Below are 222,813 nucleotides of genomic sequence, written 5' to 3' on the forward strand. Positions count from 1 at the left end.
TCGTGGGCTGTGTACATAGAGACGCAGTTGCGGGTCCCGGGCTACTCTCCGGGGCCCGCACTGCTGCTTTGGGGGCGATCCCGGATTGGTTTCGACCCAGTGGGGTGCTGGACTGGGGGCATGAGCAACCAGAGCTACGACCAGCGGGTCAAGGACATCCTCGACCGGGTCGCGAAGGGCCACCTCTCCACCGAGGAGGCCACCACCTTGATCGCCGCCATCACGACCCCGGGCACGGCCCAGGCTGACGAGCCGGCGGCACAGCCTCCGGTTGCCGAAGACGTCGTACCTGACGAGACTCCCTCCGCCTCGGTCTGGGCGGACGTGGTCGACTCACCGGATGCGGTGGACTCACCGGAGCCGGTGGCCGGAACCGTCGTCACTGGCGTCCAGGACAGTGTTGTGGACGAGGCGCCGGCCGCTTCCGACGAAGTTGTCGAAGAAGAAGAGGTCGAGGAACAGCACAGCAATGTGCCGATGCCGGCCGGCGTGCAGCGGGTGACCGTGCGCGCCATCGGGCGGCGGGTGCGGTTGATCGGGGAGCCCGCGATCAACGGCGTCGCCGTGGATGGGCCGCACGTGATCAAGCGTGACGGCGACACCCTTGCGATCAGCAGCGAAGGCGACATGGGTGTCTCGATCGACGGGTTCAGCATGCTGCGCAACCCGACCGATCTGAAGTCACACGTGAACGGCCTGGCCAGGGAGCTGTCCATCCGGGTCAATCCGAGCCTCCAGGTCGAGGTCGAGGTGACCGGCGGCAGTGTCAACGCCGAGCGCCTGCCGGGGCTGTCCCGGGTCCGCGTCACCGCCGGTACGGCGAAGGTCGCGGATGTGGACGGCCCGATCGACCTGCTCGTCCAGGCCGGTTCGGCCACCCTGGACGCGCAGATCACCAAGGGTCGCTCCCGGGTCCGGGTCGAGTCCGGCACGGCCAACGTGTCTCTGCGTCGCGGCTCCGACGTCCGCGTCCACACCGAGGCACAGCTCGGCCGCGTCACCTGGACCGGTGCGGTCTCCGGCCAGTCCAAGGATGTGGAGATCGGCCGCGGCCGCGCCGCGCTCGATGTCGAGGTGCTGGTCGGCACCGCTCAGATCGTCTCCGACTGATCTGCCTGCTGGGTCGCCGGGACCGTGCGCAACGTCCGGAACGGTGAGAGGTAGAGGAACACCGTGCCGGCCAGTGCGGCCAGGCCGGCGACCCAGAGTGTGGCGTGCAGTCCGAAGACAGTGCCGAGCGCTCCGCCCAGCAGACTTCCGAGCGGAGCGGTGCCCCAGCTGACGAAGCTCATGGTGGCGGTCACCCGGCCCTGCAGCTCCGGCGGGCATACGCGCTGCCGGATGCTCACCTCCAGGATGTAACTGACGATGATGCAGAACCCGGCGAGCAGCATCGAGACGACGTACCAGGTCACCTGCCAGCCCGGTGCGGTCAGCGCCTGCAGTGTGAATGCGACGCCGATGCCCGTCGACGAGAGCAGGAGCGTGCGGGCATCGCCGTACCGGTCGCTGATCCTCTCTGTGACCGCTGACGCGACGATGGCTCCGAGCAGACCGATCATGCTGAGTACGCCGATGGTCCCCGGCTGCAGGTGAACCTCGCGGACCAGGTAGACGATCATGATCGCGCCGGCGGCTGCCTGGAACAGCATGGTCGTTGCCGTGTTCAGTGCGATCGGCCGCAGCAGTGGGTGGGTGAAGACGTAGCGCATGCCGTCCGCGATCTCCCGGCGCAGGTCGGGACGGTCCGCCTTCACCGGCTGGGCTTCCGGCGTACGGATCGAGCGAAGCCATAGTGCTGACCACAGGAAGCTCAGGGCGTCCAGTCCGATCGTCACGGCCGCACCGAGCCACTGCACGAGTACGCCGCCCGCACCAGCGCCGATCACCGCGCCTATGGAGTGGTTGGCGGCCAGCTTGGCGTTGCCCGGCAACAGCTGGTCCGGCTCGAGCAGCCGGGGTGGATAAGAGCTGTGCGCCACGTCGAACAGCACCGTGAGGATCCCGGTCAGCGCCAGTACGACGTACAGCTGCGTGAGACTCAGTACGCCGAACCACGCGGCGACCGGGATCGACGCGAAGAGCAGTGTGCGGCCCAGATCGGCGTACACGAGCACCGGGAGACATCTGACCCGGTCGACCCACGCACCGGCGAACAGGCCGAGCAATAGCCACGCGGCGGTCTCGCACGTCCGCAGGAGCGAGACCTGGAGGGTGGACGCGTCCAGGGTGAGTACGGCGAGCAGCGGGATCGCGATCATGCTCAGGCGCGAGCCGAGCTGGCTGAGCAGGTCTGCGATCCACAGACGGCGGAAATCGGGGTGGCGGAGGATGCTCATGCGGCGACCGTAAGTGCTGAGTTGAGTCCTGTCGACTCAACTACCAACAAAGTTGAGTCCCTCCGACTCAAGGTGGAACTCATTCGAAAGTGTCGGCCTCGCCGGGCAGGATGGTGGCCTGCGTCACATCCAGAAGGGGGACGTGCGGAATGGCTGCTGTCGAGGCGACTGGCCTCGTGAAGACGTTCAAGACCAGGAAGAACGCGGTGAAGGCGCTCGACGGGATCGATCTGGAGATCCCGGAGGGGACTGTGCTCGGCCTGCTCGGGCCGAACGGCGCCGGCAAGACCACGGCGGTCCGGGTGCTGACCACTCTGATGAAGCCGGACGCGGGGTCGGCCCGGGTGCTCGGCCACGACGTGGTGAGGGACGCCGACACGGTCCGCTCGCTGGTCGGCCTGTCCGGTCAGTACGCCGCGGTCGACGAACTGCTCACCGGCAGGGAGAACCTGTGGATGTTCGGCCGGCTGTACCGGCTGAGCAGTCAGCAGGCCAGGCAACGGGCGGAGGAACTGCTCGCCACCTTCGACCTGACGGAGGCGGCGGACCGGATCCTGAAGACCTACTCCGGCGGGATGCGCCGCCGGCTCGACCTGGCCGGCTCGCTGATCGCCCACCCGAAGGTGCTGTTCCTGGACGAGCCGACGACGGGTCTGGATCCGCGCTCGCGGCTCGACCTGTGGAAGATCATCCGCGACCGGGTCAGCGACGGCGTGACCATCCTGCTGACGACGCAGTACCTGGAGGAGGCGGATGAGCTCGCCGACAGCATCGTGGTGGTCGATCACGGCTCGGTGATCGCCCGCGGTACGGCGGACGAGCTCAAGGCGAAGGTCGGTGGGGAGCGGATCGAGGTCGTCGTCCACGACCCGGACGAGGTATCCCGCGCGCTGGAGTTGCTGACCGCGGCTCTCGGTATCGCCGATCCGGACTCGACCACGCTCGACCAGCACAGCCGGCGGATCACCGTGCCCGCGCCGGGTGGCTCGAGCACGCTGGTCGAGGTGATCCGCACGCGGGACGCCGGCGGGATCCGGATCGCCGACATCGGGCTGCGGCGGCCGACGCTGGACGACGTGTTCCTCACCCTGACCGGGCACGAGGCTGAGCAGAAGGAGGCAGTGTGAGTACTGATCTGCCGGCTCGGGTGAATCCGATCGGCCGGGCGCTGACCGATGCCGGAGTGCTGGCATGGCGGAGCCTGAAGCGGATTCCGCGGACACCGGACATGGTGATCTACGCGACCATCCAGCCGATCATGTTCGTGCTGCTGTTCGCCTACGTCTTCGGCAACGCGATCCCGATCCCGGGCTTCCCCGGCCCTAAGGCGTACCGCGAGTTCCTGATGGCCGGGATCTTCGCCCAGACGATGGCGTTCGCGGTCGCGTCGTCGAGCGTCGGGCTCGCCGACGACATCTCGAAGGGCCTCATCGACCGGTTCCGGTCGTTGCCGATGGCAAGGTCCGGGGTGATCGCCGGCCGGGTTGTCGGTGACCTGGTGTTCAACGCATTCGTGATGGTAATCATGGTGCTCTGCGGGTTCATCGTCGGGTGGCGCTGGCACCACGGCTTCGGCCAGGCGCTGGCGGCGTTCGGGATCCTGCTGCTGTTCGCCTTCGCGATGCTGTGGGTCGGGGCGCTGATCGGTCTCTCGGTCGGTGCTCCTGAGGTGGCGGCATCGGCCGGGTTGATCTGGCTGTTCCCGCTGACCTTCCTCTCGAACGCTTTCGTTCCGACGCCGCAGTTGCCCAGCGGCCTGCAACCGATCGCCGAGTGGAACCCGATCTCCTCCATCGTCGCCGCCAGCCGCCACCTCTTCGGCAACCCGTCCCCGTTTGCCAGCCCTGACGGCTTCCCCGCCCGGCACCCGGTCTGGCTCTCCCTCATCTGGTGTTTCGCGATCATCGCCGTCTTCGCGCCGCTCGCCGTCCGGAAGTACCGGAGCGCCACCAGCCATTGACAAGATTTATACGGCGTGCAAATAATCCGAACTGTGTTAAAGAAACCGGGGGTGAACTGGCGGGAGGCGCGGCGGGAGAATGCCCGGGCCGCCGTGCTGGAGGCTGCCTGGGAGCTGGTGCGGGAGGACGGCCTGGCCGCGCTGTCCTTGCGTGAGCTGGCTCGCCGGGCGGGCGTCACCACGCCGACTCTGTACGCGTACTTCGAGTCCAAGAACGCGATCCTGGACGCGATGTTCGCCCAGGCCGCGCAGGCGTTCGTCGAGCTGAAGGCCTCGTTGCCGGTTACGGACGATCCCCGGCACGATCTGCTCGTCGACGCGCGGGAGTTCGTCACCTTCTGCGTCACCGACGTACCTCGGTATCAGTTGCTGTTCCAGCACTCGGTGCCCGGCTTCACGCCGTCCGCCGAGTCGTACGAGCTCGCGGTCGGTGCCCTCGAGCGGACCCAGGAGCTCCTCGCACGCAACGGCGTGCACGATCCGCGGCACCTCGACATCTGGACCGCCGTCACCGTCGGTCTGGTCGGCCAGCAGGTCTCCAACGACCCTGGCGGCGACCGGTGGAGCCGGCTCGTCGAGGACGTCACCCGGATGTTCCTCGCTCAGTTCGGGAGCGCGGACACCACCGCACCAAGGGGGAAATCATGACCAGCGTCACCCAGCCCACGCTCCACCACCTCGCCCTGACCGTGACCGACCTGGACTCCAGCGTCCAGTGGTACGGCGAAGTGTTCGGCGTCCGGCCCGTGCTCGACGTACCGCATGAAGGCGGCGTCGGTCGCATCCTGGCCGACGAGGACCGCCAGCTGATGATCGCGCTGCACCGCCATGACGCCAACGACGGCGCACTGGCCAAGGAGACCGTCACCGGCCTCGACCACGCCGGCTTCGCGGTCGCCGCACGCGCCGATCTCGAACAGTGGCAGGACCACCTGGAAGCCCATGGCGTGGTCCGCGCGGACACCGCCGACAAGCCCCTCACCCAGTCCCCGATCGTCGACGAGCCCTACGCATCGGTCCTCGTCTTCCGCGACCAGGACAACATCCAGCTGGAACTCTTCGCGCCGGCCACTCACTAGGCAGAAAGCAAGCGCCCCGGTGGTTGTCCACCGGGGCGCTCGGAGCTGGGTGGGTCAGCCTGTGAAGGGTACGGCGGCGACGATCTCGACGGTGACGTCCTTGCCGTTCGGGGCCTCGTAGGTGGCCTTCTCGCCCTTCTTCTTACCCAGGATCGCCGAACCGAGCGGGGACTGCGGCGAGTACACGTCGATGTCTACCGACGCGTCGAGGGCGAGCAGTTCGCGGGAGCCGAGCAGGAACGTCTCGACCTCGTCGTCACCGGCGAACTTGATCGAGACCTTCATCCCGGGCTCGACCTTGCCGCCCTTCTTCGGGGTCTCGCCGACCCGGGCGCGGCGGAGCATGTCCTCCAGTTGCCGGATCCGCAACTCGATCTTGCCCTGCTCGTCCTTGGCGGCGTGATAGCCGCCGTTCTCCTTCAGGTCGCCCTCGTCCCTGGCCTCGCTGATGCGCTGGGTGATCTCGGCACGGGCGGGGCCCTTGAGGTGCTCGAGTTCAGCCTTCAGCTGGTCGTAACCGTCCTGCGTCAGCCAGACAACGCTGTCCTCTTCGATCCTTTGCGTCACGGGCTGCTCCTTGTGTCGGTGGGATGGGCAGAGAAATGCTTCTGGCCGCCGTCGTCGACGGCGACCAATCCACTCAGCGTAGCAAGATCCGGCGGAGAACCCCACAGTTCTTTGATCTCTCAAACGCTGGGAAACCGCTTGCCTGGAGGTTTTTCCCGCGCCCTGACCGGGTAGAGGGCAATCGGTTCCCGAGGGCTCAGTGGGGATGGTGGGAGTCGGCCGTCGTACAGCCGATCAAGACGACCGACGTGGCCGAACGCTGCGTTGTCAGGGTCGCCGGGAGGGTCTGGTGGCGGGGGGAATCGGCCGGAATCGTGAGGGTGAGTTCGCCGACGATCGAGAAGTCGGCGGCCTTCGCCTGCAGGCGGCAACTCGCCTCGACGGACTTGGTCCGGTCCACCTGGATCGTCGCCTTCGCGCTGGTGGCCGACATCACCTCGAAACCGAGCAGCCGCGACGTCACCGGCGGATTCGATCCGATCACCGCCGCCCACGTCAGCCAGCCCAGACCGGCCAGCACGACGACAGCCAGCACGCCGATCAGCAGCGGCCGGCGCGACCTCCGGTCCCGTCCGTACCGGGCGTCGAGGTCGGTGGTCGGGATGCTGGCAGATGACTCGGTCAACGGGGGTCCAGGGGGTCGGTCGTGAGTTTGAGCGGGGCTTGGAGGACCATTGTGTCTTGTGAGTGGAGATCTTCGGTTGTTGCACGTGCACGCCCACCCGGATGACGAGTCGAGTAAGGGAGCCGCTTCGACGGCCCGCTACGTGGCCGAAGGTGTCGAGGTCATGGTGGCCACGTGTACCGGTGGCGAGCGCGGGTCGATCCTGAACCCGAAGATGGACCGCCCGGAGGTGCTGGCGAACATCACCGAGATCCGCCGCAAGGAGATGGACGCGGCCCGGGAGATCCTCGGCATCCGGCAGGAGTGGCTCGGCTGGGTGGACTCGGGATTCCCCGAGGGTGACCCGCTGCCGCCGCTGCCGGAGGGCTGCTTCGCCGCGCTCAAGGTCGAGGACGCCGCCGCCCCACTGGTGAAGCTGATCCGCGAGTTCCGCCCGCAGGTCGTCACGACGTACGACGAGAACGGCGGCTACCCGCATCCGGATCACGTGATGTGCCACACGATCACCGTGGCCGCGTTCGAGGCGGCCGGCGACAAGGACGCCTACCCGGAGCTCGGTGAGCCGTGGCAGCCGCTCAAGCTGTACTACCACCACACCTTCCACTACGAGCGGATGAAGGCGCTGCACGACGCGATGATCGCGCGCGGCCTGGAGTCGCCGTACGCCGAACGCATCAAGGACTGGAAGCCCGACCCGGAGAACGAGCGCCGGATCACCACCCGGGTCGAGTGTGCGGAGTACTTCGCCACCCGGGACAAGGCCCTGCTCGCGCACGCCACCCAGATCGACCCCGACGGCGCGTGGTTCGCCGTACCGCTGGAAGTGCATCAGGCGGCCTGGCCGACCGAGGACTACGAGCTGGCCCGGAGTCTGGTCGAGCCGGAGCTACCTGAGGACGACCTGTTCGCGGGGCTGCGCTGACGGCGGGCGTAGACAGTGAGAGACTGGTGGCGTGCTAGCGACGACCTCCCTTCTGACGGCCGAGATCGATCCGAACTCGGTGCGCCCCGGATGGGTCGCGCTCCTGATCGTCCTCGCACTCGGTGCCGCCACGGCGCTGCTGGTGCGCAGCATGGGCAAGCAGTTGAAGAAGATCGACTTCGACGGCGATGGTGCGGACGCCCCAGCACCGTCCGACGGCCCAGCGACCACGGACAGCTCTCCGTCCCCGGCTGGCGATGCCGAGCCGACGGATCCGGCGGCAACGACGGAGAAGCCGACGCAGAGTGATTCGAAGGAACACTCTCAGCACTGATTTCCGTCAGCTTCGCGACACGGTGATCACGAGATGGTGTCGAGCTGGGCGGCCCTCCTCCGGCTGACCCTATAGTGAGCCGGGTGTCGAATGGTGCCGTAGCCGGGTCCGCTCTGTGACCGCGACCCGCGCCGCCCGGCATCGCATGCCCGGACGTCTGGTCGCGGGTGGTGTGGGTGCGATCGTCATCGCCACGGTGGCGCTGGTGGTGGGCCTGTACGCAGCCGACAGTGAGCCGCGCGAGCTCGGGGGCATCGGCGGCCCCAGCGTGTTCGTCTCGTGGCTGCTGCCGTTCTTCCGGCTGATCGCCACGCTCGCGACCGTCGGCTGCGCCGGCGCTCTGCTCTCCGCGGTCGTCCTGCTCCGGGTCGAAGGCGGCCCGCTCGGCGTCCAGGGGCGCCGGGCCGTCCGGGATGCCAGCAACTCGGCCGTCATCTGGGCGGTCTGCGCCTTCGCCGGCGCGATCGTCACCGCGGCGATCCTGCTCGACACCCCGGTGAACCTGCTCCGCTTCCGCCTCGACGACGCCCTCGGTGTCCCGGAGGTCAAGTCCCTGCTGATCACCGGCATCCTGGTCCTCGCCCTGGCCGTCGGCATCCGCCGGGTGCAGACCTCGTCGGCCGCGGGTCTCGGCGTCCTGGTCGCGATCGCGGCCCTCGTCCCGACCGCGGTCACGGCGTACCCGCGCAACGAGTCGTACGTCGTCCTCGCCGGGGCGGCCCTGGTCGTGCACGTCATCGCCGCGACCACGTGGATCGGCGGCCTGGCGGGTCTCGTCCGCTACGGACGGGCCAGCCGGACCGGACTCCCGATCGTGCTCGAGCGGTTCAACCAGGTCGCGTTGATCTCGTCGATCGCAGTCCTCCTCAGCGGGCTGATCAGCGCCGCCGGCCGCCTGGCCGCGATGGGCGGTGGCTGGGGCTCGGTCCTGGACGCCCTCACCTCGGACGCTTACGGCGCGCTCCTGATCGCGAAGATCGGGGCCTTCCTGCTCCTGATCATCCTCGCCTGGCTTCAGCGCCGCCGAGCCGTCGGCGACCTCCTCGACGGCGGCACGCCGTTCTGGCAGGTCGTCGGCACCGAACTCTTCGTCATGGCCCTGACCCTGGGCCTGTCCGTCGCCCTGTCCCAGACCGCCTGACGATCCGCGATCACGTCCTGGCGGTCAGCCCGGCTTCGTGCTGCCCATGGTCGCGTAGTGCTGAAGGAAGCGGGCTTCGGTCAACGCCATGTTCGCGATCTCGCTCGGGTCGACGCTCTCGTTCGGCGCGTGGATGAGTGCCAGGGGCTCTTCCACGCCGATCAGGATGAGTTCGACTCCGGGGTAGGTGTCCGCGAACACGTTGCAGAGCGGGATGGACCCGCCCTGTCCCAACGTCGCCATCGGCAGTCCGTACGCCTCTTGCATCGCGGCTGCCATGGCCGTGTAGGCAGGCCCGTCGATCTCGGCCTTGAACGGCGCGCCGGCCGCTTCGATGTCCGCGGTGACCTGGACGCCCCAGGGAGCAGTGGCCCGGAGTTGGTCGATCAGGCTGGTCCCGGCCTGATCCGGGTCCGTCCCCGGCGGGATACGGAGGTTGAGCCGTGCCGCCGCCTTCGGCACGATGGCCGACGCCGACCCGACCACCGGCGGGCAGTCGATGCCCAGGATGGTCACCGCCGGACGCGCCCACAGCATGTCCGAGACGGTGCCGTCGCCCAGCAGCGAGACACCGTCGAGCACCGTCGCATCGCTATGGAACTGCTCGGGCGGATAGGGCTCACCCGACCAGGTCCCGGTATTGTCCAGTCCCTTGATCGTGGTGTTGCCCTGCTCGTCGCGCAGGCTGCCGAGCATCGCGACGAGCGCCGCGAGCGCATCCGGCGCGGCGCCGCCGAACATGCCGGAATGGAGTTCGGTCCCGAGCGCCTCCACGGTCACCACCACGTTGACCATGCCACGCAGGCTCACGGTGGCCGCCGGGTGCCCGACGGCCGCGTTGCCGGTGTCGCAGACCAGGATCGCATCGGCCCGGAGCAGCTCGGCATGGTCGGGCACGAACGCCTCGAGGCCACCGGTTCCCTGCTCCTCGGATCCCTCGACCACGAGCTTCAGGTTCACCGGTACGTTCTCACCGAGCGCCCGGAGCGCGGTCAGGTGCGCGACGATGTTGCCTTTGCAGTCGGCCGTCCCGCGGCCGAACCAGCGGCCGTCCTTCTCGGTGAGCTCGAACGGCGGCGTGCGCCAGGCGTCGTCGTCGAGTGGTGGCTGGACGTCGTAGTGGGCGTACAGCAGCACCGTGGGAACGTCCGGCGTCGAGCACGGCCGCGATCCGACGACAGCGCGGCTGCCGTCGGCCGTCTCCTCCAGATGGGCGTCGGCGAAGCCCAGCTCGGCGAACCTGTCGAGCACCCACGTCGCCGCCCGCTCGCATTCCTCGACGGGGAACTGGCGGGCGTCCGCCACGGATTTGATCGCGACGAGGTCGGCGAGTTCCGACCGCGCCGGCGACATCAGCTCGGCGATCCTGGCTCGCAGTTCCATGGTTCAGTCACCCCGCGACGTTCCTGGTCTTGAGCTTGTCGACGAAGTTCTGGAAGTTCTCCAGCTCGTCCGGGCAGTAGATCTTGATGATCAGCAGCTGGCCGCGAACGACCTTGGTGTCCGCGATCACCGGCCGGATCCCCGGCCCCGCGGCTCCGTTCACCAGCAGTGAGAGGAAGGTTCCGCGGGCTAGGGCCTCGTTCGGATCGGTGCAGGTGGCGCCGCCGTCGTCACCGAGAACCCGGACGATCTGTTCCTGCGAGGGTGCCCGTGCCCCCTCGGCCTTCAGGGCCGCGATGAGCTGATCGGCCTTCTGCTGGGCCTGCTGGGTGGATCTCGCCGAGCTGAAGGTGATGAGACCGATGATCATCAGGATCACGATCACCACCGCGGCGCCGATGTAGAGCATCGAACGGTGGCGGCGGTCCGAAGTCTCCGTCGTGGTGCTCATGACGGAGTCACCGCCTCGGGCTCAGGCTGCTTCCAGGACGGCTTGCGCAGCCGGTAGAACAGGAACGGCACGAGCAGGCCGAGACCCAGCGCCCCGCCGCCGACGATCAGGAGGTACACCCAGGGGTTACCGGACTCGAACTGCGACGGAGGGATGAATCCGACCAGCAGCGCGGCCAGCGACGCCGCGAACCCGACGCCGCACAGGCCGACCAGCATCGGTGCCCGGTAGCCACGGGCGTGGTCCGGGTCCTTGCGGCGCAGCTGGACCGCGGCGACGAACATCAGCAGGTACATGATCAGGTAGACCTGGGTGGTGATCACCGAGAAGATCCAGTACGCGCTCGACACGTCCGGGATGAACGCGTACGCGAGGCCGATCAGGGTGGTGAGGAGGCCCTGGACGACCAGGATGTTCTGCTGGACGCCGTTCTTGTTCAGGCGCTGGAGGTACGGCGGGAGGTAGCCCTCCTGGCGGGAGATCAGCAGCAGGCCCTTGGAGGGTCCGGCCAGCCAGGTCAGCATTCCGGCCACGGATGCGGTGACCAGCATGATCCCGACGATCGGCGTCAGCCATTGCCAGCCGAAGTTCGCGAAGACCGCGTCGAAGGCCTGCATGACACCGGCGGTGAGCGAGAGTTCCTTCGCGGGGACGATCCAGCTGATCGCCAGCGCGGGCAGGATGAAGATCGCCAGCACCAGACCCATCGCCAGGAAGATCGCCTTCGGGAACTCCTTGGCCGGCTTCTTCAGCGACGACACGTGGACCGCGTTCATCTCCATGCCGGAGTAGGACAGGAAGTTGTTGACGATGAGCACGAGGCTCGACAGGCCGGCCCAGGCCGGGAAGATGTTGTCGGTGGTCATCGGTGCGGCCGAGGGGTTGCCCTGGCCGAGGAAGACGATGCCGAGGGTGACCAGGACGACGCCCGGGATCAACGTCCCGATGATCAGGCCGCCGCTGGCCAGGCCGGCCACGCCCTTCGTGCCGCGCGAGGAGACCCAGACACCGGACCAGTAGACGACGATGATGACCGCCGCGGTCCACACACCACTTGTGGCCAGCTCGGGATTGAACACGTACGCGAGGGTGCTCGCCACGAACCCCAGCAGGCTCGGATAGTAGAAGATCGTCATCGCGAACTGGCACCACACGGCCAGGAAGCCCATCGGCTTCGAGATGCCTTCGGACACCCAGTGGTAGACGCCGCCGTTCCAGCCGGACGCCAGTTCCGCGGACACCAGTGACGTGGGCAGCAGGAACACGACGGCGGGTAGCAGGTAGAGGAAGACGCACGCCAGGCCGTAGACGGCCATGGTCGGGGCGGCTCGGAGGCTTGCGACGGAGCTCGTGGTCATCATCGCCAGGGCGACCCACGAGATCCATGCGGTTGCGGGCGCTTTGGCCCGGACGGCCGGTGCCACCACGGGCGAGGGCTCGACCGGAACGTCGGCCGAGCTCATGGCAACCACACCCCGCGGGACCGACGCGCGGCCGTGACTCCTCGAGCGACAGGCCATCCCTGAGACCTGCGCATCCTGCTGGGTGCCGACACTCTCATCGCCTCCAAGGCCATGACATGACGAACTATCGAATTCAGGCTACGAAGCCGCTCGCGCCGTCGATTCATCCGCGGTGGATGAATGGCAGCGACGGAAATCCTCATCCGCGCACCGGCGACGCTGTCTGTCGTCGGTGGATAGGTCGACGAGGCAAGCAGTTCGGGCTCGAGCTGCGCCAGGGTCACCACGACGAAGACCGCGAGCCTTTGGACGGTCCTGCGACGACGCGGCCACGGTGGCCTCCTACTCGACGACGCGGATGCGATGGTCGGTGTTGTTGAGCCGTCGTCCCGCGTCCTCGGTGACGGTGACGATGTCCTCGATCCGGACCCCGAAGCGCCCGGCCAGATAGATGCCGGGCTCGATCGAGAAGCACATGCCGGGCTCGAGCAACTGCTCCTCGCCCTCCACCATGTACGGCGGCTCGTGGGTGGTCACGCCGATCCCGTGACCGGTCCGGTGGATGAACTGCTCGCCGTAGCCGGCCTCGGTGATGACGGCGCGGGCGACGCGGTCGATCTCCTGGCAAGGCACGCCCGGCCGGACCGCCTCGAAGCCGGCTTGTTGTGCCGCCCTGACGATGTCGTGCACCTCCTGCACCTCGGCGCTCGGCTCGCCGACGACGACTGTGCGGGTCGTATCGGACCCATAGCCGTACCGCAGGCCGCCGAAATCGAGAACGACCGTGTCGCCGGACTGGATGACCCGATCCCCGGCCTCATGGTGCGGGTTGGCGCCGTTGGGGCCGGACCCGACCACGGTGAAGTCGACCTGCTCGTGGCCGAACTGGCGCAGCAGCCGGGACAGGTCGGCCGCGACCTCGGTCTCGCGCCGGCCGGCGAATCGCACCTGAACGATCTCTTCGTACGTAGCGTCGGCGGCCGCACCGGCCAGGGCCAGCCGCGCCAATTCGTTGGCATCCTTGATCGCGCGCATCATCGGCATGCACTCGGTCAATGCCTGGTAGCTCGTGGCCGGTCGCGTCCGCTGCAGCCCGAGCAGGTGCATGGCCCAGGCCGAGTCCGAGATCCCGAACCGGCCGTCGGAGCTCAACAGCTCGCCGGCCAAGGGGTATGGATCGGATCCGTCGGTCCAGTCGATCATGGTGAGAGCGCTGGCACCTTCCGCCGACTCCGCGTCGGGCCGCTCGAGCGCCGGTACCACCAGGGTGGGATCCCGGTCGATGCCGAGGGCAAGCATCGTCAACCGCTCGGTGATCGCGGTGGGCTGATAACCGGTCAGCCACACCAGGTCCGGTCCTGGTGTGATGATGACGCCGGAGAGTCCAGCCTCCAGCGCGTCCGCGACAACGCGGCGCATGCGGGCGACGTAATCGTCGCGGGTGAACGGGGTGGGCGCGGGCAGGGTTTCAGTGGTCATGTTCCCCTCCGAGCAGCCACGGTAGAACCGTCGGGGGTGGCCGGACTCATCCCGGCCGGATGATATGCGCGCGCGTACTCATCCGCCTGACCACGGTGCGGTGCGCAGGTCGGCCGTCGTACGACGCGCTCGGTCGGCTGGGCGTTCTTCGGCGGCCCGGCCGACGGCGATCATCGAGACGATGTGCCAGCCCGCGCCGGGCGCCAGGTCCGCGGTCAGCCCGTCGAGGTCGAAGGCCCGGAACTGCCTGCAGGCAAGGCCCATCGCCTGGGCCTGCAGCGTCAGATGGGCCACCGACTGGCCGAGGTCGTAGTCCGCGAAGTCCGAGTAAGCCCAGTCGGTGTCCTCTATGAAGCGGTGCGCCATCGTCACGACGAGCAGACCGGCGCTCGGCGCCCACCGGCCTGAGCTGGCCGCGAGGTGACGCACGATTCGCTTGTGGTCCGGCTCGTCCCGGCGCGCGGTGAAGTAGGCCCACGGCTGCGAGTTGCCGGCCGAGGGTGCCCAACGAGCGGCCTCCAGCAACAACTCCACGTCATCGTCGGAAATCGTCCACTCAGGATCGTACCGAAGCGGACTGAACCGCGACGTGAACAACGGATGAACGCCCATGCCAGAGGCAACTCCGATCCGGCCCGGTCCATTCCACCCGATCGGAGCGCCTACCGTGGGGGCATGGTCAACGAGCTCGGGCGGAGTACCAGTCCGTATCTGCGGCAGCATGCGGAGAATCCGGTGGCGTGGCGGGAGTGGTCGGACAAGGCGTTCCAGGAGGCTCGGGAGCGGGACGTGCCGGTGTTCCTGTCGGTCGGGTACTCCGCTTGTCACTGGTGTCACGTGATGGCGCATGAGTCGTTCGAGGACGAGGCGACGGCGGCGTACCTGAATGAGCACTTTGTCAGCATCAAGGTGGATCGGGAGGAGCGGCCGGACGTCGACGCGATCTACATGGCGGCGACGGTCGCGATGATCGGGCAGGGCGGCTGGCCGATGTCGGTGTTCCTGACGCCGGACGCGGAGCCGTTCTTCTGCGGCACGTACTTTCCCAAGGATCCGCGCGGCGGGATGGCGTCGTTCCGGCAGGTGCTGGAGTCGCTGGCGGACGCGTGGCAGACCAAGCGGGACCAGATCGACGGGATCGGCCGGCGGGTGGTCGAGCAGCTCGGAGCCCAGCAGCGACCGGTCCCGGGGGAGTTCGACACCGCGAAGGCCGCTCAGCTCCTGAGGGCCGACTTCGATCCGGTGGACGCCGGCTTCGGGCGGGCGCCGAAGTTCCCGCCGTCGATGGTGCTCGACTTCCTGCTCCGCCACCACCGCCGGACCGGTTCGGCCGACGCGCTCGCGATGGTCGCGCAGACCTGCGACCGGATGGCGCGGGGTGGGATGTACGACCAGCTCGCCGGCGGGTTCGCGCGGTACTCGGTCGACGGTCAGTGGGTCGTCCCGCACTTCGAGAAGATGCTCTACGACAACGCCCTGCTGCTCGACGTCTACACGCAGTGGTGGACGGTCGGCGGCGACCCGCTGGCCCGGCGCGTCGCCGAGGAGACCGCCGAGTTCCTCCTGACGGAACTGCGCACGCCGGAAGGTGGTTTCGCCTCCGCCCTCGACGCCGACACGGAAGGGGAGGAGGGCAAGTACTACGTCTGGACCCCCGAGCAACTGCGGGACGAGCTGGGTGACGACGCCGACTGGGTGATCGACCTCTGCGACGTCACCGGGACTTTCGAGCACGGCTCCTCGGTCCTCCAGCTTCGCGTGGACCCCGACGACCCCGAGCGCTGGCAGCGCATCCGGGCCACCCTGCGGCAGGCCCGCAGCCACCGCCCCTACCCCGGCCGCGACGACAAGGTGGTCGCCGCCTGGAACGGCCTGGCCATCACCGCCCTCACCCGCGCCGGCATCGTCCTCGACAAGCCCGAGTACGTCGAAGCCGCCGAGCACGCGGCCAGATTGGTCCGGGACGTGCACCTCGACCACGACACCGGCCGGCTCCATCGCACCTCCCGCGACGGGATACGCGGCACGGCTCACGGTGTTCTCGAGGACTACACGGCGTACGCGCAAGGTTGTCTGACCCTGTTGGGTGCCACCGGCAACATCGAGTGGTTCGAGACGGCCGAGCGGCTGCTGGACCGGACCCTGGAGCAGTTCGTTGCCGATGGCTCCTACTTCGACACGGCTGCCGACGCCGAGGAGCTGGTCTGGCGTCCGCAGGACCCGACCGACAACGCCAGCCCGTCCGGCGTCAGCCTGGCCGCCGAGGCGTTCACGACGCTGGCGAGCCTGACCGGATCGGTCCGCTACGAAACCGCCGCACAGCAGGCGCTGCAGGCCTCGGCCACCATCGCGGACCGCGCGCCGAGGTTCGCCGGCCGCGCCCTCGCGGTCGCCGAGACGATCGCCGCCGGTCCGCTGGAGATCGCGATCGCGGGGGATTCACCCGAGCTGCGCCGGACCGCGCTGACCGAGGCGCCGTGGGGTACGGCGATCGTTGCCGGTGGCCCCGGTCTCGCCGTACCGCTGATGGCGGGCCGGGATCTCGTCGACGGCAGGGCGGCGGCGTACGTCTGTCAGAAATTCACCTGCCGGCTTCCGATCGTGTTGCCGGAAGACCTTCGCCGGGAACTGAAACCCCAGGCCTGACATCGGCGCGGGTGCGGGTTTTCCCTGTCGTTTCGCCCAAATCTCTTGACTCCCGCGCCGCCGGCGACCAGAGTCCTCCCTCAGTCGGATGTAACAGAACTCGCATGCCCCGACACACAGTGTCACAAATGAGGCAGTGGCACTGCTGAGTCAGCATCCGGCGTCCCCAACTGAATTCGGTCGCTGCGCCCAAACAGCGACCACACCGTGAGGAGATGTTGTCTTGAGACGACTGACATCAGCAGGGGCGGTGGCCATCGTCGCGGCAGCGGGTCTTGCCGGGGCGTTCACCGGCTCACCCGCGGGTGCCGTGCAACGTACGGCTCCGCTCCCGGCGTCCGGCTTCAACCAGCCCGCCGCCGTCCAGGCCGAACAGGCGCTGACCGCGCAGACGGCCGCAGCCCTCGGACTCGCCAGTGGTGAACAACTCGTGGTCCGCGACGTGGTCAAGGACCCGGACGGCACCGAGTACGTCCGCTACGACCGCACCTACAACGGCCTGAAGGTCGTCGGCGGCGATCTGATCGTCAAGCGCAAGGGCGCGACGGTCGGTCAGGTCACCTACAACCGCGGCGCCAAGGCCGTCGGAGTCGCGACCAAGCCGACGTTGTCCCAGTCGGCCGCACTCTCCAAGGCCGCGCAGTCCGCCAAGTTCAAGGCCACCGCGAACAAGGGATCGCTGGTCGTCTTCGTGACGCCGAGCAAGCCCGTGCTCGCCTACGAGGTCGTCACCACCGGCGTGAAGCCGGACCAGACCCCGTCGGTGCTGCACTCGTTCATCGACGCCAAGACCGGCGCCCTGCTGGACCAGGACGACGAGATCAAGACCGGCACCGGAAACTCGATGTACTCCGGCACCGTCAGCATCGGTACGTCGGGCAGCTTCTCCATGACCGACCCGACCCGCGGTGGCAACTTCACCACCGACCTCAACGGTGCGACCTCCGGCAACGGCACCACCTTCACCGACGCCGACGACACCTGGGGCACCGGCGCCGCGTCGAACCGCCAGACCGCCGGTGTGGACGCGCACTACGGCGCCCAGCTGACCTGGGACTACTACAAGAACGTCCACGGCCGGAACGGCATCTTCAACAACGGTCAGGGCGCCCGGTCCCGGACGCACTACGGCAACGCGTACGTGAACGCGTTCTGGGACGGCACCCAGATGACGTACGGCGACGGCCAGGGCAACACCCATCCGCTGACCGCGATCGACGTCGCCGGCCACGAGATGAGCCACGGTGTCACCGAGGCGACCGCCAACCTGAACTACTCCGGCGACGCCGGCGGCCTGAACGAGGCCACCTCCGACATCTTCGGCACGATGGTCGAGTTCTCCGCCAACAACTCGTCCGACCCGGGTGACTACCTGATCGGCGAGAAGATCAACATCAACGGCAACGGCACCCCGCTGCGCTACATGGACAAGCCGTCGAAGGACGGAGCCAGCGTGGACTGCTGGTCGACCAGCACCGGCGGACTCGACCCGCACTACTCCTCCGGCCCGCTGAACCACTGGTTCTACCTGGCCTCCGAGGGCACCGGCAGCAAGGTCATCGGCGGTGTGACGCACAGCAGCACCGCCTGCAACGGCGCCACCATCACCGGTGTCGGCCACGACGTCGCCGCCAAGGTCTGGTACCGCACGCTGAGCACCAAGCTGAGCTCGGGCAGCACCTACAAGGACGCCCGCGAGGGTGCCATCACCTCCGCGGTCGAGCTGTACGGCGCCGACTCGGCCCAGTGCAAGGGCATCGAGGCTGCCTTCAGCGGCATCTCGGTCCCGGCCGGCGCGGCCAAGTGCAGCGGTGGCACCGAGCCGCCGCCCAGCGGCGACAACCTGCTGCAGAACCCGGGCTTCGAGTCCGGCGCGGTGAACTGGACCGGCACCGCCGGCCCGATCAACAACGACACCGGCCGTCCGGCGCGCACGGGTAGCTGGAAGCTGTGGCTGCAGGGCAACGGTCGCGCCACCACCGAGAACGTCGGCCAGTCGGTCGCGATCCCGGCCTCGGCGACCACGGCCACGCTGTCGTTCTGGATCCGGATCGACTCCGCCGAGACCACCACCTCGACGGCGTACGACACGGCGAAGGTGCAGGTGGTCGACGGTTCGGCCACCACGACGCTGGCGACGTACTCGAACCTGAACAAGAACACGTCGTACGTCCAGAAGACGCTCAATGTGTCGCAGTACAAGGGCAAGACCGTCACGGTGAAGTTCGTCGGCCAGGAGGACTCCTCCCTGCAGACCAGCTTCGTCATCGACGACACCTCGCTCACCGCGAGCTGACGCGGTAACCCGTCCGGGGCGCGCGGCCCACCGCCCGCTGGCCCGCGCGCCCCGGATTCTTCTTCTTTCTCCGTCACCAACACCAAGGCCCATCTCGACCAGCTGCAGTCGATTGCCACCAGCAACGGTGGCAACCGCTACACCGGCCGGGCGGGTACAAGGCTTCGGCCGACTACGTGAAGGCCAAGCTCGACGCGGCCGGCTACACCACCACTCTGCAGTCCTTCTCCACCTCGGCCGGTACGTCGTACAACGTGATCGCGGAGTGGCCGCACGGCGACGCGAACCACGTGGTGATGGCCGGCTCGCACCTGGACAGCGTCAGCGCCGGTCCGGGGATCAACGACAACGGTTCTGGCAGCGCCGGCGTACTCGAAACCGCCCTCGCCTACGCCGCCAGTGCGCAGACCCCCAGGAACCGATTGAGGTTCGGTTTCTGGGGTGCCGAGGAGCTCGGCCTGCTCGGTTCGAAGTACTACGTCAACAACCTGCCCGCGGCCGAGCGCGACAAGATCGAGCTGTACCTGAACTTCGACATGATCGCGTCGCCGAACCCGGGCTACTTCGTGTACGACGACAACCCGGCCGGCAACGGTGCTCGCGACGACCTGGTCTCGTACTTCACCACCACGACGCTGGCGACGTACTCGAACGTCGACCGCACCACGTCGTACGTGCAGAAGACGCTGAACGTCCTTGCCTACAAGGGGAAAACCGTCACCGTGCGGTTCCTCGGGCAGGAGGACTCGTCACTGCAGACCAGCTTCGTCATCGATGACGTGGCACTGACGACCAGTTAGACCGGCTTGCACAGCTTGCCCGGTGGGATGGCGGCTTCGGTGAGCAGTTTGCCCACCGGGGCCGCCAGCGGCTTCACCTTGGGGTCCTCGAGCCGGGCGGTCTTCCCGTTCGCGGAGACCGCCAGGATCATGTCGTCGGGGTGCTTGACCGTCGGCTTGGTGGCGACCAGGCTCGCCCAGTCGACCTGCTGAGCGGCCGCGGTGATGGTCGCCAGCAGAGTGGGGTCGAGCTTGCAGCGGATCGTGTCCTTGCCGCGCGAGCTCACCGTGGCGACACCGTCGGTGCCGATCAGCACCTGATCGTCGAAGCCGGCGAACCCACCCTTCCTCGACACCGTCAGCGGCAGCCCTGCCCCGACCGGCGTCGACTGCGTCACAGTCGGTGCGCTACTCGGCGCAGGGGAGGGCGGAGGGTTGCCCACGCCGCCGTCGGACTCGTTGCCGCACCCGCTCAGGACGAGACCGGCGACCGCGGCGACCACTGCGTACCTGCTGAAGTTCCTCACGCACCATGGATACCCGTAGACGTGCCATTCGTTGCAGCTGTGACACGACTGAGATGTGATCGTCAGACGACCGGTGACACGAGGTCGACCAGCGCACGGGTGAGCTGGACACGCTCCTCGAACAGCGCGAGCGAGGCCCCGTCGCTCATCCTGGTGATCTCTTCCAACGGCAGCGCGGTGAAGGTCGCGCGGGCGCACAGCGAGCCGAGGTAGCCGTACAGCACCTGCTCTTCGGTCACCTGCATCCCCTCCTCGGCCAGGCCCTTGATGAACGCCTTCAGGATGACCTTGTGCACGGCCGGCAGCGCCTCGGACGCCAGCTCGCCGGCGTGCGCCAGCCCGACGAGGAGCTGCCCCAGGTCGAACCCGACCGCCTGCGGGCAGTCGAACCCCCAGTCGATCACCACGAACTCGTCCGTCCCCTCCGGCACCAGGAGATTCTGCGGACTCGCATCCCCGTGCTGGTAGCACTGTGGCAGCGCGTCGAGAGCGTCCAGTACGGCGGGCAACCGTTCGCCCAGCTCGAGCAGATCGTCACGCAACCGGTGGTCGCCGACGTTGCAGACCGCCGCGGCGAGCAGCGGGTGCCGCCACGTCTCGGGGTCGGCGATCGCCGGCAGTGCGGACGTCTGCACGCGCCCGCCGGTGTAGTACCGCAGTCCGACGCCCGGGGTGGTGACGTCGCCGCGGGGGAGCAGTGGCTCGACCAGATGTGGCTGACGCCGAGCGGAGAGCAGACCGAGCAGGTACGCCGCTCGCTCGAACCGCTCCATCGGCCACGGACCGGGCTCCTGGACGATGTTCTCCATCCACAGGGTGCCGCGGTCGTCGTCGTACACGTCGATCCGGTAGGCCTGGGGCAGGCGCATGCTGTCCGGGAGGACGTCGGCGATGCCGCTGCGGTGTACGGCGATCTCGAGCTGCCACGGGAGGTTCTGGATGAACGCCGCCCGGAACTGCTCGGGCACCATGTCGATGTACGCCCAGTGTCGCGGCGACTGGAACTTCTTCACGAAACACGACCAGCCGACCGTGTCGCCGGCCGTGGTGGTCGCCGTACCGAAAAGCCGGAGCAGCGCCGCGGTGCTCGGTGTGCCGATCGGGTAGTCGACCGGTTCGACCCGGACGTCGCCAGGCGTGGCGGCCGGATCGCCGGTGATCGTCCGGACCAGCGCGGTGAAGTCGTCGCCGGCCAGGGCGTCGCGGCCAAGTGGCTCGAGTGCGGTGATCATGTCGTTCCCCCCATGCGGTCTGGCTGCCCAGCATCCGCCCCGACCTTCTGCCAATCTTCAGAAGGAAGTAAAGCAGCCTTACTATCGAGATAGTAAAGTGGCCTTATGACTTCCGTCAATGACCTGTCGGGTCGGCCGCCGGGCCCCTGGCCGGAGCACATCGCTGCATTGCTCGGAGGAGCACTGCGGCGGCTCCGGGAGGAGATCCTGGCGGTGTCGGACGACTTCCCGGGCCTGCGGGTCTCGCACTACCGGCTGCTCGAGCTGATTCCGCCGGACGGGGCGCGGATCACCGATCTGGCGGAGGTCGCGTTGATGACGAAGCAGGCGCTCGGGCAGCACGTGGACTACCTGCAGGGGCTCGGCTACACGGAGTCCGACCGGCTCCGTGCCGACCGCCGGGTCCGGCTGGTACGGCGTACCGCCCGCGGGGAGGAGGCGGTCGCGTTCAGCCGGGCCGCGATCGAGCGCGTCGAAGCGCTCTGGGCGGACCAACTGGGCCTGGAGCGCTACGAGGAGTTCCGGGAGATCCTGCGGGTGATCGGGGCCTGAGGCCGGATCACCACACCCGGCCTAGCCGACCCGGTACGTCGCGATGCTGACGGCGATGTAGTGGCAGACGAACGCGGCCACGGTGAACGCGTGGAAGATCTCGTGGAAGCCGAACCAGCGCGGTGACGGGTTCGGCCGCTTGGTGCCGTAGACGACCGCGCCGATCGAGTAGAGGCCGCCGCCGATCGCGATCAGCGTGACCACCGCGGCGCCGCCCTGGTGGTAGATGTCACCCATCCAGAAGATCGCGACCCAGCCGAGCGCCAGGTAGATCGGCGTGTAGAGCCAGCGCGGAGCGTGCACCCAGAAGATCCGGAACAGGATGCCGAGCAGGGCGCCGCTCCAGACCAGGCCGAGCATCAGCGCGCGATCCTCGCCGTGCAGCAGCACCATTCCGAGCGGGGTGTAGGTGCCGGCGATCAGCAGGAAGATGTTGCTGTGGTCGAGCCGGCGCAGGATCGCCTCACCGGTCGGGCCCCAGTAGAACCGGTGGTACAGCGCGGAGATGCCGAACAACAGCATCGCACCCATCGTGTAGACGGCCGCGGCCCAGCGGGCGTTGGGATGCGGAGCGAGGCAGATCAGCACGATGCCGGCGGCGGTGGCGAACGGGAAGGTGCCCGCATGCAGCCAGCCCCGGAGCTTCGGCTTGATCCGGCCGGGGAGCCGGTGGCCCAGTTCCTGGGGCTGTGCGCTGGTAGCGGTCATCGCCGTCCTTTCGAGGGGTGCCGGGCGGTTCAGTACCTACGCAACCGTAACCTACGCAACCGTAGGTTCAATGGTCCATAAGAAGGAAATGTAGGCGAGATCACCGATCGGCACACCGCCGCCCGCGTGTCCGACGCACGAACTTCGGCGAAAGTTCGATCTGCCTGACACCTTCCTCGAAGCTGTTCTGTGCCCTCTCGTTCCGGGGTGAAACTGGGCTAGCCTCGTGACTGAGAGCACTGGAGGAGCACCCTGCCCATGCGGACACCTGGCAAGCAGAAACTGCGCGATGCGGTGTACGGCCTGTACGAGCGCCGGCTGCGGCGATCCTTGTCGCCGGACCGGATCCCGCGGCACATCGGCGTCATCATCGACGGCAACCGGCGCTGGGCCCGGGCGGTCGGCGACCCGGTGTCGCGCGGCCACGAGGCCGGGGCGAACAAGATCGTCGAGTTCCTCGACTGGTGCGACGACGTCGGCGTCAAGGTCGTCACGGTCTGGATGCTGTCCACTGACAACCTGAGCCGTCCGGCCGACGAACTGGAGCCGCTGCTGCGGATCATCGAGCAGACGGTCGAGGAGCTGACCGCGATCGGCCGCTGGCGGATCCACCCGGTCGGCGCGCTCGACCTGTTGCCCGGAGCCACCGCCGAGGCGCTGAAGACGGCCGAGGCGGACACGCACGGTATCGAAGGGATGCTGGTCAACGTCGCGGTCGGGTACGGCGGCCGCCGCGAGCTGGCCGACGCAGTCCGCTCGCTGCTGCTCGAGGAGGCCGCGCAGGGCATCTCGATCGAGGAGCTGGCCGAGCGGGTCGATGTCGAGCACATCGCCCGGCACCTGTACACGAAGGGCCAGCCGGACCCGGATCTCGTCATCCGGACGTCGGGTGAGCAGCGCCTCGGCGGGTTCTTGCTGTGGCAGAGCGCACTGAGCGAGTTCTACTTCTGTGAAGCGCTGTGGCCGGACTTCCGGCACGTCGACTTTCTGCGAGCGGTCCGCAGCTATGCGCAGCGAGAGCGCCGGTTCGGGACCTGACCCCGCGTCCACAGCTCGCGGGGACGGAAGGTGTAACACACCGTTAACCCCGTGGCCGGGCGTGTCGGGCTGCGGCGTTTGCTGGACCCTCCTACCCTGACTATGACGGTCGGAGGGGAAGCCGGCTGTCGCGGGAGGCCCGATCAGCTTGAGAATCGTTCGCCAGCCGGTTGCCCCATGAGGGGCAGAACGGAGTACCCGAGACCCCAGGTCTCGATCTCACTGGTTCCCGGATCCGCTCGTGCGGCGGTCCGAAGGGGATCTGCACCAGATCCGCGGGCCAGCTCCCGGTCCAACACCTAACCACTGGTGGGCCGGGCGTGGTGCACGTCGCGGCCCGAGAGGACGTGCGACATGGCTGCCACCCACGCCAAGGCGTCAAGTACCTCATCCACACCGGCCCAGCGCACTTTTGTGCTGGACACCTCCGTACTCCTGTCCGACCCGCACGCGATGGTGCGGTTCGACGAGCACGAGGTGGTCGTCCCGGTGGTCGTCGTCACCGAATTGGAGGGCAAACGGCATCACCCGGAACTCGGTTACTTCGCTCGCACCGCACTGCGGCTGCTCGACGAGCTCCGGATCCTTCATGGACGTCTGGACGCGCCCCTGCCAGTGGGAGAGAAGGGTGGAACCCTCCGGGTCGAACTGAACCACACCGATCCGGAGACCTTGCCGGCCGGCTTCCGGCTCGGCGACAACGACAGCCGCATCCTGGCCGTGGCCTGCAACTTCAAGGCCGAGGGCAAGGACGTCACGCTGGTCTCGAAGGACCTGCCGATGCGGGTCAAGGCGTCGGCCTGCGGCCTGATGGCCGAGGAGTACCGGGCCGAGCTGACGCTGGAGTCCGGCTGGACCGGGATGAGCGAGCTCGAGGTCGAGACACACGACGTGGACGACCTGTACGAGAACGGCGTACTGGAGCTGCCGCAGGCCGGTGAGTTCCCGACCCACACCGGGCTGGTGCTGCTGTCCGACCGGGGCAGTGCGCTCGGCCGGGTGATGCCGGACAAGCGGATCCGGCTGGTCCGCGGCGACCGGGAGGCGTTCGGTATCCGTGGCCGGTCGGCCGAACAGCGGGTCGCGCTCGACCTGCTGCTGGACCCGGACGTGGGGATCATCTCGCTCGGTGGCCGGGCGGGTACCGGTAAGTCGGCGCTCGCGCTCTGCGCCGGGCTGGAAGCGGTGATGGAGCGGCGGCAGCACAAGAAGGTCGTGGTGTTCCGGCCGTTGTTCGCGGTCGGCGGCCAGGAGCTCGGGTACCTGCCCGGCTCGGAGTCGGAGAAGATGCAGCCGTGGGCACAGGCCGTGTACGACACGCTCGCCGCGCTCACCAGCGGTGACGTGATCGACGAGGTGATGGACCGCGGCATGCTCGAGGTGCTGCCGCTGACCCACATCCGTGGCCGGTCGCTGCACGACGCGTTCGTGATCGTGGACGAGGCGCAGTCGCTCGAGCGCAACGTCCTGCTCACGGTGCTGTCCCGCGTCGGCGCGAACTCACGGGTCGTGCTCACCCACGATGTCGCCCAGCGCGACAACCTGCGGGTCGGCCGGCACGACGGTGTGGTCGCCGTGGTCGAGCAGCTGAAGGGGCACCCGCTGTTCGCGCATGTGACGCTGACACGGTCCGAGCGCTCGCCGATCGCGGCGCTGGTCACCGAGATGCTGGATGACCTGCAGTTGTAAGGAGTGTGTAGGGTTTTAGGTAATTTGATTTTGTAAGGCACGCGTAAGACTTCGGGCCGACGGTGCGGCCGCCACACAGGCGGCCGCACCGTTCGTTCGTGACCTGCTTGTGATCACGCTCGGTTTACGCCAGAGTATGTTCTCGTTGCAGCCGACGGGGGTCGGGTTTTCTCGGAAGGACAGATGAAAGCGAAGCGCTCCGTCGCGGCTCTCTCAGTGACTGGGATCGTCGTCGTCTCTGTTGTCGCCGGTATCGACCTCTTCAGCTCCCCCGGGAGCAGCAGCGCCTCGGAGCAGGTCTCAGGGCGGGCCGAGATGGCCGTGCTGAACAGCGAGAAGGCCCGTGCCGCCACCACGCCGTCGATCCAGCCGAAGACCGCCAAGGAGCAGGCCCAGGAGGTCGTCCGGATGCGGATCCAGGTCGAGGCTGTCGCGGCCGCGCAGCGGGCCGCGCGGAAGGCCGCGCAGGACCAGTCCGACCTGAAGCAGGCAGCCAAGAACGCCGCACTCAAGCGCTACCAGGCGCTGCAGAAGACCGACGCGAACTCGCGGGAGGAGCGGGCCAGCCGCGACGCCGAGCGGAAGAAGCTCGAGGGCACGCCCAAGGAGGTCGCGATGAACCTCCTGCCCGACCACGGCTGGGGTGAGAGCCAGTTCAGCTGTCTCGAGAAGCTGTGGAACAAGGAGTCCCGCTGGCGGGTCAACGCCGACAACCCGTCCTCCTCGGCGTACGGCATCCCGCAGGCCCTCCCCGGCAACCGGATGGCGGCCTACGGGTCCGACTGGCGCACCAACCCGGTCACCCAGATCAAGTGGGGTCTCGACTACATCGAGAACACCTACGGCTCCCCCTGCTCCGCCTGGGGCCACTCCCAGGCCAAGGGTTGGTACTGACGCTGACCGAGCTGGCGCGGGCTGTCAGTGAACGCGGCGAACTGGTTCTGCGCCGGCGCGACGACGGGGCCCTCGAACTGCGGGTGAACGGCGTCTTCGTGATGGACGACCGCGAGACCTCGAGTGAGGAGCTGCTGGCGTCGGCCGCGCTGACCTCGGTACGGCGGCCCGACCGGGTGCTCGTGGGTGGTCTGGGCCTCGGGTACACCGTCCGTGCGCTGCTCGCCGACGCCCGCTTGGGCTCGGTGGTCGTCGCCGAGATCGAGCCCGACCTGGTGGCGTGGATGCGGTCCGGCCTGGTGCCGTCGGTCCTCGACGATCCCCGCGTGTCTGTCTCGCTCGGTGACGTCCGAGATGTGGTCACCGCGACACCGGATGCGTCCCTGGACGCGATTCTCCTGGATGTCGACAACGGCCCGGACTTCCTTGTCTACAACGAGAACTCGGCGATCTACTCGTCGTCGTTCCTGAACGTGTGCCGGTCCAAGTTGCGGACCGGCGGCGTACTCACGGTCTGGTCGTCGTCGGCGTCGGACGCGCTGGCGTCGGCCGTCTCGTCGGTCTTCGGCGCCTGCCAGGTGACGCCGGTTCCGGTGACGCTGCAGGGACGCGACGAGACCTACTACGTGTACCAGGGTTCGTTTTCCACAGGCTGACGATCGGTCGCCGGGGACGACGCGGAGCGACGTACTCTGCAGGTATGGGTGACAACGTGGAATTCAGGATCGAGCACGACACGATGGGCGAGGTCAAGGTGCCTCGGGACGCGTTGTGGCGGGCGCAGACCCAGCGCGCGGTGGAGAACTTCCCGATCTCCGGGCGGCCGCTGGCGCCGGCGCTCGTGCACGCGCTCGCGCAGATCAAGGCGTCGGCGGCCGTGGTGAACGCCGAGCTCGGTGTGCTGGACGGGGAGCGGGCTGCCGCGATCGTGGCCGCCGCGGACCAGGTGGCCGCGGGGGAGTACGACGCGGAGTTCCCCATCGACGTGTTCCAGACCGGCTCGGGCACGTCGACGAACATGAATGCGAACGAGGTGCTCGCGACACTCGCAACCCGGTCGCACGGCGTCTACGTTCATCCGAACGACCACGTGAACGCGTCCCAGTCCAGCAACGACACCTTCCCGTCGGCGATCCACGTCGCGGCGACGGCCGGCGTCGTCCACGAGTTGCTGCCGGCGCTGGAGCACCTGGCGGATTCCCTGTCTCGTAAGGGATCCGAGTTCGCCGAGGTGGTGAAGTCGGGGCGGACGCACCTGATGGACGCGACGCCGGTGACGCTCGGGCAGGAGTTCAACGGGTACGCGCAGCAGGTGGGTCGCGGGGCGGATCGGGTCCGGGGGACGTTGTCGCGGGTGGCTGAGCTCCCGCTCGGCGGGACGGCGGTCGGGACGGGCATCAACACGCCGCCCGGGTTCGCCGCGGCCGTGATCGCCGAGCTGAACCGGCGGACCGGGCTCCGGTTCAGCGAGGCCGAGGACCACTTCGAGGCCCAGGGTGCGCAGGACGGCCTGGTCGAGCTGTCCGGGCAACTGAAGACGGTCGCGGTCAGCCTGACGAAGATCTGCAACGACCTGCGCTGGATGGGGTCCGGACCACGCGCCGGGCTGGGGGAGATCGCGCTGCCGGACCTGCAGCCGGGGTCGAGCATCATGCCCGGCAAGGTGAATCCGGTGATCTGCGAGGCGACACTGATGGTCGCCGCCCAGGTGATCGGCAACGACACGGCGATCACCGTGGCCGGTGCCGGAGGCAACTTCGAGCTCAACGTGATGCTGCCGGTGATCGCGCGCAACCTGCTCGAGTCGATCACCCTGCTCGCCAACACGTCCCGCCTGCTGGCCGATCGCTGCGTCGACGGCATCAGCGCGAACGTCGAGCACGCCCGCGCGCTGGCCGAGTCGTCGCCGTCGATCGTCACCCCGCTCAATCGCTACATCGGGTACGAGAACGCCGCCGCGGTGGCCAAGAGCGCTGTGAAACAAGGCAAAACCATCCGCGAGGTCGTGATCGAGAACGGGCACGTCGAGAAGGGCGACCTGACCGAAGCGCAGTTGGATGCCGCCCTCGACGTCCTCTCGATGACCCGGCCGGCCGACTCGTGACGGCCTCCTGGGAGCCGGGGACGACGATCGAGTGGGTGTATCAGGGGACCGGGCGGCACGCGGACAAACCGAACGTCCGGCCGATGACGGTGGTGCGTGACGACGCGGACGGGCTGGTCGCCTGGCTCGCGCCGGGGACGCCGCTGATCAAGCCGGTGCTGGTGGACGGGCGGGAGACCCGGTACGCCGGTCCGGTCGGGATGTTCACCGCGGACCGGGTGCTGAAGCTGGACGTCTGGCGCGGCACCGGGATCCTCAAGGTGCTGCCACCGGGCAAGCCGTGGTCGGTCTGGCACTTCTGGGACGACGACGGCACGTTCCGCGGCTGGTACGTGAACCTCGAGGCACCGCACGTCCGGGAGGGTCTTCGGACCAGCACGGTCGACCACGTCCTCGATCTGTGGATCCATCCGGACCGGACGATCGAGTGGAAGGACGAGGACGAACTGGAAGGCGCGGTGACCGCCGGGCGCTACACCGCCGCCGAGGCCGACCGCATCATCGCCGACGCCCACGCCGCCGTCCGCGAGATCGAGGCGTGGGCCTCGCCGTTCTCCGACGGCTGGCAATCCTGGACCCCGCCGGCCCACTGGCGCCTCCCCGCGGCGCCCACCACCCACCAACCCGACCTGATCGCCGAGGAGCTGCACAGTTGACCCGACAAGTCCTCCTCCGCACGGGCTGAAAAACCCCGCACAACGGGTGGGTCACGAGCACTTCCATCCAGCGGGTTCGGACTTACCTTGGAAACATGTACACCATCGAGTTGCAGGACGAGGAGCTCCAGCTGCTGCGATCCGCGCTGCGAAGCTACCTCCAGGCCTTCGGGCACAACGAAGCCGACCTGGTTCAGGCTGCGAAGACGCTCATGCTCAAGTTGCCCGAGCCCGTCGATATCAAGGCCGGCTGAGCATCACTTCCCGACCGGCTCCAGGAGGGCCACCGGGATCGTGCGCTTGGCCTTCGTCGCGTAGCGGCCGATGCCGGGATCCTCGCGCAGGATGACGTTCGTCCACACGGTGTGCCGCTCCGGACCGGTCAGCTCGCGGGCGTGCATGAGGCTGTGCTTCGCGCCGATCTGCACGTCGGTCGTCCCGGCGGCGCGCAGGTTGCGGAACCAGTCCGGATCCTGGCGCGATCCCGACCCGGTGCCCCAGACGATCAGGCCGTCGGGCGTTTCCAGGTAGCGCACGCACGTCGAGCGCGGTACGCCGGTCCGACGGCCGGGCGTGGTCAGCATCAGCACGTGGACGTCCTTGCTGCCGCTGGCCATCCGCCCGTCGAGGGTGCGGTACATCCACACGCCGATCCGGTTCCCGAACTTCAGCATCCGCCGCCCCATCACACCACCCCCGATTCCGAGGGTCCTGCGAACGACCGGAGCCGTCAAGAAGTCAGCTGCGCGGGCGGACTGTGAGTGGGACCGGCTTGGCGGTGTCGGTGAAGAAGTCGTTGCCCTTGTCATCTACGACAATGAAAGCGGGGAAGTCCTCGACCTGGATCTTCCAGACAGCTTCCATACCGAGCTCCGCGTACTCGATCACGTCGACGGACTTGATGCAGTCCTGCGCCAGCCGCGCCGCCGGTCCACCGATCGAGCCCAGGTAGAACCCACCGTGCTCCTTGCACGCGGCCGTTACCTTCGCCGACCGGTTGCCCTTGGCAAGCATCACGAACGATCCACCGGCCGCCTGGAACTGATCGACGTACGCGTCCATCCGCCCCGCCGTCGTCGGCCCGAACGACCCCGATGCGTACCCCTCGGGCGTCTTGGCCGGACCGGCGTAGTACACGGCGTGATCGCGCAGGTAGTCAGGCATCTGCTCGCCCGCGTCCAGCCGCTCCTTGATCTTGGCGTGCGCGATGTCGCGCGCCACCACCAGCGGCCCGCTCAGCGACAGCCGCGTCTTCACCGGCAGCTTGGACAGCTCCGCCCGGATCTCGCTCATCGGCCGGTTCAGATCAACATGGACGACGTTGGCGTCGTCGGCGAGGTGCTCGTCGGTCGTGTCCGGCAGGAAGCGGGCCGGGTCGCGCTCGAGCTGCTCCAGGAACACACCCTCCGGCGCGATCTTCGCCAGCGCCTGCCGGTCCGCGGAGCACGACACCGCGATCGCGACCGGGCAGGACGCGCCGTGCCGCGGCAGCCGGATCACCCGGACGTCGTGGCAGAAGTACTTCCCGCCGAACTGCGCGCCGATCCCGAACTGCTGCGTGAGCTTGAAGACTTCCTCCTCCAGCTCCACGTCCCGGAACCCGTGCCCCACCGGCGATCCCGCCGTCGGCAGCGAGTCGAGGTAGTGCGCGGAGGCGTACTTCGCGGTCTTCAGCGCGAACTCCGCCGACGTGCCGCCGACCACGACCGCGAGGTGGTACGGCGGGCAGGCCGCCGTACCCAGGGAGCGGATCTTCTCGTCCAGGAACTTCATCATCCCGGCCGGGTTGAGCACCGCCTTGGTCTCCTGGAACAGGAACGACTTGTTCGCCGAGCCGCCGCCCTTGGCCATGAACAGGAACTTGTACGCCGGGTCGTCCTTGGCCGGGGTCGAGTACAGCTCGATCTGGGCCGGCAGGTTGGAGCCGGTGTTCTTCTCGTCCCACATGTTCAGCGGGGCCATTTGCGAGTAGCGCAGGTTCAGCTTGGTGTAGGCGTCGTACACGCCGCGGCTGATCCACTCCTCGTCGACCGCGCCGGTGAGCACGCCCTCGGACTTCTTGCCCATCACGATCGCGGTGCCGGTGTCCTGGCACATCGGCAGGACGCCGCCGGCTGAGATGTTCGCGTTCTTCAGCAGGTCGAGCGCGACGAACCGGTCGTTCCCGGACGCCTCCGGGTCGTCGATGATCCGCCGCAACTGCGCGAGGTGCGCGGTCCGCAGGTAGTGCGAGATGTCGTGCATCGCCTCCGCGGTCAGCGCCTGCAGCACCTGCGGCTCGACCTGCAGGAACGTCCGGCCGCCGGCGGTGAACGTGCTGACACCCTCGGTCGTCAGCAACCGGTACTCCGTCTCGTCCGCCCCGAGCGGCAACAGATCCGAGTAATCGAAGTCAGCGGACACCGACATACCTCCAAAACAAGTGGCCTGAGCCCTCCCAGCCTAGTTCGAGCCCCGGCTGCTCGTGCTCGCACCCCGGCCTGTCAGCGTCCGCCACGCCCCTCGCAGTTCGAGTCCGAGCGCGAGCCGGTGGTAGGCGCGCGCGTCCCCGGTCATGTTCTTCGTCAGCCTGTTCGCCCGCTCGGGCACCCGGCGTCGGAGAACGATGGACAGCGCGACGATCGTGAGCCCACCGGCGACGAACAGGATCGGCGCGACGCCGCCCATCGGCTCGTCCGCGGTCCGCTGCCGGATCAGGATCCACACGACACCGGCGTACGTCACCGGGAACGCGATCAGATACACCGCGGCCAGCGCCCGCCCCAGCACTCCATCAGGCCAAGTCATGGCGGACAGTATGGACCCCCGGATCAGGGGTGTGCTCAGGGGTGAATCGGGGAAGAAACTGGCGGCGGTGGGGCTGGGGCGCGCGTATGGTTTTGGCGTGGCCCAGGATGACGTTCCCCAGGAGAATCGACCGCAGGACGCCGTGCCCGCGCAGGCGCCGACCGGTGACGAGCTGGCGTTGCGCCGGCGGGTGTCGGATCACGAGCGGGAGGAGGTCGCCGACGTACTGCGCGATGCCGCGGGCGAAGGGCGGTTGTCGTACGCCGAGCTCGAGGAGCGCCTGGAGACTCTGTACGCCTCCAAGACGTACGGCGAACTCGTCGAGCTCACCGCCGACCTGCCGAACGGCCCGCGCGCACCGGGAGTCCCGGCCGTCAGCCCGCAGTACAGCGGAGCGATGGTCGAGTCGGGCCCGGTGATCAACGCGTTCATGTCGGAGACCAAGCGCCTCGGCGGCTGGCTCGTGCCGCAGCGTCAGGAGGTGAACGCGGTCCTCGGCGATGTCACGCTGGACTACACCGAGGCCCAGATCCCGTTCGACGAGGTCCACGTCGACGTGAAGTCGATCCTGGCCGACGTGAAGATCCGCGTCCCCCAGAACGCGATCGTGATGCTCGACAGCAACCCGATCCTCGGCTCCGTCTCCGAACAGGAAGCCGGCCTCGGCGCCGTCCCCGACCCCAACACCCCCGCCGCTCACCCCAAGACCTTCCACATCCGCGGCACCGCCATCCTCGGCGAAATCAAAATCAAACGAGGCCCCCGCCTCTCCAAACGCCTCGGCCTCACCTGACCTCCCGGCTGCTGGAGGCGCGTTCTGGCTTGATCGGGATGCGACCCTCGCGCTGCTGGAACGGATCGCCCAGGCTTTCCACGCCCGACTCGTGGTCCGCTTCAACGAGAGCACTCCGGTTGCTTAATCCGCTGCGGTGCGCCGTGCGGCGAGTTGCTGGGCGAGCCAGGTGGCGAAGGTGGGAAGGTCTCGTACGTTGTCCTGGGTCAGGACGACTTGGCGGGACCAGCGGTTCGCGGGGGTGATGGGGAGGATGCGGAAGATGCCCGGGCCGTGGGCTGGGCCGATGGTGCCGATCTCGCCCCACGGCAGGAGCGTCTTCAGGTAGCGGATGCCTTCGTGGTCGACCGTCAGGGTGGGGCGCCGAGTGATCAACTGCCAGACGCTGACGCCGACGAAGGTGAGAACGAGTACGACGGATAGCAGGCCGGACCCGAGTCGTACGCCGCCAGTGTCGAGCCAGTCGTCGAAGGACAGCGCGGGGTCCAGGGCGAACACCGCGGCGAAGCAACCACGCTGGATCAGCAGCCGCTTCCGCCGTACCGGAAAGACCACCCGCCCCGCCCGCCGGAGCTCGTCCGACCAGGTCTCGGGCGGGGCTTCTCCCATCGCCATCAGGCGTTCCCCGTGACCGCGGACCGGCGGTGCTCCTCGAGCAGGACTTCGAGCCACCGACGGAAGGCCGGGAGGTCCCGGACGTTCGCCTGGCCGAGGAAGAGGTCCTTCGCCCACACGTCCTTCGGGATGATCGGCAACTTCCTGGCCCAGACCGGCCCGGTCGCGATCCCGATGGCACCCACCTCCGTCCACGGCCTGAACTTCCTTCGGAAGCGGATGCCGTCGTGGTCGACCGTCAGCATCGGGCGCTGGGTGACCACCTGCCAGACACCGAGAGCCATGGCGAAGACGAACAGCCCTACGGCGGCAAAGGCGCTGATGCGCTCCGCTTGGGACGCCTCCAGCGCGTCCGGCAACCAAAGTGCCAGCACGACCGTGGAGACCACCAATGGGTACGCGCATGTCCAGATCACGGGCCGCCGCCGAAGCGGGAACACTACGCGCCCCGTCCGCCGCAGCTCCTCCGCCCACACCTCAGGCGGCGCTTCGCCCATCACCGTCATGTGTCCCCCAGCCTTCAGGTCCCCGCCCCCGGAGCAGGGTCACTGTAATGCACGGAAAGCCCGGTAGGACGTCGTCGGAGCGCTGGTCGGTGCCCTGAGCTCGGCTGTCGAGTCGGCGCGGTCAGATGGTGTGTTCGGGTTCACCGTCGCAGGGGCGTTCGGCGTGGTCAGCGCGGTCGGCCAGCTCGTCGGGCGGTGGCGGTCCAGCGGCCGGCGGCTTGCCGGATCTGGATCGGATGGTTGAAGGTGTCGGACACCAGCCCTGTGGTGAGGACGTCGTACGCCGGGCCGGCGGTGAGGACTCGGCCGTTGCGGAGGAGGGCGGCGTGAGTGGTGCTGGTGGGGAGGTCCTCGAGGTGGTGGGTGACCAGGACCCAGGCCAGGTGGGGATGCGACGCCTGGATCTGGTCGAGGGTTTCGAGGAGCTGCTCGCGGGCCGCGACGTCGAGGCCGGTCGACGGCTCGTCGAGGAGCAGGAGACGAGGGTCGGAGATCAGCGCGCGGGCGATCAACGCCCGGCCGCGTTCGCCCTGGGACAGCGTGGTCCAGGGCGCGGCGGACAGGGCGCTGATGCCCAGCAGTTCGATCAGCTCCAGAGCCCGCGCTCGCTGAGCCGTCGTCGGCTGCCAGCGAGGCATGAGTTCGATCGTCCCCGTCAGCCCGGTGAGCACGATGTCCACGATGCCGAGCGGCGACCGCAGCGGGTGCCGTGGATTGACGTGACCGATCGACTCGCGGAGCTCCCGGATGTCGACGGTGCCGAGGCGGCGGCCGAGGATCTCGACCGTGCCGCGGGTCGGGTGGGTGATCGCGCCGCACAGGTTGAGCAGCGTGCTCTTCCCCGCGCCGTTCGGCCCGAGCAGCGCCCATCGCTCACCCTCGCCGACGGTCAGCGACACCCCGCCGAGCAGCAGCTTGCCGTCCCGGACGAAGTCGACGTCCTTCAGTTCGAGCACCCGAAAACCTCCTCGTGCAACGCCTTCAACTCCTCCGCACTCGCTTCCCGCCCGGTCCGGTCCGTATGCCGCTGCACGTGCTGCGCGAAGGCCCTTTCCTGCGACGCCGACAGCCGAACGCCGTACGCAGTCTCCAGCACGTGCGCGATCCCGCCCTTCCCCGACTGGCTGTTCACGCGTACGACGGCCTCGTACCCCCGACCCACGTCCATCGGATCGATTGGGAGGTACGGCACCTCCCAAGGCCCCGGCCCCTGGACGGCGAACCCCTTCCGGATCGCGTCCTGATGCGTCCCCGAGAACGCCGTGTACACGAGCTCCCCGACGTACGGATGCCGTGGATGGATCGGCATCCGCGTGCAGTACTCGACCACCTCCCGGATCCCGTCGATGTCGGACAAGTCGATCATCGGGTCGACACCCTGCGCGTGCAGGTTCAGCGCGAGCGTCGCGATGTCGACGTTCCCGGTCCGCTCGCCGTTGCCGAAGATGCACCCCTCGACCCGCTGAGCACCGGCGAGTACGGCGAGCTCCGCGCAGGCGATGCCCGTGCCGCGATCGTTGTGCGGGTGCACCGACAGGATCACGCCGTCCCGCCGCGGCAGGTTCTTGTGCATGTACTCGATCTGGTCGGCGTACACGTTCGGCGTCGCGGCCTCGATCGTGGCCGGCAGGTTGAGGATCACCGGCCGCTCCGGCGTCGCATCCCACTGCTTGGTCAGCTGATCGCTCAACTCCAGCACGTAGTCCGGCTCGGTCAGGTTGAACACCTCGGGCGAGAACTGGAACCTGATATTCGGCTGCCCGTCGGTGCGTCGCAGGATCTCCTCGGACCCCGCGTAGATCATCGACGCCAGTTCGTCGCGGGTACGACGCAGTACGACGTCCCGCCACACCGGCGCGGTGGCGGCGTACATGTGGATCACCACCTGACCGCGCATCCCGGCCACGGACTCGACGGTCCGCGCGATCAGGTCGGGCCGGGCCGGTGTGAACACGACGGTCGTGACGTCGTCCGGTACCAGGTCCGACGTCGCCAGCATCCGGACGAAGTCGAAGTCCGTCTGCGAGGCGGACGGGTAGCCGACCTCGATCTCTTTGTAGCCGATGGCAACCATCAGCTCGAAGAAGCGGCGCTTGCGCTCGGGATCCATCGGGTCGGCGAGAGCCTGGTTGCCGTCGCGGAGGTCGACCGGCACCCAGAGCGGTGCGGTGCTGATCCGGCGGTCCGGCCACTCGCGGTCGACCGGGGCGACCGGTACCTTGCGGAAGATGTCGCGGTAGCGGTGGCTGGGCATGGGGGAGTGCTGCTGGCGGTTCCAGTCCATGAGCTGTCCTTCGGTTTGCTGGCGTGAGACCGGCGGACGACGGCACTCCACGGAGGGAGCGCCGATCGAATCAGCTCCCGCCGTGGCGGCCGAGGAGGAGAAGGCCGAGCAAGAGGTTCGAGGACATGCCGACCACGCTAACCCGAAACCAACTCCTCAGACAAGCTGAGAACTCCGGGCGACTAGACTGACCGCCATGATTCGCCGTCACCCACTCGCCGAGCAGGCCGCCGAGGAGCTGCTCCGCCGCATTGGCAGTGGCGAGTGGGCGCTCGGCCAGAAGCTCCCTGGCGAGACGACGCTGGCCGCGCAGCTGGGCGTGGGCCGGTCCACGATCCGCGAGGCGGTCAGGGAGCTGGCCGGTCGCCGTGTGCTCGAGAGCCGTCAGGGCGCCGGTGTGTTCGTGATCGCGCACCAGGCCGCGGAGGACTGGGACAAAGTCCTCCGCCGCGCCGACATCACCGATGTCCTGGAAGGCCGGCTTGCGATCGAGACCGAGGCGGCCCGGCTCGCCGCTGCCCGCCGTACGCCGGCCGACCTGAAGAACTTCCGCTACACGCTGGCGGACCGGAAACGCGCATCCGAGAAGTCACCGGACGACTGGTACGTCGAGGCCGACCTGGCCTTCCATCGTGCGGTCGTCACGGCCGCGCACAACGCCGTACTGACGGAACTGTTCGACACGTTCGTGCCACGGATCCGGCGGGCGATGCTCGACATGCTGAAGCTCGACGACCAGCACCGGCATCGCCACGATCAGGCGGCTCACGAGGCGATCGCCGACGCGATCCGCGCCCGCGATACCGACCTCGCCGCGGCCTGCGCCCGCGAACACCTGAGCGCGGTCCGGAGCAGCGTGTCCTAAGGCTGGTGCTGATCGAGCAGCGAGCGCAGCCAGGGCGTCAGCGTGTCCAGATCCTCGACGTTGTCCTGCGGAATGCTGATCGGCCGCGTCCGCCGATCGACCGGCCGGATCAGCACGCTCCGGAACCCAGGCAGTCCGGCCGGGTCGTCGATGCTGGTGATCCCGGACCACCGCAGGCTCCGCCCGCGAGTGATGCCGTCGGCATCGACCCGGACGACCGGACGGTTGGTGATCAGCTGCCACAGCGTCAGCCCGGTGCCGTAGACGAACGCGGCCAGCGCCGTGATCCGCAGTACGCCGAGCATCCCCGACACGTCATCCGCGCGGAGATGGTCGAGGTTCGACCACGCGGACAGCGCCATCAGCAGAGCGAACCCGGCCAGCCGGATCGCTAGTCGCACCCGGCGCGGCCGGAACACCACGCTGCCTTTGGACTCCAGTTCCGACGTCCAAGTCTCGGCGGACACTTTCAGGAACCCCACTTCGCCTTGTGCTCGGCGGCGGTCGGCGGGTCGGCGCCGGGCCGGGTGCAGGTGATCGCGGCCGCCTTCACCGCGTAGTCCACGACATCCTGCAGGTCTTCAGGGGTCAGCCCGGTCAGCCGGGTCGCACCGAGTAGGCCGCGCGCGTTCAGCCCGGCCAGCAGCGCAGCCATGAACGAGTCGCCCGCGCCCACCGTGTCGACGACCTCGATCGCCGGCGCCGGCACCTCCACCCGTACGTCGCGGCTGATCCCGAGCGCACCGTCCCCACCGCGCGTGATCACCACACACTGGGTCCGCTCGACCGCCAGAAGCTCGGCCGCGATCTCGTCCGGCGCAACGCCGGGACGCAGGAACTCGCAGTCCTCATCACTCAGCTTGACCAGATCGGCCAGTCCGGCCAGCTGCTGTACGGCGGCCCACGTCGCGACTGGGTCGGGGGTGATCGACGGCCGGGCGTTCGGGTCGAGCGTCACCGTGACCGGTTGCGGCGCGACCGACTGCAGGAAGCTTCGGATCGCCGTCGCCCCCGGCTCGAGCATGGTTGCGATCGAACCGGTGTGGATCGCCGGGCACCCGCGCGTCAACGACAACGCCGGCGGATCCCAGGTGATGTCGAACTGGTACGACGCGACCCCGGCCGCATCCAGCGTCGCCGTCGCGGTGCTGGTCCGGAACCCGGGGTCCACCGCCCCAGGGGCGAGCTGGACGCCGTTCCCGAACAGGTGTGCTCCGAGCTGGTCGCCGTACGCGTCGGTCCCGAAGCGCGCCACCAGTTCGGTCGGTACGCCGAGCCGCGCGAGACCGACCGCGACATTCGCAGCGAACCCACCGGGGGTCGCCTTGCTCTTCCCGTTGCCGTTGCGGGTGGTACGCGGCGCGGGCGCAATGATGTCCACGAGAGCCTCGCCAATCACCAGAAGGGGCGCGGTCATGGGGCCTCCCGGCCTGGACTGAGGAGTGGAGGGAGCGCGGCGACTGGAGCGACGAGGGAAGGCCGGGAGCCAAGGCCCCATGACCACGCCGCGCCGGAGGCGCGGCAATTCAACACCGTCATCTGGCGTGCTCGAAGTCGATGGCGGAGTAGGCGCGCAGCTTCTCGAGCTGGTGCACGCTCTCGATGCTGCGGATCGTGCCACTGCGCGAGCGCATCACGAGCGAGTGGGTCCGTGCGGTGGAGCGCCCATAGCGGACACCGCGCAGCAGTTCGCCGTCGGTGATCCCGGTCGCGACGAAGAAGCAGTCGTCACCGCTGACCAGGTCGTCGGTGCTGAGCACCCGGTCGAGGTCGTGGCCGGCATCGACCGCCTTCTGCCGTTCCTCGTCGTCGCGCGGCCAGAGCCGGCCCTGGATCAGTCCACCCACGCACTTCATCGCGCAGGCGGCGATGATGCCCTCCGGCGTACCGCCGATGCCGAGCAGCATGTCCAGCCCGGTATCCGGCCGAGCCGCCTCGACGGCGCCGGCAACGTCGCCGTCACTGATGAACTTGATCCGCGCGCCGGTGGCCCGGATCTGCTGGGCCAGTTCCTCGTGCCGCGGCCGGTCCAGTACGACGACTGTGACGTCGTCGACGGACGAGCCTTTCGCCTTCGCGACCCGACGGATGTTCTCGGCGACCGGGAGCCGGATGTCGACCACATCCGCCGCCTCCGGGCCGACCACGAGCTTCTCCATGTAGAACACCGCGGAGGGGTCGTACATCGAGTTCCGCGCGGAGACCGCCATCACGGCGATGCCGTTGTTCATGCCCTTGGCGACCAGCGTCGTACCGTCGACCGGATCGACCGCGACATCGCACTCCGGGCCGTCGCCGGCGCCGACCTGCTCGCCGTTGTAGAGCATCGGGGCGTTGTCCTTCTCACCCTCGCCGATCACCACCACGCCGTTCATCCCGACCGTGCCGATCAGCGTGCGCATCGCGTTCACCGCCGCGCCGTCGGCGCCGTTCTTGTCGCCGCGACCGGCCCAGCGGCCCGCTGCCATCGCCGCGGCCTCGGTGACCCGGACCAGCTCGAGGGCCAGGTTGCGGTCAGGCGCATGCGCGTCGACCTCCAGATGGGCAGGTGGCGTGGTCGGGTCGCTCATGTCAACGGATCGTAGCCAACCGGTGTGGGCGCTGTTCGGGCGCATTGGGCGTCGCGAGACACTGGTGCCATGAGTACGACAGGTCAGGGCCCATCCGGCGACAGCGCACCCGCGCAAACCGACGACCCGCGGGCGGCGACGGATGCGCCGCGGGCCGTGGCGGAGGACCCGCGGGCCGGGACCCAGGACCCAACGGCCGCGGCGGAGGACCCGCGGGTCGCGGCGGAGGACCCGCGGGTCGCGGCGGAGGCGCGGGAGAAGGCGCGCGCCCGGGCCGAGGCGATCACTTACCGCGAGCAGAACCGGAAGGACCGGGCCAAGGCGCGCACCTTGACCAACATGGTCTGGGCGCTGCTGGCCTGTTTCGTCGTGGTCGCGTTCCTGATGATCGTCACCTGGCGGCCGAAAGAGGAGAAGGTCCGCGCGGTCGAGTACACCGCCCAGCTGCAGGACGCCCGGAAGGTCGCCCCCTGGGTCCGTGGCCCGGAGCCGATGCCGGCCGGCTGGGCGGCGACCAGCGTCGAATTCCGCGCCCCGGAGCGGCAGCCGATCACCTGGCACCTCGGCGTCGTCACCGACGCGAAGAAATACGTCGGCCTCGAGCAGTCCAATGTCACCGGCGGGGAATTCCCGGCCGACAAGCTCGGCCGCACCACCGACGACGGCACGTCGACGGTCGGCGGCGTGACCTGGCAGCGCAAGGTCCTGCTCGACCGCACGGAGGAGAACGCCTTGGTGCTGGTCGGTTCCGGCGTCACGACGATCGTGACCGGGAATGCGGGATATCCCGCGCTCGAAGCGTTTGCTTCGACGTTGCGCTGACATTCAACTGCGTACTGTCACCGCCGGAACGACCATATTTCCGGGCATTCTTGACCACTTACCGGACGCACGTTGACACAACTGTCTGCCGCGGGTTTCCATCAATGCTCGGCTTGTCCACGCTCGGGGAAACAGCGCGAAGGAGCCCTACGTGAGTGCGCCATCCCGGGCGGGGGGTTGATGCGGCCATGTTCGTCACGGGGTTGCTACTCGCCGCGGAGAGTTCACCGCACCTCGGCGTACCGCGGCAATTGCTTGCCTATCAGGGCGAAACCCTGCTCGGCGCGACTCTCGAGACGGCCCTGGAGTGCGGGTTCGACCAGTTGGTCGTGACGCTGGGTAGCGCGTCGGAGCAGATCCATGAGCGGGTCAACCTCGACGGCGTTCGCGTGGTCGAGTCACCGCATGCGGACACCGGCAGCTCGTCGATCGTGCCGGCGCTGGACGCGGTCGACCGCCGCACCGACGGCATCGTCGTACTGCTCGGCGACCAGCCTGGCGTGACGCCGGCCGCCGTGTGGTCGCTCGTCGCCGAGGTCGCCGGTCCCGCGACGCCGATCGGAGTCATCCGGTACGCCGACGGCCACGGGTATCCGTGCTGGTTCGGCCGGGAGCTGTTCGGCGAACTGCGGCAGCTGCGCCACGACGGCGACCTCTGGGCCCTGATCGAGGACGGCCACTACCCGATCACCCAGGTAGATGCCATCGGCAACGTTCCGCTGCGCGCCAGCACCTGGGACTCCTACCGCCGCCTGGTCTCCGGCTACAGCCCCGCGCCCGGCACCGTCACCCCCGGCGCCTTCGACGACACCCACCCCGTCCCCCTCCCCACCCGCTCCCGCCCCCGCCGCCGCACCCCCCACTAGCGCCCAGCCCCCAACCGCCCTCCCGGGAGCACCGCCGTCGCCCCACCTCCCGGCGGCATCGCCCTCCCGCACCATCACCCGGCAGTACCGCCCTCCCGCACCACCACCCGGCGGCGGACGCCGGCCCCTCACCAATCCGTCTACTCGGCTCCCACTAACCGCAGGCCGACGACGCCGCTGACGATCAGGGCGATACAGGCGAGGCGGGCAGGCGTCAGGGGTTCGTCGAAGAGGACGATGCCGAGGGTGACCACCCCGACCGAGCCGAGGCCGGTCCACACCGCGTACGCCGTGCCGACCGGGAGGCGGTCCAGGGTCCTGGCCAGCAGGACGACGGAGATGACACCGAACACGAGCACGCCGAGGGTCGGCCAGAGGCGGCTGAAACCCTCGCTCGGTTTCAGACTGAGTGCGAACGCGATCTCGAACGCCGCAGCAGCGAGAAGTACGAGCCACGCCATCAGGCCGCCAGCGCTCCCCGCAGATGCCGCTGCGTCACGACCGCGACCCGAGCGCCGAGCGCCGCCGCGGTCCGCAGGTCCGTCGCCGGCGGCGCCTTCTCGGCCGACAGATCGGCGTCGGACTGCGCCATCGCACCCAGCCAACTGCCGAGCCGGTTGAGGTCCTCGATGCTCGCGGTGCTCTCCGCCCAGCCGGGGTAGATGTCCAGCCCGACCCAGATCATCCCGTGCTGGGCGGCGAACACGGCGAGGTCGACCAGGCTGTTCAGTTTGTCACCGGACATCGCCTTCGAGTTGGTGAATCCGGCGGCGATCTTGTCCCGCCAGGCCAGGTCGGCGGCCCAGATCCGCACACTCTCCTCGGCGAACTTCTTGAACACCCAACTCGGGCTGCCCATGTACGTCGGTGTTCCGAAGATGATCGCGTCCGCGGCGGTCAGCCGCGCCCACACGTCGTCGGTCAGCGGCTCGTCGAGCGGGACGAGGTCGGTCACCGTGCCCGGCACTGACTCGGCACCGGCGGCGACCGCCTCGGCCTGCTTAGCGGTGTGGCCATACCCGGAGTGAAAAGCGATCGCGATCCGGGCGGGGGTGTTGCTCATGTGCTTCCTCCCACGTCGTTAGCGGACTACAGTCCGTCTTATGAACGACAGTACCGGACCGCAGTCCGCTTCACAACGGGGTCTGCCGCTCGTCGGCGAACCACGCCCGGAACGCGCGGATGCTCGGCGCAATCGGCTCCGGGTGCTGGAGGCGGCCGACCGCCTGTTCACCGAGCAGGGCGTGAAGAACGTGTCGCTCGATGCGATCGCCGCCGCGGCGGGCGTCGGCAAAGGCACGGTCTTCCGCCGCTTCGGCGACCGCGCCGGTCTCGCGGTCGCGCTGCTCGACGAGCGCGAGCAGGAACTGCAGGCCAGAATCCTGACCGGCCCACCGCCGCTGGGCCCGGGTGCGCCGCCGGTCGTCCGGGTGATGGCCTTCCTCGACGCCTACCTGGACCTACTCGATCGTCATGTCGAGCTGTTCATGGACAGCGAGAACGCATCGGACGGCGCCCGCTACCGCATCGGCTCGTACCACCTCTGGCACCGCCACCTGTCCCACCTGATCGAGGCCGCGCGCCCGGACCTGGACGCCGACTACACGGCCCATGTCTTCCTGGCGCCGCTGGCGGCGGACCTCCACAGTGCGCTCCGCACGCAGGGCTTCGACCTCGAGCGCACGAAGGCAGGTCTTCAGGCCATCGCCACGAACCTGCTGGGTCCTTAGCTGGGCTTCTCCTCGTGGGCGGCCTGGGCCTTGGCGAGCCGTTCGCGCGCGCCGTCGAGCCAGCGCTGGCAGGTGGACGCCAGCTCCTCGCCGCGCTCCCACAGTGCGAGGGATTCCTCGAGGGACGTGCCACCGGCCTCGAGTTTGCGGACCACCTCGACGAGCTCCTCGCGGGCCTGCTCGTACGAAATCTCCGGTCGGTCGCCGCTCACGTGTCCTCCTCGGACTTGACTTCGACCGCGAACCGGCCGTCACTGACCCGCGCCTGCAGCAGGTCGCCGGGCGCCACCTGCGCCACTTCCCGTACGGCGCTCCCGTCGGCCAACTGCAGCACGGAGTACCCGCGCTCCAGCGTCGCCTTCGGGGACAGCGCCCGTACGCTCGCCAACCGGTGGGTGATGTCGTCACTCGCGCGATCCAGGCGGTGCGTCAGCGTCCGCCGGCTCCGCTCGACCAGCGCCGCGATCTCATCGGACCGCCGTTGCAGATCCGTCACCGGCGCCGCCAGAGCGGGCCGGCTCCGGATAGCCGCCAGCGCATGGGTCTCACGCTCCAGCCATGAAGTGATCGCCCGCAGCCCGCGCTCCCGCAGCAGCCGTACGCCGTCCAGCTCCTCGCGCACATCCGGCACGATCCGCTTCGCCGCGTCCGTCGGCGTGGACGCCCGCAGGTCCGCGACCAGGTCGAGCAGCGGCGAGTCCGGCTCGTGCCCGATCGCGCTCACCACCGGGGTCTTCGTCTGCGACACGGCCCGGATCAGCCCCTCGTCGGAAAACGGCAGCAGATCCTCCAGCGACCCGCCGCCGCGCGCGATCACGATCACCTCGACGGTGTCGTCCGCGTCCAGCTTCCGTAGCGCTGTCATCACCTCGCCGGCCGCCGCCGGTCCTTGCACCGACGCGTACTCGATCCGGAACGCGACCGCCGGCCACCGCCGCTTCGCGTTCTCCAGGACGTCACGCTCCGCCGCCGAGTCACGCCCACAGATCAGCCCGATCGTGTGCGGCAGGAACGGCAGCTTCTGCTTCCGGTACGACGCGAACAGCCCTTCGGCCGCGAGAAGTTGCTTCAACCGCTCGATCCGGGCCAGCAGTTCACCGATGCCGACATGCCGGATCTCGCTGACCGCGAGCGCGAGCGTGCCGCGCCGGGCGAAGAAGTTCGGCTTCGCGTTCACGACCACGCGCGATCCGTCGGTCACCGGCGGATCGACCGCCTCGAAAACCCTCCGATTGCAGGTGAACCGCAACGAGATGTCCGCGTCCGTGTCGCGCAGGGTCCCGAACACCGTCGTCGTACCGCGCCCGATCGAGACGTCCGTCAGCTGCCCCTCGACCCACACGGCGCCGAGCTGGTTGATCCAGCTGGCGATCCCGTTCGCAATCGTGCGAACGGCCGCGGGTGCATCCGGCGACGTCTCCAAAGCCACCCCCAGACCCTACGACCCCGCACCGACAAACCCCGCGCGGCGCACCTAACGTTGAGTGATGCGCCCACTCCTCCTCCTCGACTTCGACGGCCCGCTGAACCCCCACCAGGCCAAGACCGTCCCGCCCGGCTAACAAGGCGCCAACCGCCTACTCTCACGCGAGTACCGGACTCACACCTGACGACTTCGCCGTGATCCGCGCCTGGGCGCGCGGAAAATCCTTTGCCGGCAAGGCGTTCGGGCCGCATCCTTGAACACAGGTAACACCTCCCACGGGGGAGCCGTCCGGACAGGGCGGACGGCTCCTCGACGCACCGTCCGTCGTGACGCTGCTCACAAAGGTGGGGATCGGGGCGGCACACGCGGCCCGTACCATGGGGAGCGTGACTGCCCAGCCTGACGACCCTGGTACGACGACCGCGGTGCGGACCAAGCGGGTGCTGCTCGCTGCGCCACGCGGGTACTGCGCCGGCGTGGACCGGGCGGTCGTGGCGGTGGAGAAGGCGCTCGATCTGTACGGGCCGCCGGTCTACGTGCGCAAGGAGATCGTGCACAACAAGCACGTCGTGCAGACCCTGCAGGCGCGCGGCGCGATCTTCGTCGACGAGACCGACGAGGTGCCCGAGGGCCAGACGGTGATCTTCTCCGCGCACGGCGTCGCCCCGGTGGTGCACCAGGAGGCGGCCGCGCGGCAGCTGAAGACGATCGACGCGACCTGCCCGCTGGTGACGAAGGTGCACCACGAGGCCAAGCGGTTCGCGGCCACCGACTACGACATCCTGCTGATCGGCCACGAGGGTCACGAAGAGGTCATCGGGACCAGCGGCGAGGCGCCGGAGCACATCCACCTCGTCGACGGGCCGCGCGACGTACCGAACGTGACCGTCCGCGACCCCGAGAAGGTGGTCTGGCTGTCCCAGACCACGTTGTCGGTCGACGAGACGATGGAGACCGTACGGCGGTTGCGCGAGCGGTTCCCGAAGTTGCAGGACCCGCCGAGTGACGACATCTGCTACGCGACGCAGAATCGCCAGGCCGCGGTCAAGAAGCTGGCCGCCGACGCCGACCTGATGATCGTCGTCGGCTCCCGCAACTCGTCGAACTCGGTGCGCCTGGTCGAGGTCGCCGTCGAGCACGGCGCCAAGGCCGGGTACCTGGTCGACTACGCCGACGAGATCGACGAGTCCTGGCTGACAGGCGTCAACTCCGTCGGCGTCACCAGCGGCGCGAGCGTGCCGGAGATCCTGGTCCGCGACGTGCTGCGCTGGCTGGCCGAGCGCGGGTACGCCGACGTCCAAGAGGTCACCACGGCCGAGGAGAGCTTGACGTTCGCCCTGCCTCGTGAGCTCCGCAGTGACCTCAAGTCCGCCGGCCTCCCCACGACCGGCACCTCCGACCACGCCTGGACTATTTGACCGTCACCTTGGTGGTCTTGGTCACCGGCACCCATCCCTTGGCGCCGCAGTACCGGATCGTGTACTTGAAGGTGTAGGTGCCGGCCTTCGCGTACGTGTAAGTGCCGGGGGCGTTGGGCACCGCGGAAGCGTTGAGCAGGCTGTACGTCTGCTGCCGGGTGATTCGATCCGTGCCGCTCAGGCAATCCACCGCCCCCGAGTCGGAGCCGCTCTGCTGGCCGTCGCCGAAGAAGTACTGCGTCCCACCCAACAGGTTGACGAAGTCGGAGTCCGACGTCGACAGCTGACGATGGCCGATGAGATCCGTCGGCACCAGCACGGTCCCGGACAGCGTCACCTTCATGGACACGTTGAGGCCCTGGACCGTCGGCTTGAGGCTGACATGCAGGCCGAGCGGCGGCGCGGCCGGTGTGTTCGTCGTCCTCGTCGACGTCGACGACGGCGGTGGGGTGTTGTTCTTCGGCGTGTGCACCGCACCGGTCGCACCTGAGGTCCCCGTGGTCTTCGCCGGCGTCGGGGTCGTGGTCGGGGTGGTCGTCGGCGGGCCGGTCACGATGGTGGTCGGTGCGCTGGGCGTGTGGCTCACCGGTGGGCTGCTGTCGATGTCGGTCATGTTGCCTGCGGCAACGGCGACGGCGACCACCGCGGCCGCGGCCAGCGTGAGCGCGCCGGCGGTCCGGCGACGCCGTACCGTCCGGACCTTCGCGAACACGGCCTCGCTCGGCACCGCGCTCGGCGGCGGCGGATCGGCGACGAGCCGCTCGAACTTGTCCTTGAGATCGTCGGTCATAGGTCAGCCCTCCTTCTGGGCCGGAGCGGAAACGGCATCGAGCAGGTGGTGTTCGCGGAGCTTGGCCAGGCCGCGGGAGACGGTGGACTTCACGGTGCCGACCGAGCAGCTCATGATCTGGGCGATCTCGGCTTCCGGCAGGTCCTCGAAGTACCGCAGCACCAGCGCCGCGCGGGTGCGGCGGGGGAGTTCGGCGAGTGCCCGTAGCAACAGGTCGCGGTCGTCGACGGCGCCGTACTGCTCCCGGGCGTGCGGCTCGGGCAGTTGTTCGGTCGGCGTCTCACCCCGCCACTTGCGCCGCCACCACTGGGTGCTGGTGTTCACCATCACCGTCCGGGTGTAGCTCTCCAGCGCGTTGCTGCTGCGCAGCGAGTTGCGGTGGAACCACACCTTGGTGAGCGAGGTCTGCACCAGATCCTCGGCCAGATGCCATTCCCCGGTCAGCAGATACCCGAACCGTTGCAGTGCGGTGAACCGCCCGTCCACGAACTCGGCGAACTCGTGGTCGCGTCCTGGATCCATCCCAACCCCCATCTCGTCCATCTCGGTCAGAAGTGTGATGACCGGGTGGGGACAAAAGGTTGAGTCGCAACCGGCCGCTGCGGAGGTTGTGACCTTTCCGACTCAGCTGAGTGGCTTGCCCAGGTATCCGCGGGCGATCATTGTCACCCACTGGTAGACGGCGTCCTCCGCGGGAACCAGCGGGCCCGGGCGGAAGTGCGGCGACTCCGCGCCGCGCTGGACCGACTCGCAGGCGGCCCAGTCCTCGCGATTCGTGACGTCCCAGAAGTCGACGGCGTACGACGGATCCGTCACCTCGGCGGGGAAGTACCACGAGCACTCGATCGCGGTCAGTCCCGGCGCGCGCGGCTCGAGGCGGTGCGTCATCACGTAGTCCGGGTGCAGCGAGATCAGCAGGTTGGGGAACAGCCCGAGGTAGTTCACCCGCCGCGGGTCCACGCCCGGCAACGGGATCCCGTGCGACCGCCCGTCGAGCGACATCGTCTCGGCATCCGGGCGGAGGTCCATCAGCCCACCGATCCACGCGCCGGGGAGGTTCCAGTTGTCGCCGGAGGTCGGCGGCGAGACCTTGCACAGCTCCGGGTGAATCAGCGGGCAGTGGTAGCACTCGTGGTAGTTCTCGGCGATCGTCTTCCAGTTCGACGCCACGTCGTACTCGTGCCGCGCCTTGAGGACGAGACTCTCCGGCGCGTACGGCGCAACCAGGTCCGTGATCCCACCGAGGTGCTCGGCGAACGACGCCGCCGTACCGGTCGCATTCACGAACAGCCAGCCGTGCCACGCCTCGGCGGGCAACTCGACCAAGTTGTACGGCGAGGGGTCGAAGTCCTCGCCCATCCGGGGTGCCGCCTTCACGGCGCCGTCGAGCTCGTACGACCAGCCGTGATACGGGCAGACCACGGCGCGCCGGTCGCTGGACTCGTCTCGCTGGAGCAGTTCGTGCCCGCGATGCCTGCAGGTGTTGGCGAACGCGCGCGGCCGATCCCCGAACGTCACCACCACCGCGATGTCGCCAACGGTCACCTGGCGATGCGTCGTACCGGCTGACAACTCGTCGACTCGGCCGACACACGTCCAGCTTCCGGCGAAGAAGTGCCGGCGCTCCCACGCGAGTACGGCGGGATCGGTGTACGCCTCGCGCGGCAGCATGACCGACTCGCCATGCGGCCGCAGCGAGGCCTCCAGGGCGCGAGCATCAACGGGAGCGTTCGCCATCTGCCAACTATCAGGCGTGTACGGCGACCAAGTCGAGGCCTACTGCCAGGAGGTCACGTACTGACCCAGGACGTAGTCCCAGCCGGTGTCGTAGCCAGTGCGAGCGCGGACGCCGTCGGGACGCCGCTCCCAGCCGCTGTGCACCAGTTCGACCTCGGTGTCGTCGCCGACCGGCGTGAACGTGACGGTCACCTGCCCCGCCTGCTGCGGATCGCTGCCCGGGTGCCAGGTGAAACTGACCGACTTCGGCGGATCCCAGTCCGACACCGTCCCCCAGGTTGCGGTCTCGCCGTCGCCGCCGTACTCGATGATCCGCCCACCCACGGCTCCCTCGAGCCGCACCTCACGCGCCTGGTCCTCCCCGACCGAGTGCGACGGCAACGGCCACCACGCGGACATCTCCGCCGTGAACACCTCGAACGCCCGCTCCGCACCCACTGGCACAACAACCTTCTTCACCAGCGGCGCAAGCCCCTGCTCCACAGTCATCCCCGCTCCTCCTTGGTACGGCGCCCAGCCGTGGGCGGTTCGTCCGCACGGATCTCGGTCCGCCGGATGTGGTCGGCGTACGCGTCCAGCGCGTCACCCCAGAACTGGTCGAGCCACTCGCGCAGCTCGTCGAGCCCGGCCCGGTCGACGCGGTAGATGTTCCGCGTCCCGCGCGACTCGTGGTCGACCAGCCCGGCGGCTCCCAGCACCTTCAGATGCTGGGAGATCGCCGGCCTGCTGACGGGCACCCGCTCGGCCAACGCAGTGACCGAACTGGGCCCGCCCCGCCGCAAAGTCTCCAGAATCACCCGCCGCGTCGGATCTCCCAGCGCGTCCAGCACCGGGCCCGCCGCCTCCAGCAATCCGTAAGTCCCCACGAACGGTAAGCTGCCACTAACCAAGTCCGGAGTCAAGCCCTCAGTCGAACGGGTCGAGGGTCAGGTTGGCCTGCTGGGGGTCGCCGTCGTGGACGAGGGACTCGTGGTTGCCGACGTCGTCGAAGGCGAACGCGTACGCGTTGCCGTCGGCCATCTGGGCGTGGATCTTGCGCGCGTAGTGGTTGGTGACCGTGTCCTGGTAGAAGTTGCTGCTGTTCGGGTCGGGCTGGTTCGGGTTCACGAGCAGGGTGGAGCGGTTGTAGCCGGCGCACAGGGTCCGCGAGATCGGCCCGCGGACCTGGTCGTTGGGTGCGTCGAGCAACTTGAAGCAGCCGAAGATGCTGGCCGCGTCCGGCTTCTGGAACGAGGTGACGACGGCGCCCGAGCTGTTGGTGAAGTTCAGGACGTTGCCGGAGACGCGGCCGAAGTACTTGGTGTTCGGCTGGTCGCCGAACGGCGTGACCGTGAGGGTCTCGTTGCTGTACTTCGTCCACACCCGGTTCACGTAGTCGTCCATCACGTTCGCCGGGAGCGCGCCCGTCTCCACGCCGTACGTCGGCGAGAGCGCCCGCAGTACCGAACCATCCGGTGCCGTCTGGATCAGGTTGGCCCAGCCGCCCGGCTGACCGCGCAGCGCGTTGTAGAAGTTGTTGTAGCCACCGGCGACGAGGTGACCGGTGGTCTTGGTGCTCCCGTCCGCGAGCCGCACTCCGACGGCGTACGGCGCGGAGAACATGTCGACCTGAGTGCTGTTGATCCACAGCCCCGAGTCGTTGAGCGTGTACTCCGACCAGTTGAACAGGATGTTGCGGTTCGGATCGCTCGGATTCTGTACGGCGGGTTGGACCAAGCCGCCTGTGGTCAGCTTGAAGACCAGCTTCTGTCCGTACGAGAAGTACACGCGGCCGGAGAACTTCGGCATCCGGATCGTGACCGACTGTCCGTTGCCAGGCCCGGCGATGGACGCATCCGGGGCGGGAGTCGGCGGGTTGCCGCCGGCCGGCCAGGCGTGAAAGTTGCCTGCGGCATCGGCCCACCCTTGCTGTCCGGTGGCCAGGTTGGTGCCCAGGTTGTAGATGTAGACCGCGTCTCCACGGCCGGAGTTGTTGGTGATCTGCAAGGGAATGGTTGCCGGCACAGCCGCCTCTGCCGACCGGTCGACGCTTGCGGTGATGACGCCGGCGACACTCGCCGCAGCCGCGACGATCGCCAGGATGCGAATTCTGGTCCGCACAGTTCCTCCTCAGGTCAGTCCCGTACGAGAAGGCGACGCGCCGGCCTACCTGCCACACCACCAGGCGGCAGCAGGATCCGAACCGGCGCTCAGGTCCGAACGGCGAGGGACGGTAGACCGCCGAACGACCGAGAGAGCGCTCTCATCGTTCCGCAACCCGACCCCCCACTGTCAACACCCCACCCCTGTCGGCTTTCCGACAGGGGTGGGGTGCGTGCAGCGCTGGTCAGGCCGGCGCGTCTCCGCGTGGAGCGCCCTCGCCGACGAGGCCGTCGATCGACTCGCGGATGAGGTCGGCGTGGCCGGTATGCCGCGCGTACTCCTCGATCATGTCGACCAGGATGAAGCGCAGGCTCGGTGCCCGCCCGTCCCGCGAGACGCGCTTGGCGAGCTGATCCACGCCGCGGGTGGTCAGCGCTTCGGCGACTGCATGACGCGAGCGCTCGACGGACGCTTGCCAGAGCGCCATGAGCTGGTCGGGGGAGTCGTCCGCTGCGCTTTCCCAGTCCCAGTCGGGGTTCGCGTCCCAGTCGACGGCGTCCCACGGCGCACCGAGCTCACGGTCGTGCAGTCGCCCGGTGAAGTAGTCGTCCTCCACGAGCGCCAGGTGCTTGAGCAGGCCGCCCAGTGTCACGGTCGACGGCGGGTGCTGCCTGGTGAGACCGGCCGCGTCGAGACCACCACACTTCCAGGCGAACGTACGGCGGTTGCGCTCGAGCGCACCGAGCAGAGTGTCGACTTCGGTGCCGGCGATTGGTGGTTCCTCGAGAGGCTTGGTGTCCATGCGGAGCACGCTATCGCCGGTTCCGGACAGTCGACTCCCGGAATGCCGAGCCCTGCCTTTTCTGTCTCAGCCCGCGCTCCCTCAACCGCCCGCGCTCCCTCAACCGCCCGCGCTGCCTCAACCGCCCGCGCTGCCTCAACCGCCCGCGCTGCCTCAACCGCCCGCGCTGCCTCAACCGCCCGCGCTGCCTCAACCGCCCGCGCTGCCTCAACCGCCCGTGCTCCCTCAACCGTCGCCCGCTCTCTCAGCCGGCTGCTCGCCGTCGGTCAGCCGGTCTGGGTCGGGGGCCAGCGTCTGGTGGAGTGAGGGTCGTCCACGGCGACGAACTCGGGCGCGGTGAGTGGGCGGACGGAGGCTTCGATGGATTCCATCGCGGTGAGTTCGGCTTCGGTCACGTGGAGGTCGCGGAGTTTGCGGGCGGTGATGAAGACCCGTCGCTCGAACGAGCCGACGGTGCCGTTGTACGCCTCGACAGCGGCGGTCAGCGAGCGACCGACCCGGCCGAGGTGATCGCCCATGGTGCCGAGACGTTCGTACAGCTCGCGGCCGAGCTCGAAGACCTGCTGGGCGGACTCGGTCAGCGCCGACTGGTTCCACGCGTACGCCGCCGCCCGCAGGGTAGCGATGAGCGTCGTCGGCGTCGCCAGGATCACCCGGCGCTCAGCGGCGTACTCGAGCAAGGACGGCTCGACGTCGAGCGCGGCGGACAGGAACGACTCGCCCGGCACGAACAGGATGACGAACTCCGGTGACGGCGACAGTCTCGTCCAGTACGCCTTCGCCGACAGTTGATCGACGTGGATCCGCAGATGCCGGGCGTGGGCCCGCAATCGGTCCTCGCGGAAGTCGGCGTCGTCCGACTCGGTCGCCTCCAGGAATGCTGCCAGCGGCACCTTCGAGTCGACGACGAGATTCTTGCCCTCGGCAAGTCTCACGACGAGGTCCGGCCGCAGCAGCCCGTCCTCGCCGACCGTCGTCGTCTGCTCGGTGAAGTCGCAGTGCGCCACCATCCCGGCCAGCTCGACAGTCCGGCGCAGATGCAGCTCACCCCAACGCCCGCGCACCTGAGGCTTGCGCAGCGCGGTCGACAACGACGCCGTCTCGCGCCGCAGCGCCTCGCCGCTGATCCGCACTTCGTTGACCTGTTGATGGAGTTGGCTCTGCCAGGCCGCTCGACCTTGCTCGAGCTGATTCAGCTGTGCGTGCAGACGATCCAGCGCGTCCTTCACCACCGCCTGCCCGGACATCTGCTGTCCGACCGCGGTCCGCTCGCCGGTCAACTCCACCACCCGATCCTCGGCCGCATCCCGCTCAGCCGTCACGCGAGCCAGCTGAGCCCCGTCACGCCCCCGCGCCCAGAGCACCCCGAACACCGCCCCAAGCAGCAACCCCACCACAAGAAACAGCAGCACCAACAACACCGTCGTACCTTGCAAGGGGTGCCACCTTTCATCAGCACTAACCAGTGCCTACTGACGCTACAGAGCGCCACCGACAGTTCTGGCGATTTCCCGTAGATACACACCGCATCCCGAGAATGGTTGAGCCGGACCCGGATTCGACGCCACGCGAGTCGCGCTCGAGTGCCTCACAGCCTGGATCGAACTAGGACCGCAGGCGGGAGCCAGCACCGGTTCCACAAGGGAAACGGACGGCTTCACAGCGGGGCCGTCGCCGTTCCCAGCGGCTGCGCGGCGGGCGTAGCTTGCGGAATGCAAGCGTCCTCCGGCCGAGCGGCCAACTCGGCACCGAGGGCTGGCAACCACCTAACTGGAAGGGGTCACCGCGTGCCCCGATCATCGCACCACCCAACGACAGCAAGGCCGGTCTGGCTGGTCGTGGAGCGCCACCACCTGTCCAGGCGGCTGCATCTGCGCCACTGCGAGCACTCGGCGGGCGGGCCGGATTACCCGCAGGGCTGGCGGGAGGCGACGGCCGAGGAACAGGCGACCATATGGACGTGCAAGCACTGCGGCAGGCGGCTCCGGCATGTCTGAGTTTGTCGGCTTCAGCCCGCCGTCCAGCCGACGGCGACCCGGCACGACTGGCAGCTATGAACGGCGCACGGGTTGGCTTCTGGACTGCGCGGCCGTTGCCTTTCTGGCCGTGTACGCCGTGCCGATCCTCCACCCCGACCTGTCGCCCGTCTGGTTGCGGGCCTGCGAGGTCGCGAGCTGGGCCGTGTGGGCGTTGTTCGGCGCCGACTACTTCATCCGGCTGAGTCTGGCGGAGGATCGGCGGCGATTCGTCCGGGGCAACCTGGTCGACGTGGCGGTGATCGTGCTGCCGTTGCTGCGACCGATGCGTCTTGTCCGGCTGCTTCCGGTGCTGGCGAGGATGCAGCATGCCGGGATGTCGCTGCGCGGTCGGGCGACGACGTACGTGGTCGCCGGCGCGGTCCTGCTCGGGTTCGTGGCCTCGTTGGCCGTGCTCGATGCGGAGCGGGGTAGCCCCGAAGCCAACATCACCTCGTTTGGTGATGCGCTCTGGTGGGCTGCCGCCACGGTGACGACAGTCGGCTACGGCGACCGCTTCCCCACCACCGGCGAGGGCCGGATCGTGGGCGTAGCTCTGATGCTCGGCGGCATCGCTCTAGTTGGCACGGTGACAGCCGCACTGGCGAGTTGGTTCGTCGAACAGCAGAGAAAGGAAGCCTCGAAGTAGATGGAGCCGACGGCAACCGCCGCGACAGGTTCACCTGGATCCGTCCAGGCCGCCTCGGTGCCGGGTGTGGACCGGGTTTGGTCGGCAGGCTGAAGGTCAGCAGTCCATGGCTGGGAACGAGTAGCCCTGGGCTTTGAGGAGGGGCAGGACCCTGTCCAGGGCGGCGACCGTTTCCGAGCGGTCCCCGCCGCCGTCGTGAAGGAGGATGATGTTGTGGTTGTGCACGTGAGTCAGGATGTTGTGCACGATCGCCTGGGTGCCGGGGCGGGCCCAGTCGCGGGGATCGACGTCCCAGAGGACCTGGACCATGCCGGCGGCCTTGATGTCGGCGCGGACCTTCGGGTTCGAGGCGCCATACGGCGGGCGGAAGCAGGTCGACCGCGGTCCGTCGAAGATCTCGTGGTGCCGCCTGGCCGGCGAGATCGCGGTCAGCTGCGGGTGCGTGATCGAGTGGCTGCCGATCGTGTTGCCGGCGGCAAGCACCCGCTCGCGCAGACCCGGGTGCGCGGCCTGCATACCGCCGAGCTCGAAGAAGGTCGCGTGGGCGCCGTGCTTCGCCAGCGTCTGGAGGACCTTCGGTGTCCACAGTGGGTCCGGACCGTCGTCGAAGCTCAGGAACAGGACCTTTTTATTGCCTGTGGCAAGCGCTGCGGTCGGGTTCGGGGCGGGCCGGTGCGGCGTCGACGGTGGAGCGTTGACGCTGGGGGTCTCGGTCGGTGTCGCGGACGGGGTGGTGGGCGACGTCTGCGTGGTCGCGGCGGCCGGCTTCGGCGGCCGCGAATGGCCGAGTGCCAGGACCAGCAACGATCCGACGACGACGGCCAGCGCCACCCCGGTCGCGACGAACGCGGCGAACTTTCGGGACATGATGCTCCCTTGCAGATCGGGCGGATGTTCCCCAGTCGCTCCCGCTCAGGAGCCTCACATGGAAGGAGACGCCCTACTGTCCGCTCCGGTTGGCGCCGTCATGTTGCGGTGAGGTCTCAGCGACCGCGGCAGTCTCCGCCGGGCTCACCTCCACGCGCCCTGCCCTGGCCTCTGCAGTGCTCTCCGCCGCCCGCCCTGCCGTTGTATTTGCAGCGCTCTCCGCTCGGCTCCCTGTCGCACTTCCTGCCGCGCTCTCCGCCGGGCTTCCCGTCGGGCTTTCCGCCGCGCCGAGGTCGGCGGGTGTGATGGTGGTGGCCTGCGGGGTCGCGACAGTTGCGGGGGTGCCGCGGTGGTAGAGGCGGCCTTCGAGGGACTTGATGCTGGCGACCAGGACGAAGCTCATGCTGACCAGCAACGCCCACGCACCGAACTTGGCCGGGTGGACGAGGTGCCAGACGTTGATCTGGTCGGGGTAGTTCCACGCGTCCAGGAAGGTGCCGAAGTTCTCCGCGATCCACAGGAAGAACCCGATCAGTCCGAACGCCACCGCGAGCGGCATGCGATGACGCCGTACGCCGACCGTGTAGAAGACCCAGGTACGGCGGAGTGCGATCAGCAGGCCGAGTGCGATCGGGATGCGCAGGTCGGGCAGCCAGTGGTGGGTGAAGAAGTTCGTGTAGATCAGCACGGCGAGGATCGTGGTCAGCACCGGGCGGTAGCCACTCACCCGCAGGTCGAACCGTCGCCAGGCCTGACAGAGGTAGCTGCCGACCGCGGCGTACATGAAGCCGGCGAACAGCGGCACCCCGGCGATCTTGGTGACCGCGTCGCCCGGGTACTGCCATGACCCGATCTGCACCTTGAACAGTTCCAACCCGAGCCCGATCAGGTGGAACGCGAAGATCACCGCGACCTCCCGCCATGTCTCCAGCCCGACCAACCAGAAGAGGAGTGTCAGACCAAGGCAGTAGACCAGCAGAGCGTCGTACCTGGCGATCGGCAGATCGACGTACTTCGAGATCGCGAGGCCGGCGAACAGGCACGCCGGGAACAGGCACGACACCAGTTCGAGCCACCCGAACCGCAGGAATTGGAGGCAACCGAACACGAAGCGTGAGCGGACTCGGCCGGTGATCTTCCAACTGGTCACAGAGTGGAGACGTCGCTTGCCCTCGACTGGTTGGGACGGATAGATGATTCGGCAAGCGATGGGGAGGTGCCGCGATGGATCCCAAGGTGGTTTACGAGACAGACCGGCTCGTCGTGCGCGACTGGGTGGACACCGACGAGGACCGGGTGTTCGACATCTACCGCCGCTGGGAGGTGTCGCGCTGGCTCGGCGCCGAGCCGCGGGTGATGGCCGACCGCGGCGCCGCAGCCAAGGTGATCGAACGCTGGAACGCGCGCAACCAGGACCCGACGTACGGCGTCTGGGCCGTCGAGGAACGGTCGACGGGCACGGTCGCGGGGACTGTCCTCCTCGTGCCACTGCCCCAGCCGTCCGACGGGACCGCGAGCAAGGGCGAGATCGAAGTCGGCTGGCACTTCCACCCGGACGCGTGGGGCCGGGGCTTGGCGACGGAGGCGGCGCGCGGCGCGATCGCGCACGGCTTCAAGGCCGGGCTCGGCGAGATCTACGCGGTGGTCCGCCCGGACAACGCCGCCTCGCTCGCCGTCTGCCGCCGCCTCGGCATGCGCTCGATCGGCCGCACCAACCGCTGGTACGGCGCCGAGCTGGAGGCCTTCCTGCTCTGAAAGCGCCTGAATTGGGGTGCGAGGGCCCCGGCCGCGTAACCTTGACGCCCGTGGCACTCACCATTGGAATCGTCGGGCTCCCCAACGCGGGCAAGTCCACCCTGTTCAACGCGCTGACCAAGAACAATGTGCTCGCCGCGAACTACCCGTTCGCGACCATCGAGCCGAATGTCGGTGTGGTCGGCGTACCGGACGCACGGCTGGGCAAGCTGGCCGAGCTCTACAACTCCGCGAAGGTGATCCCTGCCACCGTGCAGTTCGTCGACATCGCCGGGATCGTCCGCGGCGCGTCCGAGGGGGAGGGGCTGGGCAACAAGTTCCTCAGCCACATCCGCGAGTCGGACGCGATCTGCCAGGTCACCCGGGTGTTCCGCGACGACGACGTGACCCACGTCGACGGCAAGGTCTCGCCGGCCGACGACATCTCCACGATCCAGACCGAGCTGATCCTGGCCGACCTGCAGACCGTCGAGAAGGCGGTCCCGCGGCTGGAGAAGGAAGCCCGGCTGAAGAAGGAGAGCGCCGTCGTCCTCGAGGCGGTCCGGGCCGCGCAGAAGCACCTCGAGGCCGGTACGCCGATCATCGCGACCGACGTGGACCGCGACGCGATCCGCGAACTCATGCTGATGACGGCCAAGCCGTACCTGTTCGTCTTCAACTGCGACGCCGACGAGCTCACCGACGAGCCGCTCAAGCAGCAGATGCGGGATCTGGTCGCGCCGGCCGAGGCGATCTTCCTGGACGCGAAGTTCGAGGCGGAGCTGGTCGAGCTCGGCGACGAGGACGAGGCGCGCGAGATGCTCGCCGAGATGGGCATCGACGAGCCCGGCCTCGACGTACTGGCCCGGGTCGGCTTCGACACCCTCGGCCTGCAGACCTACCTCACCGCCGGTCCGAAGGAATCCCGCGCCTGGACGATCAAGCGCGGCGCCACCGCCCCCGAAGCCGCCGGCGTCATCCACACCGACTTCCAGCGCGGCTTCATCAAGGCCGAGATCGTCTCGTACACCGACCTGATGGACGCCGGCTCCATGACCGCCGCCCGCTCCGCCGGCAAAGTCCGCATGGAAGGCAAGGACTACATCATGCAAGACGGCGACGTGGTGGAGTTCCGCTTCAACGTCTAACCCCATCGGGGGAAGCGTTGGGGACGGCGACGTCTGACCCGTCAAGCGGACCATTCGGTGCGGAAGGTGCCGGGGGAGCAGCCGTAGATCCGCTTGAAGGCCTTTGAGAACGACGACTCGTTGTCGTAGCCGACGTCCCTCGCGATGGCGTCGATGGTGCGCGAGGTCGTCGCCAGGTAGCCGGCGCCCTGACTGAGCCGGACGCGCGTCAGATGGCTGAGAGGCGGCTCACCGACGGAGTCGCGGAACTGTACGGCGAACGCCGTACGGGACATGCCGACCTGTCGCGCGAGGCCCTCGACCGTCCATCGCGCCCGAGGATCGCGTCGCATAAGTCGCAGAGCGGCAGCGATCGGTGCGCCCCCGCCCTCCTGGGTCGGCAGCTGCACCAGAGCGGCCTCCTGCTGCGCCAGGTACTGGCGGAGGAACTCGGTGAGGAACACGTCGGCAACCTTCGCCAGAACCGCGGCGTCGCCCGGGGCGGTGCTGTCCGAGGCCAAGAGGTCGGCGATCGGCTGCAGCCAGCGGGTCACCCGGCTGTTTCCGTCCTGGTCGAGCACGAGAACCCGCGGCAGGAGGTCGGTCATGTCGTCCGGCAGGAGGGCACCCTCGAACGCACCGCACAGCACGGTCGTGGTCGCGCCGTCGCCGCCGTACGTCAGGCGTCCCGCAGAGTCGGGTGGGTGATCCGTGAGGATCGCTTCGAGGAGGCGCACCGGAGTGCGCGGGCCATCGCGTACGACGTGACTGGTGCCGCGCGGAAGTACGACGATGGCGCCTGCCTCGAGTCGATGAGACTCGGCCGGACTGTCCAGGTCCAGCCACGCGGCGCCGTCGAGCACGATGTGGAATTTGGCGAGATCCGAGCCGTCGACGCGGAATCCCCACGGCGCGGTGAAGTGCGAGCGACACAGGATCGTGCTGCGGACGTTGATGGCCTTGAGTACCTCGGCAAGGTCGTCCGACAGAGGGCTGATACGGCTCACAGCGCAAGCGTAGGACAAGGCATGGACGATCGGACATGTTGCTTGTCCTACAGGACATTCAGATCACCTGTGCACGCCCGTAGCGTCGTTGTCATGACGAGATTCCTTGTGACCTACCACGGTGCCGGTGCCCCTCCTAACGCGGAGGAGCAGCAGCAGGCGATGGCCGCGTTCATGACGTGGGTCAACCAGGTCGGTTCCGCCCTTGTCGATCCCGGTGCGCCGCTCGGCAGTTCTGCTGTGGTGACGAGCGAGGGCGTCGCAAAGGACGGTGTCGCCGAGGGCCCGGCCGCGGGCTACTCGATCCTCGAGGCGGACGACCTGGCTGCCGCGGCCGAGTTACTGCGCGAGCATCCCTTCGTCGGCCGGGGCGGGGCACTTCAGGTGAGCCAGGCCATCTCGCCTACTTGAGCCGGGGTGACCCTGTCCGCCGAGGGTGACCGACCGACGCGACGTAGTGAGGTTCCCCTTCGACGTCGGACAAACCGCTGGGGATGCCGGCGTTGCGCTTCAGCGTGGGCGCGGCGTCGGGTTTCGCTCAGTCGGTGGCGGGTTGGTCCTGGGCGAGAAGATGCTGGAGCGATTCGGGGACTGTCAGGTCGGGGGCTTCTGATCGCTTGTCTGAGATTGCTCGGCGTAGGAGCGGCAGGTTGAGCGGAGTCCCGTCGAGGGCGGCGAGGGTTGCAGCGATTCGGGCGTCCTGGTGCCGGGCGATCATCGTGGCGAGTTGCACCTCGATGGGAACGGTCGGGACGGGGTGTCCGTGGCAGTTCAGAGTTTCGCGCACTCGCCACACCATCGGTGCGCGGGTCTCGATCATCAACTCGGCGGCGGAGGGCGCGTCGATGTGTGCCAATTCGACTTTGACGCCGTCGACGATCCAGCGCCCGAAGGTCCACCGTTCGCCGGCGTCACCGAAGTGGAGCGTGGGCTCTGCTGCTGTGCTGATCCAGTCAGGCGGTTCATCAAGCTGCGGCGCGGCGGGTGTCAGTAGCAGGGCTGCCGCCCGGGTGACGTCCCCGGCTGTGCGGATGGCGATGTCGATGTCACCCGCAATGATCGCAGCACCGCGGAGGGCGGTGGCTGCGCTGCCGACGAGCATCCACTCGATGCGGCCACCGTTCAGCTGTTGGGCGACGGTGGCCAAGGCCGTGGTCCATGGGGCGCTCATGTTTGTTGAAGCTAGTTGTCGCCATGGACAGTTGGGCGAGTACGTCTCGCGGTAGCTGGAGTGTGCAAGACGGAGATGGCGTGCGAGGCGTCGCGGACCTGGTCGGCGAGTTCTGGTGGGGCTAGGACTTGGGCGTCGCCGGCTTGGGCGAGGACTGCTGCGCAGGCTTCGTGGGGGTTTTCGAGGTCTGCGTGGACGATCCACCAACCGGTCTCGGCGGTCGGGAGCATGGGGGCCGTCGGGCGGAAGCGGCGGATGGCGTGGTCGCGGACGCGGAGGACGATCGGGTACGACGGACGGGTGGCGCGGAACTCGCGTTGGGAGTCGGCCCAGTAGTGGGCGAGGTCGAAGTCGGGTGGTCGCGTGAAGGTGCTGTCGGTGAGGGTTGCCGAGGTGAGCCGGCCGAGGCGGTAGGTGCGGAGGCGGCCGTCGGAGCGGGCCGCGACGAGGTACCAGGTGCGGGCCTTGGCGACGAGGCCGAGCGGCGCAACGGTGAAGGGGTCGGTCCGGTCGGCGTACGTGATCGTGATCCGGCGTTCCTCCCAGACCGCCTCGCGGCACAGGTCGAGCCAGCGCGGCACCTCGCGCCGGTCGTCCCAGCCGGCGTGATCGATCAGCAGCCGCTGGCGGGCGAACTCGGCCTCCCGTCGCGTCGCCTCGGGCAACGAGGCGATCAGCTTCGACACGGCCTGATCGCTCGACGCGTCGAGACCCAGATCGGCCAGCACATGGGCCGTCGCACCGACGAAGACCGACATCACCTCGGACGGCGTGAGCCCGGTGAGCCGGCTCCGGTAGTCGGGGAGCAGCGCCCACCCACCACCGCGGCCGCGGATCGAGTAGACGGGAACGCCGGCCAGGCTGAGTGCGTCGAGGTCGCGCTGCACGGTCCGTGGCGAGACTTCCAAAGAATGCGCGAGCTGGTCCACGGTCGACTGACCGCGGGTCTGCAGGTGCAGCAGCAGTCGGAGGAGCCGTTCGGCGCGCATGGTTCGACTATGTCAGGAAAACAAGCCATCAGCTGGCGTGTTTTCTCTCTACGGTCGGCGCATGACTGTTGTCGAGGTCGACCAACTGTCCATGTCCTACAAAGCCCCGGTCCGCAAAGGCGGCCTCCGCGCCGCGCTGGGTTCCCTCGTACGGCGTGAGTATCGCGAAGTCCAGGCACTCGACCAGCTGTCGTTCACGATCGAGCCGGGTGAGGTCGTCGGGTTCATCGGTCCGAACGGAGCCGGCAAGACCACCACGATGAAGATCCTGTCGGGCATCCTGCACCCGACCGGCGGCCAGGTTCGCGTCCTCGAGTCCGTCCCGTGGCAGCGCCGTTCGACCTTCCTGAAGCGGATCGCCTTCGTCCGCGGCAGCCAGCCGGTCGGCGGTTCCCAGGAACTGACCGCGATGGACTCGCTCGAGTACCAGCGCCTCCTCTACGACATCCCGCACCCGGACTTCCGCCGTACGCTCGGCGACCTGGAAGAACTCCTTAAACTCGGGCCCCTGCTCGAGCGGCAGTTGCGCGCGCTGAGCCTTGGTGAGCGGATGCGGATCGGGCTCGCGATGGCGCTCATCTACCGGCCCGAGGTGCTGTTCCTCGACGAACCGACCATCGGGCTCGACGTCACCGCGGCGGGTCAGATCCGCGAGTTCGTCGCCGACTACGTGCGGCAGACGCGCGCCACGGTATTGCTGACCAGCCACTACATGGCCGATGTCGCGTCGTTGTGCCCGCGGCTGATCCTGATCGACCAAGGCCGGGTCGAGTACGACGGTCCACTCGGGGAACTGTCCGCACGACTGTCGCCGTACAAGCTGATCCGGATCGCGGCTCGCGGCGACGGCGACCTGGAGGACTTCGGCGAGGTCGTGGAGTCCTCGGAGGGTCAGTGGGTGCTCCGGGTCCCGCGGGATGAGGTCGCGCAGACGACGTCTCGACTGCTCCAAGCTCTCGACGTCGTGGATCTGTCGATCGAGGAACCACCGCTGGAGAAGGTCATCGACCGAGCCTATCGGGAAGGCCTGCGATGAGAACCGCGCACCTGCTCGGGTTCCGCATCCGTCAACAAGTGCTGGATTGGTCCGGCGCCTGGTGTTTCCTGCTGACTCTCGTCGTCCAAGCGGTCGTCGCGCCGTTGATCGGGCTGTTCGTCTGGTCGGCGGTGTACCCGGACGATCCGGCGATCGCGCGGTACTACGTCGCCATCATCCTCGTGACTCTGATGACCGAGTCGTTCGAGCAGCACACCTTCTCCGAACGGATCTACGACGGGACACTCAGCCACGAACTCCTCCGCCCGCAGCCGGTGGTGATCGGCGTACTCGGCGAGAATCTCGCCATCCGTGCCTGGCTCACCCTGCTCGGTGCGCCCATCGTGCTGTTGACCGGGATCTCGCTCCAGGCCGGCTTCGACTGGTGGTCGGTGCTGCTGAGCGTCCCGTGCGTGGTACTCGCCTCGGTGCTTGTCTTCTTGTGGACATTCCTCTTGTCGACAACCGCGTTCTGGACCGATCGCGTCCATGCGGTCGTGGGCTTCGGCAGTCAGTTGATCTTCCTGTTCGGTGGTACTGCGGCGCCGATCGACTTCCTGCCGGACCTCTGGCGCCGGATCGCCGAGGCGTCGCCGTTCTACGGCATGAACGGTCTCCCGGCCGAGATCGCGGCTGGTACGCCGTACGACGGATCGCTGGCGGCCGCGCTCGGATATCAGCTCTTCTGGGTGGTGGTGTTGATCGTCGTTGTCTCGGCGGTCTGGCGAGCCGGCGTACGGCGCTACACGGCGGTGGGATCGTGAAGCTGCTTCGCCTGCTGGGTGCGGGCTTCTCGATGTCGTTGCGCCGCAGCGTCGCGTTCCGGATCAACCTGGTCTTCGATGTGCTGCTGGCGTTCACCGGACTCGGTACGGCGATCGCCGCCGTACTGATCGTGTTCACTCGGGCCGACAGCCTGGCGGGCTGGTCGAAGGCGGAGTTCCTGGTGCTGATCGGCACATATCAGTTGATCACCGGGTTGCGGGGGACGTTCATCGATCCGAATCTGTCGTGGTTCCCGGAGACCGGGATCCGCAACGGCAGGCTCGACGGGTATTTGTTGCAGCCGGCATCGAGTTTGTTCCTGGCGAGTCTGTCGCTGTCGTCGCCGTTGGCGTTGATCCAGTTCGTGCTGGGGCTCGGGGTGCTCGGGTGGGGGATCGGCGCGGCCGACGCGTCGCCGAGTCCGGGCGGTGTGGTGAGCTGGGTGGTGCTGGTCGTGGCGGCGCTGGTGGTGACGTGGGCGCTCGGCGTGTTGCTGGCTTGCCTGGCGTTCTGGGCGCCGAAGTTGCAGCTCGACGTGTTCTACCACTCCGCTTGGCAGTTCGGGCGGTATCCGACGGATGTGTTCGCCCGACCGATCCAAGTCCTGCTGACCTATGTGTTCCCGATGGCGCTGATCGCGTCGGTTCCCACCGCCGCCTTGCTGGGCGGTCCTCAACTCGGTGTGCTGATCGGCGGGGTAGCCGCAGCCGCGGGTGCTGCCGCACTGGCCGCGCTGGCCTGGCGCGCCGGCCTCCGCCGCTACACCGGTGCCACCTCATAGACGTGCAGATCGACAGGAGGTAGGGCCTCGCAGCCCGATCCCAGGCCACTCGGCAGGCGGGGTGGGGCATATGCGTAGACCTCTACGTCCTGTCGAACGGCACAACCTGTCGACCTGGTGCTTCGGAATGCGGTCGCCGGGAAGTGGGTGTTGGGGTTAGCGTCGCGGGATGGTTGATGCGTTGTTCGGGGTGCCTCGGTTGGTGGCGGTGTATGACGCGCTGGATCCGGATCGCGGCGATCTGGAGCATTACGCCGCGATGGTGACGGAGTTCGGCGCGCGGCAGGTGCTGGATGTCGGCTGCGGGACGGGTGAGCTGGCATGTCTCCTCGCCAAGGACGGGATCGAGGTCGTCGGGGTCGATCCCGCGGAGGCGTCGCTGGAGGTTGCTCGGGGCAAGGAGTTCGCCGATCGGGTGCGCTGGATTCACGGTGACGCGACGACCTTGCCGCCGTTGCAGGTCGATCTCACGGTGATGACGGGGAACGTGGCGCAGGTGTTCCTGACCGATGAGGAGTGGGCGGCGACGGTGCGCGGCGTACGGGACGCACTTCGGCCCGGCGGGCGGTTCGTGTTCGAGACCCGCGATCCGGCGCAGCGGGCGTGGGAGGAGTGGACGCGCGAGAACACCTACCAGCAGAAGTTGGTCGCTGGCGGCGAGACGGTGGAGAGTTGGTCCGACCTGATCGGCGTGGAGTTGCCGTTCGTGTCCTTCCGGGGCACCTACGTCTTCGGGTCGGATGGCGCCGTACTCACGTCGGACTCGACGCTGCGATTCCGCGAACGGGGTGAGGTGGAAGCGTCGTTGGCCGGGTTCAGCATCGACGAGGTGCGGGATGCTCCGGATCGGCCGGGCAAGGAGTTCGTGTTCGTGGCTACGCGGCAGTGAGGAGCGCGGTCAACGTGTGGTGGGCGGTCCGGGACATGACCGGGTTGGTCTCGACGTAGTACCAGAGGCAGTTGACGGCCTGGGCGAAGGCCCAGCCCATGCCGCGACGCCACTCGTCGTCGTCACTGCCGAGCGCGGCACGGAAGGTCGAGCGGGCCCGAGCGTCCAGAAGGTTCCAGGCGGCCTGGAGATCGATGGCCGGGTCCGCGACGGTGAGCGTGCCCACGTCGATGACGCCGGCCAGGCGGCCCTCCGCAACCAGGAGGTTGCCCGGCATCAGGTCGCGATGCGCCCAGACGTCCGGCTCGGTGCGCGGGGTCGTGCGCAGCTCGGCCCACAGGCGGGCGAGCGCGTCGACGTCGATTATTCCGCGATTGCGCTCCAGTCCGTCGGCGACGGACTCGTCCTGCGACGTCAGCAAGCCTCCCCGCCACGGGCCGGTGAACACCCGGCCCTCGGTCGGCGCCGCTCGCAGTGCCAGCACGAACCGCGCCAGATCCTCGGCGAACGCGGTCGATCCGGCGACATCCGCGTCGTACGCGATGGTCCCGTCCAGCCAGCTGTAGACGGCCCAGGGCAGCTGGTACCCCTCGCCGGGCTCGCCGATCGCGATCGGTTCCGGCGTGGGGTACGGCGACATGGCGCGGAGCCGGCGTGCCGCGTCGGCCTCGTCCTCGAGCTCCTTGCGCGTCGCAGCCTGGTCGCCGGGCATGATCGGCAGCCGCGCGACCAGTTCGTCGCCGATCCGGAACAACGCGTTGACGGTGCCGTGCGAAGGAACGGCGCGGACCGCGAGAGCGCTCCACTCCGGGAACTGCTCCCGGATCAGCCCTTCCACCAGCTCGATCGTCACGTCCAACTGCCCAGCATGCATCGCCACGCCCTGCAGTATCCGCGAGCCCTCAACCTGCCGCACGTCAATTAGCGTGCGGTCAGACTAGAAGGAAGGCGTTCATCCGGCGCCGCCGACAATCCTCAGTGGGTGGCGAGTGGGCGGGCTCGGTCGGTGGCCAGGCGGACGGCGAAGACGGCGAGGGCGGTGCCGGTGACGTACCGATGGATGCGCATCCAGGTCGGGCGGCGGGCGAGGAAGACGGCGATCGAGCCGGCGGTGATGACGAAGACGGCGTTCATCACGACACCGACCGCGAGCTGGGTCAGGCCGAGCACCAGGCTCTGCGCGCCGAGGTGACCGCGACCCGGGTCGAGGAACTGGGGGAGCAGCGAGATGTAGAGGATCGCGATCTTGGGGTTCAGCAGGCAGGTGAGCAGGCCCATGCCGAACAGCTTCCGCGGGCGGTCCGGCTCGAGCTCCTGGGTCGCGAAGACGGAGCTCCCGCCGGGGCGCAGCGCGTTCCAGGCGAGCCAGAGCAGGTAGGCGGCGCCGGCGAGCTTCAGAGTCAGGTAGATCTCCGGGACCAGCGCGAAGAGCGTCGCCAGACCGGCACTTGCCGCCAGGAGGTACACCAGGAAGCCGATCCCTACGCCCGCGAGCGAGATCAGCCCGGCCCGGCGACCCTGTGCGATCGAGCGCGACACCAGGTAGATCATGTTCGGCCCCGGGACGATCACCAGACCCAGCTCGACCAGCGCGATCCCGAGCATCGCCTCACCACCGACCAGCATCCTCGTCCCCTTTCCTCGCTTCCGTCACGAACCTAACAGCGGGCGGCGACGGTCCACGGGGGTTTTCCTCCCGCTGAGATACCTTGCCCGCATGAGCGACCAGACGTGCATGCGTTGCGGCGAGCAGGTGGAGTCCGGCCGCGAGGACTACGAGGTGTTCGAGCGCATGCACTGGGACTGCTTCCACTACGCGTACGAGCACGATCTCAACGGCGAGGTGGCCGAATCCGAGGACTGTGGTCAGCCCGGCTGCCCGTCCGGTGAGCCTGGGTGACGGTATTCCGGTCGCGGTCTGTCCTTACACTCACTAGCGTGGTGTCCGTACGCCTGACGGTTTGTGAAGGAGACGGTATGAGCGACAAGTCCAGCGAGCCGGCGGACGATCTGCAGAAGAAGTTCCGTGAAGCACTCGAGAAGAAGAACGCCCACCACAACGCGCACCCGGGATCGGGGACGCGGCGTGAGGGCGTCGGCGAGGCGCACAACGACAAGCAGAAGCGCCAGTTCCGGCGCAAGTCCGGCAGCTGATCCGCCAACTGTCCATCCATCCGCCTGAGCCCTGGGTTACCGCCCAGGGCTCGACCTTTTCCAGCCGCAGAGTCAGCCGCGGTCGGGTGTGGGGTCGGGGTGCGGAGCGGTGAGCAGGCCGGCCAGCCGGCCCATCTCCGGCTCCCAGCCCATCAGGTGGTTCGCGGCGTCCTCGGCGGTGGCGAAGCCGGTGTGGGTGAGCAGCATCCGGGTGCCGCCCTCGGCCTCGGACAGTTCGACGTCGACCCGGGTCGGCTCGTCGTCGGTGCCGTCCCACTTCCAGCTGAACGCGAGCCGGTACGGCGGCTCGACCTCGAGATACGTGCCGCGGACGACATGCGGCCCCATCTCGACCACGTAGTCCCCGCCGACCCGGACGTCGGCGCTGACCTTCAGCTCCCAGGCCGGGTTCGGGCAGTACCACCGGGTGAGCAGGTCGGCCCGCGTCCAGGCGTCGTACACCTGCCCGATGGTTGCCGGTAGCACCCTGTCGATCCGCACCTCAGTGTCCATGCCCGTCCCCTCGCAACAGTTTTTCCAACCGGTCCACGGTGTTGTTCCAGTACCCCGACATGTCCCCGAGCCACTGCTCGACCTCCGCGAAGGCCTCCGGGCGGATCGTGCACACCACGGTCCGGCCGACCTTCCGCCGGGTCACCAGCCCGGCGTCGACCAGCACTCCCACGTGCTTGGTCATCGCCGGCAGCGTGATCCGGTGCGGCCCGGCCAGCTCGCCCATGGTCGCGTCGCCCCGGCTCAGCCGGCTCACGATCGCCAGCCGGGTCGGGTCCGCGAGCGCACCGAAGGTCGTCGTCAGCACTCGCAACACTTCACCAAATGGTGAAGTGTCTGTCAAGACCGCTGCCGAACGTAGGCTGGCCGGTATGAGGCAGCCGTTCACCGAAACGAGTGGGATCGCCCGGCACTGGGGCTTCGAGGACCTCGCGGAGAATGGACCGCTGCAGTACCTCACGCTGTTCACCGGTGTCCCGGTCTGGCTGGTCACCGGGTACGCCGAGACCCGCGAGCTGCTCGCCCACCCGGACGTGGTCAGGTCACCGATGGACGGCCCGCACCGCGACACGATCGAGGACGAGCTGATCAACCGCACCGAGCGGCACATGCTCGGCGCCAACCCGCCCGACCACACCCGCCTGCGCAAGCTGGTCACGGCTGCCTTCACCCGGCGCCGGATCGAGGCGCTCGAGCCGCGGATCCGCGAGATCGCCGCCGGACTGCTGGACGAGATGGCCGCCACGGGCAGCCCGGTCGACCTGGTGAACGCGTACAGCTACCCGCTGCCGATCACCGTCATCTGCGAGCTGATCGGCATCCCGCCGGTCCGCCGGGAGGACTTCCGCCGCTGGTCGTCGGTGTTCGTGAACGCGACCATGCACACCGCCGAGGAGTACGTCGAGGCGACCACGCTGATGCTCGGCTTCGTCCACGAGCTGATCGAGCAGAAGCGCACCGCGCCGGCCGACGACCTGCTGTCCGGCCTGATCGCGGCCCGCGACGGCGGCGACCGGCTCAGCGAGGACGAGCTGACCTCGATGATCTTCCTGCTGCTGGCCGCCGGCCACGAGACCACCGTCAGCCTGATCACGAACGGCGTCCACGCGCTCCTCCGGCATCCGGACCAGCTCGCCCTGCTGCGAGCCGAGCCGGATCGCCTCCCGGCCGCCGTCGAGGAACTGCTGCGGTACGACGGCCCACTCCAGGCAGCGATCCCGTACATCGCCCAGGCGCCGATCGACATCGCCGGCTCCCGGATCGGGGCCGGTGAGGTGATCGTCTTCGCCTTGCTGCCGGCCAACCGGGACGCGCGCAAGATCGACCGGCCGAACGAGCTGGACATCACCCGCACGGAGAACGCGCACCTCGCGTTCGGGCACGGGATCCACCACTGCCTCGGTGCGCCGCTGGCCCGGCTGGAAGGCCGGATCGCGCTCGGCATGCTGTTCGAGCGGTTCCCCGAGCTGCGGCTGGCCGAACCCGACCGCGATCCGGACCGCACCCCGGGACTGCTGATGAACGCGATCCGGGAACTGCCCGTACTGCTCTGACCACAGCCCGGCGTACGCGCTGAACGTCTGATGAACCCCGGCTGAATCACAACGGTGGGATTGCGGCCTTGTTGGCGCGGGATGGCATCCTTGGCCGGGTGACAGACCTGATGGAGATCGCGCGACACCTGCTAGGCGTTGCGATGGCCTCGCACTGGTTGCTGCTCATCCTGTTCGCGGCCGCCGCGATCGACGCCGTCTTCCCGGTGGTGCCGAGTGAGGGCATGGTCGTCACCGCGGGCATGGCCGCGGCCGCCGGCCACCAGAACCTGCTGCTCGTGATCACGGTCGCGATGGTCGGCTCCGTCATCGGCGAGTCCACCTGCTACTTCATGGGCCGCGGCTCCGGCCCGGCGCTGCACCGCTGGATGAAGCGGCAGGAGCGCCGGCAACAGATGTACGACAAGGTGTCGGGCGCGCTGCACTCCCGCGGCGGGCTGATCCTGATGACCGTGCGCTACATCCCCGGCGCGCGGATGGTCGCGACGCTGACCGCGGGCGCTACCCGGTACTCGTTCAAGAAGTTCATCGTCTTCACGTTCTTCGGTGTCACGGTCGCCTACACGTACGTCGCCCTGCTCGGCTACCTGGGTGGCGACGCGTTCGCGCACGACTCTCTGAAGGCGCTGGCGTTCAGCCTGAGCCTGGCGGCGGTGATCGGCCTGCTGGTTGAGACATCCCGCCGGATCGCGGTGAAGCGCCGCGCGGCCAAGGTCACGAGCGCCTAACGATCGACCCCCGGGTTTCCACCCGGCTGCGTGTCCCGGACCGGCCTGAGCCGGTCCGCATGCGTCAGTAGTCACGTGGTGAGGCCTGGGGCGAACCTCTTGGGCGCCGCGCTCGTACTGGCGGCGCTGCTGGCCGGATGCGCCGATGTGCCTCTGGAAGGCGCCCCAAGCCCGAGCAGTACGCCGACCAAGCCGACTCCGACCCGCACTCCGACTCACGGGCCGAGTCCGAAGCACAGTCCGAGCACACCGCCGCCGGTCACGCCGACACCACCGCCTGGACCGCACCTGCCGGCCGCGGCCCCGGTCACCCGCGCGCTTCCTGGCCGGCTGCCGAGTGGCAAGCCACCCCTCTTCGTCGTCGTCTCGTTCGACGGCGCGGGTGATCTCGCGCTCTGGGCGCGCTGGCGGGCCGTGGCCAAGCGGGTCAACGCCCGGATGACCTTCTTCCTCTCGGGCCCGTACCTGTACCCCGGAGACCATCGCGCTGACTACAAACCGCCGTACCACCGGCCCGGAGCCTCCGACATCGGCTGGGGCGACGCGAGCGACGTGCTGGCGCGGACGACGGTGCTGCGGCAGGCGATCGCCGAGGGCCACGAGATCGGCACGCACGCGAACGGCCACTTCTGCGGCACGACCGGTATCGGCCGCTGGACGACGGCGCAGTGGACCGCGGAGCTGAGCGCGTTCGACCAGATGGTGCGGACCGGTCCGACCCTGGCCGCCGGCAAGACAGTCGCACCGCCGTTCGACCCGGCCACGGTGAAGGGGATGCGGACACCGTGCCTCGAAGGCAATCGACCGGCGTACCGGCAGGCGATGGTCCAGCGGGGCATGCTGTACGACGCCTCCGCGCCCGGGTACATCGCCTGGCCGAAGAAGGCCAACGGCCTGTGGAACTTCCCGCTGCAGTCGGTCACCCTGGCCGGCACCGCCAAGCCCACGCTGACGATGGACTACAACCTGTGGTTCAGCCAGACCGGTGCGCGGGTGGCGCCGGTCGCACAGGCGCCCGCACTGAAGTCGCAGGTACTCGCGACCTACCGCCAGGCGCTCGCGAAGTCCCGCGCCAGTGGCAACCCGCCGCTGTTCCTCGGCAACCACTTCAACCGCTGGAACAACAGCGTCTACTCAGACGCGCTGACCACCTTCGTCGAGGAGACCTGCACCCAGCCCGACGTCCGCTGCGTCAGCAACATGGAGCTCGTCAGCTGGCTCGCCAAGTACGGCGTACCGTCCGGGCAGAACCGCCCGACCTAGAGCCGTAGGTACCCGTACGCGCTCTGCCAGGTGCCGCCGTCCTTGATCCGGCCGACCACCAGACGTTGCAGCGTGGTGTCCTGCGGGAGCTCGTCCAGGTGGTCGGTGCCGTGGGTGCGGAAGGTGAAGAAGATCGCGCCGTCCTGGCTGTCGGTCGGTTCGCCGTACGGCGTGAAGCGGCGACCGAACCGGACCATGTTCGAGTCCTGCGGAAGGTTGTCGAGCAGGTACGGATCGATCAGCCAGGACCACAGGTTCGCGGTCTTCACCGGGTACTCGGGGAAGTACCGCGGGAAGAACTCGCGGGCCTGCGCGAAGCTGTCGTCGACCGCCTCGGGGGTCAGTGGACCGGTCTCCGGGATGTGGACACCGATGATCCATTCACCCGGCTCGGTCCCCGGCACCGGCTTGTCCGCCGGGACCTGGTGCAGCAGGAACTGCAGCCGGCCGAGCGCGTAGATCTGGCCGGTCCAGGCGATCGTCAGCCACCAGTGCGTCTCCAGGCTGTACTCGCCGTGCGTCCGGCGACTCACCTTCAGCTGCTGGCCGAGGTCCGCGAGCGAGGCCCAGCTGATCTCGTCCGGGATCCCGCGCTCGGAGTGGAACCGGCGGATGTCGGGCACGGTGTCCAGGAACGCCTGCACCGAGTTGCGCGGATCCTCGGGCATCCGCAGCTCTGGCTCACTGCCGAACTTCCCGATCTCGGCCCGGATCTGCTCGGCCAGGTCGTCGACGATCTTCGGATCCGCGGTGAACGCCTCGGCCGCCTCCCGGTCGGCATCGTCGAAACCCAGCAGGCGGTATTCATCGGCAGTTGTCACTCGTCAACCGTAGCTGATCCGGACGCGCCAGAGACTTACGATCTACCCCGTGAGCTACCAGCGCTTTCCACCGCCGGAGCAGCTGCGCGACCTGGTCGAGCACGTCTGGCTCGTGGAGTCTCCGACGCTGCCGTCACTGCGGCAGGAAATCCTGATCCCGAACGGGCGGCCCGGTCTCGCCGTCGCACTCGCCGACCCGGGTACGCGGCACGATCCGGTGACGGGGACCGAGTGGCCGAACGCGGCGTCGGTGTTCGGGATCATGACCCGGCCGCAGGTGATCGGCCAGACCGGTGCGTCCAGCTACGCAGGCGTGGAGTTCAAGCCGTGGGGGATCGCTGCGCTCGGTCTCTCCACCCTGCTCGTCGACGAAGTGCTGCAGTTCTCCGACTGGATCGGCGCGGGTACGACGGCCACACTCGTCGACGAGTTGCGCGCGGAACCGTTCGGCCGATCCCGGGCCGACCGGCTGGCCGCTTTCCTGTCGCCGCGCCTGAATGCGGCCCGTGCCCAGCCGGTCGTCGCAGCCGCTGTGCGCGTGATCGACGAGGCCTTCGGCGGTACGACGGTTGCCGAGGTGGCCGAGCAGGGCGGGACGTCGTACAGCACGCTCTATCGGCTGTTCCGGCTGAGCCTCGGGATCGGTCCGAAGCAGTACGCCGAGATCATCCGCTACTACCACTTCGTCGGCGGGCTGCTCGGTGGTCCCGCGGATGCTCAGGCGACGTTGTCCGCGTTGCACGGGTACTACGACCAGGCGCATGCGGCCCGGGATTTCAAGCGGTACACCGGTGTCAGCGCGACGTCGTTCCTCGCTGTACAGAACGGGATCGCGGCGTTGATGCATGGAAGATCCGTCCAAGACAGCACGCCGGCTAACAGGTGAGGATCGGTCGCATGGGACGAATCATCCACGTCGAAATCGTTGCCGCGGACCACGACCGGGCGGCGGAGTTCTACAGCAAGGTCTTCGGCTGGCAGGTCACACCGGCGCCGGTTCCGGAGGGGTATCTGCTCGCCGACACCGGTGAAGGTGAAGGCATCGACGGCGCGATCATGAGCAGCCGGTATCAGACGCAGCCGACGATCGCCTGGATCGACGTCGACGACCTCGAGACGACGCTGGACACGGCGCGGGGTGCCGGTGGCGAGCCGGTCGGCGAAGTGCAGGAGCTGCCAGGTGTCGGACGGCTCTGCTATCTGCGCGACACCGAGGGCGTGCTGATCGGCCTGCGTCAGCGCTCCTCGTAGAAGACCTTGGGTCAGCCGGCCGCGGTGTCGATGTGGCGGGCCAGGACCAGGTCGTCGTCGGTGATGCCGCCGGCGTCGTGGCTGCTGATCCGGAACGTGATGGTCGTGTAGCGGATGTCCATGTCCGGGTGGTGGTTCATCGACTCGGCCAACTGGGCGACCGTGGCGACCAGGCGGATGCCGTCCAGGAACGTGTCCTTCTTGACGCTGCGGACCAGTTCCTTGTCCACGACCTTCCACTCGGGCAGGTGGTCACGGATCGCGAGATCGATCTGGTCGTCGGTCAGCAGCTCAGCCATGAGCTCACTCTAGACCCCAATCTGTGTGCAGAAAGCCAGCCGGTGCTCCTGTGCGTAGTCGACCGGGCGGATCGCGTCCGGCGCCAGTGACAAGACGGTGTCGGGGGTGGTGAACCTCGGCCATTCCGGCAGTCCGGCGCCATTGGGATCACCGTGACGGGCGAACGTGGCCCAGTAGCGGATCATCGTGTCGGACAGGGCGACCTGCTGTGCTGTCATCGCGTTCTCGTCCGTGCGGAACACGTACTGCACATCGCCGGCGTGCCAGGCGCCGGGCCGGAATCCCGGCGAGAACGGGATGTCCAACGGTGCGTCGCGATCCGCGAACTCGTAGAACCAGAGCGGGTTCTTTGCCGAGAGCAACTGATTCTGCCGCAGTTGCGCGCGCGCCCACATCCGGTCGGTGACCACGGACGCCCAGGCCAGCGCCGGTGTCGGGTAGTCCTGCAACGGGTACTCCGCGCCGATCCGTGCGGCCTCGTCACCGAAGGCGGTCCGTAGCAGCTCGGGGTAGTCCGTGGCGGTCACCGGACTGCCGGCCAGTTCCCGGAAGAAGGCGACGAACGTGGTGTGCTCGTCCCGCGTCGTACCGGAGAGCACCGGGACGTCGGCGAACTCGCCGGCCTCGAGGGCCTCCGCCGGATCCGCGGGGAGCTGGTCGTTGCCGAGGGCGTACGGCTGGAAGATGTTCATCACCTGCGGTACGGCGAGGATCTCGTCGACCGGGATCGCGCGCAGGCTCGCGAGATCCTTGCAGCCGAGTTGCTCCGCGAGCGCGGCGCCTTGGGCCTCGGCGGCCGAGGTGGTGGTCCAGCCGTACCAGGGGAGGGCGGGAATGCCTGGGTAGACGACACCGGCCGGCATGTCCATCAGGGTGAAGCCGCTCTGCATGATCACCTTGTGGAACAGGCCACGCGACTCCTTGGACATCAGGTGTGCGCTGGTCGCGGTGGCGCCGTACGAGACGCCGAAGAGCGTGACGTTGCCGGGGTCGCCGCCGAACGCGGCCGCGTTGCGCTGGACCCACCGCAGGACAGCCCGCTGGTCCTGCAGGCCGATCGTGCCGGAGTCCTGCAGACCGGGGTAGCCGAAGGCGCCGAAGACTCCCAGGCGGAAGTTGAAGGTGATGACCACGACGTCGCCGTCGACCGCGAGCCGAGTCGGGTCGAACTGGTCGCCGGAACCGATCGCGCCGTCGCCGTGGATCCACACCATCACGGGCTTGCGATGCTCGGGTGACGCGGTGGCCGGGGTGGTCACGTTGAGGAACAGGCAGTCCTCGTTTGTGCCGGCGAGATCGGCGATGGCGTTCTTGAGCTGTGGGGCCGGGCTGCCGGGTCTGGTCGCGTCGCGTTCGCCGGCCCACGGCCGGGCGGGTTGTGGGGGCGCCCAACGGAGATCGCCGACCGGCGGAGCGGCGTACGGGATGCCCTGGAAGACGCGGCGATCGGGGTGGACGATGCCGCGGACTGTGCCGGTGTCGGTCTGGACTGTCGCGTTCACGTCATGCCTTCCTGGTGGCTTGCTCGACGAGCGCAGCGAACTCACGGGCGGCTGCGTCGAGGTCGAGCTCGGGGTCGAGTTCCAGCTGGCGGATGATGCCGTCGCGGATGGACAGGACGAACACGGCCATCAGCTGCGGGTCGAACGTCCGCAGTACGCCGCTCGCCTGACCGCGCCGGAGTACGTCGGCGAGCTGAGCCTGGTCGGATCGCGCGAGCTCGGCGGTGTCCTGCTGGATCCGCACCAGGGCCGCCGCGTGGGCGCGATGGGTCTGCAGGAACGCAATGTTGGCTGTGACGAAGGCCTGCAGGACCTCGGCCGGCTCCGCGATGCCGGCGGTCCGCTCACGCACGAACGCGCTGAACGCCTCGAGGATCTGCCGTCCGACCTCGTCGATCAGCTCCTGCCGGTTCGCGAAGTGGTACGAGATCAGACCGGTGCTGCTGAGCGCGGCCCGCTCCGCAATCACCTTGAAGCTGGCTTGCGCCCCGCTCTCGGCGATCACCTCGATCGCCGCGGCCACGATCTGACCCCTGCGCGCCTGTTCGGTAAGCGTTCGTTTTGCTCGCACAAGCAAACTCTAGCTCATCTAAGCAAATCAGCTGGCTTCCGCACCCGGCCGGCGGTCAGCAGGCCCAGGAGAGCGACGAACGCGCCGGTGGTGATGATGACGCCGAAGACCCACGGCCGCGGATCGTCGGAGTTGAAGGCGAGCAGCGTGCCGCTGATCGCCAGGGCGGTCGAGATGCTCATGGTCCCGGCCATCTGCGCCGCGCTGCTGTTCCGCCCGGAGTTGTTGTGGTCGGACAGATCCAGCGTCAGCACGGACAGGCTCGACGAACTCAAGCCCATCCCGATCCCGGCGAAGGCCCAGCCGATCAGCCCGAACCAGGTGGTCGCACCCGTCCACGCCAGCAGGGACGTGACCAGCAGCCCACCCGTCATGAACGCGAGCCCGGTCCGCAGGACGTTGACCCGCTGGATCCCGTGTTCCCGCCCCTGCAGCCAGGACCCGAAGGCCCAGCACACGCCCGTGATCGACAGCGTCACGCCGGCCCGCGACGGGCTGAAGTCGTGTTGCAATGTCAGCAGCAGCGGCAGATACGCCCCCACCCCGGCGAACGCGGCGCCACCAAGCCCGCGTACGGCGACCACGGCCGGGAAGCCGCGTCGGGCCACGAACGTCCCCTTCGGCATCACCCGTACGGCGGCCAGCCCGAGCGTCACCAACGCCACCGGAATCGCGATCCCGCCGATCACCGGGTGTGCCTCGAGCTGACCACCGGCCAGCGTCATCGAGAACAGTGCGACCGATGCGGCGAACGCCCACGGAAGCGCGGCTCGCCAGGCCGCCAACTCGGCCGCATCCTCGGCGCTGCGCTCAGGCGCCGGGGTGTTCAGCGACTGGCGCATTGCGGGCCCGAGCAGCATCCAGCTCGGCACCAGCAGGATGACCGCACCGAGGAACACCCATCGCCACCCGAACTGCTCGGTCACCAGACCGGTCAGCAGCGGGCCGATCACCGACGGCAGGATCCACATCGCCGCGAACAACGAGAACATCCGCGGCCGCAGGACGGCGGGCAGCGCTCGGGCGACCAGCACCATCAGAGACACGTCGAGCAGCCCTTCGGCCAAGCCGCTCAGCAACCGCCCGGCCACGACCATGGGCATCCCCGTGGCGGTCCCGACCAGCAACTGCGCGAGGGTGAACGCGATCGCACCGACCCGCAGCGTCGGGATCGGGCCGCGCCGGTCGGACCACAGTCCGGCAATCGCGAGCGAGATGAGATAGCTCGCGTTCGGGGCCGCGCTCGCCAGGCCGAAGCTGCCCACCGCGTCGAACTCGCGCACCATCGTCGGCAACGCCGTACCCACGGCCCGATTCTCGAACGCGCTGAGCGTGACGAGACCGATCACACCCAGCACGAGCGGCAGATGCGGACCACTGAACAGCCGTTGGCGAGGGGCGTCGACCGACGCGGTGGAAGTCATGCTGGTTATGGTCGAAGTTCAAGTTGGGTTGAAGTCAAGACGATCTGTGGTCCGGTAGCCGGAAGACGAGGACGAGGACGCGGAGCACGAGGACCGCGGAGATCACCAGCAGGTTGTAGCCGAACAACTGGAACAGGCTCATCGATTCGGTGACCTTCGGGCCGCCCGGCGTACCGAGCAGCAGGACGGCCATAATGCCGGCCGTCGCGCCGAGGACGGCCAGCAACGCCTGGTGGAGCAGGCCGGTGAAGTGCCGGCGATCGCGTTCGTCGGCGAACAACCGTACGTTCAGGCCGAGCCGGCCGCTCTCCGCGGCGGCCGCGATCCGGTCGATCCGCCGCGGCAGCCGGCGCAACATCGGCAACAACGTCGCCAACTCCTCAGTCGCCGTACGGCGTAACGCGTCGGGAGCGAGCCGGTCGGTGACATGCGCCGCGGCGAACTGGCGTGACGCGGCGACCAGGTCGAACCCAGGCGAGATCCGCGTGATCGTGCCCTCGATCGTCGCCAGTGCACGGAAGACCGCGGCCACCTCCGGAGGTACGCCGAGGTCGTGCGACGTGATGATCCTGAACAGGTCGTTGAACATCGCCGGTCCCAGCGTCACGCCGGCGGCCAGATGGCGGGTCATGAACTGACCGACGGCCCGCTCCAGGGCGCGTTCGTCGATCACGTCGGGTCGGTAGACGATCTCCAGCAGGGCGTCGGTCGCCGCGACCGGGTCGCCGTGGTCGATCGCGAGCAGGAAGCGCTGCAACGCCTCCCGGGTGGCCGGGTCGAGCCGGCCGACCGAGCCGAGGTCGAGCATGCCGATCCGGCCGTCGGCCAGCAGCAGGAAGTTGCCGGGGTGCGGGTCGGCGTGGAAGACGCCGTCGATCGCGACCTGGCCGAGCAGGCAGTCGAACAGCGCCCGGCCGAGGCGGACCGCGTCCAGGCCGCGGTCGGCGATCGCCTGTGCGGCGCCACCGAGGCCGATGCCGTCCAGTCGCTGCATGGTCAGCACCCGGCGGGTCGACTGGCCCGGGTACAGCTCGGGCACCACCAGGTCATTGCTGGCGGCAACGGAACGGCCGGCCGCGACGGTGGTCATGTTGCCGGCCTCGACGGTGAAGTCGAGCTCTTCGCGCATCGCGTCCGCGAATCCGTCGGCAAGGGCGCGGACGCCCATCGAGCGGCCCCAGTCGGTGTTGCGCTCGAGCAGCCGGGCGAGCCGGCTGACGATGTCGAGATCCCGGTCGACCACGCCGGCGATGCCGGGCCGCTGGACCTTGACCACGACTCTCGGACCATCAGGCAGGCGGGCGGCATAGACCTGCGCGACCGAAGCGGCTGCGAGCGGTTCGGTGTCGAAGTCGGCGTACAGGTGGTGTGGTGACGCGCCGAGCTCCTCGGTGAGGACGAACTCGATCTCGGGCCAGGGCGCGGGGGAGACCTGGTCCTGCAGGCGACTCAGCTCCTCGGCGACGGACGCCGGGATGATGTCGCTGCGGGTGGACAGCACCTGACCGAGCTTCACGAACGTGACGCCGGCCTCGTCGAGCGCGAGGCGCAGCGACCGGGCCAGTTCGGCCTGGCCGGCGGCGTTCTCGCGGCTGGGCCGGCGGCGGCCGCGCAGGTAGGGGCCGAGGCCGTGCTTGATCGCGATCCGGAGGATCTGCAGATAGCGCCGGGTGCGCGCGATCCGGCCGCTCAGGTCGCGGCGGAGATCGCGGGCCCGGGGCAACGATCCGGTCGGCACCAGGGCTTCGGACAGCACCAGGAAGACCAGGCCGGCCAGCATCGAGCAGACCGCGGTCAACGCCAGGAAGGCGACCGCGGCGGCGTTGGACCCCTCGAACGGCAGCTTGCCGACCAGCGCGTTGGCGATCGGACTGAACACCGTGAGGGTGAGCGCGGCGCCCAGGGCCAGCCGGATCAGGCCGAACCGCACGCCCAGCAGGCGCTGCGAGAAGGGGACGAAGATCGCCATGAAGACGGCGATACTGAACAGCCCGGCGACGAAGATGGCCATGACCGGAACAGTAGGTGCTGACAGGTCTGTACCGGCTCACCCGTGCGATGGACGTGCCCCTGAGCCGGACAGCAGAAAGCCCCTGACACAGTGTCAGGGGCTCTCCGGGAGACGATCAGGCCGGGCGGCGGCGGATCTTGTTGCCGAGCCAGACGATCGGGTCGTACTTGCGGTCCGCGACGCGCTCCTTCATCGGGATCAGCGCGTTGTCGGTGATCTTGATGTGCTCGGGGCACACCTCCGTGCAGCACTTGGTGATGTTGCAGAAGCCCAGGCCGTGCTGCTCCTGGGCCGCGTGCTGACGGTCGGCGGCGTCGAGCGGGTGCATGTCCAGCTCGGCGATCCGCATCAGGAAGCGCGGGCCCGAGAAGGACTCCTTGTTCTCCTCGTGATCGCGGATCACGTGGCAGGTGTCCTGGCACAGGAAGCACTCGATGCACTTGCGGAACTCCTGCGAGCGCTCCACGTCGACCTGCTGCATCCGGTACTCGCCCGGCTTCAGGTCGGCCGGCGGCGTGAACGCGGGGATCTCGCGGGCCTTCTGGTAGTTGAACGACACGTCGGTGACAAGGTCGCGGATCACCGGGAAGGTGCGCATCGGCGTGACCGTGACGACCTCGTCCTCGGCGAACGTGTTCATCCGGCACATGCACATCAGCTTCGGCATGCCGTTGATCTCGGCGCTGCAGGAGCCGCACTTGCCGGCCTTGCAGTTCCACCGGACCGCCATGTCCGGCGTCTGCGTCGCCTGCAACCGGTGGATGACGTCGAGGACGACCTCGCCCTCGTTCACCTCGACCTCGTAGTCCTTGAGCTCACCGCCCTCGGAGTCACCCCGCCACACCCGGAACTTGCCCTTGTAGCTCATGTGGCCGGCAACTCCTCTTCGGTCAGGTACTTCTTCAGCTCGTCGAGTTCGAACAGTTCCAGCAGGTCCTCGCGCATCGGGATCTGGTCCTTCTGGACCACGCTCACCCCGCCGTCGGCGTCGAGCGAGCAGACCAGGAGCAGCTTGCGCCACTCGGCATTCATGCCGGGGAAGTCGTCGCGGGTGTGGCCGCCGCGGGACTCCTGCCGCTGCAGGGCCGCCTTCGCCACGCACTCCGACACGGTCAGCATGTTGCGCAGGTCGAGCGCCAGGTGCCAGCCCGGGTTGAACTGCCGGTGACCCTCCACCGTCATCTTCGCGATCCGGCCGCGGTAGTCGGCCAGCCGGCCGAGCGCCTGCTCCATCTCGTCCGCCTTGCGGATGATGCCGACCAGGTCGTTCATCGACTGCTGCAGTTCCTGGTGGATCGAGTACGGGTTCTCGCCGCCCTCGAGCTCGAACGGTGCCAGCGCCTCCGCGGCCGCCGCGTCGACGTCGTCCTCGGAGATCTTCGGCCGGCTGCCACCGAGCTGGTCGATGTACGTCGCCGCGCCCATGCCGGCCCGCCGCCCGAAGACGAGCAGGTCGGACAGCGAGTTGCCGCCCAGCCGGTTCGAACCGTGCATGCCACCGGCGACCTCACCGGCCGCGAACAGACCGGGTACGACGGACTGCGCGGTGTCCGGGTCGACCTCGACGCCACCCATCACGTAGTGGCAGGTCGGACCGACCTCCATCGGCTCGGCCGTGATGTCGACGTCGGCCAGCTCCTTGAATTGGTGGTGCATCGACGGCAGCCGGCGCTTGATCTCCTCGGCCGGGAGCCGTGACGACACGTCCAGGAACACACCGCCGTGCGGCGTACCGCGGCCGGCCTTCACCTCGGAGTTGATCGCCCGGGCGACCTCGTCCCGCGGCAGCAGCTCCGGTGGGCGCCGGTTGTTGTCGGCGTCCTTGTACCAGCGGTCGGCCTCTTCCTCGGTCTCCGCGTACTGCGCCCGGAACACATCGGGCACGTACTCGAACATGAACCGCTTGCCCTCGGAGTTCTTCAGGACGCCGCCGTCACCGCGGACCGACTCGGTGACCAGGATGCCCTTCACCGACGGCGGCCAGACCATGCCGGTCGGGTGGAACTGGATGAACTCCATGTTGATCAGCGTCGCGCCGGCCCGCATCGCGAGGGCGTGACCGTCACCGGTGTACTCCCACGAGTTCGAGGTGACCTTGAACGACTTGCCGACGCCGCCGGTGGCCAGGATGACCGCGGGCGCGTCGAACAGGATGAACCGGCCGGACTCGCGCCAGTACCCGAAGGCGCCGGAGATCGCCTCGCTGTCCTTCAGGAGCTCGGTGACCGTGCACTCGGCGTACACCTTGAGGTTGGCCTCGTAGTCGCCGGTCGCCTGGAAGTCCTCCTGCTGCAGCGAGACGATCTTCTGCTGCAGGGTGCGGATCAGTTCCAGACCCGTCCGGTCGCCGACGTGCGCGAGCCGCGGGTAGGTGTGGCCGCCGAAGTTGCGCTGGCTGATCCGGCCGTCGGGCGTCCGGTCGAACAGCGCGCCGTACGTCTCCAGCTCCCAGACCCGGTCGGGGGCTTCCTGCGCGTGCAGTTCGGCCATCCGCCAGTTGTTCAGGAACTTGCCGCCGCGCATGGTGTCGCGGTAGTGGACCTGCCAGCTGTCGTTGGAGTTCGCGTTGCCCATCGCGGCCGCGCAGCCACCCTCGGCCATCACGGTGTGCGCCTTGCCGAACAGGGACTTGCAGATGATCGCGGTGCGCTTGCCCTGCTCGCGAGCCTCGATCGCCGCGCGCAGGCCGGCGCCGCCGGCCCCGATCACGACGACGTCGTAGGAGTGTCGTTCCAGCTCAGTCATGTGAGAAGAGATCCTGTATCAGTTGAAGAAGCGCAGATCGGAGAACCAGTCGGCCGACAGTCCCATGATGTAGGCATCGGTGAGGATCACGGTGAACAGCGACGTCATCGCGAACGTGCCGTGCTTGGGGTTCAGCTTGGACACGAAGGTCCAGTACCGGTAGCGCAGCGGGTGCTTGGAGAAGTTCTTCAGCCGGCCGCCGACGATGTGCCGGCAGGCGTGGCAGGACAGCGTGTAGAGCCAGAGCATCACCAGGTTGACCCAGATGATCAGCGTGCCCAGGCCGATGCCGAAGCCACCGTCCTTGCCGTGGAAGGCCTGGATGCCGTCGTACACGTTGAGCAGGCCGAAGACCAGCGCGCCGTAGAAGAAGTAGCGGTGCAGGTTCAGCGCGACCAGCGGGAACTTGCTCTCACCGGTGTACTTCTTGTGCGGCTCCGGGACCGCGCACGCGGCCGGCGCGAAGAACAGCGACCGGTAGCCCGCCTTGCGGTAGTAGTAGCAGGTGCCGCGGAAGCCGGCCAGCACCACGAAGGTGATGAGGCTCAACGGCAGCCAGCGCGGGAATCCGCCGAACCAGGTGCCGAGGTGGCTGGAGCCTTCGACGCACGAGCTGCTCAGACAGGGCGAGTACAGCGGGGTGAGGTAGTGGAAGTCGTCGACCCAGTACCACTTGCCCATGAAGATCCGGATCGTCGCGTAGACGATGAAGAAGAGCAGGATCACCCCGATCCGCAGCGGCGCCAGCCACCAGCGGTCGGTTCGTAATGTCTTCTGCCCGATCTGTGCGCGACCGGGAGCGCTTACACCCGTGGCCATCAGGGGGCGTGCCTGTCAGGCGCGCCGAAGCCTTCATGCTCCGCGTCGGTCCACATGGACGCGTCATACTCCACGTCGGGAATCTCCTCGAGTTCCTCCGGAACGGGTCCGGGTCTGTGCCGGGGGTCGGGCGGGCCGAGCTCAGCCAGATCGTCGTTCAGCCGAGCCACATCGGACACCAGGCGGCGGATGCCGAGGGTGTCACCGTACTCCTGGCTGAGTTTGCCCACGGCATCATGTAGGCCCTCGAGCGCGCGGACGACTGCGGCAACGCCGCTGTTGCCTTCACCCATGCCGACTCCAGTGATGGTCATGTAGCTGTCAGTATGGGCACACTTTGCCTCTGCCAGGCGTCCAACGGAAGACCCCTCGGTACGGCGTGTTTCCAGTTAGGGTCACCTCAGTTGCGACCGTGCAGACGGGTGGAGTAATGGATCGAATCCTGCCTGCAGCACAACGAGATTGGCCGGCGGTGTGAGCACCTCGACCTCGCGCAGCCCGGCCGGCCGGCCGGGTTCGCCGTACCCGTCCCAGGACCAGGGCAGGACGTGGTGGTCGAGGACGAGGGCCGGGCGGCCGTCGAGCCGGATCATCGCTCCGTCCGGGAGGCCGGCGAGGTCCTGGACGGTGGTGCGTTGCTGCCGGGTGCGTGGGACGACACGCTCGCTGTGGAGCTGCGCATCCATCGCGGCGGCGCGGGGCCGTTCGTCGAGACCGCGGCCCTTGGCCCAGGCGCCGGCGTACAGCAGGAAATCCCTGCGGCGGCAGTAATGACAGGGCCGATGACCGGCGGCGAGGGCAACGGCCTCGTCGAAGAAGAACAGCGCGGTCCAGCGCCCGGGCGGCATCGGATCGCGCTGAACGCCCTTCCAGTCAAGGACGCAGCAGATCCACGCCTTCGAGCGCCAGCGGGTGGTGCCCAGGCGGCGGTCCGCGCCGTGCAGGCTGCCGCGGTTGCCCATCAGCAGGCCGCGGCCGGGGTCGGCCACGATCTCCTGCGTGGGGAGAACCCTGTTCTGCAACGGCATGCGGCTCATCCTGCCAACGGTGACCGACATTCTCTGGCAGAGTCGCCCTGACTCCGGCGGTGGAGTTGGGGAAGGAATTGGCACAGTGCAGATGGTGGTGGGAGTGGCCGTCGTACGCGATGGGCTCGTGCTGGCGGCGTACCGGCCCGGGCCTGACGGGGGCTGGGAGTTCCCGGGCGGGAAGGTCGAGCCGGGGGAGACCGAGGAGCAGGCGGCGGTGCGGGAGATCCGCGAGGAACTCGACCTGGAGATCAAGGTCGGAGCGTCGCTCGGGCCGGCCGTGGACATCTCCGCGGCCTACCGGCTGCACGTCCACCTGGCGTCGATCGTCGACGGCGAACCGGTACTGCGGGAGCACGCCGAGCTCCGGTGGTTCGGCGCGGCGGAGCTCGACGAAATGGACTGGCTGGTGCCGGATCGGCCGTTCGTCCGGGAACTCCGGACCCGGCTCTGAGTGGCGGAAGTCACAGGGAGGGGAGCGGACGGATCGCCATCGGAAGCTCACCCTGCGGAACTGTATGGGTGGTTTGTATGGGTTGTACCTGGTAAGTGGATTAGACCACCCGAGAGAATCCTTCCCTGAAGCTCTTGGGGAGGAGTGCAGTATGTCGGTGTTTCCGGCCGTTACCGCGGTGCGACGAGAAGACTTCGCACCGGAGGTGGTGTGCGAGGTCTACGAACTGGGGTCGCGGCGCCGGACCCCGGTCGCGGTCAGCGAGCTGACCAGCCGTCAGGTGGCGATCGGCCGGATGATGTCGACGGGGGCCAAGGACGCCGCGATCGCGCGCGACCTCGGGTTGTCGCTGCGCACCGTGCGCTCGGAGATCAGCGCCCTGATCGCAGGCCTCGGCGCCAAGTCCCGCTTCCAGGCCGGCTGCCTCCTGGTCCGCCGCTTCGGCTGATCAGGAGTCCCTGTCGTCGCAGGCCTTCGCGGGTGAGGCCGGAGAACTGTCCGCGGCTCGACGTAGGCTTTCGCCATGGTTGAGCTTGCTGAGCGCCGGCTGCTGCTGGTGCACGCCCACCCGGACGACGAGACGATCAACAACGGCGTGACGATGGCGCGCTATGTGGCCGAGGGAGCGCACGTCACGCTGATCACCTGCACGCTCGGTGAGGAAGGTGAGGTGCTCGTTCCGGAGCTCACCCACCTGGCCGCCGACCAGACCGACCAGCTCGGTGCGCACCGGATCGGCGAGCTCGCCGCCGCGATGGCCGAGCTTGGGGTCACCGACCACCGCTTCCTCGGCGGTGCCGGCAAGTACCGCGACACCGGGATGATCTACAACGACGAGGGCAACGCGGACGTCCCACCGGAGACCCGGAAGGACAGCTTCTGGCAGGCCGACCTGCTCACCGCGGCCGACGACCTGATCCCGGTCATCCGCGAGGTCCGGCCGCAGGTGCTGGTGACCTACGACCAGTACGGCAACTACGGCCATCCCGACCACATCAAGGCTCACCGCGTCGCGACGTACGCCGCTGCCCTGGCCGGTGCCAGGTCGTATCGCGAAGACCTCGGCGAGGCGTGGCACATCCCGAAGATCTATTGGACGGCGATGGCGGAGTCCCGGATGCGGTCGCAGCTGCGCGAGTTGCGCGACGCCGGTGACATGACGACGTTCGAGGGGCTGGACCCGGACGGCCCGCTCGGTCCGTTCGTCACACCGGACCGGTTCATCGACTGCGTGATCGAGGGTGACGACTACCTGGATCGCAAGATGAACGCGATGAAGGCGCACGCCACCCAGATCACCGTCGACGGACCGTTCTTCGCCCTGTCCAACAACAACGGGAACCAGATCTGGGGCTCGGAGCCGTATCGCCTGGTCAAGGGCACGGCTGCCCCCGGCCCGGACGGCGTGGAGCACGATCTGTTCGCCGGTCTGTAGACCGAGGTGACGGTTCCCACACGCTCGGTTGAGGCATCAACCTTCCAGCGGGCATAACCTGCTGGGGTGTCCTCAACCGAGCCGAGCGGGAGTGTGGCGCCCGCGGAGTTCCGTGCGGCGCTCGGACGGTTCGCGTCCGGAATCACGATCATGAGCACGCTGCAGGACGGTGTGGCGCACGCGATGACTGCGAGCGCGTTCACCTCGGTGTCCCTGGATCCGCCGCTGGTGCTCGTCTGCGTCGACAAGGGTGTCCGGATGCACGCCGCCGTACAGGACTGTGGCTATTGGGCGATGTCGGTCCTGGCCGGGGACCAGCGGTCGATCGCGGACCGCTTCGCCCGGTCGGGGCGCGACCTCTACAGCCAGTTCGACGGCATCGGTACGGCGGCCGGCCCGAAGACCGGGTGTTCGCTGATCGCCGGCGCGCTGTCCTGGCTCGAGTGCCGCACCTGGGCGACGTACGACGGGGGCGACCACACGATCGTGGTCGGCGAGGTGCTCAGCCTGGGGCTGGGCGAGCCGGCCGATCCCAGCGCGCTGATCTACTACTCCAGTCACTACCGGGATTTGCCCGACGCCTGAGCGTGATCGCCGGGCCAGGTCGGGCAACCCGGGGCTGCCCCATCGGCCGGTGGGGCCTGCCCCGTCCCGTAGGATGTGCCCTTGTGCCCCGGGCCATGCCCGGCTGGTGCAGCCTGTCCATGGCTTCGAGCAGGAGGACTCTTTCCGGTGGGGAGAAGGCAGCTCGCGGGGATCATTGCCGCCGCGGCGCTCGGTGTGCTCGTGGTGGGGTACGGCGCGGCGTTCGCGTTCGCCGGCGACAAGATCCCCGGTGACACCACCGTTCTCGGCATCCCGGTCGGTGGTCTGTCCCAGAAGGACGCCAAGGCGAAGCTCGAGGCCGGCCTGAAGGACCAGATCGCCCAGCCGATCGCGCTGAAGGCGGGCGAGTCCAAGTTCGAGGTCAACCCGGCCGACGCCGGCCTGTCCGTGGACCTGGACGCGACCGTGGCCGCCGCGGGCGCGGGCCGCAGCCTGGCCCCGGGCCGGATCTGGCACGGCCTGACCGGCGGCGACGCGATCAAGCCCGTCGTCACCAGGGACGACGTGAAGCTGAAGACGGCCGTCGAGAAGCTCGCCACCCAGGTGAACCGGTCGGCGACCGAAGGCACCATCACGTTCGACGGCACGAAGCCGGTCACCCACGCGCCGGCCGACGGTCTGCAGCTGGACAACGCCAAGGCCGAGGACGCGGTGGCCGAGGCCTACCCGGCCGACGGCGAACCCAACGACCTCCCGGTCGGCGTGACCAAGCCGAAGGCCGGTTCCGACGCCATCGACAAGGCGTTGAAGGACTACGCCGAGCCCGCGATGTCCGGTCCGGTCCGGCTCACCGTCGGATCCAAGGCGGTCGAGCTGCTTCCGGCCGAGATCGCGCCGGCGCTGACGCTGACCGCGAAGGACGGCGACGTCACCCCGACGCTGAACGCGAAGAAGCTGGAGCCGTTGTTCCAGAAGCGGTTCAAGGCCCTGGAGACGTTGCCGAAGGACGCGACCGTGCAGATCGTCGGCCCCGGGCCGAAGGTCGTCCCGGCCGTCGACGGCATGGTGGTCGACCGCACCAAGGTGGTGCCGGCGATCCTGGCGATCCTGCCCAAGCCGACCGGCGAGCGCCGGGCCGCGGTGGGTCTCACGCGCACCCCGGCGAAGGTGACCACCGAGCAGGCGGCCGCGCTGGGGATCACGGAGAAGATGGGCGATTTCACCACCCAGTTCCCGCACGCGCCGTACCGCAACACCAACATCGGCACCGCGGCGGCCAAGATCAACGGCACGCTGCTGAAGCCGGGCGAGACGTTCAGCCTGAACAAGATCGTCGGCGAGCGGACCAAGGAGAACGGCTTCACCGAGGGCAACATCATCAGCGGCGGGAAGTTCGTGCTGGACCTCGGCGGCGGAGTCTCGCAGTCGGCGACGACGACGTTCAACGCGGCTTTCTTCGCCGGGCTGAAGATCCTCGAGCACAAGGCGCACAGCGTCTACATCAGCCGCTACCCGGTCGGCCGCGAGGCGACCGTGGCGTGGCCGTCGGTGGACCTGAAGTTCCTCAACGACTCGGGCAAGGGCGTCCTGGTCCAGACGATCTTCAAGCCGTCGACGCCGGGCAACCAGGGCAGTATCCGGGTGGTCATCTGGGGCACCAAGACCTGGGACATCACCGCGGGGCAGTCGGCGAAGAGCAATCCCCGGCAGCCGGCGGTCGTCTACAACACCGCGGCGGACTGCCGGGCCCAGGCGCCGACCCCTGGCTTCGACATCACCGTCTACCGCTACTTCGCGAAGAACGGCGCCCGGGTGAAGACCGAGTCCTTCACCACGAAGTACAACGCCGCCGACGACATCCGCTGCGGCCCCAAGCCCGGCACCACCCCGCCCCCGCCGCCCGGCAACATGCCACCCGGCCTCGGCAAACCCAGCACCAGCACCACGACCCGCCCACCTGGCTGAGCCCTGGGTGCCGCGGGTCAGCTGCGGTGGATCTTGTGGAGCTCGGCAGCTACCTGGTTGAAGAGGTCTTCGCCGATGACGGCGCCCTCGCGACGCACATGACGTGGATCGATCTTGAGGACCCGGTCGAGCCGGACCTCGCTGCGGCGGCCTTCCTTGTCCCAGGCGCCGCTGCCGATGTCCATCCAGATCCGCCCCCAGCGTGCCTCGTCGGCGGCGTCGCGGTCGTGGTCCTTGCTGGTCAGGATCAGTGCCAGCAACCACGGTCCGTCCGATCCGACCACCAGCACGGGGCGGTCCTTCCCGCGGGTGAAGTCCTCCTCGAACGGCACCCACGTCCAGACGACCTCGCCCGGATCCGCCACCCCGTCATCCGGGTGCGGCGTGTACTCGACGTGCACCGTCCCCTCGAAGTCCCCGGCGTACTCCGGCCGCTCCACCACGTGATCCGCCATGCCACCCGAGGTTAGCGCCCTCACATCTCAGCGCCCTCACACCGTTACAACTCCGTGGAAAACACCGTGCACGTGGAAACCCGGCCGGCCAACCGGGCCGCGATCCTGACCGTCCTGCTCACCGGGCAGTTCATGGCGAACATCGACACCGCGGTCGCAAACATCGCCGGCCCATCGATCGGCGCCGATCTGCACGCCTCCGCGGGCGCGGTGGGTCTGGTCGTCTCCGGGTACGTCGTCGCCTTCGCCGTACTGCTGATCACCGGCGCCCGCCTCGGCTCGTCGCTCGGCTACCGGACGACGTTCCTGCTCGGCCTGACCGTGTTCACCGCAGCCTCGCTGGCGTGCGGCCTCGCTCCGAACATCGTCACCCTCGTCGTCGCCCGCTTCGTGCAGGGCGCCGGGGCCGCGCTGATGGTCCCGCAGGTGCTCAGCGGCATCCAGTTGCACTTCCAAGGCCGGGACCGGCTGAAGGCTCTCGGCTATTTCTCGATCGCCCTCTCCGGCGGCGCGGTCGCCGGGCAGGTGCTCGGCGGCGTCCTGATCGCGGCCGACCTCTTCGGCACCGGCTGGCGCCCGATCTTCCTGGTCAACGTCCCGATCGGCATCGCACTCGCCGTCGCCGCCCGCCGGGTGCTTCCCGCCGACCCCGACGGCCATCGCGATCGCCTCGACCTGCTCGGCGTACTCACCTTGTCCGCAACTGTTCTGCTCGTGATCGTCCCGCTCCTGCTGGGCTCCGAGCGCGGTTGGCCGACCTGGTCCTGGCTCTGCCTTGTCCTGAGCCTCCCGGCCCTGGCGCTCTTCGAGTACGGCGAACGCCGCACAGCGGCACGTGGTGGTCGCCCACTGATCGCGCGCCAGGTCCTCCGCAACCCGTCCGTCCGGTCCGGCCTGCTCGCTCACGGCTGCACTTCGGGCACGTACTTCGCTCTGCTCTTCGTGCTCGCCCTCTACCTGCAGGACGGCCTTCACAAGGGCCCTGCGTACTCAGGCTTCGCCATGGTCGTCTGGGTGGCCGCCTTCGGTCTGGCCGGGCCTATCCTCCCCAGACTGCCCAGGGGAGTGCGGTGGATGCCGGTCATCGGCTGCCTGGTCCTGGCGGTCGGCTATCTGTCCGTGCTGGCCTATCTGTTGCTGGGCGGCCGTAGTGGGCCACTCCTCTTCGCACTGCTCGGCGTCGGCGGCCTGGGCCTGGGGATCAGCGCCAACACCCTCATCGGTGCAATCACCTCGAGCACGACCCCGCAGTACGCCGCTGACCTGTCCGGGGTGGTCGCCACCAACGCACAGCTCGGCGGCGCGCTGGGCGTCGCTCTCGCCGGCTCCACATACGCCGCGTTGGCTACTGACCCCGGTCGCGCGCTGAGCGTCGTACTGGCTGGGTTGATCGTGCTGGCGCTTGTTGGGGCCGGTGCGGCTCAGCGGCTCGTCAGATAGCGGTAGCGATACGCCTCGCGGTAGCCCAGGCGGGTGTAGGTGGCCAGGGCGGGTGCGTTCTCCTCCAGCACCTCAAGATAGGTACGGCGACCGCCCAGCGGGCCGGACCAGCGGGCCAGGGCCTGCAGGATCGCGGTGCCCAGGCCTCGGCGGCGGTACGCCGCGGCGACGCGGATCGCGTCGGCACCCAGCCAGTGGCCAGTCATCGATCCACGTCCCACCGCGACCGTCGTGCCGTCCAGCGTGATGGAGGCGAACACGGCCTTCGGGGCGCCCTCCAACACGGCCGGTGCCGACTCGGGCACCGGCCCGTTGAACGCGGCCGCGTACCACGCGTGACCCGGGTGCTCCGCGACCAGTACGTCGTACGGCGGCGCAGCGTTCACGTGGTCGAGCGTGGTGTGCATGACGAGTACGTCGGACTGCTCCGGGCGGGCGTCGACCCACCCGCACGCACGGAGCTCCTCCGCCTCGGGGCTACCGAGCCGGACCAGGACCTGCGGGGGCAGGCCCCGCTCGTCGTAGAAGGCCTCAGCGTGCTTGAGGGCCTCGGTCACGGGCATCCCGGGGCTCCCCGCCGGCAGGAGCGAGTTGCCCCGGCCGGTCCAGCCTGAGGATGCCCGGAGCAACCAGTGGCCGACGTACGACGTCTCGACCGCGGGGCGACCGAGTGCGGTGGTGAGGAACAACTGGTCGACGTCCACCGGCCGCAGCGGCATTTCGGGGATCGTTTTGGCCGCTGTGACGTCGCCGGCCCGGATCTGGTGCAGACTGGCATCGGCGTGGCGAATTACCAGGCCGGCGGGCTCCCAGGACTCCAGAACGCCGATCACATCGGTCAGGCCGCCCGGAATCCGGTGCCGGACCACTACACGGTGGCCGATATCACGGGAGCTCAGGCCTGACACGATGCGGACTCCTGGCAGAGTGGGCGAAGTACTACCGTGATACTAGAGACCTTGCACCACCGCATCGCAGCACCCCAAGTCGAACGCTGCGCTTGCCTGCCATAGGAGGAGTAGCAGTGACCTACGTCATCGCGCAGCCGTGTGTTGACCTGAAGGACCTCGCGTGTGTCGAAGAGTGCCCCGTCGACTGCATCTACGAGGGCAACAGGATGCTGTACATCCACCCCGACGAGTGCGTCGACTGCGGGGCGTGCGAGCCGGTCTGCCCGGTGGAGGCGATCTACTACGAGGACGACACTCCGGAGCAGTGGAAGGACTACTACACCGCGAACGTCGACTTCTTCAACGACCTGGGCTCGCCCGGCGGCGCCTCGAAGATGGGCAAGATCGACAAGGATCACCCCTTCATCGCCGCCCTGCCCCCGCAGGAACACGACGAGTAACCACCTGACTGCACACTGAGGCGGGGCGTCCGAACAGGACGCCCCGCTTCAGGCTTCACAGGCGGAGAGCTACTGGGCCAGGACATCGACATGGACGTGGTCGAGGTGCCGGAGGATGGCTGGGTCGCCGGACCGCTCAGGCGGGGTGTAGTCGCGCCAGCCGCTGTCCGAGCGGCCCCCGGCGGTCCAGATCTTGTCGCTGAAGATGACCGTCTGGATGTCGAGCATCTTGGCGCGGGCCACCAGGTACTGCGCCATCGCCCAGCCCTTGGTCGTGTTCGGCACGGAGATCGGCCGCACGAACACGTCGACCGCCCGGCCGTCGTAGTGCGCCGAGCCCTCCATGTGTCCGCTCCGCACACCACCCGCGGCGTACCCGCCGGTCGGCAACGTGCCGAAGGTCCGGATCAGGTCCTTGCGTACGGCGTCCGCCCGCGGTGTCAGCCCGTTCCGGCCGATCGTCTCGACCGGCACGGAGTGCGTGTTCACCGTGCAACTGAAGACACTCTTCGACTGCCCGGTCAACGCCGACGCCAGGACCCGCGCGTCCGCCTCGTGATCGGCGTACGCGTTGGGGAACGCGCTGCGCTGCACCCGGTCGGCCGCGACCGTGACGGAGAGCGTCTGGTAGTTCTTGATCTTCACCAGCGCGTCGTAGAACTTCCCGGCCGCGTAGTGCGGATCCCGCACTTGCGCCACGGTGCCCCAGCCCTGCGACGGCCGCTGCTGGAACAGTCCCAGCGAGTCCCGGTCCCCGTGCGCCAGGTTCCGTAGTCCGGACTCCTGATACGCCGTCGCCAGTGCGATCGTCGCCGCCCGCGCCGGCAGCCCCCGCCGTACGGCGACACCCGCGATGATGGCCGCCGACTCGGCCTGCTCCAGATCCAGTACGACGGTCTGCCCGTTGACCGTGGCCTCGCACTGCTCCTGCGGGGGCAGGATCGACCCGATGTTCTTGCCGCCGAGCCACGCGATCCCGACGCCGACGGCCAGGCTGAGCGCACCTATCGCGCCCAGGGCAACCACGACGCCCCGCTTCATCGGCATACCGCTCCCAACGTCCGGGGACGGTGGGCGGGTTCCGATCTGTCGGTCACGAAGTGATTGACGTGCACAACCTCACATTGGTTGGCGCCGATCACGCGTTGGCGTGCAGGGCTTCGTTCAGCGTGATGCCCTCACCCTTGCGCGGCCGCGCCTCGACCGCTCCGGTGACCGAGTTGCGGAGGTACAGCAGACCGGGCTGCCCGGACAGGTCGCGGGCCTTCACCACGCTGCCGTCCGGGAGGGTGACCTTGGTGCCGGCGGTTACGTACAGCCCCGCCTCGACCACGCAGTCGTCGCCGAGCGAGATGCCGGTGCCGCCGTTCGCGCCGAGCAGGCAGCGCTTGCCGATCGAGACGACCTGCGTGCCGCCGCCGGACAGGGTGCCCATGATCGACGCGCCCGCGCCGATGTCGCTGCCGTCGCCGACCACCACGCCGGCCACGATCCGGCCCTCGACCATCGACGTCCCGAGCGTGCCGGCGTTGAAGTTCACGAAGCCCTCGTGCATGACCGTCGTCCCCGCGGCCAGGTGCGCGCCCAGCCGGACCCGGTCGGCGTCACCGATCCGGACCCCGCTCGGTACGACGTAGTCCGTCATCCGGGGGAACTTGTCGACGCTGGTCACCGACAGGTGCTGACCGGCCGCGCGGGCGCGGAGCCGGACCTGCTCGAACTCCTCGACCGGGACCGGGCCGAGCGACGTCCACGCGTTGTTCGGCAGGGCGGCGAAGATGCCGTCCAGGTTGAGGCCGTGCGGGCGGACCAGGCGGTGTGACAGCAGGTGCAGCCGCAGGTACGCGTCCGCGGTGCCGGCCGGCGGCTGGTCCAGCGCGATCTCGGCCGCCACGACCTCACGCCGTACCCGCCGCAGTTCGTCGTTGCCCTCGGCGGCGATCAGTTCGGCGGGCGCCTTCGCGCCGGCCGGCTGCGAGCCGAGCTCGGGCGCCGGGTACCAGACGTCGAGGACGGTGCCGGCGGCGGTGACGGTGGCGAGGCCGAAGCCCCAGGCGTGCGTGGCGTTCTCGGTCATACCCACAGCCTGCCAGACTGCTGTCCGGGCCATCGAACCCGACCGCTATCCGAGCGGCCGGCACGCTCGGTGACCGGCGCCACCGAACGGAAGGATGCCGATGACGACCGCTCTGACCCTGGACACCGACATCGGCTCCGACGTCGACGACGTCCTGGCCCTGGCCACGATCTTCGGCTCACCCGAGCTCGACCTGGCCGCCGTGACCACGGTGTACGGCGATACGTTGCTCAGGGCAAGGATGGTCGCGCGGGTAACCGGCGTGGCCGGCCGGGAGCCGGGGGTCGTGGTAGCCGGACGCGCTGAGACCCGCTCAGGCCGGCCGGTCTGGTGGGCGGGCCACGAGGGCGCGCTGCTGCCGGACCTCGAGCGGGAGAAGGTCGACACCGAGGCCGACCCGATCGAGGTACTCGCGACCTCGCCGACGGTCGTCGCGGTCGGTCCGCTCACCAACGTGGCCGAAGCCGTGGAGCAACCCGGCCGGGTTGTCGAGCAGTTGTTTCTGATGGGCGGCGACTTCTCGCTGAGCAAGGTCGAGCACAACATCAAGTGCGATGTCGACGCGGCCGCGGTGGTGTTCGCCAGCGGGGTCCCGGCGACCGTGATCGGGCTCGATCAGACGACCCGGATCCGGCTCGGCGGCGCGGTGGTCGCGGAGATCGAGGCCGCCGGGCCGCTCGGTCAGTTGCTCGCCGCGGAGATGCGGCAGTTCTGGAAGTTCACCGCCGAGGACTCCAACGTGCCGCACGACCCGGCCGCCGTACTGATGCTGACGGACCCGGAGTTGTTCACGTCCGCGACCGGCCGGATCGAGGTCGATCCGACCGGGCTCACTCGCTTCACCCCCGGCGACGGGCCGCACCGGATCGTCGCCGATCTCGACACCGGCCGGGTCGGGCGGCGCATCGTGGACCGCATCCTCACGGCGTGCCGGGCGACCGGCTAATTCGGCGGCGCGCGTACGGGCGGTTGTGATCTACTCGTCGAATGCTTCCCGCTTGGCTCCCGAGCGTTCCAGTTCTCCGGGCGACCGAGGCGCCGTCGGTCGACGCGTTGAGCGGTGAGCTGTTGCGGCAGTGGGGATCGTCGGAGGTGTGGCGGCTGTCGTACGGGTTGCGCAGTGTGATCGTGAAGCGCGGGACGGACGCGCAGTCCGGTGAAGGTACGGCGTACGAGCGGTTCGTGATCCCGTTGGGCCTGCCGGCTCCAGAGTTGATCGCGTCGGCGGACGGCGTACTGGTGCTGGCGGACGTGGGACGGGTGACGCTCGAACAGGAGCCGTCGGCGGATGGGTTCCTGGCCGCGGCCGACGTGCTGGCCGCTATCCGGCGTACGCCGGTCGAGGGAACGAGTGGGTTTCCACCTGAGCACGTGAAGGAGCTGGCCGGCCGGATCTCCTTCGATGGCGGCCCGCTCACGGAGGCGCTGGCTGCGCTGCACCGCGATGCCGCGTTGCGCGTGGTCCATGGTGATTTCGTGCCGAAGAATCTGGTCACGGACGGCACGCGATGGACCGCGGTCGACTGGCCGCTCGCGTATCTCGCGCCGCACCTCAGCGACCTCTACACGCTGGTCCGAGATGCCGTTGCCCTCGGCCACGACCGCGAACCGATCGTGGCCCGGTACGTCGAGTCCGCCGCGGCGGATCCGTTCCTGGTCGATCGTCAGGTGACGGTCGGCGGGGCGTGCTTCTGCCTGCGGGCGCTGGACTTCGTGGTCACTGAAGGTGTCCGGACGATTCCCGGTTCCGAGGACTGGATCGGCCCGCTGCTGGCCGAGCTCGAAGGTCTCGTGGAGCAGCTCCCGTGAAACTCCTCGTCCTCGGCGGCACCAAGAACCTCGGCCGCCACGTCGTCGAAGCCGCCGTCGGTGACGATCACGAGGTGACGCTGTTCAACCGCGGCGTCACGAATCCCGAGTTGTTTCCTTCGGTACGCCGCTTGACGGGTGAGCGCGCGGATCCCGGCGTACTGGCTGCGGGGGAGTGGGACGGCGTCATCGACATGTCCGGCTTCCTGGTCCGCGACGTACGCCTGAGCGCTGAGGTGTTGCGGGACCGCGTCGGCCACTACACCTACATGTCGTCGATCGCTGTCTACGCCAGCAAGACCACGCCGGGCATGACCGAGTCCGCACCCCTCCTGCCGTGGCCGGCCGGTGCCCCGGAAGACCACTTCACCATGGATCTCTACGGTCCGTCCAAGGTCCGCTGCGAGTCGTTGCTATCAGCCACTTTCGGCGACCGCACCGCCGCCGTACGCTCCGGCTTCGTCGTCGGCCCCTACAACCCGGACTTCGGCAACTGGGGCTGGGCACTGGCGCACAACACCCCCATGGAATGCGCGGCCCGCCCCACCCAACCCATCCAGTACGTCGACGCCCGCGACCTGGCCGCCTTCCTTCTCCACCTCACCGTCAGCGGTCTCCCCGGCCCTTTCAACGCGGTCGGCCCCACCCGCACGATGGCGGACCTGGCCGCCTCCTGGCGCTCCGTCGTACCCGACCCACCGCCCATGAACTGGTCCCCCACCGTCGACCGCTTCCACCTCCCCCACGACGGCACCAACGACGGCACCTTCCAACTGGACAACACCCGCGCCCGCACCGCCGGCCTCCACCTACGCCCCGACACAGACTCCGCCCGCGACCACCTGCAATGGATCCAAGCCGGCAACACCCCACCACCCCCACCCCACTGAGTCCGGGGCAACCTGGGGCATGACGGGGCAGATATCCACAGGCGCAGGTTGATCGCGCCGCCAGGTGGCTGTCGGCTCGTAGGGTTTCCCTCCATGTACTTCGAACGGCCGCTGGTGCGTGCGTACGTCGACGAGACTGGCGACCGGGGATTGTCCGTCCGAGCGTCGAGGTACTTCGGCATGGTTGCGGTCGTCATCGCCGACGAGGACGATGCGGGCCTTCGGCGTGCTGTCGCTCACTGCCGGCAACGGCTGTCGGTCCCGACGAGCAAGCCTCTGCACTGGACCGAGCATGTGAAGAGGTTTCCCCGCCGGCAGTTCGTCGCGACTCAACTGGCTGCTGTGCCGGGCGTTGTGCTGAATCTCGTGCTGGTAGAGAAAGCTGCGGTCGGGCTACTCGACCCGGCGATCTCCGATCAGGTCGCGTTCTACAACTCGGTAGCAGGACTTGTGCTCGAGCAGGTGCTCCACACGGCGGCCGAGTGGCCGGGCGGGCGGCGGGATGTGGTGGTCACCTTCGGGCATGTCCGTGGCTTCCGGCACGAGGAGACACTCGCCTGGTTCGAGAAGTTGCGAGTGCGCGCTGCCTGCTGACGGTCCGGCATCAGATCCGGTGCTCGGACGATTGCCCGGGTGGATTCGAGGCCGTCGTGCTTCCTGGCACGCTGGAGGCTTACCCATGGTGGCCGTGGAACGGGTTGTGAACGGCAACGAGGCCTTCGATGGTCCGGAGCGCCGCACCTGATCAGGCGGGTCTGGCAGCAGACCTGGCGTTCTCTCCGCGGCCATCGAAGGCCTCGTGAGTACGAGCTTAGCAGTTGGCAAGCGGCCGTTAGGAGAACAACAGTCCAGGATGGAAACATGCCGCCGGCTCGGGCGCACTGGTACGTAACATTGCGCCCGTGATGATTGAGGTAGGTGGAGGTCCGGGTGGGCCGACCAGTCCGAAGGCCGGCTTCAGCAGCGTGGATGCGTCCCGGTACGCCGGGGTGAGCGGTGGGCGGCAGGAGGGTGGGGTGCCGGTTGCTGTTGGGGTGGTCCGGGCCGGTGATCGGTTGCGGTACATGGTCTATCCGGAGCTTGATGAGCAGCTGAGTTACGCGGCGACGTATGTCGTGGTGGATCTCGTCTTCGCGGACGGGAGCCGGCTGTCTGAGCTGGGGGTCGTGGATCAGTACGGGATGGCGTTTGACGCGGCTGGGCAGGGGGCCGCGAAGGTTTTGTACGCGAATCAGTGGAACGACGTGCAGGTGGACCTGACCGCGGCTGCCGGGAAGACCGTTGAGCGGGCGCTGGTGGTGGTCGAGGCGCCTGGCTCCGGGGTGGAGTTCCAGGGGTGGGTCGATGACGTCGAGGTTGGTCCGGCGCCCGAGGTGCCGGATGGGAGCGACCTGCTGGCATACGTCGACACGCGGCGCGGGACCAACGCGAGTCACGGCTTCTCACGCGGGAACACGCTGCCGATCACAGCCTGGCCGAACGGGTTCAACTTCCTGACGCCGGTGACGGACGCCTCGACGCATCGATGGCCGTACGAGTATCACCGGGCCAACAACGCGGACAACCGCCCGGAGCTTCAAGGGCTGGCGTTCTCGCATCAGCCGAGTCCGTGGATGGGCGACCGCGACCAGTTGACGATCATGCCGGTCGCCGCCGCGGAGCCGCTCGGGGATCCGGCCGAACGCGCCGCCGCGTTCAGCCACGACGACGAGATCGCCCGGCCGGATGTCTACTCGGTCGACCTGATCACCGGCGTCCGGGCCGAGCTCGCACCGACCGACCACGGCGCGATCTTCCGGTTCACCTTCCCGGCCGACGCACCCGGCCGGCACCTGGTGTTCGACACCATCGACGAGAACGGCGCCTTCGCGTACGACGGGACCGCGCTGACCGGCTGGGTCGAGAACGGTTCGGAGTTCGGCCGGACCCGGATGTACTGCTACGGCGTCTTCTCCACGGCCCCGACCGACTTCGGACCGACCACCGGCGGCCGGGACAACGCCCGGGCGGCGACGTTCGACGTACCGGAGGTGACGCTGCGGATCGCGACCTCATTCATCGGCGTCGACCAGGCCCGGCACACCCTGGAGCTCGAGCTCGACGGCCGCAGCTTCGACGACGTCCGGCAGGCCGCGAACCAGGTCTGGAACGAACGCCTCCAGGTGATCCGGCCCGAGGGCGCGACCCAGCCGCAACTGCGCACGGTCTACGGCAACCTCTATCGCCTCAACCTCTACCCCAACTCGCACTTCGAGAACGCCGGCACCCACGACCGGCCCGAGCACCGCTACGCGAGCCCGGTCCAACCGACCGAAGGTACGGCGACCGATCGCGAGACCAATGCGGTCGTCAAGCCGGGCAAGATGTACGTCAACAGCGGCTTCTGGGACACGTATCGCACCGCGTGGCCGGCGTACGCGTTCCTCTATCCGGAGCTGACCGCCGAGCTGGTGGACGGCTTCGTCCAGCAGTACCGCGACGGCGGCTGGATCGCCCGCTGGTCCTCGCCGGGCTACGCGGACTGCATGACCGGGACGAGCTCGGACGTGTCGTTCGCGGATGCCTATCTCAAGGGCGTCGCGCTGCCGGACCCGTTGGCGACGTACGACGCCGGCCTGCGCAACGCGACCGTCGCACCGACCGAGACCGAGGTCGGCCGGAAGGGTTTCGCGAGGGGGTTGTTCGCGGGCTATGTGAGCACGGACACCGAGGAGAGCGTGTCGTGGTCGCTGGAGGCATACCTCAACGACTTCGGGCTCGCGGCGATGGCCGAGCGGCTGTCTCTCGATCCGACGGTTCCCGAGGAGCGACGGGCTCGGTTGCGTGAGGAAGCGGCGTACCTGCGGCGTCGGTCACTGAACTACGTGCTGCTGTTCGACCCGGACATCAACTTCTTCCAGGGGCGGCGGCCGGACGGGCGGTTCGCGAAGGCGCCGGCCGCGTTCGACCCGTGCGAGTGGGGCGGCGACTTCACCGAGACCGACGGATGGAACTTCGCCTTCCACGTCGCCCACGACGGCCGCGGTCTCGCCAATCTGTACGGCGGTCCTCGCGGTCTGGAGGCGAAGCTCGACGAGTTCTTCGCGACGCCGGAGCTGGCGACGAAGAAGGGCACCTACTCGATCGTCATCCACGAGATGCTCGAGGCCCAGGCTGTCCGGATGGGCCAGTTCGGCTTCAGCAACCAGCCGGCCCACCACATCGCCTGGATGTACAACCACGCCGGCGCCCCCCACAAGACCCAGGCCATCGTCCGCGAGGTCCTGCAGCGTCTGTACGTCGGCGAGCAGATCGGCCAGGGCTACCCCGGCGACGAGGACAACGGCGAGATGTCCGCGTGGTACCTCTTCGGCGCCCTCGGCCTCTATCCGCTCCGCGTCGGCGCACCGGAGTACGCCATCGGCTCACCCCTCTTCTCCCGCGTCGTGGTCACGCCGCTCGGCGCCGACCCGATCGTCATCACAGCGACCAACCCCGAGCACCCCTACGTCCAGGAACTCCACGTCGACAGCAAACCATTGCCCACAGCATCGATCACCGACGCCGAACTGCGCGGAGCTCGCCAGATCGACTTCGTCCTCGGGCCGAACCCTTCCGACTGGGGCACCCTGGGCACCCCACCCGCCGTCACGACGGACGACGCGATCCCGACGCCCTTGATCGACCTGATCCCACGCCGGTCCGATCCGCTCTTCGACGACGACTCCGCAACCGAAACCCATTTCGACACGCGCACCCCGACCATCACCTGGTCTCTGCCCGAGCCCGCCACCGCCGCCTTCTACACCCTCACCTCCGGCCAGTCCGAAGGCGACCCCACAGCCTGGCGCCTCGAAGCCTCCACGGACGGCACGGCGTGGTCGGTCCTCGACGAGCGCACCGACCAGTCGTTCGTATGGCGGCGCCAAACCCGCCCGTTCACGATCGCTGCACCAGATTCGTACGTGCACTACCGCTTGGTGATCACGGCGTCTACCTCCGTCGTCAGCCTCAGCGAGATCGAGCTACTCACCTGACCATCCGCCACCGGGAGACCAAGGCGCAGATTGCCCGCACTAGCATCACGGCATGCCTCTGCTCGTTGATCCGGCTTTGCCACAAGGAACACTGCGGGACGCTGCACAGCCGCGGTTGACGACCAACGACGGACTGGTACTGCGACCCTGGCGGGGGAGCGATGCCGCCACCGTGCGGACCGCGTTCGCCTGTTCCGACATCCAGCGTTGGCACGTCCGGCGATTCGACACCCTCGAGGAGGCGGGTGAGTGGGTCGGGCAGTGGGCAGATGGCTGGGACAACGAGACGGCGGCGAGCTGGGCGGCCGTCGATGGCGACGACCAGCCGCTCGGCCAGGTCGGACTGCGCAACATCTCTCTGGCCGAGGGGTCGGCCAGCCTGTCCTACTGGGTGACCCCGGCGGCCCGGGGCCGAGCCATCGCCGCGAGATCAGTGGAAGCCTTGTCTGCCTGGGCTTTCGGGCAGATCGGCTTCAACCGGCTGAACATCCACCACTCCACCGCCAACACCGCGTCCTGCCGGGTCGCCGAGCGCACCGGATACAGGCTCGAGGGCACCCTGCGGCAGGCGATCAAGCACGCCGACGGCTGGCACGACTGGCACCTCCACGGCCGCCTCCGCACCGACAGCCGCGCAGTCGGAGACCTTCGCGCTGAGAGGTTCGCTTCGCATCCGCCGAAGTGAGCGAGGCGGTGTTCGGCTGGCCGGATCCCGGAGGACGGGACACCTGCTGCTGGGCTGAGACAAGCAATTACGTGTCGTTTACGTGGGTAGGCGGTCCTTACGGTGTCGAGGCCGGTCTGCGCGGATCGTTGCTGGTGTGGGCCTGAGGCAGGCGCTGTCGTCGCCCGGCCCGGATCGGAGCTGTGAACGACTGCCAGGATCGACTTTGTGCACCAGATCCGTACGCCGAGGCCGTCGCCGTGCGGATCTGGTGCACAAAGTGACCGATCCCGACCATGCGTGGCACCCGGCAGTCGGCTGTCGTGCCGCCGGGCTGCCGGGCGGCTGGGGTGGAATCGGGCCGGGGGCGCACCCACAGGAACGGCAGGGCAGCCGAAGTCAGGAACGGCAGGACAGCCGAAATAGCGTCTGCCAACCCACGTGTTCCTGTCCCAGGCCCCGCCACTTTGCCCGGTCCGTCCCCATCACCGGCACCCCTCAGTTCACTCGGATAAGGCACCTGGGACAGGTCGCCGACCGCGTCGGTTACCAACCTCAGGACGGAGTACAGTCAGCGGTCACTTGGCGCCGACCGCCTTGTTGCGTAACACCGCTCGCGCGGCCGGAGACGGCCGAAAAGACAGCCGCCGCGGCGCGGTGTGCCTTCTTCTCCACGCATCACCTGGCGCGAGCCGCCTTGCTCGGCAATGCCGCCCTGCGCCCAGCCCGACGGGCGCAAAACCGCCGCCGCGAAGCGGTGACCTTGTTCCGTCCGCCCGACTCGTCACCTGGCGCAACCGCGCTTGTGGGACACCGGTCTGCGCCTCCGCCGGAGGCGGTCAACAAGACGGCCGCCGCGAAGCGGGGTCCTTTCGGCTTGTGCCGCTTACTTCTTGCGTGGGGCTGAGGTGGCTCGGATGTGGAGTTCGGTGCGGAGGGTGATAGTTGACGTCGGGCGGCCGGGGGAGGCGGTCCGGTCCTTCAGCAGCAGGCCGGCGGTGCGGCCCAGTTCGTACGTCGGCTGTGCCACCGTCGTGAGGCTGGGTACGACGAGGTCCGCCCACGGGATGTCGTCGAAGCCGACGACGGCGATGTCGTCGGGGGCGCGGAGGCCCTTCTTTGCCAGGCACTCCAACGCGCCGACCGTCATCAGGTTGTTGGTGACGAACAGCGCTTCCGGCGGTTCAGGCAACTCCAGCAGGCTTTCCATCGCGGCGTACCCGCCGGCCTCGCGGAAGTCGGCGTACCGCACCAGGTCCTTGTCGTAGCGGATGCCGCCGCCCCGGAGCGCCGACCGGTATCCGGCGAGCCGGTCCATCGCGGTGCTGACCTTGCGCGGACCCGTGATGCAGGCGATCCGCTGGTAGCCGCCGTCGATCAAGTGCTTGACGCCCTCGCGCGCGCCGTGTTCGTTGTCGACCAGCACCGTGTCCGCGTCGATGCCGTCGACGCGACGGTCGATCAGGACGAGCGGGATCTTCGCGTCCGCGAGCAGTTGCACGCCTTCCGCCGTACTGGTCGGGGAGATCACCACACCGGCCATCTGGTCGGTCAGCACGGCCGACGCGTACGCCGCTTCTTTCGCCGGGTTCTCGTCGGAGTTGCACAGGACCACGTGGTAGCCCTCGGTCTGGGCGACGTCCTCCAGGCCACGGACGAGCGAGGTGAAGAACGGGTTCTCGATGTCGGAGATGACCACGGCCCACAGGTTCGTGCTGGACTTGCGCAGGTTGCGGGCCACGCCGTTCGGACGGTAGCCGAGCTCGGCGACCACGGCGCGGACCTTCTCGGACAGCTCAGGATCCACGTTGCGCCGACCGCTCAGCACCCGCGAGACGGTCGCCGGAGACACACCGGATCTACGCGCGACGTCGTAGATCGTCGTCATACCCGCTCCCCGCTGGAGGCCCGATGGTGCTCTGGATCGCACTCTAGCCCCGATCCAGAGCAGAGCGTCCGCAAAGTGGCGTAGCTCGACGCTGGACTTCGCGGACGTCGCGGTCGGTGAGATCAACGGGGTGCCCGGGAACTTGTCCGGGGCAACGATCTCGAAGTCGACCAGGCCGGGTCGATCTGGTCAGGTGCCGGCTACAACCGCGGGTCGACCGGCCTGGTGTGTCGGGACACGGTCTACCTCGCTGTCCAGGACAGTCCCCGCAGGTGTCCACGAGTTAGCCGACTACGCAGGCTTCAACGCCGCTGGAGTAGACACCTGGATCCAACCCCGACGACTTCACCGTCAGCTCAACACATGCCGCGCCGGACACCTCCAGCGACGTCCAGCGCACCCCGGCCCGCTCACCACAGCCGGATCGTTCACCTTAGCCGGGCCATTCACCGCAGCCGGATCGTTCACCGTAGCTGGGCCGCTCACCGCAGCCCGGTCGCTCACCCGGCCCGACCCGCTCACCACAGCCGGGCCGTTCACCGTAGCTGGGCCGTTCACCGCAGCCCGGTCGCTCACCGCGGAGCGGCCGCTCACCGCAGTCGGGCCGCTCACCCGGCCCGACCCGCTCACCACAGCCGGGCCGTTCACCGTAGCTGGGCCGTTCACCGCAGCCCGGTCGCTCACCGCGGAGCGGCCGCTCACCGCAGTCGGGCCGCTCACCCGGCCCGGCCGTTCATCGCGGAGCGGCCGCTCACCGCAGCCCGGTCGCTCACCCTGCCCGTTGACCGCGGTGCGGGTCGCCTGTCGGATTCAGCCGGCTGGCTTGCGGGTGGTGCGAGGTGGTGGGGGTTCAGGGCCAGGGGAGTAGGGCGGGGGTGGGGCCGGTGATTGGGGCGAGGGGTGTGCGGCCGGCGTACCAGGCGGTTAGGTCGGTGAGGGGGCCGGTGAGGACGTGGGTTTCGCCGGTGCCGGTTTCCCAGGTGGGGGCGTCGTCGGGGTGGAGGACGAGGTGGATTGCTTTGGGGGTGCGGGGGCGGAGGAAGTCGAGTAGGTGGAGGCAGAAGGCGGGGGGCCAGCTCGTCGGGGTGATGCCCAGGTCCAGGTCGACGGTGTGGATGGCTAGTTCGCGCCAGGTGGCGTTGAGGCCGGCGGAGAGGTTGCTGTTGCGGTGCTGGATGGGACGGGTCCAGTCGTCGGGGCCGACCTTGTCCCAGGCGGTGACGAGGGCAGTGGTTGCGCGCTCCAGGTGGGTGGTCAGCTCGACGGCAGGGCGGTGGGCGCCGGCTTCGATACCGGCGTCGCGGGCCGGGCGGCCGCCGTCGTACATCTCGACAACGCGACCTTGCAAAGCCTCTTCGACCTGGCGGGTCATGGCCTCGGAGAAGTTGGCGATGTGGGTGATCACGTGACCGCGGGACCAGCCGGGGAGGCCGGACGCGGCACGGGCGGTGGCGTCGTCCAGGCCTGCGAGCAGAGTGTTCAGCCGGGTGACGGCGGCTTTGACGTCGGTCAGGGCCACAAGCGCTCCTTGATCCAGTGGTTCGGCTCATCCAGGCGGTAGCGGAGGCGGAGGTGCCGGCGGTCCGGGTCCGCCTGCCAGAACTCCATTTCGTCGGCCCGCAGCGTGTATAGCGTCCAGTTCGGCGCTACCAGGCCGGGGTCAGCGGTCAACCGCTCGGTCTGCTCGGCGAACGCCGTCGCGAGATCGGAGGGATCGTCCAGTACGCCGCTCTGCCGCGCAGCCAACGCCTCGGCGCGAGCCGGCATCGGGCGAGCGAGGAAGTCGCGTGCGGAGTCCACCGGGTCGGCGGGCGTGACACTGCCCATCACGCGCACCTGGCGCCCCAGCGGGATCCAGTAGAACGTCAGCGCGGCGTACGGGCAGGCGGCGAGCTCTTCACCCTTGCGACTCGTCGCCGACGACGCGAACTGCAGTCCGTCCGCCGTGACGTCCTTCAGGATCAACACCCGGCCGTTGGGCCGCCCGTCCGCACTCACCGTCGACAGGGTCACGGCGCACGGCTCCGGGATCTGCCGATCGACCGCGGTCAGCAGCCAGTCGACAAACAGTTCGTACGGCGCGTCCGGCGCGCGCATGGGGTCGAACGGGGGCGGAGTACCAGTCAGCGTGGGGACTGCACGCAGCCTGGTCCGGAGGTCGGTCACGAATCGAGACCCTAGGCCACCAGCTCATATGGCAGCAAGCAGATATCCCATTAGACTGCCCGCATGAGCACGTTGGCTTTCGCTCTCGCGGCGACGATCAGGCACGACGGTCAGGGTGGCGTCGCCGACCTGCTGGCGACTCCCGCCGAGACCAATTCCTGGCTTGACCAGCACCACGAACTGGTCACCGAGGTCCTCGGCCGTCCCCTCGACGCCGTGGACGACGAGGGCTCGGGTGACGCGGGCGTGGACCACGAGAGCGCGGACGGTGGGGGCGCAGAGGCGCCGGATGCGCAGGCCGTCGTGCGGGACGAGCTGGTGCGCGTTCGGCGTGCCGTGCGGGCGCTTTTCGCCCGAGCAGTCGCGCCAGAACCGCCCAGCAAGGCGGACGCGGATCGGTTGATGGACGCCGACGCCGCGCTGCGGATGGTGAACCGCGCCGCCGACCGGCTCGGCACGATGCAGCTGGACTGGCCCGACGACGGGCCGCCCATCACGCGCTGGGCCGGCCGAACCGAAGATCCGGTCGCGCTGCTCGTCGCTGCGGTCGGGCGGTCCACGATCGACTTCCTGTCCGGACCGGATCGGGTGCGGCTCCGCGCGTGTCCGGCGGCGCGGTGCGTCAAGTACTTCCTGCAGGACGATCCGCGCCAGCTGTGGTGCTCGCCCTCCTGCGGTAACCGTGAGCGTGTGAACCGCCACTACCGCAAGCGTCACGGGCTATAGCCTTTGCGTTATGACCATCGCGCGTTTCAAGGACTTGTGTATGGATGTGCTGTGTCCAAGTCCGATGACGGCGTTCTGGGGGCGGGTGATCGGGCTGACCTCGCCGGCCGACAACCCGAACGTGCTGGTCGGCGACACGCCCGGGAAGACGATCTGGATCAACAAAGTCGACGAACCGCGGACGGTGAAGCAGCGGGTGCACCTGGACGTCCACACCGGCGCGATCGCGGACCTCGAGCGGGAAGGGGCGACGGTCCGGTCACCGATTTCCGCGGACCGGCCCTGGGCGGTGATGGAGGACCCGGAGGGCGGTGAGTTCTGCGGACTCGTCCGCGACACAGTCCCGGCGTACCGGCTGATGGAGCTGGTTGTGGACTCGGCCGACCCTGAGGCGCAGGCGCGATGGTGGCAGGGCGTCGTCGGCGGGGAGCTCGGCAAGGCTCCGGACAACGCCTGGTACTGGCTGGAGAACGTGCCGGGTCTCCCGTTCCCGTACTGGGTCTTCTTGCCCGTGCCGGAGCCCAAGACCGTCAAGAACCGGATCCACTGGGACGTCACCGCGCCCGCCCTGCAGCCGGTGCTCGACGCGGGTGCGACACTACTGCGGCCCAAGGACCAGGGAATCGGCTGGCACGTCTGCGCCGACCCCGAGGGCAACGAGTTCTGTATTTTCCTACCACCGGCAGAGGACGCCTGATGAGCAAGCTCGACCTGACCCTGTCCGGCGCCGATCTGACCGAGGCGCTGGTGAACATCTCCTCGGTCAGCGGGACCGAGGAGAAGCTCGCGGACAAGGTCGAGGCCGCGCTGTCGACGTACGCGCATCTGAAGGTGTTCCGGCACGGCAACACGGTTGTGGCGCGCACCGACCTCGGCCTGGACGAGCGGATCGTTCTCGCAGGCCACCTCGACACCGTTCCGCTGAACGACAACCTCCCGGCCCGCCGCGCCGACGGCCTGATCCACGGGCTCGGTGCCTGCGACATGAAGGGCGGTGTCGCGGTCGCGCTCCGGCTTGCGGCCACGCTGGACGAGCCGAACCGGGATGTCACCTACGTCTTCTACGACTGTGAAGAGGTCGAGGCCGAGCGGAACGGCCTGTTCAAGCTCACCCGCTCCAATCCGGAGCTGCTCGAGGGTGTGTTCGCGGTCGTGATGGAGCCGTCGAACGCGGTGGTCGAGGCCGGCTGCCAGGGCACCATGCGGATCGAGGTCACCGCCCGCGGTGAGCGCGCGCACTCGGCCCGGTCCTGGATGGGTCGCAACGCCATCCACGCGGCGGGCGAGATCCTGGCGCGGCTGACGGCGTACGAGCCGCGGCGGGTGCCGATCGACGGGCTCGAGTACCGCGAGGGGCTGAACGCGGTCGGGATCAGCGGCGGCGTCGCGGGGAACGTCGTACCGGATCTGTGCACGGTGACGATCAACTACCGGTTCGCGCCGAACCGGTCGGAGGCGGAGGCCGAGGCGCATCTGCGCGAGGTGTTTGAGGGGTACGACGTCGTCGTCATCGACTCCGCGCCGGGTGGGCTGCCGGGGCTGGAGCGGCCGGCCGCGGCCGCGTTCCTGCAGGTGGTCGGGGGTGAGCCGAAGCCGAAGTTCGGGTGGACCGACGTGGCCCGGTTCACGCTCCTCGGCGTACCGGCGGTGAACTACGGGCCGGGGGACCCGCTCTACGCGCACAAGCAGGACGAGTTCGTGCCGGAGGCGGAGATCGCGCTGTGTGAACAGCGCTTGAGGACTTGGTTGACGGATCGCGCCTAGACCGGTCCAGACTCCGGCTACGTCATAACCTGGAGTCATGGCAGAACCCTCGATCCACCCCGACCGTCCGATCGGCCAGCAGCAGCGCGGGCCGGTCGTGATGCGGCGCAAGCAGGTGCAGCAGTCCACGTCCGAGCAGCGGCTGCTGGACAGCCGCGGGCCGTCGGACTGGGTGCACACCGACCCGTGGCGGGTGCTGCGGATCCAGTCGGAGTTCATCGAGGGATTCGGCATGCTGGCCGAGCTAGGTCCCGCGATCAGCGTGTTCGGCTCCGCCCGGACCAAGCCCGACGACCCGATGTACGCCGCTGCGGAGGAGTGCGGCCGCAAGCTGGTCGAGGCCGGGTACGCGGTGATCACCGGCGGTGGGCCGGGCGTGATGGAGGCGGCGAACAAGGGTGCCTCCGAGGCCGGCGGCGTGTCGGTCGGGCTGGGCATCGAGCTGCCCTTCGAGAACGGCCTGAACGAGTGGGTCGACATCGGGATGAACTTCCGGTACTTCTTCACCCGCAAGACGATGTTCGTGAAGTACGCGCAGGGGTTCGTGGTGATGCCCGGCGGGTTCGGCACGCTCGACGAGCTGTTCGAGGCGCTCACGTTGGCTCAGACGCGGAAGGTCACGTCGTTCCCGGTCGTGCTGTTCGGTACGTCGTACTGGGGTGGGCTGGCGTCCTGGCTGCGGGACACGATGCTCGCGGACGGGAAGATCTCGTCGGCCGATCTGGAGATGTTCACCATCACCGACGACGTCGACGAGGCGATCAGCTACATCGTCAAGGCCGGTGAGGTCGCCGACGCGGCGGCGGAGGAGGCTGCTGCGGCGGCTGCCCGCGAGGTGGCCGAGGCGGACAGCCCGGAGGCGCGAGCGCGGCGCGAGGCGCACCGGCTCGGGTCCGACGGGAGCTGAATCCCCGGGCATCTGTGCGGTTGACTGGTGCGGCATGGCACGATCGGTCCCGTGATGTGGTTCTTCGGGCTGATCGTGGTGCTGTTGATCGGGGCTGTCGCAGTGGTGGCCTCGGGTCGTTGGGGTGCCATGAGTACGGCGTACGACGACCGGCCCGACATGACCGTCCCGGCCCGGCAGGCGCTCACCTCCACCGACATCGAGTCGGCGCGGTTCGGCATCGGGCTGCGCGGCTACCGGATGGACGAGGTGGACACCCTCCTCGAACGCGTCGCCAAGGAGGTCGCCGAACGGGACCGCCGGATCGCCGACCTCGAACGCGCGGTCGCCCCGATCGTGGAGGCACCGGACGGCGCCGGTTTCACGTCCCGCGGCACCTACGACCCGGCCGAATTCGACGACACCGGCGCACAACCGCCCATCCTCGTAGGCGGCAACTTCCCCGAATCCACCACCTCCTCCCCGGCCCCCACCGCCCCAACCACCACCGAACAGCCCGCCGCAGACCAGCCCACCCCCTCCCAGTCGCCCACCGCCGACCAGCCCACCACGGCCCAGCCGCCGACCGCCGAGCAGCCCACCACGGGCCAGCCGTCCACCGCCGAGCAGACCGCCGCGGGGCAGCAGTCCGCCGAGGGACAGCCAGCCGCTGGGGAAGCCACCGGCAGGCCGTCAACCGCCGGGCAGCCCACACTCGGCCACCCGACCGCTAACCCGCTCACCGCGGAGCAATCCGCGGTTGGCCAGTCCGCCCTCGGGCAGCCAACCACCGCGCCGGCCCAGCCCTCCGCCGAGGCCTCGGTCGAGGACGACGACGAGGACACTCGAGAGGTCCCACGGACCAGCCACGCCGAAGCGGCCGACGAATACGAGCGCCTGCAAGCCGAAGCCCGCGCCGTCCTCGAAGCCCAGTCCCACCCCAGCACCCCCCGCCGCACCCCCGCCGACCCGCCACTCCCGGGGCCCCAACAGCCCGAGGCTCGCTCGCAGCACCCGGAGACCAACACCCCCCAGCAGCCGGAGGCGTACGCGCCACAGCAACCCAAGGCCTACGTGAGTCAGCAGCCTGAGGCGTACACCCCGCAGGAGCCTGAGGCTCGTGCGCAGCAGTCGGGGGTCTACGCGCAACAGCCCGAGGCTCGTGGGCAGCAGGCCGAGGTCCGCGCGTCCCAGCAGCCGGAGGTCAACGCACTGCAGCAGCCGGGGGAGTATCAGCAGCAGCCCGAGGCGTACATCCCGCAGGCGCCTGAGGCGTACATCCCGCAGGAGCCTGAGGCTCGTGCGCAGCAGCAGCCGGGGATCTACGCGCAACAGCCCGAGGCTCGTGGGCAGCAGACCGAGGTCCGCGCCTCCCAGCAGCCGGAGGCGTACGCGTCGCAGCAGCCGGAGACGTACACACCACGGCAGCCGCAGGGACCCACTTCGGTGGCGGATCCGGCGGAATCTGCGGCGTGGTTCCGTGGGGATGAGCCGCAGGCGGTGCAGGAGCAGGTAGCTCCTCCTGCTGACGCTCAGCAGCCGGGGCCCTTTGTGCCACCGGTTGGGCAGCCTGCGCCGACCCCGCACTGGGTGCTGCCCGCGCCGGCTCCGCAGTGGCAGCAGCCGTCCGCTCCGGACGCACAGCCGCCTGCGCAGCAGCCAGCCCAGCCCAGCTACCAGCAGGAGCAGTCAGCGGAGCAGCAACCGCAGGCTGCGCAGCCCGTGTACCAGCAGGAGCAGCCACCGACGCAGCAGCAGGCAGCACAGCCTGGCCACCACCAGCAGTCGGCGCAGGAGGAGCAGCCCCGGTATCACCAGGGACAACCGACGGCGCCGGAGCAGCAGCAGTCGGCTCGTGACGCACAGCCGCCTGCGCGGCAGGCAACCCAGCCCAATTACCAGCAGGAACAGCCGGCTGCCCAGCGGCAGGCCGCCGCCCAGCCCAGCTATCAGCAGCAGGCAACCCAGCCCAGTTACCAGCAGGAACAGCTAGCTGCCGAGCAGCAGGCGGGCCAGCCCAGCTATCAGCAGCAGGCAGCTCAGTCTGGCTACCAGCAGCAGGTGGCGGCGGAGCAGGAGCAGGTCGGTTATCAGCAGCAGGCGGGGCAGGAGCCGGGAGGGTGGCAGTTTTGGCCGCCGGCGGGGGAGCAGGGTGGGGCGGTGTGGCCTCAGGTGGCGGGGAATGGGCAGGCGGGGGACCAGGGGGATGAGGGTTCGCAGGGGCGGCACGGTGGGGCTTCTGATGAAGGTGCTTATCAGCGGCCCAACTGATCTACTCGGGTGATGGGATCCGAGGCGAGCTGTCACGCGGAAGCGTCGATCGAGCTGCGGCTGGAGCCGCAGGCTGCGTGGGACGTGGTGATGGATTGGGAGCGTCAGTCGCGGTGGATGTTGTTGACGCGCGTCTGGGCGACTGAGCAGGGCGGCGCCGGTGTGGGCGGTGGTGTCGCGGCGCGGACTTCTGTCGGTGCCGTCGGGTTCACTGACGACATGGTCATCACACACTGGGATCCACCGCGCGAGTGCACCGTGAAACACCTGGGCAAACTAGTCCGCGGCACAGGCACCTTCACAATCACCCCGCGGGCGAGGGCTGGGTTTGGTGGGGGCGGGGGGTGCACGTTTACGTGGGGTGAGGATGTTGTGCCGCCGTTGGGGCGGGTTGGGGTGCTTGGGTGGCGGGTGGTTCGGCCGGCCTTTGAGGTGATGATGCGGGTCTCGTTGCGGCGGTTGGTGCGGGAGGTAGAAGGATGACGGTGATCGGGCCGGATGGGCAGCCGCGGTGTGGGTGGGCGATGTCGGCGCCGGAGTACGTCGAGTATCACGACAATGAGTGGGGTAAGGAGATCCGCGACGACCTCGCGTTGTTCGAGCGGATGACGCTGGAGGGGTTCCAGTCCGGCCTCTCGTGGATCACCATCCTGCGCAAGCGGGAGAACTTCCGCGCCGCCTTCGCGCACTTCGACCCGGCGATCATCGCCAAGTACGGCGCCGCCGACTTCGACCGGCTGATGGCGGACGCTGGCATAGTCCGCAACCGGCTGAAGATCAACGCGACGATCACCAACGCCCGCGCGTTGCTCGAGCTCGACGACGGCGAGTTCAGCGACTTCCTCTGGTCGTTCCGGCCGGCCGAGCACAAGGCCCCGAAGACCCTCGGCGACGTGCCTGCCACCACGCCCGAATCCGTTGCCATGTCCAAGGCCCTCAAGAAGAAGGGTTTCGTCTTCGTGGGCCCGACCACCGCCTACGCGCTGATGCAGGCGACGGGCATCGTCAACGACCACCTCTCGACCTGCATCGCGCGCTGATTCGTGGTCGATAGCACGTGCAGACGGGTGCTCTTCGAGCGCCGCGAGCGCCTGCACGTGCAGGTGATTTGTGCATCTGCAAGCACCGCTGAGGAATGCCAAAAATGCCCAAACACAAACGGCTGAACGAGTTGTGCTTTGGGCACTGAACGTGATGAAGTGTTCGGCGGGCACCCCCGACTGTCAGGTGGTTGTCCGGCCGTGACTCGCCCGGCCGGAACGCGGTCGGGGGGCCCACCAACGTTTACGGGGACTCGTTCTGACCCGCCGGCGTGAAGGTGGTGTGGAAGACGTCGGTGTTGGTCAGACCGGACAGGTGGACGCGGGTTGGCGTCGCGGTCAGATACACGTTTGCTTCAGCGAACGGATCGGCCGCGTCGTCGTCGGCCGTGCCGAACTGACGTGTCCAGATCCGGGTGTGGTCGGGAGAGTACGTCGTGAGTACGGCGTCGAACTTACCGAGCGGAGTTCCCAACGCTCCGTCCGTGAAGCCGGCAACGTAAAGGTTGCCTGACGGGTCGACCGCAACCGCGACGCCCGTATCGTTCCCCGTCGTACCGAACTGGTCCCGTCACGTGAGTACGCGTCCCCGTCGACGCGCGCGACGAGGAAGTCCTTGTCGCCGGCCAACGTGCCGGAGAAGTCGCCGGCGGTATAGCCGGTCAGGTAGACGCCGCCGGAAGGATCAGCGGTCAGCCCCCGAGCCTCGCCGGAAGCAGGTGCCGAACTGCTGCATCCACAGGCGTTCACCGGATGACGAGTAGCGCGTGACGAGGGCGTCGACCCCACCATCGCCGTCCCGTCGACAGCCACCGAGTAACTCCGATCGGCCGCCCCTGGTACGCCGAACTGCGTCAACCACCGCCGGTCACGTCGACGTTCCCGTCGGGATCGACGGCAACGCCGTACGCGCGTTCCGTCCCTCTACCGCGACCGCCTGATAAACGTTGCCTGAGGCATCAGTCGCGATCCCGCCGGTCCGGTCCTCAGCCGCCGTGCCGGTGATCGTCGCCTGCATCGGCGTCGCCGGCGGCTTTCCGATGTACTGGAAGATGTGCTTCGCCCCGTCCGCGAAGGACGGCCCCCAGACGTCCCAGTCGTGCCCGCCGTTGACGACCCGGAACTCCGACGTCAGGTTCGGCACCCGGACCGCCTGGTTGAACACGATGTGCGCCTCGAAGTCGAGGTCGTGTGTCGCGTCGATCGCCTTCGGGTTCTTGTACTCGTCGTCGCCGACCGCGATGTACATCTGCGACTGCAGCCCCGTCGATGCGAACGACTTCAACGCCGCAGGCCAGTTCAACCGACGGTACGTCGCCTCCGAGAACGGATCCGTACCCTTGCCGAAGGCACCGAAGTCCCGGGTGCTCGAATCCGCCGGCGGCAACGGGAAGTACACCGCCGGGCTGAGCACGATCGACGCACCGAACACGTCCGGATGCGCCAGCGAGTACCGGAGCGCGCCCGCCCCGCCCATCGAGTACCCGGCCACCGCGCGCCCGCTCCGGTCCGCGATCGTCCGGTACGTCGCATCCACGTGCGGCACCTGGTCCCGGAAGAACGCGGTCTCGACCGGCCGCCCCGGATCCGCGCCGCGATACGCGGAATCGACATACCAGCTGGCGCGGCTGCTCCACGGCGCGTCCGGCAGGATCGCGATCGTCGGCGGGATCTCGCCGGAGCCGATCAGCTCGTCGAGCCGGCTCTTCACCTGCGTCCAGGCCGCCATCGAGTCGCCGCGACCGTGCAGCAGGTACAGCACCGGGTAGCACTGGGTCGAGTCGGCGTACCCGGCGGGAAGGTAGACGTTGTAGTCGATGTCCTCGCCCAGGGTTGCCGACCGCACGGCGGCGGGGGTTGATCACTCCGGGCGAGGCGGTCGGTTGAGCACTCGAACCAGGCACGACAAGACTCCCAACCACGTGGCGACCGTCAGGGCGGCAGGCAGCAGCAGTTTCCTCACATCCAGGGTGTAATCGCTTACGTAAACGATTACAAGAGCAGGCTACCGGCCTTCGAAGGTGGGCTTCTGCTTGGCGACGAAGGAGGCGACCGCGTTGCGGTGGTCGTCGGTGTCGCCGGTGAGCTGCATCTTGCCGGCTTCGAACGCCAGCGACTCGGCCAATGTGTGGGTCGCCGAATACCCGAGCGACTGGCGGACGGCGCCGTACGCGACGGTTGGCCCCGCGGCGAGCTTGCCGGCCAGGTCGGCGACGGCGCCTTCGAAATCAGCGACCGGCACGACCGACGTGGCGAGGCCGAGGTCGAGGGCCTCGGCGGCGGGGATGGTGCGGGGGAAGTACAGCATCTCGAGCGCCTTGGCGTGCCCGATCAGCCGGGGGAGCGTCCACGAGATCCCGGTGTCGCAGGACAGCGCGATCCCGGTGAACGCGAGGTTGAACCCGGCCGTGTCCGCCACCACCCGGAAGTCGCACGCGAACGCCATCGACGCGCCGGCGCCGGCCGCGACCCCGTTCACCGCCGCGATCACCGGCTTCGGCATCTCCGCGAGCGCGAGCGCGATTGGCGCGTAGTGGTCCGGCACCGTGCTCCACAGCGCGGCCGTGTCGTTCGCCTCGAGCAGCCCGATGTGCTCCTTCAGGTCCTGGCCGACGCAGAACGCCCGCCCGGTCCCGGTCAGCACGACCACGCGTACGGCGTCGTCCTCGGCGGCGGCCTGGACGGTGTCGCGGAGCAGGACCTTGGTCGCGATATCGAGCGAGTTCATCGCGTCCGGCCGGTTCAGCGTGATGGTGGCCACGCCCTCGGCGACGGCGTAGGTGACGGAGTCACTCATCGTGGTCAGCTCCTTGACAGTCGGTGAGAATTTCAGTGGAGTGTCAGGCAGTCGTCGACGAAACGCCCGGCCGCGGGGCTCAGTCGTTCGGCGTGGAAATCGAAGAACGCGGCGGCCCGCGTGCCGGCCCAGTCGTCCGGCAGCAGCTCGGCCGGCAACCCCGGATCCCGGAACAGGAATTTGCGCCACTCGTGCACGAGCTCGGACCGGACCGCGAAGGCCTGCTCGTCGGTCGTGTCCGAGGTGGGTTCGTGGCCGGCGCCGTCCACCGAGGCCTTGGCCTCGATCAGCCAGGCGTCGTACGACGCGCCGAGCTCGTCCAGCCGCCAGACCCGGCGGGCGAACTCGACCGCACCGTCGTCCACAGGGGCGCGGAACCGGTCGGCGGCGATGCCTTCCACGCCGAGGATCTGGTCGACCTCGGCGTCGTTGCGCAGTCCGACCCAGGCACCGTCGGACAGCGGAGCCCAACCCAGGAAGGCGAGTTGGCTCGCCAGCTGTTCGCGGCGGCGCGCGTTCGGGACCTCGCGGAGGATGCCCAGATGCCAGTGCCGGTCCCAGTCGCCGGAGCCCCCCGCGCCGGCGCCGACCGGGGTGCCGTCGGGGGCGGTGCGGTAGATCCGGGCGGCCGCGTCGTCGAGCCTGCGACGCGCCCGGGAGGTCAGTGCGTAACCGGGCTGGCCCTCGAGCCGGACCGGCTCCAGCCAGCCCTGCCGGACCATCCGGGACACCGCGGTCCGGACCGCCGGCGGATGGACGCCGAGCGGCGCGAGCAGCCGGACCAGGGCCGCGACCGGGGCGCGCGCACCACGCGCGCGCAGGTGGTCGCCGTACAGGTCGAAAAGGGCTGAACGGGCGTGCACAAGACTTGAGTCTGCCGTATGGTGCACGGCTCTGGCCTGCGATCGGGAATAATGGGGTCCGATACACACTGCGATACGCGCCGACGGCGCATCACCGCAACGGCGCCGGCGACGGTTCCCCGCGCGGTGTCGTCGCTCAACACCGACACTGGGAAGGGGTGCGCGCATGGCGGCGATGAAGCCGCGGACGGGCGATGGTCCGCTCGAGGTCACCAAGGAGGGTCGGGGGATCGTGATGCGGGTTCCGCTCGAGGGCGGCGGCCGGCTCGTCGTCGAGCTGAATGCGGACGAGGCCACCGAGCTCGGCAACGCGCTCAAAGCAGTCGTCGGCTGACCGAATCCTCCGGGGGTGCCTCGCACCTCAGCCAATCACTTCGACCCCGGTGGGTGCCCTTTTCGGCACCGGCCGGGGTCGTTACGGTTGGCCCGGGCAAATACCACCTTTTGATCAAACCAGTGAGGTCGTCCTAGTGGCTCGCCGCAGCATCACTCCTCCGTTCCCGACTCTTCCGGCCGTGACCTGGCAGCCCGGTCTGCCGGTGCACGGCGCCCCGACCTGGGTGATCGTGGTCGGCGAGGGCGGCCTGCCGGCCGCCGGGAAGGAGGCCGGTGAGCGCCTCGGCGTCGACCTCGGCCGATTGCTCGAAGCCCAGCAGGCGACCGGCTTCACCCCATCCGCCGGCGCGACCGCGGCGTACCCGCTGCTGTCCGGCGAGGTGACCGAGATCCTGCTGGTCGGTGCCGGTGACGGCAGCGCCAAGGACCTGCGACACGCCGGTGCGGCGATCGCCCGGTTCGGTCGGGGCAAGGACGAGCTCACCACGGTCGTTGCCGAGGGCATCGATGATGCGGCACTGCAGGCGTTCGCCGAGGGCGTCGTGCTGGGATCGTTCACGTACACGCTGAAGACGGTCGACGCGGGCAAGCCGGTGCTGACCCGGCTCGTCCTGACCGACGGTTCGGCGACAGCGCGGCAGCCCGTGCTCGGCCGCGGCGTGGTGATCGGGCGGACCGGCTGGCTGGCGCGCCAGCTCGCGATCACCCCGTCGAACGAGAAGGACCCGGCCTGGCTGGCCGACCGCGCGACCGAGCTGGCCGCGTCGACCGGGCTGCAGGTGACGGTGTGGGACGAGAAGAAGCTCGCCGCCGACGGATTCGGCGGCATCCTCGCGGTCGGCCAGGGATCGACCCGGCCGCCGCGGTTCATCCGGCTGGACTATGTGCCGGACGGTGCCAGGAAGGACACGCCGTACGTCGTCCTGGTCGGCAAGGGCATCACCTACGACACCGGCGGCCTGTCGCTGAAGCCGCGCGAGGGCATGGTGTCGATGAAGCGCGACATGACCGGCGGCGGCTCGGTGATCGCCACCCTGTCCGCACTGCGTGAGCTCGGAGCGCAGGTCAAGGTGACGGGCCTGATCTGCGCGGCCGAGAACATGCCGTCGGGTTCGGCGTACCGGCCCGACGACGTGATCCGGCACTACGGTGGCCGCACCACCGAGGTGAAGAACACCGACGCCGAGGGTCGGCTGGTGATGGCCGACGGGCTCGCGTACGCCGTCAAGGAGCTGAAGCCCGATGTGGTCGTCGACATCGCCACGCTGACCGGCGCCATCAAGGTGTCGCTCGGATCGATGCTGTACGGCGGAATGTTCGCGACCGATGACGCCCTCGCCGACAACCTCGCCGACGCGGGCCGGGTCTCCGGTGAGGAACTGTGGCGGATGCCGCTGCCGGCCGAGTACGAGGAGTTGATCGCGACCCCGATCGCCGACTCGGTCAACAGCTCGAAAGGCCCGGGTTCGATCACCGCGGCCCTCTTCCTCAAGGCCTTCACCGGCGGCATCCCCTGGGCCCACTTGGACCTGTCGTCGATCGCGGAGTCGCCGGCCGACCGCTTCGAGTACTCAACCGGCGCCACTGGTGCCGGCGCCCGCCTACTCACCACCTGGCTGACCTCCGACACCCCGACCTCCGGCATCGGCTGACCCGCACCAAGCGCCCGCGCCGAGGGCCCGCCCAGCGCCCGCACTCTGCAACCTTTTGGCTCCTACGGCCCGTACTACGGCTACGTAGCGGACGCCAAAGGGGACGATGTGACGGACAGACCACATGTGGTGATGATGGTTGCCAACGACATCAGCAACGACAGCAGGGTTCTGAAGGAAGCTGCCGCTATTGCCGAAACCGGCCTGCGGGTGACACTGCTCGGTGTCTCCCGCGACGGCCGGTTGTCGATGGACAGTCTGGACGGCCGTGCGGTGATGGCGAGGCTGCCCGGGATCTTCACCCTTCGGGACAGCCGGTCCAGGCGCCGGGCCCGGCGCAGAAGCCGGCGGCTGCTGGGCGCGTATCTCCCCAAGGACCAGACCGCTCGGCGGGCGGCGATCACTGTCCGGCGTGCGGAACTGAGGCTGAGGATCCGTCGACGGTGGGCTCGGCGGCTGCGGGGCCGCTTTCTGCAGATCGCCTTCCTGGGGATGCGTGCTCGCCACGCGCTCACCGGTCTCGAGAGTCGCGCCTTCACGACCGGATGGCGTCTCTGGGACGGGCTGGTGGCTCGGGTCCCGTGGCGGGCCAAGTGGCCGTCCGTCGTCCCGGAGGCCTACGACTACGAGTTGATCTTCAAAGCGGTGATCGACGAGCTGGCCCCCGACGTCGTGCACGCGCACGACATGCACGTCATCGGCGTGGCGGTCCGCGCGGCCGCTCGCGCCAAGCTCGCCGGACGAACGATGAAGGTCGTCTACGACGCGCACGAGTATGTGCCCGGCATCGCGCGGTACGGCGCCCGGACGCCGCGGTTCATCGCGGCGTGGGCCAACCACGAGCGGGACTACATCCGCGCCGTGGATCGGGTCGTGACCGTCAGTCCGGCCATCGCCGAGCGGCTGCAAGTCGAGCACAAGCTGGCCGACCGGCCCGAAGTCGTCCTCAACACCCCTGACCTTCCCGACAGCATCACGGTCGAGGACGACATCAGGAGCCGCATCGGACTGCCCGCCGACGTACCGCTGCTGGTCTACAGCGGCGGCATCACCATCGTGCGCGGCATCGAGACCGCGATCAGGGCGTTGCCGAGCCTGCCAGGGGTGCACCTGGCGATCGTCGCCGTACCGACGCCTCACCAGCCCGCGGTCGGCGTACTGCGCAAGCTGGCGATCGAGGTCGGGGTGGCGGACCGGGTCCACTACCTGCATCCGGTCGGACCGCGCGAGGTGACCGGCTTCCTGGCCACCGCCGACGCCGGGATCATCCCCATGTTGCGCGCACCGAACCATGAGATGGCGATGCCGAACAAACTGTTCGAGTACAGCCTGGGCGGATTGCCGGTCCTCGTCAGCGACATGGCGAGCCTGAAGGAGTTCGTCGGCCGCCATGGGATCGGGGAAGCGTTCGAAGCCGGCAACAGCACGGACTTCGCGGCCAAGGCGAAGCTACTCCTGAGCCGCACCGAGACCTATCGCGAGCGGCTCGCCGATCCCGCGTACCGGCGTGAGGTCGCCTGGAGCGGACAGGCCGGCAAGCTCCGCAGCCTGTACGGCGAACTGCTCGGAACGGACCTCACCGTGGCCGAGAAGCCGTGGCGACGGCAGCTCCTGATCGGGCCGGTCAACGCCGGCGGTCAAGCCTGGCAGCTGGCCCGCGCGCTCGAGCGGCACGAGCCGTCGATCAGCGCGCAGTCGTTGCAGCTCGACGCGGACGATCACGATCGTCCGGCCGACATCACGGTGCTGCGATCGGAGCATCGCCCGCGCACCGCCTGGCAGATCGGGTTGGCCGACCACCTGCAGCGTGAGGTCACGCATGTGCTGATCGAAGCCGGTCGATCCCTGCTCGGTGAGGGCCTGGCGATGTCCTCCGGACAGGACTTGCCCCTGCTCGACCGGGCCGGCATCAAACACGCGCTCCTGCTGCCGGGCCCGGAGGATCGGCCGTCGCCGGAGGAACTGCGCGAGATCCTGGCAGGCTACGACGGACCACGGTTCGTCAGCGATCCCGGCGTACTCGCGCAGGTCGACGATCTCGAGTGGCTCCCGCTTGTCGTGGACCTGGAGAACCCGGCCTCGGTGCGGCCCGTCATGCAGCGCCCAGTGCCGGTCGTGGCCACCACGCGATCCGGCGACGAGCCGGTCCCGGCCGTCGTCGATGCCGCGCTGACCGGCCTGGCCGAGCGCGGCGTGATCGAGTACCTCCAGGTCTCGCCCCGTGACGGCTCGGCGGCGTGGATGCGCGAGGTGGACATCGTCGTCGACGATCTGTTCCTCGGTTCGTACGGGACACTGGCCTGCCAGGCGATGGCTGCCGGGCGTGTCGTGGTCGGACAGGTCCCGAAGGATGTCCGGGAGCGCCTTCCGGCCGAGCTACCGATCGTCCAGGCGAGTCCGGACGACCTCGCCGCGATCATCGAGCAGTTGGCCGGCGACCGGACCCTGGCCCGGCTGACGGCCGCCGACGGGCCGCGCTACGTGCGCGAACTGCACGACGGCCGCCGGAGCGTCGAGGTACTGCTCCCGTTCCTGGCCTGACCGGGCCTGCTACGCAGTCAGGGAACGACCGCAGCGCTAGGCCCAGTGACTGAAGGCGCGGACGATCTGCGGGTACGCCGCGAACGCCGTACCGAAGTGGTCGACGGCGCCCATCGAGTGCACGGTGACCTGCGCACCGCGAGCCCGGAGCCCGGTGGCGCAGGCATCCGCGTTCGCAGCGACGACGTCGGTGTCCTTGGTGCCGCTGTAGAGGTGGACCGGGACGCGCGGGGTCCAGTCGTGGCAGATCTGGTCTGCAGCCTGAAGGGCCCGCAGGAGACGGCCGGTCGGGTGCTGCAGCCGCTGGGCGAACTCCGGCGTGAACAGCTTGTCCGGCGAGTCCGGCAGCGCGGCGGCGATCTCCTCGTCGGGGTGTGAACCGTCGAACAGTCCCTCCAGGGTCTTCGCGTACGGCGCCTGGAACGCCTCGCGGGGATCGTCGTACAACCCGACGGTTCGGTTCCAGGCCGTGACGAAGTACGCGAGGTAGAAGGCCGCGGTCGCGGGCGCGACGCCGCCGTCGAAGGTCGCGGGCAGTTCGCTGCCGAGCAGGTCGTACGGCCCGGCGACGGCCTGCAGCGCACCGAGCCGGAACGGCCCGGCCTCACCCCGGCTCAGCGCCCGCCCGAGAGCGATCGAGGCCCGGCCGCCCTGCGAGAAGCCGGTGACCAGGACGTCCCGCTTCAGCGCGACACCGTGCCGCGCCGCGAAGGTCCGGGCCGCGAGCAGCATGTCCGCCGAGGCGGTGGTCTCGGTCTTGGTGTCGATGTACGGGTGCACACCCGGGCCGAGCCCCAGCCCGAGGTAGTCCGGCGCGACGCCGACCAGTCCCGCGCCGGCGAACAGCGCGGTGACGAGCCGGTCGGTCGAAGTGTCGTCGACCGAGGCCGCGTAGGCCTTGGTCGCGTTCGTGCCGTGCAGGTACTCCACCGCGGTCAGCGCACCCCGCCGCCCGTCCGGCAGCACGACGATGCCGCTCGCGGTCGTCGGCCGGCCGTTGTGGTCGACGGTCCGATAGATCAAGCGGTAGGCCGTGACGCCGTACCTGGCCGGTGGTGTGTCCGGGAAATCGGCGGCGGCGTCCAGCTGAGCCGCCGTCAGGGTAGCGATCGGGACGGCTGAGACGAGCGCGCCGCGGAGGGCGTGGACGCCGGTGACGGCAGCCTCGGACAGCGTCGGTTGGGTGACGGAGGCGTACGCCGACAGTGGGACGGTGAGCAGAGCAGCGCCGGCGAGCGTCGCGACGACGGTCTTCATCAGGCGAGATGTCATACCTCAACCCAACCGTCGCGCGACCTCCCCGGCCATGGTGCTCACCCCCGGCCCCAGGGTGGGGTTTCCCCTACCCGAGCAGGCTGTTGTAGAGCCGCACGGTCCGGTCCGCGACGGCGTCCCAGCCGAACTCCGACACCGCGCGCTCACGACCGGCCTTGCCCATCGCCTCGGCCTTCGCCGGGTTGTCGACCAACTCGTTGATGCCCGCGGCCAGGCCGCGCTCGAACGTGTCCGTGTCGTTCTCGTCGTACGGGACGAGGATGCCGGTCACGCCGTCGTCGACCACCTCGGGGATCCCGCCGACCGCGCTGGCCACGACGGCCGTCTCGCACGCCATCGCCTCCAGGTTGACGATGCCGAGCGGCTCGTAGATCGACGGGCAGCAGAACGCCAGCGCGTGCGTCAGCACCTGCCGGACCTCCTCGCGCGGCAGCATCTCGGAGACCACGAACACGCCGTCCCGGGCCAGCTTGAGGTCGTCGATCAGCGCGTCGGTCTCCGCCTTGAGCTCGACCGTGTCGGCCGCGCCGGCGAGCAGGACGAGCTGCACGGACGGGTCGAGGCGCAGACCGGCCCGGAGCAGGTGCGGCACGCCCTTCTGCCGGGTGATCCGGCCGACGAACGTCACGTACGGCCGCTCTGGGTCGACGCCGAGCCGCGCGAGCACGTGGGTCCCGGGGTCCGGCCGGTAGAAGTCGGCGTCGATCCCGTTCGAGATCACGTGCACCTTGGCCGGGTCGATCGCCGGGTAGCAGGCCAGGACGTCGTCGCGCATCCCGCGGCTCACCGCGACCACCGCATCGGCCGCCTCGTACGCCGTCTTCTCGGCCCAGCTGGACAGCCGGTAGCCACCGCCGAGCTGCTCGGCCTTCCAGGGTCGGCGCGGCTCCAGCGAGTGAGCGGTCACCACGTGCGGTACGTCGTACAGGAGCTTCGCCCAGTGACCTGCCATGTTCGCGTACCAGGTGTGGGAGTGCACGAGGTCCGCGTCGCCGACCCCGGCGGTCATGGTGAGGTCGGTGGACAGGATGCGCAGGGCCGCGTTCGCCTCCGGCATCCGCGGGTCGTCCTCGGAGTGCGCGGTCGCGCCGAGCCGTGGCTCGCCCATGCAGTGCACGTCCACGTCGATCAGGCGGCGGAGCTCGCGGACCAGGAAGTCCACGTGCACCCCCGCCCCGCCGTACACATCCGGAGGGAACTCACGCGTCAGGATGGCGACCTTCATGAGCCCGACGATAGGACATCAGCTCATCCGTGTCGGTACCCAGAAGCGGAGCTTTCCGTGTCGTTCGTCTTCCAATTCGCCACCGGCCGACTCGATCACGCGGCGCGAGCCCTCGTTGTCCAGGTCGCAGGTGACCAGTGCGGGATCGATTTCGAGGGTGGCCGCGATCGGCAGTGACTGGGTCAGCATCTGGGTCGCGTACCCCTTGCGCCGGGCCGACGGGCGGACGTAGTACCCGATGTGGCCGCCGAGCTCGGTCAAGGCCGGGGTCAGGTGGTGCCGGATCGACAACCGGCCGAGCCAGTCGACGCCGTCGACGAACCAGAGCACGGTCTGGTGCACGATGCCCGGCGGCAGCGCGGTCTCCGGCTCCGCCTCCGCCCGGATCGCCTCGATCATCCGGGCGAACTCCGCCGGATCGGCCGCCTGACCGCGGCTCCACTCCTCCTCCGCGCCGGCCACCGACCGGGCGCCCATCCACCGCTCCTCCTGCGGCCCCGCTTCGTCCCAGGCAGCCAGGAACGAACGGTGAACGGCAGCTGTCGGTACGACGAGGATCGGCATCTTCACAGTGTCGCGACACTCGCAAGCGCTTATGCACGGGGGCTCTCGGAGCTAAGGTGCGGACATGGCAAAGGCGCCCAGAGTTCTCGGAATCGTGCTGGCCGGTGGCGAGGGCAAGCGGCTGATGCCGCTGACGGCGGACCGGGCCAAACCGGCCGTCCCGTTCGGGGGCAGTTACCGCCTGATCGACTTCGTGCTGTCCAATCTGGTCAACGCCGGCTTCCGCAACCTCTGCGTACTGACGCAGTACAAGTCGCACTCGCTGGACCGCCATGTCACGCTCACCTGGCGGATGTCGACACTGCTGGGCAACTTCGTCACCTGCGTGCCGGCCCAGCAGCGGCTCGGCCCGCAGTGGTACCAGGGCAGCGCCGACGCGATCTACCAGTCGATGAACCTGATCGACGACTTCGAGCCCGACATCATCGTGGTGTTCGGCGCGGACCACGTCTACCGGATGGACGCCTCCCAGATGGTCGCCGCGCACATCGAGCGCGGCAACGGCGTCACCGTGGCCGGGATCCGGGTGCCGCGGGTCGAGGCGTCGGAGTTCGGCGTGATCAAGACCGGCGCGGACGGGTACTCCATCGACGAGTTCCTGGAGAAGCCGGCCGACCCGCCGGGACTGCCGGACTCGCCGGACGAGACGTTCGCCTCGATGGGCAACTACGTGTTCAGCGCCGACGTCCTGGTCGAGGCGCTGCGCAAGGACGCCGCCAACCCGGCCTCCAGGCACGACATGGGCGGGGACATCGTCCCGATGATGGTTGCCGAGGGCAAAGCCGGCGTCTACGACTTCCAGGACAACGACGTGCCGGGCGCGCTGGACCGCGATCGCTCGTACTGGCGCGACGTCGGGTCACTGGATTCGTACCACGAGGCGCACATGGACCTGGTCTCGATCCAGCCGGTCTTCAACCTGTACAACTCGGACTGGCCGATCTTCACCTCGCACCCGCAGTTGCCGGGCGCGAAGTTCACCGACGACGCGACGGTCGGCGAGTCGATCGTCTGCCAGGGCTCGATCGTGTCCGGTGCGATCGTGGAGCACTCGGTGCTCGGGGCCAACGTGATCGTCAGCGCCGGCGCGAACATCGAGCGGGCCGTCATCATGGACAACTGCAAGATCGGCGCGAACGTCGTGCTGAAGAACGTCATCCTGGACAAGAACGTCGTCGTCCCGGACGGCGTCGAGATCGGTGTCGACCCGGATCTCGACCGGGAGCGGGGGTTCATCGTGTCCAAAGGCGGGGTGACCGTGCTCGGCAAGGGGCAGGTGATCGCGCCGCCGCCGGTGGCGGCCAAACCGGAGCCCACCGCGCCGGAGGTACCGGACGAGGTTGCCCAGGCGTGACCGCGGAGGATGACGCGCTCGAGCTGGATGTCGCGGATCCAGGGCACCGCGACCTCTTCGACGTACCCCCTGCCCAGGGCGGCGACTACCCGGACGTGGCGTACTTCGCGGGCAACTCGCTCGGTCTGCGGCCGCGAGCGACGCGGGTCGAGCTGCTCGAGGATCTCGACGCCTGGGCCGCGCTCGGCGTCGAGGGGCATCTCGACGCGGCCCGCCCCTGGCTGCCGTACCACGAACTGCTGACCGGTCCCGCCTCCCGCCTGGTCGGTGCGTTGCCGAGTGAGACCGTGGTGATGAACTCGCTCACCGTCAACCTGCACCTGCTGATGGTCTCGTTCTACCGCCCGACCCGCTCGCGGCATCGGATCGTCATCGAGGACGCGGCCTTCCCCTCGGACAGCTACGCCGTCCGTTCGCAGGCTCGGTTCCACGGGTACGACGCCGACGACGCGATCATCCGCCTGCGGCCCCGGCCGGGCGAGGACAGCCTGCGTACGGCGGATGTCGTTGAGCAACTGGGTGGCGATGTGGCCCTGGTGCTGCTGGGTGGCGTGAACTACCTGACCGGTGAACTGATGGATATCCCGATGATCACCAAGGCCGGTCACGCGGCCGGTGCGATCGTCGGGTGGGATCTCGCGCATGCCGCTGGGAATGTCCCGTTGGCGTTGCACGATTGGGGTGTGGACTTCGCTGCTTGGTGTTCGTACAAGTACCTGAACGCAGGCCCTGGTGCGCTCGCGGGCGCCTATGTGCACGAGCGGCACCTGGGCGGTGACCTGCCGCGGTTCGAGGGGTGGTGGAGCACGGAGGCGTCGACCCGGTTCGAGATGACGCCGGAGTCGCGACCGCCCGCCTCCGCAGATGCCTGGCAGGTGTCGAACCCGCCGATCTTCTCGATGAGCCCGGTCCGGACATCGCTGGAGATCTTCGACAAGATCGGCATCGGGGCGCTGCGCGAGCGCAGTCTGCGGCTGACGGCGTACCTGGAGGAGCTCTTGACCTCGGTGACCGATGGACGGCCGCTGCGGGTGATCACACCTGGCGACCCGGCCCGGCGCGGCGCGCAGCTGTCCTTGCGGATCGGCGGGATGCGGGCGGGTGAGCTGGCGCGGCGGTTGCGGTTCGAGTACGGCGTGATCGCGGACTCGCGGGAGCCCGACGTACTGCGGCTGGCACCGGTGCCGCTGTACTCGACGTATCACGACTGCTGGCGGGCCGCGTCCGCACTGGCCGGGGCGGTGCCGGCATGAGGGTCGCGATTGTCGGAGCAGGGCTGACGGGGAGTCTGCTGGCGTGTTTCCTGGCACGGCGTGGGTTGCCGGTGACGTTGTACGAGCGGCGGCCGGATCCGCGGGCCGGTCAGGCCGAACGCGGGCGGTCGATCAACCTGGCGATCTCCGAGCGTGGGCTGGACGCGCTGCGCCGGATCGGGCTGGTCGATCAGGTGATGGCGGACGCGTTGCCGATGAAGGGCCGGATGATCCATCCGGTCTCCGGGCCGCTGGATTTCCAGGCCTACTCGGCGTCGGGTGATCGGGCGATCAACTCGATCAGCCGGGGTGCGCTGAACAACGCTCTGCTGTCCGCGGCCGCGGATGCGCCCGGGGTGACGGTCGAGTTCGAGCACCGGTTGGTGGAGCTGGACTCGCAGGCGGGGCGGATGGTGTTCGCGACGCCTGCCGGGAAGGTGTCGGCTTCGGCGGACGTGGTGCTGGGTGCCGATGGGGCCGGTTCCGCGGTGCGCGAGCAGTTGCTTGCCGAGGGCATCGTTGCTGAGGACGTCGACTTCCTCGACTACGGTTACAAGGAGCTGTCGATCCCGGCGGTCTCCGGTGACTTCGCGCTGGATCCCGGAGCGCTGCACATCTGGCCGCGCGGGACGTCGATGATGATCGCGCTGCCGAATCCGGATCGGTCCTTCACCTGCACACTCTTCTGGCCGGCCGGCTCCTTCGACGCGCTGACCGATCCTCCGGGGATCGAAGCGCATTTCCGGGAGAACTATCCGGATCTGTTGCCGTTGGCGCCGGACCTGGTGGACGACTACCTGCACAACCCGGTCGGCGTGCTCGGCACGGTGCACACCCTGCCCTGGCAGGCTCACGGGCGTACGGCGTTGCTCGGCGACGCCGCCCACGCCATCGTCCCGTTCTACGGTCAGGGGGCCAACTGTGCCTTCGAGGACGTGGTCGAGCTGGACCGCTGCCTGGACGACACCGGCGGCTCGTGGGCCCGGGCGCTCCCGCTGTTCGAGGCGCGCCGCCGCGAGAACACCGAGGCGATCGCCGACATGGCTCTCGACAACTTCGTCGAGATGCGCGACAAGGTGTCGTCTCCGGTCTTCCGGCTGACGAAACGCGTCGAGCACGCGCTGGAGCGCCTCCTCCCCGGCACCTACGTCTCCCGCTACGAACTCGTCTCCTTCTCGACCACGCCGTACGCCGAGGTCCAGCAGCGGGTACGTCGTCAGCACCAGGTGCTCGGGATGGGTGCAGTCGCCGCGGCGGGCGTGCTGATGGGGCTCTTGCGAAGGAGGGGCCGGCGATGAGCCTGTGGACAGCCGAGTTGCTGACCGGGCAGCCCAGCTCGGTCGGGCTCCTGCGGCACTTCGTCGACGGCGCGTTCGTGGAGAGTCCGTCGACGTTCGCGAAGATCAGCCCGGTCACGGGAGAGCAGATCTTCGACGTGTGCGAGGCGGACTCCGAGACTGTCGACGCGGCGGTGAACGCCGCCCGGGCGGCGCTGCGTGGCCCGTGGGGACGCATGAGCGAGCAGGAGCGGGCGGCGGTGCTGCGGCGGGTCGCGGACGAGTTGGAGCGGCGGTTCGAGGATCTGGTCGCGGCCGAGGTGGGGGACACCGGGAAGTCGATCAGCCAGGCGCGGACGCTCGACATCCCGCGGGGCGCGGCCAACTTCCGGGCGTTCGCCGACTTCGCGACCACGGCGCCGACCGAGTCGTACACGACCGTGCTGCCGGACGGGCGGCGGGCGTTGAACTACGCCGTACGGAAACCGGTCGGTGTGGTGGCGATCGTCGTACCGTGGAATCTGCCGCTGCTGCTGCTCACCTGGAAGGTCGCGCCGGCGCTTGCCTGTGGCAACGCGGTGGTGGTGAAGCCGTCCGAGGAGACGCCGGCGTCGGCGACCGTGCTGGCCGAGGTGATGGCGGCGGCCGGCGTACCGCCCGGTGTCTTCAACCTCGTGCACGGATTCGGCCCGTCGTCGGCGGGGGAGTACCTGACCCGGCATCCCGGCGTCGATGCGATCACGTTCACCGGCGAGTCCGCGACCGGTACGGCGATCGCCAAGGTCGCCGCGGATCGGGTCAAGGCCGTGTCGTTCGAGCTCGGCGGGAAGAACGCCGGGCTGATCTTCGCCGACGCCGACCTCGACGCGGCGGTCGAGGGCTCGGTGCGGTCGGTCTTCACCAACGGCGGCCAGGTCTGCCTCTGCACCGAACGCCTCTACGTCGAACGGCCGATCTTCGACGAGTTCGCCGCCCGGCTGGCCGCACGCGCCGCCGAGCTGACGTACGGCTGGCCCGCCGACGAGGCGACGATGAACATGCCGTTGATCTCGAAGCAGCACCGCGACAAGGTCCTGTCGTACTACGACCTCGCGCGGGCCGAGGGCGCGGAAGTCCTCGCGGGTGGCGGCGTACCGTCGTTCGGCGACGCCCGTGATGGTGGTTGCTACGTGCAACCAACCGTGGTGGCCGGGCTGCCGCCGGACGCGCGGACGAACACGGAGGAGATCTTCGGCCCGATCTGTCACATCGCGCCGTTCGACACCGAGGAAGAGGCGTACGCGCTGGCGAACGACAGCGTCTACGGTCTCGCCGCAACGGTCTGGACCCGGGACGTCGGCCGCGCGCACCGCGCGGGCCCGGCGCTGGACGTCGGCATCGTCTGGGTCAACACGTGGTTCTTGCGCGATCTCCGCACGCCTTTCGGCGGGATGAAGCTCTCCGGGGTCGGCCGCGAGGGCGGCAGGCATTCGCTCGACTTCTACTCCGAGCCCACCAACGTCTGCGTGGAGCTCACATGACCGTCGTACCGGGGAAGGCGGTGCCGCGCGGCCGGTTCCCGCACGTCAAGGTGTCCGGTGGGTTCGCCTTCGTCTCGGGAACGTCGAGCCGGCGGCCGGACAACACCATCGCCGGGGCGTCGGTCGACTCGTTGGGGACGGTGTCGCTGGACATCCGGGAGCAGACGCGGGCGGTGCTGGAGAACATCCGGGACATTCTGGGGGCCGTCGGGGCGGGGCTCGGGGATCTCGTGAGTGTGACGACGTACCTGGTGTCGATGAACGACTTCGGGGGGTACAACGAGGTGTATGGCGAATTCTTCGACGAATCCGGTCCGAGCCGGACCACCGTCGCCGTCCATCAGCTGCCGCACCCCCAGCTGCTGATCGAGATATCCGCCGTCGCGGCCATCCCACAAGGACACAGCCCGCACAAGGAGGAATAGGTATGGCCAACCTGGAGTCGACGAACTTTCCGCAGTGGATCGAGGAGAACAAGCACCTGCTGAAGCCGCCGGTCGGCAACAAGCAGATGTTCCCGACCGGGGACGACTTCATCACGATGGTGGTCGGCGGGCCGAACCAGCGCACCGACTTCCACGTCGACCCGTACGAGGAGTTCTTCTACCAGATCAAGGGCACCATGCACGTCGACGTGATGACCGACGACGGGCCCGCCCGGGTGGACATCAACGAGGGCGAGATGTGGGTGCTGCCGCGGAGCATGCCGCACTCACCGCAGCGCGACGCGGACTCGATCGGCCTGGTGATGGAGCGGGTCCGCGAGCCGGGCACGCTGGAGAAGTTCCGCTGGTACTGCGCCAACTGCAACGGGATCGTGCACGAGGTCGAGCTCCAGGTGACGGACATCGTGGCCGACCTGCCGCCGGTCTTCAACGCGTTCTACGAGAGCGAGGACGCCCGCACCTGCCCGCACTGCGGCACCGTGCACCCCGGTAAAGGCTAGGACGTGGCCGTCGATGTCCACACTCATCTGGTGCCGAAAGGCTGGCCGGATCTCTCGGTAGCGTGCGGCGGCGACGGCTGGCCGTGGTTGCGGATCGACTCCGAGCGGGCCGCGATGATCATGATCGGCTCGACCGAGTTCCGGCCGATCGGCCCGCAGGCCTGGGACCGGGACGTCCGGCGCGCCGACATGGATGCCGACGGCATCGACCTGCAGGTGGTCTCGCCGACGCCGGTGTTCTTCGGCTACGACCGGCCGGCGGATCAGGCGGTCAAGCTGGCCAGGATCTTCAACGACCTCACCCTGGAGACGCTCGCCGGCGACGACCGTTTCGTCCCGTTCTGTCAGGTGCCGCTGCAGGATCCGGACGCGGCCTGCGCGGAGCTCGATCGCTGCCGGGCCGCCGGTCATGTCGGGGTCGAGATCGGCAACCACGTCGGCGACAAGGACCTCGACGATCCCGGGATCGTTGCCTTTCTCAACCACTGCGCCGAGACCGGGACGCCGGTGCTGGTGCATCCGTGGGACATGCCCGGTGGTCCGCGCCTGGACCGCTGGATGGCCCGCTGGCTGACCGGGATGCCGGCCGAGACCCATCTGTCCCTGCTGGCGATGATCCTGGGCGGTGCGTTCGACGCGCTCCCGCCGTCCCTGCGGATCTGCTTCGCCCATGGCGGCGGGAGTTTCGCGTTCTGGCTCGGGCGGCTGGAGAACGCCTGGCACCGGCGCGGCGACATCGTCCGTGGTTGCTCGCAGCACCCACCGTCGTACTACCTGGATCGGATCCTGGTCGACACGGTGGTGTTCGAATCAGCGCCTTTGCGGCTCCTTGTCGATACCTTGGGGGAAGACCGCGTTCTGGTCGGCAGTGATTATCCCTATCCACTGGGTGAGCGGCCGGTCGGGGAGGTGGTACGGACGGCCGGTTTCCTGACCGCGGATCAGCAGCACAAGCTGCTGTCCACGAACGCACTGCACTTCCTTGGAATCCACCGCAGTCTCGGGAGGTCTGAATGAGTGAAGACCGATCGGTTCTGTCCCGCGCGGCGCGCGGGCCCGACGAGGAGCTCCGCTACGGCGACCACGCGGACCAGGTGATCGACTACTGGCACGCGAAGGAGTACCGGCCGCTGGTCGTGTTCGTGCACGGTGGTTTCTGGCGGCCGAAGTACGACCGGATGCACGCGCGCCCACTCGGCGAGGCCCTCTCCGACCTCGGCTGGCCGGTGCTGTCCCTGGAGTACCGCCGCGAGCCCGGCGATCCCGATGTCACCGCGACAGACGTCCGTACGGCGCTCGAGGCGCTACCCGACCTGGTCGACGTCCACGCGGGCTACGTGCTGATGGGCCACTCCGCCGGCGGCCAGCTGGCCCTGTGGGCGGCCGCAACCCTCAACCCGGTCCGGCTCCGCGGCCTGATCGCCCTCGCCCCCGTCGCCGACCTCCTGATGGCCGACCGGATGGGTCTCGACGGCGGCGCCGTCCAGGACTTCATCGGCACCGGCGTCCGCAACGACCTCGACCCCGTCCACCTCCCGGCGTCGATCGCCCCGGTCAGCCTGATCCACGGCACCCGCGACACGATCGTCCCGATCAGCGTCACGGAGTCCTACTTCACCGCCCACCCCACCGCCCACTTCATCCGCGCCCAGGACTGCGGCCACTACGAACTGATAGACCCCCTGACCGAGCCCTTCCACGACGTAACCGCCGAACTAACCCGCCTGACGGGCTGAGGAACTCAATCCTGATCGGGGATCCGCCGCCAGACGGCGCCTCGTCCGGCGCCTTCGGGGCTGACCTTCTGCTCGTTCTTGAGTTCTTCCAGGACGAGCCGAATGGTCTGGTCGCTGACTCCTGGCAGCGCCGTACGGACGTCCGCAAGGCGAAACACCGGGGCCGCGTGCTTGAGGACGTGGGCTCGGACCCGGTCCTGTTTCGTGCCGCCGCTCCGATCGGCCGCCGCGCGGCGCGCGAAGGTCCGGTACGCCGATGCCAGCACCGTGACGAAATATGACAGCCATGGCCACGGGTTCGCCTGATCGTCGTGCCAGTCGTCGGTCGAGCGGAGGAGCGCCGTGTAGTACTCGTCCGCGGAGTCTGCGATGAGCTGCTCGAGGGAGACCCAGCGGCACACCTCGTACCCGGCGTCGACAAGAAGTGCGTTGGTCAGCGCCCGAGCGACGCGGCCGTTCCCGTCCGCGAACGGATGGATGACGAGCAGGTCGAGGACCATCAGACCGACCAGCAAGACCGGGTGGTGCCTGGCATCGGCCTGAGCGTCCCGGTAGCGAGCGATGAGATCCGTGAGGTACTCGGCCGTCTTCGCGGCCGGAACGGGCACGAACCGCACGGTCGTGCTCCCGTCGGGCGAGCGATCCACGACGAGGTTGTCGTCGGTCTTCAGCTGACCACCGGGGTACGCCGTCTCGGACCAGAGCAGCCGGTGCAGGTGCAGCAGCAGCCCGACGTTCAGCGGGTGCCAATCCTCCTGGAACAGATAGTCGAGCGCTTTGCGGTAGCCGACCAGCTCCTGCTCGCTTCTGTTCCGCAACACCCCAGCACTGCCGTCGATGACACGCTCCGCCCGCTGAGCATCGGGAACGACGACCCCCTCGATGGCCGAGGAGGCGGTGATGCTCTGGATCCGGGCGCGGTTGGCGAGCTCGGTCAGCAGCGCCGGCAACTGATGCCGATACAGCGCCTCGCTGCCCCGACCGGTGTCGATCGACCGGAGCCACATGACGATCTCAGCCGGGACCTGGCCGATCAAGCGGTCAAGGTCTGCGAACGAGCGCACCCGAATCCTCCAAAGAAACCAACAAACATACTAATCACTGCTCATCTTAGTATGATTATCGGTTTCGTTAGTATGTTCTATCCTTGCGCCGTCACGCTCGGTGCTGCCTGATTACTCTTTGTTATGCTTCAGGGGAGGCGTTTGGCGGCGGTGAGGAGGCCTTCGGAGGTGGGGAGGAGGGCTGAGACGAGGTCGTCGTCGTCGCGGACGGCGCGGATCAGGTCGCGGAGGGCGGTGGTGTCGGGGTCGCGGCGGGCCGGGTCGGCGACGCGGCCGCCGGTGAGGATGCCGGCGAAGGCGACGATGCCGCCGGGGCGGAGCAGGCGCAGGGCCTCGTGCAGGTACGCCGTGTTCTCACGCCGGTCGGCGTCGCAGAAGACGAGGTCGTAGTGGCCGTCGGTGAGCCGGGTGACCACATCCAGCCCGGCGCCGGCGATCAGGCGGAACCGGTTCGACGGGACACCGGCGCCGAGGAACGTCTTGCGGGCCAGTCGCTGGTTCTCGGCGTCGATGTCGACCGTGGTCAGGGTGCCGTCGGTGCGCATCCCGCGCAGCAAGGCCAGCCCGGAGACGCCGGTGCCGGTGCCGATCTCCACTACCGCCTTGGCGCCCACGCCGGCGGCGAGCAGGCTCAGCGCGGCGGCCGCGCCGGGGCCGATCGCGGTGATCCCGCTCTCGTCGGCGCGCGCCCGCGCACCGGTGACGACTTCGTCCTCACCGGTGTAGTCCTCGGCGTACGCCCAGGACGTCGGGTCGATGCCGGTGGCGATGATGCCCTCCCAAGATTCTGCCGCTGCGCTCCTCATGCTGATCCGAAGCCTAGCGGCAAGAGGTCCGCATTCCGTGTCTCCCGCGCGGAGACTGCGCACTCTTGCTCATTACACACGGCCTTGAATCAGATATGATCGTCGCACCAGACAAAACCGGGCCCAGTGAAGGAGGTGCGGAGTGCGGTCAGGCGCGGATGACGTCGATGCCGGCTTCCTTGAAGACGGTCAGCTGGGATTCGTCGGCCTGGGCGTCGGTGACGAGCGTGTCGATCTCGCTCAGCTCGCAGATCCGGGCGAACGCGCGCTGCCCGAGCTTGGAGGAGTCGGCCACCACGACCACCTTCGCGGCCCGGCTGACGATCAGCTGGTTGATGTTCGCCTCGCCCTCGTGATGGGCGGTGGCGCCGGTCTCGTCGATCCCGTCGACGCCGATGAACGCGATGTCCAGGGACAGGTCGGACAGGATCCGGTGCGACAGCGGCCCGATCATCTCGTAGGATTGCGGCCGCGCGACACCGCCGGTCAGCACCATCTTCACGTGCGGCCGGACGATCAGCTCGTTGGCGATGTTCAGCGCGTTGGTGACGAGGGTGAACGCGGGCTCGCCGTGCTCGGCGGACAGCTCCGGCCGGGTCGCCAACGTGCGCGCCACCTCGGAGATTGTGGTGCCGCCGTTCATCCCGATCACCATGCCGCGCCGCACCAGCGTGGCCGCGGCCTGCGCGATCCGCTGCTTCTCGGACGCGAAACGCGCAGTCTTGTAGCGCAGCGGGAGGTCGTACGACACCGCGTTGGCGACCGCGCCGCCGCGGGTCCGGGTGAGGAGCTGCTGCTTGCCGAGGTGGTCGAGATCGCGCCGGATCGTCGCCGCGGACACGTGCAACTGCTCGGCGAGCTCGTCGACGTCGATGGCGCCCTTCTCGGCGAGCGACTCGAGCAAGGTGTTCAGGCGTTCATAACGCTTCACCCGGGGCTCCTCCTTCACACAATCGGTCAGCCGGGTGGCGGCTGGTTGGCACCATTCGATCACGTTCGAGCAGTTTCGACCATGACAAGTGCGGAGACGACATGACGCAGATGCCTTTTGTGAGCACTGAGATCGCCACTCAACCAGACCTCTGGCGACAGGTCGCGGACGGTTTCGCGCAGTACGGCGGTGCGTTGCCGAAGCCCGGTCAGCGGGTCGCGGCCGTCGGCTGCGGCACGTCGTGGTTCATGGCGATGGCGTACGCCGCCCTGCGCGAGGATCTCGGCCAGGGTGAGACCGACGCGTTCGCGGGATCGGAGTTCCCGGCCGGCCGCGCGTACGACGTGGTGGTCGTGATCAGCCGGTCGGGTACGACGACCGAGGTGCTGGACCTGATCCGGACCACGGACCTGCCGACCGTCGCGATCACGGCGACCCCCGGCTCGCCGATCGTCGAGCTGGCCGACCAGACCATCATGCTCGACTTCGCCGACGAGCAGTCCGTCGTGCAGACCCGCTTCGCGACCACGACGCTGGCGTTGCTGCGCGCGTCGCTGGGCGAGGACCTCACGCAGGCCGCCGCGGACGCTCAGACCGCGCTGACCATCGACGTGGACGATCTCGCGAAGCTCGAGCAGGTCACGTACGTCGGCACGCGGTGGACCGTCGGTCTGGCCCACGAGGCCGCCCTGAAGCAGCGTGAGGCGGCGTCGGCGTGGACCGAGGCCTACCCGGCGATGGACTACCGGCACGGCCCGATCGCGATCGCCCAGGCCGGGCGTGGCGTCTGGGTCTTCGGCGAGGCCCCGGCCGGTCTGCTCGACGACGTCGCCGCCACCGGCGCGACCGTCGTGCACCACCCGGACCTCGACCCGATGGCGTCGCTGGTAGTGGCCCAACGGGTCGCCGTCGCCAAGTCTCTCGCCCTCGGCCTGAACCCGGACCAGCCCCGCAGCCTCACCCGCTCCGTCATCCTCGACTGACCGCGGGCGCGGCGGCCTTCCTCGAGATCGCGGCCACGCGGCCGAGGACCGCCGCCGCGACGAGCCCGACGGCCACGACCAACAAGGCCCTATCGGTGCCGATGGCCGGGACGAGGAGGCCACCGGCGGCCTGGCCGAGGGCGGCCGCGCCGACGCGCAGGCTGGCGGCGGTCGTACTGACGCGGCCCTGGAGTGCCTCGGGGCTGTAGCGCTGCCGGGCGGCGAACATGGCCGGCAGCGTCGGCCCCTCCAGCAGCCCGGACAGCGCAGCCAACAGCAGGAGTACGGCGAAACTCGCGGCAAGCGGCCAGGTCGTCAGGGCGAGGCCGTAGGCCGCGACAGACGCCATGACGACGTGCTCCGGACGCCAGCGAGTCTGGAGCCGTCCGAGCAGCAGAGCGGTCGCGATGCTGCCGATCTCCAGTGCGGTCCACAGGTAGCCCGCGGCGGACCGCGGCATCCCGAGTGCGGCCGTGTGCAGCGGCAGAGTGATCAGCAGGATGCCGGTCATGCCCATGAGCAGCGTTGTGGTCACAGTGGACGCTCGGAGCCGCGGTGTGCGTGCGAGGTGGGTGAGACCGCCGATCACCGACGCCATGAAGGGCTCGCCGTCAGTTCCCGCGGGTGGGAGCGCAGGCAGCTGGGTGATGGCGCAGATGCTGAGTACCGCGGCCACGGCGATGACCAGGACCGCGGCCTCCACCGACACGGTCGCTGCGATCGTGGCAGCCGTCGCCGGACCGGTGATTGTGGCGGCGCCGAAGCTCGCGGCCTCCAGCGAGTTCGCCCGAGCCAGCCGAGCTCGAGGGACCAGACTCGGCAACATGCTGGTGAAGCCGCCGCTCACCATCGGCAGCGTCGCACCGGCGACCGCTGCGAGCGCTGGAGCGATCCAGTGCGCACTGTGGCCGACCACGGCCAGCAGGCTGAGCATGACCACGCCCAACACCGCCTGGTTGAGCGCGAGCGCACTCCGGCGGTACGGCGTCCTGTCGAGCCACGCACCGAGGAGCGGGCCGGTCACCACCGCGGGCAGCGCGTAGGCGGCTCCGGTGATCCCAGCCAGCGCGGGACTGTCCGTGCGGTCCAGGACGAGCAGCACCAGCGTGAACGCGACCATCTCGTCGGCAAGCCGGGCCAGGGTCGCTGCCAGGTAGTAGCTGGGCACGCCGATCCTCCTGTAACGCGATAGCGGCAGTTACGCGTTACGCTATCAAAGGCGTTACCGATAGGAGTGGGCAGTGGAGATTCAGACACCGGATCGGCTGGTGCGGCTCGCGGTCGACCTGGTCAACACCCGCACCCGCGACCCGGAGCAGCTGACGACACCGGACGCGGTCCGCGAGTTCCTTCTCGCCCATAGCGAGTCCGACCCGATCGAGCTGGACGAAGGCGACCTGGCCGAGGTCCGCGCGGTTCGTGAGCGGATCCGGCCGGTCTTCCACGCCGATCCGGCGGACGCGGCCAGAACGCTCAACGAGTTGCTCACGGAGTACGCCGTACGGCCGTATCTGTCCGAGCATGACGGGGTGCCGTGGCATCTGCATGTGGCCAAGCCGGACGCCACCTGGGCCGAGTGGCTGGCGGCGACGTCGGCGCTCGGACTCGCGAGTTTCGCGGCCGGCCATGGGTTTGACGCGATCGGCTCGTGCGCGGCCGCGGACTGCGAGCGGGTGTTCGTCAATCCGGCCGAGCGGCGGCCGCGCAAGTACTGCACCCCGACCTGCGCCAGCCGCACCAGGGTCGCCACGTATCGAGCACGCCGGCGCTGAGGCACGGCGAGGGCGGGGGGCAGGGAGTGGAGGGGGTCAGACCGTCTCGGCGATGACCAGTTGAGGTGCGACGTACTGGATGCCGGGCTCGGGGTTGGGTTCGAGGAGGCGGGACGCGACCTGGCGGCCGATCTCCTCGAGCCCTACCTCGATCGTGGTCAGGTGCCGGCTGACGCGCTGGTCATGCATCAACTGCTCCCAGTTGTCGACGCCGATCAGCGCCACGTCACCCGGGACCTGCCGGCCACTCGCCCGGATGACGCGCTCGGCGCCCCGGGCGATCGCGTCACTGCCACAGAAGATCGCGTCGACGTCGGGGGCCGAGGCCAGCACCTCGCGGGCGGCCTCCTCACCCCAGTCCTCCCGCCAACGGCCGAAGCGCACCGGCGTCACCCAGTCCAGGCCCGCGTCGGCGAGCACCTGGCCGGCGCCCGCGGCCCGGCGCTGCGCGGCGTTGTCGTGCGGCTCGGCGGTGATGTGGGCGATCCGGCGGCGGTCGGCCGACAGCAGGTGGGTCGCCGCGAGCCGTCCGATCGCGGTGTCGTCCGAGGTGATCGTGACGTCGTCCGGGTCCTCGGTGAAGGTGAAGGCGTAGATCACCGGTACGTCGAACCGGCTGGTGAGCGACGGGGTCGGGAACGACGTGCCGGTGCCGATCACGATCACGCCGTCGATCCGGCGGGCCCGCAGTTGCAGGATGCTCTCAGTGACGTCCTGCTCGTCGATCCGCGCGTCGTACAGCAGGATGGCCTGCTCCTTGGCGCCGAGCTCGGTGGCGGCGGTGGCCAGCACGACCCGGGTGAACGGATTCGACGCGCGGTGGGTGAGCACACCGATGGTCTGGCTCCGGCCGCGGGCGAAGGACCGGGCCAGCGCGTTGTGCCGGAAGCCGAGCCGGTCCGCGGTGACGCGGACGTGCTCACGGGTCGCCGCCGAGATCCGGTCGGTGCCGTTCAGGGCTTTGGACGCCGTCGACAGCGACACCCCGGCCGCCGCGGCCACGTCGGACAGGGTGATCAGCTGATCGGCCATTTCCTCATCGTAGTCAGCTTCGTGCCGTTCCCAGCGGGCTCACCGGGGCACCAGGGCGTGCTTTGCGAAGTCGCTTTCGCACGCGGGGAGGATCCGGCTACGCCGAGGCGGGGTGGCGCGCCTAGGATCGGGGCGGGACATCCGACCGGAGGAGTACGAGTTGAGTCACACCGTGGTGGCCGAGCTGGTGGCCAATGTGCTGAAGGTCACAGCCAAGGCCGGCGACACGGTGGGGCCGGAGGACACCCTGGTCATCCTGGAGTCGATGAAGATGGAGATCCCGGTGCTGGCCGAGGTGGCCGGCACCATCGTCGAGTTGCGGGTCGTGGAGGGCGAAGTCGTCCGCGACGGCGACCCGATCGCGCTGATCGAAGAGAAGTGATTCAACCGAAATGGCCGCCCGCGCGTCTTTACCAGTGAGGGCACCGGCCGGGAACTTCCGGTCGGGGCGTCGCGTTGAGCCGTCGTACGACGAACTCAGGGTTCAACCCGGGTTCTCCCGACGTGCGCAGAGGACGGTGACCGCGGCACCATGGCCTTCACGCTTATTGCCGAGAGGACCCTGGGAGGCGTTGCGGTGAAGCCGCTCGACACCCCGACCGCGGATGTGTCACGGCCTGCGCTCGAGCCCGTTCCGGACGCACTGCCGTCGTGGGACGAGATCGTCCGCACCCACTCCGCCCGCGTCTACCGGCTCGCGTACCGGCTGACCGGCAACAAGCACGACGCCGAGGACCTGACCCAGGAGGTCTTCGTCCGGGTCTTCCGCTCGCTGTCGTCGTACACCCCGGGGACCTTCGAGGGCTGGCTCTACCGGATCACCACGAACCTGTTCCTGGACGGCGCCCGCCGCCGGCAGCGGATCCGCTTCGACGGCCTGCCCGACGACGCCCACGACCGGCTCCCGGCCAAGGGCGAGGGCCCGGCCGAGAAGCTCGACTCGGACCTGTTCGACCACGATGTGCAGGATGCGCTGGACGCGCTGCCCGAGGACTTCCGCGCCGCCGTCGTGCTCTGCGACATCGAGGGCATGACGTACGACGAGATCGCCGACGTCCTGGACGTGAAGCTCGGCACTGTCCGCAGCCGGATCCACCGCGGCCGGTCGATGCTGCGCAAGCACCTCGAGCACCGGGCCCCGCGATCCGGGCAGACCCGGGTCGGCGGCCCGCCCGCCGACGGACCGTTGATCGGTGGAGGTGAGCACCGATGACCCTGCAGCACCCGATGGACAAGCTCAGCGCCGTCGTCGACGGCGCACTCGACCACGACTCCCGGGACAAGGTGCTGAGCCACCTGGTCGGCTGCGACACCTGCCGCGCCGAGGTGGACGCGCAGCGCCGGCTCAAGGCCCGGATGGCGGCCCTGGAGTCGCCGGACCCGTCCAGCGACCTGATGCAGCGCCTGATGGGCGTCTCGTCGTTCTCCCCAGAGCCGCGTGAGGAGGTCCGTCCGGTGCTCACGCCGGCGGTCACACTCTTCCCGCAGCGGTCCGCGTTCCCGGCCGGGCGCTCAGGTGGCACCCGGCCGGGCGCACCGCGGACCACGCGCTCCCGGCGGCGAACCGGCGTACTGGGTGCGGCCGGCTCCGCTGCCGCGGTCGCATCCCTGCTCGGTACGGCGTTCGTCGTCGGAGACCCGGCCCGCTCGGAGCAGCCGCCCGCGCTCCAGCCGCCGGTCGCGAGCTTCTCGTCCGACCACGCGAGCATGACCGGCGGAGCGCCGTTCGCCGACCCGGTCGCGCTGCTGAACTCCTACAACGGGACTGGGTACGCAGGGCTGAGCCCGACGCTCCAGCCGGTGGCCCTGACAGGACGCTGACCCGTGAGCCTCTCCCGGCTCGCCGTACTGGTCAGCACAGCTCTGATCGGCTTCGGCCTGCCCACGCCCGCCTTCGCGACACCCGGTGTCTCGCGTGCGGACTCGCCGACGGCGATCAGCTGGCTGAAGAAGGCCGCCGCGGCACCCAACCGGGTCTCGTACCACGGCACGCAGATCATCACCGCGTGGGGACCGCAGGGCGCGAGCTCGGCCATGCTCGACATCGTGCACGCGGCCTCGCAGGGCTCCGAGATCAGCGTGGTCGGTTCGTCGTCCGCACCGGGCGCCAAGGCGTTCGTGCAGCGCGCGACGACCACCGGAGCGGCGATCGACGGTGGTCCGCTGACTCTGCTGCAGGCGACGTACCAGCTCGTCTACAAGTGCTGCACGGACACCATCGGGCGGACCGCCGTACTGGTTGAGGCATTGCGGGACGACCAGACGCTGGCGGCCAGGTTTTGGATCGACACGGCGACCGGACTGCTGCTGCAGCGGCAGCTGTTCAGCGTGGACGGGAAGGCGATGGTTCGCGCGACGGTGTTCACCGAGCTGGAGATCGAGGACTCGGAGTTCCTCGGGCACCTGCCGCCGATGGTGCCCAACGGGGTCGAGTCGATGGGCATGGGCAAAGTCGGCGACCTGCGCTCGGCCGGCTGGGTCTGCGCCCCGGAGCTGCCCGCGTCGCTCACGCTCTACGACGTCCACAAGGACACCAGCAACGGGTCACTGCAGTTCTCGTACTCCGACGGGCTGTTCAACGTCTCGCTGTTCGAGCAGCGGGGAGCGCTGGATCCGGCCGCGGTCGCCGGGTTCAGCAGCACCGAGAACCCGGGTGTCTACCTCCGCTACGGGATGCCGTCGTACGTCGTCTGGTCGTCCGGAGGAATCGTCTACACGCTGATCGGGGATCTGCCGCCAGACATGCTCGGCCAGGTGGTCCGCGCATTCCCGCACGACGTGCCAATGAAGCTCACCGCCATCCAGCGAATGGGCACCGGGCTGGCCAAAATCGCGACCTGGCTCACTCCGATGGGTGCGCTTTCCGGGAAACTGGGATAATCGAATCTGGAAGTGCCTCTCGGTCACCCCGAGCAGGGGCCTCCGACCGACGACCACGACGATGACGTGAGGCGGGGACCGTGACCAGCGACGACGCCGAGCCGACAGTTCCGAACCCCGCGACCGCGGAGCCGACCGCGATCCTGCCCACCAACGGCACGCCCCCCGCTGGTCCTCCTGCCGGTTCATCACCCCTGACCGCACTTGCGCCGCCGACGCCGAGTGCGGGCAACGCACCGATCCCGCCGCCGGGCAATGACGCGCCGTATCGGCAGACCAACGGACGCTCCGTGACGCAGCGCAGCTTCGGCAAGCCACAGGCGCAGGAGCCGACCTTCCGGCCGGTGTACCCGGGTCAGGCGTGGCCGACGCAGCAACCGGCGTACCGGCCGACGTACACACCGCCGCCACCGCTCGACTGGCACCAGCAGCAGGCCCGTGCGTACACGCCGGCCCCGCCGCCGAAGGCCAACCGGGTGATCACCATCGCGGCAGTGGTCGCGCTGGTGATCGGGGTGATCGCCGGAGCCGGTGCGGCCGCGACCGTCGTCACCCTCGACAACCACGGCACCCCGGTCGCCGATCAGCCCAACACTCCGGTCGGCACCGGCACCGACCCGAAGATCCGGACCGGATCCGTCTCCGCGGTCGCCGCCACCCTGTTGCCGAGTGTCGTCCAGTTGAAGGTCCAGGGCGCCGACGGCTCCGATGCCACCGGGTCCGGGTTCGTGATCGACAACCTCGGGCACATCCTGACCAACAACCACGTCGTCGCGGCCGCGGCGAGCGGCGGCTCGATCCAGGTCGTCACCCAGAGCGGCAAGAACTCGACCGCACGGCTGGTCGGCCGGTCGCCGGCGTACGACCTGGCCGTCGTCCAGGTGGTCGGCCTCGACGCGCCGTCGGTGCAGTTCGGCCGGTCGGACCTGGCCATCGTCGGGCAGGACGTGGTCGCGATCGGCTCGCCGCTCGGGCTGGCCGGCACGGTCACGTCGGGGATCATCTCGGCGAAGAACCGCCCGGTGACCACGGGCGACAGCGTGGACCAGACGTCGTACATCAATGCGCTGCAGACCGACGCGGCGATCAACCCGGGCAACTCCGGCGGACCGCTGGTCGACATGAACGCGCGGGTGATCGGGGTCAACTCCGCGATCGCGACCGTGCGCGGTTCGGAGGAGCAGAGCGGGAACATCGGGCTCGGGTTCGCGATCCCGATCGACCAGGCCCGGCGGACCGCGCAGCAGTTGATCGCAACCGGCAAGGCGTCGTACCCGGTGATCGGGGCGAGTGTGGACATGACGTTCGAAGGGGGGGCCCGGGTGAGCGCGGTGAGCACGGGTTCCCCGGCGGCGAAGGCCGGGTTGCGGGTCGGTGACGTGATCACGTCGATCAACAGTCAGACAGTGGATTCCGCCGAGGTGCTGATCGTCGCCATCCGGACGCATCAGCCGGGGGAGAGCGTCCGGATCATCTACGAGCGCAGCGGTAAAGCCCGGCAGGTGAACCTCACCTTGGCTCAGCAGATCGGCTGAGCTTCACTGGTACGGCGGGACGCGTGAAGCTGACCCGGCAGGCGGCGTGACCGGACTGCGGATACCCTTGTCGGCGTTGGGAATGTGGGCTGGACGACGATGTACAGAGAGGTGGGGACATGTTCGGCATCGGGCCGCTGGAGCTGGTCGTGATCGCGATCGTCGCCGTACTCGTCTTCGGCCCGGACCGGCTGCCGGAGTTCGCCCGGACCGCGGGCCGGCTGTTGCGTCAGGTCCGCCAGATGGTCAACACCGCGCAGACCGACCTGCGCAACGAGCTCGGCCCGGAGTTCGCCGACCTCGACCTGCAGGACCTGAACCCGAAGAACTTCGTCCGCAAGCACCTGCTCGAGGGCTCCGACGACCTCGACGACAAGGCGGTCGCCGACTTCAGCGATTCCGCCCCGCAACGCCTCCCGGCCGGCCAGAAGCCGCCGTACGACCCCGAGTCGACCTGAGGCTAATCGCGCCGGAAGAGCAGCGCGACGGCGACGGCGCCCGCGACGGCTGGTAGTAGCGCGAGAGTTCCCCAGAGTGCCGGGAAGATGCGGACTCCGTACTCGGAGGACGCCAGCAGGAGCGCGGCGAGGCCTGCGGTGAGCAGGACGACGAGCACGCCCAGGCTCGCGGCGATCCGCCGGTTCGAACGGGCAACGCCCACCACCAGCAACCACAGCAACGCGTCGACCACGGCGACGCCGTACACGAGGCCGTAGAGCAGGCCCGCGGACGGCTGCTTGCCGGACGACGCGTAGGCGGTGGTGGCGTGGTCGATAAGGGTGCGGCTGCCGGCCTGGTCCGCGATCGCGGCCGCGGCGAGGACGATCGAGAGCACCACGGCGAGCAACGCCGTACTCCGGCCTCCTCTTGCCTGCGTGGCGACTCGGGGAGTTTCAGATAGTGACTGTCTCATGCAAGTGACTGTACGAACGCGTCTCGCTCGGCGTCAAGAGTTTTAGACAGTGACTTGCTGAAGCGTGGGACTGTCTCTTAGGGTGCCGCTATGGCTACCGGACTGCGGGAACGCTGGCGTGTGAAGGCGCGGCGCACCATCCAGGAGTGCGCGCTCGACCTGTTCGACGAGCGCGGTTTCGCCGCGGTCACCATCGAGGAGATCGCCGCCGCGGCCGAGGTCTCGCCGTCGTCGGTCTACCGCTACTTCGGCACCAAGGAGGGGATCCTGGTCGCCGACGAGTTCGACAACATGAGCCAGGAGGCGCTGGAGGAGATCCTCGATCTCAACGATCCCGTCGGCAGTCTGGTCCAGATCGTGCTCAGGTACGAAGCGGCACCGGACGACGGTGAGACCTCACGGGCCGAGCGGAGCCCCTGGCGCCGGGTGCGCTACTTCTTCCAGGAGCCATCGGTCCGCATGGCCGCCTGCGCCGCCCTGGACCGCGCCGGCCAGCGCATCGCCCCCCTGATGGCGCGCACCGGCGAGTTCACCGAGACCCAGGCCCGCGTGGCCGCGAACGCCTTGGTCTTCGGCTACTTCGCCGCTCTGGAGCAGTGGTACGTCGAGGGCGGCGACCACCCGATCGCCGACTACGTCGAAGATGGCCTGACACCTCTGCGCACGATCTGGTCTTCAGCTGGAGAGGTCGGCGGCCAGTAGGTCGTAGGTGACTTTGCCGTCGAGGTGGGTGGAGAGGGGGAAGGCTTCGCGTTCGGTGCCGGTCAGTTGGAAGCCCGCCTTCTCGGCGGTGCGGCGGGCGGCTGTGTTGCTGGCGGCCGTGCGGATGAACAGCCTCCGGCCGCCGAAGCCGCCGGCGTCCTCCGCGGCGAAGTACCACTGTGTGACTCGCTCGACAGCCTCGGCCATCACGCCCCGGCCCTGCGCGTCGGGATGTAACCAGTAGCCGAGTTCGCCGTCCCGCACCTGGTCGCGATGGATCCCGAACAGGGTGATGTTGCCCAGCCCCTGGTCCGTCTCGGCATCGGCCACACACCAGTTGAACCTGCGGCCGGCGGCGGCCTGCGCGGCCATGTCCTTCAACCAGAACCGCGCGTCCTCCGCGGTGAACGGCTGCGGGATGAACGGCAGGAAGTGAGCGGTCGCCTGGTTGGTGCGAGCGGTCGTGATCCGCGGGATCTCGTCCGCACGCCAGGTGCGCAGCCGCAACCGTGGTGTCTCCAGGATCGGGTGCTCGTACCACGGCTGCCGCGGCCTGCGGGGATCGTCCGGCCCGATCCAGGCCGTCCAGGCGTCGACCCGGCGGCCGCTTTCCTCGGCCAGCGCGGGGATCGTCTCACCGAAGTGGAACCCGGTCGCCCAGGCGACCCGCCGCGACGGCCAGTTGCCGACCCGCGCCCACCAGTGGACGACGTGAAACCCGCAGGTGGTGAAGCCGAACTCGAGCAGCAACCGCACCGCCCGGCTCGCCACGCCGGCGCCTCGAGCCCATTCCGACAGGCTGTAGTGGATGCGTGCGTTGCCGTCGCCGTCCGGCTCCAGCGCGGCGGAACCGGCGTACCGGCCCTTGTACTCGACGATGAAGAGGAGCCGCTCGCGCTTCGCCCAGGCTTCGACGATGCCGTAGCCGATCCAGCGCCGCGCGTCGTCCGCGTCGAAGCCGCGGCCCGGGTCCTCCCGTTGGCGGTCGATCTGGCCTTGGAGGTCGTCGGGTCGGGGACCCCGCAGCGTGACCACGCCGTCGGTCAGGACCGGATGCTCAGCAGGAATCGGCACTCGGCCAGTCAACAACCCCGCAGGGTCTCAACAACAGGCAGGGTTCAGCGGCCGACGGGGGACAGGCCGAGTTGGCGGCCGAGGAGGCCGCGCGGGCGGCCGCCGAGCTTCGCGGCGATCTGGTCCAGGATCTGCGCGGCCGGGGTCTCCGGATCAGTGGCGACCAGCGGGTTGCCCAGGTCGCCACCACTGCGCAGGCGCTCGTCCAGCGGGATCTCCCCGAGCAGGGGGATGTTGTAGCCGAGCCGCGCGGACAGTGTCTCCGCGACCCGCGTCCCGCCGCCGGAGCCGAAGATCTCGATCCGGTGCTCGGGACCGCAGTGCGGGCAGGGCAGGTACGACATGTTCTCGACCACGCCCGCGACCCGCTGGTGCACCATCTGCGCCATCGTTCCGGCCCGCTCGGCCACCTCGGCGGCGGCCTCCTGCGGCGTCGTCACCACGATCACCTCGGCGCTGGTCAGCCGCTGGCCGACCGAGATCGCGATGTCGCCGGTGCCCGGCGGCAGGTCGAGCAGGAGTACGTCGAGGTCGCCCCAGTACACGTCCGCCAGCATCTGCACCAGCGCGCGGTCCAGGATCGGGCCGCGCCACGCGACCACCTGGTCCCGCTTCGGCTTCAGCATGCCGATCGAGATCACCTTCACGCCGTGCGCGGGCACGGGCATGATCATGTCGTCCACCGCGGTCGGCCGCTCGTCCGCGACGCCGAACATGGCCGGCACCGAGTGCCCGTAGATGTCGGCGTCGAGCACGCCGACCGAGAGTCCCTGCTGGGCCATCGCGACCGCGAGGTTGACCGTCACCGACGACTTGCCCACGCCGCCCTTGCCGGACGCGATCGCGAACACCTTCGTCAGGGAGTCCGGCCGGGAGAACGGGATCTCCTTCTCCGCCACGCCGCCCCGCAACTGCGTCTGCAGGGCCGCCCGCTGCTCGGCCGACATCACGCCGAGGTCGATCTCGACCCCGGTGACGCCGTCGAGTTTGCTGACCGCGGCCGTGGTGTCGCGCCGGAGCGTGTCCTTCATCGGACAGCCGGCGACGGTCAGCAGGATCCGTACGGCGACCACGCCGTCTTCTCGCACGACGACGGACTCGACCATGCCCAGATCGGTGATCGGCTTTTTGATCTCCGGATCCAGCACACCACCGAGCGCCGTGGTCACCTGATCAGCAGTGGGAGCCATACCCCAAGGCTACGTGCTCCCCCGAACCCGCCCGACCACCGTCCGTGTGACGTACCTCCAGGAAGGTGACCCTTACCTCACAGACCAGGGGCACCGTAGACGGGGAACCAGCGGGCCAGGTCTTGTTCGAGGCGGAGGTCGGTGGCCAGCAGGGACTTGATCTGGAGTTCGGTGGCGTTGTCGCGGCGGTCCTGGCCGGTGGGTGCGAACGGGTACCAGGAGCCGCGTTTGTACAGGTAGACCAGGCCGAGCGACTGGCTGCCGTTGGTGAAGGCGACCAGGGTGCAGAGCAGGGCGGAGCCGAAGCCGGCGTCGACCAGGGAGGTGTTCACGCCGTGCAGGTCGGTGACGAGGCCCTCGATGTTGTCGGGAGTGGTCTGGCGGACCAGCCAGGTGAAGCCGTAGGAGTCCGTGTGGCTGGTGAACTTGCCGTCGTCGAGGGCGAGCAGCTTGTCGACCTCCTCGCGCAGCGTCGAGAAGCCACCGCCTTCGGCCGCCTTGAAGCAGACCGAACCACTCCCGGTCGGCCGGAAGCCGGCCGCGGTCTCCAGGGTGATCGCGGCCGACGGGAGCGAGAACAGCTGATCGAGGTTCGGCGGAACGGCTTTGCTCCGGCCGAGCAGGATGTCGAGAAGGCCCATAGGTCGAGGGTATGTCTCTAGGCCTGCTCGCCCAGCTCACGCGACAGCACACCGAGCCGGTCGAGTCGCTTCTCGAGCGGCGGGTGGGTGGAGAACAGCGACGACAGGCTCGCGCCCTTGCCGGAGATCGCCGGCACGAAGAAGAACGCGTTGAACGCCTCCGCCTGGCGCAGGTCGCGCGACGGTATCCGTGCGATGTCCCCGCTGATCTTCGTCAACGCGGATGCGAGGGCCGACGGTCGCCCGGTCAGCATCGCGCCGGCCCGGTCCGCGGCCAGTTCCCGGTACCGCGAGAGCGCCCGGGTCAGCAGGAAGGAGATCGCGTAGACGGCGATGGACACGGCGATGATCGTGAGCACGATGACCGCGGTGTTCTGGTCACGGTTGCGTCCCAGGCCGCCGTACAGACCGAAGCGGGTGATCAGGCCGGCCAGCACACCGAGGAACGACGCGATCGTCATCACGGCCACGTCCCGGTGCGCGACGTGCGAGAGCTCGTGCGACAGCACACCCTCGAGCTCGTCGGTGTCCAGGCGGCGCATGATGCCGGTCGTCACGCAGACGACAGCCTTGTTCGGGTTGCGGCCGGTGGCGAACGCGTTCGGCAGGTCGACGTCGGCGACGGCGACCCGCGGCTTCGGCATGTCGGCCAGCGCGCACAGCCGGTCGATCGCGCCGTGCAGTTGGGGAGCCTCCTCCGGCGTGACGATCCGTCCGCGCATCGCATAGAGCGCGATCCGGTCGGAGAACCAGTACTGCACGAACAATGCGCCGCCCGCGATCACGATCGCCAGTACGGCGCTCTTCGTCAGCGCGATCAGCAGCGCGACGAAACCGACGTACAGCAAGCCGAGCAAGAAGCTCGTGATGATCATCCGGCTGGACAGCCCACGGTCAGGCGCAAATCGACTCTTCATCCCACGTCCTTCCTTACCTGACAACGAGCGTAGCTCGGGTCCGAAGGGCTCAAACCCGGTCGTCCTCGCGGCTCTTCAGGTCCAGATCGGCCAGCAGCGAGCGGAGTTCGGAGCGCAGGAAGTCGCGGGTCGCGACCTCGCCGACGGCCATCCGCAGCGACGCCATCTCCCGGGCCAGGAACTCCATGTCCGCGCGGGTCCGGGCGTCGACGTCGCGGTCGCGCTCGTACTCGACCCGGTCGCGCGCCTCCTGCCGGTTCTGCGCGAGCAGGATCAGCGGAGCGGCGTACGACGCCTGCAGGCTGAGCGCCAGAGTGAGGAAGATGAACGGGTACTCGTCGAACCGCCAGTTCCCCGGCGCGAAGATGTTCCAGGCGACCCAGAAGAAGATCGTCGCGGTCATGTAGACCAGGAACCGCCCGGTGCCGAGGAAGCGGGCGATCCGCTCCGACAACCGCCCGAACGCGTCCGCGTCGTAGGCGTTCCGCCGGACGATCGTGCGGCGCAGCTCGCGGGGGATGTCCAGGCGGTTGGTGTTCCGGAGCAGGCGGCGGTCGTCGGAGCTACGGTCGTCACGGGGCATCGTGGTCCACCTCCTGCTGTTCCTGCTCATGGTTCGGTTCGTCGCGCCAGTCGTCGGGCAGCAGATGGTCGAGCACGTCGTCGACGGTGACCGCGCCGAGCAGCCGGCCCTCGTCGTCGAGCACCGGTGCCGCGACCAGGTTGTACGTCGCCAGGTACTTGCTGACCGCGGTCAGGCTGTCGTCCGGCCGCAGTCCGTCCAGATCGGTGTCCAGTACGGCGGTCACCAGCTCGGACGGTCGTTCGCGGAGCAGCCGCTGGATATGGCCGACACCGATGAACCGTCCGGTCGGAGTCTCCAGCGGTGGCCGGCAGACATAGATCATCGCGGCCAGTGCCGGACTGAGCTCCGCGTTCCGCACATGGGCGAGTGCGTCCGCCACCGTGGCGTCGGCCGACAGGATGACCGGCTCCGAGGTCATCAGTCCGCCGGCCGTTCGCTCCTCATAGGTCAGCAGTCGCCGTACGTCCTCGGCTTCGTCCGGCTCCATCAGCGTCAGCAGTCGCTCCGCGGTTTCCGTCGGCAGTTCGGCGATCAGGTCGGCGGCGTCGTCCGGTGACATCTCCTCGAGCACGTCCGCGGCGCGCTCGGTGTCGAGACCGGCCAGGATCTCCACCTGGTCGTCGTCGGGCAGCTCCTCCAATACGTCGGCCAGGCGCTCGTCGTTCAGCGCGGCCGCGATCTCCTTGCGCCGCTTGGGGGACAGGTCGTGCAGTACGCCGGCCAGGTCGGCGGCCTTCATCGACTCGAACGCGGCCAGGATGTGCGTCGCACCCTGCCCCTCCTCGACCTGTGCGAAGCCCTCGACGTCACTCCAGTCGAGTACGTGCGTCTGTCCGCGCCGCCGGAACCGCTTGGCTCCCTCCCGCACCGCAACCTTCGAGAGCACCCAGTCCCGGGTCCGCCACTGCGCCATGGCCATGTCGAACACCACTGCGGTCGTACCGGTCTCGCGAATGGTGACAGTGCGGTCCAGTAGTTCGCCCAGCACCAGCACCTCGGTCTGACGCTGCTCGAAGCGCCGCATGTTGACCAGACCGGTCGTGACCACGTGCCCGACGTCCACGGACGTCACCCGGGTCATCGGCAGGAAGATCCGGCGCCTGGTGAACACCTCGATCACCAGGCCGAGCACCCGTGGCGGTTGGTTGCCCTGGCGCATCATCGCCACGACGTCGCGGACCTTGCCGACCTGATCCCCGTTCGGGTCGTACACCGGGAGACCAGCCAGCCGGGCCACGTAGACGCGCGACGGTGATCCACTCATGCTCGAAGGCTAACCCGCCGGAGCGTGAAGTCAGCTGAGGCGAGGACGGCGGCGGATGCGGCGGTGCAGAGTGATCGGCGCCTTGCCCCTCGTTGTCGCCGTCGTGCCCACTGGCGCCTCGGCCCGCGGACGGTCGTCGTACCGCCCGGCTGCCTCGGTGATCTCCCCGGTCGGCTCCAGGACGAGCAGGTCGGCCTCGGTCTTCCAGCGCTCGAGCTGAGTGTCCAGACCGGCCGCGTTCAGCCGCTCCGTCCGCAGCACCTGGGCCGCGGCCGTCCACTCCTCGCTGCCCGGGTCCAGCCGTCGTACCGTCGCCTGCCAGCTCGCCAGCCGGTTGGTGGCCGGCTTGGCCGGTACGACGACCTCCGCCGAGCCGGCCGTGACCAGTCCGGGCAGCGGCTGCTCGGCGCTGTCGGCCGCATCCGCGAGTACGACGTACTGGCCGTCGACCGTGGCGAACCACGCGGGAGCCGGACGGCCGCCGTTCCACGACAGCCAGACCAGTCCAGCCTTTTTCATCACGGCCGCGATCTCGGTCACAGCGTCCTCGGTCGTCACGGCACCAGGGTGTCACAGTGAGCGATGTCACCGGGCGCGGCGCGAGACTTTCGCCGTACGCTGCCGGTGACCGGTGAGTAACCGACGAGAGGGACACGGTGATGGCGGAGCAGGTCTTGCGCAGCAGGCGGTCGTGTCTGGCGACTCCCGGGTCGAACCCGCGGTTCCTGGCCAAGGCGAAGGGACTCGATGCCGACCAGGTGTTCCTCGATCTGGAGGACTCGGTCGCGCCGATCGCCAAGGTGGACGCGCGCAAGAACATCGTCGCCGCGCTGAACGAGGGCGGCTGGGGGACCAAGGTCCGCGTCGTCCGGGTGAACGACTGGACCACCGAGTGGACCTACGCGGACGTGATCGAGGTCGTCTCCGGTGCGGGCGCGAACCTGGACTGCATCATGCTGCCGAAGGTGCAGACCGCCGAGCAGGTGGTCGCGCTCGACCTGCTGCTGACCCAGTTGGAGAAGGTGCACGGGTACGAGCCGGGCCGGATCGGCATCGAGGCGCAGATCGAGAACGCGCTCGGCCTGATCAATGTGAATGCGATCGCCACCGCGTCGCCGCGGGTCGAGACGATCATCTTCGGGCCGGCCGACTTCATGGCGTCGATCAACATGAAGTCGCTGGTGGTCGGCGAGCAGCCGCCCGGGTACGACGTCGGCGACGCGTACCACTACATCCTGATGCAGATCCTGATGGCCGCCCGCGCACACGGGAAGCAGGCGATCGACGGTCCGTACCTGCAGATCAAGGACGTGGACGGGTTCCGCCGGGTCGCGGGCCGCTCGGCCGCGCTCGGCTTCGACGGCAAGTGGGTCCTGCACCCCGACCAGATCGCCGCCGCCAACGAGGTCTACTCCCCGCGCCAGGAGGACTACGACCACTCCGAGAACATCCTCGACGCCTACGACCATTACACCTCCGCTGCGGGTGGCGCCCGCGGCGCGGTGATGCTCGGCGACGAGATGATCGACGAGGCGTCCCGCAAGATGGCCCTCGTCATCTCCGCCAAGGGCCGCGCCGCCGGCATGACCCGCACGGATGTCTGGCAGCCTCCGGCCGACTAGCCCACTTGGGCCATGATCGCCAGCAGGTGACCGTCGGGATCGGGGAAGAACGCCATCCATTCCTCGACCCCGTTGTCGTGCTTGTGGATCAGGTGCGGCGCGTTCTCGAATTCCACGCCGCGTCCGCGCAATTCGTCGTACGCCGTCTGGATGTCGTCGACCTGGAAGTACAGGATCGACGGGTCGCCGGCCGGGCCGTCGTTGGCGCTGAGGAACAACCGCGTCCCACCGCAGTCGAAGAACGCCAGATCCCCGAACGTGTAGAGATGCGGCAGCCCCAGGACCTTCCCGTAGAAGTCGACCGCGGTCTGAATGTCGCTCACCGGGCGCGCGATCTGCCCGATCGCACCTAGCTGCACAGCCATGTCCGGCACTCCTTGTCGTCGCAGGGCGCTGTCGGCGGGTACGCCGCGCCAGGTCCGGAGCTCGGCCCGGCGCTCCAGGCCGAGCTTCATCAGCGCGTTGGCGACGTGGAACTTCACCGCGTCGACGCTGACTCCCCGCCGCCGCGCGATCTCCCGGTTCGGCATCCCGTGCCGCACCGCGTCCACCACCTGCCACTCGGCGGGCGTCAGTACGTCGGGATGCCGCGGCCGTCCACGTGTACCCACGACCTCAAGCTAGCGCCGAAGACGCCGAATTACCCTCCCCCTCAGAAGGCCCAGACCTTGTAGATCCGGATCGGCTTGACCGGCGGCCCGTCCTGGTCGGGGTCGGCGATGCCGGCCGCGACCATCCGGTCGAAGGTGGACATGCCGGCGATCACGTGGCCGAGGACGGTGTAGTTCGGGGCGATGTTGGCGAACGAGTGCACCACGAAGAACTCGGACCCGTTGGTCCCCGGTCCCTGGTTGCCGTAGGCAACAGTGCCGCGCGGGTAGGTCTCCTGGCCGGTGACCTCGTCGGGGAACTTGTACCCCGGGCCGCCCTCCTCCTGGCGGTAGATGTCACCGCACTGCAGGACGCCCAGGCGGGACGAGTTCGTCAGCCGGAAGCACTGGGTGCGGTCGTAGAACCGGCTCTTCACCAGGTGGACGAAGTTATGTACGCCGCAGGGCGCGTTGGCGCGGTCCATCCGGACCACGAACGGTCCGTAGTTGGTCAGGAAGTACACGTCGACCGTGCCCTTGGCGCGAGCCGTCGCGGACGGGATCCGGACCGGCTTGGCCGCCGGGTTCTCCGGCGTCGGGGTGAACTCGCACTTCGTCACCGGCCGCGGGTGACCGGCGGGCGCGGCGGAGGCGGTGGTGGTGGTCAGCGTCGCGGCGACCAGGGTGGCCGCGATCAGGGCGGTGAGTGATCGCTTCATGCGCTCACGGTAGTACTCCGCTCGCTCTGTGCACATCCGCTCACCGTAGTACTTCACTCGCTCTCTGCGGAGATCCCGCAAGGATTCGGCCGCGGACTCGATCTCGTCGCCCCGGCCGCCTAAGGTGTTGCGGTCCGCTGCGGAAGGTGTGGTGTGTGAACGGCGAGATACTGGCAGGGCGCTACCGATTGGTGACCCTGCTGGGCAGAGGTGGTGCCGGTGAGGTCTGGCAGGCCGAGGACATGGTTCTGGCCCGCCAGGTGGCGGTCAAGCTGCTGCGCCGGCTCGAAGGCGACCCCATGGACGCGGTCGAGCGGTTCCGGGCCGAGGCCCAGTCGGCCGCACGGCTGACGCACCCGAACGTGGTTGCGACGTACGACGTCGGCAACGAGGGCGAACACGTGTTCCTGGTGATGGAACTCGTTTCCGGGCCGGATCTGGCCCAGCTGATGCGTACTGCGGGCCTGCCGACGGCAGAGCTGGTCACCGACATCGCCACGCAGGGTGCACGGGCTCTGGACGCCGCTCACGCCGCCGGGATCATCCACCGCGACGTGAAGCCGGCGAATCTACTGCTGGCCCCGGACGGCACGCTCAAGATCACCGACTTCGGCATCGCCAAGCGCGCAGGCAACGAGACGACCGCACTGGGTGTCCTGCTCGGTACGGCGTCGTACGTGTCGCCGGAGCAGGTCCGTGGCAAGGCCGCCACCCCCGCCAGCGACTGGTACTCCTTCGGCTGCGTGCTCCACGAGCTCCTCGCCGGTACGCCGCCCTTCACCGGCCCGACCGCCGATGCGGTGATGCGCCAGCACCTCGACGCACCCCCGCCGCCTGTCACGCGGACCGACGTACCGCCGGAGCTGGCCAAGCTCATCACTCACCTGCTGGCCAAGGAGCCGGCGGACCGCCCGTCGTCCGCGGCCGATGTGGCCCGGCTGCTCACGCCGTCCGCCCAAACGCAGGTGCTGGCCTTCACACCCGCCGCAGCGCCGGAAGACGTGATCGGCGTGGGCACCTGGGAAGACGAGCCGGCCGAGACCGGCACGCACCGGGCGCCGCGGCGACAATTCCCGTTGGTCAAGGTGGGGGTGGCCGCGGCGGTCGTGCTCGCTGCGATCTCCGGGGGACTGTTGCTGCGTGAGAGCGTGACGGACGACCCGCCGGCGCAGGCCGGTGGGACACCGTCCGCACCGGTGCAGAAGGTGGCGGCGCCCAAGACCACGCCGAAGCCCACACCGACGCCGTCGAAGACTCCGTCCAAGAAGCCGACGCCCAAGCCGACTCCGACGGAAACGCAGCACCAGAACCCGCAGGCGGCGCTGGTGCAGTCGTTGCGAACGCTGGCCGCGCAGGTGCGGGCGACCCAACAGGGAAGCCGGAGCAGGGCTCCGCGGGATGCCGCACGCGAGCTCGACCAGGCCGCGGAGGCGCTCGACCACGGCGACACCGATTCTGCGGCCAAGCACTTCTACTCCGCCCGGCAGCGGCTGATCGAGGCGCAACAACGCCACCGGTGGCAGGCCACCCCGCAGATCGCCGCCTTGTTCTCCGTCGTCAGCAGCACGTTGCCCCGGCCGGACGGCAACAACAACGAGTGAGCCACGCGACCTTCGGTAGGTGGCCGGTGTCACAGCGGGTGTCACCCTCGTGCCGGGATGCTGAGAACCGCGATACTCGCGGGTAAGGCCAACCCCAATCGACGCAGGCCGACCGAAGGAGCCGGGATGAGCAGGTTGCAGCAGACCGACGGGCTGACCGACATCCAGGAGGAGATCCTGAAGACGGTCCGCGCGTTCGTCGAGGCGGAGATCCTCCCGGTCGCCACCGAGCTCGAGCACCGCGACGAGTACCCGACCGAGATCGTCGAGGGCCTCAAGGAACTCGGCCTGTTCGGCCTGATGATCCCGGAGGAGTACGGCGGACTCGGCGAATCGCTGCTCACCTACGCGCTGTGCGTCGAGGAGATCGCCCGCGGCTGGATGAGCGTGTCCGGCATCATCAACACCCACTTCATTGTCGCGTACATGCTGCTCCAGCACGGCACCGACGAGCAGAAGCAGAAGTACCTGCCCCGGATGGCGACCGGCGAGGTCCGCGGCGCGTTCTCGATGTCCGAGCCCGGCTGCGGCTCGGACGTGGCCGCGATCAAGACCAAGGCGGTCAGGGACGGTGACGCGTACGTCGTCAACGGCCAGAAGATGTGGCTGACGAACGGCGGCTCGTCGAACCTGGTCGCCGTACTCGTGAAGACCGACGAGGGGCAGGACTCGGTCTACCGGAACATGACCACGTTCCTGGTCGAGAAGGAGCCCGGGTTCGGTGAGGTGGACAAGGGCCTCACGATTCCCGGCAAGATCGAGAAGATGGGTTACAAGGGCGTCGACACCACCGAGCTGGTCTTCGACGGCTACCGGATCGACGCCGGCCAGATCCTTGGCGGCGTACCGGGCAAGGGCTTCTACCAGATGATGGACGGCGTCGAGGTCGGCCGGGTGAACGTCGCCGCCCGCGGGTGCGGGGTCGCGCGGCGGGCGTTCGAGCTGGGGATCTCGTACGCGCAGCAGCGGGAGACGTTCGGCAAGAAGATCGCCGAGCACCAGGCGGTGCTGTTCCGGCTGGCCGACATGGCGGTCAAGGTGGAGGCGGCACACGAGCTGATGGTGAAGGCGGCCCGGAAGAAGGACAGCGGCTCCCGCAACGACTTCGAGGCCGGCGTGGCGAAGTACCTGGCCAGCGAGTACTGCTCGCAGGTGGTGGAGGACTCGTTCCGGATCCACGGGGGCTACGGGTTCTCCAAGGAGTACGAGATCGAGCGGCTGTACCGGGAGGCGCCGATGCTGCTGATCGGCGAGGGTACGGCGGACATCCAGCGGATGATCATCGGCCGCCGGCTGCTCGAGGACTACAAGCTCTGAGACCGGCCGGCACGCTGGGCCGACGGGCGGGGCGGTGCCAGTCGGCGTCCAGCGTGCGGCGGGGCAGGGTCTAGGCCGTCACCCGGGCGGGAGGCTGGCCGCGGCCGGGGAGATGTCGCACCGCTTGGCCAGCTCCGTCGTCGTACACCCGGACACCGCGGCCTCCAGCGCCACGGCCCGGGTCGAGCCGAGCAGTGAGCCCAGCGGGTCACTCCTCGGCGCGGACTCCATCGACGCCTGCCGCAGGATGCCCGGCGCGTGCTGGATCGGGTACACCAGAACCGGTTTGAGCTCTGGGTCCCTCAGCTTCGTCGGCACCTGCCGGCAGAACGCCGACGGCTGTAACTCGATCCCCCTGCCATCGAGGTACAGATCTCGGTCGTTCATGTCGAGCACCACCTCCCACAGCGGAGCGGGATGGGTGGCGACCGTGACCCGGGCCAGATCACGGGGTGTGAAATGAATACGGAGCACGATCCGGCCCTCCCTCATCTACGAACCGCCCACGACATCCCCAGTGCCGTCGGTCGCAGAATGTGGCGGACTGCTGACCGAACGCGATGGCCGCATTCAATCAAGGGCGTTGTTCGATCCACAACCGTTTGAACATTCCAAACGAGCGGGACTCGCGGCCATGGCATAAGGTTGCCAACCGGCCTATCAGGCGGTAATGGACGTCCGGGCTCAGAGCCAGTGGTTTCGCTTGAACAGCCGGTAAAGCACGGTGCACGCGGTCAGCATCACGCCGAGGATCACGAAGTACGCGTACTTGATGCGCAACTCCGGCATGTAGTCGAAGTTCATCCCGTAGATCCCGGCGATCACCGTCGGCACCGCCAGGATCGCCACCCAGGCCGAGATCCGCCGCATGTCCTCGTTCTCGGCCACCTGCACCTGGGCCAGCCCGGCCTGCAGGATCGAGCTGAGCAGCTCGTCGAACGAGATCACCTGCTCCTTGACCCGCAGCAGGTGGTCGTCGACGTCGCGGAAGTAGTTCCTGGTCTCGTCCGCGATCAAGGGGTGCCGCAGCGTCGACAGCGTCCGCATCGGCCCGGTCAGCGGCGCCACCGCGCGCTTCAGCTCCAGCACCTCGCGCTTGAGCTGGTAGACCCGGTCGATGCTCCGCCAGCCGCGTGGGGTGAACATGGCCGTCTCGATCGTGTCGATATCGGCCTGTACGGCGTCCGCGACCTCCAGGTACCGGTCCACCACATGGTCCGCGATGGCGTGCAGTACGGCACCGGGGCCGAGGGACAGGCGTGCCGGCTGCTTCTCCAGGTCCTGCCGCAGGCCGGCCAGCTCACTGTGCTCACCATGGCGGACCGTGACGACGAAGCCCGGCCCGCAGAACACCATCACCTCGCCGGTCTCGACCACCTCGCTGGTGGCGGTCAGATCCTCGTGCGGGACGTACCGGACCGTCTTCAGTACGGCGAACAGAGTGTCGTCGTACCGCTCGAGCTTGGGGCGCTGGTGCGCCTCGGACGCGTCCTCCAGGGCCAGTGCGTGCAGACCGAACTCCTTGCCGATGATGGCCAGCTGGCGCTCGTTCGGCTGGAAGAGGCCGATCCACACGAACCCCTGGCCCCGCCGGGCCCGGGCCAGCGCCTCGGTGTAGGAGTTGATCCGGTCGTCGCGGTGACCGTCGCGGTAGAAGCCCCAGTCGACCAGGGCGCCGTCCAGCTTGCCGCTGGCGACCAGGTCTCCCCGGGCCGGGCCGTCACCGGCCGCACGCCGGGCGAAGACTCGTCCCATCCGGCGTGTCGCGCCCATGTCCCACCGTCGCCCGGCCATCACCGGCGAGGCTATCAAGACGCCGTAACCAGCCGTCGGCAATGATGGGGGTGGACGCACGTGGAGAGGAACGACGATGACCACGCAGGGCATGCCCTCGATGGACCCCCGGCCAAGCGGGCTGACGATCGGGACGTACGACACCTACCGGGAGGCGCAGCGAGCTGTCGACTACCTCTCGGACGAGAAGTTCCCGGTCGAGCACACGACCATCGTCGGCAACAACCTCCGTCAGGTGGAGAAAATCACCGGCCGGCTCACCTGGGGCCGCGCACTCACCGCGGGCCTGGCCAGCGGTGCCTGGTTCGGTCTGTTCGTGGGCCTGCTGCTGGGCCTGTTCACGACCGGTAACTGGCTCGCGGCCCTGCTCACCGGTGTGGTGCTGGGCGCCTTCTTCGGACTGGTGTTCGGTGGCCTCGGCTACGCCCAGTCGGCCGGTCGCCGCGACTTCACCTCCCGGACCGCGGTGGTGGCGACGACGTACGACGTACTGTGCGACTTCAAGTTCGCCGAAGAGGCGCGCAACCACCTGGCCAAGCTGGCGCTCAAGGGTGAGGTGAACCCGCGCGTGCCGGAGCAGCCGGTGCAGCAGCCGGTCCAGCAGCAGATGCAGCGCCCGACCGACTGACCCCGCCTGCTGGCGGGAGGTGACCTATCTCTCCTGCCGGTGAGAGCCACACCACGGACCGGATGCGCCCGGATTCGGCAGCATGGGTATCCACCGCGGAGGAGGAGCCGAGATGCAGTTCGGGCGTAGCTACGAGGAGTTCGAAGTCGGTGCCGTCTACAAGCACTGGCCGGGCAAGACGGTGACGGAGTACGACGACCACCTGTTCTGTCTGCTCACGATGAACCACCATCCGCTGCACCTGGACACGCACTACGCGGAGGAGTCCACCCAGTTCGGCAAGAACGTTGTCGTGGGCAACTACATCTACTCGATCCTGCTCGGCATGTCGGTGCCGGACGTGAGCGGCAAGGCGATCGCGAACCTGGAGATCGAGTCGCTCCGCCATGTCGCGCCGACCTTCCACGGCGACACGATCTACGGCGAGACCGTGGTGCTGGACAAGTGGGAGTCGAAGTCGAAGGACGACCGCGGCGTGGTCTACGTCGAGACCAAGGGCTACAAGCAGGACGGCACCGTCGTCTGCCTGTTCCGCCGCAAGGTGATGGTCCCGAAGAACAGCTACCTGGAAGCCCGGGGTGGGGAGCAACCCGGCCGCCCCACCCCTGCCTCCTAGATCCTCAGCTGAGGAAGAGTTCGATCACCGGCACGAGCACGTTCGGCTTCTGGATCGGGAGCTTGAGGGTGAGTACGTCGGCCGAGACGCCACCCATCGTGGTGTTCTGAGCGGTCTGGTGCGGGTCGTTGACGATGCGCTTGATCTCGGACGCGTCGTTCAGCAACTGGGCGTACTTCACCTTGCCGGCCATGCCGGGCAGGTGGATGTGGCCCATCGGCCAGGAGAACAGGTGCAGGTAGAGCCGGTTGCCCTTCTGCGTGAAGCGGCAGTCCGGGGGAGCGGTGTACTCGGCCGGGCGGGCGCCGCGGACGGAGCGCTCGTGCAGCCGCATCCACTCGCCGATCGACGCCAGCGTGGCCAGCGCCCGCGGGTCGAACTCGCCGCGCCCGGTCGGGCCGACGTTCAGCAGCAGGTTGCCGTCCTTGGACACGGAGTCGACCAGCATCTTCACCAGCAGCTCCGGTGACTTCCAGTCCAGGTTGTCGCGGTCGTAGCCCCAGCTGCCGTTCAGCGTCTGGCAGGCCTCCCACAGCACCGGCTGCCCGTCGCGCTGCATCGGACCGTCCGGCTGGTACTGCTCCGGCGTCACGAAGTCGCCCGGGATGTCCAGCCGGTCGTTGATCAGGATGTCCGGCTGCAGCTCGCGGACCATCGCCATGAGTTCCTCGGACCGCCAGTCGTCGCGGCCCTTCCCGTGGCCGTCCCGGCCGTCGTCGTACGTGCGGCCCGGGTAGGAGAAGTCGAACCACATGATGTCGATCGGGCCGTAGTTCGTCAGCAGCTCACGCGTCTGCGCGTGCAGGTAGTCGGCGTACACCGCGATATCCCGGCCGGCCGCCTTCGCGATCGCCTCCTCGTCGTCGCGCTGCGGGTGCACGAGGTCGATCGGGAACTCCGGGTGGTGCCAGTCGATCAGCGAGTGGTAGAACCCGACACCGAGCCCTTCGGCCCGGCACGCCTCGACGAACGGGCCGACCAGGTCCTTGCCCCACGCGGTCTTCGCGACGGTGTAGTCCGACACCTCGGAGTCCCACAGACAGAAGCCCTCGTGGTGCTTGGTCGTGAGTACGGCGTACTTCATGCCGGCCTCGCGAGCCGCCCTGGCCCACTTGGCCGGGTCGTACAGGTCGGGCTCGAAGTGGTCGAAGTACGGCTGGTAGTCCTCGTCGGTCAGCCGCTCGCGGTTCTTCACCCACTCGTGCCGGGCCGGCAGCGAGTACAGGCCCCAGTGGACGAAGAGGCCGAACCGCCAGTCGCGGAACTTCTCGACAGAGTGCGCGGGGGGCGCGTCGGTCATGTGTGATCTCCTCAAAGGTGTTGGGTCAGCGGCCGCCGAGGCCGGTGACGAGCAGGCCACGGACGAGATGCTTCTGCAGGAGGATGACGAGCAGCACGGTCGGGATCATCGCCATGATCGAGGCCGCCATCATCAGGTTCCACTGAGTGCCCTGCTGCCCGCTGAACTGCGCCAGGCCGAGCGGCACGGTGCCCTTGGTCTCGACGCTGTTGATGATGATCAGCGGCCACAGGAAGCTGCCCCAGAAGCTGATGAAGGTGAAGACGGTCAGGACGGCGATGGCCGGCCGCGCCAGCGGCAGCATGATCCGCAGGAAGGTACGGAACGGCCCGCACCCGTCCACCCTGGCCGCTTCCTCCAGCTCGGCCGGGACGGTCAGGAAGAACTGCCGCAGCAGGAAGGTGCCGAACGCGGTGAACGCCCACGGCAGGATCAGCGCCCAGTAGCTGTCCACCCAGCCGAGCGACTGCATCAGCCAGTACATCGGCACGATCAGCACCTCCTGCGGCACCATCAAGGTGCCCAGGAACAGCACGAACAGTTGCTCACGGCCCCTGAATTTCAGCCGGGCGAACGCGTACGCCGACATGCTCGAGGCGACCACCACGACGAGCGTCCCGGCGACCGCGACGAACAGGCTGTTCAGGAAGTAGCGGCCGAACGGCGCGAACGTGAACGCGTCGGCGTAGTTCTGCCAACGGATCTCGGTGCCGAACAGATGCGGGGTCGGCGTGAACACCTCGTCCGCGGGCTTGAGCGACGTGGACACGGCATACACCAACGGCGCGAGGAAGGCGAGCGCGACGAGCACCAGCAGGATGTGGGACACACTGCTGCGGATGCGGCGGCCGGTGTCTGCGGAAGCGAGTTCAGACGTCATAGTTCACCCACTTGCGTTGCCCGACGAACTGGATCGCGGTGATGCCCATGATGATCACGAACAGCACCCAGCCGGCCGCCGATGCCAGACCCATGCTCAGGAACTGCCAGCCCTGGTTGTAGACGTACATCACGATCGTCTGGGTGGACACGCCCGGACCGCCCTGGGTCAGGATGAACGGCTGCGCGAACACCTGGAACGAGGTGATCAGCGTCAGCGTGGTGGCGAAGAAGATCGACGGCGTGATCATCGGCCAGGTGACGTACCGGAACCGCTGCAGCACGCCGGCGCCGTCGATCTGTGCCGACTCCAGTTGCGACTGCGGCACCTGGTCGATGGCGGCGGAGAAGACCAGGAAGTTGTAGCCGAAGCCCTGCCAGACCGACATCGCCACGATCGCCGGCATCGCCCAGGTCGACGACCCGAGGAAGTTCGGCGCGCTGATGCCGAACCAGCTCTGCAGCACGCTGTCGATCAGGCCGCCCGGCTGGAACAACAGCCGCCAGACCATCGCGTTGGCCACCATCGGTGTCATCACCGGGATGAAGAACAGCACCCGGAACGCCTGCCGGCCCCTGATGTGCGGGCCGATCCAGAGCGCGAGCCCGAGGGAGACGACCAGGTTCAGCGGCACGTACAGCACCACGAACAGCACCGTGTTCAGCACGACCCGCCGGAACACCGGGTCGTGCAGCAGGTGGGTGTAGTTGTCGATGCCGAGGAACGAGCGCTGGCCGAACACCGGCCAGTCGAACAGGCTGATCCCCAGCGCCATCGCGGTGGGGAACAGCGTGAACAGGGCCAGCCCGGCCAGGCTCGGGGCCAGGAAGACCCCGGCGTGCCGGGCGTCCCTTCGCAGCGCGGGCCGCCGCCCCGCCCGGGTGGTACCGGGCGGTGCCCCAGGCGGGGCGGCGGTGGTGGTCGTCGTCACCATCAGGAGCCAGCGCCTGCCTGGTCCTGGATGGTCTTGAGTGCCTGGTCCGGCGGGATCTCGCCGTTCAGCGCCTGGGTGCCGAACCGGCCGAGCAGGTCGGCCACCTGGACCCAGTTCTTCGACGTGACCAGCGGGACCGAGTTCTCGGAGGCGTAATCCAGCGTCTCCTTCGCGCCGTCGATCCCCGCGGCCGTGAACCAGGCCGGGTGAGCGGCGGTGCGGGCCGGGTACGCACGGCCGGCCGAGGCCAGCGTGGTCAGCGGCTTCTCACTCGTCATCGACATGATCGCCTGGAAGGCGGCGTCCGGTGTCTTGCAGGACCGGGAGATGCCGAAGCCCGAGCCGGCGGTGTAGGTCTTGGAGCCGTCCGGACCGGCCGGGATGGGCGCGATGCCGAGCTGGAACTTGACCTTGCCCTTGGTGTCGATCAGCGACCACGGACCGTTCAGCTGCATCGCGGCCTTGCCGGAGGTGAACTGCGTGGTCTCGAAGTCGGTGTTGCCGGACGGCACCTGCGGGGCGATCTTGTCCGTGCGGACGAAGTCGGTGTAGCTCTGGAAACCCTGCTCGAACTTCGGGTCGGTGAGCGCGAGCTTGCCGTCGGCGAGCGGCTCGGCACCGGTGAAGGTCCGCACCCAGGACGTCACACCCAGATCGCCGGGTGCCGTCACCAGGCCGGTCCGGCCGGCCGCGGTGAGCTTCTTCGCCGCCGCGTTGAAGTCGTCCATCGTCCAGCCTGGCTTCGGGTCGGCGACGCCGGCGGCCTTGAACATGTCCTTGTTGTAGAAGATCACCATCGGGCCCGAGTCGTACGGGATCGCGATCTGCTTCCCGTCCACCTTGAGGCCGTCCATGATCGGCTTGTCGAAGTCCTCGGCCTTCAGGTTGTACTTCTTCATCAGGTCGTCCAGCGGCAGCATCGCACTCGCGTACGACGCGGTCCGCAGGCTCTGCATGCCGATGATGCACGGCGCCTTCCCGCTCGCCAGCAGGGTGCCGATCTTGGACCAGTAGCTGTTCCAGTCCGTGCCCTGGAGCTTGACGGTGATGCCGGAGTGGTCGGTGTGGGCCTGGTCGGCGACCTTCTGCCAGGCGGCCTGGTCCTCGGTGCCTCCGATCCAGAACTGCCAGGTGAGGTCGGCCTGATCGGCCGAACCGGATCCGCCGCTGCTGCCGCCGTTGCCGCCCCCACAAGCGGCCACAGCCGTGAGAGCCAGCGCCGACAGGGCGGCGGTGGCCCAGCGGCGTGCCCGCGCTGGTGTTGCTTTCATCGCTGACCTCCAGGGGATGTGCTATTCATCCGATCTATATGACGAACTCTTGACATGAGTCAACAGTTCGTGTCCTTAATTCAGGGTCGAAAGTCACGCTTGAGCCTGAAAAACCGCCCAGACATCCGATGTCTCTACGTCGAACATCGGATGTTTCCCAGCGAACGAGGGGGTGTGTGTGCGGGTCACCGACGAAGCGATCGACCGGATCAAGCAGATGATCGTGACCGGCGAACTGCAACCTGGCGACCGCTTGCCCCGCGAGCCGGACCTGGCCGCGCGTCTCGGCCTGTCCCGGAGCTCATTGCGCGAGGCGGTCAAGGCGCTCGCGCTGATCCGGGTCCTGGAGGTCCGGCAAGGCGACGGGACGTATGTGACCAGTCTCGACCCGTCGCTGCTGATGGAGACGATGGGCTTCGTCCTGGACCTGCATCAGGACGCGTCGGTGCTGGAGTTCTTCGAGGTACGACGGATCCTCGAGCCGGCCGCGGCCGCCCGGGCCGCGCTGCGGATGGCGGACGAGGACATCGCCGCGCTGCGCAAGCTACTCGACGAGCTTGGCCCGGAACCGTCGGTGGAGGACCTGCTCTCGAGCGATGTGGAGTTCCACCGGCTGGTCGCGGTCGGCAGCGGCAACCGGGCGCTCGCCTCGATCATCGACAGCCTGCGCCAGCCCACCTACCGGGCCCGGATCTGGCGCGGCCTGACCCAGGACGACGCCGTCGCCCGGACGCTGGCCGAGCATCGGGCCATCCTCGACGCGATCGAGGGCCACGAGCCCGAAGTGGCCAGGTCCTGGGCGACGGTGCACATCGCCGGCGTGGAGCGCTGGATCCAGGAGGCGGTCAATCTCGACGAGGGGAGAGCTCCACCAGGATTGCCGAGGGCATCGTCAAGGTCAGGTCGAGACCTGAGCCGGTCCACTCCAGTGGAGTACTGACCAGCTTGCTCCGCTCGGCCAGGTCGGCGAGTTGCTCATCGGTCGGCCAATCGCCGAGATCCGTCGCCGCCGACGCGATGTCGCCGATACCGACGGCCAGCGTCGTCGCGGTGGCCTGCCAGGACGGATCCACGCCGGGCAGCTCCACGTGGACCGTCCTTGACAGTTCTGGGGCGCCCGCGGCCTTGGTCTGGTCGAGGGTGAGATTCCACAGCAGTACGGCGATCCGGTCGCGGTCCCGTGATGCCCAAGCCTCGACCAGGCTGCCGCCGCCGTCGCCGGTCACGGACACCGGCAGCTCGACCGGCCCCAGCCGGCTGAGCATCGTCATCGCGTGATAGCGCGGTTTCGCCAGTCCACCAACGGTTTGCAGCCCGAACCCGCCGTGCAGCAGACGCGGCGGACGACCCAGCTCCTCGAAGTGGTCCGACGCGACCCAGTACGCGAGCGCGCCGACGCGTCCGGCCGCCGACCGCATCCCGCGCAGCAGGAACACCCCGGAGAACACCGAGTCGTTGATCGGGTTGAAGTGCGTCGGCGTCACACCCCACTCGGTCCACAGGATCCGCGCGTCACCGAACCCGTGCCGCTCCAGCGACGCCCGGACGTCGAGCGGCGGCGAACCGTAGGTGTGGGTCGACACGAAGTCCACCGCCGACCCTTCGGCGGCGGCGTGGGCGAGCAGGTCGTCCACCCAGCCGGCCGCCGCTGACGACGGCCCACCGACCGCGAGCCGTTCGTCGACGGACTTCACGGCCGCCGCGGTCACGTCGTACAGGTGCAACCACTCGGCCTTCGTGCCGGACCAGAACACCTCGAGGTTGGCCTCGTTCCAGACCTCGAAATCCCAGGTCAGCACCTCGTCGGGGCCGTACCGGTCGAGCAGGTGCTGGACCAGTGCGCGGACCAGGTCGTGCCATCGCTCGTACGACTTCGGTGGCGAGATGATCGCGCCGTACGCGAACACCGTCCTGGCCGGATCACTGGCCAGGTCGCGGGGCATGAAGCCGAGCTCGACCACCGGCCGGAGCCCGATCGCGAGCAGCTTGTCGTAGATCGCGTCCACGACCTCGAAGTCGTACGACGGCTCGCCGTCGACCTCGGTGTACACCCGGGTGTCGTCGTGGAAGATCGCGTGCGCCCGGACCGTGCGGACGCCGATCTCGTCGTGCATCCGGCGGAGCGCCTGCTCTAGCTCGGCACCGATCTCGTGCCCGCCGGTGCGGTCGGTGCACAGCAGCTGACTCAGCCGCTCACTGCCGACCATCGGGACCCACGGCTTCGCCAGCTCGATGCCCTTGGCAACGGCATCGACGGTCACGTCGACCTGGGGAACCGTGTCAGCGGCAACCAGGGGGACGGCGCCGACGGTGTGGCTCGGCCGTCCGCTGACCGTCACCTCGGGCACGCTCGCGACGGCATAGCGGTACGGCGTGCCCGGGGTGCAGGTCGTGTCGACGTACGGCGGCGCGGGGACGGAGAGGACGTCTCCACTGTGGTGATCGACCGGTTCGAGCTTCCCGTGGTCGCCTGCCGCGCGCAGGATCAGGTAGCCGGCCGCGCCGTCGACCGGTGACCAGTCGATCGTCACCTGGCCGACGCCACCGACCGCTGAGACCTCCTTCGGCGGATCGAGGTCCGGGAAGGAGAACGCGCGCTCCTCGTCACTGCGGAGCGCGATCCGCTTGTCCCAGTCGGTCTTGGCGTCCTGCTGCATAGAGAGTCTCCTGTGCTATTCGAGGCCGGATTCGAACTGCTCCATCGCGATCAGCGGCCGGATCCGCTGCTCGACCTGGCGGCTGCTGAAGCTCCGCCGGACCAGGTCGTTGGCAAAGACGTTGCCGATGGCCCCCATCACCATCGCCTGATCGAGGGCCAGGTACCGCTTCGCGATCAGACCGGACCGGACCGCGACGGAGTCGTAGAAGCCACCGCGGCTGTAGGCGTGCAGATTCGTCTCGATCCGGTGCAGGTTGTCGATCGCCTGCCGGGGTGCGTACTGCATCGCGAGGAACGCCGCGTGCGGGGTGACCACGCCGTCGCCGTACGTCGGGTTGGGATTGGTGCCTTCACGACAGCCCTCGAAGCCGGCGTCGTAGTTCGTCGCCTCCAGGTCGGACGGGTAGCCGCCGGGGTCCATCCCGATCGCCTCGACGCCGTAGACGGAGTACCCGCCCTTCGGGTTCGAGGCGGGGGAGAAGCCCCAGTAGCCGTACTTGGCGTCGTCCAGCCCGTGCTCGATGTGCGCGCGGACGGTCAGCGGGTGGTTGATACCCCAACTGCGTGGCGCCCAGGTCGCCTCGGGGATGAACAGGTCGGGCATCAGTGACTCGAACATGTCACCGCCCCAGGACGGCACGAGCCGCATGCCGCGGTACGAGTAGGTGCCCTCGAAGACGTCCAGGCCGAGATAGGTCCGGTGCACGCCCTTGGGCCTCTGCTCCACCCACGACCAGTCGCAGCTGTCCGGGAAGGTCCGGTAGGTGGCGAAGTACTGCGTGTGCGGGACCTGTCCGAGCGCGAAGCCGATGTAGCCGGCGATCCGGGCCTCGGTGTTGCAGGTGTCGTAGTGGAACTTGCGGTAGTACACGTCCGGACCGGTGCCGGCGTGGTTGCCCTTGTCGGTCTCCTCGTCCGGCGGCGGGGTCTCGAAGAAGCCGCCGCGCATCAGGCCGCCCGGCCGGGCCGCGGGGTTGTAGTAGTAGGCGAAGTTCATCTTGTTCAGCAGGGAATCCGCGAGCGCCCGGGCCTGCGGCTCGGCGTTGCGAACGACCATCAGGGCGCAGGCGAACCAGCCGTTGTCGACACTCGACACGAACGGCGTGATCGGCTTCGTCCCGTCCGGATCGACGTACCGGACCTCGCCGGTCGCCTCGTCGTACCAGTTGAAGTACATGCCGCTGGGCTCGTGGTGGTCGACGTTCTTCATGGTGGTGAGCGTCTGGGTGATCCGGCGCAGCGACTCCTGCGGCGAGATGATGCCGAGGTGGCGGGCGACGACGGTGCTCCACAGGTAGCCGCCGATGTTGGTGGGGGAGGTGTAGCGGCTGCGGACCGGGTTCGTCACCGAGTCGCCGATGTTGTCGGCGGGCAGGCCGGTCGTCTCGTCGGTCATCGCGACCAGGCTGCGCCAGGTGTCCCTGGCCCAGCGTCCGACCAGAGCCTTGTCCTCACAGCTCGGCTTCCAGCCACCCTTCAGCAACTCTGCGGGTGAGCGCGTTCCACCGAAGGCGGGTGTGGTGGTTCCGATCACGGCGGTGGCGCCGGTGGCGGCTAACAGCGTGCGGCGACTGATGTTGGCGGTCATCTATGTCTCCAGTGGGTCTACTTGAGGCCGGTAATCGCGATTCCCTTGGTGACGTGGCGCTGGAAGGCCAGGAACATCACCAGCACCGGTACGACGACCACGACCGCGCCGGCCATCAGCAGGCCGAAGTTCTGCGCGTTCTGTCCGGTCGAGTACAGCGCCAGGGCGACGGGAAGGGTGTACTTGTCCTCGGTCTGGGCGATCACGAGCGGCCAGAGGAAGTTGTTCCAGGAACCGAGGAAGGTGAGGATGCCGAGCGTGGCGAGCGCGGGCCGGGTCAGCGGCAGCATGATCCGGGCGAAGATGCCCAGCTCGCTGGTGCCGTCCACCCGGCCGGCGTCCATCAGGTCGTCCGGCAGCCCGAGGAAGAACTGCCGCATCAGGAACACGCCGAACGGCGAGACCAGGAACGGCAGGATCAGGCCCGGGTAGGTGTTCGCCAGCCCGGCGTTGGTGACGAGCACGAACAACGGCACGAACGTGACCATGCCCGGGATCATCAGGGTCGCCAGTACCAGCACGAAGAGCGCGTTGCGGCCCTTGAACCGCAGCTTGGCCAGCGCGTAGCCGATCATCGAGCAGAAGATCAGGTTCCCGGCCGTGACGGCCAGCGCGACGATCGCCGAGTTGAGGAAGTAGCGCGGGAAGTTCGCCTTGCTGAACAGGGCGTTGTAGTTGTCGGTGGTCGCATCCTGCGGCCACCACGTCGGCGGGACGCGGAGCAGTTCGCCCTGCGTCTTGAAGCTGCCCAGCACCATCCAGAGGAACGGCGCCGCGACGGCGACCAGACCGAGCACTCCGATCAGGTAGATCCACCACGTGCGGCGCATCACTTCTCCCTCAGCAGCCGGAACTGGATGAACGTGATCACAGCGATGACGACGAACAGGATGTACGCCATCGATGTGGCCAGGCCGTAGTTGCCGAAGCCGAACTGCTGGTAGGTGTACATCGACACCGAGATCGTGCTGTTCAGCGGTCCGCCCTGGGTCATCACGAACGGCTCCTCGAAGAACTGCAGGTAGCCGATGCCGGTGACCACACTGGTGAAGAGGATCGTCGGCCTGAGCAACGGCAGGATCAGGAACCGGAACCGTTGCCAGGGGCCCGCACCGTCGATGTGGCCGGCCTCCTCGACGGACTGCGGGATGCCCTGCAGCCCGGCCAGGAAGATGATCATCGCCGCGCCGAAGTTCCGCCAGACCGCCATCGCGATCAGCGACGGCATCGCCCAGGTCTTCGACGCCAGCCAGTTCGGCCCGTCGATGCCGACCCAGCCGAGCGCGGTGTTCAGCAGACCGGAGTCCGGCGCCAGGACGAACCGCCAGATCACCGCGATCGCGACGATCGACGTCACCACCGGCAGGTAGTACCCGACCTTGAACAGGCTCTGGAACCGCTTCACGCCCCGGTCCAGCAACACCGCCGCCGCCAGCGCGACGACCAGTGTCAGCGGTACGCCGAGGATCACGAAGTACGCCGTGTTGAACGCGGCCTTCCGGAACGTCTCGTCCGACAGCGCCTTCACGTAGTTGTCGAACCCGACCCCGTTCACCGCGAACGGCGTCCGCAGATCCCGCTGCCGCATGTCGGTGAAGCTCATCCCCAACGACCCGAGCACCGGTCCGGCCGTGAACGCGAGGAAGAGCACGATGAACGGAAGGATGAGCACCCAGGCCGCCGCCGTCTGCCGGTCGAGCCGACCCGCTCGGCGGGGCGGGCGGGACGTCCCCGCCCCGCGCGCGGCCCGGGCCCCGGCATCACCCGCCGGCCCGGCTCCTGCACCGGTCCTCGGCCGGGCATCGGGCCTGATCTCCGTCCCGGTAGTTCCCCCCGCCGGGCCGTCGGGCCGCAAGCCCGGCGTCCCGGCGGTTTCTCTGGAACTCATCAGCTACCGCCGGTGCCGATCGCCGTTGCCTTGGTCTGGATGGCCTTGGCCGTGTCGGCGGGGGACTGGCCGGCCTTCGCCATCTTCTCGACCTCGGCGTCGAACGCGGTCGCGACCTGCTCCCAGTTCACGATCGCCGGCGGCGCCTTGGCGTCCTCGAGCTGCTTGCCGAACACCGGCAGCAGCGGGTCGGACGCGATGCTCGGGTCCTGCCACGCGCTCTTCACCGCCGGCAGGTCGGACGACAGCTTGAACCAGGAGGCCTGCGTCTTCTGGTCGGACAGGAACTTGACCAGCTTCCAGGCGCTGTCCTTGTTCTTCGACGACTTGAACACCACGAAGTCGGAGCCGCCGACGAACGACGTCGAGGTCTTGTTCTTCGGGATCTGGAACACGCCGATGTTCGGCTTGATCGCGTCACCGCCGGCCTTCGCCACCGACCCGGCCATCCACGGCCCGGAGATGAACATCGGCACCTGCCCGTTGACGAACTGCGCCTCGGTCTGGTTCGGCGGCAGGTCGGTGCCGGCCAGCTTGTCGGTGAAGAAGCTCTGGTAGTACTTCAGCCCCTCCTGCATCTCCGGGGTGTCGAAGGTGAACTCCTTCTGGTCGTCACCGGTGATGTTCGCGCCGGCCGACCAGGCGAACGGCATCACGGTCTGCCAGGAGCCCGCGCCGCCCGGCTGCAGGTTGATCCCGTACTTGGCGCCGGCCTTCTCCTTCATCGCCTTGGCCATCGCCTTCAGCCCGTCCCAGTCGGTCGGCGGCGTGCTGAAACCGGCCTTCGCGGCCAGGTCCTTGCGGTAGAACACCAACCGCGTCTCGACGTACCAGGGGACGCCGTACTGGGTGCCGCCGACCTTGGTGGTGTCGAGCGCGCCCGGGTAGAAGCCGGAGTTGTCGAAGCCCTGCGGGGTCGGGTCGAGTGCGCCGAGGTCGGCGAACTCGCCCATCCAGGTGGTGCCGACCATCGCGGCGTCCGGCAGTGACTGCGCGGTGATCGCGGTGGTGAACTTGTTGTGCGCGGCGTCCCACGGGATCGGGGTGACGGTCACCTTCACGCCCGGGTTGGCCTGCTGGAACTGCTCCATCAGCTTGGGCAGGTTCTCGCCCTCGGTGCCCATCGCCCAGACGGTCAGGTTGCCGGTGGCGGGCCCTTCGCTGACCGTGGTCGTCGCCTGGGCCCCGCCGCTCGGCGTGTCCGCCGATCGGCCACAACCGGCCAGCGCGAGCGCTGTGGCGGTGAGCGCAGCACTGCCGATCACCAGTCGGCGGCGGATGCTGTGGGTGAACATGTGTTGTCTCCTCACTCGTTTACTGCTGCATCCCCGTTCGTGCCGCAGCTGTCCCGCAGCACGAGTTGTGTCGCCAGTACGTCGTTCCGCGCCCGCGACCGATCCCCGGACACGCGCTCGTGCAGCCGCTGCGCCGCCATCCGGCCCAACTCGGCCATCGGCTGCCGCACAGTGGTCAGCCCCGGCGACACGTACCGCGCCGCCATCACGTCGTCCCACCCCGTCACCACGATGTCCCCCGGTACGCCGACCCCCGCCGCACGCAACGTGGCCAGCGCGGCCAGCGCGAGCTCGTCGTTCGCACACACCAGCCCGTCGGGCCGGTCTTTGGTTGCCTTGAGCATCTGTTGGGCGACCTCGACCCCGGCGTCCTCGGTCAACGGCACCCGCTCGGGCTTCGGCACCTCGAGGCCGCGTCGCTCGAGCGCCTTGCCGAAACCGGCGTACCGCTCGGAGACGTCGTACGAACTGGCGGGGTCGCCGACGAAGAGCAGGTTGGTCCGGCCGTGGTCGAGCAGCCGCGTGGTGAGTTGCTCGGCGCTCGCGGAGCTCTCGCTGCGGACCGAGTCGCACCCGGTGATCGGCGGATGCGCGATCAGCACCAGCGGTACTCCGGCCTTGCGCAGCCCCTGGATCGTGGTCAGGTCGAGAGCGTTGCCATGGACAACGATTCCGTCGACCCGCCCGGCCAGGTCGCGGACGCTGCGGCGGGGATCGGGGTTGCCGTGCGTGACCGTGATGACGACGCTCTGGCCGTGCTCGCCGGCCCAGCGTTCGTACCCCATCAGCAGGTCGCCGTAGAACGGGCCGGCCAGGTCGGGCAGTACGAGCCCATGCGCCTCATGCCGTTGTACCGCCAGGCTGCGGGCGGCGCGCAGCGGTACGTAGTTGAGCTCCTGCGCCGCCTGGTCGACCCGGGCCCTGGCCTTCTCCGAAACCGGTCCAGTCCCTTGCAGGACACGCGAAACCGTCGCGATCGACAGCTTCGCCCGGGCCGCGACGTCGTAGATCGTCGCCGGCCGGCCGGTGGTTCCGGATGCCACGTGCTCGCTCCTGGGGGTCGGAGTGGAAGCGCTTACAGTTTCCGACCCTGCCCTGTTCGAGGTGCATCGGTCAAGACCTCGGAGCCGATCTGCGACGATGAAGCGGTGACCACACACGAACGCGAGGACCAGCTCTTTCTCGTCCGGCACGGCGAGACCGAGTGGAGCAGGTCGGGCCGGCATACGTCCGTCACCGACCTGCCACTGACCCCGGACGGGGAGCGCGTCGCGACGGGTTTGAAGCAGCGGCTGGCAGGGGAGAAGTTCGACCTGGTGCTGACGTCACCCCGGCAACGAGCCCGGCGTACGGCGGAACTCGCCGGCTACCCGGACGCGGAGGTCGACGACGACCTGGTCGAGTGGGACTACGGGGACTACGAGGGCATCACCACCGCGGACATCCGCAAGACCGTGCCCGGCTGGACGGTCTGGGCCAACCCAGTACCCAACGGCGAAACCCCCGCCGAGGTCGCGGCCCGCCTCGACCGCGTCAACGCCCGCATCGCCGCCGTACCCGGCGACGTCCTCGTGTTCGGCCACTCCCACGCCCTGCGCGCCCTGACCGCCCGCTGGCTGGAACTGGACGTCACCGAAGGCCGCCACTTCGTCCTCAACACCGCCACCATCTCAGTCCTGGGCTGGGAACGAGGCTCCCCCGCCATCCACCACTGGAACAACTAGCAAGTCCACCAGCAGGTCCACCCGCGCGGTCCGCTGCTGACCGCGCAGCCGCGCTCCCTGGTTGAGAGTCGCCTGGCCGTGGAGGGCGCTCCAGAAGACCTCGGTCAACGTCTCCGCATCCCCGCCGGCGAACGGCGTCACGCCGGCCAGGATCTCGCCGAACCCGGCCTTGAGCGCCTCCGGGCTCTCCGCACCCCCGAACACCAGATCCGTACGTCGCACGAACATCGCCTCGTAGACCGCCGGATGCTCCGCGGCGTAGTCGAGGTACGCCCGCGCCAGCGCCCGCAGTCCGTCCGCTGCCGTGCCCACTTCGTCCCGGCCCCTGCCGCCGCTCAGCCGCGCATCGCGGAGCGTCGCCGCCAACTCGACGAAGCCTTCGAGGGCTACGGCGGCGGCGATGGCGTCCATGTTCTTGAAGTGGCCGTAGAGGACGGGCTGGCTGTAGTCGACGGCTTCGGCGAGGCGGCGGGTGGTGACGGCTTCCCAGCCCTCGGTCTCGGCGAGGTCGCGGGCGGTGCGGACGATCAGGTCGCGGCGTTCCTCGCGGGCGCGCTCCCGACGTGGCTGAGTCGGCATAGACCGGATGTTAGCACCGCTAGACAAGCTAGCAACGGCAGTGTTAGCGTCGCTAGGAAAATTAGCATTGCTAGATCACAGGAGACTCGCGATGCGCCGCTTCACCGTCCTCGGACTCAACCTGCTGGCTGTGTTCGCGCTCGGCCAGCGGCGCGCGACCGGCGCCCTGATGGCGATCGCCGCGATGATCCCGATCGCCGACATGATCATCGTGCTCACCCACGGCGGCACCGTCGCGACCGCGCTCGGCATCCACGGCCTGACCGCCGTGATCGTCCTCTTCGACGCCTGGCTGCTCCTCCGCGAGCGCAGTACGGCGGACATCGCTCAGCCGGTGGGGGTCCACTCGTAGAGCTCGATCGTGCAGTACTCGCGGAACCCGAGCCCGGCGTACACCGACCGACCGGCGGGCGACGACCCCAGTACGCCGTACTCCGCGACCGCCCCGGCCGCGCGGAGTGCGGCGTACGTGATCGCGGCCCCGATCCCGCGCCGCCGGGCCTCGGGGACCGTCATCACGAAGTAGACCCCGGCCACGCCGGCAGACAGAAACACCGTCGTCGTCGCGACCGGCGTACCGTCGAGCAGGCCCAGGTAGTGCCGCCACGGATCGCGGTACCCGAGCTTCCGGTAGACCGACGCGACCCACCGCGCTTCCTTCTCGCCCTCGCCAAACCCCTGCCCGAGCGTCGCCTCCCAGACCGCCAGGGCGTCATCGTGGTCGACGCGGGTGATCTCCAGCCCGGGTATGGCGCGTGGCGCGACCAGCTCGGAGATGCGGACGGCCATCCCCGGCTCGCCCCCACCGTCGACGAACCCGGCTGCGATCAGTCGCTTCTCCCCAAGGCTGTCCCGCATCGACGGACCGACGTGCCAGCTCCCCGGGACGTTGTGTTTCTTCAACAGCGCAAGGGATTCCGCCACGGCATCATCGCCGGCCGCGGCGACCACCGCGTTGTGATAGTCGATCGGCGAACCACCGATCGTCCAGCGCGCCCCGGCGTCGTCCCGCTGCTCGCCACCACCCGCCGCGCCCATCGCCATCAGCAACTCGGCGGCGTTGTCCTCGATCGCACGAACCAGTTCAGCGTCTTCCATCGCCTCAGTGTGGCCGATCAGCCGGGCAGGGCGTTCCACTGTTCCAGCGTCGACACCAGCAGCGTGGTGGTGGCCAGCGACAGGAACTCCGAATGCGTGACGAACTTCGCGTCGGTCGCATCGTCACCCGGAGTAAGGGTGCCGCCGACCGCGGTCGCCTCGTAGTCGCGGATCACGTAGAGCTTGCCCTCCGGAGCCTCACGTTCGACCTCGCCGACCAGCTCCCCGACCTCGACGACGAGCCCGGTCTCCTCCGCGACTTCCCGGGCCACGGCCGCCGGATCGTCCTCACCGGGCTCGACCCGCCCGCCCGGGATCGACCACAGTCCCCGCCCGGGCTCGTTCGCCCTGCGGACCACGAGCAGCCGGTGCTGCTCGTCGTACACGAGAGCTCCGACACAGTCGACACGGCGCGCATCCATGCCACCGCACAATAGGCACCCTGGGGACAACTGCAAGGTGTGAGGGGTGAACGCAGATAGCATCTGCGGTGACAGAAGGCCTTCGAAGGGATCCGGACCGCTCGTGCGCATCGATCTGCACACTCACTCGAACCGCTCGGACGGCACCGACCCGGTGGCCGTCCTCCTGGCGCACGCGCAGGAGAGCGGTCTCGATGTGATCGCGCTCACGGATCACGACACCGCCGACGGGTGGACCGAGGGCCGGATCGCGGCGGAGGAGCTCGGGATCGGGTTCGTCCCCGGTATCGAGATCTCCTGCAAGCTCAACGGCATCAGCGTCCACCTGCTCGGCTACCTGCTCGACCCCTCCTACCCGGCGCTCGCCGAGGAGCTCCGGATCGTCCGCGACGGCCGCACCGACCGGATCCCGTCGATCGTCGCCCGGCTGAACAGCGTCGGCGTCCCGCTCACCGTCGACGAGGTGCTCGCCCAGGCGACCGGTACGCCGTCGGTCGGGCGGCCGCACGTGGCCGACGCGCTGGTCGCCAACGGCACCGTCGCGAACCGCAGCGAGGCTTTCGACCGATTCCTCGCGGACGGCCGCGCCGGGCATGTGCCGCACTACGCGATCGAGCCGGGCCGGGCGATCGACCTGGTCCGCGCGGCCGGCGGCGTACCGATCATCGCCCACCCATGGGGACGCTCCAGCTACAAGGTGATGAATCAGGACACCATCGCCCGCCTGGTGCAGGACCACGGCCTGGCCGGCATCGAGATCGACCACCAGGACCACTCCGGACCATCCCGTACGGCGCTGCACGCGATCGCCGACGACCTCGGCATCATCGCCACCGGCTCCAGCGACCACCACGGCGCCGGCAAGATCGACCACGACCTCGGCGTGAACACCACCGACCCGGAGCAGTTCGAGCGACTGCTCGAGGTCGCCAAGGAGAACGCGACCGCCGCCCCCGACGCACAGGTCCCCGAGGCCTACCTGCCGTGAACAGTGTCATCAACGTCGGGCTGTTCACCGAGGTCCTGGTGACGCTGTTCGTGATCATGGACCCGCCGGGCACCGTGCCGGTGTTCATCTCGCTCACCGCCGGTCAGACCCGCGCGGTGCGGAAGAAGGCCGCGTGGCAGGCGGTGCTGGTCGCGTTCGGCGTGATCGTCGTGTTCGCGGCGTTCGGTCAGCAGATCCTGAACCACCTCGGCATCACGCTGCCGGCGCTGCAGGCCGCGGGCGGCCTGCTGCTGCTGCTGATCGCGCTGCAGTTGCTGACCGACACCGCCGACGACCCAGTCCAGACCAAGGACGTGAACATCGCCTTCGTCCCGCTCGGTACGCCGCTGCTCGCCGGACCGGGCGCGATCGTCGCCACGATGGTGTTCGTCCAGCGCGCCAACGGGTCGCTGCCGGATGTGGTCGCGATCTCGGTCGGCATCATCGCGATCCACCTGGTGATGTGGCTGACGCTGCGGTTCTCCGGGGTGATCATGCGGATCCTGGGGGAGAATGGCGTACTCCTGGTCACCCGGATCGCCGGCCTGCTGCTGAGTGCGATCGCGGTCCAGCTGATCGCCAACGCGGTCAGAGACTTCATCAAGGCGGGCTGACGTGGACGACATGCTGCCAGGGATGCCGACGCGACTGTTCGTCGCGACGCCGACCAAGCTGCTCACGTTCGCGGACTGCAAGCGCAAGTACCGCTACACCTACCTGGAGACGCCGCGGCCGCCGAAGGGTCCGCCGTGGGCGCACAACACGGTCGGCGCGATCGTCCACGAGGTGCTCGCCGACTTCTTCGGTCGCTGGCCGGCTGCCCGCCGTACGCCGGACGAGGTCGTGGCCAAGATGCGGTCGAGCTGGCGCAGCGAGGGGTTCCGCGACGAGCAGCAGTCGCTGGACTGGCGGGACCGGTCGACCGACATGGTGCTGGGCTACCTGCGCGATTCCGATCCGTACTACGAACCCCGCGGAGTGGAGCGTACGGTCGCCTTCACCACCGAGCGGGCCTCGTTGCGCGGCCGCGTGGACCGGATCGATGAACGCGCCGCCCGCGACGGGAGCGGCGGCACCGAGCTGGCGATCGTCGACTACAAGACCGGTCGCCGCCCGCTGACCTCGACGGATGCGCGGTCCTCGCTCGCGATGGCGCTGTACGTGCTGGGTGCACGCCGAGTGCTGCACAAGCCGTGCACCCGGGTCGAGTTGCACCACCTCCCGACCAACACCATCGCGGCGGCCGACCACGACGACGAGTCGCTCGCCCGCCACCAGTGCCGGGCCGAGTCGATGGCCGACGACGCCGCCGCGGCCGAGACCCGCTGGCGCGAGGGCCTGACTCCGGCCGAGGCCGACGAAGCCTTCCCACCCGAGCCCTCCGCACTGTGCGGCTGGTGCGATTTCGCCCGCATCTGCCCCCAAGGCCGCCGCGAATCCCCACCCCGCGACCCCTGGGCCGGCCTCGACGACACCGCCCCCATCCCGGTCGAGGATGCCGGCTGAGTCGTCGTACCAGCGCCATGTGCGCGGGGTGCCAGCGGCAGGCTGGAGGGTGGAGGCGACAGAGAGGGGTTGCCTGATGGGCGCGAAGACTGTGAACAAGCTGGCGGTGCCGGGGGCGACGCTGCACTACGAGGTGACCGGATCCGGTCCGATGCTGCTGCTGATCGCGGGCGGCGGGACCGACGCGGCGGTGTACGACGGGATCGTCGGGCAGCTCGCGGCCGAGTACACCGTGGTGGCTTACGACCCGCGCGGCAATTCCAGGAGCCGGTACGACGGTGAGCCCGCCGACGAGCGGATCGAGCAGTCGGCCGAGGACGCCCTGGCGCTGATCGACGAGGTGGCCGGTGGCGGATCGGCGTACGTGCTCGGCAGCAGTTCCGGCGCGATCACCGGGCTCGAGCTGATCACCCGCCACCCGGAGCGGGTGCGGATGCTGGTCGCGCACGAGCCGCCGTGCACGGAGGTGCTGCCGGACGCCGCGGACGCGCGGGCGTTCTTCCAGGACGTGTACGACACCTACAAGTCCGAGGGGCTCGCGGCCGCCGACGTACTGTTCATGGTCGGCACGGGGATGGACGACGACGCGATGCCGCCGATGGAGGACCTGCTGCCGGAGTACCGCGAGCTGGCCGAGCGGATGCAGGCCAATGCGGTCAACTTCTACGAGCACAAGCTGCTGCCGTTCACCCGGTACGAGCCCGACCTCGACGCGCTGAAGACGGTCGCGGACCGGATCGTCCCCGCCGCCGGCCTGGAGTCGATCGACCACCTGCCCGGCCGGCCGATCCAGCTGATCGCCGATCACCTCGGCTGGCCGGTGGTCACGTTCCCCGGCGGGCACGGCGGTTACGCCAGCCACCCGGGTCCGTTCGCCACGCACCTCACCGCTCTGCTGAAGGCCGATGCGCTCTGAGATCACCCGGTCACCGGTCCGGGCGCGGGTCTGAGGGGTCCCGCGCCCGGACCGGCAATTTCGGTTGACGCCCGCGCGTGGTGCGGCGTACCGTCCGTCTTCTGCCTTGACAAACTGGCATGGGTCACCCATGCCGTCACAGTGGTGTCCGAACCCCCGGGTCCTGTCGGATTCGGGGCAGTTCCGCGTGCCGCTGGGGATCCGGACACCGCTCTCGAAGAGGAGAGGAGGGTGCCGTGGGCGTTTACTGGGCGATCGGCGTACGGTCGTTCCGGCGCTTCTCGACGTACCGGATCGCCACCGCGTCCGGCGCGTTCACCAACACCGTGTTCGGGTTCATCCTGTGCGGTATCTACCTGACCTTGTGGCACGAGCGGCCCGGTCTCGGCGGGTACGACGTATCCGACGCGCTGACGTTCGTGTGGTTGCAGCAGGGGTTGCTGATGCCGATCGGGATCTTCGGCGCGACCACGACGGTCGAGCTGGGCGAGCGGGTCCGCAGCGGCGAGATCGCCGTCGACCTGTACCGGCCGACGCAGCTGTTGCTGTGGTGGCTATCCGTCGACTTCGGTCGCGCGATGTTCCAGTTGCTGGTCCGCGGCGGTGCGCCGCTGCTGGTCGGTGCGCTGGTGTTCGACCTCACGTTCCCTTCCGGTGTGACCGCGTGGCTCGCGGTCGCGGTCGGCCTGGTCTTCGGCATCCTGGTGAGCTTCGGTCTCCGGTACCTGGTCGCGTTGTCCGGCTTCTGGATCACCGACTCGCGCGGGATGGAGCACCTCGCGCTGGTGCTGTCACTGTTCTTCTCCGGGACGATCCTGCCGCTGGTCGTGTTCCCGGGCTGGATCGGCGAGTTCGCCCGGGCCACCCCGTGGGCGGCGACGCTGCAAGTGCCGATCGACATCTGGCTCGGCCGGAACCCGGGAGGTACCGGTGCGGCGCTGATGTTCCAGCTGGGCTGGATGCTCGTGCTGTTGCTGGCCGGGCAGCTCGCCACGTCGCTGGCGACCCGGAAGGTGGTGATCCAGGGTGGTTGAGCGGCTCCGCCGGGCGCCCGCGCAGTACTGGATGCTGATCGTGATGTGGATCCGGTCAGCGCTGGCCTATCCGGCGTCGTTCGTGCTGATGCTGGTCAGCTCGATGCTGATCACGGTGACGGACTTCGTCGCGATCGTGCTGATGTTCAGCCACATCACGACGTTCGGCGGCTTCACGCTGGGGGAGATGGCCTTGCTGTACGCAACGGCCTCGATGACGCTCGGGATCGCCGACCTGTTCACCGGCTCGATCGAGCGGGTCGGCGAACGGATCCGTACCGGCACGCTCGACGTCTACCTGATCCGTCCGGTGCCGGCCTTCCTGCAGACGGCCGCGGACGGGTTCGCGCTCCGCCGGCTCGGACGGCCACTGCAGGCCGGAGTGGTGCTGGGTTTCGCCTTCAGCCACATCGACGTCGACTGGACCGTTGCCAAGGGCATCATGCTGGTGGTGTCGATGATCACCGGGTCGATCATTTTCGGCGCGATCTTCGTCCTCGGCGCGGCGTTCCAGTTCGTCTCGGTCGACTCGGCCGAGCTGGCCAACTCGTTCACCTACGGCGGTCAGACGCTGACGCAGTACCCGCTGTCGGTCTTCGGGAAGGAGATCGTCCGGGCGGTCACGTTCGTCGTACCGCTTGCCTTCGTCAACTACTACCCGGTGCTGTACGTGCTGGGTAAGCCGGCCCCGCTGGGCCTGCCGTCCTGGATCGGCCTGTTGTCGCCGCTGGTTGCCGTCGCGATGGTCGCGCTGGCGTCACTGGCGTGGCGGGGCGGTCTCCGTCGTTACCGCAGTACAGGGAGCTGAGCAGTGGCAGTCATCGAGTTGTCGAACGTGTCCCGCGCGTTCACCGTGGCGACGCGGAACGGGTGGCGTCGTACCCGTCGAGAGGTACGCGCGGTGGACGGTCTGTCGTTCGCCGTCGAGCCGGGGGAGGTGATGGGGTACATCGGTCCGAACGGGGCCGGGAAGTCGACGACGATCAAGATGCTGACCGGGATCCTGGTCCCGTCGAGCGGCTCGATCCGCGTGGCCGGCGTCGATCCGTCCCGCCATCGGCTGAAGCTCGCCAAGCGCATCGGGGTCGTCTTCGGGCAACGCACGACGCTGTGGTGGGACCTGCCGCTGAAGGACTCGTTCGCCGTACTGCAGAAGATGTACGACGTCCCGATGGCCCGGCACCGGGAGAACCTCGCGACCTTCGTGGAACTGCTGGACCTGGGCGACCTGCTCGACGTGCCGGTCCGGCAACTGTCGCTGGGGCAGCGGATGCGCGGCGACATCGCGGCCGCGCTGCTGCACGACCCGGAGATCGTCTACCTCGACGAGCCGACGATCGGTCTCGACGTGATCAGCAAGGCCCGCCTCCGCGAGTTCCTGGCCGAGGTCAACGCCGAGCGCCGTACCACCGTCATCCTCACCACCCACGACCTAGACGACATCGAGGCCCTCTGCAGCCGCGTCATGGTCATCGACCACGGCCACCAGATCTACGACGGCACCCTGGCAGGCCTGCGAGCCAGCCAGTCCGCCCCACGCACCCTCGTCGTCGACCTGGCCACCTCCCTGCCACCCATCGAAATCCACGGCGCCACCGTCACCAAGGTCGACGGCCCCCGCCAGCACCTCACCTTCCCCACCACCACCAGCGCCGCCCCCCTCCTCTCCCAAATAGCCGCCAACTACCCCCTGGTCGACGTCTCCGTCACCGAACCCACCATCGAATCAGTAATAACCCAGCTCTACGCCCCCACCCACTAGCCCACCCGCGTCTACCGGTTGTAGCCGGCTGCGATGGACAGGACGTCCGCCGGATCCAAAGGCTTGGGGTCTGCCCTCCACCCAGCCAGGGCATCCGAGTGATCGTCGTCGTCGAGTGTGCCGACGCCGTCGTCGATCAGGCGCCGGGCCTCGGCCGGTCCGATCTCCTCGTACGTGAACCAGCGATCGATGTAGTAATCGTTGCGCAAGGCATTGTTGTCGTGGAACTTGCCGGTGTTGGCAACGTAGGAGTACATCGTCTCGTGCGCCAACGCCGCAACCCACACCAGCCGTCCGTCCTCTTTGACCACGTAGAGCTGCATCGGCGTTCAGGCGAGGTCGGCGACCATGGAGGCGAAGACGATCTCGGGGTCCATGGCCTCGGTGTCTTCACGCCAGCGCTGGGCCGAGTCCGGGAACTCTTCTGCGTCGACCGTTCCGACTCCGGCGCGGATCCTGTGTTGCGCCTCCGCGATGCCGACCTCGACGTACTCCAGTTCGTTCAAGAAGTAGTAGTCGTGCCGGGCCCCTTCGTTCCGATGGAACTTCCCGGTCTCCGCAACGTACGTCCAGACATCCTCATCCACCAACGCAGCCACCCACAGCTCTCGCTCCCCGTCCTTGACCAAGAACAACCGCGTCATCGTGCAACCCCGTTCTGTCGATTCTGAGTCGGCTGGTGAGTCAGCCGTGGTGCGGAGCCGGCCGCACCATTGCCGGTCTGAACTGCTTCGGAGCGGTGTGCCTGACGTTGCTTACCGTAGCTAATCGGGCGTACTGGCGCGCCGCCGAGCTCCCGCAGTTCGTCGATCCCGGCAGGCTGGGTCATCTGGTCGGACAACGCGATGCACTCCCGGCGCGCCGCATCACGTGCCGCTGGATCCTGACGACGGTCGCGTTCGATCTCGTACAGCGGAGTCGTGCGCTCCTTCACGTCGATGGACTCGCGCGAGTGCACCTGAAGCTCGACGCGTTCACCGTGGCTGTGCAGGAAGGTGTGCAATCCCTTGTAGCGGCTGCCATCGACGTACGAATGGTGGGCAGACTCCATCTGCCAGTCCCGATCCTTCAGCCGATCGATGGTCCGGACCGCGGCCTCGGTGAGCTCGTCGGGATGTTTCACCGCGGCGGTGTAGCGCAGGACGTCCTCCGGGACCTGCTGAGTGCGGCGGTAATAGTCCTCGAGCGTGGCCAGCTTGCGGGCGAGGGAGTGCGGTGACTTCACCCGGTTCGCGAGGTGATACGGCGCTGCCTCGTCGCCGATGGACGTGATCACCGCGTCCGTGATCCGTTCCTCGACGGCGGCGGCTTTGGTCAGCAACTGAAGGCTCTCAGTGGCCTTGCGTACGCCGTACTCGGCGGCGAGCTCCGCCTTGGACGGGATCGGATCACCCCAGTCGAGCAGGCGCCGCGCGGAGAGCCGGGCGTGCAGATCCGCTGGTTCGGGCAGGTCGTTCAGACCGGTTGGCATCTCTCTCCCCAGGTCGTTCGGTCTTTTGACCGTAGACATGTCGAGGGAGGCTGTGGGGCGGGAATGGGGATTTGTGGATAACTCGGGTGGGTTACGAATGGGGGTGGGGTGTGACTTGGGGGGTGGTGGGGTCGTTGAAATGCGGGTAGGGACCCAACCGGAACCGGGATTCGGGGGTAGACAGGGTATGCCGACGATGACGGATGAGCCTGCGATGGTGGCGGTGGGTCCGCCGGCGGACGGGGCTGGGTTCGTCGAGTGGGTGCGGCCGCATCTCACCGCGATGGCCCGGTTGGCCGGGCGGCTCGCGGTGGGGGCGGACCGGGACGACATCGTGCAGGAGTCGCTCGCGCGGGCGTGGTCGAAGCGGGGGCAGTACGACGCCGCCCGCGGGACCGCGTCGGCCTGGTTGCTCGCGATCACCGCGGACCAGGCCCGGAAGGCGGCCCGGCGGCTGCGGCCGGCCGGCGAGTTCGACGAGCACGAGGGCCCGGTGTCGCGGCCGGATCTGGACGCCCGGATGGACGTCGACCACGCGCTCACCTCCTTGTCGGCACGACAGCGCCTTGCCGTGGACTGCTACTACTTCGCCGACCTGTCGATCGCCGACACGGCGGCGGTGATGGGCTGCTCCGAAGGCACCGTCAAGTCCACCCTGTCCGACGCGCGGGCCCGCCTGCGCGCCCTGCTGGAGGTCAGCGAATGAACCCGACCGATGAGGTCGACGACCTGCTGACGCGAGCCGGCGCGCGCTGGCGCGCGGACCAGCCGTCACCTCCCGAGCCCGACCTGGACCGCATCCTCGGTGGCGGCCGCCGCCCCCGCCGCTGGGTTCCCGCCCTCGCCGCCGCGTCCGTCGCGGTGATCGCCGCCGCCGCACTGACCGTCCTCCCGGACGGTGGCAAGCAGCCGGCGCCTCCCAACGGCACGTCCCAGTCGTTCGCTCAAGGCAACAAAGCGCCGTACGACGATCTCCTCGTGCGCGACGGCGACCAGGTGATCGCGACCGGCCGGGTGATCGTCACGCCGGGCCGGGAGCCCGTCTTCTGTGCGGCGCTGCCGATGACCGACATCGGTTTCACGAACGGCAAGGAGCCCGCACCGACCTGCGAGGCGCAGTACGCGGTGACGCTGAAGAACCTCGACCCGGCCAAGCTCGCCGATGCCAAGACGATCGAGGGTGTCCGGATCGGGTACGCCGTACTGACCGGCACCTGGACCGCGCGGACGATCGACGTCCGGGATCAGACGGTTCCGCCGACCACGGTGGTGTCGCAGCCCCCACCGGACCAGGTGCCGTGCCCGCCGCCCGCCGGCGGCTGGAAGACCACGCCGAACGACTTCGACAAGGTCGCGGTCAGCAGGTTCCTCGACACCCGCCAGGACCAGGCCACCGATCCGCGCGTGCAGTACCCGAACGGCCGCGGACCCGGCGCGCCCGAGGTCTACACCATCGGCGTCGCGCACGGTGATCTCGCCACCTTCCGCAGCGCCTTCGAGAAGGTGTACGGCGGCAACCTGTGCGTGCATCAGGTCAAGTTCAGCGAGGCCGAGCTCGTGCAGCTCGGGACGGCAGTCGGCAACCTGATCCCGAAGGGAGTCGGGGTGTACTTGTCCGGCGGCTCATCCGAGGAAGACAAGGTGCGCGTCTCGGCCCTCGTGTACGACGAGGCGCTGAAGACCGCCCTGACGCCGATCGGCCTGGACGACCTCCAGCTCGAGGTCGCCGTGAAACCGGTGCGCTGAGCGGTCTTACCCAGGGCAACCAGCGCGCTGAGCGGTCTTACCCAGGGCAACCAGCGCGCTCAGATAGTCCTGGCGTGGATGAAGTCGACGAGGAGACGGGCAGTGGCTGCGGGCTGGTCGATCGCGGGGGAGTGACCGGCGTCGGGCACGCTCTGCGGCTCCACGCCGAGGGCTTCGGCCATCGCGCGCTGCGTCGTGAGCGGCCAGCCGTCGTCGGAGGCGCCGTACAGGACCTGGGTGCGGACGCCGGCCTTGGCCAGGCGGTCGGTCTTGTCCTCGGCGTCGGTCAGGCGCCGGGTGATCTCCGCGAGGCTGACCGGGACGTTGCTGGTGAAGCGCTTCCGGAGGAACGCCGCGATGTCTTCCGGCGGAGCGACGTACCCAGGGTTCTTGGCGTCGTGCTGGAGCTTCAGGTCGTAGACCTGCTCGATCGGCAGGTTGTCCAGCCCGAACGCGAGCATCTGCAGACCCTGCAGCGTCTCCTCGTCCGTGAAGGCGGACGGCCCCGAGCACAGCAACGTGATCGTCGAGAACACCGACGGATCGGTCAGCACCGCCTCCCGCGCGACCAGCCCGCCGAACGAGTGCCCGACCAGCTGGCTGTAGCCGCCGAGCGCCTTGCTCATCGCCACCACGTCGGCACCGAGCTCCGCCAGTGTGTACGCCGAGGGGTCGGCCGGCCCGGCGGTTTCGTACTGACCGCGCTGGTCCACCGCCACAGTGCGCCACCCGTAGCGGCACAGGTGGTCCACCAGTGGAGTGAAGTCCTCCTTGCTGCCGGTCCACCCCGGCACGAGCAGCACCGTGCCGAGCGGCGTACCGATCTGCGGCACCGCCATCAGCGTGGCGAACGAGCCACGGTCGGTCTCGAGGGTCGCGGGGTGCACCCCGTCGGGCAGCGTCAACGTGCGCGGCGTACTCACAAGTAAAGAGAGTATCGACTCTGCCCGCCCGGCGTTGCGCACGGGGTACGAGGCGCGCGGGCCCCGGTGCGGCACAATGGCGGCGTGCCTCGCACCCTTGCGGTTGCCAATCAGAAAGGCGGCGTGGCCAAGACGACCACCGTCGCGACGCTCGGCGCTGCCCTGGCCGAGCTCGGTCAACGGGTGCTGCTGGTCGATCTCGACCCGCAGGCGTGCCTGACGTTCTCGGTCGGCGTCGACCCCGAGGACCTGGAGAAGTCGATCCATCACGTCATGCTCGGCGGTGTGACGGCGCAGGAGGTGCTGATCGAGTTCGAGGACGCGCCCGACCTGCTGCCGGCGACGATCGAGCTGGCCACCATGGAAGTGCGGCTGGCGCAGGAGGGTGGCCCGGAGCAGGTACTGCGGACCGCGTTGCGCCCGCTGCGAGCGTCGTACGACTGGATCATCGTGGACTGCCCGCCGACTTTGGGACTGCTGACCGTGAACGGGTTGTCGGCGGCGTCCGACGTGCTGATTCCCTTGCAGTGCGAGACGTTGGCACATCGTGGCGTAGGGCAACTACTTGACACGATTCACGACGTCCAGGTGCTGACCAACCCGGCGCTGCACGTGCTCGGGGTGCTGCCGACGCTGTACGACGGGCGCACGATCCATGCCCGCGCGGTGCTGGACACGATCGCGGACACGTACTCGCTGGACGTGCTGGAGCCGGCGATCCCGAAGTCGATCCGGTTCGCGGAGGCGCCGGCGATCGGGGAGACCATTCTCAGGACGGCGCCGACCTCGCCCGGTGCGAAGGCCTACCGGGCTCTGGCCGGCGCGCTGCTCTGAACTACTGCGCGCTGTCCGGAGCCGGCGGGAGAGCGGCAGGCTGCCGGCGGATCCGGTGCCGGAACCGCCACAGCGGTACGCCGATCAGCGCGAACAGCACGAGGAACGGGAGGACCGCCCCGAGCGCGGTCGCCAGCGCGGAGAAGGTGGCGGTGAACGCGGTCCAGCCACCCTTCAGACCGGCCAGGAAGCCGCGGTCCGAGTCCTCGGTCGGTGCCGGCGGCTGACCCTTCGCGGTCACGGTCAGCGTGAGGGTGGCGAGATCGGTCTGCAGGGCGAGGTTCTTCTGCTTCGCCAGCAGGGATTCGAGATCCGCCTCGCGCCGGGTGAGTTCGCTCTCGACCGAGACGATCTCGCCGACGGTGTTCGCCTTCGCCATCAGGGCGCGCATCCGATCGAGGCTGGCGCGCTGGGACTCGATCCGGCTGGCCACGTCGACCACTTGCTCGGTGACGTCGCTGGACTCCTGGTGGATCTGCAGCCGCTTGCCAAGGTCGGAGAGTCGCTGGATCGCGGCGTCGTACGACTTGACCGGCACCTTGAGCACGAGGTTGGCCTGGGTGATCTTGCCGTCGGCATCGCTGCCCGTGTCCTCGGACGCGACCTGCCCGTCGAGGCCGGCGATCGCCGTGATCGCCTTCTGCCGCGTGGCGGCGACGTCGTCCGATTCGACGGTGAGCGAACCGGTCTTGATGATCGCGCGCGTGATGCTCGGCTGGGTCTGGGCCGGTGGCTGCCCGGGAACCTGGGGTTCCGCGTTCGATGACTTGCCTTCGGCCGCCGTACCGGAGTCCTGCTTCTGGACCGGCGCTGCTTCGCTCGTGCCGGCGCTGTCGTTGCCACTGGCCCCACACCCCGCCAGCAGCGCCAACCCCAACGCCGCCGTCACCACACCGCTGATCCGCCTCATCACCCATGCCCCTCTCTGGTGGTTTCCGTCCTAGGACGGTCGCCGAGGGGCAGGGTGTTGCAGGCTCAGATCACCATTCGGAAACGGTGCGGGTCACTCCGGGGCGGTGAACAGCGGCATCGTCGGAGGCGTCCCCGACTCAGCCGGCTTCGACTCAGCGGTCTCCGAAGACTTCGGCTCGGCGGTCTTCCGGGTGCGCGCACGGGTCCGCTTGACCGGCGCCTCGGCAGGTGCCTCGACGGCCGCGTCCACAGTCGTGACCTCGGCCTGGACCTCAGGCTTGGTCTCCGCAGTCTTGCGGGTGCGCTTGCGCGGCTTCCGCTCCTGCTGTGGGGCCTCGGCGGCCTCGGTCGAGGACTCCTCGGTCGGCGGCACCTGGGTCTTGCTGGTGACGTCGGCCTCGGACTTCTCGTCGACCAGCTGGCCGGAGCGAGTGCGCTTGCGGGTCCGGCTGCGCTTGCGCGCGGTCCGCTCGCCGTCACCCTCGGTGCGTGCATCGCCACCGCGACGGCTCCGCGCCGGCCGCTCCTCACGGGCCTCGGCGATCTCGCGCGGTTCACGGGCCGGCTTGATCCGGCCCTTCGCGTCGCTCGGAATACCGAGGTCGTGGTACAGCTCCGGCGACGTCGAGTAGATCTCCTGCGGCTCGTCGTACGGCAGGTCGAGCGCCTTGTTGATCGTCTTCCACCGGGTCACGTCCGGCCAGTCGACAAAGGTGACGGCGATCCCGCTCGCACCGGCCCGTCCGGTCCGGCCGATCCGGTGGATGTAGGCCTTCTCGTCCTCGGGGCAGGTGTTGTTGATGACGTGCGTCACGCCCTCGACGTCGATGCCGCGGGCCGCGACGTCGGTGCAGATCAGTACGTCGATCTTGTCGCCGCGGAACCGGGTCAGCGCGCGCTCACGGGCCTGCTGGTTCAGGTCGCCGTGGATCGCGGCCGCCTTGAAGCCTCGGTCCTGCAGGTCGTCGGTCAGCCGGGAGGCCTCGCGCTTGGTCCGGCAGAAGATCATCACCCGGCCGCGGTCCTCGGCCTGCAGGATCCGCGCGACTACCTCGGGCTTGTCCAGATCGTGCGCCCGGTAGACGAACTGTGCCGTGGTCGGCACCATCTCGGTGTCCTCGTGCGACTCCGCGCGGATGTTCAGCGGGTGCCGCATGTGGGTGCGGGCCAGCGCGATCACCGCGGACGGCATCGTTGCCGAGAACAACATCGTCTGCCGCAGCTCGGGGGTCTTGCGCAGAATGCGTTCCACGTCGGGCAGGAAGCCGAGGTCGAGCATCTCGTCGGCCTCGTCCAGCACCAGCACCTTGATGTGGCCGAGGTCGAGGACGCCCCGGTTCGCCAGGTCCAGCAGGCGTCCCGGCGTACCGACGACGACGTCGACGCCCTTCTTCAGTGCGTCCAGCTGCGGCTCGTACGCGACGCCGCCGTAGATGGTCAGGACGCGCACCGTGCGGACGGTGGACGCGGTCTCCAGGTCCTTGGCGACCTGGATGGTCAGCTCGCGGGTCGGGGTGACGACCAGCGCCTGCGGCTTGCCGGGAGCGGCGAGCTCCTCGTAGTCGGCCTCGCCGGGGGAGATGGTGCGCTGCAGCAACGGGATGCCGAAGCCGAGCGTCTTGCCGGTGCCCGTGCGGGCCTGGCCGATCAGGTCGGTGCCCATCAGGGCGACGGGGAGTGTCATTTCCTGGATCGGAAACGGCTCCACGATGTTGACGCGGTCGAGCGCGTCGCAGATCTCGGGCAGCACGCCGAGCTCTCGGAAGGTGGTCAGGCTGATCGCCTCTCACATGCTTGTGCGGACAGGTTTGCTCAGTGGCCGGGCGCCTGGGGCTTCTCAGCCCCGATCGTGAGGCGCGGGGACACTGTGCAAGCACCTCGCACCAGCTTGCCCATCTGGGCGCGTCACCGGCGAATCGCCCACCAGTGTAGCCGCAACCGCCGTCAAGCCCGCCTCGTGTGGTTTGCGCCACTCGTGCTCCGGTCCAGATAGGGTGCCGGGCATGGAGCAGACGGCCTTTGATGATCCCGCCTACCGGGCCGCGGCGGTGGATCTGCTGGGAGTGCTCGCGTACGGCGAGCTGACGGCGTTCGAGCGAATGGCGGAGGACGCCAAACTGGCGCCGACGCTGAACGACAAGGCGGAGCTGGCGGCGCTGGCGACGACCGAGTTCGGCCACTTCCAGCAACTGCGGGACCGGCTGGTCGCGCTTGGCGTGGACCCGATGGCGGCGATGACGCCGTTCGTCACCCCGCTGGACGCGTTCCACGACCACACCGCGCCGTCGGACTGGCTGGAGGGCCTGGTCAAGGCGTACGTCGGGGACGGCCTGGCCAATGACTTCTACCGCGAGATCGCGTCGTTCGTGGACGCGGAGACCCGGGGTCTGGTGCTCGAGGTGTTCGCGGACTCCGGGCAGGCCTCGTTCGTGGTCGACCGGGTCCGGGCCGCGATCGAGGAGGACCCGAAGCTGGGTGGCCGGCTGGCGCTGTGGGGACGCCGCCTGGTCGGCGAGGCGCTCAGCCAGGCGCAGCGGATCGCCGCGGACCGGGACTCACTGGCCGCGCTGCTGGCCGGATCGGTCGACCGGCCCGGCCTCGACCTGGCCGCGATCGGCCGCATGTTCACCCGCCTCACCGAGGCCCACACCGCCCGGATGACCGCCCTCGGCCTGCAGGCCTGAGACACACAACGGCCGCCTGCCCGGAAGGGGCGGCGGCCGTCGGGATGCGCGGGGACCTCGCCCCGCGGGCGGGTGTGGTCAGGCGGTCTTGGCTTTGCGCGACGAGATGAACGCGATGACGATCGCGGCGCAGATGATCTGGATCAGGTACTGGGTCCAGTCGGGCCCGGGGGTGTCCTTGACGCCGAGGAAGTAGGCGATCAGACCACCGAGGAAGGCGCCGATGCCGCCGCCGAGGATGGTCCAGCCGAGACCGATGTCCTGCTTTCCGGGGAGCACCAGCCGGGCCAGCGGCCCGAAGATGATGCCCGCGATGAGACTGACGATGATCATCCAGACCCAGTACACGATTCCTCCTTTGAGGGATGGCTGACCTGCGCCTGGGCCGGCGCCCCGTAGCTACCAGACCACTGCAACGCAGGTCTCAACGCCATCGTGCCCCTTCCGTGGCACTCCGCAACCGGACACGCGCGAACGTATCCGGACCGCGATCAGATCGCGCCGAAGCCGACCTTGCGGATCGAGACCTCGCCGATCTCCACGTACGCGAGCCGGTCGGCCGGGATGATCACCCGGCGGCCCTTGTCGTCGGTCAGCTGCAACAGGTTCGCCTTGCCGCTGAGCGCCGCGGCGACCGCCTCCTGGACCTCTTCCGGGGTCTGCTCGCTCTCCAGCACCAATTCACGATTGGCGTGCTGCACGCCGATCTTGACCTCCACGAAACCCTCCGGGCACATTCCGACCGGCGGCTCTCGCCGGTGACGCTTCGAGCCTATCCGCTGCGAGCCGTCGGCCCTCACCCGTCCGCCGAGAGCAGAACCCTCAGCCGTCGGTGCGGGGGAAGCCGCGGATGCCGCGCCAGGCCAGCGAGGCGACCAGGTCGGCGGCCTGCTGCTGGGCCAGCGTCGGGTCGTCGGAGGCCAGCCAGTACCGGGCGCTGACCTGCGCCATGCCGACCAGGCTGACGGCCAGCACCATCGACTGCTCGCGGCTCAGGCCGGCGTCGGCGCTGATCACTTCGGAGACCGCCTCGGCGCAGGCGTGGGTGACGCGGTCCACCCGCTCGCGGACGGCCGTCTCGTTGGTCAGGTCCGACTCGAACACCAGCCGGAAGGCGCCCTGCGCGTTCGCCACGTAGTCGTAGAACGCGTGCATGGTGGCCGCGACCCGGAGCTTGTTGTCCTCGGTCGACTTCAGCGCGTCCCGGACGGACGCGATGATCGCGTCGCAGGAGGTGTCCAGCAGGGCCAGGTACAGCTCCAGCTTGCCGGGGAAGTGCTGGTAGAGCACCGGCTTGGAGACGCCGGCGCGATCGGCGATGTCGTCCATCGCGGCGGCGTGGTAGCCGTTCGCGACAAAAACCTCCTGGGCCGCCTCGAGCAGTTGCGCGCGGCGGGCCAGCCGCGGCAGGCGGCTGCCGCGCTTGGGCGCGGTCTCGGGTGTCGTCGACACGTCGGCTCCTTCGGTGGTGCGGCGCCGGCGGCTCGGGCTCGACTGCCGGGTCGTAGCCCGAATCCTACCCAGCGGTTGTCCCGGCCAGTAGCTTCCCCGCCGAACCGGGTTCCATCGTGGTACCGCTCAGCGGTAGTCGTCCTCGTCCGCGTCGCCCACGGCGCGGCGCTGCTCCGCCACATCGACCGGGTCGGCCTCCAGCAGTACGCCGGAGTCCTCGGGTCGGTCGTCCACCACCGTGGAGCTCTGGCGTTGCTCCAGTACGTCGGCCTCGGGAGCGTCATCCGGGACACTGCCGACGGCAGGACCCTCGTAATCGGGTTCACTGGTCATGCGACTGCCTCTCCTCTCGGTGTTCGACGGTTCTGACCCTTACGACGGTAGCGGCTTCGGGTCGTCGTAGAGCCCCTCCAGGACATCGCCGTACTCCTCGATCCGGGCGAGGACGTCGTGGGGGAGGAATCTGAGCTCCTCGGGCGTGGTCGCCGACGCCACCTCGTCCCAGTCGATCGGGGTGGACACCCGCGGCTCGTCGGACCCGCGGAGGGAGTACGGCGCCAGTGTGGTCTTGGCGCTGGCGTTCTGGCTCCAGTCGATGAAGACCTTGCCGGGACGCAGTGCCTTGGTCATGTTCGCGGTGACGTTCTCGGGCAGGGCCTCGGCCAGCTGCTCGGCCAGTTGCTTGGCGAACGCACTGGTCTTCCTGGACGACGCCGGCTCGATCGGCACGTACAGATGCATGCCTTTGTTGCCGGACGTCTTCGGCCAGCCCTCCAGCCCGTAGTGACTCAACAGCTCGCGCAGGGCCAGTGCGACATCGCAGCACTCCACGATGGTCGCCCCCGGCCCCGGGTCGAGGTCGAACACGATCAGGTCGGCCTCTGGCTTCTTGCCGTGGTCCGACAGGCCGATCCGCCACTGCGGCACGTGCAGTTCGAGTGCGGCCAGGTTGGCCAGCCAGACCACGGTCTGGATGTCGTCGGCGACCACGAAGTCCGCCTCGTCCCGGCCGGTGGAGCTACCGGGCGTGGGGAGTGTCACGGTCCGCACCCAGGCCGGCGTACCGCGCGGGGCGTTCTTCTCGAAGAAGTACGGCGCTTCTGTGCCGTCGGGCCACCGTTTGCGGGTCAGGGGGCGGTCGGACAGATGTGGCAGCAGCAGGTGCGCGACCTGGTGGTAGTAGTCGATCACCTCGGCCTTGGTGAAGCCGGTCTGTGGATACAGCACCTTGCCGAGGTTGGTGAGCTTCATCGTCTGCCCGTCGACCTCGGTCGTCAGCTGCTGCGGCGCGCTTGCCATGTGTCCCAGTGTCCAGCTTGAGAGCGTCTTAACATGGGTTTCGTGGAGAGTTACGGGGCAGTAACCGGCACTGGCGTGCCGTTGGGAGCGCAGGAATGGCCGGCACGGCGGGTGCCGGTCGCTGGGGTGGATCTGCTGGTCAGAGACGTGCCGGGCGCGGCGGCGGACCTACCGCCCGCACTGTTCGTGCACGGGCTCGGCGGGTCCTCGCTGAACTGGACCGCCCTCGGTCTGCTGCTCAACGACACGATCCGCGGTATGGCCCCCGATCTGCCCGGCTTCGGTCGTACGCCGCTCGCCGGAGCCGCGGGGATAACCGAGCAGGCCGCCGTAGTGATCGAGCTGCTGGACCGTGAGGTCGATCAGCCGGTGCACCTGTTCGGGAACTCGATGGGCGGCGCCGTCGCGGTGACGCTCGCAGCGCAGCGCCCGGACCTGATCGCCTCGCTGACTCTGATCTCTCCCGCCCTGCCGCACCCGCGCGTGTCTGCCAGCGCGGCGTGGTTCACCGCGCTCGCGACGCCCCGGCTGGGCCCCGTCGTACTGGAGCGGAGCCGGCGGTTACCGTTCGACCGGCGGTTCCGCGCGTCGCTGGCGATGGTGTTCGGCGATCCGCGGTCGCTGGCGCCAGAGGTGCTGGCGGTGTATGAGGAAGAGCTGCGGCGGCGCGACACCGACCCGTGGGTGACGCGCGCGACGTTGGACGGCGCCCGGAGCATCCTGAGGTCGTCGCTGGCTCCGCCGCGCCGGTCGTTGTGGGCGGATGCGGCGAAGGTGGAGTGCCCGGTGCTGCTGGTGTACGGCGGCAAGGACCGACTCGTCGACGCCCGGATCCGCACCAAGGCCCAACGCACCTTCCCGAACGCACGGCTGCTCTACCTGCCGCAGTCCGGTCACGTCGCGCAGATGGAACACCCCGAACTGGTCGAGCGCGCCGTCCGCCAGCTGATCTCCTGATCGAGTCGGTTCCGACGCCGGACTGAGACACGACCGAGCGGGGGATCCGGTCAACTTTCCTCTCGCCTGACAAGTCCGACGAACAACCTGTTCGTCGACAACGAGAGGACCACTGTGCGAGTGATCGCCCACGCCGTGAGGACGCTGTCGCTGGGGATGGTCGCACTGCTGAGTGCGGGGACGCTGACCGCTGTGGCCGCCCCGCCCATGCCACCATCCGTTGCTAAAGGCAACAACTGGAACGTCGAACCGGTAGCCGGTGGCTACTGGCTGACCCTGCGCCTCGACGCGCCGGCGCCGATGCGCGCGTCGCTGCCGCTGCTCGCGGTCGACGGGGTCCCGGTGGGTGTCGCCAAACAGTCGCCCGACCGGCGCACGCTCACCCTGATCAGTGCCGACCCAGCCGTCGTGAAGGACCGACCGACGCCGACTGGCTGAAAGCGCGACGTGGGCCGTTGCTGAGGGACGGCCCTGGTGCGCGGCAAGTACCAGGTCGAGACGTCGGAGTACAACCTCGGTGACGAGGCCGTCTACCTTCCGGGGCTCGGGCAACGCTCCGAGATCCGCGGCAAGGTCTACGCCCCGAAGGACGCGATCGGACCCTGGCCGTTGGTGATCTTCCTGCACGGGCTGCACGAGTTCTGCTACGGCGACGATCCCGGCGACGCCGACAAGCCCTGGCCGTGCCCGCACGGCACGAAGCCGGTCCCCAGCTTCCGGGGATACGACGGTCCTGCGACCGCGCTGGCGAGCCATGGCTACCAGGTGGTGTCGATCAGCGCCAACACCGTCAACGCGTACGACGACGGCGTCTACGACTCGGGTGCACAGGCGCGGGCAGAGTTGATCCTCGATCACCTGGCGCTCTGGAAGAAGTGGTCGACGATCGGCGGTAGGCCCTTTGGGCGTGCCTTTGTCGGCAAGGTCGACCTGCAGAACGACGGTCTGATGGGCCACTCGCGCGGTGGCGAGGGTGCTGCCCGCGCTGCCCCTGCGGTGCGAAGTACGCGGGGCGGTTGACGGCGACGGAGCAGCAGGGCGTCGGTACGGCGTACGTCGCGGGGTTCTTCCGGTTGCAACTGGGACACGAGACGCAGTTCCTGCCGCTGCTGGACGGGTCCGATGCACGGGCGGCGTCTGCGGGGCGGGCCGTCGTACGCGTGGTGTCGCAGGCGCCGGTGGCGTCGCGGCGGGATGTGAATCACCTTGACCAGCCACTGCCGGCCGGATCGGTCCGCGGGAAGGTGACCGCGACCGTTTGTGCGGGTGTGAGCCAACCGTCCGGTCGTCTAGCCCCTTGCATGGCGTCGGATGACTGGTCCAACGCGCCGCACTGGAGCACTGCCTGGTACGCCGCGAAGACGCCGACCACTGCGGTCACCAAGCTCACATGGAGCGGGACCGACGGGGTCGTGCGGCTCGACGTGCCCGCTGGGCTGGGCGACGTACGGCGTTTTGCCGCGCTGTCGTTCCGGGCTGCTCCGGACCCGGTTGGGTCGCCGAAGACCGATCTGAGCGTCCGAGTGGTCGACGGGCACAGGCGGGCGGCCGTCGTACCGGTGTCGACGGTGAGCGACGCGTTGGTGCGGATGCCTGGGAACGGTGAGAGCGGGCTGCCCAAGAACCTGCTGCGGACCGTGCGGATCCCGCTGACGTCGCTCAAGGGTGTCGACCTGAGTGATGTACGTGCGGTCGAGTTGCGGACGGACAAGGTGGCGCGTGGGTCGGCGTACGTGAGCGATCTGGCGTTCTCGTCGGCTGGTGTCGGGTTCTCGGCGCCGGCGGCGTTGCTGCCGAAGCTGTCCGCGTCGAGTGTGACGGTGAAGGAGGGCGACAAAGGGACTCATTCCATGGCCTTCTGGGTGACCATGTCGCGGCCGAGCCTCCGTCCGGTCAATGTGTACGTCGAGGCGAACGGTGAGCCCGGGAAGACCACCGGTGAACTGACCCTCGAGATCCTCGACGACAAGCTCGAGGAGCTGGCCGAGACGTTCTCGGCGGTCATCCAGGCGGTCGGCGGCGCTGAGGTGAAGCTGCCGGTCACAGTCACCATCACCGACAATGACTGAGACGGGGGTACCGGGATGTGGACTCCGCGACGGGTGGTTTGGGATGTGCGGGAACATGGGGGAGGGACAGATGGTTGAAAACCGGAGATCCCGTCCCACGTCTTCCTGAGGAGCCGACACGTGTCACTGCCACCGCTGGTCGAACCGGCCGACGAGCTGACCATCGACGAGGTGCGCCGGTACTCGCGGCACCTGATCATCCCCGAGGTCGGGATGGCCGGGCAGAAGCGGCTGAAGAACTCCAAGGTGCTGGTGATCGGCGCCGGCGGTCTCGGCAGCCCGGCGCTGCTGTACCTGGCCGCGGCCGGCGTCGGCACGCTCGGCATCGTCGAGTTCGACACCGTCGACGAGTCCAACCTGCAGCGCCAGATCATCCACGGCCAGTCCGACGTGGGCAAGTCCAAGGCCCAGTCGGCCAAGGAGTCGATTCTCGAGACCAACCCGAACACCAACGTCGTCCTGCACGAGACCCGGCTGGACAACGACAACGTGTTCGAGATCTTCGAGCAGTACGACCTGATCGTCGACGGCACCGACAACTTCGCCACCCGGTACCTGGTGAACGACGCCGCGGTGCTGCTCGGCAAGCCGTACGTCTGGGGCTCGATCTTCCGCTTCGACGGCCAGATCAGCGTGTTCTGGGCCGAGCACGGCCCGTGCTACCGCTGCCTGTACCCGGAGCCGCCGCCACCCGGCATGGTCCCGTCCTGCGCGGAAGGCGGTGTACTGGGCGTGCTCTGCGCGTCCGTCGGCGCGGCGCAGGTGACCGAGGCGATCAAGCTGCTCACCGGCGTCGGCGACCCGTCGCTCGGCCGGCTGAACATCTACGAGGCACTCGACCTGAACTGGCGCTCGCTGAAGGTCCGCAAGGACCCGAACTGCGCCATCTGCGGTGAGAACCCGACCGTCACCGAGCTGATCGACTACGAGGACTTCTGCGGCGCGATCACCGAGGAGGCGGCCGACGCGGCCGTCGGGTCGACCATCTCGGTGAAGCAGCTGAGCGAGTGGATCAAGCTGAAGGACAACGGCGAGAAGGACTTCGTCCTGATCGACGTCCGCGAGCCGAACGAGTACGAGATCAACCGGATCCCGGGCTCGGTGCTGATCCCGAAGGCCGACTTCCAGACCGGTGTGGCGCTGGAGAATCTGCCGCAGGACAAGCAGCTCGTCTTCCACTGCAAGTCCGGCGTCCGCTCGGCCGAGGTCCTCGCGATCGCGAAGGGCGCGGGCTTCTCCGACGCGGTCCACGTCGGTGGCGGCGTGGTCGCCTGGGTCGACCAGATCGACCCGAGTCAGCCGTCGTACTAGACCTGCTCAGGGGGCTGGATCACTCCAGCCCCCAGACGTCTAGCAGCCCCTGACGTCTAGAAGGCCATCCGGCAGCTGCTGACCGTTTCGACTGCCACGGGGTCGCCGGTGACGACGGGATGGTCGTCCCGGCCGGACAGCGTCCGCATGTAGCCGACGGCATCCAGAGTGGCGCGGCCGACCGGCTCGTCCCTCCCCAGCCGGTAGGTCCCACCTCCCTGCCCGGTGAGTTCCAGTACGACGGCCGGACGGTCACCCCAGAACGGACCGGCGTCGACGTCGTACATGACCTGCGCGACGATCTCCTCGGCGTACGGACCGGCGTCGAACTCCCGCCCGAGTCCTTGGCAGACGTCGTCGCGATGCATCCACAGGTCACGGGCGAGCAGGATGTCCTGGATGTAGCCGAGATCGATCGACTCGAAGCCCGGTACGCCTTCGAGCGTCACCCGGATCCGCCGGACGAGCGCCGGGTTCCGGGCGATCCTGCGCGAGGCCTTCGCCCACAGCTTGTCGAACGAGGCCCGCACCTCGGCCGGCGGCGTCCCCCGGTGCTCGTCGGCCTGGATCATCATGTGGGCGTCGAGCAGCACCGCCTGCGGGTACTTCCGCTTCGCCTTGAGGTCTCGCAGTGGGAACAACCACGGCCGGAGCACGTCCTCCGCCTGGCCGATCAGGTGCCCGGCGACGTCCGCGACGTCCCACGCGTCGCAGACGGTACGGCGGTGCCACTCGGCTCCCTCGAGTGACGCGAGCAGGTCGTGCCACGCGTGAATCTCCGCGTCGCGGTGGACCGTGCAGCGTTGCCGGTCGGCCCGTCCGATCTGCTGAGCGAGTACAGCGGTCATCATTTCCCCCTGGTCGGTGCGTAGCGCTGGTAGAACATCTCGAGGACGACGGGCAGCAGCCGGCTGAACCGTCCTTCCTCGTGTGACACATCGGGCTCGTTGGCCATCTGCTGGGAGAGCAGACCGGCGGTCATCGAGGTGTAGAGGGCGAGGGCCTCGTCGCTCGTCGCGTCCAGGTGCAGGTACCCCGCGTCCACCGTCGCCTGCAGATGGTCCCGGAGGTCCTGCAGGGATTCCTGCGCCGGCGCGTACGCCGCCGGGCTCGGCTCGAAGCCGGGGATCGTCCGCCAGAACAGCAACTGGCAGTAGACCTGGTGGCCCAGGCACCAACGGCTGAACGCGGTGGCCGCGATCAGGTTGCGCTCCAGCGGATCGGTGCTGCGCGCCGCGTCGCGGGGAGCGCGGTAGGCGTCCCGCAGCTTCTCGGCGCCGCGCTGGAAGAGCGCGTCGTAGATGGCCATCTTCGACGGGAAGTACTGGTACAGAGACGGCGGTTGCATGCCGAGCCGGCGGGCCACCGCGGACAGGCTGAGCGCGGCGACACCCTCGGTCTCCATCAGTTCGATGGCGACGTCCAGGATCTCCGCGATGGTCTCCTGGCGACGGCGGGTACGGCGGTCCAGCCCGGCAGTGCTCATGCACTAAGGAAAACCTAATGGCATTAGGGAAGTCAATACCCCGTAGGTTTCGAGTGGGTTTGTCCCCGCGGGCACGTAGGGTCTTGGCATGTGCAGAAACATCACGGTTCTGAGGGGACTCGAGCCGGCCGCGACCTCTGAGGAGATCTACGCGGCCGCGCTGCAGTACGTGCGCAAGGTGAGCGGCGTCGGCTCGCTGAGTGCGACCACCCGCGGCCCGATCGAGCGGGCCGCGACCGAGGTCGCGAAGATCACCGAGCAGTTGCTGGCGGAGATGCCGGAGCGCCGGGTCCCGCCGCAGACGGTGCCGCCGCTGCGGCGTCCCGAGGTGCGCGCCCGGCTCGGTCTCGACTAGAGCCTTCCCATGGGGGAGGAGGCTCGCACCGGCCGACGGCGCCAGGGGGTGGTGTTCGCGCTGATGGTCGTCGGTGTGCTGCTCGCGCTGACGAACTCGAACGCGCAGACCGAGTTGGTGCGCCGGCGCCAGGACACCTGCGACGGCACGTTGGCGTTGCCGGAGGCCGCGTATGTGCTCGGGTTCGCGGGCCTGGTCGTCGGTGTGATCGCGCTCTTCCTCCTGGTGCTGTGGTTCCATCGCAGCCGCCAGCCGCTCGCCCTGATCCTCTTCGCCACCGCGGCCGCCGCCGTCGTCTTCGAGGTCTTCGCCGTGGTCACCGCCTTCCAGGACGGCAGTCCGATCCAGTCCCTCTGCTTCGGTTAGCGCCCCGGGGTAAGGTCACTCGGGGAAACGGTTACTGAGTGCCTTGGGAGGCGCGGGTATGCGGTTCGCGATCAAGACCAGGCCGGAGCACACCACCTGGCAGCAACTGCGGGACGTGTGGGTCGCGGCGGATCAGTTCGAGATCTTCGAGTCCGCCTGGCACTGGGATCACTTCTACCCGCTCAGCGGCGACATGGCCGGCCCGAACCTCGAGGCGTGGACCACGCTGGCCGCGCTGGCGCAGGCGACCGAGCGGATCCGGCTCGGCTGCCAGGTGACCGGGATGATCTACCGGCATCCCGCCGTACTGGCGAACATGGCCGCGACCACCGACATCATCTCGAACGGCCGGCTCGAGCTCGGCATCGGCGCCGGCTGGAACGAGATGGAGACGACCGCCTACGGCATCGACCTCTATCCGCTGAAGGAACGCTTCGACCGGTTCGACGAGGGCACGCAGGCGATCATCGCGCTGCTCACCGAGAAGGTCGCGAACTTCGACGGCAAGTACATCAAGCTCACCGACGCGTACTGCGAGCCGAAGGCCGTGCAGACCCCGCACCCGCCGATCACCATCGGCGGCAAGGGGCCGAAGCGCACATTGCGAGCGGTCGCCCGGTGGGCCCAGCAGTGGAACGTCATCGTCCAGAGCCCGGAGGAGTGGAAGCCGCTCAAGGACGTGCTGGTCCAGCGCTGCGAGGAGGCCGGTCGCGACGTCAACGAGATCACCTGCTCGGTCAACGTCCGCGTCGACCCGGACGTGCCGCTCGACACCGCGGTCGCCGCTGCGGCGGCGTACGGCGAAGCGGGGGTCGACCTGGTCGTGCTGAACCTCCCGCTCGACGCCCCGCCGTCCGTCCTCGAGCCGCTGGCTAAGGCGCTCGCGCCGCTCGCCTGAACTGTCCGCGGTCCCCGCTAGGTTTGGGTTCGTGGACAGGGAGGAGTACGTCGAGGCGGTGTTGCGTGCCGTCGAGTCGATCCCACCGGGCAGCGTCGCGACGTACGGCGACATCGCGGAGTACGTCGGTCAGGGTGGGCCGCGTCAGGTCGGCGCGATCATGCGTGAGTACGGCGGTGGGGTGCCGTGGTGGCGGGTGATCCGGGCCTCCGGCGTACCGGCGGACGAGGTCGGCGACGAGCAACTGCACAACCTCCGCTCCGACGGTGTCCGCGTCACCAACGGGCGTGTCAACCTCCGCGAGGTCCGCTGGGATCCGGACGTCGACGACCACTGATCTGTCCGCTTTCCGGCTAGTGAAGTCCGTGCTCGGAGTGGGCGATCGGGATTGTCGGCGGGGTCTGCTGGGATGGGGCGATGGTCAGCAGACAGGGGTCCCGGTATCGGCTGGTTCGAGCCGAGGGCCGCAGCGCGGAGGCGCCGGTCCTGGATGCGGATCAGCAAGCGGTCGTGGATCATGCCGGCGGACCTCTGCTGGTGCTGGCCGGGCCGGGGACCGGTAAGACGACGACGTTGGTCGAGGCCGTCGTCGACCGGGTGCGGAATCGCGGGCTGAGTCCCGACCAGGTGCTGGTGCTGACGTTCGGGCGCAAGGCGGCGACCGAGCTGCGCGACCGGATCACCGGCCGGCTCGGGCGGACGACCCGGGTGATGCCGTCGATGACCTTCCATTCCTTCTGTTATGCGTTGCTGCGTCGGTTCACACCGGCCGACGCGTTCGACGTACCGCTGCGGTTGCCGTCCGGGCCGGAGCAATCCCTGCGGTTGAGCGAGGCGCTGTCCGGCAGTCGTGAGGTCGGTGCGGTGTCCTGGCCGGGGAGTCTGCATCCGGCGTTGAAGACGCGCGGGTTCACCGACGAGGTGCAGGCGGTGATCGGCAAGGCACGGCAGCTCGGGCTCGACCCGGAGGACCTGTCCGCGATCGGGCGTTCGGCGGACCGGGCCGAGTGGGTCGCGGTCGGAGACTTCTTCGAGGAATACCTGCAGATCCTCGACCACGAGCAGGTGCTGGACTACTCCGAGCTGATCCACCGCGCAGTGATCCTGGCCCAGCAGCCGCTCGTCCAGGCCAAGCTGCGGGCCGAGTTCAAGGCCGTCTTCGTCGACGAGTACCAGGACACCGATCCCGGTCAGATCAAGCTGCTCCAGGCGATCGCCGGCGACGGCCGCGACCTGGTCGTCGTGGGCGATCCGGACCAGTCGATCTACACGTTCCGCGGCGCCGACGTCCGTGGTCTGCTGCGTTTCACCGACGAGTTCCGTACGTCTAGTGGTGCGGAGGCCGCGCAGATCGCCTTGGGCACGACACGACGCTTCGGTACGACGCTGCAGCGGGTGTCTCGTAATGTCGTCAGCCGGTTGGGCGTGCCGGGGACCCTGGACCGGGACACATTCGAGCGCTTCCGGAATCCAGACGCCGGCGGATGCGTCTACGGCGCCGGCAAGGTCGAAGCGAACCTGTACTCGACCAGCGGTGCCGAGCTCGAACACATCGCGGATCTGCTGCGTCGCGCGCATGTGCAGGATGGAGTCGGCTGGAACGAGATGGCGGTGCTGGTCCGGTCCGGCAGTCGTTCGATCCCGCCGTTGCGTCGTGCGCTCGCGGCCGCGGGGATCCCGGTCGATGTCGCCGGTGACGAGCTGCCTTTGTCCCGGGAGCCCGCCGTACGTCCGATGCTGTTGGCTTTGCGGGCGGTTGCGGATCCGTCGACGTTGACGGTCGACGTCGTACGGGCGCTGGCGTTGTCGCCGTTGGGGGCGATGGATGCGGGGCAGTTGCGGCGGCTGGCGCGGGTGTTGCGGCGGCGGGATCGCGAGGCGGCCGGTGGGCAGCGGTTGCCGCGGTCGTCGGACGAGCTGCTGCGCGAGGCGTTGGTGAATCCGCTGCTGCTCGACGAGGAGGCGTCGCCGGCCGAGGCGAGGTTCGCGGCGCTGGGCGAGAGGTTGCTTAAGGCAAGGAACATCGTGACCGCGGGGGCCGCGCCGGACGAGGTGATGTGGTCGCTGTGGTCGGACTCGCCGTGGTTGCGGCGGTTGCGCGGTCAGGCGCACTCCGGTGGGGAGACGGCGCGGGCGGCGAACCGGGATCTGGATTCCTTGTGCGCTTTGTTCGACGCGGCGAGCCGGGCCGAGGAGCAGGTCGGGTTCAAGGGGGTGTCGGCGTTCCTTTCGGAGCTCGAATCGCTCGACATCGCGGCGGACAACCGATTCGACGGGACGTATCGCGAGGCCGGCGTCCAGCTGATGACGGCCCACCGGTCGAAGGGGTTGCAGTGGCGGCTGGTCGTCGTTGCCGGTGTGCAGGAAGGGCAGTGGCCGGATCTGCGGCGGCGGGGTTCGCTGCTCGAGCCTGACCGGCTGGGGCCCGACGGGCTTGTCGATCCGTTGTCGGCCGGTGCATTGCTGGCCGAGGAGAGACGGTTGTTCTACGTCGCGATCACGCGGGCCCGGGAGCGGTTGATCGTAACGGCGGTGCAGGCGCCGGAGGCGGACGGCGACCAACCGTCCAGATTTCTTGCCGAGCTCGACATTCCTTTGAAGCTGGTTGCCGGCAGGCCGCGGCGGCCGTTGTCGTTGCACGGTCTGGTTGCTGATCTGCGGTGTGTGCTCGCGGATCCTGCGTCGTCGCCCGCGTTGAAGCGGGTTGCGGCTGATCGGCTGGCCCAGTTGGCCGACGCCGTGGACGACCGGGAGCATCCTCTGGTGCCGACGGCCGATCCGTCGCGGTGGTGGGGTGTGCGGGAGCGCACTCGCTCGGAGCGGCCGATCGCGGATCCCGATCTGCCGGTGCCGTTGTCGGGGAGCGCGCTGACAACGATCGTGGACTGTCCACTGCGGTGGTTCCTGACCCGGCGGGCCGGCGGGGAAACGCCTAGTACGTCGGCGATCGGGTTCGGCATGGTGTTGCACACGCTGGCCGACGCGGTCGCGACCGGGACGCTGCCGCCGTCCGTGGACGAGCTGAACGGCTGGCTCGACAAGGTGTGGACGCAGCTGGAGTTCGAGTCCGCGTGGATCTCGGACCGGGAGCGCGTCGAGGCGGAGGCCGCGTTGCGACGGTTCGTCACGTGGCACCAAGGCCGGCCGGATCGGACGCTGGTCGGGACGGAGGTCGAATTCGACGTACTGCTCCCTGACACCGACAAGCCGGCGGTCCGGGTCAAGGGCCGGATGGACCGCGTCGAGCAGGACACCGAGGGGACGATCCGGGTGGTCGACCTGAAGACGGGCCGGTCGCTGCCGACCAAGCCCGCGGTCGCGCGGCACGTCCAGCTCGCGATCTACCAGCGCGCGATCGCGTCCCGCCAGCTGAAGGTCCTCGGCGACGAGCCGGTCGCCGGCGGCGCCGAGCTCGTCCAGCTCCGCCACGACGACAACGGCGGCTTCCCCAAGGTCCAGCACCAGGGCCCACTCGAAACCGACGAGGACGGCAAGACCTGGCTGGACGAAGCGGTCGACAACGCCGAGTCCATGGTCCGCACCGAAGAATTCACCGCCCAACGCAACGACGGCTGCACCCGCTGCGAAGCCCGCGCCCTCTGCCCCATCCAACCCGAAGGCCGAGAAATCGTCTGATGCGCGCACCCACCGCCCACCCCTCGCGACCTCCTCTCACCACCTCGTATCGCCCACCATCTGCCTCCACCCACCACACGGTCGGGGACCTGAAATGACCTGTCTCAGCTCTCGTGTTCATGGTTCAGGTCTCCACAGTTTGCTTGCCGGAGAGGAGTCCTGCTGATGCGTGCGCAGCTCAGCACCACGGCCGAACTGTGTGATCTGCTCGGCATCCCGTTCAGTGATCAGCAGTTGGCGGCGATTACGGCTCCGTTGGCGCCTGGGGTGATTGTGGCGGGCGCCGGGTCCGGGAAGACGACGGCGATGGCGGCTCGGGTTGTCTGGTTGATCTGCACCGGGCAGGTGAAGCCGGAGGAAGTGCTCGGGCTGACGTTCACGAAGAAGGCGGCCAACGAGCTGGACGTGCGGATCCGCGAGGACCTGACGAAGGCCGGCGTACTCGGCTCGACCCTGCCGAAGGACCAGCATCCGATCCTCGCAGCCCACCTTCGCAGCAACATCCCGAACTGGGAACCGGAGGAGCCCGGCGAGCCCGTCGTCTCGACGTACCACGCGTTCGCGGGCACGCTGATCGCCGAGCACGGTCTTCGCCTCGGTCTCGAGCCCGACGCCCGTGTGCTCGCCGACGCGACCCGGTTCCAGCTCGCGGGTCGCGTCGTACGGCGATCCGCCGGGCCGATCCGGTTCGCGTCGCACCACGTGCCCACGCTGGTCAACAGCCTGCTGGCGCTCGACGGTGAGCTCGCGGACCACCTGCTCCGGGCGGACGACGTACGGGACCATGACGAGGCGGTCCGACGAGAAGTCGCCGCGGCACGCAAGCAGACGGTCGAGGTGCGCAAGCTCGCCGAGACCGCGTTGAAGCGTGGCGAGATCCTGCAACTCGTCGAGGAATACCAGGCGTACAAGGGAGAGCGCGGCGTCGTCGACTTCGCCGACCAGATGGCGCTCGGTGCGCGACTGGCCGAAGAGTGCCCGGAGGTCGCGGCGGTCGAGCGGTCCCGGTACAAGGTCGTGCTGCTCGACGAATACCAGGACACTTCGGTGTCGCAGCGCCGCATGCTGACCGCACTGTTCGCCGGGGGCGACGGCCGAGGGCATCCCGTGACCGCGGTCGGCGACCCGTGCCAGGCGATCTACGGCTGGCGCGGCGCATCCGTCGCGAACCTGGACGAGTTCCCCTCACACTTCCCCAACGCTGACGGTTCGCCGGCCCGCCGCTACGTGCTGAGCGTCAACCGCCGCTGCGGCAGCCGGATCCTCGCCGCCGCCAACCAGCACGCGGCCGAGCTGTACGAACAGCACCCCGGCGTGATCCCGCTCGAAGCGCCCGACAACGCACCCGAGGGCGCGATCACCGTCGGCCTGTTCGAGACGCGCTCGCAGGAGATCGAGTGGGTCGCCGACGCGATCGTCGCTGCGCACCGCACCCCGAACCGCCGGTGGAGGGACATCGGCATCCTGATGCGGACGAATGTCGACCTCAGCGCGGTCCACGAAGCCCTCATCGCGCGCAAGATCCCGGTCGAGGTCGTCGGCCTCGGCGGACTGCTCGCGCTCCCCGAGGTCGTCGACGTCGTCGCGACACTGCAAGCGGTCAACGACCTCACCGCCAACGCGGCCATGCTGCGGATCCTGACCGGTCCGCGCTTCCGGATCGGCCACCGCGACCTCGCCCTGCTGGCCAACCGGGCGCGCACCCTCGCCGATGCCGGCGAACGCCCCGCCGCCGACGACCTGGTCGCCGCACTCGACGCCGCGGTCGCCGGGATGGACTCCACCGAGGTCATCTCGCTCGCCGAGGCGGTCGACGATCCGGGGCCGAACGCGTGGGGTTACGCACCGGAGGCCCTGGTCCGCTTCAAGGAACTCTCGACCGAGTTGCGCGAACTGCGTGCGCACGCGGGGGAGCCGCTGCTCGACCTGGTCCGGCGGGTGATCAGTACGATCGGCCTGGACGTCGAGCTCACCGCCACGCCCGGCCACGTCGACGCCGGCCGCCGCGACCACCTCGCGGCCTTCTTGGATGCCGTCGGCAACTTTGTGTCCACCGAGTCGGACGGTTCGCTCGACGGTCTGCTCGCGTATCTGGCCGCCGAGGAGGAGTACGCCGCCGGCCTCGATCTCGCCGTACCGAGTGAAGCGGACTCGGTGAAGCTGCTCACCACGCACCGGTCGAAGGGCCTGGAGTGGCCGATCGTCTTCGTGCCGACGCTGGTCCAGAAGGTGTTTCCGTCGGATCGCGGCCGGGACAAATGGACCACGAACGCGAAGGTGCTGCCGTGGCCGCTGCGCGGTGACGCCGATACGCTGCCCGACATCCACGACCTGTCCAACGCCGGGCTGAAGTCGTTCGCGGACGAGTGCAAGGACGTGAACGCGCTGGAGGAGCGGCGGCTCGGGTACGTCGCTTTCACCCGGGCGAAGGAGATCCTCGTCGCCACCGGGCACTGGTGGGGTCCGACGCAGAAGCGCCCGCGCGGACCGTCGTCGTACCTTTCGATGCTGAAGAAGCACGCCGGGGAGCGGGTCGTCGAGTGGGCCGAGCAGCCCGAGTTGACCGCGGAGAATCCCGAGCTCGCCGAGCAGACGATGGCTCCGTGGCCGGCGCCGTACGACGTGGAGTCGTACCAGCGGCGGTTGGACTCGGCGGCGCTGGTGCAGCAGGCGCGGGCGGAGGGGCCGTCGATGGAGGCCGAGGAGTCGCTGCTGCTGGACGAGCAGGCGACGGTCGCGCGGTGGGACTCCGAGATCGAGCGATTGTTGTCCGAGGCAAGGGAAAGCCGGAGCCGGCAGGCGTACGACGTGACGCTGCCGGCGGCCCTGTCCGCGACCCAGGTGATGCGGCTGGCCAAGGACCCGGACGGCCTGGCGTCCGAGCTGGCCCGTCCGATGCCGCGTAAACCCAATCGCGCGGCCCGTTTCGGCACGCGCTTCCACGCTTGGGTCGAGAGCTACTTCGGTCAGCAACTCCTGCTCGACCCCGACGACCTGCCTGGCGCCGCGGACGAGGACATCGTCGACGACACCGACCTGACCGAACTCATGGACGCCTTCCGCATCGGCCCGTACGGCGAAACCACGCCGTACGAGATCGAGGCCCCCTTCGCCCTCGCCCTCGGCGGCCGAGTCATCCGCGGCCGCATCGACGCCGTCTACCAGGTCGTCCGCCCGGACGGCTCCCGCGGCTACGACGTCATCGACTGGAAAACCACCCGCACCGAATCCGCCGACCCCCTCCAACTAGCCATCTACCGAGTCGCCTGGTCCGAACTCATGAACATCCCCCTCCACCAAATAACCGCCGCCTTCTACTACGTCCGCACCGCCGACATAGTCCGCCCCGAGAACCTCCCCGAAAAAGCACAACTGACCCAACTCCTGAACGGCTAGCAGCCGCTTGTGAGGTTTGACGGGGTGAGGGTGATGGGGAAGGGGTGGGTGGTTTGGAAGGTTTCTTCGGCCTGGATTACGGCTTGGCAGCTGTAGCCCCCGCCGGTCAGTTGCAGGACCGTTAGTTCGTAGCGGCAGCCGCAAGGTGATGCGGTGGATGGTGCGTGCGAGACCGGCTGCACTAGCTCGTGACCTGCGCTGGGTGGAGGAGAGCAGGTCATGGTGGGTGGTGTCAGCTCGCGAGATCGTTGTCTGCGCTGAACGGCTGGTGGATCCTGCGGCGTTGCGCCCGGACACCGGCGAGGTCGTTGCTATCTGCACTGCGCGGGATTGTGGAGTCGCCCCCCGGGTCGAAGGCAGCGCTGTTCTCGCTGGCCGGGTTGTTCCGGCTGCGGCTGGTCACAGTCGACTTCCCGCCATCACCCCAGGGATCGAAGTCACTGCAGTCGGAGTGAGTCGGGGCGAGCGTGGGCCGATCCTCAGGCGCGACGTACCCACCGGCCTCGCTTCGGGCGGGGTCGCTGCCGAGTGCGTCGCTGCCGAGTGGGTCGCCCCAGGGGTTGGGGCGGGCGGGATCGTCGGGCTTGATCCAGGACGGGTCTGTCTCCCTCGGCCAGGCGCGCGTGGACCCGCGGGCCGCGCCGCCGGTTGAGCTGGTGGTGGTTGAACCGGGGTCGCGGGTGGTGGTTGGTGGTCGGTATCTGCCGCGGGGGACGGGGTCGGGGGTGGCCCAGCTGGGGCGGGCGACGTGGACGACGCCGTTGGTGATGTGGATGGCCCAGTGTCCGGCGTGCAGGTCACGGTGACACCGTTTGCACAGGAGCACGAGGTTGGTGATCTTCGTGGCGCCTCCGTCGATCCACGACCTCACGTGGTGGGCGTCGCAGTAGAGGGGTGGGGCGCCGCAGCAGACATAACCCTTGTCGCGGGCGATCAGCGCTTTGCGGATCGGGCCGGTCGCGAGTCGGACGGTCATGCCGACGTCGAGTGGCTGGGAGTCCGAGCCGAGCACGATCGGGAGGATCTGCGCGTCGCAGGCCAGGCGCCGGACGGTGGCGGCGGACAGACCTTCGCCGTAGGTCAGCTGGCCGATCTTGTCGGCGGTAGCGGCCTTGAGGTCAGTGAAGTCGACGGTGACGGTGATGTGCGTCTTCGGGCCACGCCCGGGGACGAATCCGCCACCGTGGTGGTGATCGGCGCTGTGTGTGAGGTTGTTGGCGGCGCCGAGGAGGGTGACGAGAGCGTCGGCCTGGCGCTTACTGCGGGGGCGGGGGTCGAGGGCGCCGTCGATGGTTTTGTGGGGTTTGGCGTGGCTGTGGATCAGTGTGCGGAGGAGTTCGGCGTTCTCGTTGGCGAGGTAGCCGCGGAAGTCGACGCCGTTGTCGGTGTTCCTGAAGGTGAGCGTTTCGCGGTCGTAGGCCTTCTGCTCGTCGGGTTCGGGTCCGTCGGTGTCGAGCCGGTTGCGGATCTGTACGCCGGCTTTGCGCAGGTCGAGCGGGCCGTGGGTGCGGGACAGCTCCACCATCTCCTGCTCGGCGACCCGCACGTCTTCGGCCGGGACCTTGGCCGGCACCTTCTCCAACGCGGACACGATCGCCTCTGCCTGCGCCGGATGCAGCAGCACCCCACTGCCCGCACCGTTCTCGCCGGCGTCGTTGTCGTTGTCACAGGCGGGGCCTGTGGAGTGTGAGCTCGGGAGGGCGGCGGCCACGGCGGGGTACTTTCCGAGTGTGTTGGCCAGGCAGACGTCGCGGCGGGCCTTGGTCGCGTCGATGCGGTAGCGGAAGGTCAGCAGCCGGGCGGTGGTGCCGGCGCCGAGTTCTTTGGCGTAGCCGGTGGCCTCGATGCCGGCGATGAGCCTCAGCGCGGAACTCTCCAGGCGGGCGATCTCGGCGAACATCGCGTCGAGCGATGACACCATCTCGGCGCCGCTCATCGACCACACAGGTCGCTCCCCGAGAATCTCCATGCCAATCACTCTAGACGCGGCCGCCGACAGTTTCCAACCCAAAAGCCCTTATTTTCAAGGGAATTAGCCGATTCTAGGTTGTCCACATCGCTGCAAGGCTGTGGACAACTCTTGACGGAGGTTTGGGTCTAGGTCGTGGCCGGCCCGGGTGATTTGCGCCGCGGTTGCCTGAGGCAACTGTATGGCGCCGGCTCCAGCGCTTGCCTCTGCGGGGTCAGGCGGTGAGGGTCGCCGGGCTTAGGGTGACGGGAAAGGGGTGGGTGGCGTGGAAGGTTTCTGCGGCCTGGATTGCGGCTTGGCAGGTGTAGCCCGTGTCGGTCAGTTGCAGGACTGTTAGTTCGTGGTGGGTGGGGTCTAGGAGCCAGTAGGACTGGACTCTGTGGCGTTCGTAGAGGGTGCGTTTGAGGACTATGTCGGTGGTGCGGGTGGAGGGGGAGAGGACCTCGACGGCCAGCAGGGGTGGGGTTGTGAGTAGGTGAGGGCCGGCGTCTGTGCGGTTGCAGACCAGGAGGTCGGGGCGGAGGGAGATGGCGCGGGTGGGGCGGAAGTCGAGGGAGCCTACGGAGACGAGCAGGTCTGGTGGGCAGGCGTGTTTCAGCTGGATCATGAGCGCTACGACGGCTGCGTGGTGGGCCGGTGGTTGGGCGCCCGTGACGAGCAGGCGTCCGTCCACGACCTCGTACCGTCTGCCGTCTCGGGGGACGGGCACCGCGATGCCTGGCCGCCTCTCGACTGTCTGTTCGCTGATCACCCCAACAGCTTGACCGATTCCGGTGACGCGCCGCGGAAGTTATCCACAGTGAAGTGGATTCTCCAACGTGCCGGCGAACTGCAGTGATCCCGCCACATCGGTCAGGTCGACCATCTGCTGATTGTTCCGAAGCTGCAGCCGGTTCAGGCAGGACAGCGCGAACGACGGCGCGAAGATGTCGTACTTCGCGAAGGCCTCGGCCAGTTCCGGCGTCGCGGCCTGGTAGTCGCGGACCGAGGAAGCCACCACCGACCAGAATTCCGACGGCGTCAGCAGGCCCTCCCGATCCAGGAGCGGCGACAGGAAGCGGAAGATGCAGTCGAAGACGTCGGTGAAGATCGACAGGAGCTTCTCGTCGTCGGGGACCTCGGCGCGGACCCGCTCGGCCTCGACCGGCAGCGGTGTTGCCGGGTCCATCACCGCGATCTCCTCGGCGATGTCCTTCATGATCACCCGGATCGGCACGGCATCCCGCAGTACGAGGATCAGGTTCTCGCCGTGCGGCATGAAGGCCAGTTCGTAGGCGTAGAAGCTGTGCACCAACGGGATCAGATACGCGTCGACAAAGGCCCGCAGCCAGTCCGCCGGCGCCAACCCCGACGCGCGGATCAGAGCGGCCGCCAACGATGCACCATGCCGGTCGACGTGGAGGAGGCTCGCCATCGTGGCCAGGCGTTCACCCGGCTCGAGCGTCGGCACCGGGCTCTCCCGCCACAGCGCCGACAGCATCTTCCGGTACGGCGATGTCTTCTCGGTGGCGTTCTCGTAGTACCGGTTGTGATACCCGGCCGCCGCGATCTCGCGCAGCACCGAGAAGCCGTACCGCTTCAGGACCAGGTCGTTCGAGACGAGTCCGTGCACCCAGTCGTTGATCGCCGGCGTCGCGGCCATGTACGTCGGCGACAGCCCGCGCATGAACCCCATGTTCAGCACCGACAACGCCGTCTTCACATAGTGTTTCGAAGGATGTGACCGGTTGAAGAACGTCCGGATCGACTGCTGCGGCTGGTACGCGTCCTCCGTGGACCCGAGATGGATGATGTGCCGCGCAGCGATGTCCGCCGCGAAGGTGATCGACGTCTTGTTCTCCCACTGCCACGGATGCACCGGCAGGTAGACGTAGTCCGCCGGATCGGCGCCCACGGCAACGATCCGGGCAGCGAAGTCCTTCAGTACCGAAGATCCCAGCTCGGCTCGCAGCAGGTCGTCGTACGAGATCGTCGCACTGTGCGCGACCGTGGCCCGATCCCGGCGTACGGCGATCCACGTCAACCGCACCTCGGCACCCGTCTCGGGCGCGAACGCGTGATAGTCGCTGACGCCGAACCCGAGCCGCCCGTTGTTCGCGACGAAGCACGGGTGCCCCTCGGTCATCGCGGCCTCGATCGTCTGGAAGTCCGCCGTGACCAGATCCGCCGCGGTGAGGTCCGGCTTGGAGAGCTTGTACGCCGCACTCGCGAGCGTGCTGCTGATCTCCTCGAGGTACACCGGCAGCATGTCCGCGCCGATCCCGAGCTGCTCGTGGAACTCGGTGATGAAGTCGAGCGCGTCGACGTCACCGAGCGAGTCGGCGTCGATGTCCCAGTGGTTCAACGGATACCGCCGGGCCGTGAAGCGATACCGCCCCACCGCATAACCGTTGTCAACAGCAACCGGTTCGAGAAGGCGCTCGTGGATGAATTCAGCCAGCGCCTTCCGCACCAGCGCACGGTTGACGACAGCCCAGGCGTCCGGGGTGAGATGGTCGATCATCAGCCTGCCTCGTTCATCCGGGTCGCCTCGGCGTACTGGTCGCGGGTGCAGAAGCTCAGCCAGGCCCGCTTGTCCGGCAGGTCCACCACGCTGTGCTTCCGGAACCCCATCCGCTCGTTCAAAGCCTGGACCTTCACATTGCGCACGTCGGGCTCGACGACAACGCGGTCCACCAGCGGATCGCTGAACAGGCTGTCCAGGATCGTCTCGAACACCGCACCGGTGAAGCCGGCGATCGGTACGACCGGCGGCGCAACCAGTACGTGCATACCGATGTCGCCCGGCGCCACGTCGTACGTCCCACCGACGGCGTCGTACGACGGCTCGTAGCGCTCCATCAGGAACGCGGGCCGACCGTCGTGCTCGCCGAGGAAGGCACAGTGGTGCCCGGACCGCTCGATCCGGAGGTACTCCGCGTACACGTCGTCGACGGACGCGGTCAGCAGCCCCCAGTAGCGGGCGTACGGATGGGTGACCCAGCCGTGCAGCGTGGTCACGTCCTCGGTCAGGTCGAACGGCCGGAGGCTGAGGGTGCCGACGCCGGCGACGAAGCGCCGGAAGGCGGGCAGTGCTCTGGTCATGGCATCCGCTTTCGAGGTGGCGTACCTGTTTAGCTAAGGCTTACCTTACTTGATACCTGATCCAGCACCGAAACCGACCCGTATCCTGGCGGCCCCCGCAGCCGTCCAGACTGGTATGACCATGACCGACGCACTCGACCTGCCGGAGCTCAGAGCCGCCTGGGACGCGCGCAAGCAGTTCCTCGACCGACTGGAGCCGCTGCGCTCCGACCTGTACGCGTACTGCCGCCGCCTGACCGGCAACGCCTTCGACGCCGAGGATCTGGTCCAGGAGTCGCTCGCCCGCGCGTTCACTCAGGCCGCGCAGGCGCACAGCCCCATTGCGAACCCGCGTGCCTGGCTCTTTCGGGTGGCGACGAACGCGTACGTCGACAGCTACCGCAAGCAGACGCCCGTCCTCGTGGAGTCACTGGAACAGGCCGCACCCACCACAACGGATCCAGCCGAGGTCCGGGACGCCTGGGCTGAGCTCGTGACACTGTTGCCGCCGCAGGAGCGGGCAGCGCTCGCACTGAAGGACCTGTTCGGTTTTACGCTCGCCGAGGTCGCCGACGTACTGCGGACGTCCGTCGGTGCTGTCAAAGCCGCACTGCACCGTGGACGCGGCCGGCTGGACTCGCCGGAACGCGAGCGGTCCCTGAAGACACGCGAGGCCCCGGACCGCCGCCTGCTCGACGCGGTCGCCGACGCGTTCACGGCGTACGACGTACCGCGGCTGACCGCACTCCTCCTCGCTGACGCGGACAGCGAGATCCTGGGCGTCCTGACCGAGTACGGCGCCGACCAGATCCGGCGGGGCTCGATCGAGCACACCCTGGACCCGTCCAAGCCGTACCGCTACACAGCCCAGGTTGTGGACCTCTGGGAGGAACCAGTGCTGGTCATCCGCATCGTCAAGGACGGCAAGGCCGCCGTGAACGACCTCATGCGCCTCACCACCGAGGACGGCAAGGTCCGCTCGATCCGGTGGTACTACTTCTCCCCCCACTTCCTCACCGAGGTCGCCACCGAACTCGGCGAGCCCGTGGAGGTCAACGGTCACCACTACTAGAGGCGGATGTTCGGGGTAGTCCGTGCGGTGGATGCGTGGCGGCGGCCGGCTGCCTACGTTGGAGGCATGTTGATTGCCGAGGATCTCTTGTTGCTGTTGTACGACGACGAGAGTGGGAAGCCGATCGCCGGGTCGCCAGGCCTGGACTACGCGCTGGCGGGTGCCGTGCTGATCGAGCTGACGCTGCTCGGGAAGACCGACATCACCGCCGCCGGGGACGGAGTCAAGCCCGGTCGGCTGAAGGTGCTGGATGCCGCGCCGACGGGTGATCCGATCCTGGACGAGCGGCTGGCGTTCGTCGTGGACAAGCCTGGCAAGAGGCCGAAGGATCAGATCGGGCGGCTCTCGAAGAAGTTGCGCGACCAACTGCTCGCCCGGCTCGCCGAGCGCGGAGTGTTGGAGGCGGACAAGGGCAAGGTGCTCGGGCTGTTCCCGGTGACCCGCTGGCCGGCCAAGGATGCTCGGCACGAAGGTGAGGTGCGTTCCAAGCTCGAGGCCGTGCTGAAAGTGGGCACCACGCCGGACGAGCGCACCGGTGCGCTGATCGCGTTGCTGAGCGCGCTGAACGTCGTACCGAAGGTTGTCACCGATGCGGTGGACAAGAAGGCGCTCAAGCAGCGGGCGAAGCAGATCGCCGAGTCGGACTGGGCGGCGGACGCGGTGCGGAAGGCCGTCACCGAGATGCAGGCCGCAGTCACCACGGCGATCATCGTCGCCAGCTCGACGGCCGCCGCGTCAGGGAGTAGTTGAGGCGGCCAGCCGGGCTTTGATGTCCGGCTTCAGAACCTTGCCGACCTTCGAGCGCGGTAGGTCGGGCCACAGCAGCACGTCCTTGGGTGCCTTGACGCTGCCGATGCGTTCCTTGGCGAAGGCGATCAGCTCCGCGGCCTCGACCGACGCGCCGGGCTGGAGCTGGACGACGGCCACCACCCGCTCGCCCCACTTGTCGTCCGGCTGACCGATCACCGCGCAGTCCTGGACGGCAGCGTGCGCCATCAGCGCCTGCTCGACCTCGGTGGAGTACACGTTGAAGCCGCCGGTGATGATCATGTCCTTGGCCCGGTCGACGATGTACAGGTAGTTCTCGTCGTCCAGGTAGCCGATGTCACCCGTGTGGTGCCATCCGTACGCCGAGGCCGCCGCAGTGGCCTCGGGATTGCGGTAGTACCCCCTCATCACCAGCGAACCGCGGACCACGATCTCGCCCCGCTCCCCCCGTGGGAGCAGGGACCCGTCCGCGGCCATGATCGCGGTCGTGACCAGCGGGGACGGCCGCCCGGCCGATGCCAGGCGTCCTCGTGCAATGTTGCCGGCGGCATCGAAATGCTCGGCCGGCGGCAGGATCGAGATCATCATCGGCGCCTCGGTCTGCCCGAACAGCTGGGCCATCACCGGGCCGATCCGCAGCAGCGCCTCCTCGAGTCGCGACACCGACATCGGCGCGGCGCCGTACCAGAAGCAGCGCAGCGACGAGAGATCCGTGCTGTCGAGCTCCGGCGCCGCCAGCACCATGTAGATCAGCGTCGGCGGCAGGAACGTGTGCGTCACGCGATGCCGCGGTATCAGCTCCAGGAACATGTGGACGTCGGGAGCCCGCATGATGACGATCTCGCCACCGGACGCGAGCACGGGGAAGCACAGCACGCCGGCCGCGTGGGTCAGCGGAGCGAGCGCGAGGTAGACCGGCCGATCGCCGAACGGGTACCCGATCAGCGTCAGTGCCGTCATCGTCTCCAGGTTGGTGTTGCTGAGCATCACGCCCTTCGGCCGCCCCGTCGTCCCACCGGTCCCGACGATCAACGCCAACTCGTCGGGATCGGTGAGATCGGGTGCCGACTGGGACACGCCCCCGCAGAACGCGTCCCAGCCGACCGTCCGGCCCTTGAGGTGGGGGGATGGGCCGGAGCCGGGATCCCGGTCCAGGCAGACGAAGGTGTGGACCTTCGGCAGCTCGTCCCGGATCCGATCCACCAGCGGCTCGAAGGCCGCCTGGTAGATCAGTACTTCACAGTCGAACTGGTCGAGCAGCTCGCGATTCTCGGCCGCCTCGTTGCGCGGGTTGATCGGGCACCAGACCGCCCCGGCGCGGCTGATCCCGAACACGCAGCTGAACGCGATCGGGTCGTTCGCCGCGAGGATCGCGACCTTGCCACCCGGTCGTACGCCGCTCGCCGCGAGGCCGGCCGCGATCCGGAACGACAGCTGCCGGACCTCGGCGTACGAGAGGGTCTCGCCATCCGTGGTCAGGCAGGCCGCGTCCGGACCGAGCGAAGCGCCCTTGTCGAGATAGTCGACCAGTCGCACGGTGACTCCCTCAGTGGAGCCTGGTCAGCTGCGGCTCGGACACCAGCCCGAAGCTGCGCAGTACGCCGAGCAGCTCACGGTGACCGAACGCCTGGCAACCACTCGCGAAACCCACGCGCTTCGGTGGTGTCTGCAGCAGTGAGTACGCCGCATACGCCTGAAGCAGGCCGGTCTGCTGGTAGTTGCTGTTGCCGTGGATGACACAGTGCGCGCGGCCGAGTGGACCGGAGGCGTGCACGGAGTCCAGGGACTTGTTCACGCGCGGGTTCTCCCGTGGCGGCATCTGGTTCATCACCTGACGGGCGGTCTCGGCCAGAGCCGCACTGCGTTCGTCCGGTGCCATGTCCTTGGTGGCTTCGAGCGCCGCGGCGACGATCTGCGGTACGCCGTTCATGAGTGCGGCGTTGAAGACGCCGCCCTGCGCCTTGCAGTTGGCCACGCGGGGATCGTGTTTGAACCAGACCGGATGCGATGTACCACCCCAGGGCAGGGACAGCGCCAGTTCGTGTTGCCCGGGCACCACCAGAGGCACGAGGCCCTGCTCGGGAAACTCGACGTACGCGTTCTGCTCCAGGTAGTGCGGCTTGGACGTGGCCGCGTTGACCAGGATGCTTCGAGTCGAAGCGATGGTCGGACTGCCACCCCAGAACACCGCGATGTCCAGCGTGTCCAGGCCAGGCTCTTCCAAGCACAGCTGGGCGGCGATCTCGCCAGTGGTGTACATCTGCGCGACACCGGGCGCCAGCAGCAGCCCTGCCTCCGCGAACTTGGCGCCATACTCCTCGTCGCAGGTGAGCAGCCAGTTCTGCTCGCCGGTGGTGTCGGTGTAGTGCGCTCCTGCCGCGAGTGCCGCCTCGACAGCTGCCGGGCCGAATTCGCTGAACGGTCCGACCATGTTGAGCACCACTGACGCGCCCTTGAACAGATCGGTCAGGGCGGCGACGTCGTGGTCGACAGTCGCGATCTCGTAGTCGGCGGTCTCGATTCCCGGTACGTGGGAATCCATCGACGCCTTCAGCTTGGCCTCGTCGCGACCGGCGGCCACGAACGGGACGTGGTAGTGACGGAGGTACTCACACACCAGCCGGCCGGTATAGCCGGAGGCGCCGTACACAACGACAGGCCTGCTGCTCATGCCGCGCCTCACATCCCCATGCCGCCGTCGACCGGCAGACCGATGCCGGTGATGAACCGTGCTTCGTCCGAGGCCAGGAAGACAACGGCGTCGGCGATGTCGGCGACCTCGCCGAGCCGGCCGGCCGGCGTCAGGCCGACCACCGCGGCGACCGCGGCCTCGGCGGACTCGAACAGTCCGAGCTCGGCGCAGTCGTTGGCCAGACCGGCGCCCATCGCGGTCGGCACGAGACCGGGGTAGATGCAGTTGACGCGTACGCCGTACCCGAGTTTGCCGGACTCCATCGCGGCGACCCGGGTGAGCCGGTCGACCGCGGACTTGGTCGCGGAGTAGACCGCGATGCCCGGGAACGCGATGGTCGCGGCGACCGACGAGACGTTGATGATCGCGCCACCCTGGCCGGCCAGTCCGTCCGGACGCATGGTCCGCAGGCCCCACTTGATCCCGAGCGTGGTGCCGAGCACGTTGACGTCGAGCATCTTGCGGATCTGGTCGGCCGTCACCTCGGTGAGCAGGCTGGTGATCTCGATGCCCGCGTTGTTCACCAGGATGTCCAGGCCGCCGAGGATGTCGTTGGCCGCGACGACGGCGTTCTCCCAGCTGCCTTCGTCGGTGATGTCGTGGGCGACGAAGCCGTTGCCGCCGCCGTACTCGGCGTCGAGGGCGTCGGCGACCGCCTCGCCGGCGTCCTTCTGCAGATCGCTGACCACCACCTTGGCGCCGGCCGCGGCGAGCGCCTTCGCCATCCCCTCGCCGAGCCCCTGGGCCCCGCCGGTGACGAGGGCCTTGCGGCCAGAGAGATCGAGTCCGCCCATCTGAAGCTCCTTTACTCGAAGAACACTGCCTCGAAGGACACCGGGGTTCGGTTCACACTCTGGCCAGGGTTTTGACACTCGTCAAGACTTTGTTGGACACTTGTCAAGAAAATCTCCCCGCCGTGGGACGCGCCTGGCCCGCGGCGGGGTACGCTGACGCGAACGAACCGGCCGGACGACAGGGGAGTGTGCGATGACCGCGATCTCGGCGAACGCCCCCGACCCGGACCGGCCGGCCCGGGTCTCGGGGATCGACAAGATCGAGCGCCGCCGGATCGCGCTGGCCGAGTCGGCGCTGAAGACCCTCGGCGAGCTCGGGTACGCGCGGACCAGCCTGCGGGAGATCGCGAACAACTCCGAGTTCACCCACGGCGTCGTGCACTACTACTTCCGCGACAAGATCGACCTGATCAGCTACTGCGTGCGGTACTACAAGACCAAGTGCGCGCAGCGGTACGACGAGGTCGTCGAGACCGCGACCTCGGCCGACGAACTGGCCGTCGGCTTCCTGGGCAAGATGACCCAGACACTGGTCGAGGAGACCCCGATGCACCGGCTCTGGTACGACCTGCGGGCGCAGAGCATGTTCGAGGACCAGCTCCGGCCGGATGTCGTGGCGATCGATCAGCTGCTGGAGCAGATGATCTGGCGGATCCTCACCCGGTACGCCGACCTGGTCGGCGGCGCCCCGACCGTCGACGCCCCGACGGCGTACGCACTGGTCGACGGCCTGTTCGAGCAGGCCGTGGTCGGCTATGCCGAGGACCCGGAGAAGGTGGCGGACCTGCTGGCCGATCGGGTCAAGCAGGTCCTCCCGAAACTCGTCGCGGCGTAACCCGCGCTACTCGGCTCCGCAGTTTGCCTTGCAGAGCTTGTCGGTCAGCGTGAGGATCGCTCCGGGCTGGTCGGAGTCGGCCTCGGTCGAGAACTCGACGGTCCAGTTGCCGGCCGTGGTCTGCGCCGACGCCTTGCCCTGCTGCTGTTTCAGCCAGTCGGCAATCTGACCGCGGGGATTCACGTGGGCCAGCTCCAGCGCCTGCGGTGCGAAATCGGACAGCTTCGTCGTCGCCTCCGCGGCCACCCCGGTCGCCTGCAGTGACAGCACCGGCGGGCGTGGGTGCGTCCCGATCAGCACCTGGATCGACGTGGTGCCCTGGCTACAGGTCTGGTACGCCTCGTCGGTGCTGCACTGGTACTTCTTGCCGGCGAAGGCCGAGACCACCTGTGCGGCGGTCAGGTCCGGCAGCTTCGCCTCCGGGGTGCTCGCGCTCGAGGAGGCCGTCGGGCTGCCGGACGTCGGCGTGCTGGACGTGGTCGCATCCGGCTTGCTGCCGTCGGACTTGCTGTCGTCGGACTTGCCGGAGCAGGCCGCCGTACCGATGAGGATCGCGGCGCACGCCAGGACGGCCGCGCCCTGCCGGGCGTTCAGACCGGCACCTCGATCGCCGCGTCGAGGGCGATCGTGATCATCTCGGAGAACGTCGTCTGGCGTTCCTCGGCGGTCGTCTCCTCCTTGGTGATCAGGTGATCGGAGACCGTCATGATGCCGAGTGCGCGACGGCCGAACTTCGCCGCCAGCGTGTAGAGCGCCGAGGCCTCCATCTCGATGCCGAGTACGCCGTACTCCGCCGTCCGCGACACCAGGTCCGGGCGGTCGTTGTAGAACAGGTCGCCGGAGAACACCTGGCCGACGTGCACGTTCAGCCCGGCCGCCTCGGCCGCGTCCACCGCCGCGCGGAGCAGCTGGTAGTCCGCCGTCGGCGCGTAGTCGATGCCGTGGAAGCGCAGCCGGTTCATCTGCGAGTCGGTGCTCGCGGACATCGCCACGATCACGTCGCGGACCCGGACGGCCTCGGTCAGCGCGCCACACGTCCCGACCCGGATCAGGGTCTGTACGTCGTACTCCGCGAACAGCTCGTGCGCGTAGATGGAGGCCGACGGCTGGCCCATGCCGGAGCCCTGCACGGAGATCCGCTCACCCTTGTAGGTGCCGGTGAACCCGAACATGTTCCGGATCTCGGTGTAGCAGGTCACGTCCGACAGGTAGGTCTCCGCGATCCACTTGGCCCGCAGTGGGTCGCCGGGGAACAGTACCCGCGGTGCGATCTGCCCCTTCTCGGCGGCGATGTGAATACTCATGCGGGGATGCTCTCACGGTGCCGGGGTAGGTTGAGGCATGTGGCCTACTCCATCGCTCCAGGTTCGCTAGCCCTGTCCCGGTCCGTGCTCGACCGGGCCGCCGATCGCAGGCGTGACGAAGAGTGGCTGGACAAGGCGTGGGCGGCGCCGGACACCCAGGTGGCCTTGGTGGCTGGCGACAAGTTGCTGGTGACCTCTGACCGCGCCGCACTGCGGTTCGTGCTCCCATCCGAGGCGCCGGACGGCATCCGGGTCTTCCTGGGCATCGACCGCGAGTCCGGTGCGGGCCAGACCGCGGACGGTCGTGCTGTCTTCGCCGTACTCGCGGGCACCGAGGCGGACGAGTCGTACGCCGGACTCCGCGAGATGGGCGCCGTGCTGAGCGACCGGGAGGCCGGTATCGCGGTCAACGTGATCGGTCTGGCCAACTGGCACGCCGTCCACACCCACTGCGCGAACTGTGGCGCGCACACCGAGGTCATCGACGCAGGACACGTCCGGCAGTGCCCGGTGTGCGGGCTGTCGCACTTCCCGCGCAGCGATCCGGCGATCATCGTGCTCGTCACGGACGACCAGGACCGCGCTCTGCTCGGCCGCAACGAGGCCTGGCCGGAGGGCCGCTACTCGACGCTGGCCGGCTTCGTCGAGCCCGGTGAGTCGCTGGAGGCCGCCGTACGGCGTGAGGTCCTGGAGGAGACCGGTGTGGTTGTGGGGCCCGAGATCGAGTACGCCGGCAGCCAGCCGTGGCCGCTGCCGTCCAGCCTGATGCTCGGCTTCTTCGCCAAGGCGTCGAACTTCGACATCGAGGTGGACGCCGACGAGATCGCCGAGGCCAAGTGGTTCACCCGGGAGGACCTTCGTGCGCTGGTCGAAGCCGGCACGATGGCCCTCCCCGGCAACATCTCCATCTCCCGCCGCCTGATCGAGGGCTGGTACGGCGAGGAGCTCACCGGAAGCTGGTGATCACCGGCCCACGTCGGACCGGGCAGCCGCGACGCGGATCAGGATCCCCTCCCAGCGCTCCACGCTGCCGTCGGCCTCCAGTTGCCTGACCTTCTTGTCCACTGCGATGACGTAGGCGGCGTGACTCGGCCAGTCCGCTGTCGCATGCGGCAGGACATCGGTCAGTGTGCAGCCGTAGGTCAGGAAACGGTTCACCACGTGGCTGTCGACGTTCCCGGTCCACACCGTCGACCGGACGTCCGACTGCGGACACCCGTCGACCGGTGGGGTGTACGAGGCCAGGTTGGTCGGGCTCGTGTAGCCGTCCGGTCGCAGCAGCGTGTAGTAGATGCCGTCCGGCGTTTGGGTGAGCCGGTTGAGGCCGTGGTCGCGCAGGATGGTCGCTTCGCCGCTGAGGATGTCCAGGACGAACAGCCGTCCGCCGGTGACGCCGTACAGGTAGCCGTCCCGCCAGGACAGTGCTCCGTCGTTGGCGCCGGTGACTCCGCTGAACACCGGGATCTGGCGGGCCACCTGGCCCGTGGACGGGTTGACCACGAAGACGATGCCGTCAGCCAGGCCCCACAGGTTGCCGTCCGGTCCGGCGATCAGCTCGTTGATACTGGCGGCGCCGGACACCGGCACGATGTCGGACAGCACCTGACCGGTCGACGGGTCGACCTTGATCAGGTGGGCCTCTGACGCCTTCGGCACGGTGCCTTGGCCGCCCTCGATGCCGGAGCCGGCCCACACGTCCGCACCGAGTGGCAGGACGGATGCGATGGTCTGATCCGGCACCAGGTTGCGGTACACCGTGAAGGCGCCGGTCGGCACGTCGAGCACGGTCAGGGCTCCGCCGTACTCGCCGTACGCCGGAGTGGTGCCGACGTACACGCGGTTGCCGGCCGGGACGACCGATACGGGCCGATTCTGGTGGTGGCTGTCGACCAGGCTGAACAGTTCCTTCGGGTTGGTCGGACTGTCCGGAGCGGTCGGGTCCCAGAGGGAGAGGCGACCGTAGGGGTAGATGCCGACGTACATCTTGCCGGTGCCGTCCCAGCCCCAGCCCTCGACCTGACCCTGCCGCGTGGTGATGGTCGTCTTGCCCGTGGCCGGGTCGTAGATGCCGGTGGAGCCGTTCAGGTAGACGTTGACGAAGACCTTGCCGGTCGTGGGGTCCGCGAGCTCGTGCATGAGCGGCGACGCGACGTACTGGAACGGCGAGCTCCACTGCGCGAGCGTGCCGTCCTGCGGGTCGTAGCGGAACGTTCCGCCGGAGTAGTTCCCGGCCAGTCCGTACAGCACGGGTACGCCGTTCTCCGTCACCCAGCCGTAGCCGATCGAGGCGCCACGCGTCAGGGTCCGCGGCGGTGAGACCGGACCGACGGTGTTGGTGTCGAGGTCGTAGTGGGTGAGGGCCAGCGTGTTGTTGGTGAAGTACACGCCACCCGGACCGGCCGCGGAGACTCCACGGGCCGCGATCGGGTAGTCCATCACCTGGGTGCCGGTTGCGGAGTCGGTGAACTTGACCTGCTCACCGGTGACCGCGTCGACCACGACCAGGCGGCTGCTGGCGTTCGCGAACACCCGTCCGCCCGCGTAGTCGAGGTCGATGAAGTCCTTGGCCGTCGTACCCGGGGGAGTGATGTCCTCGACTGCCTTGGTGTCCACGTCGATGCGTAAGAGCCGCGCGTTCGGAGTGGAGACGCCGACAAAGAGCTTGTGGTGGTCCGGGTCATAGACCGTCGACCGCGCGTACTGCTGCACCGGGTCGAGCGAGCCGTAGTCGGTGACCTGACCGTTCGACGGGTCGTACTTGAAGGCGTGCGCGGTCGGATAGGTCCCGGCGTACACGTTGCCGTCCTGGTCGGCGGTGAGGCCGTAGATCTGGGACTCACCCGGAATCGGCTGGCCCAGGTCGGTCACCGTGCCGGTGTCAGGGCTGTAGCGGTAGAGGTGCGCGTTCGGGTAGGTGCCGGCGTACACACTGCCGTCCGGCGCCACCACGATCGCCCACCCGCCCGCGGCGCCCGGGAGCGGCGTGGCGCTGATCAGCTGGCGGGTGTGCAGGTCCACGACGTTGAGACGTGCGTTCTCACCGGCGGGTACGGCGTACACGACGTCGCGTCCGTCCGGAAGCTTGCCGATCGCGCCCTCCATGACGGTGAGCGAGCTGACCGGCGAACCGAGGTCGCGGATGACGTCGTTCGCCGGGCCGAACGGGGTGGTCGGCGGCTGGATCGGTCCGTTCTCCGAGGGGAACGGAAACGGCAGCCCTGGCCTGACCGGATCAGGCGGCCCGGCGATCGCGGCCAGGCCGCCGCCGGCCAGCAGGCCCAGCGTGACGGTCAGGGTCAGGACGGCGCGAGACAAGGCACAGCGAACATGACGGCGCGGAATCATGGGCGGGCTCCCTGCGACGTTGGTCCCAGGAAGGTATAACGGTCATGACCGTAATGTCCATAACTCAGGCCGTATGACCTGCGCGACGGTGCCGGAAGGTCAGGCGACCAGCTTCTCGGCGACCTGCGCGAGCGACGGGTTGGTCATCGCGGTGCCGTCCGGGAACACGACGGTCGGGACGGTCTGGTTGCCGTTGTTGATCTTCTCGACCAACTGCGCCGCCTCCGGCTGCTGCTCGATGTCGACCTCGGTGAACTCGATGCCGGCTCGCTTCAGCTGGCCCTTCAGGCGGTGGCAGTAACCGCACCAGGGCGTCGAGTACATGGTGAAAGCCGACATCGGCTGACTCCTAAGGGAGTTGGGAGGGGTTTCTGTCCGGCGGCCCGTCTAGGGTTGCCTTCGACATATCCGAACCCTGCCGCAGGTGGTGCTGTTCCCCGATGTCCCCGTCCGTGAGCGATCTCACACAGTCCGCATCCGCGGACGCCCTGCTCGAGGCGCTCGATCCGGAGCAGCGGGCGGTCGCGACGACCCTGCACGGACCGGTCGTGGTGATGGCCGGCGCGGGCACCGGGAAGACCCGGGCGATCACCCACCGGATCGCGTACGGCGTCCGGACCGGGACCTTCGACCCGCTGCGCGTGCTCGCGGTGACGTTCACCCAGCGGGCGGCGGGGGAGATGCGCGGGCGGCTCGCGCAGCTCGGGGTCGAGGGCGTGCAGGCGCGCACCTTCCACTCCGCGGCGCTCCGGCAGGCGCGATGGTTCTGGCCCAAGGTGTACGGCGGGGAGCTGCCGCCGATCGTGGACCGCAAGTTCCCACTGCTGACCGAGGCGGCGTCGCGCTGCCGGGTCCGGGTGGACACTCCCGCACTGCGCGACCTGGCCGGCGAGGTCGAGTGGGCCAAGGTGAGCAACGTCCGGCCGGACGACTACGCGAAGGTCGCGCCTCGCTCGGGCCGGACGCTGGCCGCGTTCGACCCGGCCACGATCGCGCGGATCTTCGCGGCGTACGAGGACGTGAAGCTCGAGCGTGGGCGGATCGATCTGGAGGATGTGCTGCTGTGTGCGACCGCGCTGCTCGCGGAGGATGAGCGGGTCGCGGCCGAGATCCGGCGGCAGTACCGGACGTTCGTCGTGGACGAGTACCAGGACGTGAGCCCGCTGCAGCAGAGCCTGCTCGACCTGTGGCTCGGTGGTCGTGAGGACGTCTGCGTGGTCGGCGACCCGGCGCAGACCATCTACTCCTGGGCCGGCGCCGAGCCGGAGAATCTGGTGCGCTTCGCGTCCCGGCACCCGTCGGCGGCGGTGATCAAGCTGGTCCGCGACTACCGATCGACGCCGCAGATCGTCGACGTCGCGAACAAGATCCTCGATGCGGCCGGTCCGGCCGGGCTGCCCGGACGGGTGACGCTGCGGTCGCAGCGTGACCCCGGTCCGGCTCCGGTCTACCGCGAGTACTCGGATGAGGTCGCGGAGGCGGATGCGGTGGGACGGGCGGTCGCGCGGCTCCGTGACGAGGGCGTCGCGCTGCGAGACATCGCCGTACTGTTCCGGACCAACGCGCAGTCGGAGAACTTCGAGCAGGCGCTGGCGGAGCGGAAGATCCCGACCGTGCTGAAGGGGGCCGAGCGGTTCTTCGAGCGGGCCGAGATCCGGCAGGCCGCCGTACTGCTGCGGGGTCAGGCGAAGGCCGGAGACGTGTCGGACGACCTGGTCGAGGTGGTCAGGGGCGTGCTGGGTGGGGCCGGGTGGACGCCGGAGCCGCCGACCGGGACGGGTGCGGTCCGGGACCGGTGGGAGTCGCTGATGGCACTGGTGACGATGACGTCCGACTTCGCGGCCGCACACCCCGAGGCCCGGTTGCCGGAGCTGATGGCCGAGCTGGACCGGCGGGCGTCGATCCAGCACGCGCCGCTGGCCGAGGGGGTGACGCTGGCGACGCTGCACGCGGCCAAGGGTCTGGAGTGGGACTGCGTGTTCATCGTCGGCGCCCACGAGGGGACGCTCCCGATCGCCTATGCCCAGACACCGGCGCAGGTCGAGGAGGAGCGGCGGCTGTTCTATGTCGGTGTCACGCGGGCCAAGCAGCAGCTGTTCGTCAGCTGGTCGACGTCGCGCTCGCCCGGCGGGCGCGGTCAGCGCGGCCCGACCCGCTTCCTCGACCCGATCGGCGTCCGTACGGCGCGTACCGAGTGGAACTCGTCGTCCGTCGGCTGGGAGCGGCCGTCCGCCGAGGCTCGGCCCGCCCGCAGCGGCCGCCCGATCCCGAAGTGCCGCGTCTGCGGCCGCGGCCTGCTCGAC

General features: G+C 68.7%; 235 protein-coding genes and 3 pseudogenes (1 of these 238 only partly in view). 115 read left to right on the plus strand and 123 right to left on the minus strand.

Annotated elements, in window-relative coordinates; all coding sequences use genetic code 11:
• Positions 1-120: 120 nt before the first annotated feature.
• Positions 121-1,110: a hypothetical protein gene (locus OG876_RS21720; protein ID WP_328526729.1), complete on the plus strand. Its 990-nt coding sequence runs from the start codon at positions 121-123 to the stop codon at positions 1,108-1,110.
• Here OG876_RS21720 and OG876_RS21725 read toward each other — a convergent pair.
• Positions 1,092-2,339 carry an MFS transporter gene (locus OG876_RS21725; protein WP_328526730.1) on the minus strand — a complete coding sequence of 416 codons (1,248 nt, stop codon included), beginning with the start codon at positions 2,337-2,339 and terminating at the stop codon, positions 1,092-1,094. The two genes, OG876_RS21720 and OG876_RS21725, sit on opposite strands and share 19 nt — an antisense overlap.
• Before the next feature lie 149 nt (positions 2,340-2,488).
• On the opposite strand from OG876_RS21725, the gene OG876_RS21730 reads away from it, so the two are divergent.
• The 4 genes from OG876_RS21730 to OG876_RS21745 are packed head-to-tail and all read left to right on the plus strand — an operon-like array spanning position 2,489 to position 5,378.
• Entirely contained in the window at positions 2,489-3,466 is a 978-nt protein-coding gene (locus tag OG876_RS21730) for an ATP-binding cassette domain-containing protein (protein WP_328526731.1), read from the plus strand.
• Positions 3,463-4,299, plus strand: coding sequence for an ABC transporter permease (locus OG876_RS21735; RefSeq protein ID WP_328526732.1), 837 nt, complete (start codon positions 3,463-3,465; stop codon positions 4,297-4,299). The genes OG876_RS21730 and OG876_RS21735 overlap by 4 nt, the downstream gene beginning before the upstream one ends.
• Positions 4,300-4,350: 51 nt before the next feature.
• Positions 4,351-4,947: a TetR/AcrR family transcriptional regulator gene (locus OG876_RS21740; protein ID WP_328526733.1), complete on the plus strand. Its 597-nt coding sequence runs from the start codon at positions 4,351-4,353 to the stop codon at positions 4,945-4,947.
• Positions 4,944-5,378 carry a VOC family protein gene (locus tag OG876_RS21745; protein WP_328526734.1) on the plus strand — a complete coding sequence of 145 codons (435 nt, stop codon included), beginning with the start codon at positions 4,944-4,946 and terminating at the stop codon, positions 5,376-5,378. Before OG876_RS21740 ends, OG876_RS21745 begins: the two co-directional genes overlap by 4 nt.
• Positions 5,379-5,432: 54 nt before the next feature.
• Here OG876_RS21745 and greA read toward each other — a convergent pair whose 3' ends face one another.
• On the minus strand, positions 5,433-5,945 hold the full coding sequence (gene greA, locus OG876_RS21750; protein ID WP_328526735.1) for a transcription elongation factor GreA: 513 nt from the start codon (positions 5,943-5,945) through the stop codon (positions 5,433-5,435).
• A gap of 196 nt (positions 5,946-6,141) precedes the next feature.
• Positions 6,142-6,570 carry a DUF4307 domain-containing protein gene (locus tag OG876_RS21755; protein ID WP_328526736.1) on the minus strand — a complete coding sequence of 143 codons (429 nt, stop codon included), beginning with the start codon at positions 6,568-6,570 and terminating at the stop codon, positions 6,142-6,144.
• A gap of 58 nt (positions 6,571-6,628) precedes the next feature.
• Here OG876_RS21755 and mca point away from each other — a divergent pair, with 58 nt between their 5' ends.
• The 3 genes from mca (at position 6,629) to OG876_RS21770 (ending at position 8,967) form a co-directional block, all read left to right on the plus strand.
• Positions 6,629-7,492: a mycothiol conjugate amidase Mca gene (gene mca / locus OG876_RS21760; RefSeq protein ID WP_328526737.1), complete on the plus strand. Its 864-nt coding sequence runs from the start codon at positions 6,629-6,631 to the stop codon at positions 7,490-7,492.
• Positions 7,493-7,523: 31 nt separating this feature from the next.
• The gene (locus tag OG876_RS21765) at positions 7,524-7,826 is read left to right on the plus strand and encodes a hypothetical protein (protein WP_328526738.1); all 303 of its coding nucleotides are present in this window, start codon (positions 7,524-7,526) and stop codon (positions 7,824-7,826) included.
• A gap of 115 nt (positions 7,827-7,941) precedes the next feature.
• Positions 7,942-8,967: a copper resistance D family protein gene (locus OG876_RS21770; protein WP_328526739.1), complete on the plus strand. Its 1,026-nt coding sequence runs from the start codon at positions 7,942-7,944 to the stop codon at positions 8,965-8,967.
• Between the two features lie 24 nt (positions 8,968-8,991).
• On the opposite strand, the gene OG876_RS21775 is transcribed toward OG876_RS21770, so the two are convergent.
• The 5 genes from OG876_RS21775 to OG876_RS21795 form a co-directional block, all read right to left on the minus strand.
• The gene (locus OG876_RS21775) at positions 8,992-10,350 is read right to left on the minus strand and encodes a dipeptidase (protein ID WP_328526740.1); all 1,359 of its coding nucleotides are present in this window, start codon (positions 10,348-10,350) and stop codon (positions 8,992-8,994) included.
• A gap of 7 nt (positions 10,351-10,357) precedes the next feature.
• Positions 10,358-10,801 carry a hypothetical protein gene (locus tag OG876_RS21780; RefSeq protein WP_328526741.1) on the minus strand — a complete coding sequence of 148 codons (444 nt, stop codon included), beginning with the start codon at positions 10,799-10,801 and terminating at the stop codon, positions 10,358-10,360.
• A complete protein-coding gene (locus tag OG876_RS21785) occupies positions 10,798-12,264 on the minus strand; it encodes an APC family permease (RefSeq protein WP_328526742.1) in 1,467 nt (488 codons plus the stop codon). The genes OG876_RS21780 and OG876_RS21785 overlap by 4 nt, the downstream gene beginning before the upstream one ends.
• A 342-nt stretch (positions 12,265-12,606) precedes the next feature.
• Positions 12,607-13,743, minus strand: coding sequence for an aminopeptidase P family protein (locus OG876_RS21790; protein ID WP_328526743.1), 1,137 nt, complete (start codon positions 13,741-13,743; stop codon positions 12,607-12,609).
• A 78-nt stretch (positions 13,744-13,821) separates the two neighbouring features.
• Complete coding sequence (locus tag OG876_RS21795) at positions 13,822-14,355, minus strand: nitroreductase family protein (protein ID WP_442914148.1); 534 nt, start codon at positions 14,353-14,355, stop codon at positions 13,822-13,824.
• Positions 14,356-14,418: 63 nt separating this feature from the next.
• Here OG876_RS21795 and OG876_RS21800 point away from each other — a divergent pair, with 63 nt between their 5' ends.
• From OG876_RS21800 to OG876_RS21810, 3 genes are all read left to right on the plus strand, one after another.
• Positions 14,419-16,389 carry a thioredoxin domain-containing protein gene (locus tag OG876_RS21800; protein WP_328526745.1) on the plus strand — a complete coding sequence of 657 codons (1,971 nt, stop codon included), beginning with the start codon at positions 14,419-14,421 and terminating at the stop codon, positions 16,387-16,389.
• Positions 16,390-16,639: 250 nt separating this feature from the next.
• On the plus strand, positions 16,640-18,685 hold the full coding sequence (locus tag OG876_RS21805) for a M4 family metallopeptidase (RefSeq protein WP_328526746.1): 2,046 nt from the start codon (positions 16,640-16,642) through the stop codon (positions 18,683-18,685).
• Positions 18,686-18,861: 176 nt separating this feature from the next.
• Positions 18,862-19,485, plus strand: coding sequence for a M20/M25/M40 family metallo-hydrolase (locus OG876_RS21810; protein WP_328526747.1), 624 nt, complete (start codon positions 18,862-18,864; stop codon positions 19,483-19,485).
• Here OG876_RS21810 and OG876_RS21815 read toward each other — a convergent pair.
• Together OG876_RS21815 and OG876_RS21820 are read right to left on the minus strand one after the other, a co-directional pair.
• On the minus strand, positions 19,482-19,991 hold the full coding sequence (locus tag OG876_RS21815) for a hypothetical protein (protein ID WP_328526748.1): 510 nt from the start codon (positions 19,989-19,991) through the stop codon (positions 19,482-19,484). The genes OG876_RS21810 and OG876_RS21815 overlap by 4 nt on opposite strands.
• 62 nt (positions 19,992-20,053) lie before the next feature.
• The gene (locus tag OG876_RS21820) at positions 20,054-21,223 is read right to left on the minus strand and encodes a phosphotransferase (protein WP_328526749.1); all 1,170 of its coding nucleotides are present in this window, start codon (positions 21,221-21,223) and stop codon (positions 20,054-20,056) included.
• A 105-nt stretch (positions 21,224-21,328) separates the two neighbouring features.
• Between OG876_RS21820 and OG876_RS21825 the strand changes: the two genes are divergently transcribed.
• Positions 21,329-21,775, plus strand: coding sequence for a MarR family winged helix-turn-helix transcriptional regulator (locus OG876_RS21825; protein ID WP_328526750.1), 447 nt, complete (start codon positions 21,329-21,331; stop codon positions 21,773-21,775).
• Between the two features lie 21 nt (positions 21,776-21,796).
• On the opposite strand, the gene trhA is transcribed toward OG876_RS21825, so the two are convergent.
• The gene (gene trhA / locus OG876_RS21830) at positions 21,797-22,483 is read right to left on the minus strand and encodes a PAQR family membrane homeostasis protein TrhA (protein ID WP_328526751.1); all 687 of its coding nucleotides are present in this window, start codon (positions 22,481-22,483) and stop codon (positions 21,797-21,799) included.
• Between the two features lie 258 nt (positions 22,484-22,741).
• On the opposite strand from trhA, the gene OG876_RS21835 reads away from it, so the two are divergent.
• The 7 genes from OG876_RS21835 to OG876_RS21865 all read left to right on the plus strand — a co-directional run bounded on the left by OG876_RS21835 (position 22,742) and on the right by OG876_RS21865 (position 29,118).
• On the plus strand, positions 22,742-23,521 hold the full coding sequence (locus OG876_RS21835) for an isoprenyl transferase (protein WP_328526752.1): 780 nt from the start codon (positions 22,742-22,744) through the stop codon (positions 23,519-23,521).
• Positions 23,522-23,875: 354 nt separating this feature from the next.
• Positions 23,876-25,210, plus strand: coding sequence for a PhoH family protein (locus tag OG876_RS21840; RefSeq protein ID WP_328526753.1), 1,335 nt, complete (start codon positions 23,876-23,878; stop codon positions 25,208-25,210).
• Positions 25,211-25,393: 183 nt separating this feature from the next.
• Positions 25,394-26,104, plus strand: coding sequence for a hypothetical protein (locus OG876_RS21845; protein WP_328526754.1), 711 nt, complete (start codon positions 25,394-25,396; stop codon positions 26,102-26,104).
• The gene (locus tag OG876_RS21850) at positions 26,095-26,760 is read left to right on the plus strand and encodes a spermidine synthase (protein WP_328526755.1); all 666 of its coding nucleotides are present in this window, start codon (positions 26,095-26,097) and stop codon (positions 26,758-26,760) included. The genes OG876_RS21845 and OG876_RS21850 overlap by 10 nt, the downstream gene beginning before the upstream one ends.
• Before the next feature lie 44 nt (positions 26,761-26,804).
• Positions 26,805-28,208 (plus strand): class II fumarate hydratase, encoded by a 1,404-nt coding sequence (locus tag OG876_RS21855; RefSeq protein ID WP_328526756.1) that lies wholly within the window; start codon positions 26,805-26,807, stop codon positions 28,206-28,208.
• A 35-nt stretch (positions 28,209-28,243) separates the two neighbouring features.
• Positions 28,244-28,864, plus strand: a complete 621-nt coding sequence (locus tag OG876_RS21860; RefSeq protein ID WP_328526757.1) for a DUF402 domain-containing protein — start codon at positions 28,244-28,246, stop codon at positions 28,862-28,864.
• Between the two features lie 95 nt (positions 28,865-28,959).
• Positions 28,960-29,118, plus strand: coding sequence for a hypothetical protein (locus OG876_RS21865; RefSeq protein ID WP_328526758.1), 159 nt, complete (start codon positions 28,960-28,962; stop codon positions 29,116-29,118).
• A 3-nt stretch (positions 29,119-29,121) separates the two neighbouring features.
• Here the strand turns inward: OG876_RS21865 and OG876_RS21870 are convergent, their stop codons facing one another.
• The 3 genes from OG876_RS21870 to OG876_RS21880 are packed head-to-tail and all read right to left on the minus strand — an operon-like array spanning position 29,122 to position 31,651.
• A complete protein-coding gene (locus tag OG876_RS21870) occupies positions 29,122-29,550 on the minus strand; it encodes a nitroreductase/quinone reductase family protein (protein WP_328526759.1) in 429 nt (142 codons plus the stop codon).
• A gap of 52 nt (positions 29,551-29,602) precedes the next feature.
• A complete protein-coding gene (locus OG876_RS21875; RefSeq protein ID WP_328526760.1) occupies positions 29,603-31,273 on the minus strand; it encodes a fumarate hydratase in 1,671 nt (556 codons plus the stop codon).
• A gap of 33 nt (positions 31,274-31,306) precedes the next feature.
• Entirely contained in the window at positions 31,307-31,651 is a 345-nt protein-coding gene (locus tag OG876_RS21880) for a hypothetical protein (RefSeq protein ID WP_328526761.1), read from the minus strand.
• Between the two features lie 97 nt (positions 31,652-31,748).
• On the opposite strand from OG876_RS21880, the gene OG876_RS21885 reads away from it, so the two are divergent.
• A complete protein-coding gene (locus OG876_RS21885) occupies positions 31,749-32,444 on the plus strand; it encodes a DUF1707 SHOCT-like domain-containing protein (RefSeq protein WP_328526762.1) in 696 nt (231 codons plus the stop codon).
• Positions 32,445-32,567: 123 nt separating this feature from the next.
• Here OG876_RS21885 and OG876_RS21890 read toward each other — a convergent pair whose 3' ends face one another.
• From OG876_RS21890 to OG876_RS21905, 4 genes are all read right to left on the minus strand, one after another.
• The gene (locus tag OG876_RS21890) at positions 32,568-33,059 is read right to left on the minus strand and encodes a hypothetical protein (RefSeq protein WP_328526763.1); all 492 of its coding nucleotides are present in this window, start codon (positions 33,057-33,059) and stop codon (positions 32,568-32,570) included.
• Complete coding sequence (locus OG876_RS21895; protein WP_328526764.1) at positions 33,059-33,433, minus strand: hypothetical protein; 375 nt, start codon at positions 33,431-33,433, stop codon at positions 33,059-33,061. The genes OG876_RS21890 and OG876_RS21895 overlap by 1 nt, the downstream gene beginning before the upstream one ends.
• Before the next feature lie 299 nt (positions 33,434-33,732).
• Positions 33,733-34,521 carry an ABC transporter ATP-binding protein gene (locus OG876_RS21900; RefSeq protein ID WP_328526765.1) on the minus strand — a complete coding sequence of 263 codons (789 nt, stop codon included), beginning with the start codon at positions 34,519-34,521 and terminating at the stop codon, positions 33,733-33,735.
• Positions 34,509-35,849 carry a 2-isopropylmalate synthase gene (locus tag OG876_RS21905; RefSeq protein WP_328526766.1) on the minus strand — a complete coding sequence of 447 codons (1,341 nt, stop codon included), beginning with the start codon at positions 35,847-35,849 and terminating at the stop codon, positions 34,509-34,511. The genes OG876_RS21900 and OG876_RS21905 overlap by 13 nt, the downstream gene beginning before the upstream one ends.
• A 196-nt stretch (positions 35,850-36,045) precedes the next feature.
• On the opposite strand from OG876_RS21905, the gene OG876_RS21910 reads away from it, so the two are divergent.
• On the plus strand, positions 36,046-36,714 hold the full coding sequence (locus OG876_RS21910; protein WP_328526767.1) for a FadR/GntR family transcriptional regulator: 669 nt from the start codon (positions 36,046-36,048) through the stop codon (positions 36,712-36,714).
• On the opposite strand, the gene OG876_RS21915 is transcribed toward OG876_RS21910, so the two are convergent.
• From OG876_RS21915 to glpX, 3 genes are all read right to left on the minus strand, one after another.
• The gene (locus tag OG876_RS21915; RefSeq protein ID WP_328526768.1) at positions 36,711-37,181 is read right to left on the minus strand and encodes a hypothetical protein; all 471 of its coding nucleotides are present in this window, start codon (positions 37,179-37,181) and stop codon (positions 36,711-36,713) included. The genes OG876_RS21910 and OG876_RS21915 overlap by 4 nt on opposite strands.
• Before the next feature lie 2 nt (positions 37,182-37,183).
• The gene (locus tag OG876_RS21920) at positions 37,184-38,131 is read right to left on the minus strand and encodes a carbohydrate kinase family protein (RefSeq protein WP_328526769.1); all 948 of its coding nucleotides are present in this window, start codon (positions 38,129-38,131) and stop codon (positions 37,184-37,186) included.
• 118 nt (positions 38,132-38,249) lie between these two features.
• Entirely contained in the window at positions 38,250-39,284 is a 1,035-nt protein-coding gene (glpX, locus tag OG876_RS21925; RefSeq protein ID WP_328526770.1) for a class II fructose-bisphosphatase, read from the minus strand.
• Between the two features lie 69 nt (positions 39,285-39,353).
• Here glpX and OG876_RS21930 point away from each other — a divergent pair, with 69 nt between their 5' ends.
• The gene (locus tag OG876_RS21930; protein WP_328526771.1) at positions 39,354-40,106 is read left to right on the plus strand and encodes a DUF4245 domain-containing protein; all 753 of its coding nucleotides are present in this window, start codon (positions 39,354-39,356) and stop codon (positions 40,104-40,106) included.
• Positions 40,107-40,294: 188 nt separating this feature from the next.
• Positions 40,295-40,972, plus strand: a complete 678-nt coding sequence (locus OG876_RS21935) for a nucleotidyltransferase family protein (RefSeq protein ID WP_328526772.1) — start codon at positions 40,295-40,297, stop codon at positions 40,970-40,972.
• 140 nt (positions 40,973-41,112) lie between these two features.
• Here the strand turns inward: OG876_RS21935 and OG876_RS21940 are convergent, their stop codons facing one another.
• Both OG876_RS21940 and OG876_RS21945 read right to left on the minus strand, forming a co-directional pair.
• The gene (locus tag OG876_RS21940; protein ID WP_328526773.1) at positions 41,113-41,433 is read right to left on the minus strand and encodes a DMT family transporter; all 321 of its coding nucleotides are present in this window, start codon (positions 41,431-41,433) and stop codon (positions 41,113-41,115) included.
• Positions 41,433-42,035, minus strand: coding sequence for a flavodoxin family protein (locus tag OG876_RS21945; RefSeq protein ID WP_328526774.1), 603 nt, complete (start codon positions 42,033-42,035; stop codon positions 41,433-41,435). The genes OG876_RS21940 and OG876_RS21945 overlap by 1 nt, the downstream gene beginning before the upstream one ends.
• A 40-nt stretch (positions 42,036-42,075) precedes the next feature.
• On the opposite strand from OG876_RS21945, the gene OG876_RS21950 reads away from it, so the two are divergent.
• Complete coding sequence (locus tag OG876_RS21950) at positions 42,076-42,702, plus strand: TetR/AcrR family transcriptional regulator (RefSeq protein WP_328526775.1); 627 nt, start codon at positions 42,076-42,078, stop codon at positions 42,700-42,702.
• Here the strand turns inward: OG876_RS21950 and OG876_RS21955 are convergent.
• Both OG876_RS21955 and xseA read right to left on the minus strand, forming a co-directional pair.
• Positions 42,699-42,914 carry an exodeoxyribonuclease VII small subunit gene (locus OG876_RS21955; RefSeq protein WP_328526776.1) on the minus strand — a complete coding sequence of 72 codons (216 nt, stop codon included), beginning with the start codon at positions 42,912-42,914 and terminating at the stop codon, positions 42,699-42,701. The genes OG876_RS21950 and OG876_RS21955 overlap by 4 nt on opposite strands.
• Positions 42,911-44,131 (minus strand): exodeoxyribonuclease VII large subunit, encoded by a 1,221-nt coding sequence (gene xseA, locus OG876_RS21960; RefSeq protein ID WP_328526777.1) that lies wholly within the window; start codon positions 44,129-44,131, stop codon positions 42,911-42,913. Before xseA ends, OG876_RS21955 begins: the two co-directional genes overlap by 4 nt.
• 374 nt (positions 44,132-44,505) lie before the next feature.
• Here xseA and OG876_RS21965 point away from each other — a divergent pair, with 374 nt between their 5' ends.
• The gene (locus OG876_RS21965) at positions 44,506-45,546 is read left to right on the plus strand and encodes a 4-hydroxy-3-methylbut-2-enyl diphosphate reductase (RefSeq protein ID WP_328526942.1); all 1,041 of its coding nucleotides are present in this window, start codon (positions 44,506-44,508) and stop codon (positions 45,544-45,546) included.
• Here OG876_RS21965 and OG876_RS21970 read toward each other — a convergent pair.
• The 8 genes from OG876_RS21970 to OG876_RS22005 all read right to left on the minus strand — a co-directional run bounded on the left by OG876_RS21970 (position 45,539) and on the right by OG876_RS22005 (position 52,369).
• Entirely contained in the window at positions 45,539-46,336 is a 798-nt protein-coding gene (locus OG876_RS21970; protein ID WP_328526778.1) for a hypothetical protein, read from the minus strand. The genes OG876_RS21965 and OG876_RS21970 overlap by 8 nt on opposite strands.
• 3 nt (positions 46,337-46,339) lie before the next feature.
• Positions 46,340-46,858, minus strand: a complete 519-nt coding sequence (locus OG876_RS21975; protein WP_328526779.1) for a SigE family RNA polymerase sigma factor — start codon at positions 46,856-46,858, stop codon at positions 46,340-46,342.
• A gap of 102 nt (positions 46,859-46,960) precedes the next feature.
• Positions 46,961-48,073 carry an aromatic ring-hydroxylating oxygenase subunit alpha gene (locus tag OG876_RS21980; RefSeq protein WP_328526780.1) on the minus strand — a complete coding sequence of 371 codons (1,113 nt, stop codon included), beginning with the start codon at positions 48,071-48,073 and terminating at the stop codon, positions 46,961-46,963.
• Between the two features lie 39 nt (positions 48,074-48,112).
• A complete protein-coding gene (locus OG876_RS21985; protein WP_328526781.1) occupies positions 48,113-48,562 on the minus strand; it encodes an SRPBCC domain-containing protein in 450 nt (149 codons plus the stop codon).
• A complete protein-coding gene (locus OG876_RS21990) occupies positions 48,559-48,939 on the minus strand; it encodes an ArsR/SmtB family transcription factor (protein ID WP_328526782.1) in 381 nt (126 codons plus the stop codon). The genes OG876_RS21985 and OG876_RS21990 overlap by 4 nt, the downstream gene beginning before the upstream one ends.
• Before the next feature lie 40 nt (positions 48,940-48,979).
• Positions 48,980-50,173, minus strand: a complete 1,194-nt coding sequence (locus OG876_RS21995) for a glycoside hydrolase family 64 protein (protein ID WP_328526783.1) — start codon at positions 50,171-50,173, stop codon at positions 48,980-48,982.
• Between the two features lie 226 nt (positions 50,174-50,399).
• Positions 50,400-50,957, minus strand: a complete 558-nt coding sequence (locus OG876_RS22000; protein WP_328526784.1) for a DinB family protein — start codon at positions 50,955-50,957, stop codon at positions 50,400-50,402.
• A 266-nt stretch (positions 50,958-51,223) separates the two neighbouring features.
• Entirely contained in the window at positions 51,224-52,369 is a 1,146-nt protein-coding gene (locus tag OG876_RS22005) for a DNA recombination protein RmuC (RefSeq protein ID WP_328526785.1), read from the minus strand.
• A gap of 577 nt (positions 52,370-52,946) precedes the next feature.
• Here OG876_RS22005 and OG876_RS22010 point away from each other — a divergent pair.
• Positions 52,947-53,621: a potassium channel family protein gene (locus OG876_RS22010; protein WP_328526786.1), complete on the plus strand. Its 675-nt coding sequence runs from the start codon at positions 52,947-52,949 to the stop codon at positions 53,619-53,621.
• Between the two features lie 96 nt (positions 53,622-53,717).
• Here the strand turns inward: OG876_RS22010 and OG876_RS22015 are convergent, their stop codons facing one another.
• Positions 53,718-54,488, minus strand: a complete 771-nt coding sequence (locus OG876_RS22015; protein ID WP_328526787.1) for a polysaccharide deacetylase family protein — start codon at positions 54,486-54,488, stop codon at positions 53,718-53,720.
• 73 nt (positions 54,489-54,561) lie between these two features.
• Entirely contained in the window at positions 54,562-55,638 is a 1,077-nt protein-coding gene (locus OG876_RS22020) for a DUF817 domain-containing protein (protein ID WP_328526788.1), read from the minus strand.
• 74 nt (positions 55,639-55,712) lie between these two features.
• Here OG876_RS22020 and OG876_RS22025 point away from each other — a divergent pair, with 74 nt between their 5' ends.
• Together OG876_RS22025 and ychF are read left to right on the plus strand one after the other, a co-directional pair.
• Positions 55,713-56,243: a GNAT family N-acetyltransferase gene (locus tag OG876_RS22025; RefSeq protein WP_328526789.1), complete on the plus strand. Its 531-nt coding sequence runs from the start codon at positions 55,713-55,715 to the stop codon at positions 56,241-56,243.
• A gap of 50 nt (positions 56,244-56,293) precedes the next feature.
• The gene (gene ychF, locus OG876_RS22030) at positions 56,294-57,370 is read left to right on the plus strand and encodes a redox-regulated ATPase YchF (protein ID WP_328526790.1); all 1,077 of its coding nucleotides are present in this window, start codon (positions 56,294-56,296) and stop codon (positions 57,368-57,370) included.
• 41 nt (positions 57,371-57,411) lie between these two features.
• Here ychF and OG876_RS22035 read toward each other — a convergent pair whose 3' ends face one another.
• Complete coding sequence (locus OG876_RS22035; protein WP_328526791.1) at positions 57,412-58,356, minus strand: AraC family transcriptional regulator; 945 nt, start codon at positions 58,354-58,356, stop codon at positions 57,412-57,414.
• A gap of 93 nt (positions 58,357-58,449) precedes the next feature.
• On the opposite strand from OG876_RS22035, the gene OG876_RS22040 reads away from it, so the two are divergent.
• The gene (locus tag OG876_RS22040; protein WP_328526792.1) at positions 58,450-58,767 is read left to right on the plus strand and encodes a hypothetical protein; all 318 of its coding nucleotides are present in this window, start codon (positions 58,450-58,452) and stop codon (positions 58,765-58,767) included.
• Between the two features lie 127 nt (positions 58,768-58,894).
• Here OG876_RS22040 and OG876_RS22045 read toward each other — a convergent pair whose 3' ends face one another.
• Positions 58,895-59,503 carry a hypothetical protein gene (locus OG876_RS22045; RefSeq protein ID WP_328526793.1) on the minus strand — a complete coding sequence of 203 codons (609 nt, stop codon included), beginning with the start codon at positions 59,501-59,503 and terminating at the stop codon, positions 58,895-58,897.
• Between the two features lie 35 nt (positions 59,504-59,538).
• Positions 59,539-60,516 carry a helix-turn-helix transcriptional regulator gene (locus OG876_RS22050; protein ID WP_328526794.1) on the minus strand — a complete coding sequence of 326 codons (978 nt, stop codon included), beginning with the start codon at positions 60,514-60,516 and terminating at the stop codon, positions 59,539-59,541.
• A gap of 61 nt (positions 60,517-60,577) precedes the next feature.
• Between OG876_RS22050 and OG876_RS22055 the strand changes: the two genes are divergently transcribed.
• The 4 genes from OG876_RS22055 to OG876_RS22070 all read left to right on the plus strand — a co-directional run bounded on the left by OG876_RS22055 (position 60,578) and on the right by OG876_RS22070 (position 63,987).
• Positions 60,578-61,552, plus strand: coding sequence for an ABC transporter ATP-binding protein (locus tag OG876_RS22055; RefSeq protein WP_328526795.1), 975 nt, complete (start codon positions 60,578-60,580; stop codon positions 61,550-61,552).
• Positions 61,549-62,316, plus strand: a complete 768-nt coding sequence (locus OG876_RS22060) for an ABC-2 family transporter protein (RefSeq protein WP_328526796.1) — start codon at positions 61,549-61,551, stop codon at positions 62,314-62,316. Before OG876_RS22055 ends, OG876_RS22060 begins: the two co-directional genes overlap by 4 nt.
• Entirely contained in the window at positions 62,313-63,098 is a 786-nt protein-coding gene (locus OG876_RS22065) for an ABC-2 family transporter protein (protein ID WP_328526797.1), read from the plus strand. The genes OG876_RS22060 and OG876_RS22065 overlap by 4 nt, the downstream gene beginning before the upstream one ends.
• Positions 63,099-63,267: 169 nt before the next feature.
• Positions 63,268-63,987, plus strand: a complete 720-nt coding sequence (locus OG876_RS22070) for a class I SAM-dependent methyltransferase (RefSeq protein ID WP_328526798.1) — start codon at positions 63,268-63,270, stop codon at positions 63,985-63,987.
• Here the strand turns inward: OG876_RS22070 and OG876_RS22075 are convergent.
• Together OG876_RS22075 and OG876_RS22080 are read right to left on the minus strand one after the other, a co-directional pair.
• Positions 63,974-64,861 (minus strand): aminoglycoside phosphotransferase family protein, encoded by an 888-nt coding sequence (locus OG876_RS22075; protein ID WP_328526943.1) that lies wholly within the window; start codon positions 64,859-64,861, stop codon positions 63,974-63,976. The two genes, OG876_RS22070 and OG876_RS22075, sit on opposite strands and share 14 nt — an antisense overlap.
• 101 nt (positions 64,862-64,962) lie before the next feature.
• Positions 64,963-65,613: a LysE family translocator gene (locus OG876_RS22080; protein WP_328526799.1), complete on the minus strand. Its 651-nt coding sequence runs from the start codon at positions 65,611-65,613 to the stop codon at positions 64,963-64,965.
• Between the two features lie 91 nt (positions 65,614-65,704).
• Here OG876_RS22080 and OG876_RS22085 point away from each other — a divergent pair, with 91 nt between their 5' ends.
• A complete protein-coding gene (locus tag OG876_RS22085) occupies positions 65,705-65,887 on the plus strand; it encodes a hypothetical protein (protein WP_328526800.1) in 183 nt (60 codons plus the stop codon).
• Positions 65,888-65,964: 77 nt separating this feature from the next.
• On the plus strand, positions 65,965-66,141 hold the full coding sequence (locus OG876_RS22090) for a DUF5302 domain-containing protein (RefSeq protein WP_158441106.1): 177 nt from the start codon (positions 65,965-65,967) through the stop codon (positions 66,139-66,141).
• A gap of 72 nt (positions 66,142-66,213) precedes the next feature.
• Here the strand turns inward: OG876_RS22090 and OG876_RS22095 are convergent, their stop codons facing one another.
• Both OG876_RS22095 and OG876_RS22100 read right to left on the minus strand, forming a co-directional pair.
• Positions 66,214-66,654 carry an SRPBCC family protein gene (locus tag OG876_RS22095; RefSeq protein WP_328526801.1) on the minus strand — a complete coding sequence of 147 codons (441 nt, stop codon included), beginning with the start codon at positions 66,652-66,654 and terminating at the stop codon, positions 66,214-66,216.
• Positions 66,644-66,961: an ArsR/SmtB family transcription factor gene (locus OG876_RS22100; protein ID WP_328526802.1), complete on the minus strand. Its 318-nt coding sequence runs from the start codon at positions 66,959-66,961 to the stop codon at positions 66,644-66,646. Before OG876_RS22100 ends, OG876_RS22095 begins: the two co-directional genes overlap by 11 nt.
• A gap of 64 nt (positions 66,962-67,025) precedes the next feature.
• Here OG876_RS22100 and OG876_RS22105 point away from each other — a divergent pair, with 64 nt between their 5' ends.
• The 3 genes from OG876_RS22105 to OG876_RS22115 all read left to right on the plus strand — a co-directional run bounded on the left by OG876_RS22105 (position 67,026) and on the right by OG876_RS22115 (position 70,198).
• Positions 67,026-68,207, plus strand: coding sequence for a cytochrome P450 family protein (locus OG876_RS22105; RefSeq protein ID WP_328526803.1), 1,182 nt, complete (start codon positions 67,026-67,028; stop codon positions 68,205-68,207).
• A 98-nt stretch (positions 68,208-68,305) separates the two neighbouring features.
• Positions 68,306-68,935 (plus strand): DedA family protein, encoded by a 630-nt coding sequence (locus OG876_RS22110; protein WP_328526804.1) that lies wholly within the window; start codon positions 68,306-68,308, stop codon positions 68,933-68,935.
• Positions 68,936-69,010: 75 nt separating this feature from the next.
• Positions 69,011-70,198, plus strand: a complete 1,188-nt coding sequence (locus OG876_RS22115) for a hypothetical protein (protein WP_328526805.1) — start codon at positions 69,011-69,013, stop codon at positions 70,196-70,198.
• Here OG876_RS22115 and OG876_RS22120 read toward each other — a convergent pair.
• Positions 70,195-71,019: an acyltransferase domain-containing protein gene (locus tag OG876_RS22120; protein ID WP_328526806.1), complete on the minus strand. Its 825-nt coding sequence runs from the start codon at positions 71,017-71,019 to the stop codon at positions 70,195-70,197. The two genes, OG876_RS22115 and OG876_RS22120, sit on opposite strands and share 4 nt — an antisense overlap.
• A 49-nt stretch (positions 71,020-71,068) precedes the next feature.
• Between OG876_RS22120 and OG876_RS22125 the strand changes: the two genes are divergently transcribed.
• Positions 71,069-71,905, plus strand: a complete 837-nt coding sequence (locus OG876_RS22125; RefSeq protein ID WP_328526807.1) for an AraC family transcriptional regulator — start codon at positions 71,069-71,071, stop codon at positions 71,903-71,905.
• Positions 71,906-71,916: 11 nt separating this feature from the next.
• On the plus strand, positions 71,917-72,270 hold the full coding sequence (locus OG876_RS22130) for a VOC family protein (protein WP_328526808.1): 354 nt from the start codon (positions 71,917-71,919) through the stop codon (positions 72,268-72,270).
• Between the two features lie 11 nt (positions 72,271-72,281).
• On the opposite strand, the gene OG876_RS22135 is transcribed toward OG876_RS22130, so the two are convergent.
• The 10 genes from OG876_RS22135 to OG876_RS22180 form a co-directional block, all read right to left on the minus strand.
• Positions 72,282-72,569 (minus strand): 4a-hydroxytetrahydrobiopterin dehydratase, encoded by a 288-nt coding sequence (locus tag OG876_RS22135; RefSeq protein WP_328526809.1) that lies wholly within the window; start codon positions 72,567-72,569, stop codon positions 72,282-72,284.
• Positions 72,570-72,578: 9 nt separating this feature from the next.
• The gene (locus OG876_RS22140) at positions 72,579-74,072 is read right to left on the minus strand and encodes a carboxylesterase/lipase family protein (protein WP_328526810.1); all 1,494 of its coding nucleotides are present in this window, start codon (positions 74,070-74,072) and stop codon (positions 72,579-72,581) included.
• Position 74,073: 1 nt separating this feature from the next.
• Entirely contained in the window at positions 74,074-74,643 is a 570-nt protein-coding gene (locus tag OG876_RS22145; RefSeq protein WP_328526811.1) for a TetR family transcriptional regulator, read from the minus strand.
• 14 nt (positions 74,644-74,657) lie between these two features.
• Positions 74,658-76,067 carry an MFS transporter gene (locus OG876_RS22150; protein WP_328526812.1) on the minus strand — a complete coding sequence of 470 codons (1,410 nt, stop codon included), beginning with the start codon at positions 76,065-76,067 and terminating at the stop codon, positions 74,658-74,660.
• Between the two features lie 34 nt (positions 76,068-76,101).
• A complete protein-coding gene (locus OG876_RS22155) occupies positions 76,102-78,078 on the minus strand; it encodes an ABC1 kinase family protein (RefSeq protein ID WP_328526813.1) in 1,977 nt (658 codons plus the stop codon).
• A gap of 115 nt (positions 78,079-78,193) precedes the next feature.
• Positions 78,194-78,946, minus strand: a complete 753-nt coding sequence (locus OG876_RS22160) for a succinate dehydrogenase/fumarate reductase iron-sulfur subunit (RefSeq protein WP_328526814.1) — start codon at positions 78,944-78,946, stop codon at positions 78,194-78,196.
• On the minus strand, positions 78,943-80,823 hold the full coding sequence (locus OG876_RS22165) for a fumarate reductase/succinate dehydrogenase flavoprotein subunit (protein WP_328526815.1): 1,881 nt from the start codon (positions 80,821-80,823) through the stop codon (positions 78,943-78,945). The genes OG876_RS22160 and OG876_RS22165 overlap by 4 nt, the downstream gene beginning before the upstream one ends.
• Before the next feature lie 18 nt (positions 80,824-80,841).
• Positions 80,842-81,642 carry a hypothetical protein gene (locus OG876_RS22170; RefSeq protein ID WP_328526816.1) on the minus strand — a complete coding sequence of 267 codons (801 nt, stop codon included), beginning with the start codon at positions 81,640-81,642 and terminating at the stop codon, positions 80,842-80,844.
• A complete protein-coding gene (locus OG876_RS22175; protein WP_328526817.1) occupies positions 81,642-81,956 on the minus strand; it encodes a hypothetical protein in 315 nt (104 codons plus the stop codon). Before OG876_RS22175 ends, OG876_RS22170 begins: the two co-directional genes overlap by 1 nt.
• 81 nt (positions 81,957-82,037) lie before the next feature.
• Positions 82,038-82,670 (minus strand): hypothetical protein, encoded by a 633-nt coding sequence (locus OG876_RS22180; RefSeq protein WP_328526818.1) that lies wholly within the window; start codon positions 82,668-82,670, stop codon positions 82,038-82,040.
• A gap of 91 nt (positions 82,671-82,761) precedes the next feature.
• On the opposite strand from OG876_RS22180, the gene OG876_RS22185 reads away from it, so the two are divergent.
• The 5 genes from OG876_RS22185 to OG876_RS22205 all read left to right on the plus strand — a co-directional run bounded on the left by OG876_RS22185 (position 82,762) and on the right by OG876_RS22205 (position 87,070).
• Positions 82,762-83,124: a (deoxy)nucleoside triphosphate pyrophosphohydrolase gene (locus OG876_RS22185; RefSeq protein ID WP_328526944.1), complete on the plus strand. Its 363-nt coding sequence runs from the start codon at positions 82,762-82,764 to the stop codon at positions 83,122-83,124.
• A 151-nt stretch (positions 83,125-83,275) separates the two neighbouring features.
• Positions 83,276-83,572 carry a LuxR C-terminal-related transcriptional regulator gene (locus tag OG876_RS22190; RefSeq protein ID WP_328526819.1) on the plus strand — a complete coding sequence of 99 codons (297 nt, stop codon included), beginning with the start codon at positions 83,276-83,278 and terminating at the stop codon, positions 83,570-83,572.
• A gap of 75 nt (positions 83,573-83,647) precedes the next feature.
• Positions 83,648-84,559 (plus strand): N-acetyl-1-D-myo-inositol-2-amino-2-deoxy-alpha-D-glucopyranoside deacetylase, encoded by a 912-nt coding sequence (gene mshB, locus OG876_RS22195; protein WP_328526820.1) that lies wholly within the window; start codon positions 83,648-83,650, stop codon positions 84,557-84,559.
• 66 nt (positions 84,560-84,625) lie between these two features.
• Positions 84,626-85,144, plus strand: coding sequence for a flavin reductase family protein (locus tag OG876_RS22200; RefSeq protein ID WP_328526821.1), 519 nt, complete (start codon positions 84,626-84,628; stop codon positions 85,142-85,144).
• A gap of 147 nt (positions 85,145-85,291) precedes the next feature.
• Positions 85,292-87,070: a VanW family protein gene (locus OG876_RS22205; protein ID WP_328526822.1), complete on the plus strand. Its 1,779-nt coding sequence runs from the start codon at positions 85,292-85,294 to the stop codon at positions 87,068-87,070.
• A gap of 17 nt (positions 87,071-87,087) precedes the next feature.
• On the opposite strand, the gene OG876_RS22210 is transcribed toward OG876_RS22205, so the two are convergent.
• Complete coding sequence (locus tag OG876_RS22210) at positions 87,088-87,525, minus strand: type II toxin-antitoxin system PemK/MazF family toxin (RefSeq protein WP_328526823.1); 438 nt, start codon at positions 87,523-87,525, stop codon at positions 87,088-87,090.
• A gap of 66 nt (positions 87,526-87,591) precedes the next feature.
• Between OG876_RS22210 and OG876_RS22215 the strand changes: the two genes are divergently transcribed.
• On the plus strand, positions 87,592-88,965 hold the full coding sequence (locus OG876_RS22215; protein ID WP_328526824.1) for an MFS transporter: 1,374 nt from the start codon (positions 87,592-87,594) through the stop codon (positions 88,963-88,965).
• Here the strand turns inward: OG876_RS22215 and OG876_RS22220 are convergent.
• Complete coding sequence (locus OG876_RS22220; protein WP_328526825.1) at positions 88,947-89,873, minus strand: GNAT family N-acetyltransferase; 927 nt, start codon at positions 89,871-89,873, stop codon at positions 88,947-88,949. The two genes, OG876_RS22215 and OG876_RS22220, sit on opposite strands and share 19 nt — an antisense overlap.
• A gap of 116 nt (positions 89,874-89,989) precedes the next feature.
• Between OG876_RS22220 and fdxA the strand changes: the two genes are divergently transcribed.
• Complete coding sequence (gene fdxA / locus OG876_RS22225) at positions 89,990-90,316, plus strand: ferredoxin (RefSeq protein WP_131285641.1); 327 nt, start codon at positions 89,990-89,992, stop codon at positions 90,314-90,316.
• A gap of 69 nt (positions 90,317-90,385) precedes the next feature.
• Here the strand turns inward: fdxA and OG876_RS22230 are convergent, their stop codons facing one another.
• Positions 90,386-91,363: a hypothetical protein gene (locus OG876_RS22230; protein WP_328526826.1), complete on the minus strand. Its 978-nt coding sequence runs from the start codon at positions 91,361-91,363 to the stop codon at positions 90,386-90,388.
• A 91-nt stretch (positions 91,364-91,454) separates the two neighbouring features.
• Entirely contained in the window at positions 91,455-92,393 is a 939-nt protein-coding gene (dapD, locus tag OG876_RS22235; RefSeq protein WP_328526827.1) for a 2,3,4,5-tetrahydropyridine-2,6-dicarboxylate N-succinyltransferase, read from the minus strand.
• Positions 92,394-92,493: 100 nt separating this feature from the next.
• Between dapD and OG876_RS22240 the strand changes: the two genes are divergently transcribed.
• The 6 genes from OG876_RS22240 (at position 92,494) to OG876_RS22265 (ending at position 99,793) form a co-directional block, all read left to right on the plus strand.
• A complete protein-coding gene (locus tag OG876_RS22240) occupies positions 92,494-93,339 on the plus strand; it encodes a nucleoside hydrolase (RefSeq protein ID WP_328526828.1) in 846 nt (281 codons plus the stop codon).
• Positions 93,340-93,380: 41 nt separating this feature from the next.
• Complete coding sequence (locus OG876_RS22245) at positions 93,381-94,202, plus strand: phosphotransferase family protein (protein WP_328526829.1); 822 nt, start codon at positions 93,381-93,383, stop codon at positions 94,200-94,202.
• Complete coding sequence (locus OG876_RS22250) at positions 94,199-95,092, plus strand: NAD-dependent dehydratase (protein WP_328526830.1); 894 nt, start codon at positions 94,199-94,201, stop codon at positions 95,090-95,092. The genes OG876_RS22245 and OG876_RS22250 overlap by 4 nt, the downstream gene beginning before the upstream one ends.
• A gap of 93 nt (positions 95,093-95,185) precedes the next feature.
• Complete coding sequence (locus OG876_RS22255; RefSeq protein WP_328526831.1) at positions 95,186-95,686, plus strand: DUF3800 domain-containing protein; 501 nt, start codon at positions 95,186-95,188, stop codon at positions 95,684-95,686.
• Between the two features lie 311 nt (positions 95,687-95,997).
• Positions 95,998-99,108, plus strand: coding sequence for a GH92 family glycosyl hydrolase (locus tag OG876_RS22260; RefSeq protein WP_328526945.1), 3,111 nt, complete (start codon positions 95,998-96,000; stop codon positions 99,106-99,108).
• A gap of 52 nt (positions 99,109-99,160) precedes the next feature.
• Positions 99,161-99,793: a GNAT family N-acetyltransferase gene (locus tag OG876_RS22265; RefSeq protein ID WP_328526832.1), complete on the plus strand. Its 633-nt coding sequence runs from the start codon at positions 99,161-99,163 to the stop codon at positions 99,791-99,793.
• A gap of 865 nt (positions 99,794-100,658) precedes the next feature.
• Here the strand turns inward: OG876_RS22265 and OG876_RS22270 are convergent.
• The 3 genes from OG876_RS22270 to OG876_RS22280 all read right to left on the minus strand — a co-directional run bounded on the left by OG876_RS22270 (position 100,659) and on the right by OG876_RS22280 (position 103,826).
• On the minus strand, positions 100,659-101,660 hold the full coding sequence (locus tag OG876_RS22270; RefSeq protein WP_328526833.1) for a LacI family DNA-binding transcriptional regulator: 1,002 nt from the start codon (positions 101,658-101,660) through the stop codon (positions 100,659-100,661).
• 850 nt (positions 101,661-102,510) lie between these two features.
• Positions 102,511-103,179 (minus strand): maleylpyruvate isomerase family mycothiol-dependent enzyme, encoded by a 669-nt coding sequence (locus OG876_RS22275; RefSeq protein WP_328526834.1) that lies wholly within the window; start codon positions 103,177-103,179, stop codon positions 102,511-102,513.
• Positions 103,170-103,826 carry a pyridoxine/pyridoxamine 5'-phosphate oxidase gene (locus OG876_RS22280; RefSeq protein WP_328526835.1) on the minus strand — a complete coding sequence of 219 codons (657 nt, stop codon included), beginning with the start codon at positions 103,824-103,826 and terminating at the stop codon, positions 103,170-103,172. Before OG876_RS22280 ends, OG876_RS22275 begins: the two co-directional genes overlap by 10 nt.
• A 63-nt stretch (positions 103,827-103,889) precedes the next feature.
• Here OG876_RS22280 and OG876_RS22285 point away from each other — a divergent pair, with 63 nt between their 5' ends.
• From OG876_RS22285 to OG876_RS22310, 7 genes are all read left to right on the plus strand, one after another.
• Complete coding sequence (locus OG876_RS22285; RefSeq protein ID WP_328526836.1) at positions 103,890-104,552, plus strand: ABATE domain-containing protein; 663 nt, start codon at positions 103,890-103,892, stop codon at positions 104,550-104,552.
• 10 nt (positions 104,553-104,562) lie between these two features.
• A complete protein-coding gene (locus tag OG876_RS22290) occupies positions 104,563-105,249 on the plus strand; it encodes a VOC family protein (protein ID WP_328526837.1) in 687 nt (228 codons plus the stop codon).
• Entirely contained in the window at positions 105,249-106,316 is a 1,068-nt protein-coding gene (gene dapE / locus OG876_RS22295; protein ID WP_328526838.1) for a succinyl-diaminopimelate desuccinylase, read from the plus strand. Before OG876_RS22290 ends, dapE begins: the two co-directional genes overlap by 1 nt.
• 37 nt (positions 106,317-106,353) lie before the next feature.
• Positions 106,354-107,223, plus strand: coding sequence for a TIGR00730 family Rossman fold protein (locus OG876_RS22300; protein ID WP_328526839.1), 870 nt, complete (start codon positions 106,354-106,356; stop codon positions 107,221-107,223).
• Between the two features lie 54 nt (positions 107,224-107,277).
• A complete protein-coding gene (locus tag OG876_RS22305; protein ID WP_328526946.1) occupies positions 107,278-109,473 on the plus strand; it encodes a DivIVA domain-containing protein in 2,196 nt (731 codons plus the stop codon).
• A 90-nt stretch (positions 109,474-109,563) separates the two neighbouring features.
• Positions 109,564-109,956: a hypothetical protein gene (locus OG876_RS44070; RefSeq protein ID WP_442914188.1), complete on the plus strand. Its 393-nt coding sequence runs from the start codon at positions 109,564-109,566 to the stop codon at positions 109,954-109,956.
• Positions 109,953-110,513: a DNA-3-methyladenine glycosylase I gene (locus OG876_RS22310; protein ID WP_328526840.1), complete on the plus strand. Its 561-nt coding sequence runs from the start codon at positions 109,953-109,955 to the stop codon at positions 110,511-110,513. The genes OG876_RS44070 and OG876_RS22310 overlap by 4 nt, the downstream gene beginning before the upstream one ends.
• Before the next feature lie 244 nt (positions 110,514-110,757).
• On the opposite strand, the gene OG876_RS22315 is transcribed toward OG876_RS22310, so the two are convergent.
• The 6 genes and pseudogenes from OG876_RS22315 to OG876_RS22330 all read right to left on the minus strand — a co-directional run bounded on the left by OG876_RS22315 (position 110,758) and on the right by OG876_RS22330 (position 114,173).
• Entirely contained in the window at positions 110,758-110,988 is a 231-nt protein-coding gene (locus OG876_RS22315; protein ID WP_328518539.1) for a hypothetical protein, read from the minus strand.
• A gap of 15 nt (positions 110,989-111,003) precedes the next feature.
• Positions 111,004-111,066: pseudogene (locus OG876_RS44075) on the minus strand (SBBP repeat-containing protein); the annotation flags it as partial.
• Between the two features lie 92 nt (positions 111,067-111,158).
• Positions 111,159-111,305 (minus strand): annotated as a pseudogene (locus tag OG876_RS44080) (SBBP repeat-containing protein); the annotation flags it as partial.
• Between the two features lie 76 nt (positions 111,306-111,381).
• The gene (locus OG876_RS22320; RefSeq protein ID WP_328518540.1) at positions 111,382-112,359 is read right to left on the minus strand and encodes an alpha/beta hydrolase; all 978 of its coding nucleotides are present in this window, start codon (positions 112,357-112,359) and stop codon (positions 111,382-111,384) included.
• 159 nt (positions 112,360-112,518) lie between these two features.
• Positions 112,519-113,310, minus strand: coding sequence for an enoyl-CoA hydratase/isomerase family protein (locus tag OG876_RS22325; protein WP_328518541.1), 792 nt, complete (start codon positions 113,308-113,310; stop codon positions 112,519-112,521).
• 32 nt (positions 113,311-113,342) lie between these two features.
• Positions 113,343-114,173, minus strand: a complete 831-nt coding sequence (locus OG876_RS22330; RefSeq protein ID WP_328518542.1) for a PaaX family transcriptional regulator — start codon at positions 114,171-114,173, stop codon at positions 113,343-113,345.
• A 166-nt stretch (positions 114,174-114,339) separates the two neighbouring features.
• On the opposite strand from OG876_RS22330, the gene OG876_RS22335 reads away from it, so the two are divergent.
• The 3 genes from OG876_RS22335 to OG876_RS22345 all read left to right on the plus strand — a co-directional run bounded on the left by OG876_RS22335 (position 114,340) and on the right by OG876_RS22345 (position 118,702).
• Complete coding sequence (locus OG876_RS22335) at positions 114,340-114,507, plus strand: DUF3117 domain-containing protein (RefSeq protein WP_012923066.1); 168 nt, start codon at positions 114,340-114,342, stop codon at positions 114,505-114,507.
• A gap of 181 nt (positions 114,508-114,688) precedes the next feature.
• The gene (locus OG876_RS22340; protein WP_328518543.1) at positions 114,689-116,161 is read left to right on the plus strand and encodes a leucyl aminopeptidase family protein; all 1,473 of its coding nucleotides are present in this window, start codon (positions 114,689-114,691) and stop codon (positions 116,159-116,161) included.
• 108 nt (positions 116,162-116,269) lie between these two features.
• A complete protein-coding gene (locus OG876_RS22345; RefSeq protein ID WP_328518544.1) occupies positions 116,270-118,702 on the plus strand; it encodes a glycosyltransferase in 2,433 nt (810 codons plus the stop codon).
• Between the two features lie 36 nt (positions 118,703-118,738).
• Here the strand turns inward: OG876_RS22345 and OG876_RS22350 are convergent, their stop codons facing one another.
• The 3 genes from OG876_RS22350 to OG876_RS22360 form a co-directional block, all read right to left on the minus strand.
• Entirely contained in the window at positions 118,739-119,974 is a 1,236-nt protein-coding gene (locus OG876_RS22350; RefSeq protein ID WP_328518545.1) for a hypothetical protein, read from the minus strand.
• Between the two features lie 70 nt (positions 119,975-120,044).
• Positions 120,045-121,202 (minus strand): glycogen synthase, encoded by a 1,158-nt coding sequence (glgA, locus tag OG876_RS22355; protein WP_328518546.1) that lies wholly within the window; start codon positions 121,200-121,202, stop codon positions 120,045-120,047.
• 18 nt (positions 121,203-121,220) lie between these two features.
• The gene (locus tag OG876_RS22360; protein ID WP_328518547.1) at positions 121,221-121,766 is read right to left on the minus strand and encodes a GNAT family N-acetyltransferase; all 546 of its coding nucleotides are present in this window, start codon (positions 121,764-121,766) and stop codon (positions 121,221-121,223) included.
• Between the two features lie 64 nt (positions 121,767-121,830).
• Here OG876_RS22360 and glgC point away from each other — a divergent pair.
• From glgC to OG876_RS22400, 8 genes and pseudogenes are all read left to right on the plus strand, one after another.
• Positions 121,831-123,039: pseudogene (gene glgC, locus OG876_RS22365) on the plus strand (glucose-1-phosphate adenylyltransferase); the annotation flags it as partial.
• Between the two features lie 77 nt (positions 123,040-123,116).
• Entirely contained in the window at positions 123,117-124,373 is a 1,257-nt protein-coding gene (gene kynU / locus OG876_RS22370) for a kynureninase (RefSeq protein WP_328518548.1), read from the plus strand.
• Positions 124,370-125,671 (plus strand): FAD-dependent oxidoreductase, encoded by a 1,302-nt coding sequence (locus tag OG876_RS22375; protein ID WP_328518549.1) that lies wholly within the window; start codon positions 124,370-124,372, stop codon positions 125,669-125,671. Before kynU ends, OG876_RS22375 begins: the two co-directional genes overlap by 4 nt.
• Positions 125,668-127,170: a 2-hydroxymuconic semialdehyde dehydrogenase gene (locus OG876_RS22380; RefSeq protein ID WP_328518550.1), complete on the plus strand. Its 1,503-nt coding sequence runs from the start codon at positions 125,668-125,670 to the stop codon at positions 127,168-127,170. The genes OG876_RS22375 and OG876_RS22380 overlap by 4 nt, the downstream gene beginning before the upstream one ends.
• Entirely contained in the window at positions 127,167-127,595 is a 429-nt protein-coding gene (locus OG876_RS22385; RefSeq protein WP_328518551.1) for a RidA family protein, read from the plus strand. Before OG876_RS22380 ends, OG876_RS22385 begins: the two co-directional genes overlap by 4 nt.
• A 2-nt stretch (positions 127,596-127,597) precedes the next feature.
• A complete protein-coding gene (locus OG876_RS22390) occupies positions 127,598-128,116 on the plus strand; it encodes a 3-hydroxyanthranilate 3,4-dioxygenase (RefSeq protein WP_328518552.1) in 519 nt (172 codons plus the stop codon).
• A gap of 3 nt (positions 128,117-128,119) precedes the next feature.
• Entirely contained in the window at positions 128,120-129,133 is a 1,014-nt protein-coding gene (locus OG876_RS22395; RefSeq protein ID WP_442914016.1) for an amidohydrolase family protein, read from the plus strand.
• Positions 129,130-129,852, plus strand: a complete 723-nt coding sequence (locus OG876_RS22400; RefSeq protein ID WP_328518554.1) for an alpha/beta hydrolase family protein — start codon at positions 129,130-129,132, stop codon at positions 129,850-129,852. Before OG876_RS22395 ends, OG876_RS22400 begins: the two co-directional genes overlap by 4 nt.
• A gap of 5 nt (positions 129,853-129,857) precedes the next feature.
• Here OG876_RS22400 and OG876_RS22405 read toward each other — a convergent pair whose 3' ends face one another.
• From OG876_RS22405 to OG876_RS22415, 3 genes are all read right to left on the minus strand, one after another.
• Positions 129,858-130,916: a Fic family protein gene (locus OG876_RS22405; protein WP_328518555.1), complete on the minus strand. Its 1,059-nt coding sequence runs from the start codon at positions 130,914-130,916 to the stop codon at positions 129,858-129,860.
• A gap of 128 nt (positions 130,917-131,044) precedes the next feature.
• Positions 131,045-131,722: an O-methyltransferase gene (locus OG876_RS22410; protein WP_328518556.1), complete on the minus strand. Its 678-nt coding sequence runs from the start codon at positions 131,720-131,722 to the stop codon at positions 131,045-131,047.
• A 148-nt stretch (positions 131,723-131,870) separates the two neighbouring features.
• On the minus strand, positions 131,871-132,653 hold the full coding sequence (locus tag OG876_RS22415) for a DeoR/GlpR family DNA-binding transcription regulator (RefSeq protein WP_134108530.1): 783 nt from the start codon (positions 132,651-132,653) through the stop codon (positions 131,871-131,873).
• A gap of 110 nt (positions 132,654-132,763) precedes the next feature.
• Here OG876_RS22415 and OG876_RS22420 point away from each other — a divergent pair, with 110 nt between their 5' ends.
• Positions 132,764-133,636, plus strand: a complete 873-nt coding sequence (locus OG876_RS22420) for an SIS domain-containing protein (RefSeq protein WP_328526947.1) — start codon at positions 132,764-132,766, stop codon at positions 133,634-133,636.
• Here the strand turns inward: OG876_RS22420 and OG876_RS22425 are convergent.
• The gene (locus OG876_RS22425) at positions 133,623-134,804 is read right to left on the minus strand and encodes an MFS transporter (protein WP_328518557.1); all 1,182 of its coding nucleotides are present in this window, start codon (positions 134,802-134,804) and stop codon (positions 133,623-133,625) included. The genes OG876_RS22420 and OG876_RS22425 overlap by 14 nt on opposite strands.
• A 73-nt stretch (positions 134,805-134,877) precedes the next feature.
• Here OG876_RS22425 and OG876_RS22430 point away from each other — a divergent pair, with 73 nt between their 5' ends.
• The gene (locus tag OG876_RS22430; RefSeq protein ID WP_328518558.1) at positions 134,878-135,408 is read left to right on the plus strand and encodes a CGNR zinc finger domain-containing protein; all 531 of its coding nucleotides are present in this window, start codon (positions 134,878-134,880) and stop codon (positions 135,406-135,408) included.
• A gap of 36 nt (positions 135,409-135,444) precedes the next feature.
• Here the strand turns inward: OG876_RS22430 and OG876_RS22435 are convergent, their stop codons facing one another.
• Positions 135,445-136,440, minus strand: coding sequence for a LacI family DNA-binding transcriptional regulator (locus tag OG876_RS22435; protein WP_328518559.1), 996 nt, complete (start codon positions 136,438-136,440; stop codon positions 135,445-135,447).
• Between the two features lie 160 nt (positions 136,441-136,600).
• Between OG876_RS22435 and OG876_RS22440 the strand changes: the two genes are divergently transcribed.
• From OG876_RS22440 to OG876_RS22465, 6 genes are all read left to right on the plus strand, one after another.
• Positions 136,601-136,822, plus strand: coding sequence for a biotin/lipoyl-binding carrier protein (locus OG876_RS22440; protein WP_328518560.1), 222 nt, complete (start codon positions 136,601-136,603; stop codon positions 136,820-136,822).
• A 150-nt stretch (positions 136,823-136,972) separates the two neighbouring features.
• The gene (gene sigE, locus OG876_RS22445) at positions 136,973-137,653 is read left to right on the plus strand and encodes an RNA polymerase sigma factor SigE (RefSeq protein ID WP_328518561.1); all 681 of its coding nucleotides are present in this window, start codon (positions 136,973-136,975) and stop codon (positions 137,651-137,653) included.
• A complete protein-coding gene (locus OG876_RS22450; protein ID WP_328518562.1) occupies positions 137,650-138,261 on the plus strand; it encodes an anti-sigma factor family protein in 612 nt (203 codons plus the stop codon). The genes sigE and OG876_RS22450 overlap by 4 nt, the downstream gene beginning before the upstream one ends.
• A gap of 3 nt (positions 138,262-138,264) precedes the next feature.
• Positions 138,265-139,320 (plus strand): sigma-E factor regulatory protein RseB domain-containing protein, encoded by a 1,056-nt coding sequence (locus OG876_RS22455; protein WP_328518563.1) that lies wholly within the window; start codon positions 138,265-138,267, stop codon positions 139,318-139,320.
• A gap of 80 nt (positions 139,321-139,400) precedes the next feature.
• Positions 139,401-140,855 (plus strand): S1C family serine protease, encoded by a 1,455-nt coding sequence (locus tag OG876_RS22460; RefSeq protein WP_328518564.1) that lies wholly within the window; start codon positions 139,401-139,403, stop codon positions 140,853-140,855.
• Positions 140,856-140,974: 119 nt separating this feature from the next.
• Complete coding sequence (locus tag OG876_RS22465) at positions 140,975-141,313, plus strand: sec-independent translocase (RefSeq protein ID WP_328518565.1); 339 nt, start codon at positions 140,975-140,977, stop codon at positions 141,311-141,313.
• A 2-nt stretch (positions 141,314-141,315) separates the two neighbouring features.
• Here the strand turns inward: OG876_RS22465 and OG876_RS22470 are convergent, their stop codons facing one another.
• Positions 141,316-141,768 carry a hypothetical protein gene (locus OG876_RS22470; RefSeq protein ID WP_328518566.1) on the minus strand — a complete coding sequence of 151 codons (453 nt, stop codon included), beginning with the start codon at positions 141,766-141,768 and terminating at the stop codon, positions 141,316-141,318.
• Positions 141,769-141,858: 90 nt separating this feature from the next.
• Between OG876_RS22470 and OG876_RS22475 the strand changes: the two genes are divergently transcribed.
• The gene (locus OG876_RS22475; RefSeq protein WP_328518567.1) at positions 141,859-142,470 is read left to right on the plus strand and encodes a TetR/AcrR family transcriptional regulator; all 612 of its coding nucleotides are present in this window, start codon (positions 141,859-141,861) and stop codon (positions 142,468-142,470) included.
• Here the strand turns inward: OG876_RS22475 and OG876_RS22480 are convergent.
• The 7 genes from OG876_RS22480 to OG876_RS22510 form a co-directional block, all read right to left on the minus strand.
• Positions 142,444-143,544, minus strand: a complete 1,101-nt coding sequence (locus OG876_RS22480; RefSeq protein ID WP_328518568.1) for a GNAT family N-acetyltransferase — start codon at positions 143,542-143,544, stop codon at positions 142,444-142,446. The genes OG876_RS22475 and OG876_RS22480 overlap by 27 nt on opposite strands.
• A gap of 44 nt (positions 143,545-143,588) precedes the next feature.
• Positions 143,589-144,734, minus strand: a complete 1,146-nt coding sequence (locus OG876_RS22485) for an Mrp/NBP35 family ATP-binding protein (protein ID WP_328518569.1) — start codon at positions 144,732-144,734, stop codon at positions 143,589-143,591.
• A 77-nt stretch (positions 144,735-144,811) separates the two neighbouring features.
• Positions 144,812-145,375, minus strand: coding sequence for a PspA-associated protein PspAB (gene pspAB / locus OG876_RS22490; protein WP_328518570.1), 564 nt, complete (start codon positions 145,373-145,375; stop codon positions 144,812-144,814).
• Between the two features lie 17 nt (positions 145,376-145,392).
• A complete protein-coding gene (gene htpX, locus OG876_RS22495; RefSeq protein WP_328518571.1) occupies positions 145,393-146,292 on the minus strand; it encodes a zinc metalloprotease HtpX in 900 nt (299 codons plus the stop codon).
• A gap of 49 nt (positions 146,293-146,341) precedes the next feature.
• A complete protein-coding gene (locus OG876_RS22500) occupies positions 146,342-146,875 on the minus strand; it encodes a DUF1003 domain-containing protein (protein ID WP_328518572.1) in 534 nt (177 codons plus the stop codon).
• Entirely contained in the window at positions 146,865-148,142 is a 1,278-nt protein-coding gene (locus tag OG876_RS22505; RefSeq protein ID WP_328518573.1) for a magnesium transporter MgtE N-terminal domain-containing protein, read from the minus strand. The genes OG876_RS22500 and OG876_RS22505 overlap by 11 nt, the downstream gene beginning before the upstream one ends.
• 30 nt (positions 148,143-148,172) lie before the next feature.
• Complete coding sequence (locus OG876_RS22510; protein ID WP_328518574.1) at positions 148,173-148,700, minus strand: hypothetical protein; 528 nt, start codon at positions 148,698-148,700, stop codon at positions 148,173-148,175.
• Positions 148,701-148,801: 101 nt separating this feature from the next.
• Here OG876_RS22510 and OG876_RS22515 point away from each other — a divergent pair, with 101 nt between their 5' ends.
• Entirely contained in the window at positions 148,802-149,764 is a 963-nt protein-coding gene (locus OG876_RS22515; protein WP_328518575.1) for an HpcH/HpaI aldolase/citrate lyase family protein, read from the plus strand.
• Here the strand turns inward: OG876_RS22515 and OG876_RS22520 are convergent.
• Positions 149,761-150,375: a VOC family protein gene (locus tag OG876_RS22520; protein ID WP_328518576.1), complete on the minus strand. Its 615-nt coding sequence runs from the start codon at positions 150,373-150,375 to the stop codon at positions 149,761-149,763. The two genes, OG876_RS22515 and OG876_RS22520, sit on opposite strands and share 4 nt — an antisense overlap.
• A gap of 41 nt (positions 150,376-150,416) precedes the next feature.
• Positions 150,417-151,073, minus strand: coding sequence for a peptidylprolyl isomerase (locus OG876_RS22525; RefSeq protein ID WP_328518577.1), 657 nt, complete (start codon positions 151,071-151,073; stop codon positions 150,417-150,419).
• Between the two features lie 155 nt (positions 151,074-151,228).
• Here OG876_RS22525 and OG876_RS22530 point away from each other — a divergent pair, with 155 nt between their 5' ends.
• Together OG876_RS22530 and OG876_RS22535 are read left to right on the plus strand one after the other, a co-directional pair.
• Complete coding sequence (locus tag OG876_RS22530) at positions 151,229-152,674, plus strand: serine/threonine-protein kinase (protein WP_328518578.1); 1,446 nt, start codon at positions 151,229-151,231, stop codon at positions 152,672-152,674.
• A 126-nt stretch (positions 152,675-152,800) separates the two neighbouring features.
• Positions 152,801-153,991 (plus strand): acyl-CoA dehydrogenase family protein, encoded by a 1,191-nt coding sequence (locus OG876_RS22535; protein ID WP_328518579.1) that lies wholly within the window; start codon positions 152,801-152,803, stop codon positions 153,989-153,991.
• Between the two features lie 78 nt (positions 153,992-154,069).
• Here OG876_RS22535 and OG876_RS22540 read toward each other — a convergent pair whose 3' ends face one another.
• Positions 154,070-154,483, minus strand: a complete 414-nt coding sequence (locus tag OG876_RS22540) for a hypothetical protein (protein WP_328518580.1) — start codon at positions 154,481-154,483, stop codon at positions 154,070-154,072.
• A 192-nt stretch (positions 154,484-154,675) separates the two neighbouring features.
• Positions 154,676-155,785 carry a magnesium and cobalt transport protein CorA gene (locus OG876_RS22545; RefSeq protein ID WP_328518581.1) on the minus strand — a complete coding sequence of 370 codons (1,110 nt, stop codon included), beginning with the start codon at positions 155,783-155,785 and terminating at the stop codon, positions 154,676-154,678.
• Between the two features lie 76 nt (positions 155,786-155,861).
• On the opposite strand from OG876_RS22545, the gene OG876_RS22550 reads away from it, so the two are divergent.
• On the plus strand, positions 155,862-156,413 hold the full coding sequence (locus OG876_RS22550; RefSeq protein ID WP_328518582.1) for a general stress protein: 552 nt from the start codon (positions 155,862-155,864) through the stop codon (positions 156,411-156,413).
• 112 nt (positions 156,414-156,525) lie between these two features.
• On the plus strand, positions 156,526-157,029 hold the full coding sequence (locus tag OG876_RS22555) for a MaoC family dehydratase (protein WP_328518583.1): 504 nt from the start codon (positions 156,526-156,528) through the stop codon (positions 157,027-157,029).
• Between the two features lie 4 nt (positions 157,030-157,033).
• Here OG876_RS22555 and OG876_RS22560 read toward each other — a convergent pair whose 3' ends face one another.
• From OG876_RS22560 to OG876_RS22575, 4 genes are read right to left on the minus strand one after another with little or no spacing between them, the layout of a single operon-like run.
• Entirely contained in the window at positions 157,034-158,329 is a 1,296-nt protein-coding gene (locus tag OG876_RS22560) for an alpha-L-fucosidase (protein ID WP_328518584.1), read from the minus strand.
• Between the two features lie 25 nt (positions 158,330-158,354).
• Positions 158,355-159,209: a carbohydrate ABC transporter permease gene (locus tag OG876_RS22565; protein ID WP_328518585.1), complete on the minus strand. Its 855-nt coding sequence runs from the start codon at positions 159,207-159,209 to the stop codon at positions 158,355-158,357.
• Positions 159,199-160,143, minus strand: coding sequence for a carbohydrate ABC transporter permease (locus OG876_RS22570; RefSeq protein WP_328518586.1), 945 nt, complete (start codon positions 160,141-160,143; stop codon positions 159,199-159,201). Before OG876_RS22570 ends, OG876_RS22565 begins: the two co-directional genes overlap by 11 nt.
• Complete coding sequence (locus OG876_RS22575; RefSeq protein WP_328518587.1) at positions 160,143-161,414, minus strand: ABC transporter substrate-binding protein; 1,272 nt, start codon at positions 161,412-161,414, stop codon at positions 160,143-160,145. The genes OG876_RS22570 and OG876_RS22575 overlap by 1 nt, the downstream gene beginning before the upstream one ends.
• A 178-nt stretch (positions 161,415-161,592) precedes the next feature.
• On the opposite strand from OG876_RS22575, the gene OG876_RS22580 reads away from it, so the two are divergent.
• Positions 161,593-162,354, plus strand: a complete 762-nt coding sequence (locus OG876_RS22580; protein ID WP_328518588.1) for a FadR/GntR family transcriptional regulator — start codon at positions 161,593-161,595, stop codon at positions 162,352-162,354.
• On the opposite strand, the gene OG876_RS22585 is transcribed toward OG876_RS22580, so the two are convergent.
• The 6 genes from OG876_RS22585 to OG876_RS22610 all read right to left on the minus strand — a co-directional run bounded on the left by OG876_RS22585 (position 162,260) and on the right by OG876_RS22610 (position 169,887).
• Positions 162,260-164,071 carry a GH39 family glycosyl hydrolase gene (locus tag OG876_RS22585; RefSeq protein WP_328518589.1) on the minus strand — a complete coding sequence of 604 codons (1,812 nt, stop codon included), beginning with the start codon at positions 164,069-164,071 and terminating at the stop codon, positions 162,260-162,262. The genes OG876_RS22580 and OG876_RS22585 overlap by 95 nt on opposite strands.
• Positions 164,072-164,086: 15 nt before the next feature.
• Positions 164,087-165,661: a glucoamylase family protein gene (locus OG876_RS22590; RefSeq protein ID WP_328518590.1), complete on the minus strand. Its 1,575-nt coding sequence runs from the start codon at positions 165,659-165,661 to the stop codon at positions 164,087-164,089.
• 17 nt (positions 165,662-165,678) lie between these two features.
• The gene (locus OG876_RS22595; protein ID WP_328518591.1) at positions 165,679-166,491 is read right to left on the minus strand and encodes a carbohydrate ABC transporter permease; all 813 of its coding nucleotides are present in this window, start codon (positions 166,489-166,491) and stop codon (positions 165,679-165,681) included.
• A complete protein-coding gene (locus OG876_RS22600) occupies positions 166,491-167,333 on the minus strand; it encodes a carbohydrate ABC transporter permease (protein ID WP_328518592.1) in 843 nt (280 codons plus the stop codon). Before OG876_RS22600 ends, OG876_RS22595 begins: the two co-directional genes overlap by 1 nt.
• A 215-nt stretch (positions 167,334-167,548) precedes the next feature.
• Positions 167,549-168,844 (minus strand): sugar ABC transporter substrate-binding protein, encoded by a 1,296-nt coding sequence (locus OG876_RS22605; RefSeq protein ID WP_328518593.1) that lies wholly within the window; start codon positions 168,842-168,844, stop codon positions 167,549-167,551.
• A gap of 11 nt (positions 168,845-168,855) precedes the next feature.
• Positions 168,856-169,887 (minus strand): LacI family DNA-binding transcriptional regulator, encoded by a 1,032-nt coding sequence (locus OG876_RS22610; RefSeq protein ID WP_328518594.1) that lies wholly within the window; start codon positions 169,885-169,887, stop codon positions 168,856-168,858.
• A gap of 105 nt (positions 169,888-169,992) precedes the next feature.
• Between OG876_RS22610 and OG876_RS22615 the strand changes: the two genes are divergently transcribed.
• Positions 169,993-170,568: a histidine phosphatase family protein gene (locus OG876_RS22615; RefSeq protein ID WP_328518595.1), complete on the plus strand. Its 576-nt coding sequence runs from the start codon at positions 169,993-169,995 to the stop codon at positions 170,566-170,568.
• Here OG876_RS22615 and OG876_RS22620 read toward each other — a convergent pair.
• Positions 170,515-171,147 (minus strand): TetR/AcrR family transcriptional regulator, encoded by a 633-nt coding sequence (locus OG876_RS22620; protein ID WP_328518596.1) that lies wholly within the window; start codon positions 171,145-171,147, stop codon positions 170,515-170,517. The two genes, OG876_RS22615 and OG876_RS22620, sit on opposite strands and share 54 nt — an antisense overlap.
• Positions 171,148-171,238: 91 nt before the next feature.
• Between OG876_RS22620 and OG876_RS22625 the strand changes: the two genes are divergently transcribed.
• Positions 171,239-171,499: a DUF4267 domain-containing protein gene (locus tag OG876_RS22625; RefSeq protein ID WP_328518597.1), complete on the plus strand. Its 261-nt coding sequence runs from the start codon at positions 171,239-171,241 to the stop codon at positions 171,497-171,499.
• Here OG876_RS22625 and OG876_RS22630 read toward each other — a convergent pair.
• Complete coding sequence (locus tag OG876_RS22630) at positions 171,475-172,245, minus strand: GNAT family N-acetyltransferase (protein WP_328518598.1); 771 nt, start codon at positions 172,243-172,245, stop codon at positions 171,475-171,477. The genes OG876_RS22625 and OG876_RS22630 overlap by 25 nt on opposite strands.
• Positions 172,246-172,262: 17 nt before the next feature.
• Positions 172,263-172,667 (minus strand): NUDIX hydrolase, encoded by a 405-nt coding sequence (locus OG876_RS22635; RefSeq protein WP_328518599.1) that lies wholly within the window; start codon positions 172,665-172,667, stop codon positions 172,263-172,265.
• 103 nt (positions 172,668-172,770) lie between these two features.
• Between OG876_RS22635 and OG876_RS22640 the strand changes: the two genes are divergently transcribed.
• The 7 genes from OG876_RS22640 to OG876_RS22670 all read left to right on the plus strand — a co-directional run bounded on the left by OG876_RS22640 (position 172,771) and on the right by OG876_RS22670 (position 178,873).
• Positions 172,771-173,655 (plus strand): PHP domain-containing protein, encoded by an 885-nt coding sequence (locus OG876_RS22640; protein ID WP_328518600.1) that lies wholly within the window; start codon positions 172,771-172,773, stop codon positions 173,653-173,655.
• Entirely contained in the window at positions 173,652-174,269 is a 618-nt protein-coding gene (locus OG876_RS22645) for a MarC family protein (protein WP_328518601.1), read from the plus strand. The genes OG876_RS22640 and OG876_RS22645 overlap by 4 nt, the downstream gene beginning before the upstream one ends.
• Before the next feature lie 22 nt (positions 174,270-174,291).
• Positions 174,292-175,161: a RecB family exonuclease gene (locus OG876_RS22650; RefSeq protein ID WP_328518602.1), complete on the plus strand. Its 870-nt coding sequence runs from the start codon at positions 174,292-174,294 to the stop codon at positions 175,159-175,161.
• A gap of 76 nt (positions 175,162-175,237) precedes the next feature.
• Positions 175,238-176,077: an alpha/beta fold hydrolase gene (locus OG876_RS22655; RefSeq protein ID WP_328518603.1), complete on the plus strand. Its 840-nt coding sequence runs from the start codon at positions 175,238-175,240 to the stop codon at positions 176,075-176,077.
• A gap of 236 nt (positions 176,078-176,313) precedes the next feature.
• Entirely contained in the window at positions 176,314-177,111 is a 798-nt protein-coding gene (locus OG876_RS22660; RefSeq protein WP_328518604.1) for an ABC transporter permease, read from the plus strand.
• Positions 177,104-177,919, plus strand: coding sequence for an ABC transporter permease (locus OG876_RS22665; RefSeq protein WP_328518605.1), 816 nt, complete (start codon positions 177,104-177,106; stop codon positions 177,917-177,919). Before OG876_RS22660 ends, OG876_RS22665 begins: the two co-directional genes overlap by 8 nt.
• Positions 177,920-177,922: 3 nt before the next feature.
• The gene (locus tag OG876_RS22670; RefSeq protein WP_328518606.1) at positions 177,923-178,873 is read left to right on the plus strand and encodes an ABC transporter ATP-binding protein; all 951 of its coding nucleotides are present in this window, start codon (positions 177,923-177,925) and stop codon (positions 178,871-178,873) included.
• Positions 178,874-178,884: 11 nt separating this feature from the next.
• Here the strand turns inward: OG876_RS22670 and OG876_RS22675 are convergent, their stop codons facing one another.
• The 3 genes from OG876_RS22675 to OG876_RS22685 are packed head-to-tail and all read right to left on the minus strand — an operon-like array spanning position 178,885 to position 180,344.
• Positions 178,885-179,196: a hypothetical protein gene (locus OG876_RS22675; protein ID WP_328518607.1), complete on the minus strand. Its 312-nt coding sequence runs from the start codon at positions 179,194-179,196 to the stop codon at positions 178,885-178,887.
• Positions 179,197-179,202: 6 nt separating this feature from the next.
• Complete coding sequence (locus OG876_RS22680; RefSeq protein ID WP_328518608.1) at positions 179,203-179,517, minus strand: hypothetical protein; 315 nt, start codon at positions 179,515-179,517, stop codon at positions 179,203-179,205.
• A complete protein-coding gene (locus OG876_RS22685) occupies positions 179,514-180,344 on the minus strand; it encodes a hypothetical protein (protein ID WP_328518609.1) in 831 nt (276 codons plus the stop codon). The genes OG876_RS22680 and OG876_RS22685 overlap by 4 nt, the downstream gene beginning before the upstream one ends.
• Positions 180,345-180,540: 196 nt before the next feature.
• On the opposite strand from OG876_RS22685, the gene OG876_RS22690 reads away from it, so the two are divergent.
• Both OG876_RS22690 and OG876_RS22695 read left to right on the plus strand, forming a co-directional pair.
• Positions 180,541-181,050: an RNA polymerase sigma factor gene (locus OG876_RS22690; protein ID WP_328518610.1), complete on the plus strand. Its 510-nt coding sequence runs from the start codon at positions 180,541-180,543 to the stop codon at positions 181,048-181,050.
• Positions 181,047-182,090 carry a hypothetical protein gene (locus OG876_RS22695; RefSeq protein WP_328518611.1) on the plus strand — a complete coding sequence of 348 codons (1,044 nt, stop codon included), beginning with the start codon at positions 181,047-181,049 and terminating at the stop codon, positions 182,088-182,090. The genes OG876_RS22690 and OG876_RS22695 overlap by 4 nt, the downstream gene beginning before the upstream one ends.
• A 59-nt stretch (positions 182,091-182,149) precedes the next feature.
• Here OG876_RS22695 and OG876_RS22700 read toward each other — a convergent pair whose 3' ends face one another.
• Positions 182,150-183,013 (minus strand): alpha/beta fold hydrolase, encoded by an 864-nt coding sequence (locus OG876_RS22700; RefSeq protein ID WP_328518612.1) that lies wholly within the window; start codon positions 183,011-183,013, stop codon positions 182,150-182,152.
• Positions 183,014-183,097: 84 nt separating this feature from the next.
• Between OG876_RS22700 and OG876_RS22705 the strand changes: the two genes are divergently transcribed.
• The gene (locus OG876_RS22705; protein WP_442914017.1) at positions 183,098-183,847 is read left to right on the plus strand and encodes a ParA family protein; all 750 of its coding nucleotides are present in this window, start codon (positions 183,098-183,100) and stop codon (positions 183,845-183,847) included.
• A 1-nt stretch (position 183,848) separates the two neighbouring features.
• Here the strand turns inward: OG876_RS22705 and OG876_RS22710 are convergent, their stop codons facing one another.
• Positions 183,849-184,757 (minus strand): DUF4349 domain-containing protein, encoded by a 909-nt coding sequence (locus tag OG876_RS22710; protein WP_328518614.1) that lies wholly within the window; start codon positions 184,755-184,757, stop codon positions 183,849-183,851.
• A 93-nt stretch (positions 184,758-184,850) separates the two neighbouring features.
• Complete coding sequence (locus tag OG876_RS22715; RefSeq protein ID WP_328518615.1) at positions 184,851-186,509, minus strand: DEAD/DEAH box helicase; 1,659 nt, start codon at positions 186,507-186,509, stop codon at positions 184,851-184,853.
• 253 nt (positions 186,510-186,762) lie between these two features.
• Here OG876_RS22715 and OG876_RS22720 point away from each other — a divergent pair, with 253 nt between their 5' ends.
• The gene (locus OG876_RS22720; RefSeq protein WP_328518616.1) at positions 186,763-187,443 is read left to right on the plus strand and encodes a ferritin-like fold-containing protein; all 681 of its coding nucleotides are present in this window, start codon (positions 186,763-186,765) and stop codon (positions 187,441-187,443) included.
• A gap of 78 nt (positions 187,444-187,521) precedes the next feature.
• Here the strand turns inward: OG876_RS22720 and OG876_RS22725 are convergent, their stop codons facing one another.
• The 5 genes from OG876_RS22725 to ligD form a co-directional block, all read right to left on the minus strand.
• Positions 187,522-187,791, minus strand: coding sequence for a GlsB/YeaQ/YmgE family stress response membrane protein (locus OG876_RS22725; RefSeq protein WP_328518617.1), 270 nt, complete (start codon positions 187,789-187,791; stop codon positions 187,522-187,524).
• 143 nt (positions 187,792-187,934) lie between these two features.
• On the minus strand, positions 187,935-188,162 hold the full coding sequence (locus OG876_RS22730) for a DUF3107 domain-containing protein (RefSeq protein ID WP_328518618.1): 228 nt from the start codon (positions 188,160-188,162) through the stop codon (positions 187,935-187,937).
• A 103-nt stretch (positions 188,163-188,265) separates the two neighbouring features.
• A complete protein-coding gene (locus tag OG876_RS22735) occupies positions 188,266-188,895 on the minus strand; it encodes a TetR/AcrR family transcriptional regulator (protein WP_328518619.1) in 630 nt (209 codons plus the stop codon).
• Positions 188,896-189,021: 126 nt separating this feature from the next.
• On the minus strand, positions 189,022-189,228 hold the full coding sequence (locus tag OG876_RS22740) for a hypothetical protein (RefSeq protein WP_328518620.1): 207 nt from the start codon (positions 189,226-189,228) through the stop codon (positions 189,022-189,024).
• A gap of 39 nt (positions 189,229-189,267) precedes the next feature.
• Positions 189,268-190,194: a non-homologous end-joining DNA ligase gene (ligD, locus tag OG876_RS22745; RefSeq protein ID WP_328518621.1), complete on the minus strand. Its 927-nt coding sequence runs from the start codon at positions 190,192-190,194 to the stop codon at positions 189,268-189,270.
• A gap of 42 nt (positions 190,195-190,236) precedes the next feature.
• Here ligD and OG876_RS22750 point away from each other — a divergent pair, with 42 nt between their 5' ends.
• From OG876_RS22750 to moeZ, 5 genes are all read left to right on the plus strand, one after another.
• Complete coding sequence (locus OG876_RS22750; RefSeq protein WP_328518622.1) at positions 190,237-191,151, plus strand: alpha/beta fold hydrolase; 915 nt, start codon at positions 190,237-190,239, stop codon at positions 191,149-191,151.
• A 114-nt stretch (positions 191,152-191,265) separates the two neighbouring features.
• Positions 191,266-191,589, plus strand: a complete 324-nt coding sequence (locus tag OG876_RS22755) for a hypothetical protein (RefSeq protein WP_328518623.1) — start codon at positions 191,266-191,268, stop codon at positions 191,587-191,589.
• A 36-nt stretch (positions 191,590-191,625) separates the two neighbouring features.
• The gene (locus OG876_RS22760) at positions 191,626-192,171 is read left to right on the plus strand and encodes a hypothetical protein (protein WP_328518624.1); all 546 of its coding nucleotides are present in this window, start codon (positions 191,626-191,628) and stop codon (positions 192,169-192,171) included.
• Positions 192,168-193,220, plus strand: a complete 1,053-nt coding sequence (locus tag OG876_RS22765; RefSeq protein ID WP_328518625.1) for a hypothetical protein — start codon at positions 192,168-192,170, stop codon at positions 193,218-193,220. The genes OG876_RS22760 and OG876_RS22765 overlap by 4 nt, the downstream gene beginning before the upstream one ends.
• A 120-nt stretch (positions 193,221-193,340) precedes the next feature.
• Complete coding sequence (gene moeZ / locus OG876_RS22770; protein ID WP_328518626.1) at positions 193,341-194,531, plus strand: adenylyltransferase/sulfurtransferase MoeZ; 1,191 nt, start codon at positions 193,341-193,343, stop codon at positions 194,529-194,531.
• Positions 194,532-194,587: 56 nt separating this feature from the next.
• Here the strand turns inward: moeZ and OG876_RS22775 are convergent, their stop codons facing one another.
• Both OG876_RS22775 and OG876_RS22780 read right to left on the minus strand, forming a co-directional pair.
• The gene (locus OG876_RS22775) at positions 194,588-195,379 is read right to left on the minus strand and encodes a maleylpyruvate isomerase family mycothiol-dependent enzyme (protein ID WP_328518627.1); all 792 of its coding nucleotides are present in this window, start codon (positions 195,377-195,379) and stop codon (positions 194,588-194,590) included.
• Complete coding sequence (locus OG876_RS22780; protein ID WP_328518628.1) at positions 195,379-196,017, minus strand: TetR/AcrR family transcriptional regulator; 639 nt, start codon at positions 196,015-196,017, stop codon at positions 195,379-195,381. The genes OG876_RS22775 and OG876_RS22780 overlap by 1 nt, the downstream gene beginning before the upstream one ends.
• 88 nt (positions 196,018-196,105) lie before the next feature.
• On the opposite strand from OG876_RS22780, the gene OG876_RS22785 reads away from it, so the two are divergent.
• The 6 genes from OG876_RS22785 (at position 196,106) to OG876_RS22810 (ending at position 204,668) form a co-directional block, all read left to right on the plus strand.
• The gene (locus OG876_RS22785) at positions 196,106-196,372 is read left to right on the plus strand and encodes a DUF2277 domain-containing protein (RefSeq protein WP_328518629.1); all 267 of its coding nucleotides are present in this window, start codon (positions 196,106-196,108) and stop codon (positions 196,370-196,372) included.
• A gap of 9 nt (positions 196,373-196,381) precedes the next feature.
• Complete coding sequence (locus tag OG876_RS22790; RefSeq protein WP_328518630.1) at positions 196,382-196,738, plus strand: hypothetical protein; 357 nt, start codon at positions 196,382-196,384, stop codon at positions 196,736-196,738.
• Positions 196,739-196,796: 58 nt separating this feature from the next.
• A complete protein-coding gene (locus OG876_RS22795) occupies positions 196,797-197,636 on the plus strand; it encodes a TIGR03560 family F420-dependent LLM class oxidoreductase (RefSeq protein ID WP_328518631.1) in 840 nt (279 codons plus the stop codon).
• 31 nt (positions 197,637-197,667) lie between these two features.
• Positions 197,668-197,973, plus strand: coding sequence for an MGMT family protein (locus tag OG876_RS22800; RefSeq protein ID WP_328518632.1), 306 nt, complete (start codon positions 197,668-197,670; stop codon positions 197,971-197,973).
• A gap of 80 nt (positions 197,974-198,053) precedes the next feature.
• Entirely contained in the window at positions 198,054-201,272 is a 3,219-nt protein-coding gene (locus OG876_RS22805) for an ATP-dependent helicase (RefSeq protein WP_328518633.1), read from the plus strand.
• A gap of 165 nt (positions 201,273-201,437) precedes the next feature.
• Entirely contained in the window at positions 201,438-204,668 is a 3,231-nt protein-coding gene (locus OG876_RS22810; RefSeq protein WP_328518634.1) for an ATP-dependent DNA helicase, read from the plus strand.
• Between the two features lie 232 nt (positions 204,669-204,900).
• Here the strand turns inward: OG876_RS22810 and OG876_RS22815 are convergent, their stop codons facing one another.
• From OG876_RS22815 to OG876_RS22830, 4 genes are all read right to left on the minus strand, one after another.
• Positions 204,901-206,637 carry an HNH endonuclease signature motif containing protein gene (locus OG876_RS22815; protein ID WP_328518635.1) on the minus strand — a complete coding sequence of 579 codons (1,737 nt, stop codon included), beginning with the start codon at positions 206,635-206,637 and terminating at the stop codon, positions 204,901-204,903.
• Between the two features lie 214 nt (positions 206,638-206,851).
• Positions 206,852-207,388 carry a Uma2 family endonuclease gene (locus OG876_RS22820; protein ID WP_328518636.1) on the minus strand — a complete coding sequence of 179 codons (537 nt, stop codon included), beginning with the start codon at positions 207,386-207,388 and terminating at the stop codon, positions 206,852-206,854.
• Positions 207,389-207,427: 39 nt separating this feature from the next.
• Positions 207,428-209,140 carry an IucA/IucC family protein gene (locus OG876_RS22825; protein WP_328518637.1) on the minus strand — a complete coding sequence of 571 codons (1,713 nt, stop codon included), beginning with the start codon at positions 209,138-209,140 and terminating at the stop codon, positions 207,428-207,430.
• Positions 209,140-209,721 (minus strand): GNAT family N-acetyltransferase, encoded by a 582-nt coding sequence (locus OG876_RS22830; protein WP_328518638.1) that lies wholly within the window; start codon positions 209,719-209,721, stop codon positions 209,140-209,142. Before OG876_RS22830 ends, OG876_RS22825 begins: the two co-directional genes overlap by 1 nt.
• 121 nt (positions 209,722-209,842) lie before the next feature.
• On the opposite strand from OG876_RS22830, the gene OG876_RS22835 reads away from it, so the two are divergent.
• Together OG876_RS22835 and OG876_RS22840 are read left to right on the plus strand one after the other, a co-directional pair.
• Positions 209,843-210,772, plus strand: coding sequence for a sigma-70 family RNA polymerase sigma factor (locus OG876_RS22835; RefSeq protein WP_328518639.1), 930 nt, complete (start codon positions 209,843-209,845; stop codon positions 210,770-210,772).
• A 66-nt stretch (positions 210,773-210,838) separates the two neighbouring features.
• The gene (locus OG876_RS22840) at positions 210,839-211,522 is read left to right on the plus strand and encodes a GOLPH3/VPS74 family protein (protein ID WP_328518640.1); all 684 of its coding nucleotides are present in this window, start codon (positions 210,839-210,841) and stop codon (positions 211,520-211,522) included.
• Here the strand turns inward: OG876_RS22840 and OG876_RS22845 are convergent.
• The 3 genes from OG876_RS22845 to OG876_RS22855 are packed head-to-tail and all read right to left on the minus strand — an operon-like array spanning position 211,508 to position 215,026.
• Entirely contained in the window at positions 211,508-213,076 is a 1,569-nt protein-coding gene (locus OG876_RS22845; protein ID WP_328518641.1) for an acyl-CoA synthetase, read from the minus strand. The genes OG876_RS22840 and OG876_RS22845 overlap by 15 nt on opposite strands.
• A gap of 10 nt (positions 213,077-213,086) precedes the next feature.
• On the minus strand, positions 213,087-214,211 hold the full coding sequence (locus OG876_RS22850) for a DUF5938 domain-containing protein (protein ID WP_328518642.1): 1,125 nt from the start codon (positions 214,209-214,211) through the stop codon (positions 213,087-213,089).
• Positions 214,212-214,219: 8 nt separating this feature from the next.
• Positions 214,220-215,026, minus strand: a complete 807-nt coding sequence (locus OG876_RS22855) for an SDR family NAD(P)-dependent oxidoreductase (RefSeq protein ID WP_328518643.1) — start codon at positions 215,024-215,026, stop codon at positions 214,220-214,222.
• 193 nt (positions 215,027-215,219) lie between these two features.
• Here OG876_RS22855 and OG876_RS22860 point away from each other — a divergent pair, with 193 nt between their 5' ends.
• Complete coding sequence (locus OG876_RS22860) at positions 215,220-215,861, plus strand: TetR/AcrR family transcriptional regulator (RefSeq protein ID WP_328518644.1); 642 nt, start codon at positions 215,220-215,222, stop codon at positions 215,859-215,861.
• Between the two features lie 6 nt (positions 215,862-215,867).
• On the opposite strand, the gene OG876_RS22865 is transcribed toward OG876_RS22860, so the two are convergent.
• Together OG876_RS22865 and deoD are read right to left on the minus strand one after the other, a co-directional pair.
• Positions 215,868-216,248: a hypothetical protein gene (locus tag OG876_RS22865; protein WP_328518645.1), complete on the minus strand. Its 381-nt coding sequence runs from the start codon at positions 216,246-216,248 to the stop codon at positions 215,868-215,870.
• Positions 216,249-216,451: 203 nt separating this feature from the next.
• Positions 216,452-217,165: a purine-nucleoside phosphorylase gene (gene deoD, locus OG876_RS22870; protein WP_328518646.1), complete on the minus strand. Its 714-nt coding sequence runs from the start codon at positions 217,163-217,165 to the stop codon at positions 216,452-216,454.
• Positions 217,166-217,204: 39 nt separating this feature from the next.
• On the opposite strand from deoD, the gene nudC reads away from it, so the two are divergent.
• On the plus strand, positions 217,205-218,128 hold the full coding sequence (gene nudC, locus OG876_RS22875) for an NAD(+) diphosphatase (RefSeq protein ID WP_328518647.1): 924 nt from the start codon (positions 217,205-217,207) through the stop codon (positions 218,126-218,128).
• Here the strand turns inward: nudC and OG876_RS22880 are convergent, their stop codons facing one another.
• Positions 218,129-220,510, minus strand: a complete 2,382-nt coding sequence (locus tag OG876_RS22880) for a hypothetical protein (protein WP_328518648.1) — start codon at positions 220,508-220,510, stop codon at positions 218,129-218,131.
• Positions 220,511-220,609: 99 nt separating this feature from the next.
• Positions 220,610-220,849, minus strand: a complete 240-nt coding sequence (locus tag OG876_RS22885; RefSeq protein WP_328518649.1) for a mycoredoxin — start codon at positions 220,847-220,849, stop codon at positions 220,610-220,612.
• Between the two features lie 101 nt (positions 220,850-220,950).
• Between OG876_RS22885 and OG876_RS22890 the strand changes: the two genes are divergently transcribed.
• Positions 220,951-222,813, plus strand: partial view of an ATP-dependent DNA helicase UvrD2 gene (locus OG876_RS22890; protein ID WP_328518650.1) — the 5' portion only. The gene runs 261 nt beyond the window's last position; the window shows 1,863 of its 2,124 coding nt (coding positions 1-1,863); its start codon is at positions 220,951-220,953; its stop codon lies off the right edge, out of view.

Origin of the sequence: Kribbella sp. NBC_00359 (genome assembly GCF_036097425.1) — a bacterium.
Lineage (GTDB): Bacteria > Actinomycetota > Actinomycetes > Propionibacteriales > Kribbellaceae > Kribbella.

Excerpts from the sequence above, each read along its gene's own strand:
- OG876_RS21720 (WP_328526729.1), top strand. The coding sequence starts at position 121 with ATGAGCAACCAGAGCTACGACCAGCGGGTCAAGGACATCCTCGACCGG.
- OG876_RS21725 (WP_328526730.1), bottom strand. The coding sequence starts at position 2,339 with ATGAGCATCCTCCGCCACCCCGATTTCCGCCGTCTGTGGATCGCAGAC.
- OG876_RS21730 (WP_328526731.1), top strand. The coding sequence starts at position 2,489 with ATGGCTGCTGTCGAGGCGACTGGCCTCGTGAAGACGTTCAAGACCAGG.
- OG876_RS21745 (WP_328526734.1), top strand. The coding sequence starts at position 4,944 with ATGACCAGCGTCACCCAGCCCACGCTCCACCACCTCGCCCTGACCGTG.
- OG876_RS21775 (WP_328526740.1), bottom strand. The coding sequence starts at position 10,350 with ATGGAACTGCGAGCCAGGATCGCCGAGCTGATGTCGCCGGCGCGGTCG.
- OG876_RS21780 (WP_328526741.1), bottom strand. The coding sequence starts at position 10,801 with ATGAGCACCACGACGGAGACTTCGGACCGCCGCCACCGTTCGATGCTC.
- OG876_RS21785 (WP_328526742.1), bottom strand. The coding sequence starts at position 12,264 with ATGAGCTCGGCCGACGTTCCGGTCGAGCCCTCGCCCGTGGTGGCACCG.
- OG876_RS21790 (WP_328526743.1), bottom strand. The coding sequence starts at position 13,743 with ATGACCACTGAAACCCTGCCCGCGCCCACCCCGTTCACCCGCGACGAT.
- OG876_RS21795 (WP_442914148.1), bottom strand. The coding sequence starts at position 14,355 with ATGGGCGTTCATCCGTTGTTCACGTCGCGGTTCAGTCCGCTTCGGTAC.
- OG876_RS21800 (WP_328526745.1), top strand. The coding sequence starts at position 14,419 with ATGGTCAACGAGCTCGGGCGGAGTACCAGTCCGTATCTGCGGCAGCAT.
- OG876_RS21820 (WP_328526749.1), bottom strand. The coding sequence starts at position 21,223 with ATGATCACCGCACTCGAGCCACTTGGCCGCGACGCCCTGGCCGGCGAC.
- OG876_RS21825 (WP_328526750.1), top strand. The coding sequence starts at position 21,329 with ATGACTTCCGTCAATGACCTGTCGGGTCGGCCGCCGGGCCCCTGGCCG.
- trhA (WP_328526751.1), bottom strand. The coding sequence starts at position 22,483 with ATGACCGCTACCAGCGCACAGCCCCAGGAACTGGGCCACCGGCTCCCC.
- OG876_RS21835 (WP_328526752.1), top strand. The coding sequence starts at position 22,742 with ATGCGGACACCTGGCAAGCAGAAACTGCGCGATGCGGTGTACGGCCTG.
- OG876_RS21840 (WP_328526753.1), top strand. The coding sequence starts at position 23,876 with ATGGCTGCCACCCACGCCAAGGCGTCAAGTACCTCATCCACACCGGCC.
- OG876_RS21845 (WP_328526754.1), top strand. The coding sequence starts at position 25,394 with ATGAAAGCGAAGCGCTCCGTCGCGGCTCTCTCAGTGACTGGGATCGTC.
- OG876_RS21855 (WP_328526756.1), top strand. The coding sequence starts at position 26,805 with ATGGGTGACAACGTGGAATTCAGGATCGAGCACGACACGATGGGCGAG.
- OG876_RS21865 (WP_328526758.1), top strand. The coding sequence starts at position 28,960 with ATGTACACCATCGAGTTGCAGGACGAGGAGCTCCAGCTGCTGCGATCC.
- OG876_RS21870 (WP_328526759.1), bottom strand. The coding sequence starts at position 29,550 with ATGGGGCGGCGGATGCTGAAGTTCGGGAACCGGATCGGCGTGTGGATG.
- OG876_RS21875 (WP_328526760.1), bottom strand. The coding sequence starts at position 31,273 with ATGTCGGTGTCCGCTGACTTCGATTACTCGGATCTGTTGCCGCTCGGG.
- OG876_RS21880 (WP_328526761.1), bottom strand. The coding sequence starts at position 31,651 with ATGACTTGGCCTGATGGAGTGCTGGGGCGGGCGCTGGCCGCGGTGTAT.
- OG876_RS21890 (WP_328526763.1), bottom strand. The coding sequence starts at position 33,059 with ATGGCGATGGGAGAAGCCCCGCCCGAGACCTGGTCGGACGAGCTCCGG.
- OG876_RS21905 (WP_328526766.1), bottom strand. The coding sequence starts at position 35,849 with ATGGACTGGAACCGCCAGCAGCACTCCCCCATGCCCAGCCACCGCTAC.
- OG876_RS21910 (WP_328526767.1), top strand. The coding sequence starts at position 36,046 with ATGATTCGCCGTCACCCACTCGCCGAGCAGGCCGCCGAGGAGCTGCTC.
- OG876_RS21920 (WP_328526769.1), bottom strand. The coding sequence starts at position 38,131 with ATGACCGCGCCCCTTCTGGTGATTGGCGAGGCTCTCGTGGACATCATT.
- glpX (WP_328526770.1), bottom strand. The coding sequence starts at position 39,284 with ATGAGCGACCCGACCACGCCACCTGCCCATCTGGAGGTCGACGCGCAT.
- OG876_RS21930 (WP_328526771.1), top strand. The coding sequence starts at position 39,354 with ATGAGTACGACAGGTCAGGGCCCATCCGGCGACAGCGCACCCGCGCAA.
- OG876_RS21935 (WP_328526772.1), top strand. The coding sequence starts at position 40,295 with ATGTTCGTCACGGGGTTGCTACTCGCCGCGGAGAGTTCACCGCACCTC.
- OG876_RS21940 (WP_328526773.1), bottom strand. The coding sequence starts at position 41,433 with ATGGCGTGGCTCGTACTTCTCGCTGCTGCGGCGTTCGAGATCGCGTTC.
- OG876_RS21945 (WP_328526774.1), bottom strand. The coding sequence starts at position 42,035 with ATGAGCAACACCCCCGCCCGGATCGCGATCGCTTTTCACTCCGGGTAT.
- OG876_RS21950 (WP_328526775.1), top strand. The coding sequence starts at position 42,076 with ATGAACGACAGTACCGGACCGCAGTCCGCTTCACAACGGGGTCTGCCG.
- OG876_RS21965 (WP_328526942.1), top strand. The coding sequence starts at position 44,506 with ATGGGGAGCGTGACTGCCCAGCCTGACGACCCTGGTACGACGACCGCG.
- OG876_RS21970 (WP_328526778.1), bottom strand. The coding sequence starts at position 46,336 with ATGACCGACGATCTCAAGGACAAGTTCGAGCGGCTCGTCGCCGATCCG.
- OG876_RS21975 (WP_328526779.1), bottom strand. The coding sequence starts at position 46,858 with ATGGATCCAGGACGCGACCACGAGTTCGCCGAGTTCGTGGACGGGCGG.
- OG876_RS21980 (WP_328526780.1), bottom strand. The coding sequence starts at position 48,073 with ATGGCGAACGCTCCCGTTGATGCTCGCGCCCTGGAGGCCTCGCTGCGG.
- OG876_RS21985 (WP_328526781.1), bottom strand. The coding sequence starts at position 48,562 with ATGACTGTGGAGCAGGGGCTTGCGCCGCTGGTGAAGAAGGTTGTTGTG.
- OG876_RS22000 (WP_328526784.1), bottom strand. The coding sequence starts at position 50,957 with ATGGACACCAAGCCTCTCGAGGAACCACCAATCGCCGGCACCGAAGTC.
- OG876_RS22010 (WP_328526786.1), top strand. The coding sequence starts at position 52,947 with ATGTCTGAGTTTGTCGGCTTCAGCCCGCCGTCCAGCCGACGGCGACCC.
- OG876_RS22015 (WP_328526787.1), bottom strand. The coding sequence starts at position 54,488 with ATGTCCCGAAAGTTCGCCGCGTTCGTCGCGACCGGGGTGGCGCTGGCC.
- OG876_RS22025 (WP_328526789.1), top strand. The coding sequence starts at position 55,713 with ATGGATCCCAAGGTGGTTTACGAGACAGACCGGCTCGTCGTGCGCGAC.
- OG876_RS22040 (WP_328526792.1), top strand. The coding sequence starts at position 58,450 with ATGACGAGATTCCTTGTGACCTACCACGGTGCCGGTGCCCCTCCTAAC.
- OG876_RS22050 (WP_328526794.1), bottom strand. The coding sequence starts at position 60,516 with ATGCGCGCCGAACGGCTCCTCCGACTGCTGCTGCACCTGCAGACCCGC.
- OG876_RS22055 (WP_328526795.1), top strand. The coding sequence starts at position 60,578 with ATGACTGTTGTCGAGGTCGACCAACTGTCCATGTCCTACAAAGCCCCG.
- OG876_RS22060 (WP_328526796.1), top strand. The coding sequence starts at position 61,549 with ATGAGAACCGCGCACCTGCTCGGGTTCCGCATCCGTCAACAAGTGCTG.
- OG876_RS22070 (WP_328526798.1), top strand. The coding sequence starts at position 63,268 with ATGGTTGATGCGTTGTTCGGGGTGCCTCGGTTGGTGGCGGTGTATGAC.
- OG876_RS22075 (WP_328526943.1), bottom strand. The coding sequence starts at position 64,861 with ATGCATGCTGGGCAGTTGGACGTGACGATCGAGCTGGTGGAAGGGCTG.
- OG876_RS22080 (WP_328526799.1), bottom strand. The coding sequence starts at position 65,613 with ATGCTGGTCGGTGGTGAGGCGATGCTCGGGATCGCGCTGGTCGAGCTG.
- OG876_RS22085 (WP_328526800.1), top strand. The coding sequence starts at position 65,705 with ATGAGCGACCAGACGTGCATGCGTTGCGGCGAGCAGGTGGAGTCCGGC.
- OG876_RS22090 (WP_158441106.1), top strand. The coding sequence starts at position 65,965 with ATGAGCGACAAGTCCAGCGAGCCGGCGGACGATCTGCAGAAGAAGTTC.
- OG876_RS22095 (WP_328526801.1), bottom strand. The coding sequence starts at position 66,654 with ATGGACACTGAGGTGCGGATCGACAGGGTGCTACCGGCAACCATCGGG.
- OG876_RS22105 (WP_328526803.1), top strand. The coding sequence starts at position 67,026 with ATGAGGCAGCCGTTCACCGAAACGAGTGGGATCGCCCGGCACTGGGGC.
- OG876_RS22130 (WP_328526808.1), top strand. The coding sequence starts at position 71,917 with ATGGGACGAATCATCCACGTCGAAATCGTTGCCGCGGACCACGACCGG.
- OG876_RS22135 (WP_328526809.1), bottom strand. The coding sequence starts at position 72,569 with ATGGCTGAGCTGCTGACCGACGACCAGATCGATCTCGCGATCCGTGAC.
- OG876_RS22150 (WP_328526812.1), bottom strand. The coding sequence starts at position 76,067 with ATGACTTCCACCGCGTCGGTCGACGCCCCTCGCCAACGGCTGTTCAGT.
- OG876_RS22155 (WP_328526813.1), bottom strand. The coding sequence starts at position 78,078 with ATGGCCATCTTCGTCGCCGGGCTGTTCAGTATCGCCGTCTTCATGGCG.
- OG876_RS22160 (WP_328526814.1), bottom strand. The coding sequence starts at position 78,946 with ATGAGCTACAAGGGCAAGTTCCGGGTGTGGCGGGGTGACTCCGAGGGC.
- OG876_RS22165 (WP_328526815.1), bottom strand. The coding sequence starts at position 80,823 with ATGACTGAGCTGGAACGACACTCCTACGACGTCGTCGTGATCGGGGCC.
- OG876_RS22170 (WP_328526816.1), bottom strand. The coding sequence starts at position 81,642 with ATGGCCACGGGTGTAAGCGCTCCCGGTCGCGCACAGATCGGGCAGAAG.
- OG876_RS22175 (WP_328526817.1), bottom strand. The coding sequence starts at position 81,956 with ATGACCATCACTGGAGTCGGCATGGGTGAAGGCAACAGCGGCGTTGCC.
- OG876_RS22180 (WP_328526818.1), bottom strand. The coding sequence starts at position 82,670 with ATGCCGTTGCAGAACAGGGTTCTCCCCACGCAGGAGATCGTGGCCGAC.
- OG876_RS22185 (WP_328526944.1), top strand. The coding sequence starts at position 82,762 with ATGGTGGTGGGAGTGGCCGTCGTACGCGATGGGCTCGTGCTGGCGGCG.
- OG876_RS22190 (WP_328526819.1), top strand. The coding sequence starts at position 83,276 with ATGTCGGTGTTTCCGGCCGTTACCGCGGTGCGACGAGAAGACTTCGCA.
- mshB (WP_328526820.1), top strand. The coding sequence starts at position 83,648 with ATGGTTGAGCTTGCTGAGCGCCGGCTGCTGCTGGTGCACGCCCACCCG.
- OG876_RS22210 (WP_328526823.1), bottom strand. The coding sequence starts at position 87,525 with ATGGCGGATCACGTGGTGGAGCGGCCGGAGTACGCCGGGGACTTCGAG.
- OG876_RS22230 (WP_328526826.1), bottom strand. The coding sequence starts at position 91,363 with ATGCCGATGAAGCGGGGCGTCGTGGTTGCCCTGGGCGCGATAGGTGCG.
- dapD (WP_328526827.1), bottom strand. The coding sequence starts at position 92,393 with ATGACCGAGAACGCCACGCACGCCTGGGGCTTCGGCCTCGCCACCGTC.
- OG876_RS22240 (WP_328526828.1), top strand. The coding sequence starts at position 92,494 with ATGACGACCGCTCTGACCCTGGACACCGACATCGGCTCCGACGTCGAC.
- OG876_RS22245 (WP_328526829.1), top strand. The coding sequence starts at position 93,381 with ATGCTTCCCGCTTGGCTCCCGAGCGTTCCAGTTCTCCGGGCGACCGAG.
- OG876_RS22255 (WP_328526831.1), top strand. The coding sequence starts at position 95,186 with ATGTACTTCGAACGGCCGCTGGTGCGTGCGTACGTCGACGAGACTGGC.
- OG876_RS22260 (WP_328526945.1), top strand. The coding sequence starts at position 95,998 with ATGATTGAGGTAGGTGGAGGTCCGGGTGGGCCGACCAGTCCGAAGGCC.
- OG876_RS22265 (WP_328526832.1), top strand. The coding sequence starts at position 99,161 with ATGCCTCTGCTCGTTGATCCGGCTTTGCCACAAGGAACACTGCGGGAC.
- OG876_RS22270 (WP_328526833.1), bottom strand. The coding sequence starts at position 101,660 with ATGACGACGATCTACGACGTCGCGCGTAGATCCGGTGTGTCTCCGGCG.
- OG876_RS22285 (WP_328526836.1), top strand. The coding sequence starts at position 103,890 with ATGAGCACGTTGGCTTTCGCTCTCGCGGCGACGATCAGGCACGACGGT.
- OG876_RS22290 (WP_328526837.1), top strand. The coding sequence starts at position 104,563 with ATGACCATCGCGCGTTTCAAGGACTTGTGTATGGATGTGCTGTGTCCA.
- dapE (WP_328526838.1), top strand. The coding sequence starts at position 105,249 with ATGAGCAAGCTCGACCTGACCCTGTCCGGCGCCGATCTGACCGAGGCG.
- OG876_RS22300 (WP_328526839.1), top strand. The coding sequence starts at position 106,354 with ATGGCAGAACCCTCGATCCACCCCGACCGTCCGATCGGCCAGCAGCAG.
- OG876_RS22305 (WP_328526946.1), top strand. The coding sequence starts at position 107,278 with ATGTGGTTCTTCGGGCTGATCGTGGTGCTGTTGATCGGGGCTGTCGCA.
- OG876_RS44070 (WP_442914188.1), top strand. The coding sequence starts at position 109,564 with ATGGATTGGGAGCGTCAGTCGCGGTGGATGTTGTTGACGCGCGTCTGG.
- OG876_RS22310 (WP_328526840.1), top strand. The coding sequence starts at position 109,953 with ATGACGGTGATCGGGCCGGATGGGCAGCCGCGGTGTGGGTGGGCGATG.
- OG876_RS22325 (WP_328518541.1), bottom strand. The coding sequence starts at position 113,310 with ATGAGTGACTCCGTCACCTACGCCGTCGCCGAGGGCGTGGCCACCATC.
- OG876_RS22335 (WP_012923066.1), top strand. The coding sequence starts at position 114,340 with ATGGCGGCGATGAAGCCGCGGACGGGCGATGGTCCGCTCGAGGTCACC.
- OG876_RS22350 (WP_328518545.1), bottom strand. The coding sequence starts at position 119,974 with ATGACATCTCGCCTGATGAAGACCGTCGTCGCGACGCTCGCCGGCGCT.
- glgA (WP_328518546.1), bottom strand. The coding sequence starts at position 121,202 with ATGAAGGTCGCCATCCTGACGCGTGAGTTCCCTCCGGATGTGTACGGC.
- OG876_RS22360 (WP_328518547.1), bottom strand. The coding sequence starts at position 121,766 with ATGCCGATCCTCGTCGTACCGACAGCTGCCGTTCACCGTTCGTTCCTG.
- OG876_RS22375 (WP_328518549.1), top strand. The coding sequence starts at position 124,370 with ATGAGGGTCGCGATTGTCGGAGCAGGGCTGACGGGGAGTCTGCTGGCG.
- OG876_RS22380 (WP_328518550.1), top strand. The coding sequence starts at position 125,668 with ATGAGCCTGTGGACAGCCGAGTTGCTGACCGGGCAGCCCAGCTCGGTC.
- OG876_RS22385 (WP_328518551.1), top strand. The coding sequence starts at position 127,167 with ATGACCGTCGTACCGGGGAAGGCGGTGCCGCGCGGCCGGTTCCCGCAC.
- OG876_RS22390 (WP_328518552.1), top strand. The coding sequence starts at position 127,598 with ATGGCCAACCTGGAGTCGACGAACTTTCCGCAGTGGATCGAGGAGAAC.
- OG876_RS22400 (WP_328518554.1), top strand. The coding sequence starts at position 129,130 with ATGAGTGAAGACCGATCGGTTCTGTCCCGCGCGGCGCGCGGGCCCGAC.
- OG876_RS22410 (WP_328518556.1), bottom strand. The coding sequence starts at position 131,722 with ATGAGGAGCGCAGCGGCAGAATCTTGGGAGGGCATCATCGCCACCGGC.
- OG876_RS22420 (WP_328526947.1), top strand. The coding sequence starts at position 132,764 with ATGCCTTTTGTGAGCACTGAGATCGCCACTCAACCAGACCTCTGGCGA.
- OG876_RS22435 (WP_328518559.1), bottom strand. The coding sequence starts at position 136,440 with ATGGCCGATCAGCTGATCACCCTGTCCGACGTGGCCGCGGCGGCCGGG.
- sigE (WP_328518561.1), top strand. The coding sequence starts at position 136,973 with ATGGCCTTCACGCTTATTGCCGAGAGGACCCTGGGAGGCGTTGCGGTG.
- OG876_RS22450 (WP_328518562.1), top strand. The coding sequence starts at position 137,650 with ATGACCCTGCAGCACCCGATGGACAAGCTCAGCGCCGTCGTCGACGGC.
- OG876_RS22465 (WP_328518565.1), top strand. The coding sequence starts at position 140,975 with ATGTTCGGCATCGGGCCGCTGGAGCTGGTCGTGATCGCGATCGTCGCC.
- OG876_RS22470 (WP_328518566.1), bottom strand. The coding sequence starts at position 141,768 with ATGAGACAGTCACTATCTGAAACTCCCCGAGTCGCCACGCAGGCAAGA.
- OG876_RS22475 (WP_328518567.1), top strand. The coding sequence starts at position 141,859 with ATGGCTACCGGACTGCGGGAACGCTGGCGTGTGAAGGCGCGGCGCACC.
- OG876_RS22485 (WP_328518569.1), bottom strand. The coding sequence starts at position 144,734 with ATGGCTCCCACTGCTGATCAGGTGACCACGGCGCTCGGTGGTGTGCTG.
- pspAB (WP_328518570.1), bottom strand. The coding sequence starts at position 145,375 with ATGGGCCTTCTCGACATCCTGCTCGGCCGGAGCAAAGCCGTTCCGCCG.
- htpX (WP_328518571.1), bottom strand. The coding sequence starts at position 146,292 with ATGAAGAGTCGATTTGCGCCTGACCGTGGGCTGTCCAGCCGGATGATC.
- OG876_RS22500 (WP_328518572.1), bottom strand. The coding sequence starts at position 146,875 with ATGCCCCGTGACGACCGTAGCTCCGACGACCGCCGCCTGCTCCGGAAC.
- OG876_RS22505 (WP_328518573.1), bottom strand. The coding sequence starts at position 148,142 with ATGAGTGGATCACCGTCGCGCGTCTACGTGGCCCGGCTGGCTGGTCTC.
- OG876_RS22515 (WP_328518575.1), top strand. The coding sequence starts at position 148,802 with ATGGCGGAGCAGGTCTTGCGCAGCAGGCGGTCGTGTCTGGCGACTCCC.
- OG876_RS22525 (WP_328518577.1), bottom strand. The coding sequence starts at position 151,073 with ATGAAGCGATCACTCACCGCCCTGATCGCGGCCACCCTGGTCGCCGCG.
- OG876_RS22535 (WP_328518579.1), top strand. The coding sequence starts at position 152,801 with ATGAGCAGGTTGCAGCAGACCGACGGGCTGACCGACATCCAGGAGGAG.
- OG876_RS22540 (WP_328518580.1), bottom strand. The coding sequence starts at position 154,483 with ATGAGGGAGGGCCGGATCGTGCTCCGTATTCATTTCACACCCCGTGAT.
- OG876_RS22545 (WP_328518581.1), bottom strand. The coding sequence starts at position 155,785 with ATGGCCGGGCGACGGTGGGACATGGGCGCGACACGCCGGATGGGACGA.
- OG876_RS22550 (WP_328518582.1), top strand. The coding sequence starts at position 155,862 with ATGACCACGCAGGGCATGCCCTCGATGGACCCCCGGCCAAGCGGGCTG.
- OG876_RS22555 (WP_328518583.1), top strand. The coding sequence starts at position 156,526 with ATGCAGTTCGGGCGTAGCTACGAGGAGTTCGAAGTCGGTGCCGTCTAC.
- OG876_RS22560 (WP_328518584.1), bottom strand. The coding sequence starts at position 158,329 with ATGACCGACGCGCCCCCCGCGCACTCTGTCGAGAAGTTCCGCGACTGG.
- OG876_RS22565 (WP_328518585.1), bottom strand. The coding sequence starts at position 159,209 with ATGACGTCTGAACTCGCTTCCGCAGACACCGGCCGCCGCATCCGCAGC.
- OG876_RS22570 (WP_328518586.1), bottom strand. The coding sequence starts at position 160,143 with ATGGTGACGACGACCACCACCGCCGCCCCGCCTGGGGCACCGCCCGGT.
- OG876_RS22575 (WP_328518587.1), bottom strand. The coding sequence starts at position 161,414 with ATGAAAGCAACACCAGCGCGGGCACGCCGCTGGGCCACCGCCGCCCTG.
- OG876_RS22585 (WP_328518589.1), bottom strand. The coding sequence starts at position 164,071 with ATGCAGCAGGACGCCAAGACCGACTGGGACAAGCGGATCGCGCTCCGC.
- OG876_RS22590 (WP_328518590.1), bottom strand. The coding sequence starts at position 165,661 with ATGACCGCCAACATCAGTCGCCGCACGCTGTTAGCCGCCACCGGCGCC.
- OG876_RS22595 (WP_328518591.1), bottom strand. The coding sequence starts at position 166,491 with ATGCGCCGCACGTGGTGGATCTACCTGATCGGAGTGCTCGGTCTGGTC.
- OG876_RS22605 (WP_328518593.1), bottom strand. The coding sequence starts at position 168,844 with ATGTTCACCCACAGCATCCGCCGCCGACTGGTGATCGGCAGTGCTGCG.
- OG876_RS22620 (WP_328518596.1), bottom strand. The coding sequence starts at position 171,147 with ATGCCGACTCAGCCACGTCGGGAGCGCGCCCGCGAGGAACGCCGCGAC.
- OG876_RS22625 (WP_328518597.1), top strand. The coding sequence starts at position 171,239 with ATGCGCCGCTTCACCGTCCTCGGACTCAACCTGCTGGCTGTGTTCGCG.
- OG876_RS22630 (WP_328518598.1), bottom strand. The coding sequence starts at position 172,245 with ATGGAAGACGCTGAACTGGTTCGTGCGATCGAGGACAACGCCGCCGAG.
- OG876_RS22635 (WP_328518599.1), bottom strand. The coding sequence starts at position 172,667 with ATGGATGCGCGCCGTGTCGACTGTGTCGGAGCTCTCGTGTACGACGAG.
- OG876_RS22650 (WP_328518602.1), top strand. The coding sequence starts at position 174,292 with ATGCCGACGCGACTGTTCGTCGCGACGCCGACCAAGCTGCTCACGTTC.
- OG876_RS22655 (WP_328518603.1), top strand. The coding sequence starts at position 175,238 with ATGGGCGCGAAGACTGTGAACAAGCTGGCGGTGCCGGGGGCGACGCTG.
- OG876_RS22675 (WP_328518607.1), bottom strand. The coding sequence starts at position 179,196 with ATGCAGCTCTACGTGGTCAAAGAGGACGGACGGCTGGTGTGGGTTGCG.
- OG876_RS22680 (WP_328518608.1), bottom strand. The coding sequence starts at position 179,517 with ATGACGCGGTTGTTCTTGGTCAAGGACGGGGAGCGAGAGCTGTGGGTG.
- OG876_RS22685 (WP_328518609.1), bottom strand. The coding sequence starts at position 180,344 with ATGCCAACCGGTCTGAACGACCTGCCCGAACCAGCGGATCTGCACGCC.
- OG876_RS22690 (WP_328518610.1), top strand. The coding sequence starts at position 180,541 with ATGACGGATGAGCCTGCGATGGTGGCGGTGGGTCCGCCGGCGGACGGG.
- OG876_RS22695 (WP_328518611.1), top strand. The coding sequence starts at position 181,047 with ATGAACCCGACCGATGAGGTCGACGACCTGCTGACGCGAGCCGGCGCG.
- OG876_RS22710 (WP_328518614.1), bottom strand. The coding sequence starts at position 184,757 with ATGAGGCGGATCAGCGGTGTGGTGACGGCGGCGTTGGGGTTGGCGCTG.
- OG876_RS22720 (WP_328518616.1), top strand. The coding sequence starts at position 186,763 with ATGGAGCAGACGGCCTTTGATGATCCCGCCTACCGGGCCGCGGCGGTG.
- OG876_RS22740 (WP_328518620.1), bottom strand. The coding sequence starts at position 189,228 with ATGACCAGTGAACCCGATTACGAGGGTCCTGCCGTCGGCAGTGTCCCG.
- ligD (WP_328518621.1), bottom strand. The coding sequence starts at position 190,194 with ATGGCAAGCGCGCCGCAGCAGCTGACGACCGAGGTCGACGGGCAGACG.
- OG876_RS22775 (WP_328518627.1), bottom strand. The coding sequence starts at position 195,379 with ATGACCGCTGTACTCGCTCAGCAGATCGGACGGGCCGACCGGCAACGC.
- OG876_RS22780 (WP_328518628.1), bottom strand. The coding sequence starts at position 196,017 with ATGAGCACTGCCGGGCTGGACCGCCGTACCCGCCGTCGCCAGGAGACC.
- OG876_RS22785 (WP_328518629.1), top strand. The coding sequence starts at position 196,106 with ATGTGCAGAAACATCACGGTTCTGAGGGGACTCGAGCCGGCCGCGACC.
- OG876_RS22790 (WP_328518630.1), top strand. The coding sequence starts at position 196,382 with ATGGGGGAGGAGGCTCGCACCGGCCGACGGCGCCAGGGGGTGGTGTTC.
- OG876_RS22795 (WP_328518631.1), top strand. The coding sequence starts at position 196,797 with ATGCGGTTCGCGATCAAGACCAGGCCGGAGCACACCACCTGGCAGCAA.
- OG876_RS22805 (WP_328518633.1), top strand. The coding sequence starts at position 198,054 with ATGGTCAGCAGACAGGGGTCCCGGTATCGGCTGGTTCGAGCCGAGGGC.
- OG876_RS22810 (WP_328518634.1), top strand. The coding sequence starts at position 201,438 with ATGCGTGCGCAGCTCAGCACCACGGCCGAACTGTGTGATCTGCTCGGC.
- OG876_RS22815 (WP_328518635.1), bottom strand. The coding sequence starts at position 206,637 with ATGGAGATTCTCGGGGAGCGACCTGTGTGGTCGATGAGCGGCGCCGAG.
- OG876_RS22825 (WP_328518637.1), bottom strand. The coding sequence starts at position 209,140 with ATGATCGACCATCTCACCCCGGACGCCTGGGCTGTCGTCAACCGTGCG.
- OG876_RS22830 (WP_328518638.1), bottom strand. The coding sequence starts at position 209,721 with ATGACCAGAGCACTGCCCGCCTTCCGGCGCTTCGTCGCCGGCGTCGGC.
- OG876_RS22835 (WP_328518639.1), top strand. The coding sequence starts at position 209,843 with ATGACCGACGCACTCGACCTGCCGGAGCTCAGAGCCGCCTGGGACGCG.
- OG876_RS22840 (WP_328518640.1), top strand. The coding sequence starts at position 210,839 with ATGTTGATTGCCGAGGATCTCTTGTTGCTGTTGTACGACGACGAGAGT.
- OG876_RS22850 (WP_328518642.1), bottom strand. The coding sequence starts at position 214,211 with ATGAGCAGCAGGCCTGTCGTTGTGTACGGCGCCTCCGGCTATACCGGC.
- OG876_RS22855 (WP_328518643.1), bottom strand. The coding sequence starts at position 215,026 with ATGGGCGGACTCGATCTCTCTGGCCGCAAGGCCCTCGTCACCGGCGGG.
- OG876_RS22860 (WP_328518644.1), top strand. The coding sequence starts at position 215,220 with ATGACCGCGATCTCGGCGAACGCCCCCGACCCGGACCGGCCGGCCCGG.
- deoD (WP_328518646.1), bottom strand. The coding sequence starts at position 217,165 with ATGAGTATTCACATCGCCGCCGAGAAGGGGCAGATCGCACCGCGGGTA.
- OG876_RS22880 (WP_328518648.1), bottom strand. The coding sequence starts at position 220,510 with ATGATTCCGCGCCGTCATGTTCGCTGTGCCTTGTCTCGCGCCGTCCTG.
- OG876_RS22885 (WP_328518649.1), bottom strand. The coding sequence starts at position 220,849 with ATGTCGGCTTTCACCATGTACTCGACGCCCTGGTGCGGTTACTGCCAC.